The organism is Streptomyces sp. NBC_01803, from assembly GCF_035917415.1.
Classification (GTDB): domain Bacteria; phylum Actinomycetota; class Actinomycetes; order Streptomycetales; family Streptomycetaceae; genus Streptomyces.
Genome location: NZ_CP109073.1, coordinates 2,049,994 through 2,265,000, shown reverse-complemented (window position 1 = coordinate 2,265,000; position 215,007 = coordinate 2,049,994). Strand labels below are relative to the sequence as shown.

General features: G+C 72.5%; 192 protein-coding genes, 2 tRNA genes, 2 rRNA genes, 1 other RNA gene, 3 pseudogenes and 2 riboswitches (2 of these 202 cut by a window edge). Of the genes and pseudogenes, 123 read left to right on the top strand and 77 right to left on the bottom strand.

Features of this window, described 5'->3' with window-relative positions; translation table 11 throughout:
- Together OIE51_RS09735 and rrf are read left to right on the top strand one after the other, a co-directional pair.
- A 23S ribosomal RNA gene (locus tag OIE51_RS09735) occupies positions 1-2,683 on the top strand (it extends 424 nt beyond the left edge of the window).
- 62 nt (positions 2,684-2,745) lie between these two features.
- A 5S ribosomal RNA gene (gene rrf, locus OIE51_RS09730) occupies positions 2,746-2,862 on the top strand.
- 101 nt (positions 2,863-2,963) lie between these two features.
- Here the strand turns inward: rrf and OIE51_RS09725 are convergent.
- The 5 genes from OIE51_RS09725 to OIE51_RS09705 are packed head-to-tail and all read right to left on the bottom strand — an operon-like array spanning position 2,964 to position 8,313.
- On the bottom strand, positions 2,964-4,271 hold the full coding sequence (locus OIE51_RS09725) for a DUF58 domain-containing protein (protein ID WP_326596975.1): 1,308 nt from the start codon (positions 4,269-4,271) through the stop codon (positions 2,964-2,966).
- Positions 4,271-5,236, bottom strand: a complete 966-nt coding sequence (locus tag OIE51_RS09720) for an AAA family ATPase (RefSeq protein ID WP_326596974.1) — start codon at positions 5,234-5,236, stop codon at positions 4,271-4,273. The genes OIE51_RS09725 and OIE51_RS09720 overlap by 1 nt, the downstream gene beginning before the upstream one ends.
- Complete coding sequence (locus OIE51_RS09715; protein WP_326596972.1) at positions 5,233-6,459, bottom strand: DUF4350 domain-containing protein; 1,227 nt, start codon at positions 6,457-6,459, stop codon at positions 5,233-5,235. The genes OIE51_RS09720 and OIE51_RS09715 overlap by 4 nt, the downstream gene beginning before the upstream one ends.
- Positions 6,456-7,136: a DUF4129 domain-containing protein gene (locus tag OIE51_RS09710; protein ID WP_326596970.1), complete on the bottom strand. Its 681-nt coding sequence runs from the start codon at positions 7,134-7,136 to the stop codon at positions 6,456-6,458. Before OIE51_RS09710 ends, OIE51_RS09715 begins: the two co-directional genes overlap by 4 nt.
- A gap of 4 nt (positions 7,137-7,140) precedes the next feature.
- Positions 7,141-8,313, bottom strand: coding sequence for a DUF7544 domain-containing protein (locus OIE51_RS09705; RefSeq protein ID WP_326596969.1), 1,173 nt, complete (start codon positions 8,311-8,313; stop codon positions 7,141-7,143).
- 162 nt (positions 8,314-8,475) lie between these two features.
- Between OIE51_RS09705 and mtnA the strand changes: the two genes are divergently transcribed.
- The 7 genes from mtnA (at position 8,476) to OIE51_RS09670 (ending at position 16,516) form a co-directional block, all read left to right on the top strand.
- A complete protein-coding gene (gene mtnA, locus OIE51_RS09700; protein ID WP_326596967.1) occupies positions 8,476-9,570 on the top strand; it encodes an S-methyl-5-thioribose-1-phosphate isomerase in 1,095 nt (364 codons plus the stop codon).
- Positions 9,567-10,244: a two-component system response regulator MtrA gene (mtrA, locus tag OIE51_RS09695; RefSeq protein ID WP_326596965.1), complete on the top strand. Its 678-nt coding sequence runs from the start codon at positions 9,567-9,569 to the stop codon at positions 10,242-10,244. The genes mtnA and mtrA overlap by 4 nt, the downstream gene beginning before the upstream one ends.
- Positions 10,245-10,257: 13 nt before the next feature.
- Complete coding sequence (gene mtrB, locus OIE51_RS09690; protein ID WP_326600585.1) at positions 10,258-12,072, top strand: MtrAB system histidine kinase MtrB; 1,815 nt, start codon at positions 10,258-10,260, stop codon at positions 12,070-12,072.
- Complete coding sequence (locus OIE51_RS09685; RefSeq protein ID WP_326596963.1) at positions 12,056-13,903, top strand: LpqB family beta-propeller domain-containing protein; 1,848 nt, start codon at positions 12,056-12,058, stop codon at positions 13,901-13,903. Before mtrB ends, OIE51_RS09685 begins: the two co-directional genes overlap by 17 nt.
- A gap of 60 nt (positions 13,904-13,963) precedes the next feature.
- Positions 13,964-14,653: a ComF family protein gene (locus tag OIE51_RS09680; protein ID WP_326596961.1), complete on the top strand. Its 690-nt coding sequence runs from the start codon at positions 13,964-13,966 to the stop codon at positions 14,651-14,653.
- Positions 14,654-14,958: 305 nt separating this feature from the next.
- Positions 14,959-15,645, top strand: a complete 687-nt coding sequence (gene hpf, locus OIE51_RS09675; RefSeq protein WP_326596959.1) for a ribosome hibernation-promoting factor, HPF/YfiA family — start codon at positions 14,959-14,961, stop codon at positions 15,643-15,645.
- A gap of 118 nt (positions 15,646-15,763) precedes the next feature.
- The gene (locus tag OIE51_RS09670) at positions 15,764-16,516 is read left to right on the top strand and encodes a response regulator (RefSeq protein WP_442811894.1); all 753 of its coding nucleotides are present in this window, start codon (positions 15,764-15,766) and stop codon (positions 16,514-16,516) included.
- On the opposite strand, the gene OIE51_RS09665 is transcribed toward OIE51_RS09670, so the two are convergent.
- The gene (locus tag OIE51_RS09665) at positions 16,513-17,715 is read right to left on the bottom strand and encodes a winged helix-turn-helix domain-containing protein (protein WP_326596957.1); all 1,203 of its coding nucleotides are present in this window, start codon (positions 17,713-17,715) and stop codon (positions 16,513-16,515) included. The two genes, OIE51_RS09670 and OIE51_RS09665, sit on opposite strands and share 4 nt — an antisense overlap.
- A 134-nt stretch (positions 17,716-17,849) precedes the next feature.
- Here OIE51_RS09665 and secA point away from each other — a divergent pair, with 134 nt between their 5' ends.
- Positions 17,850-20,687 (top strand): preprotein translocase subunit SecA, encoded by a 2,838-nt coding sequence (gene secA, locus OIE51_RS09660; protein ID WP_326596956.1) that lies wholly within the window; start codon positions 17,850-17,852, stop codon positions 20,685-20,687.
- Between the two features lie 81 nt (positions 20,688-20,768).
- On the opposite strand, the gene OIE51_RS09655 is transcribed toward secA, so the two are convergent.
- On the bottom strand, positions 20,769-21,185 hold the full coding sequence (locus OIE51_RS09655) for an Rv3235 family protein (RefSeq protein WP_326596954.1): 417 nt from the start codon (positions 21,183-21,185) through the stop codon (positions 20,769-20,771).
- Positions 21,186-21,393: 208 nt separating this feature from the next.
- Between OIE51_RS09655 and OIE51_RS09650 the strand changes: the two genes are divergently transcribed.
- From OIE51_RS09650 to OIE51_RS09640, 3 genes are all read left to right on the top strand, one after another.
- On the top strand, positions 21,394-21,897 hold the full coding sequence (locus tag OIE51_RS09650; RefSeq protein WP_326596952.1) for a DUF6912 family protein: 504 nt from the start codon (positions 21,394-21,396) through the stop codon (positions 21,895-21,897).
- 50 nt (positions 21,898-21,947) lie between these two features.
- A complete protein-coding gene (locus OIE51_RS09645) occupies positions 21,948-22,646 on the top strand; it encodes an HAD family hydrolase (RefSeq protein ID WP_326596950.1) in 699 nt (232 codons plus the stop codon).
- A gap of 287 nt (positions 22,647-22,933) precedes the next feature.
- Positions 22,934-27,907 (top strand): NAD-glutamate dehydrogenase, encoded by a 4,974-nt coding sequence (locus OIE51_RS09640; protein ID WP_326596948.1) that lies wholly within the window; start codon positions 22,934-22,936, stop codon positions 27,905-27,907.
- A gap of 109 nt (positions 27,908-28,016) precedes the next feature.
- Here the strand turns inward: OIE51_RS09640 and galE are convergent, their stop codons facing one another.
- From galE to OIE51_RS09610, 6 genes are all read right to left on the bottom strand, one after another.
- Positions 28,017-28,991, bottom strand: a complete 975-nt coding sequence (gene galE, locus OIE51_RS09635) for a UDP-glucose 4-epimerase GalE (RefSeq protein ID WP_326596947.1) — start codon at positions 28,989-28,991, stop codon at positions 28,017-28,019.
- Between the two features lie 2 nt (positions 28,992-28,993).
- Positions 28,994-31,246 carry a bifunctional glycosyltransferase/CDP-glycerol:glycerophosphate glycerophosphotransferase gene (locus OIE51_RS09630; protein WP_326596945.1) on the bottom strand — a complete coding sequence of 751 codons (2,253 nt, stop codon included), beginning with the start codon at positions 31,244-31,246 and terminating at the stop codon, positions 28,994-28,996.
- A 184-nt stretch (positions 31,247-31,430) separates the two neighbouring features.
- The gene (locus OIE51_RS09625; RefSeq protein ID WP_442811893.1) at positions 31,431-32,357 is read right to left on the bottom strand and encodes a carbohydrate ABC transporter permease; all 927 of its coding nucleotides are present in this window, start codon (positions 32,355-32,357) and stop codon (positions 31,431-31,433) included.
- Positions 32,354-33,652, bottom strand: coding sequence for a carbohydrate ABC transporter permease (locus OIE51_RS09620; protein ID WP_326596943.1), 1,299 nt, complete (start codon positions 33,650-33,652; stop codon positions 32,354-32,356). Before OIE51_RS09620 ends, OIE51_RS09625 begins: the two co-directional genes overlap by 4 nt.
- A gap of 33 nt (positions 33,653-33,685) precedes the next feature.
- A complete protein-coding gene (locus tag OIE51_RS09615) occupies positions 33,686-35,053 on the bottom strand; it encodes an ABC transporter substrate-binding protein (protein ID WP_326596942.1) in 1,368 nt (455 codons plus the stop codon).
- A 217-nt stretch (positions 35,054-35,270) separates the two neighbouring features.
- Entirely contained in the window at positions 35,271-37,853 is a 2,583-nt protein-coding gene (locus OIE51_RS09610; RefSeq protein ID WP_326600582.1) for an FHA domain-containing protein, read from the bottom strand.
- Positions 37,854-38,175: 322 nt separating this feature from the next.
- Here OIE51_RS09610 and OIE51_RS09605 point away from each other — a divergent pair, with 322 nt between their 5' ends.
- The 4 genes from OIE51_RS09605 to OIE51_RS09590 all read left to right on the top strand — a co-directional run bounded on the left by OIE51_RS09605 (position 38,176) and on the right by OIE51_RS09590 (position 43,410).
- Entirely contained in the window at positions 38,176-39,909 is a 1,734-nt protein-coding gene (locus OIE51_RS09605) for a serine/threonine-protein kinase (RefSeq protein WP_326596940.1), read from the top strand.
- Between the two features lie 114 nt (positions 39,910-40,023).
- A complete protein-coding gene (locus tag OIE51_RS09600; RefSeq protein ID WP_326596938.1) occupies positions 40,024-41,289 on the top strand; it encodes a serine/threonine-protein kinase in 1,266 nt (421 codons plus the stop codon).
- A gap of 23 nt (positions 41,290-41,312) precedes the next feature.
- Positions 41,313-42,419 (top strand): peptide chain release factor 2, encoded by a 1,107-nt coding sequence (gene prfB, locus OIE51_RS09595; protein ID WP_326596936.1) that lies wholly within the window; start codon positions 41,313-41,315, stop codon positions 42,417-42,419.
- Positions 42,420-42,801: 382 nt separating this feature from the next.
- The gene (locus tag OIE51_RS09590) at positions 42,802-43,410 is read left to right on the top strand and encodes an LPXTG cell wall anchor domain-containing protein (protein ID WP_326596934.1); all 609 of its coding nucleotides are present in this window, start codon (positions 42,802-42,804) and stop codon (positions 43,408-43,410) included.
- A gap of 89 nt (positions 43,411-43,499) precedes the next feature.
- Here OIE51_RS09590 and OIE51_RS09585 read toward each other — a convergent pair whose 3' ends face one another.
- Positions 43,500-43,694: a hypothetical protein gene (locus OIE51_RS09585; RefSeq protein WP_326596932.1), complete on the bottom strand. Its 195-nt coding sequence runs from the start codon at positions 43,692-43,694 to the stop codon at positions 43,500-43,502.
- 211 nt (positions 43,695-43,905) lie between these two features.
- Here OIE51_RS09585 and ftsE point away from each other — a divergent pair, with 211 nt between their 5' ends.
- The 6 genes from ftsE (at position 43,906) to OIE51_RS09555 (ending at position 49,682) form a co-directional block, all read left to right on the top strand.
- Positions 43,906-44,595: a cell division ATP-binding protein FtsE gene (gene ftsE, locus OIE51_RS09580; protein ID WP_326596931.1), complete on the top strand. Its 690-nt coding sequence runs from the start codon at positions 43,906-43,908 to the stop codon at positions 44,593-44,595.
- Positions 44,596-44,625: 30 nt separating this feature from the next.
- Positions 44,626-45,540 (top strand): permease-like cell division protein FtsX, encoded by a 915-nt coding sequence (ftsX, locus tag OIE51_RS09575; RefSeq protein ID WP_326596929.1) that lies wholly within the window; start codon positions 44,626-44,628, stop codon positions 45,538-45,540.
- Between the two features lie 78 nt (positions 45,541-45,618).
- Complete coding sequence (locus OIE51_RS09570) at positions 45,619-46,719, top strand: S41 family peptidase (protein WP_326596927.1); 1,101 nt, start codon at positions 45,619-45,621, stop codon at positions 46,717-46,719.
- 12 nt (positions 46,720-46,731) lie between these two features.
- Positions 46,732-47,211: an SsrA-binding protein SmpB gene (gene smpB / locus OIE51_RS09565; RefSeq protein ID WP_326596925.1), complete on the top strand. Its 480-nt coding sequence runs from the start codon at positions 46,732-46,734 to the stop codon at positions 47,209-47,211.
- A 71-nt stretch (positions 47,212-47,282) separates the two neighbouring features.
- Positions 47,283-47,653, top strand: a transfer-messenger RNA (tmRNA) gene (gene ssrA / locus OIE51_RS09560).
- Between the two features lie 157 nt (positions 47,654-47,810).
- Positions 47,811-49,682 (top strand): penicillin-binding transpeptidase domain-containing protein, encoded by a 1,872-nt coding sequence (locus tag OIE51_RS09555; RefSeq protein WP_326596923.1) that lies wholly within the window; start codon positions 47,811-47,813, stop codon positions 49,680-49,682.
- On the opposite strand, the gene OIE51_RS09550 is transcribed toward OIE51_RS09555, so the two are convergent.
- Positions 49,577-50,887, bottom strand: a complete 1,311-nt coding sequence (locus tag OIE51_RS09550; protein WP_326596921.1) for an MFS transporter — start codon at positions 50,885-50,887, stop codon at positions 49,577-49,579. The genes OIE51_RS09555 and OIE51_RS09550 overlap by 106 nt on opposite strands.
- Before the next feature lie 102 nt (positions 50,888-50,989).
- Here OIE51_RS09550 and OIE51_RS09545 point away from each other — a divergent pair, with 102 nt between their 5' ends.
- From OIE51_RS09545 to OIE51_RS09530, 4 genes are all read left to right on the top strand, one after another.
- Positions 50,990-51,967, top strand: a complete 978-nt coding sequence (locus OIE51_RS09545; RefSeq protein ID WP_326596920.1) for a LysR family transcriptional regulator — start codon at positions 50,990-50,992, stop codon at positions 51,965-51,967.
- Between the two features lie 110 nt (positions 51,968-52,077).
- Positions 52,078-52,584 (top strand): hemerythrin domain-containing protein, encoded by a 507-nt coding sequence (locus tag OIE51_RS09540; RefSeq protein ID WP_326596919.1) that lies wholly within the window; start codon positions 52,078-52,080, stop codon positions 52,582-52,584.
- A 4-nt stretch (positions 52,585-52,588) separates the two neighbouring features.
- The gene (locus tag OIE51_RS09535; protein ID WP_326596917.1) at positions 52,589-53,023 is read left to right on the top strand and encodes a MarR family winged helix-turn-helix transcriptional regulator; all 435 of its coding nucleotides are present in this window, start codon (positions 52,589-52,591) and stop codon (positions 53,021-53,023) included.
- Positions 53,024-53,066: 43 nt separating this feature from the next.
- Positions 53,067-53,939: an LLM class flavin-dependent oxidoreductase gene (locus OIE51_RS09530; protein WP_326596915.1), complete on the top strand. Its 873-nt coding sequence runs from the start codon at positions 53,067-53,069 to the stop codon at positions 53,937-53,939.
- A gap of 69 nt (positions 53,940-54,008) precedes the next feature.
- Here the strand turns inward: OIE51_RS09530 and OIE51_RS09525 are convergent, their stop codons facing one another.
- Entirely contained in the window at positions 54,009-55,076 is a 1,068-nt protein-coding gene (locus tag OIE51_RS09525; RefSeq protein WP_326596913.1) for a helix-turn-helix transcriptional regulator, read from the bottom strand.
- Positions 55,064-55,969 carry a helix-turn-helix transcriptional regulator gene (locus OIE51_RS09520; RefSeq protein ID WP_326596911.1) on the bottom strand — a complete coding sequence of 302 codons (906 nt, stop codon included), beginning with the start codon at positions 55,967-55,969 and terminating at the stop codon, positions 55,064-55,066. Before OIE51_RS09520 ends, OIE51_RS09525 begins: the two co-directional genes overlap by 13 nt.
- Before the next feature lie 235 nt (positions 55,970-56,204).
- Between OIE51_RS09520 and OIE51_RS09515 the strand changes: the two genes are divergently transcribed.
- The 8 genes from OIE51_RS09515 (at position 56,205) to OIE51_RS09480 (ending at position 66,198) form a co-directional block, all read left to right on the top strand.
- Positions 56,205-56,342 carry a hypothetical protein gene (locus OIE51_RS09515; RefSeq protein ID WP_326596909.1) on the top strand — a complete coding sequence of 46 codons (138 nt, stop codon included), beginning with the start codon at positions 56,205-56,207 and terminating at the stop codon, positions 56,340-56,342.
- A gap of 33 nt (positions 56,343-56,375) precedes the next feature.
- Positions 56,376-57,608, top strand: a complete 1,233-nt coding sequence (locus OIE51_RS09510) for an ATP-grasp domain-containing protein (RefSeq protein ID WP_326596907.1) — start codon at positions 56,376-56,378, stop codon at positions 57,606-57,608.
- Between the two features lie 13 nt (positions 57,609-57,621).
- The gene (locus OIE51_RS09505; RefSeq protein ID WP_326596906.1) at positions 57,622-58,635 is read left to right on the top strand and encodes a DUF1015 family protein; all 1,014 of its coding nucleotides are present in this window, start codon (positions 57,622-57,624) and stop codon (positions 58,633-58,635) included.
- A 140-nt stretch (positions 58,636-58,775) separates the two neighbouring features.
- The gene (locus tag OIE51_RS09500) at positions 58,776-60,173 is read left to right on the top strand and encodes a nitrate/nitrite transporter (RefSeq protein ID WP_326596904.1); all 1,398 of its coding nucleotides are present in this window, start codon (positions 58,776-58,778) and stop codon (positions 60,171-60,173) included.
- Between the two features lie 116 nt (positions 60,174-60,289).
- Positions 60,290-61,435 carry a uroporphyrinogen-III synthase gene (locus OIE51_RS09495; RefSeq protein WP_326596903.1) on the top strand — a complete coding sequence of 382 codons (1,146 nt, stop codon included), beginning with the start codon at positions 60,290-60,292 and terminating at the stop codon, positions 61,433-61,435.
- A gap of 103 nt (positions 61,436-61,538) precedes the next feature.
- The gene (locus tag OIE51_RS09490) at positions 61,539-63,839 is read left to right on the top strand and encodes a HelD family protein (RefSeq protein WP_326596901.1); all 2,301 of its coding nucleotides are present in this window, start codon (positions 61,539-61,541) and stop codon (positions 63,837-63,839) included.
- 402 nt (positions 63,840-64,241) lie between these two features.
- A complete protein-coding gene (locus tag OIE51_RS09485) occupies positions 64,242-65,645 on the top strand; it encodes an NAD-dependent malic enzyme (protein WP_326596900.1) in 1,404 nt (467 codons plus the stop codon).
- 271 nt (positions 65,646-65,916) lie between these two features.
- Positions 65,917-66,198: an HU family DNA-binding protein gene (locus OIE51_RS09480; RefSeq protein WP_326596898.1), complete on the top strand. Its 282-nt coding sequence runs from the start codon at positions 65,917-65,919 to the stop codon at positions 66,196-66,198.
- Between the two features lie 130 nt (positions 66,199-66,328).
- On the opposite strand, the gene murA is transcribed toward OIE51_RS09480, so the two are convergent.
- Complete coding sequence (gene murA / locus OIE51_RS09475; RefSeq protein WP_326596897.1) at positions 66,329-67,648, bottom strand: UDP-N-acetylglucosamine 1-carboxyvinyltransferase; 1,320 nt, start codon at positions 67,646-67,648, stop codon at positions 66,329-66,331.
- A 139-nt stretch (positions 67,649-67,787) separates the two neighbouring features.
- Between murA and OIE51_RS09470 the strand changes: the two genes are divergently transcribed.
- The 9 genes and pseudogenes from OIE51_RS09470 to OIE51_RS09430 all read left to right on the top strand — a co-directional run bounded on the left by OIE51_RS09470 (position 67,788) and on the right by OIE51_RS09430 (position 78,887).
- Entirely contained in the window at positions 67,788-68,345 is a 558-nt protein-coding gene (locus tag OIE51_RS09470) for a YqgE/AlgH family protein (protein ID WP_326596895.1), read from the top strand.
- Between the two features lie 11 nt (positions 68,346-68,356).
- Positions 68,357-68,647, top strand: coding sequence for a DUF3039 domain-containing protein (locus OIE51_RS09465; protein WP_326596894.1), 291 nt, complete (start codon positions 68,357-68,359; stop codon positions 68,645-68,647).
- A 284-nt stretch (positions 68,648-68,931) separates the two neighbouring features.
- The gene (locus tag OIE51_RS09460; protein ID WP_326596892.1) at positions 68,932-69,837 is read left to right on the top strand and encodes an FAD binding domain-containing protein; all 906 of its coding nucleotides are present in this window, start codon (positions 68,932-68,934) and stop codon (positions 69,835-69,837) included.
- A gap of 443 nt (positions 69,838-70,280) precedes the next feature.
- Positions 70,281-71,198, top strand: a pseudogene (locus tag OIE51_RS09455) ((2Fe-2S)-binding protein); the annotation flags it as partial.
- Between the two features lie 41 nt (positions 71,199-71,239).
- Entirely contained in the window at positions 71,240-73,525 is a 2,286-nt protein-coding gene (locus OIE51_RS09450) for a xanthine dehydrogenase family protein molybdopterin-binding subunit (protein WP_326600581.1), read from the top strand.
- A gap of 93 nt (positions 73,526-73,618) precedes the next feature.
- Positions 73,619-75,079, top strand: a complete 1,461-nt coding sequence (locus OIE51_RS09445) for an MFS transporter (RefSeq protein ID WP_326596889.1) — start codon at positions 73,619-73,621, stop codon at positions 75,077-75,079.
- Positions 75,080-75,406: 327 nt separating this feature from the next.
- Complete coding sequence (locus OIE51_RS09440) at positions 75,407-77,218, top strand: DEAD/DEAH box helicase (RefSeq protein ID WP_326596887.1); 1,812 nt, start codon at positions 75,407-75,409, stop codon at positions 77,216-77,218.
- Between the two features lie 183 nt (positions 77,219-77,401).
- Positions 77,402-78,046: an IclR family transcriptional regulator gene (locus OIE51_RS09435; RefSeq protein WP_326596885.1), complete on the top strand. Its 645-nt coding sequence runs from the start codon at positions 77,402-77,404 to the stop codon at positions 78,044-78,046.
- Between the two features lie 10 nt (positions 78,047-78,056).
- Entirely contained in the window at positions 78,057-78,887 is an 831-nt protein-coding gene (locus OIE51_RS09430) for a S16 family serine protease (RefSeq protein WP_326596882.1), read from the top strand.
- Positions 78,888-79,036: 149 nt separating this feature from the next.
- Here the strand turns inward: OIE51_RS09430 and hppD are convergent, their stop codons facing one another.
- Positions 79,037-80,167 carry a 4-hydroxyphenylpyruvate dioxygenase gene (gene hppD / locus OIE51_RS09425; RefSeq protein ID WP_326596881.1) on the bottom strand — a complete coding sequence of 377 codons (1,131 nt, stop codon included), beginning with the start codon at positions 80,165-80,167 and terminating at the stop codon, positions 79,037-79,039.
- Positions 80,168-80,287: 120 nt separating this feature from the next.
- Here hppD and OIE51_RS09420 point away from each other — a divergent pair, with 120 nt between their 5' ends.
- Positions 80,288-80,773, top strand: coding sequence for an Lrp/AsnC family transcriptional regulator (locus OIE51_RS09420; protein WP_326596880.1), 486 nt, complete (start codon positions 80,288-80,290; stop codon positions 80,771-80,773).
- On the opposite strand, the gene OIE51_RS09415 is transcribed toward OIE51_RS09420, so the two are convergent.
- Positions 80,753-81,196: an SsgA family sporulation/cell division regulator gene (locus tag OIE51_RS09415; RefSeq protein ID WP_326596878.1), complete on the bottom strand. Its 444-nt coding sequence runs from the start codon at positions 81,194-81,196 to the stop codon at positions 80,753-80,755. The two genes, OIE51_RS09420 and OIE51_RS09415, sit on opposite strands and share 21 nt — an antisense overlap.
- Positions 81,197-81,357: 161 nt before the next feature.
- Between OIE51_RS09415 and OIE51_RS09410 the strand changes: the two genes are divergently transcribed.
- The 3 genes from OIE51_RS09410 to OIE51_RS09400 all read left to right on the top strand — a co-directional run bounded on the left by OIE51_RS09410 (position 81,358) and on the right by OIE51_RS09400 (position 84,462).
- On the top strand, positions 81,358-81,909 hold the full coding sequence (locus OIE51_RS09410; RefSeq protein ID WP_326596876.1) for a GNAT family N-acetyltransferase: 552 nt from the start codon (positions 81,358-81,360) through the stop codon (positions 81,907-81,909).
- A 103-nt stretch (positions 81,910-82,012) separates the two neighbouring features.
- The gene (locus tag OIE51_RS09405; RefSeq protein WP_326596875.1) at positions 82,013-83,770 is read left to right on the top strand and encodes an RDD family protein; all 1,758 of its coding nucleotides are present in this window, start codon (positions 82,013-82,015) and stop codon (positions 83,768-83,770) included.
- 77 nt (positions 83,771-83,847) lie between these two features.
- A complete protein-coding gene (locus OIE51_RS09400) occupies positions 83,848-84,462 on the top strand; it encodes an RDD family protein (RefSeq protein ID WP_326596874.1) in 615 nt (204 codons plus the stop codon).
- 67 nt (positions 84,463-84,529) lie between these two features.
- On the opposite strand, the gene OIE51_RS09395 is transcribed toward OIE51_RS09400, so the two are convergent.
- On the bottom strand, positions 84,530-84,766 hold the full coding sequence (locus OIE51_RS09395; protein WP_326596872.1) for a hypothetical protein: 237 nt from the start codon (positions 84,764-84,766) through the stop codon (positions 84,530-84,532).
- Positions 84,767-85,024: 258 nt separating this feature from the next.
- Between OIE51_RS09395 and OIE51_RS09390 the strand changes: the two genes are divergently transcribed.
- Positions 85,025-87,388: an immune inhibitor A domain-containing protein gene (locus tag OIE51_RS09390; RefSeq protein WP_326596871.1), complete on the top strand. Its 2,364-nt coding sequence runs from the start codon at positions 85,025-85,027 to the stop codon at positions 87,386-87,388.
- 154 nt (positions 87,389-87,542) lie between these two features.
- Positions 87,543-87,878: a hypothetical protein gene (locus OIE51_RS09385; RefSeq protein ID WP_326596869.1), complete on the top strand. Its 336-nt coding sequence runs from the start codon at positions 87,543-87,545 to the stop codon at positions 87,876-87,878.
- Between the two features lie 35 nt (positions 87,879-87,913).
- Here the strand turns inward: OIE51_RS09385 and OIE51_RS09380 are convergent, their stop codons facing one another.
- Together OIE51_RS09380 and OIE51_RS09375 are read right to left on the bottom strand one after the other, a co-directional pair.
- Complete coding sequence (locus OIE51_RS09380) at positions 87,914-88,507, bottom strand: isochorismatase family protein (protein WP_326596868.1); 594 nt, start codon at positions 88,505-88,507, stop codon at positions 87,914-87,916.
- Positions 88,508-88,590: 83 nt separating this feature from the next.
- Positions 88,591-89,931, bottom strand: coding sequence for a nicotinate phosphoribosyltransferase (locus OIE51_RS09375; RefSeq protein ID WP_326600580.1), 1,341 nt, complete (start codon positions 89,929-89,931; stop codon positions 88,591-88,593).
- 104 nt (positions 89,932-90,035) lie between these two features.
- Here OIE51_RS09375 and clpS point away from each other — a divergent pair, with 104 nt between their 5' ends.
- From clpS to rdgB, 11 genes are all read left to right on the top strand, one after another.
- Positions 90,036-90,347, top strand: coding sequence for an ATP-dependent Clp protease adapter ClpS (clpS, locus tag OIE51_RS09370; protein ID WP_326596866.1), 312 nt, complete (start codon positions 90,036-90,038; stop codon positions 90,345-90,347).
- Entirely contained in the window at positions 90,347-90,985 is a 639-nt protein-coding gene (locus tag OIE51_RS09365) for a DUF2017 domain-containing protein (RefSeq protein WP_326596865.1), read from the top strand. The genes clpS and OIE51_RS09365 overlap by 1 nt, the downstream gene beginning before the upstream one ends.
- A 71-nt stretch (positions 90,986-91,056) precedes the next feature.
- Entirely contained in the window at positions 91,057-91,473 is a 417-nt protein-coding gene (locus tag OIE51_RS09360; protein ID WP_326596863.1) for a M67 family metallopeptidase, read from the top strand.
- Between the two features lie 66 nt (positions 91,474-91,539).
- Positions 91,540-91,650: a putative leader peptide gene (locus tag OIE51_RS09355; RefSeq protein WP_326596862.1), complete on the top strand. Its 111-nt coding sequence runs from the start codon at positions 91,540-91,542 to the stop codon at positions 91,648-91,650.
- Between the two features lie 61 nt (positions 91,651-91,711).
- On the top strand, positions 91,712-91,993 hold the full coding sequence (locus OIE51_RS09350) for a MoaD/ThiS family protein (RefSeq protein ID WP_326596860.1): 282 nt from the start codon (positions 91,712-91,714) through the stop codon (positions 91,991-91,993).
- On the top strand, positions 91,993-92,943 hold the full coding sequence (locus tag OIE51_RS09345; protein WP_326596859.1) for a PLP-dependent cysteine synthase family protein: 951 nt from the start codon (positions 91,993-91,995) through the stop codon (positions 92,941-92,943). Before OIE51_RS09350 ends, OIE51_RS09345 begins: the two co-directional genes overlap by 1 nt.
- 39 nt (positions 92,944-92,982) lie before the next feature.
- Positions 92,983-94,179, top strand: coding sequence for a rod shape-determining protein RodA (gene rodA, locus OIE51_RS09340; protein WP_442811892.1), 1,197 nt, complete (start codon positions 92,983-92,985; stop codon positions 94,177-94,179).
- A gap of 136 nt (positions 94,180-94,315) precedes the next feature.
- Positions 94,316-95,071, top strand: a complete 756-nt coding sequence (locus OIE51_RS09335; protein WP_326596857.1) for an MBL fold metallo-hydrolase — start codon at positions 94,316-94,318, stop codon at positions 95,069-95,071.
- A 61-nt stretch (positions 95,072-95,132) separates the two neighbouring features.
- Positions 95,133-95,861, top strand: a complete 729-nt coding sequence (gene rph, locus OIE51_RS09330; protein ID WP_326596856.1) for a ribonuclease PH — start codon at positions 95,133-95,135, stop codon at positions 95,859-95,861.
- Positions 95,862-95,904: 43 nt separating this feature from the next.
- Positions 95,905-96,273, top strand: a complete 369-nt coding sequence (locus OIE51_RS09325; protein ID WP_326596854.1) for a hypothetical protein — start codon at positions 95,905-95,907, stop codon at positions 96,271-96,273.
- 234 nt (positions 96,274-96,507) lie between these two features.
- Entirely contained in the window at positions 96,508-97,137 is a 630-nt protein-coding gene (rdgB, locus tag OIE51_RS09320; RefSeq protein ID WP_326596853.1) for an RdgB/HAM1 family non-canonical purine NTP pyrophosphatase, read from the top strand.
- Here the strand turns inward: rdgB and OIE51_RS09315 are convergent.
- The 4 genes from OIE51_RS09315 to bcp all read right to left on the bottom strand — a co-directional run bounded on the left by OIE51_RS09315 (position 97,115) and on the right by bcp (position 99,881).
- Positions 97,115-97,783: a class F sortase gene (locus OIE51_RS09315; RefSeq protein WP_326600578.1), complete on the bottom strand. Its 669-nt coding sequence runs from the start codon at positions 97,781-97,783 to the stop codon at positions 97,115-97,117. The two genes, rdgB and OIE51_RS09315, sit on opposite strands and share 23 nt — an antisense overlap.
- The gene (locus OIE51_RS09310) at positions 97,783-98,460 is read right to left on the bottom strand and encodes a hypothetical protein (protein WP_326596851.1); all 678 of its coding nucleotides are present in this window, start codon (positions 98,458-98,460) and stop codon (positions 97,783-97,785) included. Before OIE51_RS09310 ends, OIE51_RS09315 begins: the two co-directional genes overlap by 1 nt.
- A gap of 133 nt (positions 98,461-98,593) precedes the next feature.
- Positions 98,594-99,373 (bottom strand): HAD-IIA family hydrolase, encoded by a 780-nt coding sequence (locus OIE51_RS09305; RefSeq protein ID WP_326596849.1) that lies wholly within the window; start codon positions 99,371-99,373, stop codon positions 98,594-98,596.
- 40 nt (positions 99,374-99,413) lie between these two features.
- Complete coding sequence (gene bcp / locus OIE51_RS09300; RefSeq protein WP_326596847.1) at positions 99,414-99,881, bottom strand: thioredoxin-dependent thiol peroxidase; 468 nt, start codon at positions 99,879-99,881, stop codon at positions 99,414-99,416.
- A 143-nt stretch (positions 99,882-100,024) separates the two neighbouring features.
- Here bcp and OIE51_RS09295 point away from each other — a divergent pair, with 143 nt between their 5' ends.
- Both OIE51_RS09295 and OIE51_RS09290 read left to right on the top strand, forming a co-directional pair.
- Entirely contained in the window at positions 100,025-100,354 is a 330-nt protein-coding gene (locus OIE51_RS09295; RefSeq protein ID WP_326596846.1) for a DUF3618 domain-containing protein, read from the top strand.
- 72 nt (positions 100,355-100,426) lie between these two features.
- Positions 100,427-100,729 carry a GroES family chaperonin gene (locus tag OIE51_RS09290; RefSeq protein ID WP_326600577.1) on the top strand — a complete coding sequence of 101 codons (303 nt, stop codon included), beginning with the start codon at positions 100,427-100,429 and terminating at the stop codon, positions 100,727-100,729.
- A gap of 169 nt (positions 100,730-100,898) precedes the next feature.
- Here OIE51_RS09290 and OIE51_RS09285 read toward each other — a convergent pair whose 3' ends face one another.
- Both OIE51_RS09285 and OIE51_RS09280 read right to left on the bottom strand, forming a co-directional pair.
- Positions 100,899-103,307 (bottom strand): transglycosylase domain-containing protein, encoded by a 2,409-nt coding sequence (locus OIE51_RS09285; RefSeq protein ID WP_326596845.1) that lies wholly within the window; start codon positions 103,305-103,307, stop codon positions 100,899-100,901.
- A 159-nt stretch (positions 103,308-103,466) separates the two neighbouring features.
- Entirely contained in the window at positions 103,467-104,747 is a 1,281-nt protein-coding gene (locus OIE51_RS09280; protein ID WP_442812046.1) for a GDSL-type esterase/lipase family protein, read from the bottom strand.
- Between the two features lie 84 nt (positions 104,748-104,831).
- On the opposite strand from OIE51_RS09280, the gene OIE51_RS09275 reads away from it, so the two are divergent.
- From OIE51_RS09275 to OIE51_RS09265, 3 genes are all read left to right on the top strand, one after another.
- A complete protein-coding gene (locus OIE51_RS09275; protein ID WP_442811891.1) occupies positions 104,832-106,184 on the top strand; it encodes a DUF445 domain-containing protein in 1,353 nt (450 codons plus the stop codon).
- A 579-nt stretch (positions 106,185-106,763) separates the two neighbouring features.
- A tRNA-Leu gene (locus tag OIE51_RS09270) sits at positions 106,764-106,838 on the top strand.
- A gap of 120 nt (positions 106,839-106,958) precedes the next feature.
- Entirely contained in the window at positions 106,959-107,387 is a 429-nt protein-coding gene (locus OIE51_RS09265) for an OsmC family protein (protein WP_326596841.1), read from the top strand.
- Here the strand turns inward: OIE51_RS09265 and OIE51_RS09260 are convergent.
- The 3 genes from OIE51_RS09260 to OIE51_RS09250 all read right to left on the bottom strand — a co-directional run bounded on the left by OIE51_RS09260 (position 107,384) and on the right by OIE51_RS09250 (position 108,840).
- On the bottom strand, positions 107,384-108,133 hold the full coding sequence (locus OIE51_RS09260) for a CbtA family protein (RefSeq protein WP_326596839.1): 750 nt from the start codon (positions 108,131-108,133) through the stop codon (positions 107,384-107,386). The genes OIE51_RS09265 and OIE51_RS09260 overlap by 4 nt on opposite strands.
- A gap of 15 nt (positions 108,134-108,148) precedes the next feature.
- A complete protein-coding gene (locus tag OIE51_RS09255; protein ID WP_326596837.1) occupies positions 108,149-108,364 on the bottom strand; it encodes a CbtB domain-containing protein in 216 nt (71 codons plus the stop codon).
- A gap of 33 nt (positions 108,365-108,397) precedes the next feature.
- A riboswitch (cobalamin riboswitch) is annotated at positions 108,398-108,520 on the bottom strand.
- Between the two features lie 41 nt (positions 108,521-108,561).
- On the bottom strand, positions 108,562-108,840 hold the full coding sequence (locus OIE51_RS09250) for a DUF2087 domain-containing protein (protein WP_442811890.1): 279 nt from the start codon (positions 108,838-108,840) through the stop codon (positions 108,562-108,564).
- A 145-nt stretch (positions 108,841-108,985) separates the two neighbouring features.
- Between OIE51_RS09250 and OIE51_RS09245 the strand changes: the two genes are divergently transcribed.
- Positions 108,986-109,555 (top strand): L,D-transpeptidase, encoded by a 570-nt coding sequence (locus OIE51_RS09245; RefSeq protein ID WP_326596836.1) that lies wholly within the window; start codon positions 108,986-108,988, stop codon positions 109,553-109,555.
- A gap of 58 nt (positions 109,556-109,613) precedes the next feature.
- Here OIE51_RS09245 and OIE51_RS09240 read toward each other — a convergent pair whose 3' ends face one another.
- Positions 109,614-109,742: a hypothetical protein gene (locus OIE51_RS09240; RefSeq protein ID WP_326596834.1), complete on the bottom strand. Its 129-nt coding sequence runs from the start codon at positions 109,740-109,742 to the stop codon at positions 109,614-109,616.
- A gap of 226 nt (positions 109,743-109,968) precedes the next feature.
- Here OIE51_RS09240 and OIE51_RS09235 point away from each other — a divergent pair, with 226 nt between their 5' ends.
- A complete protein-coding gene (locus tag OIE51_RS09235) occupies positions 109,969-110,280 on the top strand; it encodes an antibiotic biosynthesis monooxygenase family protein (protein WP_326596832.1) in 312 nt (103 codons plus the stop codon).
- A 1-nt stretch (position 110,281) separates the two neighbouring features.
- Here OIE51_RS09235 and OIE51_RS09230 read toward each other — a convergent pair whose 3' ends face one another.
- From OIE51_RS09230 to ehuB, 5 genes are all read right to left on the bottom strand, one after another.
- A complete protein-coding gene (locus OIE51_RS09230; protein WP_326596830.1) occupies positions 110,282-111,040 on the bottom strand; it encodes an IclR family transcriptional regulator in 759 nt (252 codons plus the stop codon).
- 79 nt (positions 111,041-111,119) lie between these two features.
- A complete protein-coding gene (gene ehuA, locus OIE51_RS09225; protein ID WP_326596828.1) occupies positions 111,120-111,905 on the bottom strand; it encodes an ectoine/hydroxyectoine ABC transporter ATP-binding protein EhuA in 786 nt (261 codons plus the stop codon).
- On the bottom strand, positions 111,889-112,542 hold the full coding sequence (gene ehuD / locus OIE51_RS09220; protein WP_326596827.1) for an ectoine/hydroxyectoine ABC transporter permease subunit EhuD: 654 nt from the start codon (positions 112,540-112,542) through the stop codon (positions 111,889-111,891). Before ehuD ends, ehuA begins: the two co-directional genes overlap by 17 nt.
- The gene (ehuC, locus tag OIE51_RS09215) at positions 112,539-113,321 is read right to left on the bottom strand and encodes an ectoine/hydroxyectoine ABC transporter permease subunit EhuC (protein ID WP_326596825.1); all 783 of its coding nucleotides are present in this window, start codon (positions 113,319-113,321) and stop codon (positions 112,539-112,541) included. Before ehuC ends, ehuD begins: the two co-directional genes overlap by 4 nt.
- A complete protein-coding gene (gene ehuB, locus OIE51_RS09210) occupies positions 113,318-114,202 on the bottom strand; it encodes an ectoine/hydroxyectoine ABC transporter substrate-binding protein EhuB (RefSeq protein ID WP_326596824.1) in 885 nt (294 codons plus the stop codon). The genes ehuC and ehuB overlap by 4 nt, the downstream gene beginning before the upstream one ends.
- A 146-nt stretch (positions 114,203-114,348) precedes the next feature.
- Here ehuB and OIE51_RS09205 point away from each other — a divergent pair, with 146 nt between their 5' ends.
- The gene (locus OIE51_RS09205) at positions 114,349-114,864 is read left to right on the top strand and encodes a DUF3830 family protein (RefSeq protein ID WP_326596822.1); all 516 of its coding nucleotides are present in this window, start codon (positions 114,349-114,351) and stop codon (positions 114,862-114,864) included.
- 80 nt (positions 114,865-114,944) lie between these two features.
- On the opposite strand, the gene OIE51_RS09200 is transcribed toward OIE51_RS09205, so the two are convergent.
- Together OIE51_RS09200 and OIE51_RS09195 are read right to left on the bottom strand one after the other, a co-directional pair.
- Positions 114,945-116,375, bottom strand: coding sequence for an amidase (locus OIE51_RS09200; protein WP_326596821.1), 1,431 nt, complete (start codon positions 116,373-116,375; stop codon positions 114,945-114,947).
- Positions 116,372-117,325, bottom strand: a complete 954-nt coding sequence (locus OIE51_RS09195; protein WP_326596820.1) for a D-2-hydroxyacid dehydrogenase — start codon at positions 117,323-117,325, stop codon at positions 116,372-116,374. Before OIE51_RS09195 ends, OIE51_RS09200 begins: the two co-directional genes overlap by 4 nt.
- Positions 117,326-117,451: 126 nt before the next feature.
- Between OIE51_RS09195 and OIE51_RS09190 the strand changes: the two genes are divergently transcribed.
- Positions 117,452-118,252 (top strand): maleate cis-trans isomerase family protein, encoded by an 801-nt coding sequence (locus OIE51_RS09190; protein WP_326596819.1) that lies wholly within the window; start codon positions 117,452-117,454, stop codon positions 118,250-118,252.
- Positions 118,249-118,983, top strand: a complete 735-nt coding sequence (locus OIE51_RS09185; protein WP_326596818.1) for a maleate cis-trans isomerase family protein — start codon at positions 118,249-118,251, stop codon at positions 118,981-118,983. Before OIE51_RS09190 ends, OIE51_RS09185 begins: the two co-directional genes overlap by 4 nt.
- A gap of 82 nt (positions 118,984-119,065) precedes the next feature.
- On the opposite strand, the gene OIE51_RS09180 is transcribed toward OIE51_RS09185, so the two are convergent.
- Complete coding sequence (locus tag OIE51_RS09180; RefSeq protein ID WP_326596817.1) at positions 119,066-119,440, bottom strand: hypothetical protein; 375 nt, start codon at positions 119,438-119,440, stop codon at positions 119,066-119,068.
- 65 nt (positions 119,441-119,505) lie between these two features.
- Positions 119,506-121,260 (bottom strand): putative bifunctional diguanylate cyclase/phosphodiesterase, encoded by a 1,755-nt coding sequence (locus OIE51_RS09175; protein ID WP_442811889.1) that lies wholly within the window; start codon positions 121,258-121,260, stop codon positions 119,506-119,508.
- A gap of 330 nt (positions 121,261-121,590) precedes the next feature.
- Between OIE51_RS09175 and OIE51_RS09170 the strand changes: the two genes are divergently transcribed.
- Positions 121,591-122,805, top strand: a complete 1,215-nt coding sequence (locus OIE51_RS09170) for a M6 family metalloprotease domain-containing protein (protein ID WP_326596816.1) — start codon at positions 121,591-121,593, stop codon at positions 122,803-122,805.
- A gap of 34 nt (positions 122,806-122,839) precedes the next feature.
- Positions 122,840-123,301, top strand: coding sequence for a MarR family transcriptional regulator (locus OIE51_RS09165; protein ID WP_326596815.1), 462 nt, complete (start codon positions 122,840-122,842; stop codon positions 123,299-123,301).
- 490 nt (positions 123,302-123,791) lie between these two features.
- On the opposite strand, the gene OIE51_RS09160 is transcribed toward OIE51_RS09165, so the two are convergent.
- The 3 genes from OIE51_RS09160 to OIE51_RS09150 form a co-directional block, all read right to left on the bottom strand.
- Positions 123,792-123,865: transfer RNA gene (locus OIE51_RS09160), tRNA-Lys, on the bottom strand.
- 60 nt (positions 123,866-123,925) lie between these two features.
- Positions 123,926-124,285, bottom strand: coding sequence for a hypothetical protein (locus tag OIE51_RS09155; RefSeq protein ID WP_326596813.1), 360 nt, complete (start codon positions 124,283-124,285; stop codon positions 123,926-123,928).
- A 7-nt stretch (positions 124,286-124,292) separates the two neighbouring features.
- Positions 124,293-125,207: a phosphatase PAP2 family protein gene (locus tag OIE51_RS09150; RefSeq protein ID WP_326596812.1), complete on the bottom strand. Its 915-nt coding sequence runs from the start codon at positions 125,205-125,207 to the stop codon at positions 124,293-124,295.
- Between the two features lie 172 nt (positions 125,208-125,379).
- On the opposite strand from OIE51_RS09150, the gene OIE51_RS09145 reads away from it, so the two are divergent.
- On the top strand, positions 125,380-125,988 hold the full coding sequence (locus OIE51_RS09145) for a histidine phosphatase family protein (protein ID WP_326596810.1): 609 nt from the start codon (positions 125,380-125,382) through the stop codon (positions 125,986-125,988).
- A 176-nt stretch (positions 125,989-126,164) separates the two neighbouring features.
- Here the strand turns inward: OIE51_RS09145 and OIE51_RS09140 are convergent, their stop codons facing one another.
- Complete coding sequence (locus OIE51_RS09140; protein ID WP_326596809.1) at positions 126,165-127,661, bottom strand: tetratricopeptide repeat protein; 1,497 nt, start codon at positions 127,659-127,661, stop codon at positions 126,165-126,167.
- Positions 127,662-127,834: 173 nt separating this feature from the next.
- On the opposite strand from OIE51_RS09140, the gene OIE51_RS09135 reads away from it, so the two are divergent.
- From OIE51_RS09135 to OIE51_RS09125, 3 genes are all read left to right on the top strand, one after another.
- Positions 127,835-128,206: a hypothetical protein gene (locus OIE51_RS09135; protein WP_326596807.1), complete on the top strand. Its 372-nt coding sequence runs from the start codon at positions 127,835-127,837 to the stop codon at positions 128,204-128,206.
- A 53-nt stretch (positions 128,207-128,259) separates the two neighbouring features.
- Positions 128,260-129,141: a spermidine synthase gene (locus OIE51_RS09130; protein WP_326596806.1), complete on the top strand. Its 882-nt coding sequence runs from the start codon at positions 128,260-128,262 to the stop codon at positions 129,139-129,141.
- 327 nt (positions 129,142-129,468) lie between these two features.
- Positions 129,469-129,672: a hypothetical protein gene (locus tag OIE51_RS09125; RefSeq protein WP_326596804.1), complete on the top strand. Its 204-nt coding sequence runs from the start codon at positions 129,469-129,471 to the stop codon at positions 129,670-129,672.
- On the opposite strand, the gene OIE51_RS09120 is transcribed toward OIE51_RS09125, so the two are convergent.
- Positions 129,612-130,337, bottom strand: a complete 726-nt coding sequence (locus OIE51_RS09120; protein ID WP_326596803.1) for a GntR family transcriptional regulator — start codon at positions 130,335-130,337, stop codon at positions 129,612-129,614. The genes OIE51_RS09125 and OIE51_RS09120 overlap by 61 nt on opposite strands.
- Before the next feature lie 315 nt (positions 130,338-130,652).
- Here OIE51_RS09120 and OIE51_RS09115 point away from each other — a divergent pair, with 315 nt between their 5' ends.
- Together OIE51_RS09115 and OIE51_RS09110 are read left to right on the top strand one after the other, a co-directional pair.
- Positions 130,653-131,768: a hypothetical protein gene (locus tag OIE51_RS09115; protein WP_326596802.1), complete on the top strand. Its 1,116-nt coding sequence runs from the start codon at positions 130,653-130,655 to the stop codon at positions 131,766-131,768.
- An 18-nt stretch (positions 131,769-131,786) separates the two neighbouring features.
- Positions 131,787-134,315, top strand: a complete 2,529-nt coding sequence (locus tag OIE51_RS09110) for a WD40 repeat domain-containing protein (RefSeq protein WP_326596801.1) — start codon at positions 131,787-131,789, stop codon at positions 134,313-134,315.
- 10 nt (positions 134,316-134,325) lie between these two features.
- Here the strand turns inward: OIE51_RS09110 and OIE51_RS09105 are convergent, their stop codons facing one another.
- Entirely contained in the window at positions 134,326-135,825 is a 1,500-nt protein-coding gene (locus tag OIE51_RS09105; RefSeq protein ID WP_326596799.1) for a hypothetical protein, read from the bottom strand.
- A 167-nt stretch (positions 135,826-135,992) separates the two neighbouring features.
- Here OIE51_RS09105 and OIE51_RS09100 point away from each other — a divergent pair, with 167 nt between their 5' ends.
- The 6 genes from OIE51_RS09100 to OIE51_RS09075 all read left to right on the top strand — a co-directional run bounded on the left by OIE51_RS09100 (position 135,993) and on the right by OIE51_RS09075 (position 140,832).
- Complete coding sequence (locus OIE51_RS09100) at positions 135,993-136,820, top strand: SOS response-associated peptidase (protein WP_326596796.1); 828 nt, start codon at positions 135,993-135,995, stop codon at positions 136,818-136,820.
- A gap of 281 nt (positions 136,821-137,101) precedes the next feature.
- Positions 137,102-137,731 (top strand): sigma-70 family RNA polymerase sigma factor, encoded by a 630-nt coding sequence (locus tag OIE51_RS09095; protein WP_442812045.1) that lies wholly within the window; start codon positions 137,102-137,104, stop codon positions 137,729-137,731.
- On the top strand, positions 137,728-138,048 hold the full coding sequence (gene rsrA / locus OIE51_RS09090) for a mycothiol system anti-sigma-R factor (protein ID WP_326596794.1): 321 nt from the start codon (positions 137,728-137,730) through the stop codon (positions 138,046-138,048). Before OIE51_RS09095 ends, rsrA begins: the two co-directional genes overlap by 4 nt.
- Before the next feature lie 209 nt (positions 138,049-138,257).
- A complete protein-coding gene (locus OIE51_RS09085) occupies positions 138,258-139,256 on the top strand; it encodes a tetratricopeptide repeat protein (RefSeq protein WP_326596793.1) in 999 nt (332 codons plus the stop codon).
- A gap of 80 nt (positions 139,257-139,336) precedes the next feature.
- Positions 139,337-139,966, top strand: coding sequence for a peptide deformylase (gene def, locus OIE51_RS09080; RefSeq protein ID WP_326596791.1), 630 nt, complete (start codon positions 139,337-139,339; stop codon positions 139,964-139,966).
- Positions 139,967-140,097: 131 nt separating this feature from the next.
- The gene (locus tag OIE51_RS09075; protein ID WP_326596789.1) at positions 140,098-140,832 is read left to right on the top strand and encodes a D-Ala-D-Ala carboxypeptidase family metallohydrolase; all 735 of its coding nucleotides are present in this window, start codon (positions 140,098-140,100) and stop codon (positions 140,830-140,832) included.
- Positions 140,833-140,936: 104 nt separating this feature from the next.
- Here OIE51_RS09075 and OIE51_RS09070 read toward each other — a convergent pair whose 3' ends face one another.
- The 7 genes from OIE51_RS09070 to OIE51_RS09040 all read right to left on the bottom strand — a co-directional run bounded on the left by OIE51_RS09070 (position 140,937) and on the right by OIE51_RS09040 (position 150,129).
- Positions 140,937-141,893, bottom strand: coding sequence for a ribonucleotide-diphosphate reductase subunit beta (locus OIE51_RS09070; protein WP_326600573.1), 957 nt, complete (start codon positions 141,891-141,893; stop codon positions 140,937-140,939).
- A gap of 59 nt (positions 141,894-141,952) precedes the next feature.
- Positions 141,953-144,304: a ribonucleoside-diphosphate reductase subunit alpha gene (locus OIE51_RS09065; protein ID WP_326596788.1), complete on the bottom strand. Its 2,352-nt coding sequence runs from the start codon at positions 144,302-144,304 to the stop codon at positions 141,953-141,955.
- A 134-nt stretch (positions 144,305-144,438) separates the two neighbouring features.
- Positions 144,439-144,604: riboswitch (cobalamin riboswitch) on the bottom strand.
- A complete protein-coding gene (locus OIE51_RS09060; RefSeq protein WP_326596787.1) occupies positions 144,594-145,133 on the bottom strand; it encodes a GNAT family N-acetyltransferase in 540 nt (179 codons plus the stop codon). (Overlaps the previous riboswitch by 11 nt.)
- 47 nt (positions 145,134-145,180) lie before the next feature.
- Positions 145,181-146,623, bottom strand: a complete 1,443-nt coding sequence (locus tag OIE51_RS09055) for a DUF2079 domain-containing protein (RefSeq protein WP_326596786.1) — start codon at positions 146,621-146,623, stop codon at positions 145,181-145,183.
- Between the two features lie 164 nt (positions 146,624-146,787).
- Positions 146,788-147,000, bottom strand: a complete 213-nt coding sequence (locus OIE51_RS09050) for a CstA-like transporter-associated (seleno)protein (protein WP_442811888.1) — start codon at positions 146,998-147,000, stop codon at positions 146,788-146,790.
- Positions 146,997-149,108, bottom strand: a complete 2,112-nt coding sequence (locus tag OIE51_RS09045; protein ID WP_326600571.1) for a carbon starvation CstA family protein — start codon at positions 149,106-149,108, stop codon at positions 146,997-146,999. Before OIE51_RS09045 ends, OIE51_RS09050 begins: the two co-directional genes overlap by 4 nt.
- 211 nt (positions 149,109-149,319) lie before the next feature.
- Complete coding sequence (locus OIE51_RS09040; RefSeq protein WP_326600570.1) at positions 149,320-150,129, bottom strand: GntR family transcriptional regulator; 810 nt, start codon at positions 150,127-150,129, stop codon at positions 149,320-149,322.
- Between the two features lie 271 nt (positions 150,130-150,400).
- On the opposite strand from OIE51_RS09040, the gene OIE51_RS09035 reads away from it, so the two are divergent.
- From OIE51_RS09035 to OIE51_RS09010, 6 genes are all read left to right on the top strand, one after another.
- Positions 150,401-151,660 (top strand): extracellular solute-binding protein, encoded by a 1,260-nt coding sequence (locus OIE51_RS09035; RefSeq protein WP_326596784.1) that lies wholly within the window; start codon positions 150,401-150,403, stop codon positions 151,658-151,660.
- 73 nt (positions 151,661-151,733) lie between these two features.
- A complete protein-coding gene (locus OIE51_RS09030) occupies positions 151,734-152,714 on the top strand; it encodes a carbohydrate ABC transporter permease (protein WP_326596782.1) in 981 nt (326 codons plus the stop codon).
- Entirely contained in the window at positions 152,711-153,529 is an 819-nt protein-coding gene (locus OIE51_RS09025; protein WP_326596781.1) for a carbohydrate ABC transporter permease, read from the top strand. Before OIE51_RS09030 ends, OIE51_RS09025 begins: the two co-directional genes overlap by 4 nt.
- Before the next feature lie 9 nt (positions 153,530-153,538).
- Complete coding sequence (locus OIE51_RS09020; RefSeq protein ID WP_326596779.1) at positions 153,539-155,119, top strand: glycoside hydrolase family 3 protein; 1,581 nt, start codon at positions 153,539-153,541, stop codon at positions 155,117-155,119.
- Positions 155,120-155,132: 13 nt separating this feature from the next.
- Complete coding sequence (locus OIE51_RS09015; RefSeq protein ID WP_326596777.1) at positions 155,133-156,185, top strand: SIS domain-containing protein; 1,053 nt, start codon at positions 155,133-155,135, stop codon at positions 156,183-156,185.
- 369 nt (positions 156,186-156,554) lie between these two features.
- On the top strand, positions 156,555-158,048 hold the full coding sequence (locus tag OIE51_RS09010; RefSeq protein WP_326596776.1) for a sensor histidine kinase: 1,494 nt from the start codon (positions 156,555-156,557) through the stop codon (positions 158,046-158,048).
- Positions 158,049-158,208: 160 nt separating this feature from the next.
- Here OIE51_RS09010 and OIE51_RS09005 read toward each other — a convergent pair whose 3' ends face one another.
- Together OIE51_RS09005 and OIE51_RS09000 are read right to left on the bottom strand one after the other, a co-directional pair.
- Positions 158,209-158,466, bottom strand: a complete 258-nt coding sequence (locus OIE51_RS09005; RefSeq protein ID WP_062206726.1) for a WhiB family transcriptional regulator — start codon at positions 158,464-158,466, stop codon at positions 158,209-158,211.
- Between the two features lie 334 nt (positions 158,467-158,800).
- Entirely contained in the window at positions 158,801-159,769 is a 969-nt protein-coding gene (locus OIE51_RS09000) for a diacylglycerol/lipid kinase family protein (protein WP_326596771.1), read from the bottom strand.
- 62 nt (positions 159,770-159,831) lie between these two features.
- On the opposite strand from OIE51_RS09000, the gene OIE51_RS08995 reads away from it, so the two are divergent.
- A complete protein-coding gene (locus OIE51_RS08995; RefSeq protein WP_326596769.1) occupies positions 159,832-160,263 on the top strand; it encodes a hypothetical protein in 432 nt (143 codons plus the stop codon).
- Positions 160,264-160,281: 18 nt separating this feature from the next.
- Here the strand turns inward: OIE51_RS08995 and OIE51_RS08990 are convergent, their stop codons facing one another.
- From OIE51_RS08990 to OIE51_RS08975, 4 genes are all read right to left on the bottom strand, one after another.
- Entirely contained in the window at positions 160,282-161,172 is an 891-nt protein-coding gene (locus tag OIE51_RS08990; protein WP_442812044.1) for an RNA polymerase sigma factor SigF, read from the bottom strand.
- A 95-nt stretch (positions 161,173-161,267) separates the two neighbouring features.
- On the bottom strand, positions 161,268-161,681 hold the full coding sequence (locus OIE51_RS08985) for an anti-sigma regulatory factor (RefSeq protein WP_326596766.1): 414 nt from the start codon (positions 161,679-161,681) through the stop codon (positions 161,268-161,270).
- Between the two features lie 292 nt (positions 161,682-161,973).
- Positions 161,974-162,462 (bottom strand): NUDIX domain-containing protein, encoded by a 489-nt coding sequence (locus OIE51_RS08980; protein WP_326596765.1) that lies wholly within the window; start codon positions 162,460-162,462, stop codon positions 161,974-161,976.
- Positions 162,463-163,387: 925 nt separating this feature from the next.
- On the bottom strand, positions 163,388-164,077 hold the full coding sequence (locus OIE51_RS08975) for a FadR/GntR family transcriptional regulator (RefSeq protein ID WP_326596764.1): 690 nt from the start codon (positions 164,075-164,077) through the stop codon (positions 163,388-163,390).
- 152 nt (positions 164,078-164,229) lie between these two features.
- Here OIE51_RS08975 and OIE51_RS08970 point away from each other — a divergent pair, with 152 nt between their 5' ends.
- From OIE51_RS08970 to OIE51_RS08945, 6 genes are all read left to right on the top strand, one after another.
- Complete coding sequence (locus tag OIE51_RS08970) at positions 164,230-164,742, top strand: gluconokinase (protein WP_326596763.1); 513 nt, start codon at positions 164,230-164,232, stop codon at positions 164,740-164,742.
- Positions 164,743-164,773: 31 nt separating this feature from the next.
- A complete protein-coding gene (locus tag OIE51_RS08965; RefSeq protein ID WP_326596761.1) occupies positions 164,774-166,174 on the top strand; it encodes a GntP family permease in 1,401 nt (466 codons plus the stop codon).
- Positions 166,175-166,315: 141 nt separating this feature from the next.
- Entirely contained in the window at positions 166,316-166,678 is a 363-nt protein-coding gene (locus OIE51_RS08960; protein WP_326596760.1) for a hypothetical protein, read from the top strand.
- Positions 166,679-166,692: 14 nt separating this feature from the next.
- Entirely contained in the window at positions 166,693-167,295 is a 603-nt protein-coding gene (locus OIE51_RS08955) for a hypothetical protein (protein WP_326596759.1), read from the top strand.
- Positions 167,296-167,322: 27 nt separating this feature from the next.
- Positions 167,323-167,541, top strand: coding sequence for a hypothetical protein (locus tag OIE51_RS08950; protein WP_326596758.1), 219 nt, complete (start codon positions 167,323-167,325; stop codon positions 167,539-167,541).
- Positions 167,528-168,001, top strand: a complete 474-nt coding sequence (locus OIE51_RS08945; protein ID WP_326596757.1) for an ATP-binding protein — start codon at positions 167,528-167,530, stop codon at positions 167,999-168,001. The genes OIE51_RS08950 and OIE51_RS08945 overlap by 14 nt, the downstream gene beginning before the upstream one ends.
- Positions 168,002-168,027: 26 nt before the next feature.
- On the opposite strand, the gene OIE51_RS08940 is transcribed toward OIE51_RS08945, so the two are convergent.
- Positions 168,028-168,543 carry a hypothetical protein gene (locus tag OIE51_RS08940; protein WP_326596756.1) on the bottom strand — a complete coding sequence of 172 codons (516 nt, stop codon included), beginning with the start codon at positions 168,541-168,543 and terminating at the stop codon, positions 168,028-168,030.
- Between the two features lie 237 nt (positions 168,544-168,780).
- Here OIE51_RS08940 and OIE51_RS08935 point away from each other — a divergent pair, with 237 nt between their 5' ends.
- From OIE51_RS08935 to OIE51_RS08910, 6 genes are all read left to right on the top strand, one after another.
- The gene (locus OIE51_RS08935; protein ID WP_326596754.1) at positions 168,781-169,209 is read left to right on the top strand and encodes a DoxX family protein; all 429 of its coding nucleotides are present in this window, start codon (positions 168,781-168,783) and stop codon (positions 169,207-169,209) included.
- Positions 169,210-169,335: 126 nt separating this feature from the next.
- Positions 169,336-169,656: a hypothetical protein gene (locus OIE51_RS08930; protein ID WP_326596753.1), complete on the top strand. Its 321-nt coding sequence runs from the start codon at positions 169,336-169,338 to the stop codon at positions 169,654-169,656.
- The gene (locus tag OIE51_RS08925; RefSeq protein ID WP_326596752.1) at positions 169,653-171,137 is read left to right on the top strand and encodes a recombinase family protein; all 1,485 of its coding nucleotides are present in this window, start codon (positions 169,653-169,655) and stop codon (positions 171,135-171,137) included. Before OIE51_RS08930 ends, OIE51_RS08925 begins: the two co-directional genes overlap by 4 nt.
- 96 nt (positions 171,138-171,233) lie before the next feature.
- Positions 171,234-171,437, top strand: a complete 204-nt coding sequence (locus OIE51_RS08920; protein WP_326596750.1) for a hypothetical protein — start codon at positions 171,234-171,236, stop codon at positions 171,435-171,437.
- 589 nt (positions 171,438-172,026) lie between these two features.
- Positions 172,027-172,821, top strand: a complete 795-nt coding sequence (locus tag OIE51_RS08915; RefSeq protein WP_326596748.1) for a hypothetical protein — start codon at positions 172,027-172,029, stop codon at positions 172,819-172,821.
- Between the two features lie 185 nt (positions 172,822-173,006).
- On the top strand, positions 173,007-173,366 hold the full coding sequence (locus tag OIE51_RS08910) for a phage terminase small subunit (RefSeq protein WP_326596747.1): 360 nt from the start codon (positions 173,007-173,009) through the stop codon (positions 173,364-173,366).
- Positions 173,367-174,041: 675 nt separating this feature from the next.
- On the opposite strand, the gene OIE51_RS08905 is transcribed toward OIE51_RS08910, so the two are convergent.
- Positions 174,042-175,229, bottom strand: a complete 1,188-nt coding sequence (locus tag OIE51_RS08905; RefSeq protein ID WP_326596746.1) for a helix-turn-helix transcriptional regulator — start codon at positions 175,227-175,229, stop codon at positions 174,042-174,044.
- A gap of 315 nt (positions 175,230-175,544) precedes the next feature.
- Between OIE51_RS08905 and OIE51_RS08900 the strand changes: the two genes are divergently transcribed.
- Genes OIE51_RS08900 through OIE51_RS26910 form a run of 3 tightly spaced genes read left to right on the top strand, consistent with a single transcriptional unit; the run spans position 175,545 to position 176,391 of the window.
- Positions 175,545-175,730, top strand: coding sequence for a hypothetical protein (locus OIE51_RS08900; RefSeq protein ID WP_326596744.1), 186 nt, complete (start codon positions 175,545-175,547; stop codon positions 175,728-175,730).
- Entirely contained in the window at positions 175,727-175,966 is a 240-nt protein-coding gene (locus OIE51_RS08895) for a DUF7848 domain-containing protein (protein WP_326596742.1), read from the top strand. Before OIE51_RS08900 ends, OIE51_RS08895 begins: the two co-directional genes overlap by 4 nt.
- Entirely contained in the window at positions 175,870-176,391 is a 522-nt protein-coding gene (locus OIE51_RS26910) for a DUF7848 domain-containing protein (RefSeq protein WP_442811887.1), read from the top strand. Before OIE51_RS08895 ends, OIE51_RS26910 begins: the two co-directional genes overlap by 97 nt.
- Positions 176,392-177,070: 679 nt before the next feature.
- On the opposite strand, the gene sodN is transcribed toward OIE51_RS26910, so the two are convergent.
- A complete protein-coding gene (gene sodN / locus OIE51_RS08890) occupies positions 177,071-177,466 on the bottom strand; it encodes a superoxide dismutase, Ni (protein WP_059012219.1) in 396 nt (131 codons plus the stop codon).
- 169 nt (positions 177,467-177,635) lie between these two features.
- Between sodN and sodX the strand changes: the two genes are divergently transcribed.
- Entirely contained in the window at positions 177,636-178,004 is a 369-nt protein-coding gene (gene sodX / locus OIE51_RS08885) for a nickel-type superoxide dismutase maturation protease (protein WP_326596739.1), read from the top strand.
- Here the strand turns inward: sodX and OIE51_RS08880 are convergent.
- Positions 177,932-178,537: a CGNR zinc finger domain-containing protein gene (locus OIE51_RS08880; RefSeq protein WP_326596738.1), complete on the bottom strand. Its 606-nt coding sequence runs from the start codon at positions 178,535-178,537 to the stop codon at positions 177,932-177,934. The two genes, sodX and OIE51_RS08880, sit on opposite strands and share 73 nt — an antisense overlap.
- 88 nt (positions 178,538-178,625) lie before the next feature.
- Between OIE51_RS08880 and OIE51_RS08875 the strand changes: the two genes are divergently transcribed.
- Positions 178,626-179,369 (top strand): class I SAM-dependent methyltransferase, encoded by a 744-nt coding sequence (locus OIE51_RS08875; RefSeq protein WP_326596736.1) that lies wholly within the window; start codon positions 178,626-178,628, stop codon positions 179,367-179,369.
- A 73-nt stretch (positions 179,370-179,442) separates the two neighbouring features.
- Here OIE51_RS08875 and OIE51_RS08870 read toward each other — a convergent pair whose 3' ends face one another.
- On the bottom strand, positions 179,443-180,639 hold the full coding sequence (locus OIE51_RS08870; protein WP_326596735.1) for an NAD(P)-dependent malic enzyme: 1,197 nt from the start codon (positions 180,637-180,639) through the stop codon (positions 179,443-179,445).
- A gap of 553 nt (positions 180,640-181,192) precedes the next feature.
- Here OIE51_RS08870 and OIE51_RS08865 point away from each other — a divergent pair.
- Genes OIE51_RS08865 through OIE51_RS08855 form a run of 3 tightly spaced genes read left to right on the top strand, consistent with a single transcriptional unit; the run spans position 181,193 to position 183,944 of the window.
- On the top strand, positions 181,193-182,143 hold the full coding sequence (locus OIE51_RS08865; protein ID WP_326596733.1) for an ABC transporter substrate-binding protein: 951 nt from the start codon (positions 181,193-181,195) through the stop codon (positions 182,141-182,143).
- A 5-nt stretch (positions 182,144-182,148) separates the two neighbouring features.
- Positions 182,149-183,180, top strand: a complete 1,032-nt coding sequence (locus OIE51_RS08860; protein ID WP_442811886.1) for an amino acid ABC transporter permease — start codon at positions 182,149-182,151, stop codon at positions 183,178-183,180.
- The gene (locus OIE51_RS08855) at positions 183,177-183,944 is read left to right on the top strand and encodes an amino acid ABC transporter ATP-binding protein (protein WP_326596731.1); all 768 of its coding nucleotides are present in this window, start codon (positions 183,177-183,179) and stop codon (positions 183,942-183,944) included. The genes OIE51_RS08860 and OIE51_RS08855 overlap by 4 nt, the downstream gene beginning before the upstream one ends.
- A gap of 5 nt (positions 183,945-183,949) precedes the next feature.
- Here OIE51_RS08855 and argJ read toward each other — a convergent pair whose 3' ends face one another.
- Both argJ and OIE51_RS08845 read right to left on the bottom strand, forming a co-directional pair.
- A complete protein-coding gene (argJ, locus tag OIE51_RS08850) occupies positions 183,950-185,122 on the bottom strand; it encodes a bifunctional glutamate N-acetyltransferase/amino-acid acetyltransferase ArgJ (RefSeq protein WP_326596730.1) in 1,173 nt (390 codons plus the stop codon).
- A 320-nt stretch (positions 185,123-185,442) separates the two neighbouring features.
- Complete coding sequence (locus OIE51_RS08845; protein ID WP_326596728.1) at positions 185,443-185,952, bottom strand: GNAT family N-acetyltransferase; 510 nt, start codon at positions 185,950-185,952, stop codon at positions 185,443-185,445.
- 83 nt (positions 185,953-186,035) lie between these two features.
- Here OIE51_RS08845 and OIE51_RS08840 point away from each other — a divergent pair, with 83 nt between their 5' ends.
- Positions 186,036-186,998: a zinc-binding dehydrogenase gene (locus OIE51_RS08840; protein ID WP_326596727.1), complete on the top strand. Its 963-nt coding sequence runs from the start codon at positions 186,036-186,038 to the stop codon at positions 186,996-186,998.
- 337 nt (positions 186,999-187,335) lie between these two features.
- Here the strand turns inward: OIE51_RS08840 and OIE51_RS08835 are convergent, their stop codons facing one another.
- The 3 genes from OIE51_RS08835 to OIE51_RS08825 all read right to left on the bottom strand — a co-directional run bounded on the left by OIE51_RS08835 (position 187,336) and on the right by OIE51_RS08825 (position 189,318).
- Positions 187,336-188,160, bottom strand: coding sequence for a PadR family transcriptional regulator (locus OIE51_RS08835; RefSeq protein WP_326596725.1), 825 nt, complete (start codon positions 188,158-188,160; stop codon positions 187,336-187,338).
- Position 188,161: 1 nt separating this feature from the next.
- Positions 188,162-189,028, bottom strand: coding sequence for a DUF4097 family beta strand repeat-containing protein (locus OIE51_RS08830; protein WP_326596723.1), 867 nt, complete (start codon positions 189,026-189,028; stop codon positions 188,162-188,164).
- A gap of 113 nt (positions 189,029-189,141) precedes the next feature.
- On the bottom strand, positions 189,142-189,318 hold the full coding sequence (locus OIE51_RS08825; RefSeq protein WP_326596721.1) for a DUF6104 family protein: 177 nt from the start codon (positions 189,316-189,318) through the stop codon (positions 189,142-189,144).
- A 75-nt stretch (positions 189,319-189,393) separates the two neighbouring features.
- Here OIE51_RS08825 and OIE51_RS08820 point away from each other — a divergent pair.
- The 8 genes and pseudogenes from OIE51_RS08820 to fxsT form a co-directional block, all read left to right on the top strand.
- Positions 189,394-189,783, top strand: a pseudogene (locus OIE51_RS08820) (CU044_2847 family protein); the annotation flags it as partial.
- Positions 189,784-189,806: 23 nt separating this feature from the next.
- Positions 189,807-192,038 (top strand): VMAP-C domain-containing protein, encoded by a 2,232-nt coding sequence (locus tag OIE51_RS08815; protein ID WP_326596720.1) that lies wholly within the window; start codon positions 189,807-189,809, stop codon positions 192,036-192,038.
- A 288-nt stretch (positions 192,039-192,326) separates the two neighbouring features.
- Entirely contained in the window at positions 192,327-193,388 is a 1,062-nt protein-coding gene (locus tag OIE51_RS08810; protein WP_326596718.1) for an AAA family ATPase, read from the top strand.
- Positions 193,389-193,394: 6 nt separating this feature from the next.
- Positions 193,395-196,724, top strand: a complete 3,330-nt coding sequence (locus tag OIE51_RS08805; protein WP_326596716.1) for an SAV_2336 N-terminal domain-related protein — start codon at positions 193,395-193,397, stop codon at positions 196,722-196,724.
- Positions 196,725-196,873: 149 nt separating this feature from the next.
- Entirely contained in the window at positions 196,874-197,131 is a 258-nt protein-coding gene (locus OIE51_RS08800) for a hypothetical protein (protein ID WP_326596715.1), read from the top strand.
- A 144-nt stretch (positions 197,132-197,275) separates the two neighbouring features.
- A complete protein-coding gene (locus OIE51_RS08795; RefSeq protein ID WP_326596714.1) occupies positions 197,276-198,457 on the top strand; it encodes an FxsB family cyclophane-forming radical SAM/SPASM peptide maturase in 1,182 nt (393 codons plus the stop codon).
- Entirely contained in the window at positions 198,454-199,785 is a 1,332-nt protein-coding gene (locus OIE51_RS08790; protein WP_326596713.1) for an aKG-HExxH-type peptide beta-hydroxylase, read from the top strand. Before OIE51_RS08795 ends, OIE51_RS08790 begins: the two co-directional genes overlap by 4 nt.
- 123 nt (positions 199,786-199,908) lie before the next feature.
- The gene (gene fxsT / locus OIE51_RS08785; protein ID WP_326596711.1) at positions 199,909-202,929 is read left to right on the top strand and encodes an FxSxx-COOH system tetratricopeptide repeat protein; all 3,021 of its coding nucleotides are present in this window, start codon (positions 199,909-199,911) and stop codon (positions 202,927-202,929) included.
- Positions 202,930-203,073: 144 nt separating this feature from the next.
- On the opposite strand, the gene OIE51_RS08780 is transcribed toward fxsT, so the two are convergent.
- The 6 genes and pseudogenes from OIE51_RS08780 to OIE51_RS08755 form a co-directional block, all read right to left on the bottom strand.
- A complete protein-coding gene (locus tag OIE51_RS08780; RefSeq protein WP_326596710.1) occupies positions 203,074-206,847 on the bottom strand; it encodes a multifunctional oxoglutarate decarboxylase/oxoglutarate dehydrogenase thiamine pyrophosphate-binding subunit/dihydrolipoyllysine-residue succinyltransferase subunit in 3,774 nt (1,257 codons plus the stop codon).
- A 310-nt stretch (positions 206,848-207,157) separates the two neighbouring features.
- A complete protein-coding gene (locus tag OIE51_RS08775; protein ID WP_326596709.1) occupies positions 207,158-208,210 on the bottom strand; it encodes a HAMP domain-containing sensor histidine kinase in 1,053 nt (350 codons plus the stop codon).
- A gap of 49 nt (positions 208,211-208,259) precedes the next feature.
- Positions 208,260-209,099, bottom strand: a complete 840-nt coding sequence (locus tag OIE51_RS08770; RefSeq protein WP_326596707.1) for a response regulator transcription factor — start codon at positions 209,097-209,099, stop codon at positions 208,260-208,262.
- A 142-nt stretch (positions 209,100-209,241) separates the two neighbouring features.
- A pseudogene (locus tag OIE51_RS08765) lies at positions 209,242-209,972 on the bottom strand (spermidine synthase).
- Between the two features lie 49 nt (positions 209,973-210,021).
- Positions 210,022-210,876 carry a lysozyme gene (locus tag OIE51_RS08760; RefSeq protein WP_442811885.1) on the bottom strand — a complete coding sequence of 285 codons (855 nt, stop codon included), beginning with the start codon at positions 210,874-210,876 and terminating at the stop codon, positions 210,022-210,024.
- Positions 210,877-211,122: 246 nt separating this feature from the next.
- The gene (locus OIE51_RS08755; protein WP_326596705.1) at positions 211,123-211,920 is read right to left on the bottom strand and encodes a protein phosphatase 2C domain-containing protein; all 798 of its coding nucleotides are present in this window, start codon (positions 211,918-211,920) and stop codon (positions 211,123-211,125) included.
- A gap of 378 nt (positions 211,921-212,298) precedes the next feature.
- Between OIE51_RS08755 and OIE51_RS08750 the strand changes: the two genes are divergently transcribed.
- Positions 212,299-214,584 (top strand): sensor histidine kinase, encoded by a 2,286-nt coding sequence (locus OIE51_RS08750; protein ID WP_326596703.1) that lies wholly within the window; start codon positions 212,299-212,301, stop codon positions 214,582-214,584.
- Positions 214,581-215,007: the 5' portion of a roadblock/LC7 domain-containing protein gene (locus OIE51_RS08745; protein WP_326596702.1), read on the top strand. Its footprint extends 59 nt past the window's final position; 427 of the gene's 486 nt are visible here — the first part of the coding sequence; its start codon is at positions 214,581-214,583; its stop codon lies beyond the right edge, outside the window. Before OIE51_RS08750 ends, OIE51_RS08745 begins: the two co-directional genes overlap by 4 nt.

The following is a 215,007-nucleotide window of genomic DNA, read 5'->3' as shown; positions in this document are numbered from 1 at the left end:
ACGAAATCGTGATGGCTTCCTTGTGTGTTTCCCAAGTAGCACAGGGCCCGAGAAATCCTGTGTGAATCTGGCGGGACCACCCGTTAAGCCTAAATATTCCCTGGTGACCGATAGTGGATAGTACCGTGAGGGAATGGTGAAAAGTACCGCGGGAGCGGAGTGAAATAGTACCTGAAACCGTGTGCCTACAAGCCGTGGGAGCGTCGCAGTCGAGTGCTTGCGCTCGGTTGTCGTGACTGCGTGCCTTTTGAAGAATGAGCCTGCGAGTTTGCGGTGTGTTGCGAGGTTAACCTGTTGGTGGGTAGCCGTAGCGAAAGCGAGTCCGAAGAGGGCGGTTGAGTAGCATGCCCAAGACCCGAAGCGGAGTGATCTAGCCATGGGCAGGGTGAAGCGTGGGTAAGACCGCGTGGAGGCCCGAACCCACCAGAGTTGAAAATCTGGGGGATGACCTGTGGTTAGGGGTGAAAGGCCAATCAAACTCCGTGATAGCTGGTTCTCCCCGAAATGCATTTAGGTGCAGCGTCGTGTGTTTCTTGCCGGAGGTAGAGCACTGGGTAGGTGATGGGCCTTACCGGGTTACTGACCTTAGCCAAACTCCGAATGCCGGTAAGTGAGAGCGCGGCAGTGAGACTGTGGGGGATAAGCTCCATGGTCGAGAGGGAAACAGCCCAGAGCATCGACTAAGGCCCCTAAGCGTGTGCTAAGTGGGAAAGGATGTGGAGTCGCAGAGACAGCCAGGAGGTTGGCTTAGAAGCAGCCACCCTTGAAAGAGTGCGTAATAGCTCACTGGTCGAGTGATTCTGCGCCGATAATGTAGCGGGGCTCAAGTACACCGCCGAAGTCGTGTCACTACGTGTAAGCGTGGTGGGTAGGGGAGCGTCGTGTGCCGGGTGAAGCAGCCGTGGAAACGAGTTGTGGACGGTTCACGAGTGAGAATGCAGGCATGAGTAGCGATTCACACGTGGGAAACGTGTGCGCCGATTGACTAAGGGTTCCTGGGTCAAGCTGATCTGCCCAGGGTAAGTCGGGGCCTAAGGCGAGGCCGACAGGCGTAGTCGATGGATAACCGGTTGATATTCCGGTACCCGCCGTGAAGCGCCAGCGCTGAATCTCTTGATGCTAAGCCCGTGAAGCCGCCCTTTGATCCTTCGGGTGATGGGGGAGTGGTGGAGCCGGTGGCCCGATGGGGTAGTAGGTGAGTGATGGGGTGACGCAGGAAGGTAGTCCATCCCGGGCGGTGGTTGTCCCGGGGTAAGGGTGTGGCCCGTCGTGCAGGTAAATCCGTGCGACATGTGGGTGAGGCCTGATGCCGAGCCGATTGTGGTGAAGTGGATGATCCTATGCTGTCGAGAAAAGCCTCTAGCGATGTTTCATGGTGGCCCGTACCCTAAACCGACTCAGGTGGTCAGGTAGAGTATACCGAGGCGTTCGGGTGAACTATGGTTAAGGAACTCGGCAAATTGCCCCCGTAACTTCGGGAGAAGGGGGGCCGTTCCTGGTGAGGGTGTTTACCATCTGAGCTGGGGGTGGCCGCAGAGACCAGCGAGAAGCGACTGTTTACTAAAAACACAGGTCCGTGCGAAGCTGTAAGGCGATGTATACGGACTGACGCCTGCCCGGTGCTGGAACGTTAAGGGGACCGGTTAGCTCTTCGGGGCGAAGCTGGGAACTTAAGCGCCAGTAAACGGCGGTGGTAACTATAACCATCCTAAGGTAGCGAAATTCCTTGTCGGGTAAGTTCCGACCTGCACGAATGGCGTAACGACTTCTCGGCTGTCTCAACCATAGGCCCGGTGAAATTGCATTACGAGTAAAGATGCTCGTTTCGCGCAGCAGGACGGAAAGACCCCGGGACCTTTACTATAGCTTGATATTGGTGTTCGGTTCGGTTTGTGTAGGATAGGTGGGAGACTGTGAAGTGCCGGCGCCAGCCGGTGCGGAGTCATTGTTGAAATACCACTCTGATCGTGCTGGATGTCTAACCTGGGTCCGTGATCCGGATCGGGGACAGTGTCTGGTGGGTAGTTTAACTGGGGCGGTTGCCTCCTAAAGAGTAACGGAGGCGCCCAAAGGTTCCCTCAGCCTGGTTGGTTATCAGGTGGTGAGTGTAAGTGCACAAGGGAGCTTGACTGTGAGACTGGCGGGTCGAGCAGGTGCGAAAGCAGGGACTAGTGATCCGGCGGTGGCTTGTGGGAGCGCCGTCGCTCATCGGATAAAAGGTACCCCGGGGATAACAGGCTGATCTTCCCCAAGAGTCCGTATCGACGGGATGGTTTGGCACCTCGATGTCGGCTCGTCGCATCCTGGGGCTGGAGTTGGTCCCAAGGGTTGGGCTGTTCGCCCATTAAAGCGGTACGCGAGCTGGGTTTAGAACGTCGTGAGACAGTTCGGTCCCTATCCGCTGTGCGCGTTGGAGTCTTGAGAAGGGCTGTCCCTAGTACGAGAGGACCGGGACGGACGAACCTCTGGTGTGCCAGTTGTTCTGCCAAGGGCATGGCTGGTTGGCTACGTTCGGGAGGGATAACCGCTGAAAGCATCTAAGCGGGAAGCCTGCTTCGAGATGAGGACTCCCACCCACTTGATGGGGTAAGGCCCCCGTGAGACCAACGGGTTGATAGGCCGGAGATGGAAGCCCTGTGAGGGGTGGAGTTGACCGGTACTAATAGGCCGAGGGCTTGTCCGCAGATGCTCGCGTCCACTGTGAAATCTCGAAGCCAGAGAACCGTAGGGATACCCTCAGGGTGTTCCGGTGGTCATGGCGGAGGGGAAACGCCCGGTTACATTCCGAACCCGGAAGCTAAGCCCTCCAGCGCCGATGGTACTGCATGGGGGACCGTGTGGGAGAGTAGGACACCGCCGGACAATCTTTAGAAATAAATGCGTAGGGCCCGCTGGATAATTCCAGCGGGCCCTACGCATTTCTTGTGTCACGGCGCTTTTCTCAGACGGCCCATTTCCTCACGTCACAGCCTTCCCGCCGCCTTCAGGGCGAGATAGGCGTCGGCGACGGCCGGGGGGAGTTCTTCGGGGGCGGCCTCGACGACCGTGACGCCCAGGCGGTGGAGACGTTCGACCGTGCGTCGGCGTTCGGCCTGGTGCCGCGCCGCCGCCGCTGCCTCGTAGACGCCGGGGACCGTGCCGCGGGCGCGGGCCATCTCCGCGACACGCGGGTCGGCCACGGCCGCCACCAGGACCGTGTGGCGCTGGGTGAGCCGCGGCAGGACCGGCAGTAGCCCCGATTCGACCGGGGCCGTGTCCAGGCCCGTGAACAGCACGATGAACGAGCGGCGCGGTGCGCCGGCCAGGGCGGCGGCGGCCAGGGCGCGGGTGTCGGTCTCGATCAGCTCCGGTTCGAGGTGGGTCATCGCCTGGACCATGGCGGGCAGAGTGTCCCCGCCCGTCCGGCCGCGCACGGACGCGCGCGTCACGCGGTCGAACGCGAGCAGGTCGACCCGGTCGCCAGCCCGCGTGGCGAGCGCCGTGAGCAGCAGGGCCGCGTCCATCGCCGCGTCCAGGCGCGGCACGTCACCGACCCGGCCCGCCGACGTACGGCCGGAGTCGAGCACGAGAAGCAGGTGACGGTCGCGCTCCGGACGCCAGGTGCGCACCGCGACCGAGGACTGCCGGGCCGTGGCCCGCCAGTCGATCGAACGGACATCGTCGCCCGGCACGTAGGCCCGGATGCTGTCGAACTCCGTGCCCTCTCCGCGCGTCAGCAGCGTGGTGCGACCGTCCAGTTCGCGCAGCCGGGCCAGCTTCGCCGGCAGGTGTTTCCGGCTGGCGAACGGTGGCAGCACGCTCAGCGTCCACGGCACCGCGTGGCTGCCCTGGCGGGCGGCGAGGCCGAGTGGACCGTGCGAGCGGATCGTGACCCGTACCGCCCGGTGGTCGCCCCGGCGGGTGGGGTGCAGCACGGTCGTCAGGCGGCGGCGTTCACCGGCCGGTGCCGCGAGGCGGTGCCGAGCCGCGGCGTAGCTGATGCCGGGGCGCCAGCTGCTCGGCGGCCAGGCGTCGCGCAACTCGGCGCGCAGCGGGCGGGCCGACGGGTTGGTGATGGTCAGGTGCACGTTCGCGTCGTCGCCCAGGCGTACCGAGGTCGCGCCCGCTCGCTCCAGGCGGAGCGAGCGGACCGGGGCGGCGCGGGCCAGGTCGAACAGGAGGGCGGCCAGCAGCGGGAGGCAGACGGCGAGGACTCCGTGCCAGCCCGGGAGGAGACCGACGATCAGGGCGCCGAGGGCGGCGATCAGGGCCGTGCGCCCGGACAGCGCCATCAGCGCGGCACCGCGACGCGCGCCAGCAGGCCGGTGATCACGCTGTCCGCCGTCACGCCCTCCATCTCCGCCTCCGGGCGCAGCCGGACGCGGTGGCGCAGCGTCGGCAGGGCGAGGGCCTTCACGTCGTCGGGGATGACGTAGGCGCGGCCGGAGAGCCAGGCCCAGGCGCGGGAGGTGTTGAGCAGCGCGGTCGCGCCGCGCGGCGAGGCACCCAGGGAGAGTGAGGGCGACTCGCGGGTGGCGCGGCACAGATCCACCACGTAGCCGGTGACGTCGGGGGAGACGGACACCTTGGCGACCTCGGCGCGGGCGGCGGCCAGGTCGGCGGGGCCGGCGACGCGGCGGACGCCGGCCGCCGCCAGATCGCGGGGGTCGAAGCCCGCCGCGTGCCGGGTGAGGACGTCGATCTCCTGGCTCCGGCTGGGCAGCGGGAGGTTGAGCTTGAGGAGGAAGCGGTCGAGCTGCGCCTCGGGAAGCGGGTAGGTGCCCTCGTACTCCACGGGGTTCTGGGTCGCCGCGACGAGGAAGGGGTCCGGGAGCGCGCGGGGCAGGCCCTCCACCGTGACCTGGCGCTCCTCCATCGCTTCGAGCAGCGACGCCTGGGTCTTGGGCGGGGTGCGGTTGATCTCGTCGGCCAGCAGCAGGTTGGTGAAGACCGGGCCGGCCTGGAAGGAGAACTCGGCGGTGCGCGCGTCGAAGATCAGCGAGCCGGTGACGTCGCTGGGCATGAGGTCGGGAGTGAACTGGACGCGCTTGGTGTCCAGTTCGAGGGCGGCGGCCATGGTGCGGATGAGCAGCGTCTTGGCGACGCCGGGCACGCCTTCGAGGAGGACGTGGCCCCGGCACAGGAGGGCGACGACCAGGCCGGTCACGGCCGCGTCCTGGCCGACGACGGCCTTCCCGATCTCGCCGCGCAGGGCTTCCAGAGCCGCGTGCGGGCTTCCGGCTGTCGGTTCGGTCACGAGCTGTGGTCCTTGCCTTTCGTCGCGTCGGGGGTGACGCGCCGTTCCAGCGCGTCGAGGTCGTCGGCCAGCCGGACGAGGGCGGTGTCGTCGCCGGGGGGCGGGCCGAAGAGCAGGGCGTGCACGGCCTGGGGGGCGTCCCCGGTGTGCGCGGCGACGGCGGCCGGGAGCGCCTCGGGGGTGTGGGCCGCCGCCGGGGCGACGCCGACCAGGGGGGCCAGGCGGTCGCGGGTGGCGGCGCGCAGCGCGTCGGCGGCGCGGTCACGGGCGCCGGCCCGGTGGTAGAGGCGGGCGTGGCCCTCGGTCGTCTCGGCGGCCCGGACGGTGACGGGGAGCCGTTCGGTGACGACGGGGCCGAGGCGGCGGGCGCGCCAGAGGGCGGCGAGGGCGACGGCGAGGGCGAGCTGGAGGGTGGCCCAGCGCCAGCCGGGGTCGAGGAGGCCGAGCAGGCTCTCCTCCTCGGCGGCGCCGGGTGCCTCCTCGCCGGAGGGCAGGTACCAGACGAGGTGGTCGCGGGCGCCGAGGAGCTGGAGGGCGAGGGAGGCGTTGCCGTCCTCGTCGAGATGCTGGTTGTGGAGGAGGTCAGCGGCACCGAGGAGAACGGTCTCGCCGGCCGCGGGGCCGGTGGGGAGGGTGACGAGGGTGGGGAGCCCGGAGACCGGGTAGCAGCCGGTGCCCTCGGCGGCGGGCGGGACGTAGCCGTAGCCGCCGAGGCGGGCGCTGCCCGCTCGCCGGGCGACGGGGTCGGCGCAGTCGGGCTGCCGCTCCTCGACCGTGGCGGGGCCGGCGGCCAGCACTCCGGGGGCGAAGGTGTCGAGTGCCGCCTGGCCGGGGGCGAGGAGAACGAGCCGGGCGCCGGTGTCCGAGGCGGCCCGGCGCAGGATCTCGCGGGTGCTGTCGGTGAGGGCCTCGGGGCGGACGACGAGGAGAGTCGTGTCGGGACCGGTGGCGGCGGCGGCCTCGCGGGCGGTGGTGGTCAGGGTGGTGTCGACGCCTCGGTCCGCGAGCAGCTCGGCGATGGCGCGGCTGCCGTGCTGGGTGGCGGAGCGGGGGTCGAGGCTGCCGTCGTCGCCGGAGGTGAGCAGACCGAGGAGGGCGCCGGCCAGCACGAGCAGGGCGAGGGCGGTGAGGAGGCCCCGGCCGCGGAGCCAGAGCCGCCGGGCGTCGGGGGAGACGGCCGTGGTGTCGGTACCGGTGCCGGTGTCGGTGCCGGTGTCGCTCATGGCGCCGTCCAGGACGGGGCGGTGGCGGTGAGGTCGGGCTTGGCGCGGCGTAGTCGGGTGTCCAGGTCGGCCAGCCGGGCGTAGTCGTCGGGGCCGGCGGGCAGGCCGCCGTAGGTGACGGCGTCGAAGGTGGCGGCGGCCGACCGCAGCTCCCCGGTGAGGGCGGGCATCGGGCGGGCGGCCTCGGCGGCGGCCTCGTTCGCGGTGCGGCCGGGGCGCGGGTCGAGCAGGGCTCGCTCCTCCAGGTCGCGGACGACGGCGCGCATCCGTTCCCGCACGGCCTCGGCCCAGCGGGCGGCGGCGGCGTGCTCCTGCGCGGCGGCGCGGTGCTCGGCGGCGGTGCGCGGTCGGTCGGTGAACACGGCGCCGGCCCGGCCCGGCCCGGCCGAGCGGGCGGTGCGCAGGCCGCCGAGGCGCAGCCGGAGGGCGATGATCAGGCCGACGGTGACGGCGACGATGATCAGCAGGCCGAGCCAGCCGCCGGGGGTGTTGAACGCGGCGTTCTCCAGGGCGCCGAAGAGCTGCTCCCACAGCCAGCTCCAGGCGCGCCGGATCGGGCCTGGCTCGTGCTCGGCGTAGCGCTGTCCGGACAGCTCGCGCTCGGCCGCGTCCCGGGCGGGCTCGCGGTCGATGACGAGGGGCGGGCCGGGCGGGTCGTCGGCCCACGGCAGCGCCATGGCGTCAGCTTTCCCGGCCCTGGTCGCCGAGGCCCGCCGCGCGGGCCAGTTCGAGGTCGAGGGCCTCCCGGCGGATGCGCTGGTCGATGTAGAGCAGGGCGACGACGCCGGCGCCGATGGGGAGGGTGATGGTGGAGGAGATGACCGAGCCGATGCCGGCGACGGCGAGGTAGGTCCAGGTCATGTCGCTCGTGGTGCCCTGGAAGAAGCTGTCCCCGCCGTTTCCGGCGGCGATTCCGGCGAGGATGGAGGTCGGGATCTCGATGATGCCGCCCACCACCGTGAGCAGGACGAGAACGAGGATCTGGACGCCGAGGACGCGCCACCACGAGCCGCTCACGAGCTTGGCGGAGCGGCGCATGGCGGCGAGAACGCCCTGGCGCTCCAGCATCAGGGCGGGCGCGGCCAGCGAGAACCGCACCCAGAGCCAGACGGCGAGCACCCCGCCGCCGATGGCGGCGACGACGGCGAGGGCCACGGCGCCGGTCAGGGCGGCGAGCAGGACGGGGACGCCGACGGCCAGGATGGAGAGGAGCGGGACGATCAGGACCACGCCCAGCAGACGTGCCAGCCGGGAGCGGGAGTCCGCCCACGCCTCGGCGACGGTGACCTCGCGGCCGAGGACCGCGCGGCTGACGACGATGGTGAGCATGGCGGTGGCCAGGACGCTGCCGAGTAAGGCGACGACGGAGGTGACGGAGGCGAGCGCGGCGAGGTCGGTGAAGGCGTCGCGGATCTCCTCGTCGGTGGGGTTCGGCTTCTCCTCCAGGGCCGCGATGCCGGAGCTGTCGCCGATCCAGGTGTGCATCGCGACGGCGGAGATCAGTTCGGTGATGATGGCGATGCCGAGGGCGATGGTCAGCACGGTTCGCCAGTGGGCGCGGGCGGTGGAGACCGCGCCGTCGAGTATCTCGCCGATACCGAGCGGGCGGAGCGGGATGACGCCGGGCTTGGCGGCGAACGTGTGCGGGTGCCAGCCGCCCCAGCCGCCCCACCCGGCGGGTGCCGGGGCGCCCTGCCAGCCGGGCTGCGCCGGGGGCGGCGGCGGGGGCGCGCTCTGCCAGCCCTGAGGCGCGGGGGGCTGGGGCGGGGCCTGCGGTTCGGCGGGCGCGGGGTCGTTGCGGCCGTTCTCCGGCGGTGGTGATCCGGGGGACGCCCAGCCCGGCGAGTCGCTCACAATCTCTCCTCGGTCGCTTCACACCTCTGTCGCCGACGCCGCCGACTGTCGTCGCCGGGCGGGTATGGCGCCCATCGTGCCATGGCGTTACGGCGGGCGCGCCGAAGTGGTCCCGGGGGCCCTCGCCTTCTCTCGCCTCTGCTGGAAGGGCAGACTGTGCCAATGGCTGATCTCAGACTCCCCGCCTTGCGCTGGGCCGAGCCGCCCGACGGGCCGGTGCTGGTGCTGCTCGACCAGACCCGGCTGCCCGTCGAGGAGGTGGAGCTCATCTGTACGGATGTCCCGGGGCTCGTGGCGGCGATCCAGTCGCTCGCCGTCCGCGGCGCTCCGGTGCTCGGCCTCGCCGGGGCCTACGGCGTCGCGCTGGCCGCCGTGCGCGGATACGACGTGGTGGACGCGGCGCGGTCGCTGGCCCAGGCGCGGCCGACCGCGGTGAACCTGGCCCACGGGGTCGAGCGGGCCCTCGCGGCCTACCGGGCGGTGGGCGGCGACGGGCCGGCCGCGGCGCGGGCGGCGCTGGAGGCGGCGGTGGCCCTGCACCGGGAGGACGCGGCGGCCAGCGACCGGATGGCCGAGCTGGGCCGGGAGCTGCTGGGTGAGCTGCTGCCCGGCGGCCGGTACCGGATCCTGACGCACTGCAACACGGGCGCGCTGGTCTCGGGCGGTGAGGGCACGGCGCTGGCGGTGGTGCGCGCCGCGCACCGGGCGGGGGAGCTGCGGCGGCTGTGGGTGGACGAGACGCGGCCGTTGCTCCAGGGCGCGCGGCTGACGGCCTACGAGGCGGCGCGCGACGGGATGGCGTACACCGTGCTGGCGGACTCGGCGGCCGGGTCGCTGTTCGCGGCCGGTGAGGTGGACGCGGTGTTCATCGGGGCGGACCGGATCGCGGCGGACGGCTCGGTGGCCAACAAGGTGGGCAGCTACCCGCTGGCGGTGCTGGCTCGGCATCACGGGGTGCCGTTCGTGGTGGTGGCTCCGGCGAGCACGGTGGATCTGGCGACGCCGGACGGCGCGGCGATCCACATCGAGCAGCGGCCGGGGCACGAGGTCACGGATATCGCGCCGGGGGTGCCGGTGGCACCGGTGGGCGCGCAGGCGTACAACCCGGCGTTCGACGTGACGCCTCCCGAGCTCGTGACGGCGATTGTCACCGAGCTGGGTGTGGTGTCGCCCGTTGACCGTGGGAACCTTTCGGAAGTGTGTTCCAGGTCACGCTCGGCAGAGTCGGATTCAGGGGATGGAATGATGAAGGCATGAAGGGTCGCGTACTCGTCGTCGACGACGACACCGCGCTGGCGGAGATGCTCGGCATCGTGCTGCGCGGTGAGGGGTTCGAACCGTCGTTCGTGGCGGACGGGGACAAGGCGCTGGCCGCGTTCCGGGAGATCAAGCCGGATCTGGTCCTGCTGGACCTGATGCTGCCCGGCCGGGACGGCATCGAGGTGTGCCGCCTTATCCGGGGTGAGTCCGGCGTCCCGATCGTCATGCTCACCGCGAAGAGCGACACGGTCGACGTGGTCGTCGGCCTCGAATCCGGCGCGGACGACTACATCGTCAAGCCCTTCAAGCCGAAGGAGCTGATCGCCCGCATCCGGGCGAGGCTGCGGCGTTCGGAGGAGCCGGCGCCCGAGCAGCTCGCGATCGGCGACCTGGTGATCGACGTGGCGGGGCACTCGGTGAAGCGGGGCAGCCAGGCGATCTCGCTGACGCCGCTGGAGTTCGACCTGCTGGTGGCGCTGGCGCGCAAGCCATGGCAGGTGTTCACCCGCGAGGTGCTGCTGGAGCAGGTGTGGGGGTACCGGCACGCGGCGGACACCCGGCTGGTCAACGTGCATGTGCAGCGACTGCGTTCCAAGGTGGAGAAGGATCCGGAGCGGCCGGAGATCGTGGTGACGGTCCGCGGGGTGGGTTACAAGGCCGGGTCCAGCTGACGTGTCCGACCGGATGTGGTGGCAGGGCCCCCGGCTGCTGACCGAAAGGGCGACGGGCGGCCGGGCCCAGCCCGCTATCCGGATCTTCGGGCGCTGGGCGCGCGGCCCGCTGCTGTCGGTGATGCGGCTGTGGCGGCGCAACATCCAGCTCCGCGTGGTGGCCAGCACGCTGCTGCTCTCGCTCGCGGTGGTGCTGGTGCTGGGCTTCGTGGTGATCGGGCAGGTGCGCAACGGTCTGCTGGAGGCCAAGCGGCAGACGGCGCAGAGCCAGGCGGAGGGCGGCTTCTCGGCGGCGAAGGAGCAGGCCGCGGGCGACGGTGACGGCCAGGGCGCCGGGGCCGGGCAGTCGGCCGACGCGGGCGAGTGGATGACGAGCATCGTGCAGCAGCTCGCCAGCGGCGGTCAGGGCGTGTTCTCGGTGGTGGCGCTCCCGTCGCAGCTGTCCACGCCGTTCGTCGGGGACACCGCGTCGGCGCCGCTGGGGGCGCGCGCGCAGGGTGACGTCAACCCGGAGCGGAGCATCAACCCGGAGCTGAGCATTCCGCAGGAGCTGCGGGACGCGCTGGACGCGGACCTGGCGACGCACCGGCAGTACCACACGATCGTCCGCCAGAACGGCGACACCGAGGCCGCGCTGATCATCGGCAGGCGGCTGACGGACAACGAGGGGCACCAGTACCAGCTCTACTTCGTCTTCCCCTTCACGCAGGAGGAGAAGTCCCTCAGCCTGGTCACGGGCACCATCGCGACGGCCGGGCTGTTCGTCGTGGTGTTGCTGGGCGCCATCGCCTGGCTGGTGGTGCGGCAGGTGGTCACGCCGGTCCGGATGGCGGCCAGGATCGCGGAGCGGCTGGCGGCCGGGCGGCTGCACGAGCGGATGAAGGTCAGCGGCGAGGACGACATCGCGCGGCTGGGCGAGTCGTTCAACAAGATGGCGCGCAACCTCCAGCTCAAGATCCAGCAGCTGGAGGAGCTGTCGCGGATGCAGCGCCGCTTCGTCTCGGACGTCTCGCACGAGCTGCGCACGCCGCTGACGACGGTGCGGATGGCGGCGGACGTCATCCACGAGTCGCGCGGCGCGTTCGACCCGGCCACCGCGCGGTCGGCGGAGCTGCTGCTCAGCCAGCTCGACCGGTTCGAGTCGCTGCTCGCGGACCTGCTGGAGATCAGCCGCTTCGACGCGGGCGCGGCCCGGCTGGAGGCGGAGGACACCGATCTGCGGGACGTGGTGCACCGGGTGGTCGAGGGCGCCGAGCCGTTGGCCGAACGGAAGGGCAGCCGGCTGCTGGTGCGCGGCGCGACCCGGCCGGTCGTCGCCGAGGCCGATCCGCGGCGGATCGAGCGCGTGGTGCGCAACCTCGTGGTCAACGCCATCGAGCACGGCGAGGGCCGCGACATCGCGGTGCGGCTGGCGGCGAGTCGGGACGGCGGGATGGTGGCCATCGCCGTGCGCGACTACGGGATCGGGCTGCGGCCCGGCGACGCGGAGCAGGTCTTCAGCCGCTTCTGGCGGGCCGACCCGGCGCGGGCGCGGACCATGGGCGGCACCGGGCTGGGACTGTCGATCGCCGTGGAGGACGCGCATCTGCACGGCGGCCGGCTGGAGGCGTGGGGCGAGCCGGGCGGCGGCGCGCAGTTCCGGCTGACGCTGCCGCGCACGGTCGGCGGTCCGCTGCGCGGGTCGCCGCTGCCGCTGGAGCCGGGTGATTCGCGGGCCAACCGGGCGCGCGGCGCGAGCGGTGGGTCGGGACGGCAGGAGCGGGTCGCCGCGGTGAGCGGTGACGCGGGCGAGCCGGGGGCGGAGGGCGGCCATGGGCGCGGGGAGTGAGCGGGTGCGCGGACGGCGGCGGGCGGGGCGCGGGCGGGGCGCGGTGCGGCGGGCGGCGGGTTCGCTGGCGGCGGTGGCGCTGCTGCTGAGCGGCTGCGCCTCCATGCCGGGCAGCGGCCCGGTGCAGAGTGTGGACTCCTCGCAGCGGCCGGACAGCGAGTCGCTGGTGCGGGTCTACGGGGTGGCGCCGCAGGACGACGCGCTGCCGCAGCAGATCGTGCGCGGCTTCCTGGAGGCGATCACCAGCGACGACGAACGGTTCGAGACGGCCAGGCAGTACCTCACGCCGGAACGCGCCGGGTCCTGGGACCCGTTCACCGGCATCACCGTGCTGTCGTCGGGGCTGGGACTGAGCAGCCCGCGCGGCGGGGACTCGCGCGTCGAGTTGAGCGGCGCCCGGCTGGCCACGGTGGACGGCACGCACGTGTACACGCCGCAGACCGGCGCGTACCGGGGGACGTTCGACCTGCGCCAGGTGGACGGCGAGTGGCGGATCGACGCGCTGCCGGACGGCCTCGTGATGAGCGAGGCGGATTTCCGCCGGATCTACCGCTCGGTCGACACGTACTACTACGCCGATCTGGGCGCCGAGGCGCCGCGGGCGTCCGGCGGCGACGAGGCACTGGTGCCGGATCCGGTGTATGTGCGGCGCCGGATCGACCCGGTCGGGGACACCGTGCGCGCGTTGCTCGACGGGCCGAGCGAGTGGCACGACCCGGTGGTGACCACGGCCTTCCCCGCGGGCGCCCAGCTGGCGGCCGGATCGGTGATCGGTGATTCGGGCACCCTGACGGTGCGGCTGTCCGGAGTACCGGACGACTGGCCGCGCTACCGCTGCGAGCTGATGGCGGCGCAGCTCCTCCAGACGGTGCGGGAGGTGGCCTCCCAGACATTGACGGAGACCGTGCTGCTGGCCGAGGACGGGTCCCAACTCTGCGCCGTCAGCCGCGCCGAGGCGGACGCGTACACGCCGGGGCTGAGTGACGGCGAGGTGGCGCGCGCGTACTTCCTCGACGAGGACGGGCGGCTGGTGTCCGTGGTGGACGACCAGAGCGCTCCGCGGCCGGTGCGCGGCGCGCTGGGCGAGCCCGGCGTCGAGCTGCGCGGGGTGGCGGTCGACCGGGACGAGCAGCGGGGCGCGGGCGTCAGCGCGGACGGGTCCACCCTCTACGTCGCCTCGATGGCCGAGGAGGACGCGGAGCTGGAGGCGGTCCTCACCAGCGAGTCCGGCGGCGCGGACGCCGGACTGAGCGCGCCGAGTTGGGACGGCCTCGGCGATCTGTGGGTCGCGGACCGCGACCCCCACGGGCCGCGGCTGCTGCGGCTGACGGGCGGCGAGGGACAGCCGCGGGAGGTACCGGTCGCCGGCCTGGGCGAGGGGCAGCGGATCGAGGCGGTCCGGGTGGCCTCGGACGGGGTGCGGATCGCGATGCTGGTCAGCGGCGACGGGCACACGACGCTGCGACTCGGCCGTGTGGAGCGGACCCGGTCGGAGGACGGCGTCGCGGTGTCCGTGGACGCACCGCGGCCGGTCGCGCCGGAGTTGGAGAACGTGGTCGCGGCGTCCTGGGCCGGCGGCAGCCGACTCGTGGTAGTGGGCCGTCCGGACGACGGCGTCGAGCAGCTGCACTATGTGGCGACGGACGGCTCCCCGTTGAACACTCCCACCGTTCCGGGGCTCAACAATGTCACCGCCGTCGCGGCGGCGGAGGACGAGCGGCAGCCACTGCTGGCGCAGACGGGCGACGACATCGCGCGGCTCCAGGACGACGCCCAGTGGAAGGTCGTCGCCGACGCGAAGGGTGGATTCGCCCCCGTCTATCCCGGCTGATGGCTGAAACTCCCCTCCGTGGGTTGGCGCTATGGCTTCCGGTCCGTCACGGTGGGTGTCATGCGGGGATGGTGGCGGGAGCTCGGCTCCCTCGTGCTTCCGGCGGAGTGCGCCGGCTGCGGCGGGGCGCGCGCCGTGCTGTGCGCGTCGTGCCGGGGGCTGTTGAGCGCCGGCCCGGCCCGGCGGGTGCGGCCGGTGCCCGAGCCCGAGGGACTGCCGCCCGTCTACGCGGCCGTGGCGTACGTCGACGAGGCGCGCGCCGTGCTGCTGGCCCACAAGGAGCGCGGGGTGCTGTCGCTGGCCGGGCCGCTGGGCCGCGCGCTGGCCCTCGCCGTGCGGGCCGCGGGGGCCGCCGGGGCGGCGGAGGGCCGGGTGCTCAGCCTCGTGCCGGTGCCGTCGGCACGTTCGGCGGTGGCCGGGCGCGGGCACGATCCGGTGCGAAGAATCGCGCTGGCGGCGGCCGGGTGGCTCCGGCGGGACGGGCTCGCGGTGCGGGTGCGGCCCGCGCTGCGGCAACGCCGCCGCGTCGCCGACCAGTCGGGGCTGACGGCCGGGCAGCGGGTGGCGAACCTGACGGGAGCGCTGGTCGTACGGCCGGGGGCGCTGATCGCGGGTGACTCCGTGGTGCTCGTGGACGACCTGCTGACCACCGGCGCCTCGCTCGCCGAGGCGGCGCGGGCGGTGCGTTCCTCGGGCGGCCTGCCGGTCGGCGCGGCCGTCGTGGCGGGTCCTCCTACCGGGTGGATCTGACGGCCCCCGATCTACGGACCGGTAAGGGTGCCGGACGGCCCGCGCCGGGGGTAGGTTCGGTAGCAGGCAGCCTGTGTGCCGCGCCGGTACAAGTGGATATCGACGAACGAGCCCTGAACAGGGTTCGACCTCGAAGTGCTCCCGTCGGAAATCGATGGGGTGTTGATCTTCCTCTTGGGGGAGAAGGAGGTGAAGTCGTACCCGATGTAACGCCGGAAGGGTGCCGCGTACACCGGCACTTCCGGTTCCAGTGCACGACGGGCGCGCCGCCGGACAGGCGGGGTCGCCCGGGAACGGAGTTCTGCGTGGACATCGTCGTCAAGGGCCGTAAGACCGAGGTGCCGGAGCGATTCCGGCGGCATGTGGCCGAGAAGCTGAAGCTTGACAAGATCCAGAGGATCGACGGCAAGGTGATCCGCCTGGACGTGGAGTTGTCCAAGGAGCACAACCCTCGCCAGGCAGACCGTTCCGACCGGGTGGAGATCACGCTGCGGCACCGGGGTCCGGTGGTGCGGGCGGAGGCTGCCGCGGCCGACGCCTACGCCGCCCTGGACCTCGCGGTGGAGAAGCTGGAATCCCGGTTGCGCAGGCAGCACGACAAGCGTCGCTGCCGTCGGGGCCGCGACCGGATCCCGGCCAGTGAGGTCGCGGCGGTGGTGCCCGACGCGGCGTCGATCAACGGCCGCGGGGCGGCCCCGGTGGTCGAGGACGACGCGCCGCCCGTGCGGCGGCTGGGCTCGATCGTGGTGGAGGGCGACGGCCCGCTGGTGGTCCGGGAGAAGACCCACAAGGCGGCGCCGATGACGCTGGAGCAGGCGCTCTACGAGATGGAGTTGGTCGGGCACGACTTCTATCTCTTCGTCGACTCCGACACGAAGCAGCCCAGCGTCGTCTACCGGCGGCACGCTTACGACTACGGGGTGATCCACGTGGAGACCGATCCGCTCGCCGAGGTCGCTCCCGAGGAGGCCGGCGGCGTGCTCGGCGGCTGAACCGCGCACCCCCGACAGGCACCCCGGGCCGGATCACGGATCTGGCCAGGGGTGTCGCCATGGAATCATGGGGTTGCCGATTGTGGCAGGCGCGTACCGACCGGCAGGGGGAACGACGATGGTGGACACTTTCGGACCCACGATGTCCCGGGGCCAGCGCGGCGAGGCCCGCGTGATCCCCTCCGGCCCGTCCCGGGAGCAGCGGGAGCCGATCCGGGTGCTCGTGGTCGACGACCACGAGTTGTTCCGGCGGGGGCTGGAGATCGTGCTCGCCCACGAGGAGGACATCCAGGTCGTCGGCGAGGCCGGGGACGGCGCCGAGGCCGTGGAGAAGGCCGCCGACCTGCTGCCCGACATCGTGCTGATGGACGTGCGGATGCCGCGCCGCGGCGGGATCGAGGCGTGCACGTCCATCAAGGAAGTGGCTCCCAGCGCGCGGATCATCATGCTGACGATCAGCGACGAGGAGGCCGACCTCTACGACGCCATCAAGGCGGGCGCCACCGGCTATCTGCTGAAGGAGATCTCCACGGACGAGGTCACCGCGGCGATCCGGGCCGTGGCCGACGGCCAGTCACAGATCAGCCCGTCGATGGCCGCCAAGCTCCTCACCGAGTTCAAGTCGCTGATCCAGCGCACCGACGAGCGCCGCCTCGTCCCGGCCCCCAGGCTCACCGACCGGGAGCTGGAGGTGCTCAAGCTGGTCGCCACCGGCCGGAACAACCGGGACATCGCCAAGGAGCTCTTCATCAGCGAGAACACGGTGAAGAACCACGTGCGCAACATCCTGGAGAAGCTCCAGCTGCACTCCCGGATGGAAGCCGTGGTCTACGCGATGCGCGAGAAGATCCTGGATCTGGAGACGGGCTAGCCGACGCGCGCGACCGCCTCCGACAGCGGGCGGTGCAGCTCGGGCGGGCTCGTCCGCTCCACGCGCACGCCCCCGCACCCCACCCACCGCGCGGCCTCGGCCAGGGCCTCCGCCATCGCCGGTATCGCCCTCGCCGCCCGCGCCGCCGGGCCCTCGAACGCCGCGTGCCGGGCGACCAGCGTGCCGCCCTCGCGGGCCGGGTCCACCCGGCCCAGCAGCTTCCCGCCAGACAGCAGCGGCATCGAGAAATACCCGTATATCCGCTGGGGCTTGGGCACATACGCCTCCAGCCGGTGCGTGAATCCGAAGATCCGCTCGGTGCGCGGCCGGTCCCAGACCAGGGAGTCGAACGGTGAGAGCAGCGTCGTGCGGTGCCGCCCGCGCGGCGGCGAGGCCAGGGCGGCCGGGTCGGCCCACGCGCGGTGCCGCGCGGTCCGGCCGTCCGCCGCTCCCCAGCCCGCCACCTCGACCTCGACCAGGCCGGTGTCCCGCACCACCCGCTCCACCCACGCGCCCGTCAGCCGGTGGTAGTCGGCGAGATCGGCCTGCGTGGCGACACCCATCGCCGCGCCCGCCTGGGCGACGAGGCGGCGCACGCACTCGTCGTCGTCCAGGTCGTCGTGGAACAGCTTCTCCGGGACCGCGCGCGCGGCCAGGTCGTACACCCGCTTCCAGCCGCGCCGCTCGACGCACACCACCTCGCCCAGCGCCAGCGCCCGCTCGACCGCGACCTTCGCGTCGCTCCAGTCCCACCACGGGCCGCCGTTCTTCGAACCGCCCAGCTCCGTCGCCGTCAACGGTCCCTCGGCGCGCAGCCGGGCGATCACCGACTCATACGCCCCGGGGGCCAGCCGGTGGCCCCACACCCCCCGCGCCTCGTACGAGCGGCGGCGGAAGGCGAACAGCGGCCACTCCTCAATGGGCAGCACGCAGGCGGCATGCGACCAGTACTCAAAGGAGTGGCCGCCCGACCAGAACGCCTCCTCCACCGCCGGTCTGCCCACCGCGCCCAGCCGCGCGTACGGCAGCAGCTCGTGGGAGCGGGCGAGCACCGAGATCGTGTCGAGCTGCACCGCGCCCAGGCGCCGCAGCACGCCGCGCACGCCGGCCGCCCGGTCGGGCGCGCCCAGCAGCCCCTGGGCGCGCAGCGCGATGCGTCGGGCCTCGTCGGAGGAGAGTTCGAGAACGACGGCAGTCATGCGAGCGATCGTAGATCCGAGCACTGACACTCGTCCCGGCGCTCGCATACCATGGCCGATGCGGCGGGGCCATCTCGCTGTGCCCGCGCAATCGATACCCGCGCCAGGCCCGACCGGCAAGGAGACCAGCCCTCGTGTCCGTCTTCGACAAGATCATGCGTGCAGGCGAAGGCAAGATCCTGCGCAGGCTGCAGCGCGTCGCCAAGCAGGTGAACTCCATCGAAGAGGACTTCGTGGACCTGTCCGACGCCGAGCTGCGGGCACTCACCGACGAGTACCGGGAGCGCCTCGCCGACGGCGAGACCCTGGACGACCTGCTGCCGGAGGCGTTCGCCACCGTCCGCGAGGCGGCCAAGCGCGTGCTGGGCCAGCGTCATTACGACGGGCAGATCATGGGCGGCGCGGCGCTGCACATGGGCTATGTCGCGGAGATGAAGACCGGTGAGGGCAAGACCCTGGCCGGCACCCTGCCCGCGTATCTCAACGCGCTGTCGGGCCAGGGCGTGCACCTGATCACCACCAACGACTACCTGGCCCAGCGCGACTCGGAGTGGATGGGCCGCATCCACCGTTTCCTGGGGCTCTCGGTCGGCTGCATCTCCTCGGGGATGCCGCCGTCCAAGCGCCGTCAGCAGTACGCGTGCGACATCACCTACGGCACGAACAACGAGTTCGGCTTCGACTACCTGCGCGACAACATGGCCTGGTCCAAAGAGGAGCTGGTGCAGCGCGGGCACAACTTCGCGATCGTCGACGAGGTCGACTCCATCCTCATCGACGAGGCGCGCACCCCGCTGATCATCTCCGGCCCCGCCGACCAGGCCACCAAGTGGTACGCCGACTTCGCCAAGCTCGTGCAGCGCCTGGAGCCGGGTGACCCCGCCGTGCCCACCCGGGGGGAGCCGGAGACCGGCGACTACGACGTGGACGAGAAGAAGCGCACCGTCGCGATCCACGACGCGGGCGTCACCAAGGTCGAGGACTGGCTCGGCATCGACAACCTGTACGAGTCGGTGAACACCCCGCTGGTCGGCTATCTGAACAACGCGATCAAGGCCAAGGAGCTGTACAAGCGCGACAAGGACTACGTCGTCATCGACGGCGAGGTCGTGATCGTCGATGAGCACACCGGGCGCATCCTGGCCGGCCGCCGCTACAACGAGGGCATGCACCAGGCGATCGAGGCGAAGGAAGGGGTGAAGATCAAGGACGAGAACCAGACGCTCGCCAAGATCACCCTTCAGAATTATTTTCGCCTCTATGACCGCCTCGCCGGCATGACCGGTACGGCGATGACCGAGGCCGCCGAGTTCCACCAGATCTACAAGCTTGGCGTGGTCCCGATCCCGACGCACCGCCCGCTGGCCCGCGAGGACAAGTCCGACCTGATCTACCGCACCGAGGTCGCCAAGTTCGCGGCGGTCGTCGACGACATCGTCGAGCGGTACGAGAACGGCCAGCCGGTGCTGGTCGGCACCACCTCGGTGGAGAAGTCCGAGTATCTGTCCCAGCAGCTCAACAAGCGCGGGGTCCGGCACGAGGTGCTCAACGCGAAGAACCACGAGCGCGAGGCCGTGATCATCGCCAAGGCGGGCCGCAAGAACGCCGTCACGGTCGCGACCAACATGGCCGGCCGCGGCACCGACATCAAGCTCGGCGGGAACCCGGACGACATCGCCGAGGAGGAGCTGCGGAGCAAGGGCCTCGACCCGGTGGAGAACACGGAGGAGTGGTCGGCCGCCCTGCAGGACGCGCTGGCCCGCGCCGAGAAGGCGGTCAAGGCGGAGTTCGAGGAGGTCAAGGATCTCGGCGGGCTCTACGTGCTGGGCACCGAGCGGCACGAGTCGCGCCGCATCGACAACCAGCTCCGCGGCCGTTCCGGACGCCAGGGCGACCCGGGCGAGTCCCGTTTCTACCTCTCGCTCGGCGACGACCTGATGCGGCTGTTCAAAGCGCAGATGGTCGAGCGCGTGATGTCCATGGCCAACGTTCCCGACGACGTGCCGATCGAGAACAAGATGGTCACCCGGGCCATCGCGTCGGCCCAGGGCCAGGTGGAGCAGCAGAACTTCGAGATCCGCAAGAACGTCCTGAAGTACGACGAGGTCCTCAACCGGCAGCGCGAGGTCATCTACAGCGAGCGCGCCCGGGTGCTCGCGGGCGAGGACCTGCACGAGCAGGTGCAGTTCTTCATGGACGACACGATCGAGGCGTATGTGCGTGCCGAGACGGTCGAGGGCTTCGCCGAGGAATGGGACATGGACCGGCTGTGGGGCGCGTTCAAGCAGCTCTACCCGGTGCGGGTCACCGTCGAGGAGCTGGAGGAGGAGGCCGGTGGCCGGGAGGGGCTCACTCCCGAGTTCATCGCCGAGTCCGTCAAGGAGGACATCCACCGCCAGTACGCCAAGCGCGAGGAGGAGCTGGGCCCCGAGGTGATGCGGGAGCTGGAGCGGCGCGTCGTGCTGTCCGTGCTGGACCGCAAGTGGCGTGAGCACCTCTACGAGATGGATTACCTCCAGGACGGCATCGGGCTGCGCGCGATGGCGCAGCGCGACCCGGTGGTGGAGTACCAGCGCGAGGGCTTCGACATGTTCACCGCCATGATGGACGGCATCAAGGAGGAGTCCGTCGGCTATCTGTTCAACCTGGAGGTCCAGGTCGAGCGGCAGGTCGAGCAGGTGCCCGTGCAGGGCGGCGCCAAGCCGGCCGCGCCGGGCGAGCCGCAGGAGGCGGTCCCGGCCGGAGCGCCCCGGCCGGCGGCCCCGGCGATCAGGGCCAAGGGCCTGGAGACGCCCAAGCGCGCGGACCGGCTGCACTTCTCGGCGCCGACCGTGGACGGCGCGGGCGGCCAGGGCGGCGTGGTGGAGGGCGACTTCTCCTCCGACGGCGGCGACTCCGAGCAGTCGCAGGCCGGGATGACCCGCGCGGAGCGCCGGAAGGCCCAGAAGGGCGGCCGGCGCCGCAAGAAGTGACGCCCGGCGCGGTCCGAGGCGAAGCGCCGAAGGGGCCGGCTCCCGCTGGGGGGCCGGCCCCTTCGGCCTGCCGGGGGCCGGTCAGGGGACCGTGTCCAGCTCGATCGCCGCGCACTGCCAGCGGCCGTCGGGTCGGCGTTCCAGACGGAAGGCCAGGGCCCGGGTGCGGTCGCCGGTCGTGACGCGAGCGAACGCCTCAATGGCGTCCGCGCTCGGGCGGCAGGCCCCGACGCCGCGCAGCACGGGGGCCGCTCCGCCCGGTGGCGGGCGGAGCGGGGCGCGCGGGGCGAGGCGGCAGAGCTGGTCGTAGGCGGTGGCTCCGGCGTGGCCGAGCAGCAGCCGCACCGGGCGCTGGCCGCTGAGCACCAGCAGGAGCCGGTGGGCGAACCAGTCCTGCGGCCGGTGGGCGCGGCCCACCGGCACGGGCCGGGCCGGTCGGCGTGCATCGGTCCTGGGCGGCGGTGCGCCCGAACCCGGGCCGCGCTTGCTGATCCTCATGGCGTCGCCACCCCCGCGAAATGAAGCTACTGACTGGTAACTAGCGCGGAGTGTAGCGGGGTGATCACGCAGCGGCAAGTGCGTCCGGAGCGGGCGGGGCGCCGCGCGCCGCCCTGGTACAGTGAGCCCGCTCGCGGCCCGGGCCCGGCAGTGTGTTTCTCCCGCACCGCCCGACGCGAGGCGAGGTTCGTCGAGAAAGCGGCCGTTCATGCGCGTCTACCTTCCGCTCACCCTGCCCTGGCTCGCCGAGCTGCACCGGACCGGGCAGGCCGGACCGGCACCGCTGACCGCCTACGCCGTCACCCCGGCGCTGCGCGAGTGGTATCTCTCCGGCAGCCAGGAGGAGTTGGAGTACGCCGCGCTCAGCCGGGCCGCCCTGGCCTCGCTGCGGCTCCTCGCCGCCGATCCCGAGGCGCCCCGGCGCCGGGTCGTGGTGGCGGCCGACGTGCCCGACAAGAGCGCGGTCGCGGACCCGGACCGGGCGCTGGACGCCGAGGCGCTGGGGGAGGTGCGGCTGACCGAGGCGGTGCCGCTGGCCACGATGGCGGCGGTCCACGTGGACGCGGCCGACGCCGAGCCGGACGTCGCGGCGGCGGCCGGTGTCATCCACGCGGCGGACGAGGGCGACGACGACGCCCGGTTCACCGTGGACGGCGCGGCCGACCACGAGCTCCTGTGGTACGGCGTGCAGGAGATCGACGGCCTTGTCTGACGGGTACCACCACGGCCGCGCTGTCGGTGGTTGGTCGTAACGTTTACCCCATGGCTACACGGATCCCTCCCGCCGGCTCGGGGCATATCGTCTGGGACTGGAACGGCACGCTGCTCCACGACATCGACGTGGTGATCGAGGCGACCAACGCCTCGTTCGCCGAGGTGGGGATCCCGCCGATCACGCTGGAGCGGTACCGCGAGCTGTACTGCGTGCCGATCCCGCTGTTCTACGAGCGCCTGCTCGGCCGGCTGCCCACCGACGAGGAGTGGGCCGTCATGGACAGGGCCTTCCATCGGCACTACTACGCGCGCGCCGACACGGCCGGCCTCACCGAGGGGGCGGTGGCCCTGCTGGCCGACTGGGTGTCGGCCGGGCACACGCAGTCGGTCTGCTCCCTCGCGCATCACGACCGGCTGCTGTCGTGGGTGGCCCGGCTCGGGATCGACGGGCACTTCCTGCGCGTCGACGGGAACACCGGGGACAGCGTCGTCCGGGGCAAGGCCGAGCAGATGGCCCGCCATGTCGCCGCCCTCGCCGGGCTGGTCGAGGGCATGGACCCGGAGCGCGTGGTGATCATCGGCGACGCGACCGACGACGCGAAGGCGGCGGCCCACGCGGGGGCCAAGGCCGTGCTGTACACGGGCGGATCGCACAGCCGGCGTAGTCTGCTGAGCGCCGGGGTCCCCGTGGTGGACACGCTCGCGGAGGCGGTGCTGGTCGCGGAGGAGCTGGTGGGACCGGGGTGAGAGCCACGCCGCCGCGTGCTTCGGGTGCGCCGGGGGGCGGCGCCACTTTTCGCCCGATGGCGGGCTTCCGGGCGCGGGCGGGACGATAGCCTTACTTCCGTGATCAGTGCGATATCGGCTGGAGTTCCGGCCGGAGGCAGCGCCGCCTCCTCTCGGCACCCGGTGTTGATCCGGGCCAGGTCCGCCACTGGTCCGCATCGCCGGGAGCATCCCAGGTATGAGATCGAGCGCTGCCCGGTGACCGTTTCTCGACGTCACGCAACGGCGCGCGACAGGAGCCAGAGGACATGCACACCAAGCTGGACGAAGCCAAGGCTGAACTACTCGAACAGGCCGCCCGGGTAGCGGAGCACGGGGGTGCCGGGGGGCAGCGGCCCCCGCACGGTATGGACTCCGCCGCCCTCCGCGCGTACCTCCAGCGTTACTACCTCTTCATCGCCTCCGAGGATCTCACCGACCGCGATCCGGTCGACCTCTACGGTGCCGCCTCGGCGCATCTCCGGCTGGCCGCCAACCGGCCGCAGGGCACCGCCAACGTGCGCGTCCACACGCCCACCGTCGAGGAGATGGGCTGGGCCTGCAGCCACACCGTGGTCGAGGTCATCACCGACGACATGCCCTTCCTCGTCGACTCGGTGACCAACGAGCTGTCCCGCCAGGGCCGCGGCATCCACCTCGTCATCCACCCGCAGATCGTCGTCAGGCGCGACGTCGCGGGGCGGCTGCTGGAGGTGCTTGAGGCCGCCGACGCCGACGGGGAGCTGCCGGACGACGCGGTCATCGAGTCCTTCATCCACGTCGAGATCGACCGCGAGACCGACCACGCCGACCTCAGGGGAATCGAGACGGATCTGCGCCGGGTCCTCAACGACGTGCGCGAGTCCGTCGAGGACTGGCAGCGGATGCGTGGCACCGCGCTGCGGATCGCCGAGGACCTGGCCACCGAGCCGCTCGCGGCGGAGCTGCGCCCCGAGGACGTCGAGGAGGCCGGGGAGCTGCTGCGCTGGCTCGCCGCCGACCACTTCACCTTCCTGGGATACCGGGAGTACCGGCTCTCCCGCGAGGACAACGGCGGCGAGGGCGACGTGCTGCAGGCCGTGCCCGGCACCGGGCTCGGCATCCTGCGCGCCGACCCCGCGCACGACCCGGACGCCGAGCATCCGGCCGCCTCCGCCGCGTTCATCCGGCTCTCGCCGTCGGCCAGGGCCAAGGCCCGGGAGCCGCGGCTGCTGATCCTCACCAAGGCCAACAGCCGGTCCACCGTGCACCGCAGGTCCTACCTGGACTACGTCGGCGTCAAGGAGTTCGACGCGGACGGGAAGGTCGTCGGCGAGCGCCGCTTCCTCGGCCTGTTCTCCGCCGCCGCCTACACCGAGTCGGTGCGCCGTATCCCGGTCATCCGGCACAAGGTCGCGGAGGTGCTGGCGGGCGCCAAGTTCGCGCCCAACAGCCACAGCGGCCGGGACCTGCTCCAGATCATGGAGACCTATCCGCGCGACGAGCTGTTCCAGACCGACGTGGAGACGCTGGGCAGCATCGCCACCTCGGTGCTGCACCTCCAGGAGCGGCGCCGGCTGCGGCTGTTCCTGCGGCAGGAGGAGTACGGGCGGTACTACTCGGCGCTCGTCTACCTGCCGCGCGACCGGTACACCACCTCCGTCCGGCTGCGGCTGATCGACATCCTCACCGAGGAGCTGGACGGCACCAACGTCGACTTCACCGCGTGGAACACCGAATCGGTGCTGTCCCGGCTGCACTTCGTGATCCGTGTGGCGCCCGGCACCGAGCTGCCGGACCTGACCGAGGCGGATGTCGAGCGCATCGAGGCCAGGCTGGCGGAGGCGTCCCGGTCCTGGAGCGACGGGTTCGCGGACGCGCTGCTGGCCGAGTGCGGCGAGGAGCAGGCCGCCGAGCTGGGCCACCGTTTCCTGGATGCCTTCCCCGAGGGGTACAAGGCCGATTTCCCGCCGCGCGCCGCTGTCGCGGACGTGCAGTATGTGGCGGGCCTGCGGCCCGGGGACGGCGAGGACTTCGCGCTCAGCCTCTACGAGCCGGTCAACGCGGCGCCCGGCGAGCGGCGGTTCAAGATCTACCGGACGGGCGAGCCGGTCTCGCTCTCCGCCGTGCTGCCCGTCCTCCAGTGCCTCGGCGTGGAGGTCGTGGACGAGCGGCCGTACGAGCTGCGGCCCGCCACCGGGCCCACCGCGTGGATCTACGACTTCGGCCTGCGGGTCCCCGAGTCCCTGGCCGGGAGCCTGGTCGGGGACGTCCGTACACGGTTCCAGGAGGCGTTCTCCGCCGCTTGGACGGGCGCGGCGGAGAACGACGGGTTCAACGCCCTGGTGCTGGCCGCCGGGCTCACCTGGCGCGAGGCGATGGTGCTGCGCGCCTACGCCAAGTACCTGTGGCAGGCGGGCGCGCGCTTCACCCAGGAGACGATGGAGGCGACCCTCCGGAAGAACGCGCACACCGCGCGGCTGCTGGTCAACCTCTTCGAGGCCAGGCTCGCCCCGATGCGCCAGAGCGCCGGCCGGGAGATCATCGACGGCCTGCTGGAGGAGCTGGACGGTGCCCTGGAGCACGTCGCGAATCTGGACGAGGACCGGATTCTGCGCTCCTTCCTGACGGTGGTGAAGGCCACCCTGCGGACCAACTTCTTCCAGAACGCCGACGAGGGAAGCGGGGGAAGGGGCCAAGCCCGCGACGGCGACGGCGCGCCGCACGGCTATCTGTCGCTGAAGCTGGAGCCCAAGGCCATTCCCGAGCTGCCGCAGCCCCGCCCCGCGTTCGAGATCTGGGTGTACTCGCCGCGGGTCGAGGGCGTCCACCTGCGGTTCGGCAAGGTGGCTCGCGGCGGCCTGCGCTGGTCCGACCGGCGCGAGGACTTCCGCACCGAGATCCTGGGCCTGGTGAAGGCCCAGGAAGTGAAGAACACGGTGATCGTGCCGGTCGGCGCCAAGGGCGGCTTCGTCGGCAAGCGGCTGCCCGACCCGGCCGCCGACCGTGACGCCTGGCTGGCGGAGGGCATCGCCTGCTACAAGACGTTCATCTCCGGCCTGCTGGACATCACGGACAACCTGGTGGACGGCCGCGTCGTTCCCCCCCAGGACGTGGTGCGGCACGACGGCGACGACACGTATCTCGTGGTCGCCGCCGACAAGGGCACCGCCACCTTCTCCGACATCGCCAACGAGGTCGCCATCTCCTACGGCTTCTGGCTCGGCGACGCCTTCGCCTCCGGCGGCTCCGCCGGGTACGACCACAAGGGCATGGGCATCACCGCGCGCGGCGCCTGGGAGTCGGTCAAGCGGCACTTCCGCGAGCTGGGCCACGACACCCAGACGCGGGACTTCACGGTCGCCGGGATCGGCGACATGTCCGGCGACGTCTTCGGCAACGGGATGCTGCTGTCCGAGCACATCAAGCTGGTGGCCGCCTTCGACCACCGGCACATCTTCATCGACCCGGACCCGGACCCGGCCGTCTCCTTCGCCGAGCGGCGCCGCCTGTTCGAGCTGCCCCGGTCCTCCTGGGCGGACTACGACAAGGCCCTGATCTCCAGGGGCGGCGGCGTCTACCCGCGCGCGGCCAAGTCCATCGTCATCACCCCGCAGGCGCGGGCGGCGCTCGGCATCGACGGCGGCGGCTCGTCGCTGACCCCGGCCGAGCTGATGAAGGCGATCCTGAAGGCCCCGGTCGACCTGCTGTGGAATGGCGGCATCGGCACGTATGTGAAGTCGTCCGTCGAGTCGCACGCCGACGCCGGGGACAAGGCCAACGACGCGATCCGCGTCGACGGCCGTGACGTGCGCGCCAAGGTCGTCGGCGAGGGCGGCAACCTCGGCCTGACCCAGCGCGGTCGCGTCGAGTACGCGCTGGCGGGCGGCCACTGTGACACCGACGCCATCGACAACAGCGCGGGCGTCGACACCTCGGACCACGAGGTGAACATCAAGATCCTGCTCAACTCGGTGGTCGCCAACGGCGATCTCACCGTCAAGCAGCGCAACGCCCTGCTCGCCCGGATGACCGACGAGGTCGGCGCGCTCGTCCTGCGGAACAACTACGCGCAGAACGTCGCCCTGGCCAACGGCGCGACCACCGCGCCCGGTCTGGTGCTGGCCCACCAGCGCCTCATCCGCAAGCTCAGCGAGGACGGTCTGCTCGACCGCGAGCTGGAATTCCTGCCGTCCGACGACGAGTTCCGCGAGCGCCGCACCGCCGGCCGGGGCCTGACGCAGCCGGAGTCGGCGGTCCTGATGGCCTATGTGAAGCTGACGGTCACCGCCGAGCTGCTCGGCACCGGACTGCCCGACGATCCCTATGTCAGCCGTCTGCTCTTCGACTACTTCCCGACGGCCCTGCGGGAACGGTTCGCCGACCGGATCGAGAGCCACGCGCTGCGCCGGGAGATCATCACCACCCTGTTGGTCAACGACACCGTCAACACCGGCGGCTGCTCGTTTACCCACCGCATGCAGGAGGAGTCGGGCGCCTCGACCGAGGAGATCGTCCGGGCGCACACCGCGTCGCGCGCCATCTTCAACCTGGCCGAGATCTGGGACACCACCGAGCGGCTGGACAACGAGGTGGAGGCCAAGGTTCTCACCCGCGTCCGGCTGCACGCGCGGCGGCTGGTCGAGCGGGGCGCCCGCTGGCTGCTCAACAACCGCCCGCAGCCGCTGGAACTGGCCGACACGATCGAGCTGTTCGCGGACCGGGTCGGACAGGTGTGGCAGGAGCTGCCCAAGCTGCTGCGCGGCCTGGACCAGGAGTGGTACGGCAGGATGCTGGACGAGCTGACGGGCAACGGCGTCCCCGCCGAGGTCGCCCAGCAGGTCGCCGGTTTCTCGGCCGTCTTCCCGGCCCTGGACATCGTGGCCGTCGCCGACCGCACCGGGCACGACGTGCTGGAGGTGGCCGAGGTGTACTACCACCTCAGCGACCAGCTCGGCATCGCCCGCCTCAAGGACCGGATCAGCGAGCTGCCGCGCGCCGACCGCTGGCAGTCCATGGCGCGCACGGCGATCAGGGAGGACCTGTACGCGGCCCACCAGCTGATCACCGCCGATGTGCTGGCGGCGGGCGGCCCGGACGCCACGCCGGAGGAGCGGTTCGCGGCCTGGTCGCAGCGGAGCAGCGCGATCCTGGGCCGGGCCCGGGCGACGCTCGGGGAGATCCAGTCCTCCGAGAGCTTCGACCTGGCCAACCTGTCGGTGGCGATGCGGACGATGCGGACGCTGCTGCGCAGCAACCGCTGACGGCGCGGGCGGGCGCCCGGGTATGGGCGCCCGCTTCCGGTCGGCTTCGGGCGGGCGGGCGGGCGGCCGGCCGGTCCGGGTCAGGGCCCGGGCCCGGGTCAGGTCTCGGTCAGGCCGTGCCCCGGCACAGCCAGCCCGCCCAGGCGGAGGTGACCATCGCGGCCACGTCGCGGCGCGCGGTCCAGCCCAGGTGCTTGGCCGCCAGCTCGGGGCTGACCACCACCCGGGCCGGGTCGCCGGGCCGGCGCGGGGCGACCACCGGGGAGAGGTCCTCGTGGCCGGTGATCTGGGCGATGAGCGTCACCATCTCGCGCACCGACACCCCTTGGCCCCGCCCGATGTTGAGCGTCAGGTGCTCCGGTTCCGGCTGCTCGGCCAGGGCGCGGGCCGTCGCGACGTGAGCCTCGGCCAGGTCCTCGACGTGGATGTAGTCGCGGACGCAGGTCCCGTCGGGCGTCGGGTAGTCGGCGCCGAAGATGCGCGGCGGCGAGCCGGCCGACAGGTACTCGAACGTCATCGGGATCAGCCCGTCCCCGCCGGTGTCGGCGAGTTCCGGCGCGGCGGCGCCGGCCACGTTGACGTGTCGCAGACAGGCGGTGGACATCCGGTAGGCGCGGCCCGCGTCGCGCACCAGCCACTCGCCGACGAGCTTGGTCTCCCCGTACGGGGTGGCCGGCGCGCAGCGGGTGTCCTCGGTGGCCGGCTCGGTGTCGGGCGCGCCGTAGACGGTGGCCGAGGAGGAGAAGACGAACCGGCCGACGCGGTTGCCCCGGGCCGCCTCCAGCAGGATCTGGAGGCCGTGCAGGTTCTCCCGGTAGTAGCGCAGGGGCTGTGCCATGGACTCGCACGCCTGCTTCTTGGCCGCCAGATGGATCACGGCGGTCACCCGGTGGTCGGCGATCGTTCGGTCGAGCAGCCCCCGGTCGAGCGTCGTGCCCTGCACGAACGGCACGCCGTCGGGGACGCGCGAGGCGTCGCCCGTGGACAGGTCGTCGTAGGCGACGACCTGCTCGCCGGCCAGGGCGAGGGCGCGCACCACATGGGATCCGATGTATCCGGCGCCGCCGGTGATCAGAAAGGACATGGTCAACCTCTGGTGTAGATGGGATGTCCGGATCGGGGTCGGGGAGCCGATGCCCGCACCAGGACCGCTCCCGGCGCGGGTCGGCGGGCCTCGGGCGGAACGACGGGCGGCACGCCCGCGCCGTCGAGGAAGAAGCGGCGGACGACACGCTCGGCGGCGAACCCGTCGTCGTACGGGCAGAACCGCCGCCTGAACTCGGCGCGCGGCGCGGCGAGACGCGGATCGGTCCACAGCCCCGGACCGGCGAGGACGGCCAGCAGCTCCTCCTCGGACCTGGTGACCGGGCCGGGCGCGACGGCGAGCAGGTCGAAGTAGGCGCCGTGCACCACCCGGTACGCCTCCCAGTCCACGGCGTGGACGACGATCGGCCGGTCGAGGTTGGCGTAGTCGAACAGCACGGGCGCGTAGTCGGTGACGAGCGCGTCCGCCGCCAGGCACAGCTCCTCCAGGCGGGGGTGGCCGCTGACGTCGAGCACCCCGGCGGCGGGGTGGGCTCCCGGGGCGCAGGGACCGTGGGGGCCGTACGGGTCGCGGACGAGCAGCAGGAAGCCGGGGCCGAGGCGGCCGGCCAGCCGCTCGGGATCGAGCGCCGGCAGGTGGCCGCGCGGATAGCGGCGGGGGGCCGGGGCGTAGAGCACGGCCAGCACGCCGTCGGGGATGCCCAGTCCGGCCCGGACGCGCAGCACGTCGTCGGCGTCGGCGGTGTGGAAGATGTCGGCGGCGGGGGAGCCGTACTCCAGCGTCACGTAGCCCGCCGGGTAGGCGCCCTCCCAGGCGAGGGTGGAGTGACGGTTGGCGGAGAGGCAGTAGTCCCAGCCGTCGATCTGGCGCAGCAGCCGGGGGATGTCGCGGTCGGGCGCGTCCAGTCCGGCGTACGCGAGAGGGGTGCCCCGGTGGGTCTGGAGGCGGAGCTGCCCGGGGCGCCTGACCAGGGCCGGGGGGAAGCCCGTGCCGCTGACCAGGTAGCGGGCGCGGGCGACCGCCGTCCAGTAGGGCGCGGTGCCGGGCACGAGCCGCCGCACGCCGGCCGGCAGGGGATGGCGCTCCTGTCCGGGGGCGGTCACCCAGGCGGTGCGGACGCGGGGGGCCAGCGCGCGCAGCTTCGCCTCGATGGCGGCCGGCTGGCAGGCGTGGCCGCCGCTGCCGCCCCCGGCGAAGACCGCGAGCCGGGGGTCGAGCGGGCGGCGCAACTGGCAGCGGTAGTGCGCGCGCAGCAGGGCGGCGCGCAGGCCGCCGCCGATCCGGTCGCGCGTGCGGCGGGCCAGGCGGTGGCCCGTCCACAGCAGTTGGAAGACGCGGCGGGCGCCGAGGCGGAGCAGGAACTGCCGCAGCCCGGCCCGGCCGCGCCGTCGGCCGCCGCCGATCGCGGTCGCGCCGGCCGCGGCGCGGTGGCGGCGGCAGAGCGCGGCGCCGCGCCGGAAGAACTCGGCGCGGTCGGCGGCGCGCAGCAGGCCGCGGGTGCGGTAGACGGTGCTGAGGTGGTCGACCATGCGGCGGTAGAGCGCCGGGCGCCACCGGTCGCCGCCGGGGAGCGCGGCGAGGCGGTCGAAGAGCCGTTCGTACTGGACGAGGATGTCGAGGTGGCCGCGGCCCGCGCTCCGTGCCCGGCCTCCGGTACGGCGCCCCCGGTGGTGCACGCAGACCCGGTCGAGGACCGCGATGGACTCGGCGGCGGCGAGCGCGGGCCAGAGGAAGGGGATGTCCTGGTAGTGGCCGGGCGGGAAGCGCAGGCCGGGTCGTTCGAGGAGGTCGCGGCGGTAGGCGGCGGACCAGGCGACGGGCGGCAGCCGCAGCAGGGCGGGGCGGTCGGCCAGGGTGACGACGGGGGAGCCGTGTTCGCCGAGGAGCCCGGGGCGGGCGCCGGGGGTGACCGTGCCGTCCCAGGAGACGCGGGCGTGGTCGAACAGCAGGAGCGCGGGGTCGCGGGTGGCGGCCAGCCGGGCGGCGAGGGCGGCCAGCGCGCCGGGGGCCAGGGTGTCGTCGCCGTCGAGGAAGAGGATGTACCGCCCGATGGCACGGGCCAGGCCGGCGTTGCGGGCCGGTCCGGGGCCCACGTTCGCGGCCAGCCGCAGGCCGGTGACCCGGTCGTCGGCCGCGGTGGCCTCGGCGATGATCTCGCCGCAGGCGTCGGGCGAGGCGTCGTCCACCACGATCAGTTCGAGGTCGCGGTAGTCCTGGGAGAGCACGGACGCCAAGCAGGCGGGGAGATAAGCCTGCACCCGGTGAGCGGGCACGATGATGCTGAAGCGGGGCACGGCACATCCAGGGGGCGGCGCGTCGGATTACACGGACCATCCGACAATCGCTCTTCATGGATGTCTTTCCGCGCATGCGTGGGGTGTCGCGGGGGCCATTCGTTCAATCGGACGCAGCCCCCCTCGGACGCGGCCCCTCTCGGGCGCGGCCCCTCTCGGGCGCGGCTCGCGTGCGGTGCCCCGACTACTTCACCGCGCCCGCCATCACGCCCGAGACGAACTGCCGCTGGAAGGCGAAGAAGATCGCCAGCGGAATGACCATCGTCAGGAACGCGCCCGGCGCCAGGACGTCGAAGTTGCTGCCGAACTGGCGCATCTCCTGCTGGAGGGCGATCGTCATCGGCGGCGAACCGTTGTCGGCGAAGATCAGCGCGATCAGCATGTCGTTCCACACCCACATGAACTGGAAGATGGCCAGCGCGGCGATGGCAGGGCCGCCCAGCGGCAGTACCACGCGCAGGAACAGGCGGATCTCGCCCGCGCCGTCGAGCCGGGCCGCCTCCAGCAGCTCGCGGGGGATCTCGGCGAAGAAGTTGCGCAGCAGGAAGATGGCGAACGGCAGGCCGAACGCGGAGTGGAAGAGGACCACGCCGAGCGTTGTCTCGAAGATGCCCAGGGTGTTGAACAGCCGTGCGACCGGGATCAGAGCCACCTGCACCGGGACCACCAGCAGTGCCACGACCAGCAGGAACCACCCGTCGCGGCCGGGGAAGTCCAGCCAGGCGAAGGCGTAGGCGGCCAGCGAGCCCAGGACGACGACCAGCAGGGTGGACGGGACGGTGATCGCCACCGTGGTCCATATGGAGCCGGTGAAGTTGTCGTTGGCGAGCAGACTGTCGTAATTCGACCAGGTGAGCTGGTCCATGTCGGTCAGCACGTCCCACCAGCCGGACGACGCGATGTCGCGCGCGTCCCGGAAGGAGGAGGCGAAGAGCCCGGCGGTGGGCAGCAGCCACACCACGGCGAGCACCACGAGGAGCACACGCACCGCGCCGCCCGCCGCGAGGGAGGCGAGCCGGGACACGACCGGGCGCGGGGGCGGTCCGGCGGCGGGCGGCGGCGGAGCGTCCGCCGGGTCCGGCTGGGGGGCGATTGTGGTGGGAGCGGTCACCGGCGGTTCTCCCGTCGCAGCCTGCGCACGTTGAAGATCATCACGGGCACCACGAGCAGCAGCAGGAACACCGCGATCGCGCTGCCCACGCCCTGGTCGGCTCCGGCGCCGAAGGACGACTGGTAGAGCTGGAGGGCCAGCACGTTCGCGTCGGCCTGGCTGGAGGCGGGCGGGATGACATAGATGAGGTCGAAGATCTTGAGCACGTTGATCATCAGCGTCACGAGGACGACGGCGAGCACGGGGGCCAGCATCGGGACGGTGACGCGACGGAAGACCTGCCACTCGTTCGCGCCGTCGACGCGGGCCGCCTCCAGGGTCTCCCGGGGGACCGAGGCGAGGCCGGCGGCGATCAGCACCATCGCGAAGCCGGCCCACATCCACACGTAACTGCCGATGATCGCGGGGGTGATGAGGTCCGGGCCGAGCCACTCGACGCCGTTGTAGGGGGCGGTGAAGCTGTCGGCCGCCAGCCGCACCCGGGCGCCGTCGGCCTCGGCGGGCAGGGTGAACGTGCCGTCGCCGGCGGTCTCGGTCTCGGCCACCACCTCGCCGTCCCGCACCGCCTCGACGGTGATCCCGGCCAGGCCGCGTTCCTCGGGGTCCACCGCGTTCCGCGTGCCGCCCCCGCCGCGCGTGAAGTCCATCCAGACCGTGCCGGAGACCTCGCCGGGCTCGGCCGCGGCGACCGCGGCGGGCTCGGCGTCGGCCAGCTCCGGCTGCGGGACGGCGACCAGCGGCACCAGCGCGGGCGAGCCGGCCTCGACGGGCGCGGTGAGCAGGTAGGAGCCGTCGTCCCCCACCTCGACCGGGCCACCGGGGCGCGGCTGGGCGTCCGGCCAGGAGGAGCCGGCGGAGAAGGTGTCGTGCACGGTCGTCGCCAGCGCGTTGGCCACGCCCCGGTCCGGGTCCTGCTCGTACACCAGCCGGAAGATGATGCCCGCCGCCAGCATGGAGACCGCCATCGGCATGAAGACGATGAGCTTGAAGGCCGTGGCCCAGCGCATCCGTTCGGTCAGGACCGCGAAGATCAGGCCGAGCGCGGTGGTCAGGGCCGGGGCGACGACGATCCAGATCAGGTTGTTGCGCAGCGCGGTCCTGATCGAGTCGTCGCTGAACATCTCCCGGAAGTTGTCCAGGCCGACGAAGTCCTTGCCCGACGCGTCGAACAGGCTGCGCCACACCGAGTACCCGATGGGATAGACGACCAGGGCCCCGAGCAGCACCAGGGCGGGCAGCAGGAAGCACGCGACCGTCCAGGGACGGGACTTGATCACCGCCTTGCCGGATGCCATGAGAGTTCCGATCTCCGTCCGTCGTCGCTTGGATCAGTCGCCGTACGCGCGGGTCGCCTGGGACTCCAGGTACGCCTGGGCCCCGGCGATGTCGTCGGGGTCGCGCAGGAAGTTCTGCAGGCCCTGCCACATGCCCTGGCCGGTCGTCCCGCCGAAGGCGGCGGGGGTCTGGTCCGACATGTCGAACCGGAAGTCGTCGCCGGCCGCGATCAGCGCCTCGGCGATGCCGCGCTGCACCTCGTTGGGGTAGGCGTCGAACTCCAGGGACTTGTTGGGCGACACGAAGCCGCCCGCCTCGGCCCAGATCCGCGCGGCGTCGGTGGAGGCCAGATAGGCGAGCAGGGCCTGCTGCGTATCGCTCGCCTCGCCGTCCGGGGCGACCGCCACGGCGACGTCACCGGCGCTGACCACGGGCGGCTCGTCGCCCACCGTGGGGAACGGGAAGACCTGGGCGTCCTCGCCGATCACGGCGTCGGTGCTGTCGCTGATGACCGAGCCGACGAAGTCGGCCTCGAAGACCATGCCCGCGGCCGGGGTCTCCAGGTCGATGAACGTCTGGGTGACGGAGGTCGGGAAGTCCGTCTGGAGGGAGCCGCTGTTGCCGTTCTCCAGCAGTTGCGGCGAGCCGAACAGCTCGGCGAGGGTGGTCAGCGCGTCGGTGACGCTCTGGTCGGTCCAGGGGATCTCGTGGGCGGCCAGCCGGTCGTACATCTCGGGCCCGGCCTGCGACAGATAGACGTTCTCGAACCAGTCGGTGAGGGTCCAGCCGTCGGCGCCCGCCACGGAGACCGGGGTGGTGCCGGACTCCCACACCGTCCAGGCGGTGGAGACGAAGTCGTCCCAGGTGCCGGGGGCGTCGACCCCGGCGTACTCGAACGCCGCGGTGCTGTACCAGATCAGCGACTTGTTGGCGGCCTTCACATAGACGCCGTACTGGGTGCCCTCGTGCTGGGCGAGGTCCTGCCAGCCCCGCGAGTAGTTGGCGTCGAGCTGTCGCTGGACCGACTCGTCGACGGGCGCCAGCCAGCCGTTCTCGGCGAACTCGTGGAGCACGCCCGGCTGGGGCACCATCACGACGTCCGGCGGCGAGCCGCCCTCGACCTTGCTGCCGACGAACTGCGAGACGTTGTCGCCGCTGGGCACGAAGCTCACCGACGCGCCGGTCAGCGCCTCGAACTCGTCCAGCACCCGCAGGAAGTTGTCCCGCTCGGCGCCGGTCCACACGGCGGCGACCTCCAGCGACTTCCCGCTGAGGTCCGGCAGATCGATCGAGGGCGGTGGACCGCTCCGGGCCCCGTCGTCACCGCCGCCGCACGCGGTCAGCGTCAGCGCGCCGGCGGCGATCACCGCCGCCGCCACGCGGGTGGTCCTCCGCCGGGACTCCCGGCCCGAACCGCGCATGAGCACCGCCCTCATCCGTCTGAAGCGGCAACGCCCCACGGATTCTGGGGGCTTGCCACGCCGCATGTCCTCCACGGCATGACTACGCCCCGTTCATGGAAGCGGCAAGACCGCTGTCAGCATCACGTTGCGTTTGTGATCGGGCTGTTATCGGTCGCCCATGCGCCTGTTCTGGAGAAGTGCGGAAGGAAACAGTTGCGAATGCTCACATTCCCGCTCACACCAGCGTGACCGTGGTCGCCCGGTCCGTCTGGGCCGCCCGCGCCGCCGCGCTGGCCAGCAGGGCGACGTCCGTCGGCCCGTTCCCCAGCTCGCGCACCGGGCGGCGGGTGGGCGGATCGCCCGCCCGGGCCCAGTCCAGCCGGGCGACGGTGGGACGCAGCGTCGCGGTGCGCGGGATGCGTCCGGTGACCCGGCCGCCCTGGAACGGGATGACCCGGTCGGCGCCGCGCCACAGCTCGGCCCGGCCCGGGGGCGCTCCGGCCAGGGCGATCCGGATCGCCGCGGAGCCGGTCATCGCCGGGTCCTGCCCGGCGGTGACCACCCGCACGCCGAGCCGCCGTCCGTCGCGGGCGGCGGCCTCGACCGCGCGGACGACCGACCCGGCGGCCTGCCGGCCCGGCGCGCCGAGCGCGGGCGACAGCAGGGCGTCGAAGTCGTCCACGAGGATCACCAGCCACGGCATCGGCCCGCTGCCCGCGGCGAGCATGCCCGGCACGTCGGCCCCGGTCGGGGCGTCGCTCCGGGCCTTGCTTCCGCCGGAGCGGGGGGCGCCCACCCGGGCCGCGGCGCGCGGTCGGCCGGCGTCGAAGTCGGTCTCGCCGAGCAGCGCGGCCCGCCGCCTCAGCTCGTCGCGCAGCGCCTGCGCGAAGACCCGCATCCGCACCGGGTCCGTCGCCCCCAGATAGGAGGCGACGTGCGGCAGCTCGGCGCAGGGCGCGAGCCCGTCGCCCGCGCCCTCGATCAGCAGCAGCGACAGGCTCGCCGGGCCCTGGGCGGCGGCGAGCGAGGCCGCCATCGCGCTCAGCAGCTCCGTCCGTCCCGACTTCGCGGGCCCGGTCACCGCCAGCGGGCCGGAGGCGTCCGCCAGCTCCACGGCCACCGGTCCCTCGGTCCCGGCGCCCAGCACCAGCGGCAGCCCGGGCTGCCCGGCCCACCGGGCGCGCAGCGCCCCCGGCGTGACCCGGGACAGCTCCAGGGCATCCAGCAGCCGACAGCTCTCGGGCGGCGCGGCGGCGGGCGGCCCCATCGCGTCGGCCGGGCCGGCGGCGCCGCCCGTGGTGCTCTCGGCCGCCGGGGCCAGGGCCCGCGCCAGCCGCTCGGCCCAGGGGAGGGACACGGCGTCCGCCCCGGCCGCGGGCCCCGGCGCGCCGTCCGGGCCGACCAGCCGCAGCGCGGTGGCCACCGGGCCGCTGAGCACGCCGACCGTCCCGCAGGCGGCCAGCACCGGCGAGGTGGCGCGGGCCGCGCCGAGCGTCTGGGCGAGCGGCGAGGCGGCCGTGGCCGGCGGTGTCTCGGCCAGGGCGAGCAGATGGATACCGGCGGCCGGGCCGTCGGCCGCCAGCCGCGCCAGCGCCGAGCGCGCCTCCTGCGTGCCCGGATCGCCGTCGACCAGCACCACCGTGCGCCGCGCGCCGCGCGGACGCCCGAGCGACGCGGTCAGCTCCGCGGTCCTGGCCGCCGCCTGCCGGGGGTCGAAGGCGAGCAGCAGCCGGCAGTCCTGGCCGCGGGCCGGGCGCACATGCGGCAGCCAGCCCAGCCAGGACCACTCCTCGGTCCGGTCCACGGCGACCACGACCAGCTCCAGCGCGCTCGGCGGATGCAGGGCGGCGAGCTGGGCGAGGACGGACCGGGCGACCCCGGTGACCCGCTCACGCGGCCCGGTCAGGCCGAGCGAGCCCGCCTCCGGCAGGCCGACGGTGACCGGCCGCAGCGCGCCCGAGGCCCGCTGCGCCGTGCCCAGCCGGACGGTGAACGCCTCCGGGTGCGCGGCGCCCCGCTCCCAGCGGCGGGGTCCGGGCTCCAGCGCGGTGAGCAGCACGGTCGCCGGATCGGGCCAGCGCGCCGCCGCCGCGTCCTCCGCCGGGGCGGCGGCCGGTGGGCCGGGCTCCTCGCGCGCGTCGGCCGGGCCGGCGAGCCTGCCCAACGCCCAGCCGGTCAGCCCGCGGCGGCCCGCCCGGGGCGCGGCGGCGGGCACGGGCGCCGGCTGAGCCGGTGGCGGCGGGCCAGCCGCCGCGCCGTCCGCGACGAGCCGCAACGCGGACTCGCCCAGCCGCAGCACGGCGCCGGGCCGCACGGTCACCGGCCCGCCGGTGACCGGCACGCCGTCCACCGAGGTGCCGTTCGTCGAGTCGAGGTCGGTGACCGTCACGGTGCCGTCCTCGCCGAGGGCGACCGCGCAGTGCGTGCGGGAGACATCGGGGTCGTCCAGCGGAATGTCGGCCCCGGCCGACCGCCCTATCCGGGCGACGCCGCCGCGCAGCAGGTGGACCCCGCCGGCGTCGGGCCCGGCCACCACGAGCAGCCTGGCCGGCACCGGCTCCCGGCCCGGCCCCTCCACCGGCCCGTGGAAGGACAGCACCGCGCCGTCCACCAGCGGCGGCTGCCCGAGCGCGGCACGGCGCGGGTCGAGGTGCTGCTCCTCGCAGAACACGGCGCCCGGCGCGGCCGAGCCCGGCGTCACCACCCCGGCGAGCGCGCCCAGCACATCCGAGAGGGGGGTGTCGGCGGGCGCGGTGATCTGCACGTCGACGCCACCGGCGGCATCGCCGTGACCGAGCACGGTCAACCTGATCTGAATCGGCATCGGCCCTCCCGGTCACCTCGCCCGCCGGCCCCGGCTGTCGCGTGCCCGCCCGCGTCAAGTCGTCGCATCGGATGCTGATGCTGAAAGCATCCTCCCACCCGCCACTGACACTTGGTCCCGCCTCCGGCCCTTCATGATCTTGATTGACAGATTCTGATCGGATTCGACTGAGAGTGTTCGGCAACCGGGCGCCGTCACCATGGCGTCCTCTCCGGCGGACCCCGAAACAGCCGCCGTTCACGGTCAGGACGGCGGCACTACAGTAGGCATCTCTCATTCTCGTCGGCACCGGTCAGTTGATCATCAGGGAGCGCGCGTGCGGCCCGTAGGCAGTAAGTACCTGCTCGAAGAGCCGCTCGGACGCGGCGCCACCGGCACGGTGTGGCGGGCGCGCCAGCGGGAGACCGCGGGCGACGAGGCGGCCGTCGCCGGGCAGCCGGGCGAGCAGGTCGCCATCAAGGTGCTCAAGGAAGAGCTCGCGCACGACCCCGACGTCGTCATGCGCTTCCTCCGCGAGCGCTCCGTGCTGCTCCGCCTGGCCGGCGACAACCACGACAACATCGTGCGCACCCGCGACCTGGTCGTCGAGGGCGAGCTGATCGCGCTCGTCATGGACCTGATCGACGGCCCCGACCTGCACCGCTACCTGTACGACAACGGCCCCTTCAGCTCCGTCGGCGCCGCCCTGCTCACCGCCCAGATCGCCGACGCGCTCGCCGCCGCGCACGCCAAGGGCGTCGTGCACCGGGACCTCAAGCCGGCCAACGTCCTGCTGGCCGGCGCCGGGAACGAGGCCGAGCCGCTGCGCCCGATGCTCACCGACTTCGGCATCGCCCGGCTGGCCGACTCGCCGGGCGTCACCCGGGCCCACGAGTTCGTCGGTAGCCCCTCGTACGTCGCCCCCGAATCCGCCGAGGGCCGCCCGCAGACCTCCGCCGTCGACATCTACGGCGCCGGGGTCCTGCTCTACGAGCTGGTCACCGGCCACCCGCCGTTCAGCGGCAGCAGCACCCTCCAGGTCCTCCAGCGCCACATCACCGAGCAGCCCCGGCGCCCGGACGGCATGCCCGGACCGCTGTGGACCGTCGTCGAGTGCTGCCTGCGCAAGAACCCGGCCGAGCGCCCCAGCGCCGCCGGCCTCGCCCGGGCGCTGCGCACGGTCGCCGCCGGGATCGGCCAGGGGACGAGCCACGAGCAGCGCCAGGCCGCGCTCGGCGTCTCCGCGCTCCTCGTCCCCGACTCCGCGCCGGTCAAGGTGCCCGGCACCGGTATCAGCCCGCCCGGCTCCGCCGAGCCGACCCAGGTGCTGCCCGGCGGCTCCGCGAGTCAGGGCGCCGACCCCTTCGCGGCGACCAGCGTTCTGCCCCGGCACGGCGGCGCCGACCCCGGCAACGCCCCGGGGCTGGACGCCACCCAGACCATGCCGCCGGCACCGGGCTCGCCGGCCCCCGACGGTCCGCACCCGTGGGAGGACCAGCTCCGGGCGGCCAGGGACCGCAACGAGGCCACCCGCGTCCAGCCGGCCGACCCCACCCGCGACCCGCTCTACCGCGCCCCGCAGCGCCAGCCCCAGCAGCCGCCGCCCCGGCAGCCGCCCCAGCGGCGCCCGCAGCGCCGCCAGCCGCCGCCCCAGGCGCATCAGCAGGGATACGGCTACCCGCCGCAGTACCAGCAGCCACAGCCACAGCCGCAGCCCTACCCGCAGCAGTACCAGCAGCCGCAGCAGTACCAGCGGCCGGTGCCACCGCCGTACCAGGAGCCGCCGCCGCGCCGCGCCCCCGAGCCGCGCGGTCGGTCACGCAGCGCGAACCCGATGCGCATCCCGGGGCTCGGCTGCCTCAAGGGCTGCCTGTTCATCCTGTTCATCCTGGCCGTCGTCGTTTTCCTTGTGTGGAACTTCACACCCCTGCACGACTGGATTGCCGACGGCCGCAGTTTCTGGGACACCGTTACCGAGTGGTATGACGAGGTCCGCGAAATGCTCGGCCTGATCGAGGAAGCCCAGCAGACCGGCGAGGACATCCAGAACGGCATCTCGAATAGCGAATAGCGCCGGAGATTTATCGACTTCCGGGAGGGGAATTTCCTCGGGTCATGCCTATAAAAGCGGTCAAGACGGGCATGGTGTCCTGCCGTTGCCGGACCGGCGTCGTAGCCTCACGCCATGGCACGGAACATCGGCAGCCACTACACCGCCCACCGTGTGCTCGGCCGCGGCAGCGCCGGCACGGTGTGGCTCGGGGAGGGGCCGGGCGGCCCCGTCGCCATCAAGGTCCTGCGCGAGGACCTCGCCGCGGACCCCGAGCTCGCCGAGCGCTTCACCCATGAGCGGCACACCCTCCTGGGCCTGGAGCACCCCAACATCGTCGGTGTCCGCGACCTCGTCATCGGCGGTCCCGACGGCCGTGACATCGCCCTGGTGATGGACCTCGTCCGCGGCCCGGACCTGCGCCGCCACCTCGAACGGGAGCGGCGTCTCACCCCGCACGAGGCCGTCGCGATCACCGCGGGCGTCGCCGCCGGGCTGGCCGTCGCGCACGCCGCGGGCATCGTGCACCGGGACGTGAAGCCGGAGAACATCCTGCTGGACACCACGGCCCGGGAGCCCAGAGCCCTGCTCACCGACTTCGGTGTGGCCAAGCTCATCGACGAGCCCCGGCACAGCGGCAAGGGCGGAGTCGTCGGCACCCCCGACTACATCGCCCCCGAGATCGTCGAGGGACTGCCGCCGCGCGCCGCCGTGGACATCTACGCGCTGGTCACCGTGCTGTACGAGCTGCTGGCCGGGTTCACGCCCTTTGGCGGCGGACACCCGGGAGCCGTCCTGCGCCGACAGGTCACCGAGACCGCCGCCGAGCTGCCCGGCCTGCCGCGGGAGCTGTGGGAGGTGATCCAGCAGTGTCTGGCCAAGGCCCCCGCCTCCCGGCTGCGCGCGGTTGAGCTCGCCTCCCGGCTGCGCGAGCTCCAGCCCGCGCTGGCCGGCCTGCCGCCCCTGGACATCGGTGACCCGCTGGCCGCTGCGGCCGACGAGCCGCCCGTTGAGGCGACCCCCACCGCCGCCGTCCACGCCGGGACGGCCGGGCGCGGTCCGGCCGGCTCCCGCACCGCCGTCCCGCTGGTACGCGGCTCGGCGCCCGACTCCGAGCGGGCGACGCACACCCGGATGCGTGTCCCCGACGCGGACGAGCTGGCGGGCGGCGCCCATGGCACAGCCCGGGTGGTGCGTGCCCCCGGCCAGCCCCGGGCGGGCTCCGCCAAGCACCACGCCGCCGCCCGCCGCAGACGGCGGCTGGCGATCACGGCGGCCGGGCTGGTGGGAGCGGGCGCGGTGGCCGGCTGGCTGCTGCTGTCCGGTGGCGGGGACGGCGGCGGGAGCGACGACGGGCACGCGCCGGGCGTGGTGGAAATCGACGAGCCGGGCGTCCGCTGAGCTCCAGCGGTTACGCTGGAGGCGTGGCAGTCCTTGATGTATCCGAAGCTCTCAAATCCCTCACCTCCACCATGGAGTCGATCGAGGCCGTGATCGACCTCGACCAGCTCAGGGCGGACATCGCCGTGCTGGAGGACCAGGCCGCGGCGCCCAGCCTCTGGGACGACCCGGAGCACGCCCAGCGGGTGACCAGCAGGCTTTCGCTGCTCCAGGGCCAGCTGCGCAAGATCGAGGAGCTGCGGAGCCGGATCGAGGACGTCGAGATTCTCTTCGAGCTCGCCGAGACCGAGAGCGACGCCGACGCGCGCCGCGAGGCCGAGACCGACCTGGACTCCGTGCGCAAGTCGGTCGCCGAGCTGGAGGTCCGCACGCTCCTGTCCGGCGAGTACGACCAGCGCGAGGCCATGATCAGCATCCGCGCCGAGGCGGGCGGCGTGGACGCGGCGGACTTCGCCGAGCAGCTCCAGCGGATGTATCTGCGCTGGGCCGAGCGCAGGGGATACCCGACCGAGGTGCTGGACACCTCGTTCGCCGAGGAGGCCGGCATCAAGTCGACCACCTTCGCGGTCAAGGCGCCCTACGCCTACGGCACGCTCTCCGTCGAGCAGGGCACGCACCGGATGGTCCGCATCTCTCCCTATGACAACCAGGGGCGCCGCCAGACCTCCTTCGCCGGGGTCGAGGTGCTGCCGGTGGTGGAGCAGACCGACCACATCGAGGTGCCGGAGAACGAGATCCGGGTGGACGTCTTCCGCTCCTCCGGTCCCGGTGGCCAGTCGGTGAACACGACGGACTCGGCGGTCCGGATCACCCACCTCCCGACCGGCATCGTCGTCTCCTGCCAGAACGAGAAGTCCCAGATCCAGAACCGCGCCGCCGCCATGCGCGTCCTCCAGTCCCGCCTGCTGGCTCACCAACGGGCGCAGGAGCAGGCCAAGATGGACGCCCTGAAGAGCGAGGGCGGGAACTCCTGGGGCAACCAGATGCGCAGTTACGTCCTGCAGCCGTACCAGATGGTCAAGGATCTCCGTACGGAACACGAAGTCGGAAACCCGCAGGCCGTTTTGGACGGCGATATCGACGACTTCCTGGAAGCGGGAATCCGCTGGCGGAAACAGCGGGAGAAGTAACCTTCACGCAACTTCCACCCCCCGCAGGGCATTTACCGGACATCCTGCTTGACGTGTGTGCGATCAACGGGAAAGCTGTTCGCCTGGCATGCCTGAGTTCTGGGGTGCGTGTTGCGCGAGGGGCGAGTCGACACTGACGCGGAGCCCCCTGCACCGCCGCGGCCCTTGCGTGAGGCTGCCCCACAGACGGGACACTGTCACCAGATGAACAGCTACAGGGGGTAGTGGATACATGGCCAGTCCCAAGACGCGGGCCAACATGGCGCGAGTCGCAGCGGCCGCCGTTTTCGCGGCGGGCGCTTCGTTCGCCGTGGTCGGCACGGCGACGGCGAGCCCGAGCTCGAAGGCTGACACGAGCGACGCAGCAGATGAGCCCGGCGGCGTGAGCGGCCTCCTCAGCGGAGGTGTGAGCATCAGCGGCGGCGTCAGCATCGGTGGCGGCGAGGAAGCCGGTGGCGGTGAAGAGGCCGGCGGTGGTGAGGAAGCCGGTGGCGGTGAAGAGGCCGGCGGTGGCGAGGAAGCCGGTGGCGGTGAAGAGGCCGGCGGTGGCGAGGAAGCCGGTGGCGGTGAAGAGGCCGGCGGTGGCGAGGAAGCCGGTGGCGGTGAAGAGGCCGGCGGTGGCGAGGAAGCCGGTGGCGGTGAGGAAGCCGGCGGTGGCGAAGAGGCCGGCGGTGGTGAGGAAGCCGGCGGTGGCGAAGAGGCCGGTGGCGGCGACGTCGGCGGCCCCGGCGGTGTGAACGAGGGCGGCTCCACCACCGGTGGTCCCCAGCCCAACACCGAGGGCCAGGGCAACCCCATCGAGCAGGAAAGCCCCACCGAGGACCTCACCGAGACCACCCCCAGCCCCTCCGGGGACCAGGGTGAGCTGGCCGAGACCGGTTCCTCGACCAACGAGGCCCTGCTGATCATCGGCGCCGCGACCATGATCGCGGGCGGCGTGGGCTTCCGTTACCTGCCCCGTCTGGTCACCAAGGGCGCCACCCCCGCCTGACGGCGAGGGGAACACCCGTAAGCACAGTGCGACGGGCCCGGAGCGACACCTTCGCTCCGGGCCCGTCGTAGGTTTTCCGTGGCCTGACCTCAGGCGGGCCGGGCCACCAGCAGCGCGACGGCGGCCAGCGTCACCAGCAGGGCGATCAGCGTCGCGGGACTGCCGAGAGCGGCCCAGGGGCCGCGCGCCTCGCGCAGCCGGGCCAGCTCGGCCCGGCACGCGGCGCATCGGCCCTCGCTCACCCGCCCCGCGCAGTTCGCGCACACCAGCCAGTCGGCGATCATGCGACCGTCTCCTCTCGTGTCCCCTCGCTCTCTACTGTGCCAGGCTCCGGTGGGAATCGCAGAACCCGAAGCCAGAGGCGGACAAAGGGGACGACCTGGGACGCTGACTGCGCGCTGGGCGCCGCTTCGCGTAGGGTCTGCCCCAGCGAGGGGGAGCCACCCTCCCGCAGAGGGTGTTACCCCCCGTACCCAGCCCCGACATGGTGTAACCGTGATCCGATTCGACAATGTCTCCAAGACGTACCCCCGGCAGAGCGCGCCGGCCCTGTACGACGTCTCCCTGGAGGTCGAACGAGGTGAGTTCGTCTTCCTCGTCGGCTCGTCCGGCTCCGGCAAGTCCACCTTCCTGCGGCTGATACTGCGGGAAGAACGCGCCTCGACCGGCAACGTGTACGTGCTCGGCAAGGACCTCGGCCGACTGTCCAACTGGAAAGTCCCGCAGGTGCGCCGCCAGCTCGGCACCGTCTTCCAGGACTTCCGGCTGCTGCCCAACAAGACCGTGGCGGAGAACGTCGCGTTCGCCCTGGAGGTCATCGGCAAACCCCGCGGCCAGATCCGCAAGACGGTCCCCGAAGTGCTCGACCTCGTCGGCCTCGGCGGCAAGGAGGAGCGGATGCCGGGCGAGCTGTCCGGTGGTGAGCAGCAGCGTGTCGCGATCGCCCGCGCGTTCGTCAACCGCCCGCTGCTGCTGATCGCCGACGAGCCCACCGGCAACCTCGACCCGCAGACCTCCGTCGGGATCATGAAGCTGCTCGACCGCATCAACCGCACCGGCACGACCGTGGTCATGGCGACCCACGACTCGCAGATCGTGGACCAGATGCGCAAGCGCGTGATCGAACTGGAACGCGGCCGGCTTGTCCGCGACCAGACGCGCGGCGTCTACGGCTACCAGCACTGACCCGAGCAGAGAAAGCACTGAAAGGACGCGATGCGCGCCCACTTCGTCCTGTCGGAGATCGGCGTCGGTCTCCGCCGCAACGTCACGATGACCCTGGCGGTCATCGTCTCGGTCGCCCTCTCGCTGGCGCTGTTCGGCGGCTCGCTGCTCGCCAGCCAGCAGGTCGACAGCATGGAGGACTTCTGGTACGACCGGGTCGAGGTGTCGATCTTCCTCTGCAACGCCAACGACGCCGAGTCCGGTGACCCCGCCTGCTCCAGGGGCGCGGTCACCGCGGAGCAGAAGGAGACGATCGAGGCGGAGCTGGAGGAGTACGAGATCGTCGAGGAGATCTACTACGAGTCGGCGGAAGAGGCGTACGAGCACTACCAGGAGCAGCAGGCGGAGTCTCCCATCGCCGCCGTGGTCACCCCGGACCAGATGCAGGAGTCGTTCCGCATCAAGCTGACGGATCCGACCAAGTACGACGTGATCTCCTCCGCCTTCGCCGGCCGCCCCGGCGTGCAGTCGGTGACGGATCAGCGCTCCCTGCTGGAGAACCTGTTCAACCTGCTCAACGGCGTCAACTACGCGGCCGTCGGCCTGATGCTGCTGATGCTCGTCGTGGCGCTGCTGCTGATCGTCAACACCGTGCGCGTCTCCGCCTTCAGCCGCCGCCGTGAGACGGGCATCATGCGGCTGGTCGGTGCCTCCAGCTTCTACATTCAGCTGCCGTTCATCCTGGAGGCCACGATCGCGGGGCTGCTGGGCGCGGTGTTCGCCTGCTTCCTGCTCGTCGGCGTCAAGTTCTTCGCGATCAACAACTTCCTGGCCGAACGCATCCCGGCGATCGAGTTCATCGGCTGGGACCACGTGTTGCAGGTGCTGCCGATCATCCTGGTGGCGGGCGCGCTGATGCCGGCCTTGGCAGCTTTCTTCGCGCTCTTCAAGTACTTGAAGGTGTAAGCCGGTTGTGATTTATCTCCGCTTGGCTTCCTGGTGCACCTGCCGTACGCCCCTTGCCGGTGTCCTACACTCCGCACCATGTCACGCCTGCGTCACATCACTTCATCCCGCACCATGCGGAGCGGTGCGGCCCTGGCGTGTGTCTTCGCCGGCGTTCTGGTCGCCGGCGCGGCCACCGGCGCCTGGCCGGAGCCGGCGGACGGCTCGGAGCTCTCGGCGCCCGACGACGCTGGCCAGTTGGTGGGCCGCAGCGGCGACCCGTGGTCGGCGGCGTACACGGCCGAGGAGTACGCCGAGGTCGAACGCGGCCTGGAGGGCGAGTACGTCGGCACCGGTATAGCGGTGATCCGCACCGCCGAGGGCCGGATCGAGGTCAGCGAGGTCCACGCGGACAGCCCCGCCGAGCGGGCGGGCATCCAGCCGGGCGACGAGATCCGCACCATCGACGGCGCCGGCCTCGACGGCCAGCCCGTCACCGACGCCGTGGGCCGGCTGCGCGGCAGCGACCAGGAGGAGGCCGCCGGGCCGGGCAGTACGGTGCTCCTCGGGCTCGAACGGGACGGCCGTCGCTGGGAGGCCGAGGTGGAGCGGGCCAGGCTCTCCGTCGAGCCGGTGACCGTGAGCCGCGATGTCCCGGGCGTCACGCGGGTCCACGTCAGCTCGTTCACGCGCGGCTCGGCGGAGCTGCTGCGCGCGGCCGTGGAGAGCGCGCCGGAGGGCGACGGCATCATGCTCGATCTGCGGGGCAACGCGGGCGGGCTGCTGACCGAGGCCGCCGACGCCGCCTCCGTCTTCCTGGACGGCGGCCTGGTCGCGACCTACGACGTGCGCGGTGAGCAGCACGCCCTGCACGCGGAGGCCGGCGGCGACACGGCCATGCCCCTGGTGGTGCTGGTGGACGGTGGCACGATGAGCTCGGCCGAGATGCTGACCGGCGCCCTTCAGGACCGCAACCGCGCGGTGATCGTCGGCTCACGCACGTTCGGCAAGGGCACCGTCCAGATGCCGAGCGAGCAGCCCGATGGCTCGGTGGCCGAGCTGACCGTCGGGCACTACGCCACCCCCTCCGGCCGGACGGTGGACGACGACGGGATCGTGCCGGACCTCGTGGTGGAGCCGGGCGAGGACGCCGAGGCGGAGGCCCGTATTGTGCTCGGCGGTCTGGCGGCCAGCCGGTAGAGTGGGCAGGTCATGGCTAAAGAGACAGGTCGTAAGCTGATCGCGCAGAACAAGAAGGCGCGGCACGACTATCACGTTCTGGATACGTACGAATGCGGTCTGGTGTTGACCGGCACCGAGGTGAAGTCGCTGCGGCAGGGCCGCGCGTCACTGGTCGACGGCTTCGCGCAGCTCGACGGCACCGAGGTCTGGCTGCACAACGTGCACATCCCGGAGTACGCGCAGGGCACGTGGACGAACCACAGCGCGCGCCGGAAGCGGAAGCTGCTGCTGCACCGGGCCGAGATCGAGAAGCTGATCGGCAAGACGCAGGAGACCGGTGTCACGCTGGTCCCGCTCGCGCTGTACTTCGTGAACGGGCGGGCGAAGGTGGAGGTCGCGCTGGCGCGCGGCAAGCGGGAGTATGACAAGCGGCAGACGCTGCGGGAGAAGCAGGACCGCCGTGAGGCCGAACGGGTGATGTCGTCGGCGCGCCGTCGGCAGCGCGCGTGACGGGTGGCGTATACTGGAGTGTGCGCGCACCGCTGGGAATGTCTCCGGCGGGGTGCTTGTTAACTCAACATGGGGATGATCGGTTTCGACAGCGGATGTCGAAGCAGGGGAAGCGAGCCGAGGAACGCGGCAATGATCTCGTTAACCACGTGTCGCGAAAAAATAATCGCCAATTCTCAGCGCGATTCCTTCAGCCTCGCTGCGTAAGTAGCGACCGCGAAGGTGCTGGCCCGGGACTGTTCCCGACCCGGTGTCCGGCATCAGCAAGGGGACTCACCAACGGCTCCGGTCACGGGAGCCCGCGGAACATCAAACAGTGACTGAGCCCGTCGGAGACTTGTCCGCGTGATCTCCGGGGCTGAGAAAATCGAAGCGGACTGCGCTCGGAGAAGCCCTCCTTCTGCTCCGTTGGACGCGGGTTCGATTCCCGCCATCTCCACTGAAGACGACAGGCGACGTGTGTCCGCGAAGTATGCGGTCCGCGTCGTCTTCGTCGTTTCCGCGTTCTTGCTGTCAACAGCCCCGTTCCGGGACAACCGGGACGGGGCTGTCGTTTACGGGGCAGCGCGCTGTCAGTGCTCGTGGGTAGGGTGCGGCGCATGGGGAACAGGGTGGGACGTACAACGATCTTTGCCGCCGTCGCCGTCGTGGTGGCACTGGCCGTCGTCGCCGTGCTGCTGCTGCGTGGCGGCGGTGATGAGGACGACGGGCCGGAGCGGGCGAGGGCGGGGGCGGAGCGGTTTCTCGACGCCTGGGCGGCGGGGGATCTGCCGGAGGCGGCCGGGCTGACCGACGATCCCGAGGCGGCCCAGTCGCTGCTGGAGTCGGTCGGGACGAACATGCGGGCGGAGAGCCTCGTGTTCGAGGTCGCGGACGAGGTGACCGAGGAGGAGGACGGCGCGTTCACCGTTCCCTTCGCGGCCACTTTCGGTCTCGAAGGGCTGGGGGAGTGGTCCTACGACTCCTCGGCGCTGCTGCTCCCGGCCGGGGAGGGCGCGGAGGAGTGGACCGTGCGCTGGGAGTCCGCCCTCGTGCATCCGGAGCTGGCGGAGGGGCAGACGCTGGTGCTCACCGCCGAGGAGCCCGAGCGCGCCGCGATCCTCGCGGCGGACGGCGGCGAGCTCGCCGGGCCGTCGACCGTCTACGACGTGTCGATATGGCCCGCGCGGCTCACCGACCCGGACGCGGCGTACGAGGTGCTGGAAAGGCTCGACGCCGGCATCGACACCGAGGCGCTGGCCGGCCGGGTCGAGGAGGCCGGGCCGGACCAGGCCGTGCCGGTGGTGACGCTCAGGGAGAGCGTGTTCGACGAGCACGAGACGGCGCTGCGGGGTGTCGAGGGGCTTCAGTTCCAGGAGGACACCAGGCCGCTGGCGCACGCGGCGCGCTCGGTGGTCGGCGTGCTGGACCCGGACAGCGGCGCGGGGGCGTCCGGCCTCCAGAGCCGCTATGACGAGCAGCTCGCCGGCACGGCGGCCGGGGCCGTGGTGACGGCCGACCGGGAGTCCGGGGAGGCCGTGGAGACCCTCTACGAGCAGGAGAGCGGTGAGCCGGGCACGCCGGTGCGGACGACGATCGAGCTGGACGTGCAGCGGGCCGCCGAGGCCGCGCTGGCGGATCTCGGGAGGGAGGGCTCGATCGTGGCCGTGCGGCCTTCGACGGGGGACGTCCTGGCGGCGGCCGACTGGCCGGCGGACGGCTTCGCGCGGTCGCTGGAAGGGCAGTTGGCGCCCGGTTCGACGTTCAAGGTGCTGACCGCCGCCGCGCTGCTGGAGACGGGCACCGGCCCGGGCGACGTGCTGGGCTGCCCGCGGTACGCGACGGTGGAGGGCCAGCGCTTCGAGAACCAGGGCGAGTTCGAGCTCGGCCCCGGCACGACGCTGCACGACGCGTTCACCGCGTCCTGCAACACCGCCTTCATCGACAACCTGGACCGTTTCGACGACGACACGCTGCACCGGACCGCGCGGGCGTTCGGCATCGGGGCGGTGTGGGACGTCGGCGCCGTGACGTTCGACGGCAGCGTGCCCGTCCCCGACTCGCCGAACGCGCTCGCCGCCTCGCTGATAGGCCAGGGCCAGGTGCAGACCAGCCCGCTGGTCATGGCCTCGGTCGCGGCGACCGTCGCGGACGGGACGTTCCGCCAGCCGCGGTTGGTGCCCGACGCGGTGGAGGAGCGGCACGAGGCCACCGCCGGGCTGAGCCCGGAGACCATCGAGGCGCTGCGGACGATGATGCGCGACACGGTGACGGACGGCTCGGCCTCGGCGCTGCGCGACGTGGCGGGCGAGCCGCACGGCAAGACGGGCACCGCCGAGTTCCGCACCGAGGAGGGCGAGCTGTCCACCAACGCCTGGATGATTGGCTACCTCGGCGAGCGCGACGTGGCCTTCGCCGTGATGCTGGAGGACGGCGGCTCGGGCGGCCGGGACGCCGGTCCGGTGGCGGCGGCCTTCCTGAACGGTCTGTAGCGGCCCGCGGTGGCGAACGCGGCGGCCAGGAGCGCCGCCGAGACGGGCGCCCAGTAGGCCGTCGTGGCGCCGCCCGACAGGTGGTCCACGGCCCAGCCGCCGCTCGCCGCGCCCAGTGCGATGCCGCCGAGCAGGGCCGTCACGGCCAGGGTCATGCCCTCGTTGAGGCGTCCGGGCGGCACCACGCCCTGGACCAGGGTCATGCCGGTGACCATGGTCGGTGCCGTGGCCATGCCCGCCAGCAGCAGCGCGGGGGCCAGCAGAGGCAGCGAGCCGACCTGGGCGACCAGCGGGGGCAGCGTCATCAGCGCGGCCATCGCCGCCGCGCAGGCGGCGAACCGGCCGGGCGCCGAGCCGCCGACCCGCAGCGCGCCGAACAGCAGCCCGGCCGCGGCGGAGCCGGCGGCCTGGGCGGCGAGGACCGGGCCCGCCCAGCCCTGCTGTCCGCGCTCGTCGGCGAAGGCGATGGTGACCACCTCCAGGGAGCCGAAGATCGCACCGGCGCAGACGAACGCCGCCAGCAGCATCGGCATCCCCGGCGCCCGCAGCGGCCCCGGGCCGCCGCCCGCGCGCGGTGGCACCGGCGGCGGTTCGGTACGGCGCTGCGCCGCGAACAGCAGGGTGCCGCCCAGCATCAGCGCCGCGGCGGTCACGGTGCCCGCCGCCGGGAAGAGCGCGGTACACAGGAAGGCCGCCAGGACCGGGCCGCACATGAAGCACAGCTCGTCCAGGGCCTGCTCGAAGGCGTTGGCGGTGTGCCGGGCGGCGGCGTGCTCGGGGGTCGGCTCACCGAAGAGGTGTGCCCAGCGGGCCCGGGACATGCCGCCCGTGTTGGGCGTCGCGGCGGTCAGCAGCACACAGCAGAACCAGCTCCACACCGGCGCCCCGAGCAGCACGCACAGCAGCAGCGCGGTGTGCCCGGCCACGCAGACCGTGACGGCGGGCACCAGGACCCTGGCCTGGCCGCGCCGGTCCACCTGCCGGGCGATCAGGGGTCCGGCGAGCACCGACCCGATCAGCCCGGTCGCCTGGACGGCTCCGGCCAGCGCGTAGGACCCGTGGTGCGCGGTGATCATGATCACCGCCGCGACGCTGAACATGCCCATCGGCAGCCGGGCGACGAGGTTCGGCACGGTGAACGCCAGGGCGCCGGGCTGGGCGAGGAGCGCCCGGTAGGAGAAGCGGGCGTCGGGGGAGTGCGGCATGCCCCTCACCTTTCCGGCGGCCGGTCGCGCGCGTCCAACACCTGATCAGCGAGCATTCACGCATATCTGTTGTCAATCGGCCCCGGTGGCGCAGAATGCCCCGTGCCCCATGACACCGACCCCCGTCTGCTGCGCGCCTTCACGGCCGTCGCCGAGGAGCTGCACTTCACCCGCGCGGCCGCCCGGCTCCTCGTCGCGCAGCAGGCGCTCAGCCGCGACATCCGGCGGCTGGAGCGGGAGTGGGACACGGCGCTGTTCACGCGCAGCACCCGGCAGGTGGCGCTCACCGCCGACGCCCAGCGGCTGCTGCCGTACGCCCGCCGCGTGCTGGCCGCGCACGACGAGCTGGCCGGCGCGCTCGGCGCGGGTCTCGGCCGGCCGCTCGTCGTCGACGTCGCCGCGCCCGTCGCCACCGGCCACCGGGTGCTGGCCGCGGCCCGCCGGGCCGCGCCCGAGGTGGAGTTCGTCGCCCGCTTCCACAGCGGTCTCGCGCGGGCCGCGGCCGAGATCGCGGCAGGCCGGGTGGACGTCTCGTTCGGCCGGGTGGCGGGGCTTTCCCCGGCCGTCCGGGCGGGGCTGGAGCAGCGGCTGATCCGCTGGGAGCGGGTGGCGGTGCTGCTGCCCGAGGAGCATCCGCTGGCGGCCTGCTCCGAGGTGCCGCTGGCCGCCCTGGCGGGCGAGACGCTGTACGCGGCGGCGGGCAACGACGAGACGACCGAGTGGACGGACTACGCGCGAAGCCTGTTCGCCGGGCGTGGTGTCGGCCTCGCCGCGCCGTTCCCGAAGCTCGAGGGTGATGCCGAGTTCGGGCGGGTGGTGCGCAAGCAGGGCTGGTCGGTGCTGGCGAGCGAGGAGTTCGTGGGCCTGTCCGGCATGGTGCTTCGCCCGCTCACCGACCCGGTGCCGCTGGCCCCCGTCTCGATGGTCTGGCGGCGCGGCCTGCGCCACCCCGGCCTGGACACGCTGCACACGGCGGCGGGCTCGCTGGCCGAAGCCGGCGGCTGGCTGCGTCCGCCGGCCGGCGCCTGGCTCCCCGACGCGGATCGCCGGCTGCTGGGACCAGCGCCCGGCGGCCGGTGACTGGACGAAGGGGTAACAGGCCAGGCGGGGTGGACAGTTGAGCGTGGTGGCGCGGGCACCCCGCGGTGTACGCTTAGATACATGCGTATGTATGAAATAGGCAGGCGCCCGTGAGCGCTCCCCATCCGCAGGGCGAAGCGCTGGCGGCGCAGCTGCTGTGGGTGCACGACATGGTGCGCCGGGACCTGGACACCGTCCAGAAGCTCGCCGACGAGGTGGCGGAGGGACTCGCCGCGGACGCGGTGACGGCCGCGCTCCGCGCGCTCCAGGTGAACGGCCCGCTCTGGCAGCTCAAGGTCAACTGCCTCCAGTACTGCAACGTCGTCCACGGCCACCACCGGGTGGAGTCCGCCGTGATCTTCCCGGCGCTGCGCCGGACGAACCCGGCCCTGGACCCCGTCGTGGACCGGCTGGAGGCCGACCACCTGCGCGTCACCAAGCTGCTGGACGACACCGAGGCCGCCGCGCGCGGGCTCGGCGGAGGCGACGACTCCGCCGCCCGGGGGCGGCTGGTCGCCGCTCTCAAGGCGCTCGCCGCCGACCTCCTCCCGCATCTGGAGTACGAGGAGGAGCACATCCTCGACACCATGCGCACCTGGGCCGGGCTGCCACGCTAGCGCCGTGGAACACGACGAGTACGCCTGCGCCCGGGCCTTCGCGGCGCTGGCCGCCGCGCACGCCCGGGTCACCGAGGACCTCGGCGCCGCGCTCGCCACGTGCGGCCTGACCATCAACGACTACGAGGTCCTGGTCCGTCTCGACGGCGCCCCGCCGCCCGGCCTGCGCGTGAGGGATCTCGCGCCGGCCGTGCGGCTGACGCAGCCGTCGCTGAGCAGGCTGCTGGTGCGGTTGGCACAGCAGGAGTTGGTCACTCGTACGGGTGATCCGGACGACCGGCGCGGTGTGCTCGTCTCCCTCACGCCGACCGGAAAGGCCGCCCTGGACCGGGCCGTTCCCCTGCAGGCGCGGATCGTCCGCGAGCTGCTCCTCGACAAGCTCACCGGCGAGGAGCAGGACCTGCTGGCCAGGGCACTGGCCCGGATCGCGGAGAAATGACCCCCCGGGTGGCCGCATCCACCCCCAATCGAAGGAAACAGAGATGGCGCTGCCCGTCAGGTTCGGTCTCAACGTCGATCCGCATGGCGCGGGTCTCCCCGCCGCCGCCCGGATCGCCGAGATCGCCGACACCGCCGGCCTGGAGTACGTCGGCGTTCAGGACCATCCGTACAACGCCGACTTCGTCGACACCCTCACGCTGATCACCTGGCTGGCCGCCGGGACCAGCTCGGTGCACTTCTTCCCCAACGTGGCCAACCTGCCGCTGCGCCCCCCCACGATGCTCGCCAAGCAGACCGCCTCGATCGACGTGCTCAGTGGCGGACGTTTCGAACTGGGCCTGGGCGCGGGCGCGTTCCCCGACGGTGTGGTCGGCATGGGCGGCCCCCGCCGGACCCGCGGCGAGGGGCGCGCCGCGCTGGGCGAGGCCATCGACATCATCCGGGCCTCGTGGGCGGGCGAGCCGTTCGCGGCCGGCGGGACCCACTACACGGTGCCCGGCGTGCGCCCCGGTCCCACGCCCGCGCACGACATCGGCATCTGGCTCGGCGTCATCGGCCCGAAGGCCGTGCGGCTGGTCGGTGCCAAGGCGGACGGCTGGTCCGTGTCCAGCTCCTACGTGCACCCGCAGCGGCTGCCCGAGCTGAACTCGATCATCACGGAATCCGCACAGGAGGCGGGCCGCGACCCCGGGGAGCTGACCCGGCTTTACAACGTCGCGGGTGCGATCGCGCAACAGGACAGGGACGCCTTCAACGGTCCCGTCGCCCGCTGGGTCGAAACCCTCACTGTCCTGCACACGGACTACGGGATGAACGCCTTCGTCTTCTGGCCCGTGATGGATCGTGAGCGCCAGTGCCGGATGTTTGCGGAGGAGGTCGTGCCCGCGGTCCGCGAACAGCTCAAAACTGGCTGAAAAGCGCCGGTGCCGGCGCGGCGGTCCGGGCGGGTCCCGATCGGGACCCGGACCGGGCCCTGGCTCCGACTACGTCAGCCACCCGCTCGCCGCCGCCCTCGTCCCGGCCTGGAACCGGTTCGTCGCGCCCAGCCGCGTCATCAGCCCGGCCACGATCCGGCTGACCGAGCGCTGTGAGACGCCGAGCCGCTGGGCGATCTCCTCGTTCGTCCGGCCGCTCGCCATCTGCAGCAGGACCTCGCGCTCCAGGCCGGACGGCGCCCCGTCGCGCTCCCTCTCCGCCTCGGCGAACTCGACGCCCTCGCCCCAGCAGTGCTCGAACAGCCGGCACAGGAAGCTCAGCACCGCCGGGTCGCGCACCAGCGCGGCCCCCGCCGACGTGTGCAGCGGGTCCAGCGGCAGCAGGGCGCAGGCGCCGTCGTAGATCAGCATCCGCGACGGCAGCACGCTGATGCTCCTGACCTCGGCGCCCGCCGAGGTGATCGTCTCGACGTACTGCACGATGACCCGGTGCCGGCGGGCCGCGTGCTGGAACAGCGACCTGATCCGCACGCCCCGCGAGAGCAGCTCCAGGTCCAGCGGCTTGGCGGCGGCGACGGCCGCCTCGTTCTCCACACCGCCCGGGATCAGGGCGTCCAGGGACTCGGCACACGTGCGGGCGAGGTCGTCGATGACCGCCCGGATGTTGTCCAGGCCCTCGACGATCTCGATGCTCGTCTTGGCCGAGCGCATCGAGCGCGCCTCCAGGTACTCCCCGGACAGCGCGAGCAGCTGCTCCCTGGTGGCGGCCATCGCGATGCGCCGCTGGAGGACGTCCTGCTCCAGGGGCGCGAGCAGGCCCTCGGCGGCGCTCTCCGGGCTGACGGCGACCCAGCCGCCGCCCGGGGAGGGCTGGAGCAGACCGAGCCGGGAGAGCAGGCGTTCGGCCTCCGCGACCTCGTCCGCGGTGAATCCGGCGCGGGCCGCGAGCTGGCTGACCAGGTCCGTCGGATGCGTCACGCGGAGCTGGTAGACGCGGACCGCCACCGCGTCCAGCTCGTCCTCCAGCAGCTCGAAGACGGCGGTCGAGCCGTCCGCCGCGCCGCCGTCGCCGTCGCGGTTCCGCCCGCCCCGCTCCCAGGCTCTCAGGACAGCCACCCGTTCAGCGCCGCTCGCGCGCCCGCCTGGAACCGGCTGTCGGCGCTCAGCCGCTCCATCAGCCGGGCCACGATCCGGCTGACGGACCGGGGCGACATCCCCAGCTGGTGGGCGATGGCCTCGTCCTTCTTGCCCGCCGCCATCAGCAGCAGCACGTCCCGCTCCACACCGGTCGGCTCGGGCCCGGACTTCTGGTCCTCCTCGGAGAAGTCGAGCGCGCGGTCCCAGTAGTGCTCGAAGAGCTGCTGGAGGAAGCTCAGCACCGCCGGGTCGCGCACCAGGGCGACGCCGGCGGCGGTGTGCATGGGGTCGAGCGGCAGCACCGCGCAGCTGCGGTCGTAGATGAGCATTCGCGAGGGCAGCACGCTGGTGGTGCGCACCTGCGCGCCCGCCGCGATCAGCGTCTCGGCGTACTGCACGGTCGCCCAGTATTTGCGTGTGGTCTGTTGCCAGAGCTGCCGCGTCTTCACACCACGTTCAAGTGTCTCCAGATCCAGCGGGGTGGCCGCGCGGATAGCCTCCTCGGGGAACCGGCCCGGCACCAGTGCCTCAAGGGTCTTCACGCAGGTCCGGGCCAGATCGTCCAGGACGGCGCGGATGTTGTCGATGCCCTCCACGACCTCGATGCTGCTCTTCGCGGAGCGCAGGCTGCGCGCCTCCAGATAGTCACCGGAGAGCGAGTGCAGCCGCGCGCGCGTCGTCGCCATCGCGATGCGCCGCTGGAGAATGTCCTGTTCAAGTGGGGCGAGAAGGGCGTCGGCGGCGCTCTCGGGGCTGATCGCCACCCGGCCGCCCCCCGGCGAGGGACGCAGGAGGCCAAGTGTGAAGAGCCGCGACTCGGCGTCCGCCACCTCTTCATGGGTCAGACCAGATCTTGCCGCTATCTGCTCCACGGAGTCCGTGGGATGGATAACGCGAAGGCGGTAAACTCGGGTGACCGCTGCGTCTATTTCGCCGGATTCGTGCACGCTCTTCTTCCTTGAACGACATCAGCCAGCCCCTTGGCGTCAACCTGACAGGCGAGATGATGCCACAGCGACTCTATCGACTTCCTCGTGAAAGCTCGTGAGCATGATTGGGCCAACATGCCACTCATGTTCGTCTATGTGGACACGGAAGAGGGAACCCGTGAAGAAGTTTGCTGTCACCGTTGTCGCGGCTCTGCTGATCACGGCGGCGTCCGCCGGTGTCGCCTCCGCCCAGGGCGCGAGCGCGGCGAAGGACGCGGGGGCGCAGTCCGTGGGCACCAGCAACATCTGGTTCTGAGCCGGAGCGTCCGCGAGACAGGGAGGCGGCACCATGACGCCCCAGAAGCCGCTGGCGGTGCTGCTCAGTCCGCGTCCCACCGTCGTCGACGCGGCTCGACGGGTCGGTGCGCGCAGTCTCCTGCTCGCTCCTGACCTGTCGGCACCGGGAATCAGCCAGGCCGCCGCGGTGGCCGACGACGCCCTCACCGTCGACTGGGCGGACCACCCCCGGCTGATGATGGCCATCGGGCATCTCACCAACCTCCCGACCCGAGCCTCCGTGTTCGGATTCACCGAGGCCAGCGCGCTCGTCGCGGCCCGCGCGAACGAGGCACTGCGCTTCCCCGGCAACCCCCACGCGGCCGTCGCGTACCTGACGGACAAGGCTGCCCTGCGCGGCAAGGTCAACCAGCTCACCGGTACCCCCGTCCGGTTCGAGCACTGCGACCGCGCCGCGCTGCTGGCCGCCGTGGCCGAGCGCGTCGGCTTCCCCTGCGTGGTCAAGCCACGCACGGGGTGCGGCGGCCAGGACGTCCATCTGCTGCGTGACACAGCGGAGGCGACGGCCCTGGCCGCCGGGTTGGCCCCGGAGCCCGCCCTGATCGTCGAGGAGTTCCTGGACGGGCCGGAGTTCAGCGTCGAGGCGCACTCCCGCGCCGGAACGCACACGATCCTGGCGGTGTCCAGGAAGCACACCACGGGCGCCCCCGGGTGCCTGGAGAGCGGCTACGACCTGCCGGCCGATCTGGACGCGGAGACCACCGACCGGATCCACCACCTGGTCACGGCCACCCTCAACGCCGCGGGTCAGCGCAGCGGTCCCTCGCAGACCGAGGTGATCCTCACCGCGCGCGGCCCCCGGCTCGTCGAATCCCACGCCCACCCGGGCGCGGACCACATCAGTGATCTGCTGCTGATGGCGGGCGGGACCGATCTCGCCGCCCTGACGATCGCCAGCGTGCTCGGCCTCCCGGAGCCGGAGGCCGCGCCGGCCGCCACCCGGTACGCCGGGGTCCGCTTCCTGCGGCTGCCGCCCGGCCTGCTGACGGCCGTGGACGGGGCCGACGAGGCGCGGGCGCTGGCGGGCGTCACGGGCCTGGAGATCGCCGTTCCGCTCGGCGGCCATGTTCCGGAGACCACCAGCCGGGTCGCCGGGCATGGCTTCGTCACCGCGGTGGCCGACGGCCCCCAGGAGCTCGACGCCGTGCTCCGCAAGGCCCAGGACACCCTGCGCCCGGCGGTGGCGCCGGTGCCCGCGAAGGAGGAGGAGCACACTGCCGCCTGACCTGTTCCCCGCGTTGGTCCCGCCCGGGACCCCGGCCCCACGGACAGATCTGTTCCTCCCCTTCCACGGCGTCCTCGCCCAGCCGCTGGGACGCCCCAGCTACTACGTGCTCGAACGCCGCGACGCCGACGGTGTGGTCGAACAGCGCGGCGTCGTCGGGGCGCTCAGCCTGAACGGCGTCGAGACCGGGCACGTGCTGCGGCACCAGCAGGTCGGCGAGTCCGACGTGCGGTTCCACACCCGGCTGTTGAAGGAGCGCGGCGGCAGTGTCGAGCCGCTGCTGCTGACCGCGCCCGACCTCAGCTCGTTCCAGCGGTGCATCGACCAGACCACCGTGGGCCCGGCCGACCAGGAGCTGCCCACCCCCGAGGGCGGCACGCAGCGGCTGTGGGCCTGCGACGCGGCCTGGACCGCCGACCCGCCCGCGCTGCCGCCGGTGCTGCTCGCCGACGGCCACCACCGGCTCGAAGCCGCCCGCCGGCTGCACCGGGCCCACCAGGGCGCGGTGGCCGACCGGCTGCTCGCCCTGGTGGTCGACCACCGGCACTACCCGCTGACCCTGTCGGCCACCCACCGCGTCGTGCCCGGCCTGGACATCGACACGGCCGTGCGCACCGCCGCCCGCATCGCGCGGGTGAGCGAACGGTCGCCGGTGGACGACCGGCCGCCGCCGCCGCGCCCGGGCACGTTCCTGCTCACCGGCGGCGGGCAGACGTGGGGACTGTCGGAGATCTCGCCGGCGGCGATGGCCGGACGGCTGCGGTTCCTGCCGCCCGACTGGGTCGAGCTGCCCGCCGCGATCAGCGACCACGTGCTCATCCCCACCCTGTGCGAGGAGCAGGGAATCGCCTCGGCACCCCGCTTCACCAGCCAGTACCCTGGCCCGGGGGAGGTCGGGCTCATCCTGCCGCCCCCCACATGGGACCAGATCTGGGCGGGCGCGGCCAGTGGGGCGGGCATGCCGCCGAAGAGCACCTGTCTCGGCCCGGTGCCCGTTCCCGGGCTGATCGGACGCCTTCCTGGCTGAAAACGGCCATCCGCTCACGGTGGGCACCCGCGCCAGGTGAGAGCAAGGTTTCGTCCGTGTCACCTCCTGCCACAGCGGCGAAACGAGCCCTCCCTACCTTCAGGCAGCACGAACCCCTGAACGAGCCTGATGGAGGCGCCATGACAGCCCCCAAGCCCACGGCCGCCCGACGAGGGGGCCGCTGGATAGACGAGTGGAACCCCGAGGACGAGCGGTTCTGGCAGGAGAAGGGCGAGCGCATCGCCCGCCGCAATCTGATCTTCTCCATCCTCTCCGAGCACATCGGCTTCTCGATATGGACCCTGTGGTCCGTGCTCGTCCTCTTCATGGGCCCCGAGTACGGCATCGACCCGGCCGGTAAATTCTTCCTCGTCTCCATGGCCACCCTTGTCGGCGCCGTCGTCCGCGTGCCCTACACCTTCGCCGTGGCCCGGTTCGGCGGGCGCAACTGGACGGTCGTGTCGGCCTCGATGCTCCTGCTGCCCACGGCGGCGGCCTGGCTGGTGATGGAGCCCGGCACCTCGTACACCACCTTCATGCTGGTCGCCGTGCTCACCGGCGTCGGCGGCGGAAACTTCGCCTCGTCGATGACCAACATCAACGCCTTCTTCCCGTTGCGGAAGAAGGGCTGGGCGCTCGGGCTGAACGCGGGCGGCGGCAACATCGGCGTTCCCGTGGTCCAGCTCGCCGGCCTGCTGGTCATCGCCACCGCGGGCGACGGGGAGCCGCGGGTCCTGCTGGCCGCCTACGCCCCGCTGATCCTGGTCGCGGCCTTCCTGGCCTGGCGCTACATGGACAACCTGGCCCCGGTGAAGAACGACACCGGCGCCGCCAAGGAGTCCGTGCGGGACGCCCACACCTGGATCATGTCGTTCCTGTACATCGGCACCTTCGGTTCGTTCATCGGCTACAGCTTCGCCTTCGGCCTGGTCCTCCAGAACCAGTTCGACCGCACCCCGCTGCAGGCCGCGTCGATCACCTTCATCGGCCCCCTGCTGGGCTCGCTGATCCGGCCCATCGGCGGGTACTGGGCCGACAAGTACGGCGGCGCGAGGATCACGCTGTTCACCTTCGCGGGCATGGCCGGGGCCACCGGCGTGGTGGTCGCGGCCTCGATGGCCGAGTCGTTGCCGGTCTTCCTCGTCGGCTTCATCAGCCTGTTCGTGCTCAGCGGCCTCGGCAACGGCTCGACGTACAAGATGATCCCCGGCATCTACCGGGCCAAGGCCCAGGCGCTGGGGCTGACCGGTGAGGAGGCCGCCGCGTACGGGCGCCGCCTGTCCGGTGCGGCGATCGGTCTGATCGGCGCGGTCGGCGCGCTCGGCGGGCTCGGGATCAACCTGGCCTTCCGGCAGTCCTTCCTCTCCACCGGCTCGGGCACCGGAGCCTTCACCTCCTTCCTCGCCTTCTACGCGGTGTGTTTCGTGATCACCTGGGCCGTATACCTGCGGCGCTCGGCGATTTCCAGCCGCGCGGTGACGGACGAGACGACCGCCGAGGGCAGCGCCGAGCAGCAGCCCGCCTACGCGGGAGTGTGACAACGCCCACCAAAGGCGTATGTAACTTGCGAGTAACAAGCGTGAACCGGGCCTGTCATGCACCGTTGGCAGGCTCGGTTCACGTATCGGAACACTTTGGGCGGAGCGGATACGCCATGCGTCAGGATCAGCGCGACATCAAGCCACTCGACGGGTTCACCGTCGGTGTCACCGCGGCACGGCGCGCCGACGAGCTCGGCGCGCTGCTGCGGCGGCGCGGGGCCGAGGTGCTGCACGCGCCGGCGCTGCGCATCGTGCCCCTTTCCGACGACGACCAACTGCTGGCCGCGACCAGAACGCTCATCGCCGACGCGCCCGACCTCGTGGTCGCCACCACGGCGATCGGCTTCCGCGGCTGGGTCGAGGCGGCCGACGGCTGGGGCCTGGGCGAGGGCCTGCTCGCCACCCTGGCCGGCTCCGAGCTGCTGGCCCGCGGCCCGAAGGTGCGCGGCGCGGTCCGCGCCGCCGGGCTCACCGAGAAGTGGTCGCCGGCCTCCGAATCCATGGCGGAGGTGCTCCAGCGCCTGCTCGACCAGGGCGTCACGGACCGGCGCATCGCCCTCCAACTGCACGGCGAGCCGCTGCCCGGCTTCATCGAGGCGCTGCGCGAGGCCGGCGCCGAGGTCGTGGAGGTGCCCGTCTACCGGTGGATGCCGCCGGAGGACATTGCCCCGGTCGACCGGCTGATCGACGCGGTCCTCGGCCGGGGTGTCGACGCCCTCACCTTCACCAGTGCGCCCGCCGCCGCCTCCCTGCTCAAGCGCGCCGACGAGCGCGGCGTGTGCGACCAGGTCGTGACCGCCCTGCAGAAATTCGTGCTCCCCGCCTGCGTCGGCCCGGTCACCGCGCTGCCGCTGCAGGCCCGCGACGTGCCCACCTGTCAGCCCGACAGGTTCCGGCTCGGCCCGTTGGTGCAGTTGCTGTGCCACGCGCTGCCGGAGCGGGCCCGGCCGCTGCCGGTCGCCGGGCGGCGGATCGAGATCCGCGGCCACGCCGTGATCGTGGACGGCGAGCTGCGGCCCGTTCCCCCGGCCGGGATGGCGCTGCTGCGGCTGCTGGCCCGGCGCCCGGGATGGGTCGTGCCCCGGGCCGAGCTGCTGCGCGCCCTCCCGGGCGCCGGGCGTGACGAGCACGCCGTGGAGACCGCGATGGCCCGGCTGCGCGGGGCGCTCGGCGCGCCCACGCTCATCCAGACGGTCGTCAAGCGCGGCTACCGGCTGGCCCTCGACCCCGCGCTGGACAGTCACAAGTACAGCGACTGACCGCCCCGACCCGCGCGAGCCGTCCCGATCTCGCGTACGGTGGACCGCTGCCACGCCGACAGCGGGCCGCCACGCCGACAGCGGCTGCCCGCCCAGAAGAAAAGTGGGGGACGGCACGTTGGACGTGCGGGAACGGGAGATCCAGGGCGAGCAGCGCCACCTGGACACCGTCTACGAGCGACTGGCCGAGAAGATCGACGAGGCCGAGTACCTCATGGCGGACGCCGCCCGTCGCGTCCAGGTGGGCACCCCGGGCGCCCTGGCCGAGCGCGACGCCCAGGTCTTCCGCGCCGGGGTCCACCTGAACCGGCTGAACAACGAGTTCGAGGACTTCCTCTTCGGCCGCATCGACCTGCTGGCGGGCAAGGACGGCGCCCGGGGTGCCGACGGCGCGTACACCTCGGTCGAGCCCGCCGACGACGCGGTGCGCGACGGCGTCGCCGACATCGCGGAGACGCTGCACATCGGCCGGATCGGCGTGCTGGACGCGGAGTACGTCCCACTGGTCATCGACTGGCGCGCGCCCGCCGCCGCGCCGTTCTACCGCGCCACCCCGGTGGCGCCCGGCCGCGTCGTGCGCCGGCGCGTGATCCGCAGCCGGGGGCGCCAGGTGCTCGGCGTCGAGGACGACCTGCTCCGCCCCGAGCTGCGCGCCCTGCTCGACGGCGCCGAGCTGCCCGTCGTGGGCGACGGCGCGCTGATGGCCGCCCTCGGCCGGACGCGCGGGCACCGGATGACCGACATCGTCGCCTCCATCCAGGCCGAGCAGGACGAGGTGATCCGCGCGCCCGCCGTCTCGGTCACCGAGGTCACCGGCGGCCCCGGCACCGGCAAGACCGCCGTGGCGCTGCACCGCGCCGCCTACCTGCTCTACCAGGACCGGCGGCGGTACGCGGGCGGCATCCTCGTCGTCAGCCCCACTCCGCTGCTCGTGTCCTACACCGAGGGCGTGCTGCCGTCCCTGGGCGAGGAGGGCCAGGTCGCCATCCGCGCGCTCGGCGCGCTGGTGGAGGGCGTGACCGCCGACTCCTACGACGACCAGGCCGTCGCCCGGATCAAGGGCTCCGCCGCGATGCCCCGGGTGCTGCACCGCGCGGCGCGCGGGGTCCTGGACGCGCCGGGCGCGCCGGAGCGGCTGCGGGTGGTCGCGTTCGGCCGCCGCGTCGAGCTGGAGGGCGAGGCGCTGGCGCGCGTCAGGCAGCAGACCCTCAACGGCACCGCGCCGGTCAACCTGCTGCGGCCCCGGGCCAGGAGGCTGCTCCTGGACGCGTTGTGGGAGGCGTCCGACGCGCCGGGCCGTTATCCGGACCCGGCGATCGCGGCCGAGGCCAGGGAGGCGTTCAACGAGGACATCGGCTCGGAGGACGCCTTCCAGGAGTTCCTCGACGCCTGGTGGCCGGAGGTCACCCCGCTCCAGGCGCTGACCGCGATGGCCGACGAACAGCGCCTCGGCCGCTGGGCGCGACGGCTGCTGCGCCCCCGCGAGGTGCGCCAACTCGCCCGCTCGCTGCGGCGGATCACCCCGGAGGGCGGTGGCCTGTCCGGCCACGACGTGGCGCTGCTCGACGAGTTGCGGGTGCTGCTCGGCGTCCCGGTCCGGCCCGCGCGCCGGCGCGAGGCCGATGTCCTGGACCAGCTCACCGGGCTGGACGAGGTGACGACCTACACCGAACGCCTCACCGCGCGGCGGGAGTCGAGGGACATCGACGAGGACCGCGCCGACTACGCGCACGTCATCGTGGACGAGGCGCAGGACCTGACCCCCATGCAGTGGCGGATGGTGGGCCGGCGCGGGCGGCAGGCGACGTGGACGATCGTCGGTGACCCGGCGCAGAGTTCGTGGCCCGCGCCCGAGGAGGCGGCGGTGGAGCGGGACGCGGCGCTGGGCAGGCGGCCCCGCCGCCGGTTCGAGCTGACGGTCAACTACCGCAACCCGGCGGAGATCGCCCGCGTCGCGGACGGCGTGCTGGAGCGCGCGATGCCCGGCAGCCGACCGCCGCGCGCCGTGCGGGAGACCGGTGTGGCACCCCGTTTCACGGCCGCGCCCACGAGCCGGGCGTTGGCGGACGTGGCCCGCGCCGAGGCCGGACGCCTGCTGGAGGAGGTCGAGGGCACGGTCGGCGTGGTGGTGGCGATGGGCCGCCGCGAGGAGGCCGCCCGGTGGCTGGCCGGCCGGTGGCTGGCCGGCCGCGGGGACCGGCTGGTGGTGCTGGGCAGCCTGGAGGCCAAGGGGCTGGAGTACGACGCGACGCTGGTGATCGCCCCGGGCGAGATCGCGAACGAGTCACCGGCCGGGCTGCGCGTGCTCTACGTGGCCCTCACCCGGGCCACCCAGCGGCTCACCGTGCTGTCCGGACCCGAGGACCAGCCGGACCCGGCGGGGGTGCCGGCCCTGCTCCGCTGAGCGGGCCGCGGCGGGCACCGCTCTGACCTGCGCCTTGGCGGCGCGCGCTGCCCAGTTGACCCCGGGGCTGAGTGCGGTAGCCTGGAAAAGGCGTCGGCCCGTTTCATGCCCCCGGGCCCAACCATTGTCGCTTCGAGCGACCACTTGCCGCGAGGCGGCTGGCGGGTCGGCGCCCTTTCTCCTTCTCCCCCTCCCGGGATGCCCGGGATGCCCGGGATCGCGGGGCCCTCCGTGGCCCCCAGGTCCCGCACGGGGCAGCCGGGCGTTCTTCCGGCCAGGACCGTTTCATTCTCCTGTTACGGTCATATCGGTCGTCCGTCCTGGCTTTGGCCGTGTCCCGTTCCTCTCGTAGGGTGACAGGCACTTGGGGGGCGGGCAGCGGAAAGTGAAGGAAGTTCGCCCATGGCAACGGCACCCAGCGTCTCGTACTCGATGACCGTCCGGCTCGAGGTTCCGGCCAGTGGCACGGCGGTCAGCCAGCTCACCACCGTGGTGGAGTCCTCCGGCGGCTCGGTCACCGGTCTCGACGTCACCGCCTCGGGACACGAGAAGCTGCGTATCGACGTGACCATCGCGGCGAGTTCCACCGCGCACGCCGACGAGATCGTCCAGAAGCTCCGCGCGATCGAGGGCGTTGCGGTCGGCAAGGTTTCCGACCGGACCTTCCTGATGCATCTGGGCGGCAAGATCGAGATGACGTCCAAGCATCCGATTCGCAATCGCGACGACCTGTCGATGATCTATACGCCGGGCGTCGCCCGGGTGTGCACGCAGATCGCCGCCCACCCCGAGGACGCCCGACGGCTGACGATCAAGCGCAACAGCGTCGCCGTCGTCACCGACGGCTCCGCCGTGCTGGGCCTGGGCAACATCGGCCCCCGGGCGGCGCTGCCCGTGATGGAGGGCAAGGCCGCGCTGTTCAAGCGCTTCGCCGGCATCGACGCCTGGCCGCTGTGCCTGGACACCCAGGACACCGACGCCATCGTGGAGATCGTCAAGGCCATCGCCCCCGGCTTCGCGGGCATCAACCTGGAGGATATCTCCGCTCCGCGCTGCTTCGAGATCGAGGCACGGCTGCGCGAGGCGCTGGACATCCCCGTCTTCCACGACGACCAGCACGGCACGGCCATCGTGGTCCTCGCCGCCCTGCACAACGCGCTGCGCGTGGTGGGCAAGGAGCTCGGCTCGGTCCGGGTCGTCATGTCGGGCGCGGGCGCGGCCGGCACGGCCATCCTCAAGCTGCTGATCGAGGCCGGCGTCGAGCACGCCGTCGTCGCCGACATCCACGGCGTGGTGCACGCCGGGCGCCACGATCTGGTGGCCGCGGACGCCGACTCGCCGCTGCGCTGGATCGCCGACAACACCAACCCCGAAGGCATCACCGGGACTCTGCGCGAGGCCGTGGTCGGCGCGGACGTCTTCATCGGCGTCTCGGCCCCGGACGTGCTGGAGGCGTCGGACGTGGCGGCGATGGCCGACGACGCCATCGTTTTCGCGCTCGCGAATCCGGACCCCGAGATCGACCCGGCCGCGGCCCGGCGGACCGCCGCCGTGGTGGCCACCGGCCGCTCCGACTTCCCCAACCAGATCAACAACGTGCTGGTTTTCCCCGGGGTGTTCCGCGGTCTGCTGGACGCGCAATCCGCGGCCGTCAGCTCCGCGATGATGCTCGCCGCCGCCCGCGCGCTCGCCGATGTGGTCGGTGAAGGCGAGCTGAACGCCAACTACATCGTCCCCAGCGTCTTCAACGAGAAGGTCGCCGGGGCGGTCGCGGGAGCCGTCCGCGAAGCGGCGCGGGCCGTCTAGGGGCGGCGAGTCGGTTGCCAGGGCCGTACGGCTGCCCCTTAGGGTGACCGGGAGGCAAAGCCTCGGGAACGTCACCGGCGAGACGAAAGAGCGCTCTTCGTGTGACCCCGCTGGTGCCGGATTGGCCTTCCCGCCACTGGTGGGGGCAGGATGCGTACCCGGGCGAGGGGTTCAGGAACGCAGACCCGGGTCCGGGGACTGTCAGTGGGCCCTGGCAGCATCGGCTTCGATCTCACGCCTCATTGGCAAGATGAACACGGGAGTACGAAATATGAACCGCAGTGAGCTGGTGGCCGCTCTGTCGGAGCGCGCCGAGGTGACTCGGAAGGACGCCGACGCTGTGCTGGCGGCCCTGGCCGAGACCATCGGGGAGGTCGTTGCCAAGGGGGACGAAAAGGTCACGATTCCCGGATTCCTGACCTTCGAGCGGACCCACCGCGCCGCCCGGACCGCCCGCAACCCGCAGACCGGGGAGCCGATCCAGATTCCGGCCGGATACAGCGTCAAGGTGTCCGCGGGCTCCAAGCTGAAGGACGCCGCCAAGGGCAAGTGACGCTCTCAGCACGCGACAAGGGGTGGCCCGGCCGGGCCACCCCTTCTCTGTTCCGTTCTCTTCAGTGAACTCACTTAAGTGAACTCACGTCCGTGCACTCTTCCTCGAACGCGCCGGTGCCCCAACGCCCCTACGGGCGCTCGACCTTGGCGCCCAGGCTCTCCAGCTTCCGGACGAAGTTCTCATAGCCGCGGTTGATCAGCCCGATCCCGTGCACCCGCGAGGTGCCCTCGGCCGCCAGTGCCGCGATCAGATACGAGAAGCCGCCGCGCAGGTCCGGGATGACCAGATTCGCGCCGTGCAGCTTGGTGGGACCGGAGACCACGGCGGAGTGCAGGAAGTTGCGCTGCCCGAAGCGGCAGGGCGTGCCGCCCAGGCACTCGCGGTAGAGCTGGATGTGCGCGCCCATCTGGTTGAGCGCGCTGGTGAAGCCGAGCCGCGACTCGTACACCGTCTCGTGCACGATGGACAGCCCCGACGCCTGCGTCAGCGCCACCACCAGCGGCTGCTGCCAGTCCGTCTGGAAGCCGGGGTGCACGTCGGTCTCCAGCGCGATCGCGTTCAGCGGGCCGCCGGGGTGCCAGAAGCGGATGCCCTGCTCGTCGATCTCGAACGCGCCGCCCACTTTCCGGTACACGTTGAGAAACGTCATCATCGACCGCTGGCTCGCGCCGTGGACGTAGACGCTGCCCTTGGTGGCCAGCGCCGCGCTCGCCCAGGACGCCGCCTCCAGCCGGTCCGGCAGCGCCCGGTGCGTGTAGCCGCCGAGCCGCTCGACGCCGGTGATCCGGATGGTCCGGTCGGTGTCCATCGAGATCATCGCGCCCATCTTCTGGAGCACGCAGATCAAATCCTCGATCTCCGGCTCCACGGCCGCGTTGGACAGCTCGGTCACGCCCTCGGCCAGCACGGCCGTCAGCAGCACCTGCTCGGTGGAGCCGACCGACGGGTACGGCAGCTGGATCTTGCAGCCGCGCAGGCCGCGTGGCGCCTCCAGGTACTGCCCGTCGGCCCGTTTCTCGATCACCGCGCCGAACTGCCGCAGCACGTCGAAGTGGAAGTCGACCGGCCGGCCGCCGATGTCGCAGCCGCCGAGCCCCGGGATGAAGGCGTGACCGAGCCGGTGCAGCAGCGGGCCGCAGAACAGGATCGGGATGCGGGAGGACCCGGCGTGCGCGTCGATGTCGGCCACGTTCGCGCTCTCCACGCGCGAGGGGTCGAGCACCAGCTCGCCGTGTTCCTCTCCGCTGCGCACGGTCACGCCGTGCAACTGCAGCAGCCCGCGCACCACCCGCACGTCGCGGATGTCGGGCACGTTCCGCAGCCGGCTGGGGGCGCTGCCGAGCAGCGCCGCCACCATGGCCTTGGGCACCAGGTTCTTGGCCCCCCGGACCCGGATCTCCCCCTCGATCGGGGTGCCCCCGTGAACAAGAAGTACGTCGTCGGTCATGAGACTCACGATCTGCGCGGATGGATGCGGATGGATGCGGCCAACCGCATCGATGGTAGTGCGCCCCCGCCGGAGCGGTCCGGGGGCGGTCGGTGGACGGCATTCCCCAGTACCCCGGGCGATGCGGAATCATGGCTCCATGACCGAGGCGTCCTCGCTCACCGGGCGGCTGCTGGTGGCCACGCCCGCGCTGTCCGATCCGAACTTCGACCGCTCCGTCGTGCTGCTCCTCGACCACGACCGCGAGGGAGCCCTGGGGGTCGTCCTCAACCGCCCGACACCCGTGGGCGTCTCCGAGGTCCTGGAACCGTGGGCCGCGCTCGCCGGCGAGCCCGGCGTCGTCTTCCAGGGCGGCCCCGTCGCCCTGGACGCCGCGCTCGCGCTCGCCGTCGTCCCCGGCTCCGGGACGCTCGGCTGGCGCCGCGTGCACGGCTCGATCGGCCTGGTCGACCTGGAGGCGCCGCCCGAGGTGCTGGCCGCCGAGGTGGGCTCGCTGCGGATTTTCGCCGGTTACGCCGGCTGGGGGCCGGAGCAGCTCGAACGGGAGCTGGAGGAGGGTGCCTGGTATGTCGTGGATTCCGAGCCGGGCGACGTCTCCGCGCCCGACCCCGAGCGGCTGTGGCGGGCCGTGCTGCGCCGCCAGCGCGGCAGTCTGGCCCTGCTCGCCACATATCCGGACGACCCGTCGCTCAATTAGGCTTGGTACTCATGAGCACTGTTGAGCCCGAGCGCGGAGCGGGCACCGGCACCCTCGTCGAGCCCACCCCGCAGACGACGCACGGCGATGGCGACCACGAGCGCTTCGCCCACTATGTCCAGAAGGACAAGATCATGGCGAGCGCGTTGGACGGTACCCCCGTCGTCGCGCTCTGCGGGAAGGTCTGGGTGCCCGGCCGGGACCCGAAGAAGTACCCGGTGTGCCCCATGTGCAAGGAGATCTACGAGTCCATGGGCTCCTTCGGGGGCGGCGGCAAGGACGGCAAGGGCGGCAAGCAGTAGCCGCCCCGCCGCCGGGCCGCGCCCGGCGGCGGACGCCCCCCGCCGACCCCCTCGGGAGCCGGGTGGCGCCCCCGGTCGGCCGCCTTCCGCGGCGGCCGGGGCCGCGCCCGTATGCCCTGATCGTGTGAGATGCCGTCCACGTCCGGTCCGGCTCTCCCCACCCCGTCCCGCGGCCGGGCGACCCCCGCGTCGGCGGAGCCGGAATCTATGCCAGAGTTGCCACGTCCCGGCCCTGAGCACGTACCGTACGGCTCGGCAGCCGGGACGACCGGAAAGGGGCTGGATTGAGCACGCACGCACCGCATGCACCGCAGACGGACCGGCTCGTCGCGCTCCCGGCCACGCTGGACGACGCCGTGGCCGCGCTGGCCGAGGTGCCCGCGGCCGTGCCGGTCGCGGGCGGTACCGACCTGATGGCCGGGGTCAACGCCGGGCTGCTGCGCCCGGCCGCCCTGGTGGGCCTCGGGCGCTTGGCGGAGCTGCGCGGCTGGGCGTATCAGGACGGTCACGCGCTGCTGGGCGCGTGCCTGACCCACGCGCGCATGGCCCGCCCCGACTTCGCCGCCCTCATCCCGGGGCTGGCCGCCGCCGCCCGCTCCGCCGGGCCGCCGCAGGTGCGCAACGCCGGGACGCTCGGCGGCAACATCATCTCCGCCGCCCCCACCGGCGACACCCTTCCCGTGCTGGCCGCCCTGGAGGCGACGCTGCTGGTGGCGGGCCCCGACGGGGATGGCCGGCAGATCCCCGTCAGCCACCTGCTGGCCGGCCGCGACCGGCTGCGCCCGGGAGAGCTGCTGGCCCACGTCCGGGTGCCGCTGCTGCACGCCGCGCAGACGTTCCTCAAGGCCACCAGCCGCACCGGCCCCGGGCGCGCGCTCGTCTCGGTGGCCGTGGTGCTCGACCCGATGCGCCGCGAGGTGCGCTGCGCGGTCGGCGCCGTCGCCCCGATGCCGCTGCGCCCGCTGGACGCGGAGCGCTGGGTGGCCTCGCTGGTCGACTGGGACGGCGAGCGCGACCTGGCGCCTGAGGTGCTCGCGGCCTTCGGTGACTACGTCGGGATGGCCTGCATCCCGGACCCGCAGGCGCCGGAGGACGGCGGCGAGCCCGCCCAACTCCCCGCCGCCGTGCTGCACATGAGGCGTACCGTGGCAACACTCGCCCGCCGTGGACTCGGAAGGGCTCTCGCATGAGCAACGAACAGCAGCCGGGCCCGGACGCCCACGGCCCGCAGCCGAGCTGGGGCGGCGAGTACGACGCGGAGGCCACCGCCTTCATAGAGCTTCCGCCCGGCTACGCGGAGGAGTCGGGCGGCGAGCCGCTCGCCGCGCCGGGCCACGGGTACCGGCCGCCGGAGATCGGTCGGCCCGCCGCGCCGCCGGCCACCACCGAGGCGACCACCGACCCGGGTGCGACCGGGCAGTGGACGATGCCGTTCGGCTGGGGCACACCGCAGCCGGAGGCCGGGGGCGCGGCTCCCCGCTCCCCGCAGCGGCCGTCCGCCGCCGCCATGGGCCAGGGCGCTGCGCTGGCGGGCGGGCGCCGCCCGCTGGGCGAGGGTCCCGCCGGCTCGGGCCCGGCCGGCCCGGCCGGCGCGGAGCCGCCGCAGGCCGGGCACGACAGGGCCCCGTGGTCGGCGGCCGGCGAGCCCGTTCCCCCGTCGCCCTGGTCGGCGGCGCCGGCCGGTGAGCCGCATCCGCCGGAGCCGGAGCCGGAGCCCGGGCCCGTGCTCGCGCAGGCGGCGGCGCCGGTGACGGCATCCGCGCCGGAGATCCCCGCCCCCGCCCCCGTGCCCGGCGCGGTGGAGCCGGTGCCCGTCGAAACGGCGGGCGAGGCGGCCGGGGGAGCCGCTCAGGGCGGCAGCCGCAGTGAGCATCCCGAGGTCTCGTACGTGCTGCGCGTCAACGGCGTGGACCGGCCCGTCTCCGGCGCGTGGATCGGCGAATCGCTGCTCTACGTGCTGCGCGAGCGGCTCGGCCTGGCCGGCGCGAAGGACGGCTGCGCGCAGGGTGAGTGCGGAGCCTGCTCGGTCCAGGTCGACGGCCGTCTGGTGGCGGCCTGCCTGGTGCCCGCGGCGACCTCGGCTGACAGCGAGATCCGTACGGTCGAGGGCCTGGGTGGCGATGGCACGCCGTCCGACGTGCAGCGGGCGCTGGCCGCCTCGGCCGTGCAGTGCGGCTTCTGCCTGCCCGGCATGGCCATGACCGTCCACGACCTGCTGGAGGGCAATCCGGCGCCCACCGAGCTGGAGACCCGCCGGGCCCTGTGCGGCAACCTGTGCCGTTGCTCCGGCTACCGGGGGGTGCTCGACGCGGTGCGCACGGTGGTGAGCGAGCGCGCGGCGCGGAATCCGCGCGCCGAGCGCGGCGAACGCGCCGAGCGTGCCGCGCGTCCCGCACCGGCCCCCGAGCCCGCCCCCGAGCCGAACGACCCGGCGACCGTCGCCGGACCCGCCGCCTTGCCCGCGGCTCACGAGCAGACCGCCCGCATTCCCCACCAGGCCGGGCCGCCCCCGGCCTCCGGCCGGGGTTATCCCCAGGCAGGAGGCGTGTGATGACGGATCAGGCGCAGGCCCCGGACGCGGCGGCCGTGACGATGGTGCCCGCCCAGGGCGGCGAGGCCCCGCCGCGCCGGGACCCGCACGGCCTCGGCGCCTCGGTGGAGCCCGCCGAGGCCGACGCCAAGGTGCGGGGGACCTACCCGTACACCGCCGATCTGTGGGCCGAGGGCCTGCTGTGGGCCGCCGTGCTGCGCTCCCCGCACCCGCACGCGCGCATCAAGGGCATCGACACCGCCGAGGCCGCCGAGATGCCCGGGGTGCGGGCCGTGGTCACCCACCAGGACGTGGCGGGGGAGGCCGGTCTCGGCCGGTCCGTCACCGACCGGCCCGCCCTGGCCTCCGACGTGGTGCGGTACCACGGGGAGCCGGTCGCGGCCGTCGCCGCCGACCACCCCGAGACCGCCCGGCTCGCCGCCGCCGCGATCATCGTGGAGTACGAGGTCCTCGACCCGGTCACCGACCCGGAGAAGTCGTTCGAGGCCGAGCCCCTCCACCCCGACGGCAACCTGATCCGCCACATCCCACTGCGGTACGGCGACCCGGCCGCCACCGGCGAGATCGTGGTCGAGGGCCTGTACCGCGTCGGACGGCAGGACCCGGCGCTCATCGGAGCCGAGTCCGGTCTCGCCGTGCCCCGCCCGGACGGCGGTGTCGAGATCTACACCGGCACCACCGACCCGCACACCGACCGCGACCGGCTCGCCGCCTGCCTGGGCCTGGAGCCCGAGCAGGTCAAGATCTACGTCACCGGGGTGCCCGGCGCGCTCGGCGACCGCGAGGACCTGGGGTTCCAGCTCCCGCTGTCGCTGCTGGCCATCCGCACCGGCAGCCCCGTCAAGTTCGCGGCGACCCGCGAGGAGTCGTTCCTCGGCCACGCCCACCGGCACCCGACCCTGCTGCGGTACTGGCACCACGCCGACCGCGAGGGGAAGCTGGTCAAGGTCGAGGCGCAGCTCCTGATGGACGCGGGCGCGTACGCGGACGACTCGGCCGAGGCGCTGGCCGCCGCCGTCTCGTTCGCCGCCGGTCCCTATGTGGTGCCGAACGCGGTGGTCGACGGCTGGGCCGTTCGGACGAACAATCCGCCCTCCGGCTATCTGCGTGGCGAGGGCGCCCTGCAGGTGTGCGCCGCGTATGAGGGCCAGATGGACATGCTGGCCGCCCGGCTCGGCATCGACCCGGCCGAGCTGCGCGCGCGCAATGTGCTGGCCACCGGCGATCCGCTGCCCACCGGCCAGACCGTGACCTGCCCGGCGCCGGTCGCCGAGCTGCTGGCCGCCGTGCGCGAGGCGCCGCTGCCCGCGCTGCCGAAGGACGGGCCGGTCGAGGACTGGCTGCTGCCCGGCGGCCCGGACGGCCCGGCCGAGCCGGGCGCGGTGCGGCGCGGCGTCGGGTACGCGCTGGGCATGGTGCACATGCTCGGGGCCGAGGGCACGGACGAGGTGTCGACGGCCACGGTGAAGGTCGAGGGCGCGGTCGCCACCGTGCTGTGCGCGGCGGTCGAGACGGGACAGGGCTTCGCGACGCTGGCCCGGCAGATCGTCCAGGACGTGCTGGGCGTGGACGAGGTGCATGTCGCGCCCGTGGACACCGACCAGCCATCGGCCGGGGCCGGTGGCCGGGGGCGGCACACCTGGGTCTCGGGCGGCGCGGTGGAGCGGGCGGCCAAGATGGTCCGCACCCAGCTTCTCCAGCCGCTGGCCACGAAGTTCGGCATGTCCGCCGAGCTGCTGTCGATCGCCGACGGCAAGATCACCTCTTACGACGGGGTGCTGAGCACGACCGTGGCCGAGGCCCTGGAGGGCAAGGAGCTGTGGGCGACGGCCCAGTGCCGCCCGCACCCGACCGAGCCGCTGAACGAGGCCGGCCAGGGGGACGCCTTCGTCGGCCTGGCCTTCGCCGCCGTCCGGGCGGTGGTGGACGTGGACGTGGAGCTGGGCTCGGTGCGTGTGGTGGAGATGGCGATCGCGCAGGATGTCGGGCGGGTGCTGAACCCGCGGCAGCTGGAGGCCCGGATCGAGGCCGGGGTCACCCAGGGCGTCGGCGCCGCGCTCACCGAGCATCTGCGGGTGGTGCGCGGCATGGTGCGCCGCCCCGACCTGGCCGGGTACGCGCTGCCGACGCCGCTGGACGCGCCCGAGGTGCGGATCGTGAAGCTGATCGAGGAGCGGGACGTGGTGGCGCCGTTCGGGGCGAAGGCGGTCAGCGCGGTGCCGGTCGTGGTGTCGCCGGCGGCGGTGGCGGCGGCGGTCCGCGCCGCCACCGGCCGCCCGGTGAACCGGCTGCCGATCCGGCCGCAGTCGGCGGTCGGAGTGGCCTAGGGCCGGGAGGCCGGGGCCTGCCGGCCGGGGGCCGAGGATCTCACGGCTCCCAGCCATAGGCGAAGTGCGGCTACGGTCCTTACCGTGTCACGTATGACCGACGTCGACGCCGCCCCGGCCGCTGCCCCCGAACCCTCGCTTTCCCTGCCTCCGGCCCCCCCGGCGTCGACGGCGGGCGGTGTGCTCAGCCGGCCGTACCGGGCCCTGACGCTCGGCTGCGTCAGCACGATCCTGCTGATCGCGTTCGAGGCCATGGCCGTCGGGACGGCGATGCCGGCGGCGGCCGAGGCGCTGGACGGGCTGGGGCTGTACGCCTTCGCGTTCTCCGGGTTCTTCACCACCAGCCTGCTGGGCATGGTCGTCGCCGGGCAGTGGGCCGACCGGCGCGGGCCGGCCGGTCCCGTGCTGGCCGGGATAGCGGCGTTCGCGGCCGGGCTGCTGCTGTCGGGGACGGCCGCGACGATGTGGGTCTTCGTGCTGGGCCGGGCGGCGCAGGGCGTGGGCGGCGGCCTGGTGATCGTGGCGCTGTACGTGCTCGTCCGGCGGGCGTTCCCCGAGCGGTTGCAGGCGGCGGCGCTGGCGTCGTTCTCGGCGGCCTGGGTGGTGCCGTCGATGGTGGGGCCGGTGATCGCGGGCACGGTGACGGAACGGTTCGGCTGGCGGTGGGTGTTCCTCGGCATCACCGTCCTGGTCGTGCTGCCGCTGATGATCATGCTTCCGGCGCTGCGCGGGCAGTTCTCCGGGGCGCCGGAGGGCGCGCCGACCGGCCGGTTCGACGGGCGGCGGCTGCGGCTGGCCGGGACCGTGGCGGTCGGCGCCGGACTGCTCCAGTACGGCGGGCAGGACCCGCGTTGGCTGTCGCTGATCCCGGTGGCCGCCGGCCTCGCGCTGCTGGTGCCGTCCGCGCTGCGGCTGCTGCCGCGCGGCACGTTCCGCGCGGCGCGCGGGCTGCCGTCCGTGATCACGCTGCGCGGCCTGCTGTCGGCCGCGTGGCTGGCGTCGCAGGCGTTCCTGCCGCTGATGCTGGTCACCCAGCGCGGCCTGTCCTACACCGAGGCCGGCCTCGCGCTGGCCGCGTCCGGCGGGCTGTGGGCGCTGGGCTCGTACGCCCAGTCCCTCCCGGGGGCCGAGCCACGCCGTTACCGGCTGACGGCCCTGGGCACTGTGCTGGTGGCGCTGGCCGTGGCGACGACCCCGCTGGTGCTGGTCGACGCGGTCCCGGTCTGGCTCCCGGCGGTCACCCTGTCGGTCGGCGCCTTCGGCATGGGCCTGGCCGTCGCCTCGGTCGGCGTGCTGGTGCTGCGGCTGTCGACGCCGGAGGAGGCGGGCGGCAACGTGGCGTCCCTCCAGGTCTTCGACAGCCTGGGAAACGTGGCGATGCTGACGGCGGTGGGCAGCCTCTTCGCCGCCCTCGGCGGCGACACGGCGGCGACGGCGGACGGGACGACGGCCACGACGGTGGGCGCCGGCGCGTTCGTGGCGGTCTACGCCTGCACGACGGCGGCGGCCCTGCTGAGCATCGCGGTCTCGGGCCGGCTCCGCGCCAGGGGGTGAACGTGGTACTGGTGCGGGTCCGGTCCCGGCTGTCGTGCTGTTTCGGTACGGCTATGGATCCTCGGTCGCCCGATGAGATCCGGGAAGCTCGCCAGGGGCGTCGCGGCGGAAGAGGGGCGGCACACGCGCGCCATCGCGCCAGGACGCCGCCCACGGCCCGGTGATCGATGTCGCGGCGGGCGAGACGGAGGAGGTGCCGCTCATCGCGCGGGTGTCGCGTTCCCTCCGGGACGGTGTGACCTGAGCCGCGTCTCCCGGTCCGGTGGCGGGGGATACGCTGGCGGCGGTCGTTGTTCCGTCCGTCGTCGTCCACCCCGCCCGGAGATCGTGAGTACCACCGCCTCGCCTTCCGCCTCTCCGTCCCCGTCGTCGCACCACCTCTCGCCCGCCTTCCCCGGCCGCGCCCCCTGGGGGACGGCGAGCAAGCTGCGGGCCTGGCAACAGGGGGCGATGGACGCCTATCTCGCCGCGCAGCCACGGGACTTCCTCGCGGTGGCCACACCGGGCGCCGGTAAGACCACCTTCGCGCTCACCCTCGCCTCCTGGCTGTTGCACCACCACATCGTGCGGCAGATCACCGTCGTCGCGCCGACCGAGCACCTCAAGACGCAGTGGGCGGACGCCGCCGCGCGGATAGGGATCAGGCTCGATCCGGACTACAGCGCGGGGCCCGTCGGCCGCGACTACCACGGCGTGGCCGTCACCTACGCGGGCGTCGGCGTCCGGCCGATGCTGCACCGCAACCGCTGCGAGCAGCGCAAGACGCTGGTGATCCTGGACGAGATCCACCACGCCGGGGACTCCCGCTCGTGGGGCGAGGCGTGCCTGGAGGCGTTCGAGCCGGCCGCGCGGCGGCTGGCGCTGACCGGGACGCCGTTCCGCTCCGACACCCATCCCATCCCGTTCGTCGCCTACGCGGAGGGGAACGACGGCATCCGCCGTTCCGTCGCGGACTACACCTACGGGTACGGCAACGCGCTGGCCGACGGCGTCGTGCGGCCCGTCATCTTCCTCTCCTACAGCGGCAGCATGCGCTGGCGCACCAAGGCCGGGGACGAGGTGGCCGCGCGGCTCGGGGAGCCGATGACCAAGGACGCCACCTCGCAGGCGTGGCGGACCGCCCTGGACCCCAAGGGTGAGTGGATGCCCGCCGTGCTGCGCGCCGCCGACCGGCGGCTGACCGAGGTGCGCAGATCCGTGGCCGACGCGGGTGGCCTGGTGATCGCCAGCGACCAGGACGCCGCCCGCGCCTACGCCAAGCTGATCCGGGAGATCACCGGCGAGCCCGCCACCGTGGTGCTCTCCGACGACGGCGGCGCCTCGGGGCGCATCGACGACTTCAGGACCTCGGCCGGCCGCTGGCTGGTCGCGGTCCGGATGGTCTCCGAGGGCGTCGACGTGCCCCGGCTCGCGGTGGGGGTCTACGCGACCACGATCGCCACGCCGCTGTTCTTCGCCCAGGCCGTGGGCCGTTTCGTGCGTTCGCGGCGGCGCGGCGAGACCGCGTCCGTCTTCCTGCCCACCATCCCGTCGCTGCTCGGCTTCGCCCATGAGCTGGAGCTCGAACGCGATCACGTGCTGGACAAGCCGAAGAAGGCCGGCGACGAGGACCCGTACGACCCCGAGGCCGATCTGCTCAAGGAGGCCGAGCGGCAGCGGGACGAGCCGGACGGGGAGCAGGACCAGCTCCCCTTCGAGGCGCTGGAGTCCGAGGCCGTCTTCGACCGGGTGATGTACGACGGCGCCGAGTTCGGCATGCAGGCGCGTCCGGGGAGCGAGGAGGAGCAGGACTACCTCGGCATCCCGGGGCTGCTCGAACCCGAGCAGGTCCGCGTCCTGCTGCACAAGCGGCAGCAGCGGCAGATCGCGCACAGTCGCCGGAAGCCGGACGAGGAGGCCGACCTGATCGAGCTCCCCGCCGAGCGGCGGCCGGTGCTCAGCCACAAGGAGATGATGGAGCTGCGCCGCGAGCTGAACTCGCTGGTCGGCGCCTACTCCCACCAGTCGGGCAAGCCGCACGGCGTGATCCACACCGAGCTGCGCCGCGCCTGCGGTGGCCCGCCCACGGCCGAGGCCACGGCGGGGCAGCTGCGGCAGCGCGTCCTGAAGGTGCGGGAGTGGGCCACCCGAATGCGGTGATCCGAAGCGGATTCCATGCCGCATAATGATCGGAATCGACCGTCAATTGCTCGGATTCTGGACAGGCTCTTCCGCTGACCGGTGACGATGGATAAGTTTCCGGTCACCGTACGCCCGGCGACCGAGGATGACCGAGAAGCCGCGCCTTCGCCCGGCGGGCGGGCAAGTGAACAAGGAGGGGGCGTGACAGCGGAGACCTCCCAGACGCTCGACAGAGGGCTGCGTGTCCTCAAACTGCTCGCCGAGACCGACCACGGGCTGACCGTGACCGAGCTGTCCAAACAGCTCGGCGTCAACCGGACCGTCGTCTACCGTCTCCTCGCCACCCTGGAGCAACACTCCCTGGTGCGCCGTGACGCCGGGGGCAGGGCCCGCGTCGGGGTGGGCGTCCTCGGCCTCGGCCGGCAGGTCCACCCCCTGGTGCGGGAGGCCGCGCTGCCCGCGCTGCGCTCCCTCGCCGAGGACGTGGGCGCCACCGCCCACCTCACCGTCGTGGACGGCACGGACGCGCTGGCCGTGGCCGTGGTGGAGCCGAGCTGGACCGACTACCACGTGGCCTACCGCACCGGCTTCCGGCACCCGCTGGACCGGGGCGCGGCGGGCCGGGCGATCCTCACCGGGCGCAGCAAGGACATCATCGACGAGGACGGTTTCGTGCTCACGCACGGGGAGTTGGAGGCGGGCGCGAGCGGCGCCGCGGCCCCGCTGCCGCGCGAGTGCGGCATTGAGGGCAGCGTCGGCGTCGTCATGCTCAGCGAGGCCGTGCCGCCCGAGGTCGGGCCCCGCGTGGTCCGGGCCGCTCAGGAGGTGGCGGCGGTCCTGCGTTAGATTCGCTGCCATGCCCGCCGCCCCCACCGAAACCAAGGCGCCCGCCCCGCCGTCGCCGCCCGACCGCCGCAGGCCGCTGCTGCTCGCCCTGTGCGCGGCGCCGGTCGCCGCCCTGCTCACGGTGGCGGCCCTCGTACCGCTGCCGTTCTCGGTGACCCACCCCGGCCTCACCGCTGACGTGCTCGGCGAGCACGAGGGTGTTCCGGTCATCACCATCTCCGGCGCGCCGGTCCGCGACCCGGCGGGCGAACTGCGGATCACCACGATCACCGCCACCTCGCCGGACGCGACCGTACGGATGGCGGACGTCGTCAGCGGCTACCTCGCTGACGACGAAGCGATCATGCCGCGCGACGCGGTCTACCCGGTGGGCGACGACACGGAGGAGATCAGGGAGCACAACCAGGCCCAGATGCGCGAGTCGCAGGACACGGCGGTGGCCGCCGCCCTGTCCTATCTCGGCCTGGACGCGGACGACGTGACGGTGGAGCTCGACCTCGGCGAGGTGGGCGGGCCGAGCGCCGGACTGCTGCTGTCGCTGGGCATCGTGGAGCTGTTGGACGGTGACGGCGAGGGCGGCGACCTCACCGGCGGCCGGGTGGTGGCCGGCACCGGGACCATCGACGCGGACGGGACCGTCGGGGCCGTCGGCGGCGTGCCGCTCAAGACCCAAGGCGCCGGACGCGACGGCGCCACCGTCTTCCTGGTGCCGCGCGACGAGTGCTCGGACGCGAGCGCCAACCTGCCGGAGGGGCTGCGGCTGGTCCCCGTCACCACGCTGCGGGACGCGGTGGACAGCCTGCGGGCGCTGAACGCCGGGGAGTCCGTGCCCTCCTGCTGACGGTCTCGCCGTGCTCCGCCGTGCTCCGCCGTGCTCCGCCGTGCTCCGCCGTGCTCCGCGACGGGCCGGCCACGGGCCGCCACGAGCTCCGGGCAGGGAACCGCCCCCGCGTGTGCAGGTCGCGGGGGCGGCTGTGGGGGGTGGTGTTCTTACAGATTCCCCCGCCGGGCCTGTTCACGCTCGATCGCTTCGAAGAGAGCTTTGAAGTTCCCTTTGCCGAATCCCAGCGAGCCGTGCCGTTCGATCAACTCGAAGAAGACCGTCGGCCGATCCTGTACCGGCTTGGTGAAGATCTGCAACAGATAGCCGTCCTCGTCGCGGTCGGCGAGGATCCTCAGCTCGCGCAGCGTGCCGACCGGCACCCGGGTCTCGCCCACCCACTCGCCGAGCGTGTCGTAGTACGACCCGGGCACGTCCAGGAACTCCACGCCGGATTCGCGCATGGTCCGCACGGTATGGACGATGTCGTCGGTCTCCAGCGCGATGTGCTGCACGCCGGGCCCGCCGTAGAACTCCAGGTACTCGTCGATCTGCGACTTCTTCTTCCCGGGCGCGGGCTCGTTGATCGGGAACTTCACCTTGCCGGTGCCGTCCGCGACGACCTTCGACATCAGCGCCGAGTACTCGGTGGCGATGTCGTCGCCGACGAATTCCTTCATGTTGGTGAAGCCCATGACGCGGCGGTAGAAGTCCACCCACTCGTCCATGCGCCCGAGTTCGACGTTGCCCACGCAGTGGTCGACCGCCTGGAACGTCCGGTGTCCGTCCGCTGTGTCCGCCACGTCCAGGGGATCGGCGGACACGAAGCCCGGCAGGTAGGGGCCCTTGTAGTCGGCGCGTTCGACCAGCGTGTGCCGGGTCTCGCCGTAGGTGGCGATGGCGGCGAGCACCACCGTGCCGTTCTCGTCGGAGAGTTCGCGCGGTGCGGACACCGCGCGGGCGCCGTGCTCGACGGCGTGCGCGAACGCGGCGCGGGCATTGGGCACTTCGATGGCCAGGTCGACCACGCCGTCGCCGTGCTCGGCGACATGGCGGGCCAGCGCGCGTCCTTCGGGGGTCGACGGCCGGATGACCGAGGTGACGGCGAACCTCGCGCTGCCCGACTCCAGGACGTAGGTGGCGGTCTCGCGGTGGCCGTTCTCCGGCCCCCGGTAGGCGACGAGGGTCATCCCGAACGCCGTTGAGTAGTAGTGCGCGGCCTGTTTGGCGTTGCCGACGGCGAAGACCACCGCGTCCATCCCCAGGACGGGGAACGGGTCGGCCCATGTGGACTCAGTCATATCCGCAGGGTGCGCCCGCTTCGCACCCTGTGCAATAGTTCGCATATTCACTGGGCAGGATGCATGGTGAGACGCGCGTAGCGTCAATCGATCTGTACAGGTTGTCCAGGGGAGGCACGGATGGGTATCGACGAGCTCGACGCACGCCTGATCGAGCTGTTCGCCCGCGAGCCGCGGATCGGCGTGCTGGAGGCGTCGCGGCGGCTCGGCGTGGCGCGCGGCACCGCCCAGGCCCGGCTGGAGAAGCTCCGCTCGGGCGGGGTGATCCGCGGGTTCGGTCCGGACGTCGACCCGGCCGCGATCGGCTTCCCGGTCACCGCGTTCGCCACGCTGGAGATCAAGCAGGGACAGGGCGAGGAGGTGCGCCGCCATCTCGGTGCCGTCCCCGAGGTGCTGGAGCTGCACACCATCACCGGTGAGGGCGACATGCTCTGCCGGCTGGTCGCCCGTTCGAACGAGGATCTCCAGCGGGTCATCGACGAGGTGGTGGACTTCGAGGGCATCGTGCGGTCGTCCACGGCCATCGTCATGGAGAACCCGGTGCCGCTGCGCGTCCTCCCGCTCGTGCGGCACGCCGCGCGGCTCTCAGCCGGCCGCGTCCCCTGAGCCCTCGGCGGGGGAGGCGGTGAGCAGGGCGCGCAGCGCCTCGTCCATGTCGATCTGCTCGGTCTCGGCGCCCGGCGGCACCAGCCGCATGGTGCGCTCCAGCCAGGCCGACAGCGCGGCGGCCGGGGCGCGCAGCAGGGCGTCGCCGTCCGGCGAGCGCAGTGAGAGCCAGACGACGTCCCGGCCCTCGGCCCGGGCCGGCCACAGCAGGACGTCGCCCTGTCCCGAGGGGCGGAAGAGCCCCTCCACCAGCAGGTCACGGGCGAAGGTCCACCGCACGGGCGCCTCCGAGCCGAGGTGGAAGGTGACGTGCACGGCGAACGGATCGTCCGAGCGGTAGCGCAGCAGAGCGGGGACGGTGACGCTGCGCTCGGGCGAGAGCACGAGCTGGAGGTCGAGCTCCCGTTCGATGATGGTGTGCATGCGCGTGGCCTCTTCTTCTCTCCTGCGGGGTGGGCGGCTGCGGGGAAAGAGAGGGGAGGGGCGGCCGGTTATTACGCCACTTCCCACGTTTTTCCCGGTGCTTCCTTCCCGGGCGGTCTCCCCGGCGGCCGTTGTCAGTGCCGGGTTGTACGGTCGGCAGCATGACGCGGGAACGGCCGGTGGCCCTGGTGCCGTGGAGCGAGGACGACTTCGAGCTGCTCCGGCGGCAGAACGCGCCGGAGATGATGGCCCATTTGGGCGGCCCCGAGCCGGAGGCCAAGCTGCTGGACCGGCACCGGCGGTATGTGGCGCTCCCGGCGACGGGGAAGGGCCGGATGTTCAGCCTGCTGTCGCTGCCGGAGCGAGTGCCCGCGGGCGTCATCGGGTTCTGGGAGACGGAGCGGGCGGGCGAGGCGGTCTACGAGACGGGCTGGAGCGTGCTGCCGGAGTTCCAGGGGCGGGGCATAGCCTCGGCCGCCGCCGTGGCGACGGCCGAGGCGGCGGCGGCCGAGCGCAAGCACCGGTATCTGCACGCCTTCCCCTCGCTGGGGAATCCGGCGTCGAACGCGATCTGCCGCAAGGCCGGCTTCACCCTGCTGGGCGCCGTCGACTTCGAGTACCCGAAGGGCCATCCGATACGGTGCCACGACTGGCGCCTGGATCTCACCCGGATCACCCCGGGGGGCTCTCACGCCGGGGCGGGAGTTGGCTAAGGTCCCTCTCGAAAGGATCGGGGCAGCGGGTGCCGTCCGGCGACTACCATGCATACCCCGGAGACTGATCCAGCACGGCACGGACGAGGAGATTCGGATCCGCATGAGCTCCCCACCCGCAGGCTCCCCGCCCACAGGTAGCGCAGGCGGCGGCCCGGGGCCCAACTGGTATCCGGACCCCTCCATCCCCGGCTACATCCGGTACTGGAACGGTGCTGCCTGGGTGCCGGGCAGCAGCCGACCCGAGCCGAAGGAGGGCGAGCCGGTGCCCACGCCGCCCTCCGGCGCGGCGGCCCCGCAGCCGGCGCCGGCGGTCCCGGCCGCCCGCGAGGAGACGCAGCCCTTCTTCTTCGACGAGGCCCCGCCCCCGGGACGGACTCCGGGGGAGGGCGCCGCCGCGACCAAGCCCCCGGCCGCCGGGCCGGCCGAGCTCCCCGCGTCCGCGCCCGCCTCGGGCGGCGGCGACGCGCTGCCGGAGCGGCGCGGGCGCGGCGACGTGACGCCCGCGCGGCAGGAGCGGCAGGAGCGGCAGGAGCGGCAGGAGCAGGGCGGCGCCTGGCGGGTGGACGTCGGCCAGCAGTCCGGGTTCGGCGCGGACCAGCGCGTCACCTGGGGTTCCGACGAGGACGTCAGCACGTCGCCGGTCGCGGGCGCGGGCCGGGTGGATCCGCGCGGGCAGTTCCGCCGCACGCCGGTCGAGGGCTCGCGGCAGCCGCCGAAGCGGCCGGAGTCGCGGGCGGCGCAGCCCGACGCCCAGGAGCAGACCGCGGCCCTGCGCCTGCCCGAGGGGGGCTCCTGGGAGCGTCAGGTGCGGGAGCTGGCCCAGCAGCCGCAGGCCGCCCCGCCCCAGCAGCAGGTCAGCCCTCCGCAGCAGGCCGGTCCGCCGCCCGGGGTGCCGGTCCAGGCGCCTCCGCAGCCGTCGGCTCCCGTCCAGGCCCAGCAGCCGCAGGCCGCCCCGCCCCAGCAGCAGGTCAGCCCTCCGCAGCAGGCCGGTCCGCCGCCCGGGGTGCCGGTCCAGGCGCCTCCGCAGCCGTCGGCTCCCGTCCAGGCCCAGCAGCCGCGGTCCGTGCCTCAGCAGGCCCAGCCTCCGCAGGCCGTGGCGCCCCAGGCTTCCGCCCCGCAGGCGCTTCCGCCGCAGCCCGCCCCCGTGCCGCAGCCGGCGCCGGGGCAGCCCGCGCCGGGGTACGGGTATCCGCCCCAGCAGCCGGTCCAGGCACAGCCGCAGCCGCAGCCGCAGGCCGGGCCGGCCCCCGGCGGCTATGGCTATCCGCAGCAGCAGGCCCCGCAGGCACCCCAGTCGCCCTTCCTCCAGTCCCATCAGGGCGCTCCCCTCACCATGATCGGCGCGTTCGCCGACCCCGGGCAGGCGTATCCGGCCGGGCTCGGGCGGCGGCTGATGGCCCGTATCGTCGACAGCCTGCTGCCCCTCGGCGCCGCCGTCGCGGTCGCGCTGCCGCTGGTCGGGCAGGCCCAGGACCACATCGACGAGCAGATCGACGCGGCCGAGCGGGCCGGCGTCACCGAGACGATCTGGCTCATCGACGGCACCACAGGCGGCTATCTCGCCCTGGTCCTCGGCGTGTTCCTCGGCGCGGGGCTCCTGCTCGAAGCGCTGCCGACCGCGTTCTGGGGCCGCACCCTGGGCAAGGCGATGTTCAGGCTCCGCGTCCTGGACGTGGCGAGCCAGGAGAAGCCGGCGTTCGGCGCGGCGACGCTGCGGTGGCTGGTGTACAGCCTGCTCTCGCTGCTGGTCGTGGGCGTCGTCAGTCTGCTGATGGGCGTGCGCGACCGGCCCTGGCGGCAGGCGTGGCACGACAAGGCGGCCCACACCTTCGTCGCGGGCGCCAAGCGGCCCGACTGACCCGCTCGGCCGCACTTGTACCCCGGCCGTCCCCCGCCGGGATGCGGGGCGGCCCGATCCGGGTTGGACTGGCGGGCATGAGCACCGAGCAGCCGCAGCCCGGCCCCGGCGGTGAGCCGGAGCGCGATCCCGCCGCCCCGACCGATGGACCCGGGCTCCCCGAGGCGCCCCCGCCCGCGGATCCGTACGGCGCCGGTCCGTACGGCGCGAATCCCTACGGCGGCGCGGGCGGCGCCGTCGATCCGCTGGCCGGTATGCCGCCGCTGGCCTCGCTCGGCCGGCGCCTGCTCGCCCGGATCATCGACGCCGTCCTGGTCGGCATCCCGGTGACGCTCATCCTCTGGCCGGCGATGGGCGACTACGAGTTCAACGACTCCGGCGGCGGCTCGTACGCCCAGCAGACGATCGTGCTGCTGGTCTACTTCGTCTACGAGGGGCTGATGCTCAGCGCCCGTGGTCAGACCGTGGGCAAGATACTCATGCGCGTGCGGGTCGCAATGCTCGCGGACGGGGCGGTGCCGCGCGGCGGACCGGCCTGGACCCGCGCCGGGGTGTACTCGCTGCCGCAGATCGTGCCGTGCTTCGGCTTCCTCTTCTGGCTGGTGAACGTCCTGTTCTGCACCCGGGACAAGCCCTACCGGCAGTGCCTGCACGACAAGGCGGCGAAGACCGTGGTGGTCTCGGTGCCGTGAGCCGTGAGCCGTGAGCCGTGAGCCGTGAGCCGTGAGCCGTGAGCCGGCGAGCGCGCGGCGCCGGAGGTCAGACCCGGGCGCCGGGCCGTTCGGGCGTGGCGGGCGCGGGCCGGCGCACCGGAGCGGCGGCGTGTCCGCGGGCCCGGACCACCACCGCGGTCACGGCTCCGAGCACCAGGGCGGCGACCGCGATCAGCGCCACCGCGGGACCGGACGCCTCCGGGGCGAGGAACAGCGCCACGAAGGTGAGCGCGATGACCATGGCCGAACCGCAGGCGATCTGCGCGAAAGTCAGGTGCCGCATGTTCTGTCCGTCCTGATGGAGGTGCCGTCCTCGGCGGGGTGCCGTCCCCGGGCTTCGATGCCCATCCGGAGCGTCTGATAAGCGTGACCTTGCTCGCACGGCGGGGGCACGGGGGGCGCACGGAGTCATGGTCTCGACAGATGCCGCGAAGACGGTAGTTGCCCCCTGAAGGCGCATCGAGGTCTGTTTTTTTCTGCTGCACTCATGTCAAATGCGTCCCGTCACATCACTGCGTGCGCAGGGGAGGACCACGAACACGTGATTACGGGAAAGAGATCCAAGAGATCCGCTACTGCCGCTGTCGCGGCGGCTATCGCCGCCATCGGCGCGGCGGTGCTCGCCCCGGCCGGGGAGGCTTCCGCCCGGACACCCGACGACTCAGCCGAAGGAGCGCGGGCCGAGCGGCTGTTCGGGGCCGAGCCGCAGCTGGAGAACCCACTGGCGGACAAGCGCGAGCTCCAGCAGCAGGAGGCGCGGGAGCAGCTCATCTCCGGGGAGGCGACGGCCCGTTCCCAGGGCGGCTCCGAGGTCGTGGAGCTCAGCGACGGCGAGTTCGTGGAGGTGGCCACCACCGGCACCGACAAGATCTTCACCATCCTGGTCGAGTTCGGTGATCAGATCCACCCGGACTTCGGCGGTGACACGGGTCCGCGGGTCAACGAGATTCCGGAGCCGGATCGTTCGGTGGACAATTCCACCATTTGGCAAGAGGACTTCGACCGGGAGTACTACGAGGACATCTACTACTCGGAGGACTACGACACCCCGTCGATGCGGCAGTACTTCGAGCGGCAGTCCTCGGGCCGTTACACGGTCGACGGCGAGGTCAGCGACTGGGTCACGGTCGACTACAACGAGGCCAGATACGGCAACAACGCCTGTGGCTCGAACGTCTGCCGCTCCGTGTGGGAGGTGGTCGGCGACGGGGTCAACGCCTGGTACGAGGACCAGCTCGCCGCGGGCCTGACCCCGGAGGAGATCGCCGCCAGGCTGGCCGAGTACGACCTCCAGGACCGCTACGACTACGACGGCGACGGCGACTTCAACGAGCCGGACGGCTACCTCGATCACTTCCAGATCGTGCACGCGGGCGAGGATGAGTCGGCCGGCGGCGGCGCGGAGGGCGAGGACGCCATCTGGGCCCACCGCTGGTACGCCTTCGCGGACCGGATCGGCACCACCGGCCCCGGGTACAACCCGGTCGGCGGCACCGAGATCGCCGACACCGGGATCTGGGTGGGCGACTACACGATCCAGCCCGAGAACGGCGGACTCGGCGTCTTCGCCCACGAGTTCACGCACGACCTCGGCCTGCCCGACCTGTACGACACCCAGGGCGGCGAGAACGGCACCGGCTTCTGGACGCTGATGTCGTCCGGCTCCTGGCTGGGCCTGGGAGACGGCACCATCGGTGCCCTGCCCAACGACATGGGCCCCTGGGAGAAGCTGCAACTCGGCTGGCTGGACTACGAGGTGGCGCGGGCCGCGACCAGGTCGACCCACCAGCTCGGCGCGTCGTCCCTCTCCTACCCCGAGGGCAACCGCGACCGCGCGACACAGGGCCTGATCGTCGAACTGCCGGAGAAGACCGTCACCACCCAGATACACCACCCCGCCCAGGGGGCCGCGCAGTGGTGGAGCGGTTCGGGTGATGACCTGAGCAACACCCTGTCCCGCACAGTGGACTTGAGCTCCGCCTCCGACGCCTCCCTCGATCTGACCGGTTGGTGGAGCACCGAGGAGGGCTACGACTTCCTGTACGTCGAGGCGTCCGCCGACGGCGGCGCGACCTGGACTCCGTTGGAGGGCACGGCGGACGGTGAGCCGCTGCCGCGCGACAGCGCCGACCGGTCCGTGCTGACCGGCGAGTCGGGCGGCGACCGGGCCCTGTCGTTCCCGCTGGACGCCTACGCGGGCGCTCCGGCGGAGCTGCGCTTCCGCTACCAGACGGACGGCTCGGTGGCCCAGACCGGGTTCACGGCCGACAGCATCACGGTCACCGCCGATGGTGCGACCGTCTTCTCCGACGACGCGGAGAGCGGCGAAGGGGACTGGACGGCGGACGGCTTCAGCGTCGTCGGCGCGTCCATCACCGACTCCTACCCGCAGTACTACATCGTGCAGAACCGTCAGTACGTCGGCTACGACCGGACGCTGCGGACGGGGCCGTACAACTTCGGCTTCCAGGACAGTCGGCCGGACCGGGTGGAGCACTTCCCGTACCAGAGCGGCATGCTGGTGTGGCTGTGGGACACCTCGCAGCTCGACAACGATGTCAGCCAGCATCCCGGCCAGGGCCTCATCCTGCCGGTGGACGCCCACGCGGGCGTCGAACACTGGTCGGACGGCACGGTGATCCGCAACCGGGTCCAGACGCGGGACGCGACGTTCAGCCTCAACCCCGTCAAGCGGCTGACGCTGCACAAGAACAGCCAGCCGACGACGCTGCCCGCCGCCCCGGGGAATCCGGTCTTCGACGACCACCGGGGCACCTACTGGGACGAGGACAACCCGTCGAACAGCGTCGTGGTCCCGGACTCCAACACCAGGATCACGATCGTCACCCAGCCGGCGAGCGGCAGCCAGCCGATCACCGTCCGCGTGAGCCCCAGTGGGCGGTAATGATGTGATCGCATTTCGTCATCATCTGACGGAGTTTGATCTTATCTGACATAAAACAGCAGGTCAGAGCACATCTCGGCCGCCGCCCTCGACGGGCGGCGGCCGAGCGCGTAAGGATGTGGGGTCACGTCTTCCGCCGCACGAGAGGTTCCCCATGACCGATGGAGGCTTCGTCCAGCTCCCCGACGGCAGTGTCGTCGTCGCGCTCGCCCTGCCCCGCCCCGACGCGCCCGCCAGGGCCGTGCGGGTGCTGGTCCACGCGGCGAACCGGGCCCGGGCGCTGACCCGGCTGCGGAACCTGGGGCTGCGCTCGGTCTACCTCCGCGGCAACGGCGCGCCCCCCACCCCGGACGAGATCTCGGCCGTGCTGCATCACCCCGAGGGCGTCGTCTGGCGCTCCACCCCGGCGGTCGCCACCGAGAGCTGGCACCCGATGGCGCACCTGCTGGGCCGCCCCTCCCGCATCGTCCGCGCCTCCCACGTGGCCTGAGCGGCCCCCGGGCGCCCGGACGGCGGCCGGCACGGTCAGGCGGTCCGGATCACCGGCTCGCCGGACAGCTCCACGCCCGCCGCCGACATCTCGCGCAGCGCGACGTCCACCGTCTCCCGGGCCACCCCGGCGGTCAGTCCGAGCAGCACCCGCGTGGTCAGCCCCGCCGCCACCGCGTCCATGGCCGTCGCCCGCACGCAGTGGTCGGTGGCGATCCCCACCACGTCCACGGCCGACACGTCCCGCGCGCGCAGCCAGTCCGCCAGACTCGTGCCCGACTCGTCGGCGCCCTCGAAGCCGCTGTACGCCGCCGCGTAGGCGCCCTTGTCGAAGCAGGCGTCCACGGCCCCGGAGGTGACGGCCGGGGCGAAGTTCGGATGGAAGCCCACGCCCTCGGTGCCGGCGACGCAGTGGCGCGGCCACGAGTGGGCGAAGTCGGGGTGGTCGGAGAAGTGGTCACCGGGCGAGACATGGTGGTCACGGGTCGCCACGACGTGCCGGTAGCCCGGGGTCGTGGCGCCGATGAGATCCGTGATGGCGGCGGCGACGTCCGCACCGCCGGGAACGGGGAGACTGCCTCCCTCACAGAAGTCGTTCTGCACATCGACGACGATCAGTGCGCGATGCATGGGGACACCTCTTCGGATTCCGTGTTCGATGGTGAGCGCTCGGGGCCGATGCCGAGCCTAGGCCAGGACACCGCGTCGCAGCCCTAGCCGCGCGTGCCGACGTACCGGGTGGGGAGCACGGGCTCGCCCCGGGAGAGCTGGGTGGCCGACAGCGGCAGCCCGGACCGGGCGGCCCGGTGCCGGTCGCGGGCGGCGTCCAGGCGCTCCCGCGCCACGGCCCGGCCGCCGCGCATCAGCGCCACGCCGACCCGCCGCTCAGCCAGCTCCGCCGGCACCGGACCCACCCCGACGACCTCGGCCTCCGCGACGCCGTGGGCGTCGGTCTGCCGGGCCGCCCACTTGACGCCGCCGATCGACAGCTTGCCGCCCGTGGACTTCTTCGCCACCGGGACCAGCGGCGCGGCGGGAGCGTCGCCGGCGGCGCGGGCCACCAGCTTGTAGACCATCGAGCACGTCGGATGCCCGCTGCCGGTGACGAGCTGGGTGCCGACCCCGTAGGCGTCCACCGGGGCCGCCGCGAGCGAGGCGATGGCGTACTCGTCCAGGTCGCTGGTGACGATGATCCTGGTCTCCCGCGCGCCGAGCTCGTCGAGCTGGCGCCGCACCCGGTGCGCGACGACCAGCAGGTCGCCGGAGTCGATCCGGACCGCCCCCAGCTCCGGCCCGGTCACCTCCACGGCGGTGCGGACGGCCTCGGTGACGTCGTACGTGTCCACCAGCAGCGTCGTCCCGGCGCCGAGCGACCGCACCTGGGCGGTGAAGGCGTCCCGCTCCGAGTCGTGCAGCAGCGTGAAGGCGTGCGCGCTGGTACCGACCGTCGGGATGCCGTACCGGAACCCGGCGGCGAGGTCGGAGGTGGACGCGAAGCCGCCGACGTACGCGGCGCGGGCGGCGGCGACGGCGGACAGCTCGTGCGTGCGCCGGGCGCCCATCTCGATCAGCGGCCGGCCGGCGGCGGCCACGTCCATCCGCGAGGCCGCGGCGGCGATCGCGCTGTCGTGGTTGAGGATCGACAGGATCACCGTCTCCAGCAGCACGCACTCCGCGAACGTGCCCTCCACCCGCAGGATCGGGGAGCCCGGGAAGTACACCTCGCCCTCGGGATAGCCGTGGACGTCGCCGGTGAAGCGGTACCCGGCCAGCCAGTCCAGGGTCGGGCCGTCGACGATCGCGTTCTCGCGCAGGAAGTCGAGGATCGGCGGCTCGAATCGGAAGTTCTCCACCGCGTCCAGGACCCGGCCGGTGCCGGCCACCACGCCGTAGCGGCGGCCCTCGGGCAGGCGGCGGGTGAACACCTCGAAGACCGAGCGGCGGTGGGCCGTGCCCGCGCGCAGCGCGGCCTGGAGCATCGTGAGCTCGTACTGGTCGGTGAAGAGCGCGGTCGAGGGCACGGGCACCGGCAGTCCGAGCCCCGCGTCGTCCATGACATCCATGGATCAAGTGTACCGCACATCTCGTCAGTTTGACGATATCTGGCGCGTGGTGCCCGGCCCGGCCGTTCGCGCACCGGGCGGGGGATGGTGGCAGCATGGGGGTCGTGAGTGCCATGCCCATGGAGATCGAGCGCACCGAGTCCGAGTCCAAGCCGGCCGAGGCGTCGGCGCCGGACGTCCCATGGATCACGATCGTCCACAACGATCCGGTGAATCTCATGAGTTACGTGACCTATGTCTTCCAGACCTATTTCGGCTATTCCAAGGACAAGGCGAAGAAGCTCATGCTGGACGTCCACCACAAGGGCCGCGCGGTCGTCTCCCAGGGCTCCCGGGAGGAGATGGAACGGGACGTGCAGGCCATGCACGGCTACGGGCTCTGGGCGACTCTGCAGCGGGACCGCTGATGAGCGGGTACTTCGAGTCGGCCGGCGCCGAGCGGGGCGGCGCGGTGATCGCGCTGGACGAGGTGGAGATCTCCATCCTCCGCAGCCTCGCCGCCCAGCTCCTGGAGCTGATCGGCCCCGACCCCGCCCCGGCCGGCGGCAAGGGCGGTGGCGCGGACAGCGACGACCCGCTGGAGGCGCTCGACGCGCTCTTCATCGACGGGCCCAGCGAGCCCCCGCGCGACCCGACGCTCGCCCGGCTCTTCCCGGACGCCTACGGCGAGCCGGGCCAGGAGCCGGATGAGGACATCCGCCGGCTCTCCGCCGAGTTCCGCCGCTTCACCGAGACCGATCTGCGCACCCGCAAGCGCGAGGACCTGCTGGCCGTCGTCCGCGGCCTGGACGCGATCGCGGGCGAGGCGAGCGCCCCCGGCGTGGGCGGCGCGGTGCTGACGCTCAAGCCCGACGAGTCCCGGCAGTGGCTGGGCGCGCTCAACGACCTCAGGCTGGCCATCGCCACCCGGCTCGGCATCGCGGACGACGACAGCACCGACTCGCTGTTCGCGATGCCCGACACCGATCCGGACAAGCCGATGGTGATGGCCTACTTCTGGCTGGGCGGCCTCCAGGAGTCGCTGGTGGAGACGCTGCTGCCGTGACGAAGGCGGCCGGTCCACGGCCGTCCGCACCCTCGCGAAGCGCCGGCGGCGGCCCGATTTAGGCTGGCGGCATGCTGACCATCTCCCAGGAACTGCGCGACAGGATCGTGGCCCACGCCCGTGCCGACCACCCGGACGAGGCGTGCGGGGTGATCGCCGGGCCGACCGGGAGCGACCGGCCGGAGCGCTTCATCCCGATGCTCAACGCGGCCCGCTCGCCCACGTTCTACGAGTTCGACTCCGGCGACCTGCTCCGGCTCTACCGCGAGATGGACGACCGCGACGAGGACCCCGTGGTGATCTACCACTCGCACACCGCCACCGAGGCGTATCCCTCGCGCACCGACATCTCCTACGCCAACGAGCCCGCCGCGCACTACGTCCTGGTCTCCACCGCCGAGTGCGGCGGCGGCGAAGGCCCCGTCTCCTTCCGGTCCTTCCGTATCGTGGACGGCGAGGTCACCGAGGAGGACGTCACCGTCATCTGAGACGGCCGGGTCCGGATGGCGATACGACCCCCCGGGGGCCGGGGCGGGAATCGATACGATGAGGGCATGGTTCTCCACGACGTGAGCGACGAACGACCGGGTGGTGCGCTGCTCGTGGCACGTCTGCACGTCGACCTGTGCCGCCTCGCCAGCGCCATGTGTATCGCGCCTCGTTGATCAGCGCTCGTCCTTCCCGTCCGCACGCCCTCACGTTGCACGCCCCAATCCAGGAGCCCACATGGCCATCGAGGTCCGCATCCCGACCATCCTCCGCACCTACACCGCCGGGCAGAAGGCCGTGCAGGGCAGCGGCGACACCATCGCCGAGCTGTTCGCGGACCTGGACGCCCACCACCCGGGCATCAAGGACCGGCTGGTCGAGGAGAGCGGCGAGCTGCGCCGTTTCGTCAACGTCTATCTGAACGACGAGGACGTCCGCTTCCTGGAGGGCATCGCCACCAAGCTGAGCGACGGCGACAACGTCACCATCCTGCCCGCGGTCGCTGGGGGCATGCGCTGATGCGCTTCGACTCCCCGCTCGCCGCGGTCGGCAACACCCCGCTGGTCCGCCTGCCGCGCCTGTCGCCCGCCGAGACCGTGCGGATCTGGGCGAAGCTGGAGGACCGCAATCCCACCGGCTCGATCAAGGACCGGCCCGCGCTGTTCATGATCGAGCAGGCCGAGAAGGACGGCCGCCTCACGCCCGGCTGCACGATCCTGGAGCCCACCTCGGGCAACACCGGGATCGCCCTGGCCATGGGCGCCCGGCTCAAGGGATACCGGATCGTCTGCGTGATGCCGGAGAACACCTCCTCCGAGCGGCGCGAGCTGCTGCGGATGTGGGGAGCCGAGATCATCTCCTCGCCCGCCGCCGGCGGCTCCAACACCGCCGTCCGGGTCGCCAAGGAGCTGGCCGCCGAGCACCCCGACTGGGTGATGCTCTACCAGTACGGGAACCCGGACAACGCGGGCGCCCACTACGCCACCACCGGCCCCGAGATCCTCGCCGACCTGCCCTCGATCACCCACTTCGTGGCCGGTCTGGGCACCACGGGCACGCTCATGGGCGTCGGCCGTTATCTGCGCGAGCACCGCCCCGGGGTCCAGATCGTCGCCGCCGAGCCGCGCTACGACGACCTGGTCTACGGCCTGCGGAACCTGGACGAGGGCTTCGTCCCCGAGCTGTACGAGGAGTCGGTGCTGACCTCGCGCTTCTCCGTCGGCTCCACCGACGCCGTCGTCCGCACCCGGGAGTTGCTGGCCCAGGAGGGCATCTTCGCGGGTGTCTCGACCGGCGCCGCCCTGCACGCGGCGATCGGCGTCGGCCGCAAGGCCGTCCGCGCCGGCCAGGAGGCCGACATCGTCTTCGTCGTCGCCGACGGCGGCTGGAAGTACCTGTCCACCGGCATCTACACCGCCGCGTCCACGGAGGAGGCGGTCGCCCGCCTGCACGGGCAGCTCTGGGCGTAGCTCACGCACAGTCGCGGCGCACACACGTAAAGTCGTGCCGTGACCGTGCGCAGCTACACCCGTCCGCAGGTGGCCGGCGAGCAGACCGTCTGGACCAGGATCACCGCGAGGGACTCCCTCGCCCGGCGGCTGGACTGGCCGCTGCTCGCAGCCGCCGTGACCCTCTCCCTCCTCGGCACCCTGCTGGTCTATTCCGCGACCCGGGGCCGCACCGACCTCAACAACGGGGACCCCGAGTACTTCCTGCTGCGCCACTTCTTCAACGTCTGCGTCGGCCTCGGACTGGCCGCCGGGATGGTCTGGCTCGGCCACATCCGCCTCCGCACCGCCGTACCCGTCCTGTACGCGCTGTCGCTGGTGCTGTCGGCCGCCGTCCTCACCCCGCTCGGCTCCTCCGTCAACGGCTCGCGGAGCTGGATCCAGCTCGGTGGCGGCTTCGCCTTCCAGCCCTCGGAGCTGGTCAAGGTCGGCGTCGTGCTCGCCATGGCGACCCTGCTGGCCGCGCCGCTGGAGAACGACCACCGGCCGCGCCCCGACAGCCGCGCGGTGCTCCAGGCGCTGGCCCTCGCCGCCCTCCCCGCCGTCCTCGTCCTGCTCTGCCCCGACGTCGGCCAGACGATGGTCATCGCGGCGATCGCGCTGGGCGTCCTGCTCGCCTCCGGCACCAGCCGCGGCTGGATCCTCGGGCTGCTCACCCTCGGCGTGGCGGGCGCGCTCGCCGTCTGGCAGCTCGGGCTGCTCGACGAATACCAGATCAACCGGTTCGCCGCCTTCGCCAACCCCGCCCTGGACCCGGCGGGCGTCGGCTACAACACCAACCAGGCCCGGATCGCGATCGGTTCGGGCGGGCTCACCGGCCAGGGCCTCTTCCACGGCAGCCAGACGCTGGGGCAGTTCGTGCCCGAGCAGCACACCGACTTCATCTTCACCGTCGTCGGCGAGGAGCTCGGCTTCGCGGGTGCCGGGCTGGTCATCGCGCTGCTCGGCGTGGTGCTGCTGCGCGGCTGCCGGATCGCCGTCCACGCGCCCGACCGCTACGGCACGATCGTCGCGGTCGGCGTCGTGACGTGGATCGCCTTCCAGAGCTTCCAGAACATGGGGATGGCCCTCGGCATCATGCCCGTCACCGGGCTGCCGCTGCCGTTCCTCTCCTACGGAGGCTCCTCGATGTTCGCCATCTGGATCGCTGTCGGACTGCTCCAGGCGATTCGTGTGAGGTCGCGAAGCCGGCTCTGACCGGCCGGTGTGAGCCCCGCCATACGGCACCTACCCCGGCCTGGTGATTCCGCCCACAGAGTGGCCCTCGCGTGGCGCGGCGCGGCCTGTTGCGACTTACAGTCGTTCGAACCCCACTACGGAGGTTCCCCCTTCAATGAAGCTCACCGTCGTCGGCTGCTCGGGGTCTTTCCCGTCCGCGGACTCGGCCTGCTCAAGCTATCTCATCGAGGCCGAGGGCTACCGGCTGCTCCTGGATATGGGCAATGGCGCCCTCGGCGAGCTACAGAAGTACTGCGGGCTGTACGACATCGACGCGATCGCGATCAGCCATCTGCATCCCGACCATTGCATCGACATGTGCGGGTACTTCGTGGCCCGCTATTACCGCCACGAGGGCGGCCGTTGCGACGCCCTCCCGGTCTACGGTCCGCCGGGCACCGAACGACGGCTCACCACAGCGTACGCCGATACGCCCTCGGACAAGTCCATGAGCGAGGTGTTCGACTTCCGCACCCTGACCTCCGGCACCACCTTCCGGATCGGGCCGCTCACGGTCACGGCCCGGCAGGTGACCCATCCCGTCGAGACCTTCGGCTTCCGCGTCGAGTACGCGGGCCGGGCCTTCGCCTATTCCGGGGACAGCGGCCGTTCCGATGTCCTGTCCGAACTGGCGCGGGACGTCGACCTGTTCCTGTGCGAGGCGTCCTTCACGCACGGCAAGGAAGACCTGCCCGAGGTCCACATCAACGGCCGGGAGGCGGGTGAATACGCGCGGGACGCCGGAGCCGAGCGTCTCGTGCTCACCCACATCCCGCCGTGGACCGACGCCCAGGTCAACCTGTGCGATGCCAAGGCCGTCTTCGGCGGCCCGGTGGAGCTGGCCCGGCCGGGCGCCGTCTACGAGGTGTGAGCGCCGCCATCCGTTCCCGGCCCCTGCGGAGGGTGGGCCGGGACGGACTAGGCTCGTCCCCATGTCTCGAATCGACGGCCGCGCGGCCGACCAGCTCCGACCCGTCACGATTGAACGCGGCTGGAGCAAGCACGCCGAGGGGTCGGTGCTCGTTTCCTTCGGGGACACCCGGGTGCTGTGCACCGCCAGCGTGACCGAGGGCGTGCCGCGCTGGCGGCGCGGGAGCGGCGAGGGCTGGGTCACCAGCGAGTACGCGATGCTGCCGCGCGCCACCAACTCGCGCGGTGACCGCGAGTCCGTGCGCGGCAAGATCGGCGGACGTACCCACGAGATCTCCCGCCTCATCGGCCGTTCGCTGCGCGCCGTCATCGATTTCAAGGCGCTGGGGGAGAACACGGTCGTCCTGGACTGCGATGTCCTCCAGGCCGACGGCGGCACCCGCACCGCCGCCATCACCGGCGCGTATGTCGCGCTCGCCGACGCCGTCGCCTGGGGGCAGCGGCACAAGCTGGTCAGGAGCAAGGCCCAGCCGCTGACCGGCGCGGTCTCCGCCGTCAGCGTCGGCATCATCGGCGGCGTGCCGATGCTCGACCTCGCCTACGAGGAGGACGTGCGCGCCGAGACGGACATGAACGTGGTCTGCACCGACGACGGCCACTTCGTGGAGGTGCAGGGCACCGCCGAGGGCGCGCCATTCCAACGGGCCGAGCTGGACGCCCTGTTGGACTTGGCGCTGGCGGGCTGCGCCCAACTGGACGCGGCGCAGCGGGCGGCGCTGGCCCTAAGCTAGGCCGCGCACCATGAGGATGCCCGGGGAGGGAATGATGAAGACCGTGAAGCTAGCCATACCCACAGGGGTGTTGACGGCGACGGCGCTGACCGCGGGGTTCACCGCCGGCTGCGATCTGCAGCAGGCCGTGGACTGCGCCCGGCTCGCGCTGGAGGTGACCAGCTCCGCCGAGGCGCTGGGACAGGCCGTCGAGGCGAACGACCCACAGGCGTTCGCCGACGCCGCCGACACCCTGACCGGGGACGTGTCGGACGTGCAGAACGACGTGGACGACGCGGACGTCAGCGCCGCCGCGGATTCCATCCAGGCGGCCCTGGACTCCATCCAGGCCGGCTTCGAGGACGGCACGGTCGTCGACCTGTCCCCGCTCTACGACGCCACCGGCCAACTGACCGACGCCTGCTCCAGTTAGGCCCGCTCCGGCGGACTTCGTCCGGGGGGTGTCCCCGGGCCGCGTGCGGCGTCGCGTGGGTACGGCATGTGCGGGCTGCCTTCGGCGTCTCGCCGGCCGGGCGCCCGGGGTACCTGCGCGGTTTCCGAGAGTCTGGGAGGCCGCGGCCTGGTCCACGATGAACCGGAAGACCGGCCCGGGGGCCGTTCCGCCGGATCATCGCGGGGGCGCGGCGCGCTTGCCATAATCCGGTGTATGTCCAGCACACAGCAGCGTCTCGTCCTCGCCACCCGCAACGCCCACAAGGTCACCGAACTGCGCGCCATCCTGGCCGGGTCGGGGCCGGCCGTGGAGCTGGTCGGCGCCGACGCGTTCCCCGAGGTGCCCGATGTCCGGGAGACCGGCGTGACGTTCGCGGAGAACGCCCTGCTCAAGGCGCACGCCCTCGCGCGGGCCACCGGGCTGCCGGCGGTCGCGGACGACTCGGGGCTGTGCGTGGACGTGCTCGGCGGCGCGCCCGGCATCTTCTCCGCCCGCTGGGCCGGGAAGCACGGCGACGACCGGGCCAATCTGGAGCTGCTGCTGGCCCAGCTCGCGGACGTGCCCGAGCCGCACCGGGGCGCGCACTTCGCGTGCGCCGCCGTGCTCGCCCTGCCCGACGGCACCGAGCGCGTCGCCGAAGGCCGGCTGCGCGGCACCCTCCGGTACGCGCCCGAGGGGGAGGGCGGCTTCGGCTACGACCCGATCCTCCAGCCCGAGGGCGACACCCGGACCTGCGCCCAGCTGACCCCGGCCGAGAAGAACGCGATCAGCCACCGGGGCAAGGCGTTCCGCGCGCTCGCGCCGCTGGTCGCGGAGCTGCTCACGCCGCCGCCGCGTGCGTGAGGTAGGCGGAGACCACCACGTTGGCGGAGTAGCTCTGGCGCTCGCGGTCGAACGTGCCGCCGCAGGTGATCAGCCGCAGCTCGGCGGCGCCCGCGCGGCGCGGGCCGTAGACGCGCGTCGCGTCGAACTCGCCGCGCTCCACCACCTCCACGTCGCTCACGGTGAACTCCGCGACGCTGCCGTCGGTCCGCGTCACCCGCACCTCGCTGCCGGGCGGCACGTCGCTCAGCGCGTAGAAGACGGCCGGCTCCGTCTCGGTGTCCACGTGGCCGACCAGCACCGCCGCGCCCGCCGCGCCCGGCGTCGGCCCGCCCGCGTACCAGCCGACCACCTCGGGTGTCTCGAACGGCGGCGGCGCCACCCCGCCGGAGGCGTCCACGTCGCGCGCCACGATGTCGGCGCGGACGCCGATGGCCTCGATCTCGACCACGCGCGGCGCCGGGTGCCCGGCCAGCGGCTCGGCGGGCGCGGGCGGCGTGGCGCCCTCGCCGGCGCGGCCGGCGGCGGGGGCCTCGCCGGGCGTGCCCAGCGGCGGGCCGCCGTCGGTCAGCTCCCGGCCCCACAGCCACAGGGCGAGCAGCAGCACCGTCCAGGCGACGGCGGAGATCAGGCGGCCGGTGCCGGAGGCGCGCGGCACGCCGGTCATCATCTCTCCCGGGCGTGCAGCCGCCATACGGCCAGCATCGCGCCGCCGGCCAGCGCGCCGGAGAACAGCGCGAGCCCGGCCGTGCCGCCGCTCATGCTGGTGGCCGCGTCCTCGGGCCCCGGCGCGGTGCCCCCGCCGCCCGCGCGCACCGGCGCGGTCGGCCCGGCATCCTCGGGTCCGGCATCCTCGGGTCGGGACTCCTCGGGCCGGGACTCCTCGGGCCGGGACTCCTCGGGCCGGGACTCCTCGGGCCGGGACTCCTCCGGCGTCGGCTCGGACCGCTCGGGGTCCGCGCCGGTGATGATGAGCCGGCCGGTGATCTTCGTCTCCTCGCCGTCGCAGGCCACCTCGATGGGGTGCACGCCCGGCTCCAGTGTGGAGCTCACCCGCGCCTCGCCGAAGAGCCCCGCGCCGCCGTCGGCCGCCGGCGTCAGCCGCGCCTCGGCGACGAACCCCGCCGACCGCGCCGTGCCCGACTCACCCGAGCAGCCGGGCACCCGCAGCTCGACGTCGTCCCCGGGCCGGGGACTGACCGGCTCGACGCGCACATCCGAGGTCTCCGCCGGCCCGTCCTCGGCGAGGGCCGGGCCGGAGCCGGCGGCGGCGGCGGCGGCCAGGGTCATGGCGCCCGCGCACAGGGCGAGCCTCAGGGATCGGCGGGACGGGACGACGGCCATGGCGGAAACCTCCGGGTCTTGTCCCGTCGAAGGTCCCCCGGTTCAGCGCGCGCCGCATCCGCTGCGGCTCGTGGTTAGCCCGGACGGGGAATCGCCGTCATACGGTCGGATCCACGCCGTCGCGACCGCGCGGTCAGACCTTGTCGACCAGGTCCGCGATCGAGTCCACCACGGAGGACGGCCGGAACGGAAAGCGCTCCACGTCCTCCGGCGCCGTCAGCCCGGTCAGCACCAGGAACGTCTCCATCCCCGCCTCCAGACCGGCCAGCACGTCGGTGTCCATCCGGTCCCCGACCATCGCGCTGGTCTCCGAGTGCGCCCCGATCATGTTCAGCCCGGTGCGCATCATCAGCGGGTTCGGCTTGCCCACGAAATACGGCTCGCGACCGGTCGCCTTGGTGATCAGCGCCGCCACCGACCCGGTCGCGGGCAGCGCGCCCTCCGCCGACGGACCGGTGTGGTCCGGGTTGGTCGCGATGAACCGCGCCCCGTCGTTGATCAGCCGGATCGCCTTGGTCAGCGCCTCGAAGCTGTACGTCCTGGTCTCGCCGAGCACCACGTAGTCCGGCGACACATCGCCGAGTACATACCCCACGTCGTGCAGGGCCGTGGTCAGTCCGGCCTCGCCGATGACGTAGGCCGTGCCGCCCGGCCGCTGTATGTCCAGGAACTGCGCGGTCGCCAGGGCCGAGGTCCAGATGTTCTCGACCGGGACGTCGAGGCCCATCCGCGTCAGCCGGGCCCGGAGGTCGCGGCGGGTGTAGATCGAGTTGTTCGTCAGGACGAGGAACGGCTTGCCCGACTCCCGCAGTCGCTTCAGGAAGCGGTCGGCCCCCGGGACCGGCACTCCCTCGTGGATGAGGACGCCGTCCATGTCGGTCAGCCAGGACTCGATCGGCTTGCGCTCTGCCACGTCCACGTTCTCCTTCACTACCGCTGCGGTCCGGACGGACCTACAGGCCCAGGTCTCTGATCAGCTTGGCGACGTGACCGGTGGCCTTGACGTTGTACAGCGCCCGCGCCACCTTTCCGTCCTCGTCGACGACGACCGTCGAGCGGATCACTCCCGTGACCGTCTTCCCGTACAGGGTCTTCTCGCCGAACGCCCCGTACGCCTTGAGGATTTCCTTGTCCGGGTCGCTGACCAGGGTGACCTTCAGGTCCTCCTTGGCGCGGAACTTGCCCAGCTTCTCCGGTGAGTCGGGGGAGACGCCGATCACCTCGTACCCGGCGCCGGCCAGCAGCGCCAGGTTGTCCGTGAAGTCGCACGCCTGCTTGGTGCAGCCGGGGGTGAGAGCGGCCGGGTAGAAATACACGATGACCTTGCGTCCCGCGTGGTCGGCCAGCGACACCGGCTTGCCGTCGGCGTCGGGCAGAGTGAAAGCGGGGGCCGGGTCCCCCGCCTGAAGGCGAGCGCTCATGATGTGCTCATCGCTCCTTGTGATCGGTGTGCGGTGCGCCACCCAGCCTAATCGGGGGATCCCGCGCGCACGCCGCGAACCGACCTGACAGACTGTGCGGCAACCCCGATGGACAGCGGTGTTGTGGCACGGACGATGGAGGCGTGAGCGTGGCGGAATCGGCCAGGACGCGAGCGGAGATCGAGGCGCGGATCGCCCAGCGGCAGAAGAACCTCGCGGCCACGCTGGACGAGATCGGGGTCAGGGTCCACCCCAGCACGATCGTGGGTGACGCCAAGGCGCGCGCCGCCGCGGCCGTCGACCGCGCGACGGGCAACGCGGTGGTCAAGGTCAACCGGGCGGTCAGTGGCGTGCGGGCGCAGTTCGTCTCGCCCGCGGGCGAGCCCCGGATGGAGCGCGTGGTCCCGGCGGTCGTCCTGGTCGCGGCCGTGGCCGGGACGCTGGTGCTGTCGTCCAGGCGCCGACGCCGGTAGGTGCCCGCCGCCGCGCTGAGATACGGTCATCATGTGAGTTCGCACCCCACCCACGACAAGCTGCCCATCCGGATGCTGCACGACCGGGTGCTGGTCCGGGCCGACACCGCCGAGGGCGAGCGCCGCTCCTCGGGCGGCATCGTCATCCCGGCGACGGCCCGCGTCGGCCGCCGGCTCGACTGGGCCGAGGTGGTGGCCGTCGGCCAGAACGTCCGCACGGTCGAGCCGGGGGACCGCGTGCTCTACGACCCCGAGGACCGCGCCGAGGTCGAGGTGCGGGGGGTGTCGTACATCCTGATGCGGGAACGCGACCTGCACGCGGTCGCCGCCGAGCGCCTCCAGGACACCGACGACTCCACCGGGCTGTACCTGTAGGAGCCCGGGAGGGGCCCAGGGCCACGACACGACGCTCCGCCGGGCATCCCTCCCCGAGACGTCGTCCGAGCCGGAAGTCCGCCGGCCGTCTCCTGGTCCGCCGCCGGTGCCGGCCGCCGCCGGTGGCCGGTGTCGCGGCGAGCTGCCCGGGAATCCCCGTCCGCGGACACTAGACCGGCTGCTCCTCCTCGGGCGGGACGGCCGGGTCCGCAGGGCCGGGGGCCGGTGACGGCAGGGGGACCAACGGCGTGAGCGTCTGCGGCACTCCGGGGAACGAGCCGGACGGGAAGCCGTCGCCCGGCGACTGGTCCGCGGGGCCGGGCGAGGCGCCGGACGGCGGCGCCGCCGGTTCGCCGCTGGGCGTGGACTCCGGGGCGCCGGACGGCTCTTCGTCCCGCTCGTCCTCCCCGCCGCGTCCTCCTCCCGTCCGCTCCTCCCCGTCCTCCTCCGGCGACCGCGATCCGGCGTCCGACGGCTCGTCCCCGGGGGAGACGTCCGGCTCCGGATCGGCCACGTCGAGATCGAACTCCCGCGTCGGCTCCCCGGCCAGCGCCGCCGCCGTGTACTGCCCCCAGATCCGCGCCGGGAAGCCGCCGCCGCTGACGCGCTCCTGCCCGGCCGCCCCGTACAGCTCCCGCTGCTCGCCCGTCTCCGGGTCCTGGCCGAACACGGCGACCACCGTGGCCAGTTCCGGGGTGTACCCGGCGAACCAGGCCGCCCGGTCCTGCTCCGCCGTGCCCGTCTTCCCCGCCGCCGGGCGGCCTGCCGACTGGGCCGCCGTGCCGGTGCCCTCCCGGACCACGCTGCGCAGGATCGCCGTCGTGCCGTCCGCCGCCTCCCGGGAGACGGCGCGGTCGGTCCCGGGCTCCGGCAGCTCGATCTCCTCGCCGTCGTGGGTGATCCGCTCCACCAGCACCACGGGCCGATGCTCGCCGTGCGCGGCGAGCGTCGCGTACGCCTCGGCCAGGTCCATCGTGCTCGGGGTGGCCGTGCCCAGCGAGATGGAGCCCTCGGCGGAGTCCAGGCCGGGCGTCGCCTCGGGGATGCCGAGCGCCACCGCCGTCTCCTTCACCCGGCTCGGGCCGACATCCGCGCCCATCTGCGCGAACACCGTGTTGACGGACTTGTCCATCGCCTCGCTGACGGTGAGCTCGCCGTAGTCCTCGTCGCCCTCGTTCTCCGGCGACCACCCGGTCCCCTCGCCGTCCCGGTCGACGACCTCCCGGCCGCTGTCGCCCTCGTACTCGGTGTCCGGACCGATCCGGTCCCCGTCGTGCGTCCGCGAACCGTGCTCCAGGGCGGCGGCGTAGACGAAGGGCTTGAACGTGGAGGCCGCCTGATAGTCGCGGCGCGTCGCGTTGTTGACGTACTGCCGGGTGTAGTCCCGGCCCCCGTACATCGCCACCACCCGGCCGGTGTCCGTCTCCACCGACGTCGCCCCGGCGCGGACCCAGGCGTCCGGCTCGCGGTCCTCGCTCAGCGCGCTCTCCAACTGCTCGTCCACCGCCTCGGCCAGGGCCCGCTGCCGGTCCGGCTCGATGGTGGTCGTGATGCGGAACCCGCCGGCGGCCAGCCGCTGTTCGTCCACGATGCCGCGCTCCGCCAGGTACTGCTTGACCGCCTCCACCAGATAGCCGCGCTCGCCGGAGAGGGAGGAGGCCGGGGTGACCTCCCGGGGCTGGGGGAACGTCATCCCGGCGCGCCGCTCCTCGCTCAGCCAGCCCTCGGAGACCATGCCGTCCAGTACGTACTCCCAGCGGTCGACGGCGAGTTCGGCGTTCCGCGGATTGGTGCTCACGTCGAAGGCGTTCGGCGCGTTGAGCAGCGCCGCCAGGTACGCGCCCTCGGCCGTGGTCAGTTCGGCGGTGTCCTTGCCGTAGTACGCCTGGGCGGCGGACTGGATGCCGTAGGCGTTGCGGCCGAAGTAGCTGGTGTTGAGATAGCCCTCCAGGATGTCGTCCTTGCTGACCTCTCGGCCGAGCTTGACCGCGATGAACAGCTCCTTCGCCTTGCGGCTGAGGGTCTGGCGCTGGTCGAGGTAGTAGTTCTTGACGTACTGCTGGGTGATGGTGGAGCCGGACTGCCGTTCGCCGCCGCGCAGCATGTTCCAGCCGGCGCGGACCATGGCCGGGATGTCCACGGCCGGGTCGTCGTAGAAGCCGCGATCCTCGGCGGCCAGGACGGCGTGGCGCACCCGGGCGGGGACCTCGGTGAGCGGGATGTTCTCGCGGTTGACCTCGCCGACGCGGGCGAGCTGCGATCCGTCGGCGTACAGGTACACGTTGTTCTGCGCCGCCGCGGCCGACTTCGGCTCCGGGATCTCGACCAGGAGGTAGCCCGCGATCAGCGCGCCGAACAGGAGCAGCAGGCCCACCAGCGTCCCGCCCAGCACCATCCGCCAGGTGGGCACCAGCCGGCGCCGCCCGGTGCGGCGGCGCCGGGCCCGGTTTCCGGCCGCCGGGTGACCGGTGGTCGGATGCTCGGGCGCCGGGTGTCCGGTGGTCGGGTGCCCGGTGGGCTCGCGCGGCCATCCGGTCCACCGGCCGTCACCGCTCGTTCGCTCACTGTCATCGCTCATGGCCCGCGTTACGGCTCCGTCACTCGCGGTACGTTCACGTGCTCGCTCAAAGCACTCTGGCACCGTGCGTAACGAGGCGCGGCCCGCGGCCACACCGCCCGTCGGGCGCCCATCCCCCGGACGGCCGCCGGGGCTCACCCGTAAGAGCCCCCCGGACCGCTACAGGGCGCGCTCCGCGCCGCCGAGCAGGTCGGACAGATCGACGGCCCGGGCCATCGCCTCGTACCCCGCGTCGTTGGGGTGCAGGCCGTCGCCGGAGTCGTAGGCCGGCAGCAGTCGCTGGGGGAGCGCCGGGTCGCGCAGCGCCGCGTCGAAGTCGGTCACCGCGTCGAAAACGCCGCCGGCCCGGATCGCGGCGTTCACCCGCTGCCGGATCAGCTCCAGCTCCTCGCTGTACGCCCCGTGGCCGCCGAACGGTGCCAGCGTCGCGCCCACCACGTGCAGCCCCTCGGCACGCGCCTGCTCGGTCAGCAGCCGCAGCCCGGCCACGATCGCCTCCGGGTCGGGCTGGCTCGGCTGGAGGATGATGTCGTTGATCCCGAGCTGGACCACGACCGTGCGCACCCCGGACTGCGCCAGCACGTCCGTGTGCAGCCGGCGCAGGCCGCTGACGCCGTTGAACACCCGGTCGGGGGCGCCGTCGCGCAGCAGCCGGTTGCCGCTGATCCCCTCGTTGAGCACGGCCAGGGCCGGCGCGTCCGGGTCCGCGCGCAGGCGGCGGGCCAGGACGTCCGTCCAGCGGCGGTTGGCGGCGGGGGTCGAGTCGACGCCGTCGGTGAGGGAGTCGCCGAGGACGACCACCGAGCCGTCCGTGTCCGGGCTGAGCACGTGCACGGCGGTCACGTAGCGCCAGGATTCGCCGTCCTCCGTGAACGGCGTGCCGCTCCTGACGCCCGCCAGATCGCCGTCCGCGACGTAGACCGGCTGCTGGGCCACGCGGTGGTACGTCACCGGGCCGGAGGGGTCCGGGGCGTAGACCGTCACCAGCAGGTCGGCGCCCGCGGCCACCGACAGGTCCACCGGATCGCTGACCACCGAGCCACCGGCCGGGATCGTCACGGAGGCGAGGTCGCCGAAGGTCGCCTCGCGCATGCTGTTCGCGCGCGCCGCCGGACCGCCGGAGGCGGCCAGGGCGACGGTGACATGGGTGAACGTGAGGGGCTGGGTGCCGTAGCGGTTCGACAGCTCGACGCGGGCACTGGTGCCGCCGACCGAGGCGTGCACCACGTTCCGTATGGACCGGCCGGCCTTGCCGTCGCGCGTGCCCGGCTCGGCGCCGGTCGGAGCCGCGGACCAGGTGCCCACCCACTCACCGTCGACAGCGGGCACGACGACTTCCTCGCCCTCGCCCCCGCCCTCGCCGTCTTCGGTGCCGGGCGTCCGCGTCGGCGCGGGCGTCGGCGCGGCCAGATCCTGCCGCCCGTCCCGTCCCGTACCCATCGCGACGACCAGCCCCAGCAGGACGACCGTCAACCCCACGAGCAGGGCGAAGGCTCGCCGCGCGCTTACCACTCCCACCGTCACATGATCCCACGATGGGATGAGCGCGGCTCACCCGGTCGGCCCAGGCCGCACAAGACTCCGGTCAACGGGACAATGACCAGTGTGATGGATCGAATCGCCTTGACGGAGGCCGACGCCGCGAAGATGCGCGGGCTGTGGCGGATGAAGACCGTGGCCACCGCCCTGCTGATCGTCGTCGCGATCGTCTACGCCCTCGCGACCTGGGCCGAGCATCGTGGCGCCGGAGCGTGGGCGGCGTACGTGGCCGCCGGCGCGGAGGCCGGCATGGTCGGCGCGCTCGCCGACTGGTTCGCCGTGACCGCCCTCTTCCGCCACCCCCTCGGCCTGCCCATTCCGCACACGGCGATCATCCCGACCAAGAAGGACCAGCTCGGCCAGTCGCTCGGCGACTTCGTCGGCGACAACTTCCTGGCCGAACAGGTCGTCCGCGACAAGCTCGCCTCCATCGCCCTCGCCCGCCGCCTGGGCGACTGGCTCTCCGGCCCGGCGAACGCCGACCGCGTCACCGCCGAGCTGGCCACGGCCGTCCGCGGCGGCCTCACCGTGCTGCGCGACGCCGACGTCCAGGCCGTCATCGGTGAGGCCATCACCCGCCGCGCCGACGCCCAGGAGCTCTCCCCGGTGCTCGGCAGGCTCCTGGAACGGACCGTCGCGGACGACGGCCACCGCCGTTTCGTCGACCTCGTGTGCGCGCAGACCGCCGACTGGCTGACCAAGCACCGCGAAGCCGTCCTGTCCGCCGTCCAGGGCGGCGCCCCCGGCTGGACCCCGCGCTTCGTGGACCGCAAGGTGGGCGACCGCGTCCATCGCGAACTGCTGCGCTTTGTCACCGAGGCGCGCGACTCCCCCCACCACCCCGCGCGCGGCGCCCTCGACCGATTCCTGACGGACTTCGCCCGTCAGCTCCAGCACGACCCGGCCACCCGCGCCAAGGTGGAACGCCTGAAGGCCGACTTCCTGGCACGCCCCGAGGTCCAGGAGCTGATCGCCTCCGCCTGGGCCAACCTCCGCGCGATGGTCCTCACGGCCGCCGAGGACGAGCACAGCGCGCTTCGCCGCCGCGCCCGCGACGCGGTCCTCACCCTGGGCCACCGCCTCGCCTCGGACGAACGCCTGCGCGCCAAGCTGGACGGCTGGGTGACCGACGCCACGATCCACGTCGTCTCCGGCTACCGCACCGAGATCACGTCCCTGATCACGGACACGGTCGCTTCCTGGGACGCCCGCACCACGTCCCGCAAGATCGAACTCCACATCGGCCGCGACCTGCAGTTCATCCGCCTGAACGGCACGGTCATCGGCGCTTTGGTGGGGCTGACGATTCACGCCCTGACCCACGCCGTGGGCGGGTGACGCGCCGCCTTCCCCGCCCGTTGACCCGTCGGAGGCGACGGAGACGGCCAGCAGGAGACGGGGCACATGGCCCCGCGCCACACGGCGGCGCGGGGCGGGCTCGCGTGGTGCGGGACGTCCGCGTATACGGCGTCTCCATGGGGCACTTCACCGGTAAGGCCCCAACCGGGGGCGGCCGGCGGCGAATCGGCGTCCGGCGGACGACATGCTCCGGGCCGGGCCGCCCGGAGCCCCGCGCGTGCGGCGGGCTCTGCCGCGCCGGGCGCTCCGGGGGACTCCGGAAATCCCCAGAAGACTCCGGAAATCCCCAGAAGACTCCGGAAGACTCCGGAAGACTCCAGAAGAAGGGTGTCCCGCACCTGGGCGCGGGGTGCGGAACGGCGACCGGTGGCACGGCGCGCGGCTCGTGCCGGAGATCGATCACCTGGGCCGCGGCCGGTCCGACCACCGCCTCGGCGAACCTCCGGTATCTGTGCCCGTCCCGCCACCGCCGGCCGCCGACTTTCGCACGTCGTGGCCGGTGAGACGCGGGACACCCGGGGCGGTGGGCACTTTCCCGGCCGGTACAGTTGGGTGAGCGGGCCCGTACCCCAGCTGGCCAGAGGGCGCCGGTTTAGGTCCGGTGTGTCGTGGGTTCGAGTCCCACCGGGCCCACCGCGGACCCTGCCCTCCGGCGGGGCTCTTCACGGTGACGCCGGGCCGGCGGCGATACCGTGTCCTTCGTACGTTGCTCGTACGTGACCCGTTGTTCCGATTCCTCCAGGAGGATCGACCATGGCAACCACCCGCATCGCCACGACGAACTGGGAAGGCTCCCTCATGGAGGGCGCCGGGACCGTGTCCCTGGATTCCTCGGGGGTCGGGAAGTTCGACGTCACCTGGCCGTCCCGGGCCGAGGAGCCCCATGGGCGGACCAGTCCCGAGGAGCTCATCGCCGCCGCGCACTCCTCGTGCTTCTCGATGGCCCTCTCGCACGGGCTCGCCGGCGCCGGGACGCCGCCGGAGTCGGTGCAGACGCAGGCGAGCGTCACGTTCCAGCCGGGGCAGGGCATCACCGGCATCGTGCTGAGCGTCAAGGCGCGGGTGCCCGGGATCTCGGCGGCGGACTTCCAGACCGCCGCCGAGGCCGCCAAGGCCAACTGCCCGGTCAGCAAGGCGCTGACGGGTGCCCCGATCTCGCTTGAGGCCGAACTGCTCGACTAGGACCGGACGCTGACAGTCTCCGCCGGGGCGGGGGCCGTCGGCCGGGCCGTTTCCGCCTGGCGGCTCAACAGCCAGAAGGCGACGGCCAGTCCGGCCCAGAGCATGCCGTGCCCGGCCAGGGACAGCAGGCGGAAGTCCCACAGCAGTTCGGCGGGGACGTCCACCGGGTCGGGGTTGCCGGGCAGCAGGAAGAGCGCGGCCAGGGTGGCCACGAGCGTTCCCGCGACGGCCAGGTGACGGACCGGCTGGAGCTGGTCCGTCAGCCTGCGGTACAGGTGCCAGGCCAGTGCCGTGCCGAGCACGCCGATCACCAGGGCGGCCAGCCAGGCGAGTTGGCGTTCCTCGACGGTGTCGCTGTCGCCGACGCCGGGGGGCCGGGCCGGGTAGCGCAGGCCGGGCAGCAGCGACAGGGCCACGAAGCCCGCCGCGGCCAGGGCGACCGCGCGCGGCCAGTCGGCCGCCGGGTCCGGGACCCGGTACAGCACCGCGTAGACGATGCCGAAGAAGACGCCGATGGCCAGGCCCATGACGATCGCGGTCACCACCAGCCCGATGTGCTGGGTGCCGCGGCCGAAGACTTCCTCGGCGGCGTGCGCGTGCCCGGTCTCACCGTGTTCCGCGCCGTGTTCCTCTTCGAGGCGGATGGCGCGGTCCAGCAGGGGACCGGCCAACAGGAGGGAGAACAGGCCCGAGAGCAGGCCGCCGAAGCCGCCCGCGGCGATGCCGCGGGTGAGCGGGGGGAGCATGTCCGGTGATCCCTCTCAGTGGCAGGGAGCGCCGAACAGGTGCCGGCCGTCGTGCGAGAACTCGTGGAGGTAGTTCTCCGTGGCGGCGATGGCCTGGCCGTTGTCGAAGAAGACGGCCCAGAGAGCGAGCAGAGCGATGACAGCGGCGAACGCGGCGACGGCCCAGTCCCGGGTCCGGCGCGTCGCGTCGGCGGCGGGGGCCGCGGTCGTTCCTACGGTGTGCTGAGACATCCGAAGTCCTCCTCCTGGGGTTTCCACGCCCCATGTTCGGAGAGAGCGACGGATCAGTTCCTGACTCCGCGCCGGCTGTCGGCCGGCGGCGTCACAGTGGCGGGACCGTCCCGGATTCGCACCGGGTTCCTGCATACCGTCGCCTCAAGTATGAAAATATGAAGTGCCTTGAGCGTGGCAGGCTTGGCATACCCCTGTCAACGGACCCGACCGTAGTTCATGCCGTCCCGCGATCTGGCCAGCCAGCCCTCGTCCACCAGGTACCGGCGGAGCGCCGCGCAGTCGTCGTGGACCGTGAGCAACGCCTCGTTGACCTCGCGTTCGCTGTAGACACGGCCGCGCTCGAAAAGCGTCTCGGCGAGGTGGGCGAGCAACTGCTCGCGGCGCGCGACCCGTCGGGGGATCGCGATCAGCCGTCCGCGCGCGAAGAGATGACTGACGCCCCGGGCATCCCGGGCACCGTCCCCATCGGTCACGGTCCTCGCTCCTCTCATGCCGGTCATGCCGGTCATGCCGGTCATGCCGGTCACTCCGGTTCCGGATGCGCTTCCGGACGGCCCCAGGCTGCCACGACCGCCCGGCCCCCGCATGCGGATTGTCCGGGCTGCCTACACTGCTGGCATGCCCAACCGTCAGGTCCCCACGGCGACATGGATCTCCTTGCTCACCGCGGGGGCGCTGGTGATCGTCACGGCGCTGGCCGTGCAGGCGCGTGACGACGCCCCGGCGAGCGCGGCACCCGGCACGAGTGAGCCCTCCGCGTCACCGACGGCGGACGGGACGGCTTCCGCCGATCCGTCGCCCGAGGCGCCGGCGGTGCCGGAGGACTCGGGCGACGGGCGGCGCGTCGTCTACTCGCTGGGTCAGGAACAGGTCTGGCTGGTGGGCGACGACAACACGGCCACGCGCACCTTCACGGTCTGGCCCGGGACGGTGACCCCGGAGGTCGGGACGTACACGGTCTCGTACCGCCGCCCGGAGAGCACCGGCAGCGACGGGGCGCCGATCGAGAACATCGTCTACTTCACGGTCGTGGGCGGGATATCCATCGGGTTCTCCAACGCGGTGGACGGCGCGTCCCCGAGCCCGGGACCGGGAGTCGAGACCGGCGGCATCCGGTCGCGTGCCGAGGACGGCGACGCCGTATGGGAGTTCACGGAGGTCGGCACCACCGTGCGGGTGGTCGGGTAGCTCACGGACGGGGTGCGGCGTCCGGCATCCGCCGCACGGCGCCGCGCTTCTCGTCGAGTCACGCGGTGATCGACTCCGACTCGTCGGCGTGCTCGTCGAGTTCGTTCTCCATCCGGGTGGCCCCGGCGGCGGACCAGGCGTCCACCACACCGGCCGTTGCCTCGCGCTCGCCGTCCCGCCGGGTCACCTCCGTTCTCCTCGGCGGTGGCGGAGCCGGAGGCCCCGTCCCACCGGGGATCGCCCAGCGCGTCCAGCGGCGTCGCGTACCGGTGTCCCTCGCCCGCCATGCACCGGGACCGGCTCCCGGACCGGGCGCACCGGCCGGTCGCGCCACGCCGCCGGGGACGCCGGACGGTCCCGGCACCCGGTGTAGGAGACTGCTCACAGGCCGATCTGTCGGAGGAAGGTGCTCGATGAGCGTGGTGAAGATCAACGTGCTGTCCGTTCCCGAGGAGCAGCGGGAGGTTCTGGAGAAGCGGTTCGCCGGGCGGGCCGGGATCGTCGAGGCGCAGGACGGGTTCGAGTGGTTCGAGTTGCTGCGGCCCGTCGAGGGGACCGACACGTATCTCGTGTACACCCGCTGGCGCAGCGAGGAGGACTTCCAGAACTGGCTGAGCGGGCCCATGCGGCAGGCTCATCAGGGTGGCGGCGAGCGGCCGGCGGCGGCGGGTTCGACGCTCTGGTCCTTCGAGGTGATCCAGCAGGCGGGGCCCAGGGAGGGCTGAGTCACAGGGCCAGCGACAACAGGGTGGGCGCGGCCTGCCGGTTGAGCGCCTCGGCCGCCAGCCGCAGACGGTGGGCCTGATCGATCGGCAGGGACAGGGCCAGACAGCCGGCCGTCGAGCCCGCCGTCAGCGGGACCGCCGCGCACAGCGTGCCGACCGCGTACTCCTGGAGGTCGAGCACCGGCATCGTGGCCGGCCGGCGGTCCAGCGCGCTGAGCAGGATCCGCTGGTCGGTGATGGTCCGCGAGGTGAGGCGGGCGGCGGGGTGGCGGGCGAGGTGGTCCTGGCGGCCGTCGTGGTCGAGCTGGCTGAGCAGGCACTTGCCGATCGCGGTGGCGTGGGCGGCGGCGCGGAAGTCCACCCACTCGTTGACCCTCGGCGTCTGCGGGGCGTCCGAGGTGAGGGTCACCTCCAGCTCGCCGTCGGCGTAACGGGCCAGGTAGACGGCCGCGTTGAGCGATTCGCGCAGCGCGTCCAGCGCCTGCTGGAGCTTCTCCTGCCGCAGCCGCCGCCGGTCGGCGGCGGAGCCGAGCAGGACGAGGGCGCGCCCGGCGGCGTAGCCGCCGTCGGCGAGCCTGCGGACGTAGCCCTCGCGGCGCAACGTCCCTAGCAAATGGGCGAGTTGACTTGCTGGGAGGGCGGCGGCGCGCCCCAGCTCGTCGTCGCGCAGGCCGTCCGGGTGTCCGGCGATGATCTCCAGCACCCGCAGGGCGTGGCGCACGGAGCGGAACGGGGCGGTCCGACCGGACGTGGTCCCCACTGCGTCCTCCTGGCTGCGTCCTCGCGGAGAGCGGATGGCGACCAGCCTAGCGATGAACGGAGTCGGTGGGCGGCAGAGCTCACAGGACGGTGCTGAGGAACTCCCTGGTGCGGTCGTGTTCCGGGGCGCTGAAGATCTTGTCCGGGCTGCCGGATTCGACGATCCGGCCCTGGTCGAACATCAGGACCGCGTCGGAGATGTCCCGGGCGAACGACATCTCGTGGGTGACGACGAGCATGGTGATGTCCGTGGTGCGGGCGATGTCGCGCAGCACGTCCAGCACGCCCGCGACCAACTCGGGGTCGAGCGCCGAGGTCACCTCGTCCAGCAGCAGCACTTGCGGGCGCATGGCCAGTGCCCGGGCGATGGCGACCCGTTGCTGCTGGCCGCCGGACAGCTGGCTGGGGTATTTGTCGAGTTGGTCGGTCAGGCCGACCAACTCGATGAGGTCGCGGGCGCGTTCCGCGGCCTCCTCGCGGGACAGGCCGAGGACGTGGACGGGCGCCTCGGTGACGTTCCGCAGCACCTTCATGTTGGGGAAGAGGTTGAACTGCTGGAAGACCATGCCGATCTTCTTGCGGACCTCGCGGACGTGCCGGTCGCCGGCCCTGATCAGCTTGCCGTTGCGCTGCTCGTGGGTGAGGCAGTCGCCGTCCACGCTGATCGTGCCCTCGTCCGGCCGCACCAGGGCCATCAGCAGCCGCAGGATGGTGGTCTTGCCGGAGCCGGAGGGGCCGATGAGAGTGACGTGCTTCCCCCGGGCCACGGAGAAGTCGAGGCGGTCGAGGACGGTCGTGTCGCCGAAGCGCTGGGTGACCTGGTCGAATCGGATCAGTTCGTCGGGGGTTTCAACGGGTGACGGCAAGACGACGCTCCAGGGCTCGGACCAGCAGAGAGGCCGGGTAGGCGATGGCGAGGAAGGCGACACCCACGATGGTGTACGCCTCGGTGGTGAACGTCGCGTCGCTGAAGCCCCTGGCCTCCCCGAACATGTCGAGTGCCCCGACGACCGCGATCATCGGTGAGTCCTTCAGCATGGCGATGACGTAGTTCCCCAGGGCCGGGACCACCCTGCGGACGGCCTGCGGCAGGATCACCGCGCGCCAGGTGCGGCGGCGCGGCAGGCTGAGCGCGGTGGCCGCCTCCCACTGGCCGGCCGGGACGCCGTCGATCCCGGCGCGGTAGACCTCGGCGATGTACGTCGAGTAGTGCAGGCCGAGGCCGACGATGCCGGTGGTGAGCGCGGACATCGACGGGCCCCACTCGGGCACCACGTAGTAGAGGAAGAAGAGCTGCACCAGCAGCGGCGTGTCGCGGATGAACTCGGTGACCGCGTTCACCGGCCAGCGCACGAGCGCGAGGCGGGAGCGCTGCGCGAGGGCCCACACCAGGCCGAGCGCGAAGGCGATCAGGCTGCCGAGCGCCAGCGCCTGGAGGGTGACCAGCACCCCGTCCCAGAAGCGCGGCAGGAAGGCGTCGACGACGTCCCAGTCCCAACTCACGCGGCACCGCCGCCCACCGTGCCGGACGCCATGCCGGGCGCCGCGCCGGCGGTCAGCGCGCCCGCGCCCTCCCCGGCCCGCTCGCGCGGCGCGAGCCGCGACCACAGGCTTCCGCCGCGCGGCGGCGCCTGCCCCACCCGGGACTTGGCGTGCCGCTCCAGCACCCGCATCCCCCGGGTGAGGACGAACGCGAGGACGAAGTAGAGGACGAGGAGCAGCGTGTAGACCGGCGCGCTCTCGTTGCTGCCGAGCCGGACCAGGTTCCCCGCGTAGGTCATGTCGGCCACCGTGATCGTGGAGACCAGCGCGGTGCCCTTGAGCAGCTCGATCAACAGGTTGTTGAACGGTGGCACCATCTCCGGCCACGCCTGCGGGATCTCGATGCGCCGCAGCCGCTGGAGGCGGGTGAAGCCCAGCGCGACCCCCGCCTCGCGCTGGGCGGCGGGCACGGCCGCCAGGGCGCCGCGCACCACCTCCGAGCCGTAGGCGCCGTAGGTCAGGCCGAGCGCCAGCACCCCGGCGAACATCGGCACGAGCTGCCAGCGGAAGATCAGGGGCAGCGAGAAGACCAGCCAGAACATCAGGACCAGCGACGACATGCCGCGGAACAGCTCGAAGTAGCAGCCGGACAGGAACCGCAGGACCCACAGCCGCGAGGTCCGCAGGGCGCCGACGGCGAACGCGACGGCGGCGGCCAGCACGGCGCCGCAGAGCGTGACCTGGATCGTGATCCAGACGCCGGGCAGGAAGTAGTTCTCGAACATCCCCTGGGTCATCATCGGCACAGCTCCTCGGCGGTGAGGTCGGTCATCTCCGCCTCGGTGAAACCGAAGGGCGCGACGATCTCCAGGAGTTCACCGCTGTCCTTGAGCCGGTGCAGCTCCTCGTTGAAGGCGTCGCGGAGGTTCTTCTCCGTCGGCCGGAACGCGAACCCGCCCGCGCCGTAGGCCGGTTCGCCGTCCACGACGGGCTGGAACGGCTCGGTGGCCTCGACCCGGCCGGACCCCTCGACCACGCCCTTGACGGTGACGCTGGTCCCGGCGAACGCGGCGGCCCGCCCCTGCGTGACGGCTTCGAGGCCGGCGACCTGGTCGGGCAGGATGAGCAGGTCGCCGATCCCGGCGGCGCGGGCGTAGTCGATCTGGGCGTACGCCTGACCGGTGGCCAGGGTCAGGTTCTTCTCCTTGACATCCTCGTAGCCGCGCAGCCCCTCGGGGTTCCCGGCCGGGACGATGAAGGCGTCGGGCATCAGGTAGTCCGGATCGGAGAAGAGCACCTGCGCGCAGCGGGTCGGGTTGATGTACATCCCGGCGGAGACGACGTCGAACTGCCGGGCCTTGAGCCCCGGGATCAGGGCGCTGAACTCGACGGGCACGGGCGTCACCTCGTCCACGCCGAGGCGGCGGAAGATCACCTTCGCCACCTCGGGGGCCTCGCCGGTCGGCTCCCCTTCGTCGTCGATGTAGCCGAAGGGGGGTTCGTTGGCGATGCCGATCTTGACCCGGCCGCGTTCGCGCAGCCGTTCCAGCAGGTCGCCGCCCGCCTCGTCGCCGTCGGCCGGGACCCGGGAGCATCCCGCCGCCGCGAGGACGCCGAACGCGGCGGCGCCCGCGAGCAGCGAGCGGCGGCTGGGGCCTGTCGCTCTTCGTGAGGGAGCCATGGGCGCGCCTCTACCCGGTCTTTGCACATGTATGCGATGTCTTTCGCGCCCGGAATCCGCGAAGGCGCCGCGGAGTCCGCGCGGGAGCGGCGTGGCATCGTGGGCATCCGGTGAAGCCAGGACCGAGCCCCGAGGAGGCCGTCACCATGCCCGAAATCCCGGCCGAGAACAGGTTCATCACCGTCTCGCTCGACAAGCGCGGAGTCAGTTGCACCGCGAAACTGCTCGCCGACCGGGCGCCGCTCACCTGCGCCGCCGTGTGGGACGCGCTGCCGCTCGGCGGTGACGTGTATCACGCGAAATACGCCAGGAACGAGATCTACGCCCTGGTGCCCCCCTTCGCCGCTGAGGAGCCGCCGCTGGAGAACCCGACGGTCACCCCGATCCCCGGTGACCTGTGCTATTTCACCTTCACCGGCACGCAGCTCGGCACCGCCTCCCACGGGTACGGGAGTGGCGCCGGACACGGAGGCCGGACCACGGTGGTCGACCTGGCGCTGTTCTACGAGCGGAACAACCTGCTGCTCAACGGTGACACCGGCTGGGTGCCCGGCATCGTGTGGGGCGCGGTGGTCGAGGGACTGGACCGGATGGCCGACGCCTGCCAGGACCTGTGGCGGGCCGGGGCGCTGGGCGAGACGCTCAGCTTCCGCCGCGCCTGAGCCGCGCCTGAGCGCCTGAGCCGTGCCGCCCGGTACCGCGCCCGGTACCGCGCCCGGTACCGCGGTCGGCACGCCGGCCGCTACCCCGGACCCGGCGTCGGGGGACCTGGCACGCCCGCGACGCCCGCCGCGTAGAGCGCGTGCGCGGCCCGCAGCACGAGGGCGTCCGCGTGCCGGGCGCCGACCAGCTGGAGCCCGATCGGCAGCCCCTCCGCGTCCAGCCCGCACGGCAGGGACGCGGCGGGCTGCTGGGTGAGATTGAACGGATAGGTGAACGGCGTCCACTCCGTCCACCGGCTCATGCCCGAGCCCTCCGGCACCTCGGTCCCCTTGGCGAACGCGGTGCCCGGCACCGTCGGCGTGACCAGCAGGTCGTAACGCTCGTGGAAGGCGCCCATCGCGCGGCCCAGCGCCATCCGGACGTCAACCGCCGCCAGGTAGTCCAGCGCCGAGTACCGCGCCCCGGCGGCGCGGATCTCCCGCAGGCCCGGATCGAGCGCCGCCACCTGCCCGGCGTCGAAGTGCTGCGTCACGCGGGCCGCGCCGCTGAACCAGAGCGCGTGGAACGCCTCGCGCAGCTCCGCGAGCGGCGGCAGCGGCGGGTCGGTCTCGGTCACCCGCGCGCCGAGGCCGGCCAGCCCGTCCACCGCGCGCCGCACGGCGGCGGCCACATCGGGGGCGACCTCGGCCTCGCTCAGTGCGGGGGAGTAGGCCACGCGCAGGCCCCTGACCCGTTCCACGCCCGCCACCAGCGCGTTGGCGAAACGGCCGGGGCCCGGCGCGAGCTGGGACCAGTCGCGCGGATCGGGGCGGGCGATGATGTCGAGCAGCAGCGCGGCGTCGGCCGCGTCGCGGGTCATCGGGCCGACGTGCGCGAGCGTGCCGAACGCGCTGGCCGGGTAGAGCGGCACCCGCCCGTAGGTCGGCTTGAGCGCGAAGATCCCGCAGAACGAGGCCGGGATGCGGACCGAGCCGCCGCCGTCCGTGCCCAGGCTCAGCGGCCCGGCGCCCAGCGCCACCGCCGCCGCGCTCCCGCCGCTCGAACCACCGGAGGTGCGCGCCGGGGCGTACGGGTTGCCCGTCGCGCCGGAGAGCGGCGAGTCGGTCACGCCCTTCCAGCCGAACTCGGGGGTGGTCGTCTTGCCGAGGAAGACGGCGCCCGACTCGCGCAGCCGGGCGACCGCCGGGGCGTCCTCCTCCCACGGCCCGTCCCCCGGAGGCTGGGCCGCGCTGCCCCGCCGGGTGGGGTGGCCGCGCTGGAGCAGGATGTCCTTCACGGTCACCGGCACCCCGTCCACCGGGCCGGCGGGCCGCCCGCGCCGCCACCGTTCCGCCGAGGCGCGGGCGGCGGCGAGGGCGCCGGGCCGGTCGATGAGCACGAAGGCGTTCACCTCGGGACCGATGGCCGCCGCCCGGGCGAGCGCCGCCTCCGCCACGTCGACGGGCGAGAGGTCGCCGGTCGCGTACCGGGCGACGAGCTCGGTGGCGGTCAGGTCGGCGAGCGGGGTCACGGGGCCTCCGAGGGGACGTAGCCGAGCCGCTTGTCGACCACGTTGACCAGCGGCTCGCCCGCGCGCCAGCGGTCGAAGTTGTCGCAGAACTGCTCGGCCAGGTCGTCGCGCCAGCCGACCGTGTCGCCGCTCATGTGCGGCGAGACGACCAGGCCCGGCAGGTCCCACAGCGGACTCTCGGGCGGCAGCGGCTCGGTGGTGAACACGTCCAGCGCGGCGCCCGCCAGCCGCCCGGAACGCAACGCGGCGGCCAGGTCCTCCTCCACGACGTGCCCGCCGCGCCCGACGTTGATGAACCGGGCCGACGGCTTCATCAGCGCGAAGGCCGCCGTGTCGAACATGCCGGTCGTCGCGGGCGTGAGCGGGGCGGCGCACACCACCCAGTCCGCGCCGGGCAGCAGCGCCGGCAGCTCCTCGCTCGCGCGCACGCCCTCCCGGGCCGTGCGGCCGACCAGTGCCACATCCACCCCGAGCGCGGTCAGCGTGCCGCCGATCCGCCGCCCGATGGGTCCTGAGCCGACCACGATCGCCCGGCTGCCGTACACCTTCTCCGTCTCGCGGTGCAGCCAGTGCCGCCGGGACTGGAGGGTGCGGCTGCCGTCGAAGTCCTTGGCCATGGACAGCACGAGCCCGGCCACGTACTCGGCGATCGGCCGGTCGAAGACGCCGCGCGCGTTCGTCAGGACGGTGGGGGAGGCCAGCAGCTCGGGAAAGAGCAGCCGATCGACGCCCGCGCTCGCCGTGTGCACCCAGACCGGGCGGGGTCCCGGCCCCGGCCAGGCGTGCCGGACGGCGTCGGAGGCGAAGTCCCACACCAGCAGCGCGTCGGCCTCGGGCAGCCGGTCGGCCAGGCCCTTCTCATCGGCGCGCACGACGCGGGCGTGGCCGGTGAGCCGGTCGAGGCGGGGTGAGGGGTCTGTGTCGAGGACGAGCACACGGGGTTCGGACATTTGGGGGAAACCCTTTCGAAACGAAGGGCTGTTTGGGTCGTTGACGAGGATTGACCACCGTAGGAAGCCGTCACTACCTTCGTCAACGAACGTCGGCGGTTTCCGCTCCGATGAATCGGGGTCAGCATGGATATCTCCTTTCTCAGCGGCCCGTTGCCGCAGCGCGGTGTGGGCGTCGTCGCGCCGTTCGACTTCGCGCTCGACCGCGAGCTGTGGCGCTGGGTGCCCGCCGACGTATCCCTGCACGTGACGCGGACGCCGTTCGTCCCCGTCGAGGTCAGCCTGGACCTGGCCCGGCTGGTCAGCGAGCACGCCACGCTGCGCGAGGGCGTGCGGGCGCTGTGCGCCGTCGGACCCGAGGTGGTGGCCTACGCCTGCACCTCCGGCAGCTTTGTCGGCGGCGTCGCGGGCGAGCGGGCCATGACCGAGGCCATGCGGCAGGCCGGCGAGATCCCGGCCCTGACGACGTCGGGCGCGCTGCTGGCCGCCCTGGCCGAGCTGGACGTGGGGCGGATCGCGGTCATCACGCCGTACACGAAGTCGGTGACGGACGCGCTGGAGGACTATCTGCGCGAGGCGGGCGTGGCGGTCTGCGGGCGCGGGTACCTGGGGCTGACCCGGCAGATATGGCGGGTGCCGTACCGGGAGGTGGTGGCGATGGCCCGCGGCGCGGTGGCGCGGGCGGCGGCGCCGCCGGAGGCGTTGTTCATCAGCTGCACCAACCTGCCCACGTACGACGTGATACCGCAGCTGGAGGCGGAGCTGCGGATGCCGGTGATCTCCGCCAACCAGGTGACGATGTGGGCCGCGCTGCGCGAGCTGGGCTCGGCGGCCGTCGGCCCGTACCAGGCGCTGCTGGACCCGGCGGCCCGGCGCGGCCCGGCGTCCATGGCGGTCGACGAGGAGAGAGGTGACGCGGTCACATGACGGCCACGGTCGGGTTCCTGTACCCGGGGCACTCCGCCGAGGACGACTTCCCGCGCATGGAGTCGCTGCTCAACGGGGCCGGCGCGGGCGTCCGGCTGCCGCTGGTCCACACCGACATCGGCACGGACGCCCACCGGGTGGACGCGCTGCGGGAGATGGGGTCGGTGGACCGGCTGACCGCGAAGCTCGGGGAGCTGACCGGGCAGGGGGTGGCAGCCGTGGTGTGGGCCTGCACCAGCGCCAGCTTCGTCTACGGCTGGGACGGCGCGGCCGACCAGGTGCGGCGGTTGGCGGCGGAGGCGGAGCTGCCCGCGTCCAGCACGTCGTTCGCGTTCGCGCGGGCGGCACGCGCGGTGGGCGCGCGGCGGGTGGCGGTCGCGGCGACGTATCCGGACGACGTGGCCGCGTTGTTCGCCGACTTCCTCGGCACGGCGGGCATCGAGGTGGTGGCGGTGCGCGGCAGCGGCGTCATCACGGCGGCCGAGGTCGGCACCTGGGGCCGCGACGAGGTCCTGGACCTGGCCCGCTCCGGCGACCACCCGGCGGCCGACGCGGTCCTGCTCCCGGACACGGCGCTGCACACGGCGGCCTGGCTGCCCGAGTTGGAGGCGGCGCTCGGCAAACCGGTGCTGACTGCCAACCAGGTCACCGCCTGGGAGGGGCTGCGCCTGCTGGACCATCCGGCGCGCTGCCGGGCGATGGGCTCGCTGTTCGCGGACCGGGCGGCGTAAGGCGGGCGGCGTAGGGGCGGCACGCGCCCGCCGGGGTGCCCGCCGGGCGTCACGGTGGCCGTTCAGGCGTCGGGGCGGCCGTTCAGGCGTCGGGGCGGCTCGCCGGGGCGGGCGCCGCACGGCGGTGGCGACGCCCGCTGGTGCGGAACGCGTGCACCGCGTGGCCGTGGCCCTGTGCCGTGCGGACCGCCTGATCCCATGTCAGCACCTTCTGCCCGACCGCCAGCAGCGGTCCCGCCGTGCGCTCGCCGATCAGGCGGGACAGCAGGCCGACGGCGCGTTCGTCCGCGACGCCGGCCCGTGCCACGTCCGCCACGTCGAGCGCCAGCAGGTCGAGCACCCGCACGTCGCTCTCCCACAGCAGCAGCCACAGTGCCCGGTGCACGAGCGGCACCGACTCGTCGGCCAGCAGCCGTTCGAATCGGTCGAGGGTGATGTTCTCCGCAGAGATCGCCATGGCCCGGCAGTATTCCGGCACACCCGTCCGCGCGTCGAGTGCCACGACCGGTACTCGCCGGGCCGTCAGGTCCGCCCGGCGAGCAGGGCGGCCATGTGATCGGCGGGCATCGGCCGGGCGTAGTGCCATCCCTGACCGGTGTCGCAGCCGATTCTGCGCAGCCGTTCCGCCTGTGCCGGGCCCTCGACGCACTCGGCCGTGACCGTGAGGCCGAGCTTGTGGGCGAGCTGCACCAGCGATGTGACGATCGTCTCATCCGCCGGGTTGAGATGGCGCGCGGTGCGGAAGCCGCGCACGAACATGCCGTCGAGCTTCAGCGCCCGCACCGGAAGCCGGCTCAGGTAGGCGAGGTTGGAATACCCCGTGCCGAAGTCGTCGATCGCGATCCGCACCCCCATGTCCGACAGATCCTGGAGCGCCTGCAACGGTCGCCCCGCCGAGCCCATCACCGCCGACTCGGTCAGCTCCAGCTGCAGGAGCCCGGACGGCAGCCCCGAGTCCCGCAACGCGCTCGCCACATCGCTCACCAGGTCCGAGTCCCAGACCTGACGCACCGCCACGTTGACGCTGACGAAGAGTGGTCTCCCCGGATGGTCGAGCTGCCAGCGGCGCGCCTGGCGGCACGCCTCGATCAGTGCCCAGCGGCCGAGCGGCACGATCGCGCCGTTCTCCTCCGCCAGCCCGATGAAACGGTCCGGGCCGAGCGTGCCGAACTGCGGGTGGCGCCAGCGCACCAGCGCCTCCGCCCCGCGCACGATGTCGTCCGCGAGCCCCACGATCGGCTGGTACTCCAGCGTGAACTCACCGCGCTCCACGCCCCGGCGGAGCGTCGCGGACAGCGACTGCCGCGTCATGCGGTGCGCGTTCCGCTCGGGGTCGAACAGCGTCCAGCGGGCCTTGCCGTCCGCCTTCGCCCAGTACAGCGTGGTGTCGGCGGCCTGCATCAGCCCGGTGGCCGTCGTGCTCGCGCACTCCCGCTCCACCACGCCGATGCTGGCCGAGACGGCGAGCCGCTGCCCGCACAGGTCGAACGGGCGCTGGAGCGCGGCGAGCATCTTCTCCGCGAGGCGGGTGAGCTGCTCGGTGCCCGTCGAGCCCTCCACCAGCACGGCGAACTCGTCGCCGCCGAGCCGGGCGACCAGATGCCCGCCGGCGCCGGTGGCGCAGTGGGCCAGGCGCTGGGCGGCGGCACTGAGGAGCTGGTCGCCGACGCGGTGGCCGAGGGTGTCGTTGATGGCCTTGAAACCGTCGAGGCCGAGATAGCACAGCCCGATCCGCCCGGTGGCGGAGTCCGCGAGCGCGCTGGTGAGCCGCTCGAAGAACAGCGCGCGGTTGGGCAGCCGGGTGACCGGGTCGTGCATCTCGATGTGGCGCAACCGCTCCTGGAGGTCGCGGCGCTCGCTGATGTCGAGGACGGTCAGCAGCGCCGCCGAGTCGTCGCAGCGGGTGGGCAGCACAGTCACCTCCGCCCACAGGGTGTGCCCGTCGGCATGTTTGAGACGGCGCGTGCAGCGCATGCGCTCGCTGTGGCCGCGCAGCACCGCGTGGTACGAGCCGCGCGTGCGGCCGTCGAGGCCGAGCCCGGTCACGGTGTCCGCGCGGACCCCGGCCAGCCGCTCAAGCGGGATGCCCAGCAGCCGGCCGAAGGCCGGATTGGCGATGAGGATCTGTCCTGATCTGCCGACCAGCGCCATGGGTAGCTGGGCGATCTGGAAGGCGGCTCGATAGTCCGCGAGGATCTCACTCTCCGTGAAGGCTGAAGGAGTCGCATGGAGGGCGCTTCCGGGGTCATGTCCCGGTCCGTTGTGGGGTCCGTTCACCGATCGCTCCCGATGGTGCTGTCGGGCGCTCCCCTGGCTGCCCGCTTGGCGTATCCGCGCTGGAAATGTGGCGATCATAGAGGCTGTGACGCGGGCTGAGCCAGTGCCCGTTGGGCCTGTCTCGGAACCCAGAATGTGCGCTTCCGACAAATATTCGACAAGCTGATCGTTTCTGCTCGTCGCCTGCGCCCTCCCGACCGTTCCCGACTGAAGAATACGCAGGGTAATCATATTGCCTATGACCCGGGCGGCCTACTGAAACAGGCCGTATTCCGGCAATTGCGAACAGAGTGGTGATCGGCATTCCCGTAAGGCCGATCGGAGGTCGATGTGCGCCGTGTCCACCGCCGGCCCACGGCCGTGCTCACCGCGCTGGCCGCCCTGCTCGGCAGCACCCTGACCGCGGGTACCGGCGACGAGGCCGTCGCGGACGAACCGTGCAGCCTGCCACGTTCCGCCATCCACCACTCCGAGGGGGTGGACACGTGGAACGAGGAGTACCCGCGTCCGGTCGGCGAGACGCGCGCCGTCATGCTCTTCCTCTCCTTCCCCGACGCCAAGCCCCAGCTCACGCCGCAGCGGATCGCCGCCGACTACTTCCCGGCGACCGCCGACTACTTCCGCGCCGCCTCCTACGGCAGGCTCGACCTGCGCACGCGCGTGGTGTCCGAATGGCTGAAGATGCCCCGGGATTCCCGCGACTACGGGATACGACGCGACTGGAACGCCGCCCTGCGCTCGGCCTACGTGCACGACGCGCTCAAGGCCGTCACCCAGCGGGTGGACCTCGGCGCCTACGACATCGTCTATCTGGTGGCCGACCCGGACGCGCCGGGCGTGGACTCCGACGCCACCAAGGTCGTCAACTTCGACAAGCCCGTCCGGATCGGGGACGACGAGATCCGACGCATCGTCACCGTCTTCGAACGGCGCGATCCCGACCGGAACGTCCTCGCCCACGAGACCGGACACGTCTTCGATCTGCCCGATCTATACAACCGGCCGGAGGAAGGATTCGGCGATTGGGACACGCATGTGGGGGATTGGGACCTCATGGGAAGTCAGTTCGGGCTCGCCCCCGAGCTTTTCGGCTGGCACAAATGGAAGCTCGGCTGGCTCCGGCCGGGGCACGTGGATTGCGTGCGCTCCCCGGGCACCACGCACCACACCCTCCAGCCCCTGGGCGCCCCCCTGGACAAGGAGAGCCCCGAGTCGGACACCCGCCTGGCCGTGATCCGCACCGGCCCGGCCGAGGCGCTGGTCGCCGAGGCCCGCGCGCCGATCGGCAACGACGCGACGACCTGCACGCGCGGCGTGCTGCTGTACCGGGTGCGCAGCGACGTCGCCTCGGCCGACGGCCCGATCGAAGTCCTCGACGGCCACCCGGACACCGGCGCGTGCCACGCCGCCTCGGTCAACCCCAGCCTGGCCGACGCGCCGCTGGAGACGGGCGAGAGCTACTACGACGCGGACGCCGGGGTGCGGATCGAGGTGGGTGAACGGACAGTGACGGGTGGTTGGGACATCAAGGTCGCCCGGTCTTGACTTCAAGCGTTGTTGAGCTTCTAGCGTGGCCGCCATGGACTCATACACGTACTCCCACAGCGACGCCGACCTCGCCGGCCAGCCGATCGGCTACTGGAGCTGGGCCGCCCACAAGGCGGTCGTCACCTCTATCCGGGCCGCACTGGCTGAGTACGGGCTCACCCAGCCCCGGTGGTGGGTGCTGGGACAGCTGGGCCTCGCCGACGACGGCCGTACCCGGGACGAGCTGTACGACACCCTCCACGGCTACCTGGACGTGGGCGAGGCTCTGCACGGCGAGATCGACGCCCTGGCGGCGGCCGGCCTGATCGCCGCGGACGACGGCCGTTTCCGCCTCACCGCCGGGGGTGAGACGGTCCGTGCGAAGGCCGCGGTGTCCGTCCGGGGCGTGCTCGACCGGGTCCACCGGAACGTGACGGATGAGGAGTACGTCACGACGCTGAAGGTGCTGCAACGGATGATCCAGAACGTGGACGGGGAGGCGTGGCACCACTGACCGGGAGCACCCGGGCGGCGGCGAGCGCCGCGGACAGCGGCGGTAGAGCTGAACGCGCCACCGCGCCGGCGTTGTGGGGCCCGGGCTGGTGCGCGTGCTCCCCGCGAGGTGCCTCCGGCCCATGGCTCGAGCGGCGGGAGCGTGAACGGACCGTGCCGCGATGGCGCACGGCCCCGAAGGCGGGACCGATGTGTTGCCGCGCTCGGGTTTCGCCGACATCGACGCCCGCCGTGCCGCCCCCTCCGGCTCCTGCGCGCGGCCTCCCATTCCTGGCGCCGCTCCCGGGATCGATCACACCGCAACCACCCGGCGGTGGAACCCGGTGACGGAATGGAGACGAGTGAGGCGGCGGATGCCCCCAAGGAGTGACTGCGCGGGGTCGAGTGATCGCATATCGTGCGCTCTGTCCGTCAGGTGAAGGGGAGGCGTCTCCGAGAAGCAAGAAGGGAGCCTCACCCGGCTTTCGCCGGGTGAGGCTCCCTTGTCGCTGTGCGCCGCCAGGGACTCGAACCCCGGACCCGCTGATTAAGAGTCAGCTGCTCTAACCAACTGAGCTAGCGGCGCCTGCTGACGTCGTAGACCTTAGCACTCCCATCCGGCGGAACAAAAATCGGTTCGGGATGGCTACGGACGACGCCGTTGCAGCTCACGGCCGTATTCGATCATCTTCACCGCGTAGTCCTCCGTCCATCCCGCGCGGTCCGCGATCGCCGCCACCGGGAGGCTGTCGAACCGCTTGGGGTCGGCGAGCTGGGCGGCGGCGATCGCCTGGTACTCCACGGAACGGTCGGCCGCCGCCTGGAACGCCACGGCCAGCTCCGTCGCCCGTCCCAGCAGCTCGCGCGGGTCGGTGATCTTCTCCAGGGCGAAGAAGTGCTCCTCGTCCGCCTGCCCGGCCGGCGGTTCGAAGAACAGCGGGGCCGGGCGGTGGTAGCGGCGGTGAGGCTCCGGTGTCCGGCCTGGATCGTCGGGCGGCGCTGGCATCGGGGGATCAGCCTCCAAGGTTCGGCGCGTGGGCGTCACGCTGCGCCGGTCCATTCTGCCGTGCCAGCTCCAGCGGGCGGGTGTGGCGCGTGGTGCCCGTCGGGGCCGTCGGAGCAGTCGAGGCCGCCGGGGCCGCCGCCGGGATCGCGTCGTGCTCGGTGCCCGGTACGGGCTGGTCCAGCCCGTACCGGACCCTGATCCGGTTCGACAGGCGCAGCAGCGGGCGGGACAGCAGCAGTCCGGCCGTCATGACCGCGGTGCCGGCGAGGGCGTCGATGAAGTAGTGGTTCGCGGTGCCCATCACCACCATCGTGGTTATCAGCGGATAGCCCACGGCCAGCGTGCGCATCAGCGGCGTGCGCCTTCCGTAGTGCCACAACGCCACCCCGCACCACACCGACCAGCCCACGTGCAGGCTCGGCATGGCGGCGTACTGGTTGGTGAGATCACCCATGCCGCTGGGCGCGCTCGCCTCGCCGGCCCACCAGCCGTAATCGCTGTACTGCGCCAGGCTGTCGACGAAGCCGTGCGTGCCGGGCAGCAGCCGCGGCGGGCTCGTCGGCATCAGCGTGAAGCCGATCAGCCCGAGCAGCGTCGAGGCCAGCAGCCAGGTGCGCATCAGCCGGTAGTGCAGCGGGCGGCGCCGGAACAGCCAGATCAGGACGGCGGGCGTGACGATGTAGTGCAGCGAGGCATAGGCGAAGCTCGACGGAATGCCGAGCCACGCCTCCTGCGTGAACAGCTCGTTGAGCGGGTCCTCCGCGCTCAGCCAGAGCGAGTTCTCCAGCCGCAGGATGGCCAAGCCGTTGCCGACCGCCGTCTCGACGTCGCCCCGCGCCAGGAGCCTGGCGCCGGAGTACGCCCCGTACACGACCACGATCAGTAGCAGCTCGGTCCACCAGCGCGGCCGGTCTCGGGGCATGGTCGTCAGACTCCAGATTCACGTCGTCTCGGCTGTCGGCATCGGCTTGGGGCCAGCCGGTGGTTAGTTAGTCCCACCGTAAGGCGAAGTCCAGGGGAACAGACGCGGGGGGAGCTTCTTTCGGTTGCGTGCGAGATGATGAGTGATACATGTGACAAACGAGAGGATCCTCATGACCGCCCGTACCCTGCTGATCCGGCATGGACGAACTGCCTGGTCGGTGGCCGGGCGCCATACCGGACTCACGGATGTTCCCCTGCTGGACGAGGGCCGCTCCCAGGCGAAGTCGCTCGGCGTGCGCCTGCACGAGGCGCCGTTCAACGGGCTGCCGGACGCCGAGATCCGCACCAGTCCGCTCCTCCGTGCCCAGGACACCTGCGAATTGGCCGGATTCGGTGGCCGGGCGACCTCTTGGGACGCGCTGCGCGAGTGGGACTACGGCGACATGGAGGGCATGACCACCGAGGAGATCTCCGAACGGCACGGCAGGAACTGGGTGATCTGGCGCGACGGGGTGACCGGCGGCGAGACCCTGGAACAGTTCTCCTCGCGCGCCGACGAGGTCGTCGCCTGGGTGCACGAGGCACACGCGGCCGGCCGGGAGACGGCGGTCTTCGCGCACGGCCACATCCTGCGCGCGGTCGCGGCCCGCTGGCTCGGGCTGGATGTCCGCTTCGCCGCCCGGCTCCGCCTGGAGGCGGCGGCCCTGTCGGGGCTCGGCTGGGCCTACGGCGAGCCCGCCCTGGAGCGCTGGAACGACACCGGGCACCTGGATGTTTGACGCCGGGCACCTGACGCCTGTCGCCGGGCATGGGCCACTGGGCGCCTGACGTCTGACGTTTGCCACCGGGCGCCTGCCACCGGGGCCCGACATCGGGCGCCCGCCGCCTGCCGCTGGGCCATTGGGCACTGGGCGCCTGACGCTTGTCACCTGACGCCCGCGCCGGAGCCGGTGGCCTACGCGCTCAGGCTCCGCACGGACAAGGTGGGCAACACCGGCAGCGCGGGCGCCCGGCGTGCGCGCCGGCGGTCCAGGAACGAGGCCACCGTCGCGTCCCCGCTCGCCGGCCGCAGGCGGCGCGCCGTGTGGTCGAGCAGGCTCGCGATCCGGGTCGAGCGCACCTGGTCGAGCAGGTCAAGTGCCCGGTTGCCGAACACCGCGGCCTCCTCCGGCTCGTCGTGCGCCACCAGATACTGGGCGAGTTCGGCCGCGTACAGAGTGATGTTGCGCGCGAAGTGCGGCTCGGTCCCGGCCGCCGTCACCGCCCGCCGCTGGCACCCGCTGGCCCGCTCCCAGTCGCCGAGCATCGCCCAGCAGCCCGCCTCCTGGCCCGCGAACTCGGCGTCCCCGAAAAACGACATCCACTCCGGGTCGGCGTCCGACCGGCCCCGCTCGTGGTGGGCCCGGGCGCGGCCCAGCGCCTCTCGCGTGCCGGGCCGGTCGCCGAGCCCGGCCCAGCCGCTCGCCTCGCGCAGCGCGAGCAGGGCCAGCAACTCGTCCGAGCCGAGCCGGAGTGCCGCCTGCCGACCGGCCTGGGCCGCCCGCACGGCCTCGCGGTGGTGGCCGGTATCGCGGGCGAGGAAGGCGGTGTTGCAGAAGGCGTGGGCCTCCAGCGCCGCGTCGCCGCTGATCCGGGCGGTGGCCAGGGCCTCGGCATAGTGGGAGCGGGCCTCGGTCAGCCGTCCGGAGTCGTGGGCCAGCCAGCCCACCGAGATGGCCAGCTCGCCGGCGGCGGAGTGGAGTTGATCACTCACGCGCTGTCGCAGCGCGCCGGAGTCGAGCATGGCGAAGGCCGCCTGGAGGGTGTCGCAGGCCGGCCGGTACAGCGCGTCGGCGCCGTGGCGGTCGTCCAGCAGGCGGATGTCGCGGACGGCCCGCGTCAGGGCGGCGGCCTCCGTTCCGCCGGGGCGCGAGGGCCCGGCGGAGGCGGGGAGCGATCCCAGAGCGGTCAGGGAAGCGACGGCGGTGGGGCCGCCGGTCATGAAAGCGCGACGCAGCACGTCGCCCTCCTCTGTGGTATCCGTGGCGTCCGTGCGGTCCGGGTGACCCGCCTCGCCGGTGAGGCCGGTGGTGCCGGCGCAGGTGCCGGTGGGGCCGCCGGAACGCGCGGACGGCGGCCGGGGGGACGGTCCGGGGCCGGTGCGAACGCCGTGCGGCGGTCTGCGCCGGCGGACGACCTGTCTGGCCTCGAACCCGAGATCGGTGAGCGTGTGCCCCGGGAACATGTGAAGGAATACCCGTTCATAGGCGTAATTAGGGCACCTGATTTCACCCGCTTCGACCCGGCCGATGTACCGGGCGTCGCAGGAGACCCGTTCGCCGATCTCCCGCGCCGCGCGCCGGACGGCGGCGGCGAACTCGCCCTGCGACATGGGTCCGCGGAGCTGACGGAAGACGTGGTTGAAGACCTGGGGGTGGCCGTCCGGCCGGGACGCGGATGATGACGTCGCCATGGCCGGAAGGTACCGGCTGTGCATCACCGACTACCGTCCGCTTTCCCGCAAACGCGACATATCCCTCGTGATCTGCCATGAACTGCCACCCTTTGCGGCGGTCCTGGGCCGTAGCCGTTGACAGGAGTCGCGCGTTGAACAACGCACCCGACAGTCGAACCAGGAGGATCCCCATGGCGGATACCGGCGAAGTGGAGCCCTGCGATCTGGTGACCGTTCCGGCCCGGCAAGGTCTGGAAGCGGTCGACATCCTGCGCCTGCGCCATGACGTGGGCCCCGTACTGCACGACCAGGAGGGCGACACGCTCGGCTTCATCGTCCCGCCCGGCACCGCCGAGGGCTGGGACCTGCCCGGCAGCGCCTGCATCCAGACCTGCGGCGGGTCGGCGTGCGGCACCCAGCCACCCGTCACCGGCAGCGGCTGGCTCGTCCCGCCGGAGGGAACGGTGGTCGACACCACCGAGCCGGAGCGGCTGCGAGCCGCCCTGGACGAGGCGGTCCGCCTGCTCGCCGTCGTGGACCGCTGCCAGCCGCGCTGTCCATAGCCGTCACGGCGGCGGTGTCACCGCCCGGCGCGCGCCTCCGTCACACTGGGGATGTGGCGAGGACCAGGCAGCGGCGCGCGGGCGGCGGTGGGCGAAGCGGCGGCCGGGAGGCCGTGGCCGAGCCGGTGGGCGGCGGTCTCGCCCGGCTCACGCCCGACCCGGACCGCGCCGACGGCTGGGAGCTGTCGCTCGACGGGGCGCCGCAGTCGCATGTGGACCTCGCCGAGCCCACTCGCCTCGCCTTCGCCTATCAGCGGCGCCTCGGCCACCTCGCCGACCTCGCCGCACCGCCCGGGCGGCCGGTCAACGCCCTGCACCTCGGCGGTGGCGGGCTCACCCTCGCCCGCTATGTCGCGGTCACCCGGCCCCGCTCCACCCAGCAGGTGGCCGAGCCCGACGAGCGTCTGACCGCGCTGGTCCGCCGCGCGCTGCCGCTGCCGCCCGGCGCGCGCGTCCGGATCCGCGCCGTCGACGCGCGGGAGGCGCTCGGCCGGATCGCGGACGGCTGGGCCGATCTGATCATCACCGATGTCTTCGACGGGACCCGCACGCCCGCGCACTGCGCCAGCGCCGAATTCCTGGACGAGGCGCGCCGCGTGCTGCGGCCCGGCGGCTGGTACGCGGCCAATCTGACCGACGGGCCGCCGCTGGCGCATCTGCGGGGCCAGGCGGCGACCGCGCTCAGCCGTTTCGCGGCTGTGGGCCTGGCCGCCGATCCGGCGGTGCTGCGCGGCCGGCGGTTCGGCAACGGGATTCTGTGCGCCTCCGACCGCGCGCTTCCCGCCGACGAGTTGACCCGGCGCTTCGCCCGCGACCCGCACGCGGCGCGGCTGCTGACCGGACGTGACCTGGTCGACTTCACGGCCGGTGCCCCAGTGGTGACCGACGCCACGGCCGTCGCCTCTCCGCTGCCGCCGGCCGGGACGTTCGGCTAGCGCGTCCGGGATGTTCGGCTGGGTCGTGTCCGCGTCCGGCGCGGGGAGGCGCGGCCGGTGCGGGCAGGACGGGCACCGCCGCGCGCCGGGCGCCGGGCGCCGGACGAAAAGCTGGTCGCGGTCGGGGACTTCACCGAGGAGAGCGGATACGTGGCGCTCTGTTGGCCCGGTGCCCGGCGCTGACGCGATGTTCCGTGCCTCGGACCTGATGGCGACCGGCGCGCGCCGCGCGCCGCGCGAGCACCGCCGGTCGGTGCCGGACGACGTGCGCTCGTCGGCTTCGGCGGCTCCCCGCCGGCCCGGCATCCGGACCCGTCGCTCACCAGCGTGCGGCAGCCGATGAAGGGCACGGGCCGGGCGATGACGCGGATGCCGCTGGCCCAACTGGCCACCCCGGGGCGGGAGTCCATGAGCCTCGTGTTCCCGACCCGAGCTGGTGCGGCGCGCCTCGTCTGGGCGCGCCGCGTGCGTCACATCGCGTACTCCTCGGTCCGCGTCCAGCCCCCGCCGGGCTTCACCCCGACCTCGTAGGTGAGCGGTTCGCCGGTCGCGTCGAACGTGATGTGACGTATTTCGGCCACGGCCGCGGGTTCTTCCAACCGGAGCAACTCCCGTTCCTCCGCCGTCGCCAGCCGTGCCGTCCAGGTGTCGCGGCCCGTGTGCGGCTTCCTTCCCGTCTGCAACTCGATGTAGCGCGTCGTCCCTTCGCGAATCCGTTCCAGCACCAGCAGGCGCGGGCAGTGCACCAGGATGCCGACCGGGAACCAGGAGCAGGACATCGACCGCGGCCGGTCGTCGTCGAACCGCAGCCGGTGCCGCCGCGCCACGCGGTCGCCGGGCGCGATGCCCAGCGCCGAGGCCACGTCCTCCGGGGCGTGCACCTCCTCGGCGGCCAGTATGTCGGCGTGCTCGCCCGCGGTGTACGCGAAGCCCGTCTCGCGCGCCGTCCGGTACCGCTCGCCCGCCGTGCGGGCCAGCAGCGTGCGGCTCCTGACGACCGTCCCGCGATCCTGCCGGGTGTCGACCAGGCCCTCGACCTTCAGCACGCCAATAGCTCGTTCAGCCGTTGCCTTCGCGACAGTCCAGTGATCCGAGATCTCCGGAACGGACGGCAGCGGATCACCCGCGGCCAACTTCCCCCGCACGATCTGGCCGCGTAACTCAGCGGCGATCTGTTCGTATTTCGGCAGAGCCACTTCGCTCCTCCTCCGGCTGGCAAGGCAACGGGTCCTCGGGGGAGCGTGGCAGCGGCCGGGTACCGGGTCAAGCGACGGTAACTCCTCAGTGGACAGCGGCAGTTGACACTGGCAAGAGAAATTCCAGCCGAATGTGCCACCGCACGCCCCACCGCGCGCCCGCGCGTTGACCGGGCGTGCGCCCGAACAGCAGGCCACGGGCGATGAAACACCCTTTCTGGCACGGTCGCAGTTGGCGAAAGGCACCCCATGCCCTCGGTGGCGCGGTCTAGTGTCCATGTCATGGTTGTTCGGCAACTCTGTGAACCCGGGGACTTGGATATCCTCCGGCCGCTGCCCGGCCGCCCGGCCGCCGCGCAGCGGGTGAGCGCCGTCGCCGCGGCGGACGGGCTGGCCCGGGTGGCCGTGGCCACCGCCGCGCCCTGGTTCCCCGGCTTCGGAGAGTTGCTGGTGCTCGAACCCGGCTCCGGTCGGCCGCCGGAGCGGCTGACCCTGGTGCGCCGGGCGCCGGGAGCCGTCGTGCGGGATCTGGTGCTCAGCCGCGGCGGGGCCGCGCTGACCGCCTCGCTCGGTGGGAACGACGAGCAGCACGTCGGGGAGGTCGTGCACTGGGAGGCCGGGGAACGTTGGCGCCGCCTCGTCAACCGCCCGCTGTACATGGGGTACGGCGAGCCCGGCGGCGTCCGGCTCGCGGTCAGCGGCGACGGGCGCACGATCGCGGGGTGCGATCAGGGCAGCCGCACCGTCGTCGCCTGGGCGGCGGCGGACGGCCGTCAGGTGGCCGAGCCGCCGGGGGTCGGCGGCAGCGAGACCGTCGCCGTGGACACGGACGGCTCCCGGCTGGCGTTCCGGCTGTGCCGCCCCTGGGAGCGGGCGCCGGACGGCGGCGTCGCGGTCCTCGGCATCGGCAGTGGCGCCGACGCCGACTGTGGCACGGGCACGGGCACCGGCACCGGCTTCGCGGCGGAGGGCATGGCGGCGGAGGGCGCGGCGGCGGAGGGCATGGCGGCGGAGGGCATGGCGGCGGAGGGCATGGCGGCGGAGGGCATGGCGGTCCACGCGACGGGGCTCGATTGGTGCTCCGGGCTGGTGTTCGACCCCGAGGGGCGGTCGCTGGCGGCGGTCGGCACGGTGGCGGGGGCCGCGGCCGGGGTGATCGTGGACCTGGCGACGGGGGAACGGGTGGGACGGGCGCTGGCCGCGCTGCCGGGGGAGGCGTGGCAGCAGATCGTGCGGCCGGTGTGGGGCGCTGACGGGCCACGGGCCGCCGTCCGCGCGGGGCGGACCGTGACCGTATGGGATCTCAAGGACGGCGAACGGCTGCTCTCCGTCCCCGAGCTGGGCCGGTCCACGGCCTGGACGCTCACCCCCGACGGCCGCGCGCTGGTCGTCGCCACCACTGCCGAGGTACGCGCTTACCACCTCGAATGACAGGCAAGGACCGGCCCCGTGACCACCACCGATCTGCTCCGTCTCCTCGACTCCCGTCCCAGCGAAGCCGGTTGGCGGGAGCTGTGCGGCCTGCTCGAACGGCTCGACGAGCGGCGGCTCGCCGCCGTCACTTCCCGCGTGCTGTGCTGGCCGGGCGGCCAGCGACCGATGCCCGACCACTGGTGGGCCCAGTGGGTGGCCGGTGACATCCGCCCCTACCACGCCCTGGCCGGTACCCGCCGCCTCGGACGGCTCGACAACGTGGAGACCGGGACCGTGCCGGTGCCCGCCGAAGTCGACTTCGCGGACGAGCTCGTCAACGAGCTGCTGGACGAACTTCTGCATGACACGGGGTACTTCGCCTCGCGGGGCGGCACCGACGCCGACGGAGCCGGTGGCATCGACGGCGCCCACGGCGGCCGGGACGGGTACTTCTACAACGGCGCCAGCGCCGTCGGCGCCCCGCCCGGCCTGCGCTGGCTGGCCCTGGCCGCCGCCGCCGAATGGCACCACAACGGCGGCGACATCGTCCGCTGGGACACCACCCGCGACGCTCCGCTCCAGTGGTATCTCGGCGGCGGGGAGTACCACGACGAGGCGTACGACCTGCACGTCAGCCCGGACGGCCGGACGGTGGTGACGGCCGTGGAGGGGCGCTGGCACGCCTGGTCGGCGCGGACCGGCGAGCCGCTGTGGGAGATCGGCCCGGCGCCGGAGAAGGATGTCTGTCTCAGCCGGGACGACCTCGTGCGGTTCGCGTTCTCCGGGGACGGACAGCGGCTGGCCGTGGGGACCGGCAGCTCCGACCTGGTCGCCGTACTGGACGCGGCGACGGGCCGGATGCTGCTGCGCGTGCCCGAAGTGCGCGACGCCTTCGGGCCGGTGGCCCTCGACTGGCGCGGGCGGCTGCTCGCGCACGCGGGACCGGCCGGGCGGGTCGTGCTGCGGGACGTGGCCACCGGCGCCGTGCTGGCCACCGCCGAGACCGGGCTCACCTCGGTGGGCGCGCTGGCCGTCGCGCCGGACGGCAGCGGCCTGTTCGCGGTGGGTGGCGCGGTCGGCGGCTCCCCCGAGGGGGCCGGTCTGGCCACGGCGGCCAGACCGGCCGCGCGGCTGTTCGCACTGCGCGAGGAGGCCGGTGAACTCACCGTCAATCCGGGGGGGTTCCTGCGGCCCACCGGATTCACCGAGGGCCTCGACGCCGACTCGCCCACCGCCGCCGTCACCACCCGGGCGATCTGGACGGCGGCAGGCCCGTTCGCCTTCATCGGCGCCGACTTCGGCTCCGTGCTCTTCAACGGCCGGGGCCAGACGCTGTGGGCCGACCCGGCGAGCGCGCTCGCCGCGTTCACGCCGGACGGCCGGGCCCTGGTCGTCGTGCAGGAGGAGATCGACGCCTGGTTCCTGGACGGGCTGGCGCTGCCCGACGACGCCGCGCCGCCGCCCGCGCTGGACTGCCCGGGGGAGGTGCTGCTCACCGGTCTGCCCGCGACCCTGGTCGGCGACGGGGACAGCGGCGGCGGGGACAGCGGCGGGGACAGCGACGCCAGCGGCGAACTCCCCTGCTCCCACTGGTCGGTGACCGTGGCCGCCATCTCCGACGACGCCCGCGCCCTGGCGTTCTGCGCGAAGCTCGACCGCGGCTCGGCCGACCGTCCGCACGTGCTGTGCCGCTGGCCGGACGCGGACGCGCCCGCCGCCGTCTCGCTGCTGCCCGCCGTCGAGGGCGCCGCCTACCTCGCCGATGTCCTCTTCGCCCCGGGCGGCGATGTCGTGGCCCGCGCGCTGCTCGGGGACGAGCCGTGCCTCGTCCTCACCGACGTGACCACCGGCCGCACCCGCTGGCACCATCCGCTGCCGCCCGCCGCGCCGCACGGCCGCGACCGGCTGCGGCTCGCGTTCAGCGCCGACGGCTCACGGCTCGCGCTGACCTCGCACACCCTGGGCCGGGTCGTCGTCCTCGACTCCGGGACAGGAGAAACGATCTGCGTGGTGACCGAGCCCGCCCGGTACGCGGAGCACTGGCGCCGGCTGCGCGTCGACATGGCGGCCCTGGACGCCACCGGCGAGCGCGTCGCGTTCGGCGCCCGCGACGGACTCAGCCGCGTCACCGTCCGCGACGTGGCCACCGGCAAGACGCTACTGCGGGCCGAGCCCGCGCGGCTGCGGCAGACCACCGGGCTGGCGTTCGCCCCGGACGGCACGCGGCTCGCCGTCGCCGGCTCCACGGACGACGGGCACGCCGCGCTGTGGACGCTGCCGCTGACCGGGGACGGGGAGGTCCCGCCGGTCATGCCCCGGATCGCGGTCCGGGATCTGTCGATGCACGATCAGCCAGACGGCACGCTGGTGTGGTCGGCGGGGGCCGACGGGCCCAGGGCGTACTTCCCCGGCAGCCACGGCTGGGGCGCGGTCTGGGACGCGGCGACGGGCGCGATCCTGGCGCACATGCCGTTCGGCCGGGCCGACGGCGGGGTGGCGCTCGCGCCGGACGGGCGGGCGCTGGTCACGGTGACGCAGTACGGGGCGCGGCGGTGGCCGCTGTAGGTCGGGCGGGTCAGGAGCACCACCAGAGGAAGCAGTCGTCCTCGTCCTCGGTGGGGGAGGGGGACGGCTGCTCCGTGGGCGTCGGCTCACCCGGGGTGGGGGACGGGCTCTCGGTGGGGGTGGGCGCGGTGGGTGTCGCGGAGGGCGTGCCGTCGCCGGGCGGCGTCTCGATGGCGCCGCTCTCGTCGACAGTGGGCTGAGTCTCGTCCTCGTCCGCGCCGCGCTCCCCGTCCCCGTCCCCGTCCTCGTCCTCGTCCGGGTTCTCCTTGTCGGCCTCGGCGTCGCCGGTCGCCTCCGCCGAGCCGCCGGGCGCGGTCGGCAGCGGCATGGGCCCGTCGGAGCCGCCGTCACCGCCGCTGTCGCCGTTCTCGCCGTCCCCGGGCTCCCCGGACGGCTCGGGGGAGTCCGCCGCGTCGGTGTCCCGCTCGGGGTCGATCGAGGGGACGAAGGCCGGCATCCCCACGTCGCCGACCTCCGCGACGCCGAGGCCGAGCACAGTGACGCCGAGCAGTGTGGCGGCGAGGTAGCGCCGCCCGGTGCGGCGCACGAGAGCGTGCCGTTTCCCGCTGCCGGGCGTGGCGACCGCCTCGTTCCCGTCACGGTCCTCGGCAACGGCGCCGGCGGGGTCCCCGGCGAAGTCGTAGGCCCCGATGGCGGCCGTCGCGGGGCCGTCCGGGCCGTCCGGGGCGCTCGGGGCGCTCGGGCCGTATCCCCATGTGGTGTCGCCCCCCGGAGGCGGGTAGCTGTCGGCGTACTCACCGGCATACGGATCGGCCGGGGCGTAGGCGGTCGGGTCCGGGTCCGCCGGGTCGTGCCGAACGGCGTACTCGTCGGCCGGGGGACCGCCGTCGCTCGCGCCCGTGGCGCCGAGCGCGCCGTAAGCGGCGTAGTCACCGGCATACGGGTCGGCGCGGTAGGGCTCGGCGGGGTCGCCCGGTGTGCCGTAGGCGCTGGGTGGCTGGTGCGGCAGGCCGTACGGGGTGTGGTCGTCCGGGTGCGCGGTGGTGGGGTCGCCGTCCGTCGGGGTGTACGCGGCGGGCGAGTCGGTGCCGCCGGGTTCGTCGCCCGGCTGAGGGCGCGCCGGGTGGTAGGTCCCGGGATGGTTGCCGGTGGGTGGGAAGGGGGTGGCGCGGTAGCTGTCGTCGGGTCCGTCATGGGCGTCGTCCGCGGGGTCGCCCGGTGTGCCGTAGGCGCTGGGTGGCTGGTGCGGCAGGCCGTACGGGGTGTGGTCGTCCGGGTGCGCGGTGGTGGGGTCGCCGTCCGTCGGGTTGTGCGCGGCGGGCGAGTCGGTGCCGCCGGGTTCGTCGCCCGGCGGTTCGCCGCCCAGGCCGTAGCGGGAGTAGTCGGCCAGGGGCGGATCGGCCGGTATCCGGCCGCCGGCGGGGGACTCCCCCGCCGGATCGGGGAGTTCAGGCGGAGCGAGGGGCGCCGACCAGGGGGCAGCCGCGCCGCACCCCGGGCATATGAGCGCACCGTTGAGGTGCCTCTGGCATGTTACGCAGTAGTGCATGGCTCCTCGATCCGCGGCGACAGCAGTTGATGAAGTGGCGAACACCTTAGCGGCGGGCGCTGTTTGAGCCGGCGTTTGTCCGGAAAGGGCGACGGTGTCCGGCGGTGGCGGGCTATTCTGCCCTTCCCCCGGCGCCCTGTCGTCCCCGGCCACTACTCTTGGGGCCCATGTGCGGAAGGTATGCGGCGAGCCGGCGGCCCGAAGACCTGGTCGGGCTGTTCGACATCGAGCGGTGGGAGCCCGCCGAGGCCCTGCCCGCCGACTGGAACGTGGCGCCGACCAAGGAGGTCTACGCCGTCCTCGACCGCCCGGTCAAAGACGCGGGGCCCGCTCCTGTCCGCCAGCTCCGCGTCCTGCGCTGGGGACTCGTCCCGTCGTGGGCGAAGTCGCCGGACGTGGGCGTCAAGATGATCAACGCCCGGGCGGAGACCGTGCATGAGAAGCCGGCGTACCGCCGCCCCTTCGCCGCCCGCCGCTGCCTGCTCCCCGCCGACGGGTACTACGAGTGGGTCACCGGCGCGGACGAGCGGGAGGAAGAGGTGAAGGGGAAGCGGAAGCGGCCCCGCAAGCAGCCGTACTTCGTGACGCCCGCCGACGGATCGGTGATGGCGCTCGCCGGGCTGTTCGAGTTCTGGCGCGACAGCACGCTGCCCGACGATCACCCCCGGGCCTGGTGGGCGACGTGCGCGGTGATCACCACCGAGGCCGAGACCAGCCCCCTCCCCGGCGCGGACGCCGAGGGCCGCGACGGGCCCGCGCCGCGCTCGCTCGCCGACATCCATCCCCGCATGCCGCTGGCCCTCCCGCCGGAGCGCTGGGACGCCTGGCTGGACCCGGGCCGCTCCGACCCGGACGAGATACGCGCCCTGCTGGCGCCGCCGCCGCCCGGCCGGTTCCGGGCGTACCCGGTGCCCGTCGCGGTCAGCAACGTACGGAACAACGGGCCCGAGCTGGTCACGGAGCTGCCCGCCCCCGAGGAGGCGACCCTCTTCTAGGGCCGGTGGACGCTCCGGGAGGAATGCGGTGCCCGGTGCGGGTGTTGTCACGGTCGACACACACTCGTAGAGGGAGATCCGCCCCGATGGGTTCCATCGCATGCCCCGCGCGCCCCGTGAGCCCCGTGAGCCGGACCGTCCGACGGACGGCGGCCGAGGTGGACTGGGCGACGCTGCGGCTGGCCGCCGAGCGGTCGTCCCGACCGGCGAAGGCGGCCGGTCGTCGTCTATCCTCCGAAGCGGATGAGCCCATGAGCGGGCTCCTGACGCTTGCGGAGGAGGTGGGTCCGGTCACCGGGACGGACGAGGGGACGCACGAGGAGACCGAAGCCGAGCGCAACGCGCGTTTCGAACGCGACGCGCTGGGCTATCTGGACCAGATGTACTCCGCTGCCCTGCGGATGACACGCAACCCGGCGGACGCCGAGGACCTGGTGCAGGAGACGTACGCGAAGGCGTACGGCTCGTTCCACCAGTTCCGCCAGGGCACCAACCTCAAGGCGTGGATGTACCGCATCCTCACCAACACCTTCATCAACTCGTACCGCAAGAAGCAGCGGGAGCCGCAGCGCAGCGCGGCCGAGGACATCGAGGACTGGCAGCTCGCGCGGGCCGAATCGCACATGTCCACCGGGCTGCGGTCGGCCGAGTCCCAGGCCCTGGACCACCTGCCCGATTCCGACGTCAAGCAGGCCCTCCAGGCGATCCCCGAGGAGTTCCGTATCGCCGTCTATCTGGCGGACGTCGAGGGGTTTGCCTACAAGGAGATCGCGGACATCATGGGTACCCCGATCGGCACGGTGATGTCCCGGCTGCACCGCGGCCGTCGGCAGCTCCGCGACATGCTCGCGGATTACGCGCGCGAGCGCGGCCTCGTCCCGGCCGGGTCTCAGGAAGGCTCAGGATCATGAGTGACGAACAGTCGCACCCGAAGGACTGCTCCGAGGTCCTGGACCGCCTGTACGAGTATCTGGACCGCGAGATGCCGGACGGCGATTGCGCGAAGTTCCAGGAGCACATCGACGACTGCTCTCCGTGTCTGGAGAAATACGGACTGGAGCAGTCGGTGAAGAAGCTCGTCAAGCGCTGCTGCGGTCACGACGATGTGCCGGCGGATCTGCGGGCCAAGGTGCTCGGGCGGATCGACCTGATCCGCGCCGGGGAAGCCCCTGCCCCCGCCCCTGCCCCGACCGTGACCCCGCTCTCCGAGCGGCCCGCCGCCGAGTAGCGGCTCCCGCGTCTCCCGGCGGCCCCGCGCGCGTGTCCCGTGCGCGGGACCGCCGTTTCCCGTCCCGCCGCTCGTCCGCCGTCTCGCGCGCCCCGTCCGGCTGTCCCATCCTGTGAGCAGGCACCTGTCCGCCCATGGTTGGATGCGGTCCGGGACGGACAGGAGAAGTGTGAAGTGCACGCTACCAAGCGGGAATCAGGCAGGACATCGTGAGGATCTTCGGCAGGGTCCGACAGCGGCCGTCCACGGACTGGCGGCTGGCCACCAACCGGGCGTTCACCCTCATCGACGACGGCCGCTACGAGGACGCGGACGCGCTTCTGACGCGCGCCGCCGACCTGGAGCCGTGGCTGTCGGAGTCCTGGTTCAACCTGGCGCTGCTGCACAAGTTCCGGCACGACTGGGAGCTGGCGCGCTCGGCCGGGCTGCGGGCCGTGGCCCTGCTGGAGAAGGACGCCAACGCACCCGATTGGTGGAACGTCGGAATCGCGGCGACCGCCCTCCAGGACTGGCCGCTGGCCCGGCGCGCCTGGCAGGCGTACGGGCTGCCGGTGCCCGGGGCGCACTCGCTCACCGACGAGCCGCTCGGCATGGACCTGGGCGGGGCCGCCGTCCGGCTCTCGCCCGAGGGCGAGGCCGAGGTCGTATGGGGCCGGCGCCTGGATCCCGCCAGGATCGAGGTGCAGAACATCCCGCTGCCCTCCTCCGGGCGGCGCTGGGGCGAGGTGGTGCTGCACGACGGCGTCCCGCGCGGCGAGCGGACGACGATGAGCGGGGGCATCGCCTCCGCCTATCCGGTCTTCGACGAGATCGAGCTGTGGGCGCCCTCGGCGGTTCCCACCTGGGTGGTGCTGATCGAGGCGGCCACCGAGGCCGACCGGGACGCGCTGGAGCGGCTGGCGGCCGACGCCGGGTACGCGGCGGAGGACTGGTCGTCATCGGTGCGGCTGCTGTGCCGGGCTTGCTCGGAGAGCCGGATGCCGAGCGAGGAGGGCGACGGCATGGCGCTGCACGATCCGCACGACCACAGCGCGCCGGGCGCCCCGGGACCGCTGGGGCACACGGGCGCGGGCGTGAGCGGGCTGTGGTCGCCGGAGCGCGAGTGCGGGCTGGCCGCGCCGGGCTCCCTGGTGCGCGGGCTGCTGGACGGCTGGGTCGCGGACAGCCCGGACACCAGAGATTGGCGGGATCTCGAAGAGGTCTGCTGAGGGCCGGATCGGGTGCCCCGGCGCTGGCCGTAAGCTGTATGGATCAGCGCGGAGCATCACCGAAAGGCGTACAGGCCGACATGGCGCAGCAAGAGACCGATGAGCGGGTCAGCGACGAGTTCATCGACGACACGCACGACTGTGCGGAGCGGGAGCAGGCGTACCGCGAGCGCGGCACGGCCCGGCCGATCACCGTCGTCGGCCATCCGCTGCTGCACAAGGAATGCCAGGACGTCACGGAGTTCGACGACACACTCGCGGCGCTGATCGACGACATGTTCGCCAGCCAGCGCGCCGCCGAGGGCGTGGGGCTCGCGGCGAACCAGATCGGTGTGGACCTGAAGGTCTTCGTCTACGACTGCATGGACGACGACGGCGTCCGGCATGTCGGCGTCGTCTGCAACCCGGTGCTGGACGAGCTCCCCGCCGACGCCCGGGTGCTGGACGACAACAACGAGGGCTGCCTGTCCGTCCCGACCGCCTACTGGGAGCTGCCGCGCCCGGACTACGCGGTGGTGCGCGGCCAGGACGCGGCGGGCGAGCCGATCGCGGTGCGCGGCACCGGGTATTTCGCCCGCTGCCTCCAGCACGAGACGGATCACCTCTACGGCCGCCTGTACATCGACCGGCTCTCCAAGCGGGACCGGAAGAAGGCGCTGGCGATGATGGACGAGGGCACGCCGCGCTACGAGACGGTGCCCAACGCCTAGTCGGCGCCGGGGAGAAGAGCGGCGGGACGTCGTCACAGGGCCGGACCTCTGACGTCCCGCTCGCATGGTTGACGCGCGTTGACCGATGGGCCACCCTCGGAGCTATCTACCTCTCACCCCACGGAGGCGGCATGTACAGACGCGCGGTACGCATCCTGCTCACATTTGTCATGGTCGCGTCAGCAGCGTTGGTCGGGACGGTCACCACGGCCGGCACCGCCCACGCCGACGGTTGCTACACCTGGGGCCGCACCCTCAGCCAGGGCATGCAGGGCGAGGACGTGCGCCAGCTCCAGATCCGGGTCTCCGGCTACCCCGGCTACGGCAACGTGCTCGCGCTCGACGGCGACTACGGTCCGGCCACGGCGGCGGCGGTCCAGCGCTTCCAGTCCGCGTACGGGCTCGCGGCCGACGGCGTCGCCGGATCGCAGACGTTCACCAAGCTCTACGCCCTCCAGGACGACGACTGCACGCCGATCCACTTCTCCTACGCGGAGATGAACCGCTGCAACTCGGACTGGTCGGGCGGCGCGGTCAGCGCCTCCCAGGCGCGGGCGAACGCCCTGGTCAACATGTGGCGGCTGGAGGCGATGCGGCACGCCCTGGGCGATGTGGCGATCACCACCAGCAGCGGCTTCCGGTCCTACGCCTGCAACAGCGCGGCCGGCGGCTCCTCCACCAGCCGTCACCTGTACGGGGACGCCGTCGACCTGGTCGGCAGCCCGTCGTTGTGCACCCTGGCCCAGCGGGCGCGCTACCACGGCTTCCGCGAGATCCTCGGCCCCGGCTACCCGGACCACAACGACCACACGCACCTGGCGCACAAGTCCTCGCAGACCTGGTCCGCCCCGAACTGCGGCGTCTGAGCGCGGACCGACCACAGCGGTCCACGGCGGCGACGGTCCGCCCCCGCCCCGCACCGGGGCGGGCCGTGCGCCGCCGCCGGGAAGCACCCGGCGGCGGCGCCCTGTCAGAAGTCGTCGTCGAACGAGACGGTCCCCTCGACCGCGACCTGGTAGGCGGAGGCGCGGCGCTCGAAGAAGTTCGTCAGCTCCTGGACGTTCTGCAACTCCATGAAGGAGAACGGGTTCTCCGAGCCGAACACCGGCTTCAGGCCGAGCCGGACCAGCCGCTGGTCGGCCACGCACTCCAGATAGGCGCGCATCGACTCGGTGTTCATACCCGGCAGCCCCTCGCCGCACAGGTCGCGGGCGAACTGGAGCTCGGCCTCGACGGCTTCGCACAGCATCGCGGTGACCTCGCGCTCCAGCCCCTCGTCGAACAGGCCGGGCTCCTCGCGCCGGACCGTGTCCACCACCGAGAACGCGAAGTCCATGTGCATGCTCTCGTCCCGGAACACCCAGTTGGTGCCGGTGGCCAGACCGTGCAGCAGGCCGCGCGAGCGGAACCAGTACACGTAGGCGAAGGCGCCGTAGAAGAACAGGCCCTCGATGCAGGCGGCGAAGCAGATCAGGTTGAGCAGGAAACGGCGCCGCTCGGCCGCCGTTTCGAGCCGGTCGATCTTCTCCACCGCGTCCATCCAGCGGAAGCAGAACTGGGCCTTCTCGCGGATGGACGGGATGTTCTCCACGGCCGCGAACGCCGCCACCCGCTCGTCCGGATCGGGCAGATAGGTGTCCAGCAGCGTCAGATAGAACTGGACGTGCACCGCCTCCTCGAAGAGCTGCCGGGACAGATACAGCCGCGCCTCGGGGGAGTTGATGTGTTTGTAGAGGGTGAGCACCAGGTTGTTCGCGACGATCGAGTCGCCGGTCGCGAAGAACGCCACCAGGCGGCCGATCATGTGCCGTTCGCCGGGGGAGAGCTTCGCCAGGTCGGCCACGTCCGAGTGCAGATCGACCTCCTCCACCGTCCAGGTGTTCTTGATGGCGTCCCGGTACCGGTCGTAGAACTCGGGATAGCGCATTGGGCGCAGCGTCAGCTCGAAGCCCGGGTCGAGCAGGCTCTTGGGGTCGGCCGGGGTGGTCACTGGCACGCCTCGCAGGACTCGGGGTTCTCCAGGGAGCAGGCCACGGCCTCGGGCTCCGCGACGGCGACGGCGACGGGCGCGGACACCCGGGCGGACTGGGCGATCCGGGTGGCGGGGCGGGAGCGCAGGTAGTACGTCGTCTTCAGACCGCGCTTCCAGGCGTAGGCGTACATCGAGCTGAGCTTGCCGATGGTCGGCGCGGCCAGGAACAGGTTGAGCGACTGGCTCTGGTCCAGATACGGGGTGCGCGCGGCGGCCATGTCGATCAGGGCGCGCTGCGGGATCTCCCACGCCGTGCGGTACAACTCCCGCACCTCGTCCGGCAGTCCGGGCAGCGCGGCCACCGAGCCGTTCGCCGCGCGCAGCGCCTCCCGGGTGGCGGCGTCCCAGCGGCCCAGCCGCTTCAGCTCCGCCACCAGATAGGCGTTGACCTGGAGGAACTCCCCGCTCAGCGTCTCGCGCTTGAACAGGTTGGACACCTGCGGCTCGATGCACTCGTACACCCCGGCGATCGAGGCGATGGTGGCGGTCGGGGCGATGGCGAGCAGCAGCGAGTTGCGCAGGCCGGTGCGGGCGACGCGGGCGCGCAGGGCGAGCCAGCGGGCGGCCCAGGTGGGCTCGGCGTCGGGGTAGTGGTCGGGGTGGAACACGCCCCGGGCGGTGCGGGTGTCGACCCACGCGGGGTGCGGGCCGTGCCGCTCGGCGAGGTCGGCGGAGGTCTCGTAGGCGGTGAGCATGATCCGCTCGGCGATCCGGGTGGACAGCTCGCGGGCCTCGGGAGAGTCGAACGGCAGCCGCAGCCGGAAGAAGACGTCCTGGAGGCCCATCACGCCGAGACCGACCGGCCGCCAGCGGGAGTTGGAGGTGGCGGCCTCTCCGGTCGGGTAGTAGTTGATGTCCACCACCCGGTCCAGGAAGGTGACGGCGGTGCGGACGGTGGCGTCCAGCTGGTCCCAGTCCACCGCGCCGTCGGCGCCGAGGTGCGCGGCCAGGTTGACCGAGCCGAGGTTGCACACGGCGGTCTGGCCGTCGTCGGTGACCTCCAGGATCTCGGTGCAGAGGTTCGAGGAGTGCACGACCGAGCCGGGCCGCGCGGTCTGGTTGGCCGTGCGGTTGGCCGCGTCCTTGAACGTCATCCAGCCGTTGCCGGTCTGGGCGAGGGTCCGCATCATCCGGGCATACAACTGCCGCGCGGGCACGGTCCGCAGCGCCCGGCCCTCGGCCTCGGCCCGGCGGTACGCCGCGTCGAAGTCGTCGCCCCACAGGTCCACCAGCCCGGGCACGTCCACCGGGGAGAACAGCGACCAGTCGGCGTCCGCCTCGACCCGGCGCATGAACTCGTCCGGAACCCAGTGCGCGATGTTGAGGTTGTGGGTGCGGCGGGCCTCCTCCCCGGTGTTGTCCCGCAGTTCGAGGAACTCCTCGATGTCCGCGTGCCAGGTCTCCAGGTAGACGCAGGCCGCGCCCTTGCGCCGGCCGCCCTGGTTCACCGCGGCGACCGAGGAGTCGAGGGTGCGCAGGAACGGGACGATGCCGTTGGACGTGCCGTTGGTGCCCCGGATGAGTGAACCCCGGGCCCTGATCCGGGACCAGGACAGGCCGATCCCGCCGGCGTGCTTCGAGAGCCGGGCGATCTGGTGGTACCGCTCGTAGATCGAGTCCAGCTCGTCCCGGGGGGAGTCCAGCAGATAGCAGGAGGACATCTGGGGGTGGCGCGTCCCGGAGTTGAACAGGGTGGGGGAGGACGGCAGATAGGCCAGGGAGTGGGTCAGCCGGTACAGCTCGGCCACCTCGTCGAGAGCCCGCTCGGAGTCGTCCTCGGCCAGTCCGCAGGCGACCCGGAGCAGGAAGTGCTGCGGGGTCTCGATGACCTTGCGGGTGATCGGGTGCCGCAGCACATAGCGGGACTCGACGGTGCGCAGCCCGAAATACTCGAAGCGGTCGTCGGCGCCGTCCGCGACGGCCCGCTCCACGAGCGCGTCCAGCCGGTCGGCATGCCGCGCGGTGAACGCGGCGGCGCGGTCGGCGATCAGCCCCTCGCGGTGACCCACGGCGACGGACGCGGAGAACGACACCGCGCCCTGCCCGGCGGCCTCCTCCCGGATGGCGAGGGTGAGCAACCGGGCCGCGAGCCGCGAGTAGGCCGGCTCCTCCGCGATGAGCCCGGCGGCGGCCTCGATGGCGAGCGCCCGCCGGCCGGCCTCGTCCGAGCCGGGGTGGGTTCCGCGGGCGACCGCCTCCGTGACGCGGCCGGGGTCGGCGGCGGGCAGGTCGGCGGTCAGCTCGGCCAGCGTGCGCGACAGCGCGGCTGTGGCGGGCTCCACGGGTGCGACGGGTGCGATGGTCACTCGGTCTCTCCCTCGGTTCGCGATGGCCCCGACGGGGGCGGGGTGGCGGGCGCGCGAAGGCATGCGGGTGCCACGGCTGTGGCACAGCAAAGACATGAGCGCGTGTCCGCCACCGGCCCCACTCGCGAGGCCCGGACTGTTCGATGCCGTTCGCGGGTGGCCGGACTCGCCATGGGCAGCACGAAACAGCCCATCGCACACCGTTGTGGGACAGCTCCGGATTCGCACCGGATTCCCTGCGGCGACAGCGAGTTGAGCATACATCTAGTGCTGGTGGATGCGAGAGCCCCTATATGTTGTGCCGTTGGTCTCGCCTGGGAGCAAGGTCAACTGCGAATGCGTGAAGAAGGTGCCCGGCGAGGAACGCCCAGTCGCGTTCCGGCGCCCGAACGAACCCCAGCCGCCCGTACAGCCGATGCGCCGTGTGCATGTGCGACTGAGTGGAAATGATGACACGCTTCAGCCCCCGCGCCCGGGCGCGTCGCAGGCACTCGCGCACCAGCGCCTCGCCCGCCCCCCGGCCACGCGCCTCGGGCCGCACCGCCAGCATCCTGAACTCGGCCTCGCCCTCCCGGGCGATATTGGCGAACTCCCCGCCATCCCCCACGAAGGTGACCGTCCCGAGCAGCTCGCCCGCCACCCCGCCCGCCGTGCCCACCGCCACCAGCAGCTCGGCGTGGGCCGCGCGGCGCGCGGCGTCCCGCAGCTCCACGAGATACTCGTCGTCCGCCCCGAACGTCAGCAGGCCGTCCCCGAGATAGACCCGGGCGCACAGCTCGCCCACCGCGTCGTACTCTTCCGGCCCGGCGTCCCTGATCACGATGTCCATGCACGCAGTGTGACCGAGGGGTCTGACAATTCTCACCCGGTTATCGCTCAGCGCCGCGTGCGCAGCACGAAGAAACCCGCCTCCTCGGCCAGGACGGCGTACTCGGCCTCCGGATAGAGCTGCCGGGCGTAGGCGACCACCGAGCGCGCCGTCCGGGAGGCGTCGTAGTAGGCGAGATACTCGGGCGCTCCGCCGTCGCCCTGCCCGATCCAGAACACCCGGCAGCGGCCGGTGAGATGGGAGATCGGGCGGACGTTGGCCGCCACCTCCGCGCCGTCCGGCACCACCGCCAGCACCCGCGCGCCCGCCTCGGCGGCCGGTCCCGCGCGGTAGGTGTCGGCGCGGGTCAGCGCGGCGGCGGGGAGGGTGGTGCTCAGCGCCAGCGCGGCGGCCACGGCCGCGGCCGGCACGTGGTGGGCGTACGCGCGCAGCCAGGGCCGCGGCGAGTGGCGGGCGCGGTCGAGGGCGTCGGTCAGGGCCAGGGCGGTGATGGGCATCAGGACGGCGCTGTAGTGCCAGTCGGTGCTCCAGTAGTGCGGCTCCTGGGAGACGAGGCGCCACCCGAGCGTCGGCAGCGCGGCGATCAGCAGCGGTGAACGCAGCGCGAGCAGCCCGGTGGTGGGCACCAGCACCCACAGCAGCGTGCGGAACTTCTCCTCGCCGCCGGTCAGGAGCTGGTCGAGGGGCCCGCCGCCGTCCTCGCCGAGCTTGGTCCAGTAGTCGTACTCGCCGCCCGTGTTGAAGCCCGGTATGACCACGCTGACGATCAGGCCGCAGGCCAGCACGCAGAACGCGGCGACGGCCAGCGCGGTCGGCGCGGCCCGGCCGTGCCGCGCCCGGCGCGCCCGGACGGCGACGACGATCGCGAGGGCCGCGGCCGTCATCCCCAGGTCCTCCTTGACGAGCAGCAGCGGCAGCGCCCAGCACAGGGCGGCGCGCCAGCGCTCCCGCAGCACCGCCTCCAGCGCGAAGGCGATCAGCGGCACCGCGAAGCAGATCTCGTGGAAGTCGAAGTCGACGGCGCGCTGCACGCCCCACGACAGCCCGTAGGCCACGCCGATCGCCGCGCCCCGGGCGCGGCCGAGGAGGAACGCCGCGGCGCGCGTCACCGGGACGACCGCGAGGGCGAACAGCGCGGCCTGGGCGACGAGAAGGGTCACCGGGGTCGGGAACACCCGGTAGAACGGGGCGATCAGCGCGGTGATCGGACTGAAGTGGTCGCCCAGGATCGGGAAGCCGGCGCCCTTGAGGTCCGACACCGGGGCCTTCAGGCCGGCGTAGGAGCGGACGACCTGCTCGAAGATGCCCAGATCCCAGGAGCGGTTCTCGAAGCGGCGGTAACGGGTCACCGACAGCGCCGCGTAGACGGCGAAGAAGGCCAGGGCCAGCAGGTAGGGGTCGCGCCGGCCGACCGCCGCCGGGCGTATTCGCGCGGGCGGCGGCGTGTCCGTCGCGCCGTCGGTGGTGGCGGGCGGGGAGGTCATGATCATCGGGGCACCGGGTCGGGAGGCGGTCACCGGCCGGGGGAGCCGGGATCTCTGCTGCGAATACGCTCCACACCCCGCCACCGGTTGACAACCCCCGGGCAAAAAAACCGGCCCGAACCGTCCCCTCACGAAAAGTGACGGCCCGGGCCGGCGGCGACCGCCGGGTCTCAGCAGCAGCCGCGATGGTGGCCGTCGCGCGGATCGGCGTACCGCTCGTCGACGCGGCGGTGCTCGAACTCGCGGCGGCTCAGGACCCGTGCCGCCGGGTCCGCGCGGCGGGTCCGTTCCACATAGCGGTCGTAGGCGTTCTCCCCGGTGAACTCGGTGACGTACCAGCGCAGCCAGGCGGCGGCCCGGCGCGGGGCGGCGGTCAGCTTCACTCCCGTACCTCCTTCTCGGGGCCCGCCGGGATGCCGCCGCCGGGTCCGAGCCCGGCCGCGGCCAGCTCGGCCCGTTCCGCCCGGGTCGGGATGAGCCCGGCCGGGGCGATCAGCCGGGACGGGGTGTACGGCGACTCACGCGGGCGCGCGGAGCCGGGGTTCCGTACCGCCTTCACACACACCCGCAGGGCGTCGGCGAAGATCACCAGGACGAGCAGCGCGAGCCCGGCGGACAGGGCCGCGTCCACCGTCGCGTTGTTCACGATGGTCCGCATGTCGCCCATGTCCTGGGCTCCGGTGAGCAGTCGGCCGCCGTCGATGCCGTCCTGGTACAGATCGCGACGGGCGAGGAAGCCGACGGCCGGGTCGCCCGAGAAGACCTTCTGCCAGCTCGCGGTGAGAGTGACCAGCGAGACCCAGGTCAGGGGCAGCAGCGTGACCCACACGTGGCGCAGCCGGCCGGACTTCACCAGCAGGACCGTGCAGATGGCCAGGGCGACGGCCGCGAGGAGCTGGTTCGAGATGCCGAAGACGGGATAGAGCGTGTTGATGCCGCCGAGCGGATCGTTGACCCCGACCCACAGCAGATAGCCCCAGAGCGCCACCACGATCGCGCTGGTCAGCCACACCCCGGGCAGCCAGGCCGAGGAGCGCAGCCGGCCGAGCCGGGGATGCACGCTCGCCAGCGCGTCCTGGAGGATGAACCGGCCGACCCGGGTGCCGGCGTCTATGGCGGTAAGGATGAACAGCGCCTCAAACATGATCGCGAAGTGGTACCAGAAGCTCATCATGCTGTCGCCGCCGATGACGTCGGCCAGGATCCCGGCCAGTCCGAGCGCGAGGGTCGGCGCCCCACCCGTGCGGGAGAGCAGCGATTCCTCCTCCACGGATTCGGCGGCGGCGGTGAGCTGTTCCGGGGTGAGCGTGAACCCCCAGGAGGATATGGTGTCCGCCGCCGACTGCACGGTGTCGCCGATGGCGGCGGGCGGCGCGTTCATCGCGAAGTACACGCCGGGGTCCAGCACACAGGCGGCGGTGATCGCCATCATCGCGACCGAGGACTCCATCAGCATCGCGCCGTAGCCGATGGTGCGGATCTGGCTCTCCTTCTGGATCATCTTCGGAGTGGTGCCCGAGGAGATCAGCGAGTGGAAGCCGGAGACCGCGCCGCAGGCGATGGTGATGAAGACGAACGGGAAGAGCGAGCCGGCGAAGACCGGCCCCTCGCCGTTGGCCGCGAAGTCGGTGACCGCCTCCATCTTCAGGGAGGGCAGCGTGACCACGATGGCCAGGGCGAGCAGCCCGATGGTGCCGATCTTCATGAACGTGGACAGGTAGTCGCGCGGCACCAGCAGCAGCCACACCGGCATCACCGAGGCCGCGAAGCCGTAGAGCACCAGCCAGATCACCAGGGTCCGGGGATCGAGGGTGAACGCGGCGGCGAGGTCGGACTCCGCGATCCAGCGGCCCCCGGCGATGACGAGCAGCAGCAGGGCCACGCCGATGACGGTGACCTCGGCGACCTTCCCCGGCCGCAGATGGCGCAGGTAGACGCCCATGAACAGGGCGATGGGGATGGTCATGCCGACCGAGAACGCGCCCCAGGGCGACTCGGCCAGGGCGTTGACGACGACGAGGGCCAGCACCGCCAGCAGGATGATCATGATGCTGAAGATCGCGATCACCGCGGCGACGCCGCCCACCGGGCCGATCTCCTCGCGGGCGATCTGGCCCAGGCTCTTGCCGTCGCGTCTGGTGGAGAAGAAGAGCACCACCATGTCCTGGACGGCCCCGGCGAAGATGACGCCGACGACGATCCAGATGGTGCCGGGCAGATATCCCATCTGCGCCGCGAGCACCGGGCCGACCAGCGGTCCGGCGCCCGAGATGCCGGCGAAGTGGTGGCCGAGCAGCACCCGCCGGTCGGTGGGGTGGTAGTCGAGGCCGTCGTTCAGCCGCTCGGCGGGGGTGGCCCGGGTGGGGTCGGCTCTCAGCACCCGGGTGGCGATGAAGCGGGCGTAGAAGCGGTACCCGATGGCGTACGAGCCGAGCGCCGCGGCGATCATCCAGGCGGCCGAGACCTCCTCGCCGCGGGCGAGCGCCAGCATGGCCCAGCCGGTCGCGCCCACGATGGCGACGGCGGTCCAGACGGCGACGGACCGCGGGGCGAACCGGCGGTCGGTCGACCGCTGTGACGGGTGTTCCTCGTGTGACGTGTGGGGGGGTGGGGGTTGCACGGTGTCCTCCGGCCTGTCCTCCTTGACTGACAGGCCCGGAATCTAGGCCCTGGGCGGCCGGATGACCATGGGGCCGTGAGGGCTACCCCGCCGGGTCGGCCGGACGGGTGGGGTGGGGCCGCTCCAGATTCGCCACGAACTTGTACCGGTCGCCCCGGTACACCGAGCGCACCCACTCCACGGGCTCGCCCCGGGTGTCCCGCGAGTGCCGGGAGAGCATCAGCATCGGCAGGCCCACATCCGTGCCGAGCAGCCCGGCCTCGCGCGGGTTGGCCAGCGAGGTCTCGATGGTCTCCTCGGCGCGGGCGAGATGGACGTCGTAGACCTCGGCCAGCGCCATGTAGAGCGAGGTGTACCGCACCAGGCTGCGGCGCAGGGCGGGGAAGCGCTCCTGCGACAGGTGGGTGGTCTCGATCGCCATCGGCTCGCCGCTGGCCAGCCGCAGCCGCTCGATGCGCAGTACCCGGCCGCCCTCGGGCAGGTCCAGCAGGCGGCTGAGCCGCTCGTCGGCGGTGATGTAGCCGATCTCCAGGAGCTGCGAGGTCGGCTCCAGGCCCTGGGCGCGCATGTCCTCGGTGTAGGAGGTGAGCTGGAGGGACTGGGAGACCTTCGGCTTGGCGACAAAGGTGCCCTTGCCCTGGATGCGCTCCAGGCGCCCCTCGACGACCAGCTCCTGGAGGGCCTGGCGGACGGTGGTGCGCGAGGTATCGAACTCGGTGGCCAGCGTCCGCTCCGGCGGCACGGGCGTGCCCGGCGGCAGGGTCTCGGTCATCTCCAGCAGATGCCGCTTGAGCCGGTAGTACTTCGGGACGCGGGCGGTGCGACCGCGGTCCGCCGCCTCGGGTCCCTGGCCGGCCGGGCCGTTGGTCGTCGCTCCCCCGTCCGCGGCCATGGCCCGCCTTCCCGACTTGTTCCGTTCTCCCGTCACCGGCTCCTCCGAGACATCGCGGCTCACATCGTGACATGGGCGTAAGGACGGCGGCGGCGCCGGACAGATGTCGGTCCGGTAACGGACGGCCGCCCCCGCTCGTGGACCCTTGACACCCCCACTTGGTCTAGTCCAAGCTCCGCTTCAACTGGTCTACACCTCTTGTCCACACCATGAGCGTAACGGCCGCCCCCGGGCCACGAGTGAGGGGGCCGGCCCTTGTGAGGAGGGTGAAGTGAAGCGCAAGCTGATCGCCGCCATCGGCGCGGCGGCGCTGACGGCCACCGTGGCCGCCTGCGGCTCCGACGGCGGCGGCGGTGGGGGCGGCGGCGCCGGCTCCATCACTGTCTGGCTGATGGACGGCTCCGCCCCGCAGGCGTGGCTCGACGAGCTCAACGCCGCGTTCGAGGCGGAGCACGGAGTCGAGGTCGACGTCGAGATCCAGCAGTGGGACGGCATCCAGGACCGGGTCACCACGGCCCTGTCCGAGGACGGCACCGTCGACGTGCTGGAGATCGGCAACACCCAGACCGTCGGCTACGCCAACACCGGCGGCCTGGCCGACCTCGAAGAGCTCGCCGACGAGCCCTGGGCGGCGAACATGCTCGCCTCCGCCGAGGTGGACGACACCCTCTACGCCGTGCCGTGGTACGGCGCCAACCGCGTCGTCATCTACGACAAGGGCGTCTGGGCCGAGGCCGGCGCCGAGGTGCCCACCACCCGCGAGGAGTGGATCGAGGCCCTGGAGCTGATCGACGAGAACACCGACGCCGAGCCCCTCTACCTGCCCGGACAGAGCTACTACGTGCTGGGCGGCTTCATCGCCGACGAGGGCGGCTCCTTCGCCGTCGAGGACGGCGACGAGTGGACCGGCGCCCTGGCCACGCCCGAGGGCGAGGCCGGCATGGACTTCTACCGCGAGCTCCAGTCGTTCTCCGACTCCCCGACCGACAACGACGAGGCGTCCCCGCAGCAGTCGACCGATGTCGTGCCCAACCAGGAGGTCGCCTCCTGGATCGGCCTGGGCTGGGAGGCGGGCGGCGCCGTCGACGCCATCGAGGAGCAGGGCGGCGAGGCCGACTTCGGCTACTTCCCGATCCCCGGCAAGACCGCCGACGAGCTCGGCCACGTCTTCCTCGGCGGCTCCAACCTCGCCGTCTCCGAGCGGGCCGGTGACCGGGAGCTGGCCACCGAGTGGCTGCGGATGGCCACCTCCCGGGAGTGGGCGCAGAAGTACGTCGACGCCAACGGCGACGGCGTGGTACCCGGCCGCACCGACGTCACCGCCGAGCCCGGGGCCGGCAGCTTCGCCGAGGCCATGGTCCGGTCCGCCGGCGTCGGCTTCCTGCCGCCGCTCACCACCGGCTGGGCCAACGTCGAGGCGCAGCCCAACCCCATCAAGGAGCTGATGACCAAGGCCCTCAACGGCGACGACTACCGGTCCGCCGCCGAGGAGGCCGACGCGGAGATCACCACCCGCATCAACCGCGAATAGCCCGCGTCCCCGGGGTGCCGCCGCCCCACCGTCCGGCGGCACCCTCCGTTCCCCCGCGGAGGAATCCACCCGCATGTCCGTGCCCATCGAGGAAGCCCCACCCCGGATGCCCGGCCCACCGGCCGCCATCCCGCCAGGCCCCCCGGAGCGGCGCCGCGTGCCGACCGGCTGGGTGCCGTACCTGCTGATCGCGCCGGCGGTCGCGGCCATGCTCGCGGTCCTCGGCTACGCGCTCGTCCGCAACGTCCTCATCTCCCTCCAGGAGTTCGGCCGTCGCCAGCTCATCTCCCGGACCACCGAGTGGACCGGCCTGGACAACTACCGCGCCGTCGTGGAGAACGAGCGGTTCTGGGACTCGGTCGTCAGGACCTTCGTCTTCATGGCCGTCAACGTGCTGTTGATCATGGTCATCGGCACCCTGATCGGCCTGCTCCTGGGCGCCCTCGGCCGGAAGACGCGGCTGCTGCTGTCCGTCGCGCTGGTGGCCGCCTGGGCGATGCCCGTCATCGCCAGCACCACCGTCTTCCAGTGGCTGTTCGACACCCAGTTCGGCGTCGCCAACTGGGCGATGCGCGGCCTCGGCTTCGCCGGCTACGACCAGCACAACTGGTTCGCCACCGGCACCTCCACACTCGCCATCGTCACCGCGCTGATCGTCTGGGCGTCCGTGCCGTTCGTCGCGCTCAACCTCTACGCCGGGCTGACCACCATCAGCGGCGAGGTCTACGAGGCCGCGCGGGTGGACGGCGCCTCCGACTGGCGGATCTTCTGGTCCATCACCGCGCCGATCATGCGCCCGTTCTTCCTGATCACCACGTTCCTGGAGATCATCTGGGTCTTCAAGGCGTTCACCCAGATCTACGCCATGAACGGCGGCGGCCCCGACCGCGAGTCGGAGACCCTGCCCGTGATGGCCTACATGGAGGGCATGGGGCAGAACCAGTACGGCACGGCCGCCACGATCTCCGTGCTGACCCTGGTCATCCTCCTGATCGCCATGTCCTTCTACTTCCGCCTGATCCTCAAGCAGGAGAAGGAGCAGGAGCAGTCATGAAGACGCGGAAACCCTGGCTGAACGCGACGGCGCTGGTGCTGTCCGCGCTGTTCCTCTTTCCCGTGTACTGGATGTTCGTCACCTCCTTCAAGAGCAACTCCGAGGTGCTGACGAAGGATCCGGTCTTCCTCTTCACGCCCACCTTTGAGCACTACACCACCGCCACCGGTGTGGACCTGTTCTGGACCTATGTCGGCAACAGCCTCATGGTGACCGCCGGCGCCGTCCTGCTGGCCCTGGCGGTGGCGCTGGCGGCGAGCTACGCCCTCGCGCGGATGCGGTTCCGCGGGCGCCGCGGCATGGTGCTGGCCGTGATGACGGCCCAGATGGCGCCATGGGAAATCCTCATCATCGTGGTGTATCTCAACGCCCGCGACCTGGAGGCCCTCAACAGCCTGGGCTTCCTCACTCTCGTCTACTTCGTGATGGCGCTCCCCTTCACCATCTGGACGCTGCGCGGCTTCATCGCCGCCGTGCCCAGGGAGCTGGAGGAGTCCGCGATGATCGACGGCTGCGACCGCGCCCAGGCGTTCTTCCGCGTCATCTTCCCGCTGCTCGCCCCCGGCCTGATGGCGACCTCACTGTTCGGCTTCATCCTGGCGTGGAACGAATACGCCATGGTCCTCGTGCTCAACAAGGCGCCGGACAAGGCCACGCTGCCGCTGTGGCTCACCCAGTTCCAGACGAACTTCGGCAACGACTGGGGCGCGACGATGGCGGCCTCCTCCCTGTTCACCGTCCCGGTGCTGCTCGTCTTCCTCATCCTCCAGCGACGGGTCACCGGCGGTATGGCCGCGGGTGCCGTGAAGGGATAGCGCCCGCCCATGACGATCGCCGCGCACACCTCCGACACCCTGACCCGGGACGCCCTCGCCGTCCTCCAGCCGACGTTCGCCGGCACCACCACCGCCCCGGCCTGGCTGCCGCGGCAGTTGCGGAACGGGATGACCGGCGTCGGCCTCTTCGGGCGGAACGTCGTCTCGCTCGAACAACTGGCCGGACTCACCGCGCAGTTGCGCCAGGCCAGGCCCGATGTGCTGGTCGCGATCGACGAGGAGGGCGGCGACGTGACCCGGCTGGAGGTGCACGGCGGGTCCTCGTTCCCCGGCAACCACGCGCTCGGCAGCGTGGACGACCCGGAGCTGACCCGGGCCGTCGCCGCCGAGCTGGGGCGCCGGCTCGCGGCGGTCGGCGTCACCCTCAACTGGGCGCCCTCCGCCGACATCAACACCGACCCCCGCAATCCGGTGATCGGCGTCCGTTCCTTCGGCGACGACCCGGCGCTGGTCGCCCGCCACACCGTCGCCTACGTCACGGGTCTGCAGAGCGCGGGCGTCGCCGCCTGCGTCAAGCACTTCCCCGGCCACGGCAACACCAGCGTCGACTCCCATCTCGCGCTGCCCCGCGTGGACATCGACCTGGACACTCTCCACAGCCGCGAGCTGGTGCCGTTCAAGGCCGCCATCGCGGCCGGCGCCCGGTCGGTCATGAGCGCGCACATCCTGCTGCCCGCCCTCGACGCCGACCGGCCCGGCACCCTCAGCCCGGCCGTGCTCACCGGCCTGCTGCGCGCCCCGGTAAGTGCCGGGGGCCTCGGCTTCGAGGGGTTGATCTTCTCCGACGCCATCGAGATGCGGGCCGTCGCCGACACCTACGGCCTGGACCACGGCTGCGTCCTGGCCGTCGCCGCCGGGGTCGACGCGGTCTGCGTCGGCGGCACCCCCTCCGACGAGGCCGAGGTGCTGCGCCTGCGCGATGCCCTGGTCCGGGCCGTGCGCGCGGGCGAGCTGGCCGAGGATCGGCTGCACGACGCCGCCGAACGGGTGCGCGCCCTGGCCCGCTGGACCGCCGAGGCCCGCCGGAAGGCCCGGAACGACTCGGGGGCCGACGGGCGGGCCGGCGGGCCGGCGGCCGGTGACATCGGTCTGACCGCCGCCCGCCGCGCGCTGCGCGTCACGCCCGGTCCCGGCGCGGGCCCGTACGAGCCGCCGGCCGTCGCCCCCTACGTGGCCGTTCTCACCCCGGTGGCCAACAGCGCGGCCGGCGAGGACACCCCCTGGGGCGTCGGCGCCGAGCTGGCCCGGCTGCTGCCGGGCACCCGCACCGGCACGTTCGCCAGGGGCGACGCCGACCGCGGCGGCACGGACGCGCTCGCCGCCCATCTGCTGGACGCCGCGGGGGACCGGCCCCTGGTCGTCGTGGTCCGCGACGTCCACCGCCACCCCTGGATGGCCGCCGCGCTCGACGCGCTGATCGCCGCCCGCCCCGGCGCGACCGTCGTCGAGATGGGCGTGCCGCACGCGCCGCCCGTCGGCGGCCTGCACATCGCGACCCACGGCGCCGCCCGCGTCTGCGGCCGGGCCGCCGCCGAGGTCATCACGGGACAGCTCCCCACCCAGCCCTAGGAGGCACCGAACCATGTCCGCCACGCAGCCGGGACGGCTGATGTCCGGCGAGATGGCCGAGCAGCCCGCGGTGCTCCGCCGCCTGCTCACCGAGGGTGCCCCCCGCATCCGCGCGGTCGCCGCGCGGATCGCGGCCCGCGGCCCGCGCTTCGTCCTGCTGACCGGGCGGGGCTCCTCGGACCACGCGGCCCTGTACGCCAAGTACCTGATCGAGATCCTGCTCGGCAAGCCGTGCGGCCTCACCTCCATGTCCACCACGACCGCCTACGGCGCCACCCCGGACCTCACCGACTGCCTGGTCATCGCGGTCAGCCAGTCCGGCGGCTCGCCCGACCTGGTGGCCTCCACCACGGCCGCCCGCGCGGCCGGCGCGATCACCCTGGCCGTGACCAACAGCGCGGACTCCGCGCTCGCGCGGTCCGCCGAGCACCACATCGACGTGCTGGCCGGGCCGGAACGGGCGCTGCCGGCGACCAAGACCTACACCGCCGAGCTGCTCGCCCTCTACCTGCTGGTCGAGGGCCTGCGCGGCGGCGACGGGGTGCCCGCCGCCGCGGCCCTGCCCGCCCGGGCCGAGGCCGTCCTGGCCCGCCAGGCGGAGATCCGGCGGCTTTCCGCCCGCTACCGGTTCGCCGAGCGGATGGTCCTCACCTCGCGCGGCTACGGCTACCCGACCGCCAAGGAGGCGGCGCTGAAGCTGATGGAGACCAGCTACATCCCGGCCCTGGCCTACTCGGGCGCCGATCTGCTGCACGGCCCGCTGGCCATGGTCGACAACGTCTCGCCGGTGATCGCGATCGTCGCGGCCGGCCGGGGCGGTGAGGCGCTGCGGCCCGTGCTGGACCGGCTCCGCGACCGGGGCGCCGACCTGGTGGTGATCGGGCCGCGCGCCGAGGTGGCGGCGGCCTCCGCGGGGTTCGCGCTGCCCACCGCGGGCGTTCCCGAGGAGGTCCAGCCGATCTTGGAGATCATGCCGCTCCAGCTTCTCGCCTACGAGGTGACCCTCGCGCGGGGCCAGGACCCGGACGCCCCCAGGGCGCTGGCGAAGGTGACGGAGACCCGCTGACCGGACAACGCCGACCGGACAGCGCTCGGTGGCGGTGGCGGTGGCGCGGGGCCGGTGGCGCGGTACCGCGGGAAAACACCCCCGGAAGCACCCACGGGCCGCGGCGCCGGGGAGGGACCCTCAACCCTCTCGGCACCGCAGCCCGGAGCGACTTGCGGGCCCGGGACGCCGTCAGGGCAGAGAGCGTCTCGGGACCTCGCTCTGCTCTCCTGTGCGGGGAGAGCAGAAGTGCTGTGTCCGCCTCTCATTCTGGACCTCATCCGCGCGGTGTGTCCATGCTCTGAACGCGGTTCCCGACGTATTTACCCCTACGTCATCGACTCTTGTAGTACGGGACCGCCGACGGCCGCCCCCGGTAAGCTCGCGGATGTGCCCTCAATGAACGACCTCGTCCGCCAGCACACCGATCTCGGGGAACGCGACCTGGAGTGGCTCCATCTGCTGGTCTCCGAGTGGCAGCTCCTCTCCGATCTGTCCTTCGCGGACCTGGTGCTGTGGTTGCCGACCCGCGACGGCGCCCGCTATGTCTCCGTGGCGCAGATGCGGCCCAACACCGGCCCCACGTCCTACCAGGACGACATGGTCGGGCATCTCGTCCCGCGCGGCCGGCGCCCGTTGCTCGACGTCGCCCTCGACGAGGGCCGCATCGTGCGCGAGGGCGACCCCGAGTGGCGTGAAGAGGTGCCGGTGCGCGTGGAGTCCATCCCCGTCCGCCGCGAGGGCCAAGTGCTGGGCGTCATCGCCCGCAACACCAATCTGCTGACCGTGCGCACGCCCAGCCGGCTTGAGCTCACCTATCTCCAGAGCGCCGCCGACCTGGCCCAGATGATCGCCGGCGGCGCCTTCCCGTTCCCCGGCCAGCAGGTCGGGATGGACCGGGCGCCACGGGTCGGGGACGGCTTCATCCGGCTGGACGCCGAGGGCGTGGTGCAGTACGCCAGCCCCAACGCCCTGTCCGCGTACCACCGGCTGGGCCTGGCCACCGACCTGGTCGGCCTGCCGCTGGGCCCGACCACCGCCGACCTGGCCCCCACCCGCGGCCCGGTGGACGAGTCGTTGGTCAAGCTGGCCAGCGGCTACGCCCCGAGAGAGGCGGAGATCGACGGCAAGGACTGCGTCATCCAGCTCCGCGCGATCCCGCTCAAGCCCAGGGGCGAGCGCATCGGCTCCCTGATCCTGCTCCGCGACGTGACCGAGCTGCGGCGCCGCGAGCGGGAGTTGATGACGAAGGACGCCACCATCCGGGAGATCCACCACCGGGTGAAGAACAACCTGCAGACTGTTGCCGCGCTGCTGCGCCTCCAGTCCCGGCGCATCGGCGCGACCGGCGACAGCCGGGCCAGGGCCGCGCTGGACGAGGCGGTGCGCCGGGTCGGCTCCATCGCCATCGTGCACGAGACCCTCTCGCAGAACCTGGACGAGCACGTCGAGTTCGACGAGATCGCCGACCGGGTGATCGCCATGGTGGGCGAGCTCTCCCCGGACGGCCGGGTCGTGGGGCGCCGCACCGGCCGGTTCGGGATTCTCGACGCCGAGACCGCGACCCCGTTGTCCATGGTGCTCACCGAAGTCCTCCAGAACGCCCTGGAACACGCCTTCCCGGCGGGGGAGCGCGGCTCGATCGAGGTGGGCGCCCAACGGGCGGACGTGCCCAAGGACCCGGACCGGCTGCTGGTCACCGTGCAGGACAACGGCCGTGGCCTGCCGGAGGGGTTCGACCCGCGTAGCGACGGGAATCTGGGGCTGCAGATCGTCCGGACACTGGTGGAGGGCGAGTTGGGCGGCCGGTTCGACATGCTCCCGGCCGAGGGCGGCGGCACCCGCGTGGTGCTCGACCTGCCGCTGGACCAGGAGAAGCGCTGAGCGGCGAGCGCCGGCTGTGACAACGCGACCGCTCACAGCAAGCGTTGAGCCCCGTCCCGCGATGACAGGGTTCGCGGGGCGGGGCTCAACGGTGAATCGCGATATGCACCTGGGGTGCTGCGCGTGCTACGGCTCGGGGCAGCACAGAGGGGTCAGACGGTCAGGCGGTGGCCTTGCGCGCCCGGTTGCGGGCGGCGCGGCGCTTCATGGCGCGGCGCTCGTCCTCGCTCATTCCGCCCCAGACACCGGAGTCCTGGCCGGACTCCAGGGCCCACTGCAGGCACTGCTCCATGACGGGGCAGCGGCGGCAGACGGCCTTGGCTTCCTCGATCTGCAGCAGCGCAGGACCGGTGTTGCCGATGGGGAAGAAGAGCTCGGGGTCCTCCTCGCGGCAAACGGCGCTGTGACGCCAGTCCATGTCTGCTCCATCTCCTGCACGTTGCAGTTACATTGCTTGTGAATGTGAACGCTTTCACGAATCCCCCCACAAATACGAGCCGTTGTCCAAGCGTCTTCCGATGGAGACCCTCGCTGCGGACCCGCAGAGGTGGAGAAGGGGATTCGGGCTCTCAAGGGGGCCGATGCTTCGGCCGTCCCGATCGCCATGAAGAGGTTCGCAAACCTCGGGCGTCGGCACAACCCCTTGCAGAAAGTTTTTTTTGAATCCTCGGTGTCGCCTAGCTCACAGCCCTACTTCCCTCGGGTGGAGACTGCGCTAAACGTTCGAGTGGAAGGACTTTTCGCCGTTCCGCTCACACAATCACACGCAGTGCACGGTGCACGCCTGTGAACGAGACACTGGTACGGACTCCCAGGTGGTCACCGTCGAGCTGAAACGGAAGTGGCACCTGCGATCGCAAGGTGAAGTCCGACTCGTCGTGCAAGGAGACCACATGCTTGCCGTGCGGTCCGCGCTCGGGTGACGAACGCAACAACTGGGTCCCGTACCGGGTCAGCGCCGCGGACGACAGCCGCGAGAGCGCCAGCACGTCCAGCCCGGTGTCGAACGACGCCCGGGGCGCCGCGAAGACCGGGCGGTTGCCCAGGAACGTCCACGGAGCCGTATTGCACACTATCGACAACGCCAGTCTCTCAACAGGGTCCTGGCCCGACCGGATCAAAGAGATCGTGCCCTTGGTGCGCCGCGGGTCGCCGAAGAACTGCCGCACCGCCTGCCGAAGATAGAGCGCGTGGGTGGACCGCTTCCCGCGCTCCCGCTGCGACTCCACCCGTCCCACCACGCCCGCGTCGAAGCCGTACCCCGCGCAGAACGTGAACCAGCGGGCCGGCGCCTCGGCGTCCGACGTGCCCGGCGTCCCGGTCGCCAGCCCCAGGCCGATCGCGCGCTCGGACCCGGCGTGCAGCGCGGACAGCAGCGCGCCGGTGGCCTCCACCGCGTGGTTGGGATAGCCCAGCGCGCGGGCGAAGACATTGGTGGACCCGCCGGGGACGACCGCCAGCCGCGGCAGGTCGCCGGTGTCGGGCCCGTGGTGCAGCAGCCCGTTGACCACCTCGTTCACCGTGCCGTCGCCGCCGAGGGCGATCACCACGTCCGCGGTCCCCTGCTCGGCGGCCTGCCGGGCCAGCTCCCGGGCATGCCCCCGGTACTCGGTCTCCGCGACCTCCAGCTTGAGATCGCTGGCGAGCGCGTGGGTGAGAACGTCACGGGTCCGCGCGCTGGTGGTAGTGGCGACCGGATTGACCACGAGAAGTGCGCGCATGACAGGCAGAGTACCCAGGCCAGGGCGGGGAAGGCGCGGCCGGTGGGGGATACGCTTGCCGGGTGAGCAAAAACAGCGCCGAAGAGACCGGGCGGCCTGTCATCGAGCGCCCGCGCAGAGTGAGTGTGGCCGCCGCGCTGAGCGGGCTGCAGGGGCTGGTGCTGGCCGTGCTCGGGGCCGTCATGCTCGCTGTCGCCGTGGCCGGCGACCCGGATGATCTCACCCAGGCCGTGACGGGCGCGGTCACGCTGCTCGCCCTGGCCGCGCTGCCGCTCGCGGCGGGGCGCGGGCTGTGGCTGCTGCGGCGCTGGAGCCGGGGCCCGGCCGTGATCGTGCAGCTTCTCGCGCTGCCCATCGCTTTCACGCTGCTGGGCAGCGGCGGCCTGTGGCCGCTGGCCGCGGTCGCCCTGGCGGCCTCCGCGCTCACGGTGCTGGCCTGCCTGGTGAACCCTACGGCGACCGAGGCCCTCGGCATCGGCCCCCGGGAGGCGTGACGGCCCCGCCGGGCGCGGCTACTCCTCGACCAGCAGCTTCTCGCGGAGCTGGGCCAACGTGCGGGCCAGCAGCCGCGAGACGTGCATCTGCGAGATGCCGACCTCCTGCGCGATCTGCGACTGCGTCATGTTCCCGAAGAAACGCAGCAGCAGGATCTTCTTCTCGCGCGGCGGCAGCTCCTCCAGCAGGGGCTTGAGCGACTCCCGGTACTCCACGCCCTCCAGGGCGTCATCCTCGGCGCCCAGGGTGTCCGCCACGGCCGGGGACTCGTCGTCGGTGTCCGGCACGTCCAGCGACAGCGTGCTGTAGGCGTTCGCCGACTCCAGCCCCTCCAGCACGTCCTCTTCCGAGATGCTCAGCCGCTCGGCCAGCTCGTGCACCGTCGGCGCGCGGCCGTGCTGCTGGGACAGCTCGGCGGTCGCCGTGCTGAGCGACAGCCGCAGCTCCTGGAGCCGACGCGGCACCCGCACCGCCCAGCCCTTGTCCCGGAAATGCCGCTTGATCTCGCCGACCACCGTGGGCGTGGCATACGTGGAGAACTCGACGCCGCGGTCCGGGTCGAACCTGTCCACCGACTTGATCAGGCCGATGGTCGCGACCTGGGTCAGGTCGTCCAGCGGCTCCCCGCGGTTCCGGAAGCGCCGGGCCAGGTGCTCCACCAGCGGCAGATGCATCCTGACCAGGCTGTTGCGCAACTCGGCGCGCTCTGCCGAGCCGTCGGGCAGCTTGCGCAGCTCGATGAAGAGATCGCGTGCGGCGCTTCTGTCCTGCGGGTCCGGCAGAGCGCGCCGCCGCCCCGAGCCCGGCTGCCTCGCCGGCTCGGGCGCCGCGGCCCGCTCCGGCTGTCCGGTCCGCTCGGCCTGTCCGGTCCGCTCCGACTGTCCGGTCCGCTCCGACTGTCCAGGAATGGCAGCGCCGGTCGCTTCCGACTCGGCCGTCGCCGCCGTCTGATCCACTTCGTTCACCTCGGCCCCCTCGTCCCCTGGCGGCCCCTGAGCGCCGGTCACGGTGCTCCGGGGGCGGCGCCGCGCTTCTTGTGCAGGCTGATGCTGACCGTCTTGTCCTCACCGACGGCCGATTCGACCTCGCCCGCGAGCGCCGTCAGAACCGTCCAGGCGAAGGTGTCCCGCTCGGGCGCGTGCCCTTCCGTGGTGGGCGCCGATACCGTCACCCGCAGGGCGTCCCCGACCAGCGTGAAAACGCAGTCGAGCACGCTGCCGGGAATCGCCTGCTGGAGCAGGATGGCGCATGCCTCGTCCACCGCGATGCGGAGATCCTCGATCTCGTCGAGGGTGAAGTCCAGCCGGGCCGCCAGACCGGCCGTGGCCGTGCGCAGGACCGACAGATAGGCACCAGCCGCCGGCAGCCGGACTTCCACGAAGTCCTGCGATCCGGGCTCACCTGGGATTGGGGACACCCTCACCTCCACAGAGACTCTCAACCGTTGAGCGCTCCCGGCACCGCTTCCGGTGGCCTGGCGCGCCCTGCGACGCTATCGCGATCCATGGCGCGCTGTCGCCTGCTCTTCAACGGGCCGACTGTCCTGACCACCTCGGCGGTATCACTCATCGTAATGCATCCAGTGCGCACTGTGGCCATCCGGGAAGCGCCAATTCCTCTGATTCTGCCTGGTGTTGCGCACGGCCCGGCGCACGGGGCCCGTGGTGATCGCCGATCGGACGCGGCCGTGACGGCCGGGACGGCCGGCGTCAGGGCCAGCCGTGGAGCGTGATGCCCGGCTCGCCGCCGCCGAGGCAACGCTCGATGACGCGGTCGGCGGAGAAGACGATCTCCCCGGGGATCTCGTCGGTGCTCACCCAGGCCACCCGGGAGTGCTTGTGCGGCTCGGCGTTGATCAGGGTCCCGCTCCACCGGTGGGTGAGGAAGACGACGGTGAGAAATCCGTCCGGCGACTCGACGCCGTGCGCCGCGTGGATCACGTGTGCCAGCCGGAGGTCGGCCGGGTCGACTATGAGGCCGGTCTCCTCCTTCAACTCGCGGACCGCGGTCACCGTGACGGGCTCGCCCAGGTCGCTCTTGCCGACGGGCAGGTCCCACAGGCCGCGCCCGAACTTGGCTTCCGGACCGCGCTGGAGGAGCACGATGCGGTCGGTCTCCCGGTCGTGGACGACGACCGCCGCCACGAGGAGGGTCATGGCGGCCGTGGCGGGCGGCAGGGGGCTGGGCGTGCTTGGCATGGGGCAAGCCTAGGCGCTGCCACCGACAGTCGGTCGGAGAGCCGGACTCGGGGCCGGATCCGGGATCCGGGCCCGGAGAACCCCGCCTCCTGGTGCTGCCGCCGCGCACCGACGACCGCCACATCCTCTGTCCGAAGGCAGGCTTGGTGAAGGGGGAGCACCGGGCACCCGGCACCGTGTGCCGAGCGAGGGCGATGACCGCGAACAGCCCTACGTCACCCGGCTCCCCGACCGGCCGTCACCGGCCCCGGCCACCGGGGCCTGACCGAACGGCACGTGACCGCCGCCGAGTTGGCCCGGCGCGCGGCCCGCCTCGACGCGGTGGAGACCCGACTGTGCTGCGGCCCGCTCGCCATGCGCGACGGAGCACCGCTCCGTAGAGCGGAACGGAAGTCCCGACCCCCCGGACGGGGACGGGGACTTCGAGCCGCCGCTCATCGACCGGCGCGCCCCGGTCGCCCCGCCGTTCCCCCTGGCCACCGCCCGTTTCACCGGAACACGTCCGGCGTCGCCGGACGGGCGATTCGACGGCACCGCCGCGCCGTTCGGCGACGCCACCACCCCGTTCTCCGCCCTCGACGCGGCCCGGACCGACCGGATGAGCCGCACGGGGAGATGCCCCGGCGTGCGCGCCGCGAGGCGGAGCCGGCCGGCCCGACGTGCGTCCTGGCCGAGGTCCGGACCGGCTCGGGACCGGGCCGTTCGGGGAACGGGGCGGGCGGCGCGTCCCCGTCACGACCGAGCGGGAGGGGCCACTGCCGGGTACGGCGGCCCGGCCCGGGCCGGTGGGGGACTCCTGCGGGCGGCCGGGCACGCCGCCGGTCGACGTCCACCCCTCGATCCGGTGGGCCACTGGGCGGGAATTCCGTTCGGCGCGGCCCCCACCCGCGTATCCCGGGCCGCCGCACGGACGATCCGTCCGGCCTCAGGGTGCCAGCACGTCCAGCTCGCGCAGGGCGCCGAGGGTGATCTCCCGCGTCAGGCTCTCCGCGCGGTCCGCCTCGCCGGCCCGGATGGCCTCGGCCACCCGGACATGGAGGGTGACGGCGGCCGGGTCCGGGTTCTCGAACATCACGTGGTGGTGGGTCCGGCCGGCCAGGACGGCGGCGACCACGTCGCCTAGCGGCGCGAACATCTCGTTCCCCGAGGCCCGCAGCACCACGCGGTGGAACGCCACATCGTGCACCAGGTACGCCTCCAGCTGCCGGCCCCTGGAGGTGGCGACCATGCCCAGGGCGTGCTCGGTCAGGGCGGCGCACTGCTCGGGCGTGGCGTTCCGGGCGGCGAGCCGGGCGGCCACTGGTTCGACCGCCGACCGCAGCACGGTCAGCGACCGCAGCTGCCGTGGCCGGTCGGAGCCGGAGAGGCGCCAGTCGATGACACGCGGGTCGAAGACGTTCCACTCCTCGGCCGGGAGCACGGTGACCCCGACGCGGCGGCGGGACTCCACCAGGCGCATCGACTCCAGCACCCGGATCACCTCGCGGACGACCGTGCGTGAGACCTGGTGCCGCTGGGCCAGCTCCTCGGTGCGCAGCACGCTGCCCGGGGGGTACTCGCCGGCCGTGATCGCGGGACCGAGGGTGTCCAGCACGCGGGCGTGCTGTCCGCTCATGAGCACAGCCTAGAGGTCGTCCCGCCCATCGCTTAAAAGTATTACTTATTTGTCACAGACTCTTGAATAAGTCGTACCTCATCGGCTTCAGTGAGGTGAAGGGCAGAAGAGCACCGGAAGTCGACGAAGACGAGGACAGCGAGGTGTGCGCCATGCGGAATCCACCGGTGATCGTGGTCATGGGTGTGACAGGGACCGGCAAGACCACGATCGGCACCAGGCTCGCGTCCGCCCTCGACGTCCCCTACGCGGAGGGCGACGACTTCCACTCGCCCGCCAACATCGCCAAGATGTCGGCCGGCATCCCGCTGGACGACGCCGACCGGTGGCCCTGGCTGGACGCCATCGGACGGTGGGCGGCCGAACGGGCCGGGCAGGGCGGGGTGGTGAGCTGCTCGGCGCTCAAGCGCGTCTACCGCGACCGGCTGCGTGTCGCCGCGCCGGAGCTCTTCTTCCTCCACCTGACCGGCGACCGGGACGTGATCCACCGCCGGATGTCCGAACGCAAGGGCCACTACATGCCGCCCTCGCTGCTCGACTCCCAACTCGCCGCGCTCGAACCGCTCCGCGCGGACGAGGCCGGCGCGGACGTCGACATCTCAGGCCCCCCCGAGGCCACCACCGACCACGCGCTCGCCGCCGTCCGCGTCGGGATACACCCCTGATCCCCTCCTTCACCTTGAGGAACACCGCATCATGAACAGTCGTCTCAGCGTCGAGACCCTGGCGGCGGACGCCGTCGAGCCGATCACCTCGGCCGGCGACGCACGCCTCGGCATCGCCGTCCTGGCGGGCATCGCCGTGATCGTCCTGCTCATCACCCGGCTCCGGCTGCACGCCTTCCTCGCGCTGACGATCGGCTCGCTCGCGCTCGGCGCGTTCGCCGGAGCGCCGCTGGGCAAGGTGATCGCCAGCTTCACCGCTGGCCTGGGCTCCACGGTCGCGGGCGTCGGCGTCCTGATCGCGCTCGGCGCGATCCTCGGCAAGCTGCTGGCGGACTCCGGCGGCGCGGACCAGATCGTGGACACCATCCTGGAGCGCGCGAGTGGCCGGGCGATGCCGTGGGCCATGGTGCTGATCGCGAGCATCATCGGCCTGCCGCTCTTTTTCGAGGTCGGCATCGTCCTGCTGATCCCCGTGGTGCTGCTGGTCGCCAAGCGCGGCGACTACTCGCTGATGCGCATCGGCATCCCGGCCCTGGCCGGGCTTTCCGTGATGCACGGGCTGGTCCCGCCGCACCCCGGTCCGTTGGTGGCGATCGACGCGGTCGACGCCAACCTCGGCGTCACCCTGGCCCTGGGCGTGCTCATCGCCGTGCCGACCGTCATCATCGCCGGACCGGTCTTCTCCCGCTTCGCCGCCCGCTGGGTGGACGTGCCCGTGCCCGAACGCCTCGTCCCGCAGCGCCCGTCCGAGGATCTGGCCACCCGCCCCGGCTTCGGTGTGACCGTGGTCACCGTGCTGCTGCCCGTGGTGCTGATGCTCTCCCACGCGCTGGTGGAGATCGTCGTGGACGACCCGGAGGCGCGCGTTCAGCGGATCACGGCGGTGATCGGCGCGCCGCTGATCGCGCTGCTGGCGGCGGTGGTCGTCGGCATGTTCACCCTCGGCCGGGCGGCGGGCTTCACGCGCGAACGGCTCTCCACCACTGTCGACCGCTCCCTGGCCCCCATCGCGGGTGTGCTGCTGATCGTGGGCGCGGGCGGCGGGTTCAAGCAGACGCTGATCGACGCGGGCGTCGGCGACATGATCCTGAACCTCTCCGAGGACTGGTCGATCCCGGCCCTGCTGCTGGGCTGGCTGATCGCGGTCGCCATCCGCCTGGCCACCGGCTCCGCCACCGTGGCCACGATCTCCGCCGCCGGCCTGGTGGCCCCGCTGGCGGCCGACATGTCGACGACCCACACGGCCCTGCTGGTCCTGGCGATCGGCGCGGGCTCGCTCTTCTTCAGCCACGTCAACGACGCCGGTTTCTGGCTGGTGAAGGAGTACTTCGGGATGAGCGTGGTCCAGACGCTCAAGACCTGGTCGGTGATGGAGAGCGTGATCTCGGTGGTCGCGGTGTCGCTGGTGCTGTTGCTGTCCCTGGTCATCTAGCCGCCCGGGCGGGGGCCGTGGCGTATGCCACGGCGGGGGAGCGGGGTCGCAACGGTCGGTCCTCATGCGTGAGCTGCTTGATCCGGCACAGCACGGGCGCGCCATCGTGTCGCGGGGGTCGGCACGGTGGTGACCGCCCGGATGGGGCACTCGCTGACCGGCACCGCCCCCGACCCGCTCGCCGCCGCCCACGCCCTGGCCGGCGGCGGCGCCGGACACCTGCGCGCGGCGGTGCCGGACACCTGCGCGCCGCACGGGGCCTTCGCCTCCGGTCTGAACACGGCCGCCGCGGTGACCGCCGCGGCGGCCCCGCTCGCCGGGGCCGCGGTCCTCGCGATGGTCCGGGCCCCTGGGCCCCCGGGACGCGGCGGTGGCGCGGCGCTGCGTCCCGTCCGGCGGATGGGCGCCTGCCGACAGCACATCACAGGCGTGTCACGAACGCACCACCAGCCTCCCGCGCCCCGCGGGGACACGGCAAACTCCTCCCGGAACAACCGGACTTGAGGGGGAATACCAGTATGCGTTTCCGTGCCGCGACCGTCGCCGCCGTCATGGCGGTCCTGCTGACCGCGACCGCCTGCGACGGCAGCGGCGGCAGCGGCAAACGGGGCCGACACGGCGGCGGGGACGACGATCCCGGCAGCAGCGGCGGCGGGTTCGACAACGACAGCGACAGCGACTCCGGCTCCGACGACCTGGGTGACGAGCCCACCGGGCCGACGACGACCGAGCTGACGCCGGGGGAGTCCTACACCTGGGAGGAGCAGGGCCTCACCGTCACCGTCGGCCCGGCGGAGCGGTACACCGGCAGCGACCCGGTGGATCCGCTGGTCGAGGGCGAGACGCCGTTCACCGTGGACGTCACCATCCTCAACGAGGGCACTGAGCCGGTCGATCTGGCGGACGTCCGCTTCATGGCCGAGACCCCGGCCGGGCTGACGGCCTCGCCCGTCGGCATCGCGGGCGCCGGGTTCCTGGAGGGGACGCTCGCGGCGGGGCGGACCGAGGAGGCCGTGCAGGCGTGGAGCCTGGACACGGCCGCGAACGGCCGCGCCGTGGTCATCGAGGCGTCCTGGTTCGCCAGCATGGACACGCCCCGCTGGGCCACCACCATCCCGTAGGCTCCCGCGCGTCCGGGGAGGCTGGGCGTGGCGGTCCCGCCGTTCGACATCACCGAGACCCGGCTGCCGGCCGGCGGTCTCCTCGTCCTCGACACCGACGGCCTGGTGGTATCCCCGGACCGCGACATCGACGACGGCATGGCCGCGCTCGCCCCCATCGTGGGTAGCGAGAGCCGGGGTAGGGAGAGCCGGCGCACGGAGGGCACCGGCGGACCGACGACCAGGACGGTCTGTGCGCCACGGTGACCTCCGCTCTGCTGCCCCCGGTCGGCCGATCAGCGACGACGCCGTTCTCCTCATCGCCCGCACCCCCCGGCCGCCGCCCCGGAACGTCGCCTCCTGGCCGCTGCCCGAGGACCCGGTCGCCGCCCGCCAGGCCCGCTACCTCCGCGCCCAGCTCGAAGCCTGGCGGTTGGGCGAGGACCGGGCGATGACCACCGAGCTCATCGTCAGCGAGCGCGTCGGCAACGTCGTCCGGCACGCCAAGGGTCCCGTCCGGCTGCGCCTGCCGCGCAGCCGGACCCTGCTCCGCGAGGTGTCGGACGGCAGCCCGACCACGCCTCACATCCGGCACGGTTCCGCCACCGACGAGGGCGGGCGCGGCCCGCACCTGGTCGCCGCGATGGTCCGGCGCTGGGGGCACCCGCTCCACGCCCGACGGCAAGTGCGTCTGGACCGAGCAGCAGATCCCCCGCTGACCAGCTGACCGCCGCCGCTACGCCCGCTACCCCGTCAGCCCACCTCGGGCGGGGCGCAGTCCACGTCGAGGAGCTCGATCGGCTGACGGGCGTCGAGGTCCACATACGCGGTGAAGACGGCGAGCTCCTGGTCGTCGCCCCAGCTCAGGAAGATCGGCGCCCAGCCGACCCCGGCGGACTGGGCGGTGGTGACCTCACCGACCTCGATGTCCAGCGGGATGTTCTGCGAGCACAGCAGCACATCGTAGCCCTCGGTCTCCGCGACCCGCTCCTTCAGCGTGTCGGAGACGAGGTTCTCCCGCTCCCACGCGCGGGGGCCGGAGTTGCCGTAGAAACCCTCCAGGAAGTGGTGGATCTCCTCACCGGTGTAGCGGTTGTTGGCATGGGCATGGGCACGGGCATGGGCGCCCGGGACGGCGGCGTCGGCGCCGCTACCAGTGCCGGTGCCGCCGGGAGAAGCCGAGGCGGAGGTAACGGCGGTGAGGGTGAGCCCGAGAGCGGCCACGCCGCCCGCGACGGTGAGCAGGGAACGCGAACGAGTGCGAAGCATGACAAGTACCCCGTTTTCTGGCTTTGTGCCCATGTGCTGGGCTTGCACAGAAGGAGACCCGTGTGAAGCGGCCGGAGTTGTGGCCCGGTGACGCGCTGTTTCCATTCCATGACATGTGCCGGGGCGAATCACCCCCTTGGTGGCCGGGGCCCTCGCCCGGCGGGCGCCGGGGCCAGTCCCGTGGTGCGGTGGAGGCGGCTTCTGTCCGTCCGCCCACCCGTCCCGCCGGAGGTCCGCATGGCGCCCCTCGTCGCTCTCGTCGCCGGCTTCCTGGCGGCCCGGCTGGCCGGACTGCTCGGCTTCGAGGCGCTGGACGCCTGGCAGCCGTCGCTCCGGGTCGGCCTGGCGCTGATGTTCCTGTTCGCCACGGCCGCCCACTTTCATCCCAAGCTCCGCCCCGAGATGATCGGCATGGTCCCGCCGCGGATGCCCCGCCCGGACGTGCTGGTCACGATCACCGGAGTCCTGGAGGCGGCCGGCGCGATCGGCCTCCTGATCCCCGCCACGACCCGGGCGGCGGCGGTCTGCCTGATCCTCCTGCTGCTCGGGATGTTCCCCGCCAACATCTCGGCGGCCCGCCGCCACGTGGCCCAGGGCGACCCCATCGGCCCTCGCTCGGCGTTGCAGGCCCTCTTCGTCATCCTGCTGGCGCTCACGCTCGTGTGACGCGGGCCCGCGCGCGTGCGACCACCAAGGGTTCTCAGACACTCCTTTCGTAAGGCGGCCCCGAGCGGTGGTGACACACCGGCCCGGGGCCTTGACCTCCAACCCTGAGAAAGAGGGCTGAGGACCATGAGCGAGGCTATCGGCCACGCCCGGAACGGCGAAAGCCAACTGCCCATACCCGCCGCTGAGTTTCGGCACCTTCTGACTGCGGTGTTCGAAGCGCTGGACATTCCCGCGCCCGCGACTGTCGGTGACGGTGAGGTTCATGACCGGCTGCTCGTTGACCGCGTCATCCATGCCCGCATCGCGCTTGCTTCGGTGCTCAACGAGGGGGACGACCCCGGGTGGTCCGCCGACTACCTGCGGGCTCGGCTGGCTGAGCTTCCGGCGACCGGGTACCGCGCCTACGGCCAGAGCAGTGCGGACACCAACGGGGGTCGGTCATGAGCCGTTCGGCGTTGGTGGAGAGCGCGACGGAAACGGCGCTGAACGCGGGTACGGTCACCGGCCGTCCGCTGCGCGCGGTGATCTACGCGAGGGTTTCGAGCGACCCGAGAGAGCAATTGCGTTCGGTCTCTCAGCAGATCGAGGAATGCAAGGCCGAGTGCGCGCGGCGCGGCTGGATAATCGCTGAAATCGTGCCGGAGAACGACCGTTCGGCATCGCGCTACGCCACGAAGGACCGGCCGAAATACCGGCTGCTGATCGAAAAGCTCCGGTCGGGCACGGTGGACGTTCTGGTCACGTGGGAGTCTTCCCGCGCACAGCGCGACCTAGAGGCGTATGTCAAGCTGCGCAACGTCGCTGAGGAGAGCGGCGTTCAGTGGTGCTACAAGGGTCGGCTTTACGACCTGTCGCGTACTGACGACCGGTTCACGACCGGGCTTGACGCGCTGCTCGATGAGCGGGAGGTCAGTGTTACCCGGGACCGCATCCTGCGTGATAAGCGGGCCCACGCTGTGAAGGGGGGTCCGCACGGGCGGCTGTTGTTCGGGTACCGGCGCGAGTACGACCCGGACACGGGCGATCTACTGCGGCAGGTGCCCGACGAGAAGCGTGCGCGTATCGTGCGGGAAGCCGTCAGGCGCGTTGCTTCGGGTGAGGCGCTGCGGACCATCGCCTACGACTTCAACCAGCGGGGAATACTCACGGCTGCGGGCAAACTGTGGACGCCATCCAAGATCAGCCGGATGGTGACGAATCCCGGTTACGTCGGCAAGCGGGTACACCAGGGAAAGGTGATCGGGGATGCCGCTTGGCCATCGTTGTTCAAGGACAAGACGGCCTACTACGCCTGTGCACAGCGGCTCAGGGCACCGGGGCGGGCCTATCACCGTGACGGCAGGGTGCGCCATCTGCTCACCGGGATCGGGATGTGTGGAGTGTGCGGCGGAACGCTGGCGTTCATCAACTCGGAGAACCGCGCGAGTTACGCATGTCGCGGTACGGACACCAGCCCGACGGCAAAATGCGTCGTCATGCGCGGTACGCGCCTTGACGAATACGTGTCGGCCCTTGTCACCGAGCGGCTTGCCCGCCCGGACGCTGCCGAATTGCTGGCTGACCAGCAACAGGCCGAGGAAGCACAGGAAGCGATGACGGAAGCGGCGGAGAAACGGGCCCGCCTTGACGAGTTCTACGATGCCGCCGCGAACGGCGAGGTAACGGCCGCCGCTGTGGCCCGGATCGAGGCGCGACTGTTGCCGGAGATCGAAGCGGCGGAACGCCGGGCCGCGAGTGTGCGCGTGGCCCCAGTCCTGCGCGATGTGGTCCGCCCGGACATCGCCGACGTGTGGCCCACGCTGGCCATCGGGCAACGGCGGGAAGTAATCCGCACGTTGATGGACATCACGCTGCTCCCGCACCAACCGGGAAGCCGCAATGACCCGTCCCTGCGCGTCGTGATCGACTGGAGAAACGACCTGTAGGGACATCCCCGCAACTCACCCAACGGCCACGGACACGCCCGTCCGTGGCCGTTGGCGTGCCCGCCCGCTTCGGGGCGCAGACAGGGAGGTTCCCTCATGGCTGAGGAGGAGAGGGGCCCACAGGGGCGTGAGGCGCGGCAGCGTGCTCGTGTGCGGGCCGCTGTGCTGCGGTTGGTGGATGCTGCGCCGCCGCTGAGCGTGCGGCAGCGTGAGCGGCTGCGGCTGGTCTTCCGCGCCGTGCGGCGGCGCCGCCGTGACAGCGGCGCGGACGAAGCGCCGGACGAGGACGCCACGGGCTGACGCGCGCTCCCCCCGGGGGCCGTGCCTTGCGGTGCGCTGCGGGCGGTTGTATGCCCCGGTGCTGCTCCGCACCGGGCGCGCCGCGCGGGAGTGGATGTGCCGCCGGGGGGTGGGCTGCCGGGGCGTCCGTAGGCGCGTGTGCGCCCTGCCGGGGGACGCTCGCCCCGGCGGGCCGGACGGCCCTGCCGGGGGTCCCTTGTGCCGTGGGCGGGCGCCGTTCCCCGCGCGGGCCGGAGCAGGGGCGCGGCCCGGTGTCCCTTCGTGCCAATCCGGCAGATGGGCAGGTCACACCACCTGAGGGAAGGCCCGGGCGCCGGCACCGTGGCATGCCGCATCGCCGGCGCGCGGTGCGCCCCGACCGCTGCCCACGGGGGTGGCACGGCACCACCACCATGCCGCCCGCTCCCGGCGGCAGCGGGCCGCGCCCCGGCGTTGCGCGCGGCCCCGTCCCAGCGTCCCCCGGCGCCGCGCGCGGGAAATGTCCACCGGCCCCACGCCCACGGCCACGCCCACGGCCACGCCCGTGACCATGACGGGCCGCACCATCCGGGCCGCGCGCCGCGCGGCCCCACACGAGAGGAACGAACGCATGGACATGCTCAAGAACGAGATCGCCACCATGCTGGCCGCGCTGCGCACGGCCATCGACAACCACAGCGCGGAGCATCCCACCGGGACCCTGCCCGCGCCCGGCCGCGCGCAGATCCGCACCGGCACGAACACCGCCTCGACCGTAGGAACACTGATCACCTCCGCCCACACCACGCTGGAAAAGCTTCGCTGGGACGACACCCTGTACCCGGATGGCCGCAAGCGCATGATGGGCGACGTGCTGACCGACGCCGAGGAGAAGGCACAGCAGAAGGTCAGCCAGATCGACGCCAACGCCACCGTCGCCCGAGCGTCGTTCATCGTGACCGCACTGCCCACGCTCACCAAGGGGCGGGAACTCGTCGCACGCGAGGACGCCCGGATGATCCTCGACAAGGAAGACGACCCCGTTACCGCGCTGGGACGTCTGGCCTTGCGGCAGGACGACGTTGGCGCCCTGGCCGTCACCCAGTGGGGAGCGGACTACCTGCGCTCCCGGGGATGCGATGACCGGGAGATCGAGCTGGCTCAGCAGGTGATCATCGGGCACGCGCTCAACGGCGCCGCCGACCAGAACGCCGACCAGGAACGCTCAGCGGCGGCGCGCGGAGCGAGGGCAGCCGAATCGCTGCTCGGCATCCGGGACGCGGCCATGCAGACAGCCAGCATGCTGCTCCAGTCCATGCGGGAGCACTACGGCGTGCCCCGGGCCGACACCGCCACACCGCGCGACCCCCGCCGCCCAGCCGCACCCACCGTGCTCGGTGAGGACATCGGGCCGCTCAGCTTCTGACCGCACGGCCGTCACGCCGCGTGCCCAGCGTCACGGGCACGCCGTGTGACGGCCGGGGGTGGGGGGTGACCCCCAACCCGCCGGGGGTCCGGAACGCGGGGGAGGGCTCCGAGGGGTGTGCCGACCAATCAACCCCAACCGAACGAGCCGAAGCGAGGTGAGAGCCGGTGCCGAAACCACGGAACGTGACCAGACCGCACAGCCGCGCGCACCGGGGCCAGAGCAGCCGCGCCCCGTTGGTCGAGCTGCCCGCCGCAGGATGCACGCTCCCCGTGCCCGGCATGCCGCCGGGCCGGGAGTGGACGGATGCCGACCGCGCCCGCTGGGATGAACTGTGGCGCTCCCCGCAGGCCGTCATGTGGGACGACACGGCGCGCGGCACGGTCGCTGTGCTCATCGTGTACGAAGCCGCCATCCTCGCCGGAACCGCGTCCGCATGGCAGGCCCAGGAAGCCCGCTACGCCGGAGAAGCACTCGGACTCACCCCCCGCGCCATGGCCGCACTCGGATGGCAGATCACCGACACCACCGGCGGCCCCCAGTGACGGCCCGCAGAGCGGCCCGCGCCGCCGCAGCACAGCAAGCCGAACCACCCGTCTTCGACTACCGCGACCCCCAATACGGCATCCCCCGATGGCCACCCGCCCCGGACAACCCCGTCCCTCTGTCCCTGATCCGGCAGGCACGCCGCCGCGCACGAGAAGCCCGCAAGGCGTGGGAACACGAACACGGCCAGCACAACAGCCCCGCACAGCAGACAGCCCCGGAACCCACCCCCCACCTACGCCGCCGGAACGCCACGGACGGCCCCACAACGGCCCAGGGAGGAGACGACGAACCCACCTGAGGCACCCACAGGCCCGGGAAGAACGGGCCTTGCCCGCGCTCACCGCCTCAACGGTGCGGATCAGGGCGCGGCGTCTGAGCACGTCCCCTCAGCCGTCCGGACGCCGCCCCCGGGGGACACCCGAATTCCGGGCCGAAGGACGACAGGAACGCAGGGGTGAGCCGCCTCTCGCCCTGCCAAGTTTCACCAACCGCCGTACCCGCAACCCCCTGTGACCACAACCGGCACCCGCCCCGACACCCGCGCGCCCCCGGACGTACTCAGCCCACAGCCACAGCAGCGAGCCATTCCCAGACGACATGAACGACCCCACCAACCACCCGCCCCCGAACCCGCCGCTCCCGGGGGAATGGGACCTGTATTGCGCGGTCTTTCAAAGAGTGTATGGATCTTCGTTTATCGCTTCCCCGACGCCATGGAGGGCGGCGCGAAGGTTGGGGGGCGCGTCGATTGCCGCCTCACCTTTTCGCGCCGCTTCGGCCAGCACGTTCAATGTGCGAATTGAAGCGATTTCGGAAACGGTAGGGATGATGGATTCCGCGAGTTCCTCGGCTTCCCTCCATGCTCGAACTCCGAGGAATGAGGCCAGAAGCCTAGCCGAGTAGATACCACGATAACCAACCTGTTGACGTTCCTGGCAGCTCAAATTCTGTTGCAGTAGCGGAATCGCCTTTGCCCAGTCGCCCACCTTCTCAAATTCACAGGCTTGATGGCCATCGATTTCCTCTGCCGTGATCCACCAAGCCCAGAATGGGTCACCGATCTTTTCGCCATCCCCAAGGAGCGAGCGGGCATGGTCAAATGCGTTTGCGCTTTCCGATTCCTGCCCAGAAGCAGATAGACCTCTAGCCTCACGAGTTCTAAATATTGCTTCAACACGTGGCGGCAAGCCGCCTTGTTCGAGGATGGAACGCGCAATTGCTATTTCTTCTCGTGGACGGCCCAGCCATCCGGATTGCATTCCGATGTTCTGCAAAATTAGCAGCTCGATAGCCCGGTCACCCGATAGCCTCGCCAACAGCAGTGCCTCTTGATTGAATCTGCGGGCCGTATCATGCTTCTCTGCGTCGAATAGTGCCCAGCCTGCGACTTCCGCCAATTCTGCTGCGGCGGCGCGAATGTCCCGCTCATAGCGTGGTTCGTAGGCGCCTTCGCCAAGTCGGCGATGTACGGCTTTGAAAGCCCGTGCAGCCATGTCCGCGATCGGAAGGCCGTTCATCTCATTGTCGAGGACAACGAGTCGTCTCGACATTCGACGGATGGCGTGCGCGTAGTCATCGCCTCTCGCGTCATCCTGATCAGGAAGCGGAACGGGTAGCGGAATGCTTCCCTGATGCGCCTTGAGGTCGTTCACGGTGACGTCCAACGCCTGAGCGATGAACGGCAGCCATTCGCGGGGGGTGCGCTTGCCCGTCTCGTATCGGCTGATCGCTTGCCGCCCGAACGATGGCGCGTCGTCAGGGATGCCTGCCGCGCGGCATGTCTCGCGGGCTAGGCGTGCCTGGCTCCAGCCCCGATCTTCGCGCAGACGGCGGATGTTGGCCCCGGTGACGCTGGTCATGTCCCCATTGTGGCCGACAGTTGGCCGACACCGGGCCGCTATGCAGCCGTCACCACCGGCGGGACGGTGGGCAGGACGCAGTACCCCCGCGACCGTGCGACCGGTCCGGGGGCGTGGACCACCTGAGAAAGGCAGGCAGCCATGCGGGAGCCTACGTCAACCACTGCTGACCGGGGGTCCCCACCAGGGGGGACCCAGTGCGCGCCCGACGACCCCCAGGGGGCGCGGTTGCTTCCCTGGCCCGATGCGGACGGCGGTCCGGCCTACCTCCCTCCGGGCAGCGAAGGGGGTCGTCTGCCGCAGCTCGCTGATGAGGTGGAGGGCGCGCAGCTCGGCACCGGGGCCCAGGTGCTGCGCTGCGCCCGCGAACTGCTCGCCGATCCGGCCGCAACCGCACCGGAGTTGCGGTTCGCGGCCACCCGGCTTGCCGAGTGCCTGTCGGATGCGCTGCGGGTTGCGGAGTCCCAGGGCGCGCGGCTGGCGGAAGGGGACAAGAGGTGACCCGCGCGACGTACCGGTTCCGTGAGTACACCATCGGCCCGGACACCGGCGCGGACGCGGAAGCGGTCACCCACACGATGCAGTGCCGGGTGTGCGAGGAGACCGGGCCGACCGCCACGGACGCCGGGGACGGTACGGCGTGGGCGGCCCGGCACGTGAAGGGGAACCCCGGGCATCTGGCCTACCGGGAGCACGTCACCCGCCCCTACCGCTTCACGGCCGGGGAGTGGCAGTGACGCACACGGTCATCAGGGGCGCCGAATGGACGCTCACCGCAGAACGGGCCGAGGGTGCCCCGGCCGGGAGGTACGCGGCGGAGTGCATGACGTGCGGCGAGGCGTCGCCATGGGCGGACAACGACCCCAAGCCGGTGGGCATGTGGGCCCTGGACCACACCCACCGGCACGGGCTGACGCATAGTCAGTTCCTCAGTACGGCACAACGGCACTGGCGCGTAGATCCCGTGCGCTCCGGTCATGGCCCCAGCGCCCGCCCCGGTGACCGGCCCCCGAGGGCGCACGCACGGCCACCGGCCCGCAGACTCCGGCGCCTGACGACGCGCGCAGGGCGGTTAGCGGGCGCGCTGGTTCTGACCGTGTCCGCAAGGTGCCTGCCGAGTCTGGGGGCCCGCCGGACACCGGGAGGAGCGCGGGCCGACTGATGGACTCCCGCCCGGCCGGGGACGAGACGACGTACCCCCCGGCCGTGCGGGAACCGGTGGCGCTTCTGACCGGACAAGCCAGCGAGCATCACGGGCAGACGTGCCCGATCTGAGCGGACGCGCTCAGGCTCCCGCCCCGGTCCGCCCCCTCACGGGGGATGCCGCACCCCCCGGTGCGGTGAGAACGCCACCAAGCCCCGCCCGCACGCCGCCCCCATCGGCACAGCGGGCGGGGCCCTTCCGCGCTGACCCGTTGACGGCGTCGCGTCGCGGGCCCCACCCCGGGGGCCGCTGCGCTCCCGACAGGGCCCATACAGACCGGGGCCGTTGGCGCTCCTACAGACCCCGGCAAGTCTCTGACCTGCACGTATGTGCCCCGCCGAGTCGTCGCGCCGATGGGGGTGCGTAAGGACCCTTGACAACCTTGACCGGTGAGTGCCCACTGACCGGCCTCACCCGCCGCCCCAACCCCTTGCCCCATCCGCTCCCTTGAGGCCCTTGCGACCTTGGGGCCCTTGCGACCTTGGGGCCCTTCGGACTCCGGGGACCCTTGGGACTGTGGGACCCGGCCACCGCCCAGCACCAAGGCGCCCGACCGGTGGTCCGGTCGGGCGCCTTGGTCGAGCTCATGGCTGCCGCCTCGCCTCATGGGCGTCGGGCGACGGCGGAAGGCCGTGGGTCACGCCTTCTTGGTCTCCCAGAAGATCTTGTCGATCTGGGCGATGTAGTCCAGCGCCTGCTGGCCGGTGGCCGGGTCGGTGCTGGCCTTGGCGGCGCTGAGGGCCTTGAGGGTGTCGTTCACGAGCTGGTGGAGCTCGGGGTACTTCTCGAAGTGCGGGGGCTTGAAGTAGTCGCTCCACAGCACGGAGACGTGGTGCTTGGCCAGCTCGGCCCGCTGCTCCTTGATGGTCGTGGCGCGGGCGCGGTAGTGCGGGTCGTCATTGGCCAGGTACTTCTCCTGGATGGCCTTGACGGATTCCGCCTCGATCCGGGCCTGAGCGGGGTCGTAGACACCGCAGGGGAGGTCGCAGTGGGCGCTGACCTTCACCTTGGGGGCAAACAGGCGGGAGAGCATGACGCTGTCCTTCCTCGTGATCGTCTTCTCAGGGGCGAGATTACTCCGTGCAGGTCGCGTTTTCTCGGCCGACCCGGGCCGGGCGCCCCGGCTTAGGCCAAAAGTCCAATGGTTGACTGGTGCGGAGGTCGGACAGTGATCGCGGACGACTGAAGCGTGGAGGAGTGCGATGAGGCTGGGGCTCGCCGAGGTCTACAACCCTTCGATGCAGCCCACGCTGCGGCCCGGGGATCAGCTCGTGCTGAGCTACGGGGCCCGTGTGCGACCGGGGCACGTGGTCGTGCTGCGGCATCCGTTCCAGCACGATCTGCTGATCGTCAAACGTGTGGTCGAACGCCGCGCCGGTGGCTGGTGGGTCGTCGGGGACAACCCCGAGGTGACGAACGACAGCCGCGAGTTCGGCGTCGTGCCGGACGGGCTCGTCGTGGCGCGGGCCATGGTGCGGCTGCGGTCGCCGCGGAGCGGTCAGGTGCTGGGCTGGCTGCCCTCCGCCGTCCGTCCGCTCACCGCGCGCTCGCGGCGCTTGCGGGCGCGGTAGGCGGCGACGTTCGCGCGCGTCGCACAGCGGTCCGAGCAGTAGCGCTTGGACCGATTCGTTGACGTGTCGATGTAGGCGTTCCGGCATGGTGTGGCCTCGCAGACGCCGAGACGGTCCACGCCCAGGTCGGTGAGCTGGAACGCCAGCCCCATGCAGGCGATCGCGGTGTAGCCGGCGGTCGCGCTGGAGGGGTGTTCGGCCAGGTGCAGGTGCCAGCGGGGGTGGCCGTCCTCGTCCAGGTGGTCGTGGCCGGAGATCTGGGGGCTCGCCGGGTATTCGAGCAGCAGCGCGTTGAGCAGGTCGACCGCCCGGACCTCGTCGCCCTCGGCGGCGGCCGTGAAGACGGCGCGCAGCCGGGCCCGCACCCCGCGCAGCCTGGTCACGTCTGCCTCGCCCGCCCGGCGGGCGGCGTGCTGGGCCTCACCGAACAGCGCGCGCACGGCGTCGACCGAGGTGAGGGAGTCTGTGCCGCGCAGCGGCTCCTCGGTGTTGACCAGGCGGACCGCGAAGTCCGAGTAATAGGTCAGTTCCACTTGCGTTCCTTACAGGTGCGGCCCTATGGTCAGCAGCGTACTAGTAATGGGTGGCGACGCGAAGTGTCTATTACTGAGAGGGGCGGGTATGACCGACTGGCAGGCATGGCAGGAGAGTTGGGACCGGCAGCAGGAGTGGCACCTGCCGGACCGCGAGGAGCGGTTCCGCGTCATGCTGGACACGGTCGAGGCGCAGGTCGGCGACCAGCCGCGCGTGCTGGACCTGGCCTGCGGCACCGGCAGCATCAGCGCCCGGCTGCTGCGGCGGTTCCCCGGCGCGGTCAGCACCGGTGTGGACCTCGACCCGGCGCTGCTGACGATCGCGCGCGGCACGTTCGAGGGCGAGAGCCGGGTGGAGTTCGTGACGGCCGACCTGACGGACCCGGAGTGGACGGCCCGGCTGCCGTACGACTCGTACGACGCGGTGCTCACGGCCACGGCGCTGCACTGGCTCACCGCGGACCAGCTCCGCACGCTCTACCGGCAGCTCGCGGACGTCGTGCGGCCCGGCGGCGTGGTGATGAACGCCGACCACATGCCGGGCGACTCCACGCCCCGCGTCCACGCCGCCGAGCGCGCCTTCACCGAGGCGCGGCAGGCGCGGGAGAAGGCGGTGGGCGTCCTGGACTGGAAGGAGTGGTGGCGCGTGGTCTCGACGGCCCCCGAGCTGGCGGAGCAGGCGCGGCAGCGGTTCGAGATCTACGGCGATCACGCGGACGGGGAGATCCTCCCGGTCACCTGGCATCTGGACACGCTGCGCGCGGCGGGCTTCGACGAGGTCACGGTGGCCTGGGCCTCCGTGACCGACGCCCTGGTGCTGGCGCTGCGCTGAGCCGGTCCCCCACCGGGAGCTCGGACTCAGGGCCCGGGGGTGTCCCGTTCCCCCGGGGCCTGGTGACGGCGGTTCAGACGCGGGCCACGCCCTCCGCGCGGGCCGCTTCCGCCACCGCCGCCGCCACCGTCGGGGCGACGCGCTCGTCGAACGGGGACGGGATCACCCGGGACGGGGACAGCTCGTCCGCGACCACCGCCGCGAGGGCCTCGGCGGCGGCCAGCTTCATGCCTTCCGTGATCCGGGAGGCGCGGACCGCGAGGGCGCCGGAGAAGATGCCCGGGAACGCCAGCACGTTGTTGATCTGGTTCGGGTAGTCGCTGCGCCCGGTGGCGACGACCGAGGCGTAACGGGCGGCGACGACCGGGTGGATCTCCGGGTCCGGGTTGGCCATGGCGAAGATGAACGCCCCCGACGCCATCTTCGCGACCGCCGGCTCGGGGACCGTTCCGCCGCTGACGCCGACGAAGACGTCCGCGCCGTCGAGGGCCGAGGCGAGCGAGCCGGTCAACCCGGCCCGGTTGGTGAGGGCGGCCAGCTCCCGCTTGACGTCCGTGAGGTCCTCACGGTCGGCGGAGACGACGCCCTTGCGGTCGCAGACCACCACGTCGCCGACGCCCGCCCCCAGCAGGATCTTGGCGATGGCGACACCGGCCGCCCCCGCGCCCGAGATCACCACCCGCAGCGAGTCCATCGAACGACCGGTCAGCCGGGCGGCGTTGCGCAGGGCGGCCAGGGTGACCACGGCGGTGCCGTGCTGGTCGTCGTGGAACACCGGGATGCTCACGCGCTCCTGGAGCTTGCGCTCGATCTCGAAGCAGCGCGGGGCGGAGATGTCCTCCAGATTGATGCCACCGAACGAGGGCGCCATCCGCGCGATCGTCTCGACCAGCTCGTCGGGGTCGCGGCAGTCGAGCGCGACCGGGACGGCGTCGACACCGCCGAAGTGCTTGAAGAGGACGGCCTTGCCCTCCATGACCGGCAGGGACGCCTCGGGACCGATGTCCCCGAGGCCGAGCACCGCGCTGCCGTCCGTGACGACGGCGACGACCTGCGACTTCCAGGTGTAGTCATGGACCAGCTCCGGCTGCTCCGCGATCGCGCTGCACACTCGGGCGACCCCGGGCGTGTACGCCAGGGAGAGGTCGTCCGCGTCACGCAGCGGCACCGTCATGCGGATGGCCATCTTGCCGCCGCGGTGCAACGCGAACGCCGGATCGACCCCGGTATCCGGGAGATCATTTCGGGGATTGACAATCTCGGAAGCCACTGGAGGAACCCCTTTACTGCATCACTGTTTTGGTGGCCGCTCCCCGGTCGGGAAACGGGCGGGCACCACGTCCGCGAGGGTGTGCAGCGGACGCCGGGCGCGTCGCACACGAGCCCAGGTCCCCGGGTGAGGGGTGTATCGGGTTGTTTTACCTGATCGATCAGCTAGGTACGAGTTGATTCGGTTCGGGACGATGAACGCCCGCTCTCCGCGGGTACGGAAAACGGGCAGCTTGTGGCCAGTGGGGTATTACCCGCGCGCGATTCCGCTTACTGGGGAGCCGCCCTATGCGTGATGCATCTCTCACGCTGCGCGCCCCCGGATCACGCCCCTTTGAGAACCGCGCGACGCCGGACGAGTTGCTCACTCCCGGTGACCGGTACCCGGTGTCCGTTATGCGATCTTGACGTTCCGGGAGGCTGAACGGGGGGCGCCGAGTGGCAGGATGCCTCCATTGAAAAACCCACACCCGCGCACAACCGCACCCCGTCGTGACACCCGAAGACGCGTGCCCGACCTCTCGGACCATCCGCCACCCCAGGAGGACCAGGCCATGACTCCCAGTTCCACCCGTCGCTCCCGACGCCTCGCCGCGATCGGGGCGTTCGTCGCCGCCGGCTCGCTGCTGCTGGGCGCGTGCGGCGACCAGACCGACGACGAGGGCAATGGGGACACCGGCGGCGGGGACACCCCCGAGGAGTCGGTCGGCTCGGAAGCCCCGCTCTTCGACCTGCTGCCCGCGGACATCCAGGAGGCCAGCGAGATCAACGTCGGCTCGGACATCGCCTACGCGCCGATCGAGTTCATCGACGAGGATGACCAGATTACGGGCATTGATCCCGATATCGCCGCCGCGCTGGGTGAAGTCCTGGGAGTGGACTTCACCTTCGAGAACGGCACGTTCGACGGCCTGATCCTGGGCATGAACAACGGCCGCCACGACGTCATCATGTCGGCGATGACCGACACGAAGGAGCGCCAGGAAGGCGCCAGCGAGGACGCCGAGGGCGGTGCCGACTTCGTCAACTACTTCCAGGCCGGCTCCGCCATCCTGGTCGCGGCGGGGAACCCCGAGGGCATCGAGTCCCTGGCCGACCTGTGCGGCATGACCGTCGCCGCCCAGCAGGGCACCGCCAACGCCGACCTGGTCGAGGCCCAGCAGGAGGAGTGCGACGACCCGATCGATCCCCTCATCAGCGAGGTGGACACCGACTCGATCACCGCGCTCCAGACCGGCCGCGCCGCCGCCGTCATCACCGACTACCCCGTCGCGCTCTACAACGAGCTGACCGCGGGCGACGGTGACCTGTTCGAGGTCGTCGGCGACCAGATCGACGCCGCGCCGTACGGCATCGCGGTCTCGAAGGAGAACACCGAGCTGCGCGACGCCCTCCAGGCGGCGGTGCAGGAGATCATCGACAACGGCACCTACGCCGAGATCCTGGCGGACTGGAGTGCCGAGGCCGGGGCCATCGAAGAGGCGACCATCAACGCGGGCGAGTGACGCGCGTGCCTGACGTCAACAAGTCGAATGAGCCGGGGGAGCCGAACGAGCCGAACGAGCCGGGCACGCCCGCCCGGCCGGGCCGGTTCCCGAGGGCCAGGAGGCCCGGCGGGCTCGGCAAGACCGCGGGGGGGACGGCCGATTCGCGGGACCTGATCAAGGCCGTCCCGGTGCGCCACTACGGCCGCTGGTTCAGCGCCGTCGTCGTGGTCGGGCTGCTGACCCTGCTGGTCGTGGCGTTCGCGGGCGCCGACATCGACTGGGGCGTGGTCGGGGAGTATCTGGACGACGACACGATCATCGACGGCGCGCGCCGGACGCTGTGGATCACGCTGCTGTCGATGCTGGTCGGCGTCGGGCTCGGCGTGACGCTCGCCGTGATGCGGCTGTCGAAGAACCCGGTGCTCTCCAGCGTGGCCTTCGGCTACATCTGGTTCTTCCGGGGCACTCCCGTGCTGGTGCAGCTCGTCCTGTGGTTCAACCTGTCGTACATCTTCGACACCCTGAACCTGGGCTTCTACAAGGACGAGATGAACGACGTCATGACGCCGTTCGTCGCCGCCCTCCTCGGGCTCGGCCTCAACGAGGCCGCCTACATGGCGGAGATCGCCCGCGCGGGCATCCTCTCCGTGGACCAGGGGCAGACCGAGGCGGCCCACGCGCTGGGCATGAACGGTGCCAAGACCACGCGCCGGATCATCCTGCCGCAGGCGATGCGGGTGATCATTCCGCCGACGGGCAACGAGTTCATCAACATGCTCAAGACCTCGTCGCTGGCGTATGTCATCTACTACGAGGAGCTGTTCCGGGCCGCCGACACCATCAGCTCCCGGAATCTCGCGGTGATGGAGCTGCTGATGGTGGCGACCGTGTGGTATCTGATCCTGACCACGATCTTCAGCGTCGGGCAGTACTACCTGGAGCGTTACTACGCCAAGGGGTCGAGCCGCCAGCTCCCGCCCACGCCGTGGCAGCGGGTCCGGGCGCAGCTCACGTCGTTCCGCCCGAAGAACAAGGTGGGAGGCGTCACCGTATGAGCGGTCAGCCGATGGTGAAGGCCGAGCGCGTCCACAAGTCGTTCGGCCTGATCCCGGTACTCAAGGGCATCGACCTGGAGGTGCGGACCGGCGAGGTGTTCTGCGTCGTCGGCCCCTCCGGGTCGGGCAAGTCCACCTTCCTGCGCTGCATCAACCACCTGGAGAAGATCAACGCGGGCCGCCTGTACGTCGACGGGCAGCTCGTCGGCTACCGGCAGAAGGGCAACAAGCTCTACGAGATGAAGGAGCGCGAGGTCGCCGCCCAGCGCCGCGACATCGGCATGGTCTTCCAGCGCTTCAACCTCTTCCCGCACATGACCGCCGCGCAGAACGTCATGGAAGCGCCCATGCAGGTCAAGGGACTTCGCCGGGCGGAAGCGCGGCAGCGGGCCGAACAGCTCCTGGACCGGGTCGGGCTGGCCGACCGCATGGAGAACTATCCCTCCCAGCTCTCCGGCGGTCAGCAGCAGCGTGTCGCGATCGCACGGGCGTTGGCCATGGACCCCAAGCTGATGCTCTTCGACGAGCCGACCTCGGCGCTCGACCCCGAGCTGGTCGGTGAAGTCCTCGACGTGATGCGGGGGTTGGCCGAGGAGGGGATGACCATGATCGTGGTCACGCACGAGATGGGCTTCGCGCGCGAGGTCGGGGACTCACTGGTCTTCATGGACGAGGGCGTGGTCGTGGAGTCGGGCCGCCCCCGGGACGTGCTGAGCAACCCGCGCCACGAGCGCACCCAGGCGTTTCTCTCCAAGGTCCTCTAGGTCCTCTAGGTCGTGTAGTCGGCGTTGACGCGGATGTATCCGGCGGACAGGTCGCAGCCGTAGACCGTGGCGGCGGCCTGTCCGAGGCCGAGTCCGATGACGATGTCCACCTCGTCCTTCCGCATGGCGGCGGTGAGTTCGGCCAGGGTGTCCGGGCCGGGCTCGTCCGGGTAGACCTCGACCGCGCCGAAGCGCACGCTGACCTTGTCCGGGGCGATCGTCGTCTCGTCGGTGTTCTTGCCGATGGCCATCAGCACCCGGCCCCAGTTGGGGTCGGCACCGTGCACGGCGGTCTTGACCAGTGGGGAGTTCAGCACGCTCTTGGCGACGCGCTTGGCCTGCGCCGGGTCGACGGCCCGCTCGACCGTGACGCGCAGCAGCTTGGTGGCGCCCTCGCCGTCGCGCGCGAGCTGGAGGGTCAGGTCCAGGCACAGATCGGCCAGGGCGGCGGCGAACTCCGCCGGATCGACCGGCCCCGCCGCGCCGTTGGCGATGACCGCCACCGTGTCGGAGGTGGAGGTGTCGGTGTCCACGCTCAGACAGTGGAATGTGCGGTCCACCGCCGTGCGCAGCGCGCCGTCCAGCTCGGCCGGGGACAGCGCCGCGTCGGTGACGACGTAGGCCAGCATCGTGGCCATGTCCGGCTCCAGCATGCCGACGCCCTTGGCGACGGCGACGAGGCGGGCCGGACCGACCGCGCGTTCGGCGGTCTTGGGGCGGGTGTCGGTGGTCATCATCGCGCGGGCCACGTCCAGCGGGCCCGCGTCGTAGGCGGCGAGACCGCGCTCCGCCGCCGCGTCGAAGTGCGCGCGGATGGTGTCCATCGGCAGCGGGCGGCCGATGACCCCGGTGGAGCCGATGAGCACCTCGTCCGCCGGTATCCCGAGGATGCCGGCGACCCGGCCGACGACCTCGGCGGCGTTCCTCTCGCCCTCGCGGCCGGTGGCGACGTTGGCGTTCTGGGCGAGCGTGGTCACGGCGCGCAGCCGCCGCCCGGCGGCGTGCGCGCGGCTGAGGGCGACGGCCGGTCCGGCGAAGAGGCTCTTGGTGAACATCGCGGCACTGACGGCCGGCCGGTCGGAGGCGATGACGGAGATGTCGTCACCGTGCTCACGCAGCCCGCCGTGGCCAGCGTAGGCGCGGAAGCCCGTGGGCCACGTCAGATATTTATGCGGCATGGTGCATATCTTTGCATGCCCCCACGGGGGCCGGCCAGCTCCACCCCGGGCTGTTCTCTCCTCGACCGGGGCATCCCCGCGCGTCCTCGGCGGCCGACACAGGGCGAGCCGTGCGGTGGGTCGCGGACGCCGCGCCGGCCTGGCGATCTCCAGGTCGTTCGCCCGTGCCACCGACTCGTGGACGGACCCTGATCGACTCCTCATCGGGTCCTGATCGGTCCTGATCGGTCCTGGGCGGCGGGGGGTCGCGCGCCCGGCGGAAGCCGGTGACACCGCCAGGCGACTGCGGGCCAGTCCGCCCTACACCCCTCGCCCTGGTGTCAGTGACGCAGCCGTGCCCATGCCTCCAGGGGGGCGGCGCCGTCGTGGGGGGCGAGTTGGCCCGCCTTGACCCAGCCCCAGGACTGGAAGGCCGCGCGGGCCGGGGTGTTGCCCGGCTCCAGCAGGGCCAGGCCGAGTGATGCGCCGGCGCGCGCCAGCAACTCCTTCTGGGCCCGCGTCGCCACCGCCTGCCGCTGCCGCCGGGGGGTGACCATCAGCCCGGCGACGCGGAACACATGGCCGCCGGCGGCCAGCTCGGCGATGCCGAGGGGCACGTCGGAGACCTGGAAGCCGTAGGCGCAGCCGACCAGCTTCGGATCGCTGGCCACCACCATGTCGAACCCCGGCTGTCCCAGGTCGTGATCCACGAACGCGCGGACGAACTCCTCGCGCGACAGCGCCCGTACGCCGGGGACATCCTGATGCGCCTCCGCGTACAGGTCCCCGATCTGCTCACGCTCGGTCTCGGCCTGCCACCTGCTGAGGCGCCGCAGGAAAACGCTGCTCATGCCAACCCCCTCTCCCTGTGGCAATCGTCGCACCTCGACGGCGGTTCTGGAATGGAGTGGTCCGTTATGGCTAGCGTGAGGGCATGTTTGCTGCCTACGCCGCGCGATTCGACCGGAACGAGCCGCTGAACGGCCTTGAGCTGGGCGATCGGCCCGACCCCGAGGCCCGACCCGACTGGACGGTGGTGGACGTCAAGGCCGCCTCCCTCAACCACCACGACCTGTGGTCCCTGCGCGGCGTCGGGCTGGGCGAGGAGGCCCTGCCGATGATCCTCGGCTGCGACGCGGCCGGAGTGGACGCCGACGGCAATGAGGTCGTGGTGCACTCCGTCATCGGCGAGAGTGGCCACGGCGTCGGGCCGAAGGAGCGCCGCAGCCTGCTCACCGAGAAGTACCAGGGGACGTTCGCTGAGCGGGTCGCCGTCCCGGCGTGGAACGTACTGCCCAAGCCCAAGGAGCTGTCGTTCGAGGAGGCGTGCTGCCTGCCGACGGCGTGGCTGACCGCGTACCGGATGCTGTTCACCAACGGCGGCGTGCGGCCCGGCGACAGCGTGCTCGTGCAGGGCGCGGGCGGCGGCGTCGCCACGGCGGCCGTCGTGCTGGGCGCCGCCGCGGGGCTGCGGGTCTTCGTCACCAGCCGGGACGAGGCGAAGGGCAAGCGGGCCGTGGAGCTGGGCGCGGAGGCCGCGTTCGCGGCGGGGGAGCGGCTGCCGCACCGCATGGACGCGGTGATCGAGACGGTCGGCGCGGCGACCTGGTCGCACTCGGTCAAGTCCCTGCGCCCCGGCGGCACCCTGGTGATCTCCGGCGCCACCTCGGGCCAGGCGCCACCGTCCGCCGAGCTGAACCGGATCTTCTTCCTGGAGCTGAAGGTCGTCGGCTCCACGATGGGCGGCAAGAACGAGCTGGCCGCCCTGCTGAGCTTCTGCGCGGCGAAGGGCGTCCGCCCGGTGATCGACTCGGTCCTCCCGCTGGACCGCGCCCGTGAGGGATTCGAACGCATGGCGCGCGGCGACCTGTTCGGGAAGATCGTCCTGACTGTGTGACGGTCCGGTCGTTGGCAGAGTCAGGCCGACCGCTCGTGCCAGGTGGCCAGGACGCCCCGCACCGAGCCGGAGACCTTCTCCTGGGCGGCTCGGTCGGCCCCTCGGTGAGCGTCGTGCTCTCGGTGAGCCTGACCGTTCCGCCGACGCCGACGCCGACGCCGACGCCGACACCGGCGGTGGCGGTGGCGGCGAAATGGAACTGACGGGTGTCTTGCCGCTCTTGGACAGATGGTCGAAGTGCCCGAGGTAGGCGCCGATGACGGTGAGCGCCAGGCCGACGTCCCGGGGCTCCACGCCTTGCCCGCAGGACGAACCGTGAACGCCGCCCGGACTCCGCTCAGCCGTTGCCGTCGCCGTTGCCGTCGGGGGAGCGGAGCAGGGCGACCACGTGGGCGGCGGTGGTGGACAGGTGGCGGCGGGCCTCGCGGAGGGATTCCTGCGTGACTCCGTGGTCCCGGGCCGCGTCGCGGACCTCGTCGCGGAGCTTGTCCAGGAGCCGCTCCAACTCGCGGGTCGGGTCGTCCACCGGCTCCGTGGGCTCCGCGCCCCAGCCCGGCCGGGCGGCCGGGGAATACTCCACGAAGCGCGCCCAGCCGCCGATCTCGTGGCTCAGGCCGTCCAGGCTCTCGCGAACCGCGCCCGGCCAGTCGCCGCTGGCCGCGCGCGACTGGACACGATCGTGGATGCGGCGGGCGGCCTCCTCGAAGTGGTGCCGGGTGGCGTCGCTCGCCTCACGACGCACGCGGGCCCGGCCCTCGTTCGTGCCCGAGGTGGCGCGAGTGGCGGCGGCGGCCTGCCGTATTTCCTGGCGCAGGTCGCGCGCCGAGCCGCTGACGTCCTCCCGGATGTCGGCGGCGAGCGCGGCCAGCGAATCGCGGATCTCCCGCTCCAGCTCGGTCAGCTCGTCGCCGCGCGCCAGCAGCTCGCGCTGGCCCTCGGGCGTCAGTGAGTACACCTTCCGGCCGCCCTCCTCGGTGTGGGTGACCAGGCCCTCGGCGGCCAGCTTCGCCAGCCGGGGGTAGACCGTGCCCGCGGAGGGCGCGTACAGCCCCTGGAAGCGCTCCTCCAGCAGCCGGATCACCTCATACCCGTGCCGAGGCGCCTCGCCCAGCAGCTTCAGCAGATACAGGCGGAGACGGCCGTGGCCGAAGACGGGAGCCATGTCAGGCGTCCTTACGCGAGGAGGATGCGGCGGCCGTGCCGGCGTCGGCGGCGGGCGGGCGGCGCAGCAGCGCGATCGCGCCGGAGACCGTCGAGCAACGGACCGCTCCGGTGCCGGAGCCGAGCGTGCCCGTGAGCTGCCTGGCTCCCCAGCCGCCGCCGACCCGCAGCTCCGGGAAGGCGGAGGACACGCCTCCGGCGGCGGTGCTCGCCGTGACGCGCGCCTCGAACGGCTCGGGGAGGCGGAGCGCCAGCTCGCCCGAGACCGTGTTCAGCCGGATGTCGGGCGGGAGGCTGGAGGGGGCCAGGTCGAGCATCATGTCCCCGCTGACCGACTCGCCGCGCAGACTGGGGCCCTGACTGTCGATCACCGTCAGATTCCCCGACACCGAGCTGAACCGGAGCTCGCCGCCGAGCGCCTGGGCCTCGATGTCGCCCGAGACCGTGTCGGCGCGAACCGTGCCGCCGAGCCCGACCAGGGTGGTGTCGCCGCTGACGCCCCGGACGTCCGTGCGGCCCGCGATCCCGCTGACGACCGCCGAGGCACCCACGACACCGACCGTGAGCCGGCTCGCGGCGGGCACCGAGACCGAGACGACGACGGAGCGGCGCCAGCCCTTCCGGTCCAGCCACTTGAGGAAGCCCTGCCAGGGCAGGTCGTCATAGGCGACGGTCAGCCGGCCACCGGCGGCCTGGACGATCAGCGGCGGACCCTCGACATGGGAGATCTCGACGCGGGCGACGGGATCGTCCGTCCCCACGACATTCACCGTGCCGTTGACGACGCGGACGCTCAACTCCTCGACGCGGTGGTCGTCGAAGGTGAGGGTCCGCGGCTCGGTGATGGACCACTCGGACTTCCCCGCCATGGAAACCTCCCCGGAAGAGCGGCACACGAAGATATATCGCGTCTCTGAAGAACACGATATATCGCGATGGAGCGCGTGGCAAGCGGACGGCGGCTCCGGGGCCGGGCGGCGGCCTACTCGTCCTCGTCGTCCAGGCGGGCCAGCCAGGTCGCGAGGCGTTCGACCGGGATCTCGAAGTCCGGGTTGAGGTCGACGAAGATCCGCAGCCGCTCGGCCAGCCACTCCAGCGTCACCTCCTCCTGCCCCCGCCGCTGGGCGAGTTCCTCGATACCGCGATCGGTGAAGTACACGACGTGCTCCTGAAAGGACGGGGCGGGGAAGGGAAAGCCAGGATAGGCAGCGGACGGTAGCGGCGGATAACCTGCATGCACACAGCGGCGACGGGGGGTCGTATGAGCAGCGGAATCAGTCGGATCAGCCTGCCGGACGGGACCCCGGTCTGGGCCAGGGTCTCGGGTGCCGGGCAGGCCGAGCAGGTCAGCGTGCCCGGCCCGGCCGCGCCGCCGAGCGGCCTCGGATATTCCGACACCGGCTTCGCCGACCGCGCCACCGCCCAGATGGAGAGCCTGCGCGACCTGATCACGGGTGTCGCCGCCTCCGTCGCGGAAGGACTGCGCGCGGCCAGGCCCGACGAGGTCAGCGTCACGTTCGGAATCGAACTCACCGCCCGCGCGGGCAAGATCGTGGGCCTGCTGGCGGACGGCGAGGCCAAGGGCGCCATCACCGTCACCCTGACCTGGCAGGGCGGGCCGCCCAAGGACCTGGGAAGCGGAGCCGCATGACATGGGGTGACACCGGGGGCGCGCAGCCGCTGGACGTGGACCCCTTCGAGACCCTGGCGCCGCTCGCCGCGAAGGCGACGGTACGCATCCATGAGGCGCCGACCGGGTATGACGGGACCGGGCGGGTTTCGCGGCCCTGGGGCAGTGGCTTCTTCGTCGCTCCGAGCTGGGTGCTCACCTGCGCCCATGTGGCACTTCGCGGGGGAAGCGGGGGAAGGGGCGAGGGAGGAAGGCGCGAAGTGGGGCTGACCGTCCAAGGTGTTGAGCGCCCTGTCCGGGGCCGGGTCGAGTGGGCCCAGCCGGAGGAGCACCCCGGCGGCGGCCTGTGGCCCGCGCCCGACCTCGCGCTCATCCGCCTGCTGGAGCCGATCCCGCACTCCTGCGTCTGGCTCAGCGAGCGCACCGCGAAGGTCTTCACCCGCAGCGAGGTCGCGTTCTTCGGCTCCGCCGAGGTCGGCGACGGCTTCGCCGAGGACGTCAGCGGCCGGTGCACGATCAGGGGCGAGCTGGGCTCCGAGGGCCTGATGAAGCTGGGGAACGAGGACGAGGTGCCCGAGGGCGCCTCCGGCGGCCCGGTCGTGGACCTGCGGCGCGGCGAGGTCATCGGCGTGCTCAAGGCCCGCCGCTCGATCGGCCGCGACGGCGGACTGGCGTCCTCCGTCGTGCAGTTGCGCCGCCTGCCCTCGCCCGTCGGCCAGGTCCTGGACGAGCACGACGACCTGTACCAGAGCGTTCTGCACGCCCACGACCGGCACCACGCCGAGCGGCACCGCGACGCCCAGATCACCGACCGCACCTGGACGGACGCCCAGATCGAGGTGCGGGGCACCGCCGGCCGCGCCCTCACGCCCGGCCAGCGGGTCGAGCTGCTGGGGCTGCTCGCCGAGCTGCCGCCGCCGGTCTCGACCCGGCGGCTGGACGAGACGCTGACCGCGCTGCGCGGCAGGCCGTACGAGGGCACGCTGCCCGCGCCGCGCGGCTGGCGCGACGGGCTCGGCCTGCTGTACGACCTGCGGCAGGGCGTCACCGAGCTGGAGGCCGTGCTGCGCTACGCGATGTACGCCGCCACCGCCGAACGGCCGTTCCCCGCCGCCTCGCCGGAGGCCGAGTCCCGGCTGCTGGACTGGGTGCACGGCACCGCCGCCGCGAGCGCGGAGCTGCCCCGCTGGTTCCGGCACAACCTCCGCTCCGAGCAGGACGCCCGGCTCGGGGAACGGGACGGTGTTCCGGCCGGCTGGGGCGCGGCCCCGCGGCTGGACCCGGGTTCGGGCTTCGGTCAGGACTTCGGTCAGGACCTCGACCCGGAAGACTTCGGGCTGGACGTCACCCCGGCGATCACCGGTTCGGCCGCCGGGCTCTGGGACCTCGCGGCCGGGTTCCAGGACACGGCCGGCGGCGACGGTTTCGCGGAGGTGGGCGGCCAGCCGTATGTGCTGCTGGAGATCACGCCCCGCGCCTGGGAGCGCGGCCGGTACGACTGGCGGGTGTGCGCGGCGCGCACCACGGGCGAGCTGACCTCCGTCGACGAGGACTTCCGCGCCGTCGGCCCCGACGAGCCGCCCGAGCGGCTGCGGGTGGCGCTCGCGGAGGCGTTCCGCCGTGGCGACGAGCCGGACCAGCCGGTGGCGTTGCACGTCGCCCTGCCGTACGCGCTGCTCGGCTTCCCGGTCGAGGAGTGGCGGCTGGCGCCCGACGCGAGCCCGCTCGGCGAGCAGCGCCCGGTCGTGATCCGCTGCACCAACCCCGTGCCCGACGCCGAGGACAGCGAGGAGCTGCACGCGCTGCGTCAGACGCGCTGGGCCAAGATCCACGCGGGCCGCATGGAGCCGGACGTCCTGGACTGCGCGGACGGCCGGGCGCGTCCGCTGCCGCAGCCCGCCGGGCTGATCGGGCGGGACCCGGCGACCGTGCCGGTCATGTGCCACACCCCGGCCACCGGCGGAGAGCCGGCCGCGCTGCATCGCGTGATGGCGAGTGGGTACAACGTCATTCTGTGGCGCCGCGAGGACACCGACCGGGAGCGGGACTGCGACGACTTCCACCGGGGTGTGACGCGCACGGTGGGCATGGCCGGCCAGGCCAGGCTTCTGCCCACGGCCCTCTGGCAGCTCCGCTCGGCCCTCGGACTCGGTGTCCCCGACGTCTCGTGGTCCCGGGGCCTCTCCCTGCTCTACGACGATCCCGGCCGTCCGCTGCCGGGCACGGACGATCCGCTGGAGACCCCGTGAGCGGCGTCCGCGTGGCCGCTGGGCCGTGGGTGCGCTGGGGTGCTGGCTTTCGCCGCGTGGGCGGGGCAGCGAGCCGGGGGCTGGCGAGCGGCGTCCGCGTGGCCGCCGGGCCGGGGTCCGGAGAAGACCACCGGCGGCTCGTGGGAGGCGTGGCGGGCGGGCGAGGGGCAAGCCGCGCGCACCAGGCGAGAAGTCGGACAACTATCCACTGTGCGCGGCCTTTTGATCCGACTACGGTCGGGGGCGTGGTCGCGGTCCGGATGGCGATCGAGCGACGAGGAGCATGCTGTGGCACTGTCTGACGAGACTCCGGAAGGCTCCGGGGGAAGCTCCGCCCCCGGTGAGTGGCTGATCTACCGGGGCGCCGGGGAGCCGCACGACGGCATCCGTTCGCTGCCCAAGCCCCCGCCGTGGCGCGACTTCGACGGGCAGCCTCTCGTCGCCCCGGGACCGGCCACGGACAGCGCCTCCACGCGCCGTCTCGGCGCCTACCGGCACCTGGCCGAGATGCACCGGCCCAGCGCCGAGGAGCTGGAGATCATCAACGCCGCGCTCTACCTGCGCCGCCCGCTGCTGGTCACCGGCAGCCCCGGCACGGGCAAGAGCACCCTCGCGCACTCCGTGGCGTACGAGCTGGGCCTCGGCCGGTTGCTGCACTGGCCGATCGTCAGCCGCACCACGCTCGGCGACGGGCTCTACCACTACGACGCGATAGCCCGTCTCCAGGACACCCAGATCGCGGCCAGCAGCCGCGCCGCGGGCGGGCCGGCGGCCGGTGTGACGGGGGGTATCGGCAGCTATCTGCGGCTCGGCCCGCTCGGCACGGCGCTGCTGCCGACCGCCAAGCCCCGGGTGCTGCTGATCGACGAGCTCGACAAGAGCGACATCGACCTGCCCAATGACCTGTTGAACGTGCTGGAGGAGGGCGAATTCGCCATCCCCGAGCTGGAGCGGATAGCCGAGCGCGAGCCGGAGGTCGAGGTGCTGACGAACGACGGCGCCAAGGTGACCGTCCGGGACGGCCGCATCCGGTGCAACGCCTTCCCCTTCGTCGTCCTCACCAGCAACGGCGAGCGGGACTTCCCGGCCCCGCTGCTGCGCCGCTGCATCCATCTGGAGCTGGGCAGGCCCGACCACGAGCGGCTGGCCACCGTCGTACGCGCCCACCTGGGGGACGAGCTGGCGCGCGTCGGTGACGACCTGATCGGTCGTTTCCTGGAACGCTCCCGGACAGAGCAGCTCGCGACCGATCAGCTGCTCAACGCCATCTATCTCACCCACCACGCCGAGCCGCCCACCCGCGACAGACTGGCCGACATGCTGATCCAGCGCCTCGACCGGCCAAGGTAGGCCGCCATGGACGACGCCGCCGCCCCCCGGCGGGACAACCTGGCGACCCTCATCCGCGCCCTGCGCGGCGCCGGGCTCGACCCCGACTGGGCCGAGCTCGCCGACGCCCTGTGGCTCGCGCAGTTCTCCCGGCCGTTCGCCTCCGGCACGGCGGACGGGACGGCCGGGGCCGACGGCACGGACGGCGCCGGCGCGCCCGGCGGAGCAGGCGGCGACGGCCCGTCCGTCCCCCACACGGCGTATGGGGACCCCCGCGCCCCGTCGCACGGCGCGGCGGATGACCCGGCCCGCACGCCCCCCGAGACGGGACCGGCCGACGGCCGGGGGCCGCGCACCGGTGACGAGACGGTCCGGATCTACGCCGACCCGGCCGGCTCCGGGCAGCGGGCGGCCGGGCTGCCCGAGGACGCGCTGCGGATCGGGGTGCCCGAGGCCAGGGCTTTGCCCGGTCTGCTGGAGCTGGAGCGGGCGCTGCGGCCGTTGCAGCGTTACCGGCCGCCGGGCCGCCCGCCGCGCCGCGCGGCCGGCGCGGACCTGGACGAGCGGGAGACGGTCGAACGCACCGCGCGGGCCGGCGGGCTGCTCACGCCCGCCTTCCTGGCGGAGACCCGCGCGCACACCGAGCTCCAGCTCCTGATGGACGCCGCGCCCGCGATGCGGGTGTGGCAGCGGATGCTGGGCGAGCTGGCGGAGGTGTTCGGGCGGCTCGGCGCGTTCCGCGACATCCAGGTGCACTACCTGCACGTCTCGCCGGACGGCAGCCCCTCCGTCAGCCGCCGCTTCGACCCGGCCGAGGCGCCGCTGCGCCCCGCCCGCCAGCTCCAGGACCCGACCGGGCGTCGCCTGACGGTCGTGGTCAGCGACTGCACCGGACCGCTGTGGCGCGACGGCACGGCGCACCGGCTGCTGCACGGGCTCTCCCGGCACGCGCCCGTCGCGGTCGTCCAGCCGCTGCCGGAACGGCTGTGGCCGCGCACCCGGCTGCCCGTCGAGCACGGCGTGCTGCACCGCGAGGAGGGCTCGCCCGGCACGGCCAGGCTGCGGTTCACGGCCGGGACCAACGGCTACCCGGCGCGACCCGCGCCCCCCGGCGCGGTGCCGGTGCCGGTGCTGCCGCCCGGTGCCGGGTCGCTGGGCGCCTGGGCCCGGCTGCTGTCGGGGCCGGGGGCCGGCTCGGTGCCCGCCGCCGTGGGCTGGGTGCGGGCCGACCAGCCGCCCGCGTCCGCGCGCCGCCCGGACGGGCCGCCGCGGTCCTCGGCGGCGCTGGTCGCCCGGTTCCGGGCGACGGCCTCCCCGGTGGCCGGCCGGCTCGCGGTCTATCTGTCGGCGGCGCCGCTGTTCCTGCCGGTGATGCAGCTCGTCCAGCGGACCATGCTGCCCGACTCGGGTCCGGCCGAGCTGTCCGAGGTGATGCTCGGCGGCCTGCTGCGGCGCCAGGAGGGATCGGCCGGCGACGGCCGCTGGTACGAGTTCCTGGACGGCGTCCACGACGAGCTGCTGGGGGAGCTGGGCCACGACGAGGCGCTGCTGGTGCTGAAGCACTGCTCGGGCTATGTCGAGCAGCGGTTCGGCCGCACCGGGCCCAACTTCCCGGCGCTCGCCCTCGCCCAGCTGTCCGGCGAGGGCGGTCCGGCCGAGGCCGCCGCTCTCGCCTATCCGGCGGAGGAGCCCGCCCAGGAGCGGCTGCCGCAGCCGTTCGCGGAGGTCGCGGCGAAGGTGCTGCGCCGTTTCCTGCCCGAGGCGCCGCTGGTCGCCGCCCCGGCGGGCGAGGACGTTCCGCCGCCGTCACTGGCGGTCGCCCAGGCCCGCGCGCTGGCCGAGCGGTTCGCCGCCGACGGCAAGGTGCAGCACCAGCTCGACGCGGTCCGCACGCTGCGGCAGGCCGCGGAGAGCCAGCGGGCCGCCGGGCAGGGCACGGATCCGGAGCTGTGGAGTGAGCTGGCCGAGCAGCTGCTGAGGCTGTGGCGGGCGCAGCGCGAGGCCGAGCTGCTGACGGAGGCGCAGAACGCGGCGCGCACCGCCGCCGCGCACCCCGGCTCGCTGCGCGCCCGCACCGCGCTGGCCCGGGTGCTGCACGTGGCGGCGGGGGAGCGGCGGGCGGCCGGGGACACCCAGGCGGCCCTGGACCTGTGGCGGCGCGCCGACCGGGAGTTCACGGCCGTCTGCGCCACGCCGGGGCTCGACCGGCGCTCCGCGCTGGACCTCACGCTGGAGCGCATCCAGGTGCTGGAGGAGCAGTGGCGGCTCGGCGGCGACACCGCGCCGCTCCAGGAGAGCGTCGGCATGGTCGAGGCCATCGCGGACGCCTGGCCGGCCGACGAGCCGCAGCCGAGCGGGCTGCCGCTGGCCCACGGCCGCGCCCTGCTGCGGCTGGCCGGCGCGGCGCCGGACGCCGAGCGGGCGAGCGTCTACGCCGGGCAGGCGGCGGGGTCGCTGCGGCGCGGCTGCTGGGCGCTGGAGGCGGAGAACGCGCCGGTCGTGGCGCGGGCGCGGGCGCTGCTCGACCTGGCGGACGCGCTGCTGCTGACCGACCGGGACTGGCCGGTGGCCTCGGAGGCCGTCGGCGAGGCCCGGTTGCTGGCGCGGGAGCCGCAGCTGATGGCTGCCTGTCTGATCAGGACCGCGCGGCTGTGTGTCCGCCGGTTCGCGGCCGGGGGCGTCGCGTCGGACCTGGAGGAGGCGGCGCGCTGGTTCCAGCAGGCGAGCCGTTCGGTGTCCAGGGATCGGCAGGAGTACAGCGACCTGATCGAGGAGTGGGGCGCCGCGCTGCTGCGGCGGGCCATGCTGCCGGACGGCGGCCCGTTCGTCTCGCAGGCGGTGCGGGTGCTGCGGGACTGCCGGATGGAGACGCCGGCCGGTGACCCCCGGCTGCCGGAGCGGCTGCTGATGCTGGGCCGCGCGCTGACGACGCGGTACCAGGAGGCGGTGGACCTGGTCGATCTGCGGGAGGCGGAGCACCTGTTCGGCCGGGCGGCGGCGGACGCGGAGACGGATCTGACGCGGGCGCGGGCCTGGTTCGAGCTGGGCGAGACCCACCGCAGGGCGTACCGGCACACCCGGCGCCCGGAGCGGCTGGACCAGGCGGCGGACGCCTACCGCCGGGCCGAAACGGCGGCGAAGTCCGCCGACGCCGACCCGGCGGACCCGGCCGAGCCGGTCCGGCTGGCGGCGCGGGCCCTGCACCAGCGCGGGGTGGTCTTCGAGTCCGCCCGCCGCCCGCTGGCGGCGGCCGACGCCTACCGGGCGGCGCTGCGGACGTGGCGCCACCTGTCCGACGGCGAGGAGGCCGCCGCCCCGACGGCCGCGCGGCTGGCAGCGCTGCTGGGGCAGCGTTGAGGGCGTCGGCCCCGGCGTCGGCCCTCGTGCCGGCGCCGGGGCCGGACCTCGGGTCGGGCGGCGCGCGGGCGCAGGCCGGTGGCGGTGAGGGGGTTTCCGCCGCTGCCTCGCCGGGAATCTCCGCTGGGCCTCAGCCATCGGGAGGAACCATGACGACGCGCCCCCACGACACCGCGGAAGAGCGCCGCGGTGACGCCGGGCCGCTGCCGGACCTGCTCGGCCTCAGCCTCACGGAGCTGCGCCGGCTCGACCACCCCGTGCTCAGCGAGGTCTTGGAGGAGCTGCGCGGACGGGTGCTGGAGGACGGCGCCGGGCAGTTCTACCAGTTCGACCAGAACCTGGGCGACGACTTCCTGCCCGCCGCGCCGGACCCCGGGCTCGCCACCGGCCGGTCCGTCGGGGGCTGACCGCGCCCCGGCTGTCCCTCGCGCACTTTCCGGCCCTTCGAGGTCCTTGACCGGACATACGACCGCACCGCCGGTTTGCGCGGTGTGACCGCCGGAAAACTTCTTCCGGACTGTGTGGGACAGCCAGGAGGGGGGCGGCGCGGCGTGCACGGGACAGTTCGAGCTGCCCGCGATCCGGTGACGGACGGCTTGCCGCCGGTGCCGTTCCGGCAGTTCGTCGTCAAGGTCAACAGCCGGTGCAACCTGGCCTGTCGGTACTGCTATATGTACTTCGCCGCCGACCCCGGCTGGCGCCACCAGCCCGTCACCGCCTCGTCCCGCACCCTGCGCCACACCGCCCGCCGCATCGGCGAGCACGCCACCGCCCACGGCCTGCCCGCCGTCTCGCTCGTGCTGCACGGTGGCGAGCCGCTGCTGTCCGGCCCCGCCGTCCTCGGCGCGTTCGCGGACGCGGTCCGGGCCCGCGTGCCGCCCGGCTGCGCGGTGCACGTCACCCTCCAGACCAACGGCGTCCTCCTCACCGAGGAGACGCTGACCACCCTCGCGGCCCACGGCATCACCGTCGGCCTCAGCCTCGACGGCGGCCTGGCCCGCCACAACGGGCAGCGCGTCGATCACGCCGGACGCCCCGCCTGGCCCGCCGTGGAACGGGCCGCCCGGCTGCTGGCCACCGGGCCGCACCGCGCCTCCTACGCCGGGGTGCTCGGCGTCATCGATCCGGCCACCGATCCGGCCGAGGTCTACGAGTCGCTGCTGCGCCTGGCCCCGCCGGCCATCGACTTCCTGCTCCCGCACGGGAACTGGAGCCGGCCCCCGCCCGGACTCCCGGCCGGTCCCGGGCGCCCCACCCCCTACGGCGACTGGCTGTGCGCCGTCTTCGACCTGTGGTGGCACGCCGACCGCCGCCGCACCAGGATCCGGCTCTTCCAGGAGTGCCTGGCCCTCTTACTGGGCCTGCCGGCCGCCACCGAGAGCCTGGGCCTCCAGCCGTTCACCGCCGTCGTCGTGGAGACCGACGGCGGCGTGGAACAGGTCGACTCACTGAAGACCGCCTACCCGGGCGCCGCCGCCACCGGCCTCGACGTCTTCCGCCACTCCTTCGACGACGCGCTCGCCCACCCGGGCGTCACCGCCCGCCACACCGGCCTGGCCGCCCTCGCCGACACCTGCCGGAGCTGTCCCCTGGTCCAGGTCTGCGGCGGCGGCCACTACGCCCACCGCTACCGCGACGGCCACGGATTCCGCAATCCCTCGGTCTACTGCGCCGACCTCCAGCGGCTCATCCGGCACATCACCGCCGCTCTGCGCCGGGCGGCGGGGCCATGACCGCCACGCTCACCACCGGGGAGATACGCGACCTCGGCCGTGCCGAAGGCGGCGGCGCCACCCTCGCCCGGCTCGCCGTCAGCCAGCACACCCAGCGCCTGCTGCTGCTGCGCATCCTGCTCGACGCCGTCGACGCCACCCCCGGCCCCGCCGCCGCGCACGCCCGCGATCACGCCCGCCTTCTGGAGGCCGCGGAACGGGTCGCCCCCGAGTCCGCGCGCCGCGTCCTGTTCTACTCGCTCACCGGTCCCTGGGCCGAACGCTGCGTCCAGTGGCTGGAGTCGGGCGCCGACCCGGGCACCGACCAGAACCTCGCCCACCTCGGCTCCCTCGCCGGCGCCGTCGCGGCCCGCTCCGGCCTCCGCTTCACCACCCGGGTCGTCACCCACGGCGGACGTCTGACCCTGCCCACCCTCGGCGCCCTGCGCAGCCCCGACCCCGACGGCACCCCCACCCGACTCGTCGGCGACGGCGACCGGCTGGTCATCACCGCCGCCGGCCGGGCTCCCGCGGAGGTGCGCCAGGACCCCACCGGCGCCTGGCACTCCGACGACCCCCGCTGGCTGCCCCTGCACACCCTCGACGGCGGCCCCCGGCCCGTTCTCCTGGACGACCTCGACCCCGGCCGCCTCGTCTACCGCGGCGGCGCCGCGGGCGTCGAGGCCCGCGACGTGCTCCGGCCCGAGGAGCGCGCCCACTGGGCCGCCCTCTGGCGCGAGGCGCTGCCCCTGGTCTCCCTCGCCGGAGCCGCCCGCACCGCCGAACTCGCCCTGCTGGACTGCATCGTGCCGCTGACCGCGCCGCCCGCCGCCAGCTCCGGCGGCATCAGCTCCCGGGCGTTCGGCGCCGTCATGACCACCCAGCCGCCCAGTCCCGCGTACTTCGCCGCCGGGCTCGCCCACGAGATCCAGCACCTCAAGCTCACCGCGCTCAGCGACCTGATGCCGCTGGCCGTCGTCGGCCCCCAGGCCCGCCACTGGGCCCCCTGGCGCCCCGACCCGCGCCCGTTCGACGGCCTGTTGCACGGCACGTACGCGCACCTCGCCCTCGCCGACTTCTGGCAGCGCCTCGCCCTCGCCCTGGACGACCCCGCCGACCGCGACCACGCGTGGGCCGCCCACGCCCGCTGCTGGACCCAGGTCGGCGCCGTCCTGCCGGCGCTGACCGGCACCCGCCGGCTCACCGAGGCCGGCCGGGTCTTCGTCCGGGCCATGGCCGAACGGCACATGGAGCTGCGCGACCCCGCCCCGCCCGAAGGGCACCTGGTGCGCGCCAGGGCCTACGTCGACACCGCCCGCACGCTGTGGCTGCGTCAGCACGGTCGTTGACGCATAGCCGACAGCGCCTCGGTGTATGTTCCCCTCAAGAGCGCCTGACGGCCCGTCGGCACAGACAGCGCGGGCGGATCGACCACCGACACAGACCACGGCACGCACGAGGGAGACGGACGGATGGCTCCAGGGGGAAGCTCGGCGCGGAGCCCGCTGCCGGACACCACGCACCGGCGGATCACCATCAGCTTCGCCGGGTTCAACCGCGCCTGGGCCACCTGGATCGCCGACCGGCTGGAGCGGCACGGCTGGCAGGTCGCCCTCCAGGGCTGGAACCCACCGGTCGAGGTGCCGCTCGACGTGGCCCTGAGCGACCTGCTGCTGGCCGAGGGCCGCGTCCTGGTGGTGCTCAGCGACTGGTACTTCAAGCTCGGGCCGCGCACCGACGAGGAGTGGAACGCCGCGCTGCGCGCCGTCGTCGCCCCCAACGCGCACCGCTTCGCCGCCGTCTCCGTGAACGCGCACCCGGTGCCCACCGCCGCCGCCGCGTTCGGCGGCGCCGCCGAGCTGTGGGACATCGGCGCCCGGGAGGCGGAGCGCCGGCTGCTCGGCCTCCTGGGCCCGTCCCCGGCCGAGGGCGAGACGTCCTCCTCCCGGACCCTCGGCGGCCGGAGCGGGCCCCGCTTCCCGCACGAGCCGCCCCAGGTCTGGAGCGGCGTCCCGCGCCGCAACACGCGCTTCACCGGCCGCGAGGCGACGCTCCAGCGCGTCTCCGACCTGCTGCGGACGGCCGAGCCCGGCGCCGCCGTCGTCACCCTGTGGGGCATGTCCGGGGTCGGCAAGACGCAGATCGCCGCCGAGTTCGTCTACCGCTTCGCCACCGAGTACGACGTCGTGTGGTGGGTGCCGGCCGACCAGCGCGGCACGCTGCGCCAGCGGCTGGCCGAGCTGGCCCCGGCCCTTGGCCTGACCACCGGCCCCGAGTACGGCGAACGGCTCCGCGCCGTGGGGAACGCGCTGCGTCGCGGCACGCCGTACTCGCGGTGGTTGATCGTGCTCGACGGCGCCGATGACCCCGGCCCCATCGCGGACCTGATCCCCAGCGGGCCGGGCCACGTGCTCATCACCTCCCAGAACCGCACCTGGGAGGACCACAACACCCTGCTCCACGAGGTCCCGCTCTACGGCCGCGACGAGTCGGTGGCGTTCATCCGCCGCCGCGCCACCCGGCTCGGCGCCGAGGACGCCGATCTGCTCGCGGAGGCCCTCGGCGATCTGCCGCTCGCCCTCGACCAGACCGCCGGCTGGCTGGCCGACTCCGTCATGTCCGTGCAGGACTATGTCGAGCTGCTCCAACGCGGCAGCTATGTGGAGGTCGGCCTGCGGGTCGCCGCCGACTTCCCCATGTCGTACTTCACGGCCTTCGCCCTCCTGCTCAACCGGCTGCGCGAGATCGTGCCGGAGGCCGTCGACCTGCTGCGCCTGTGCGCCTACTTCGCGCCCGGCGCCATCCCCGTCCACCTGCTCCAGGGCATCCCGGCGGAGGATCTGCCCGAGCCGCTGGTCGGCCTGATGAACGACCCGCTGCGGTGGAACGCCGCCATCAACAAGCTCGTGCAGTACTCGGTGATCCGCTTCGACGTTCCCGAGGTCGAGGCCGACCCGGACGACTCCGGCACCATCCACCTCCACCGCATGGTCCACCAGACCGTCCGGGCCGGCATGGGCAAGGACGACGAGGAGCTCTTCTCCCGGGCCGTCCGCCGGGGTCTGACCTCCGCCGACCCCCGGCTGTTCTCCGATACCCGCCGCTGGCCCCGTTTCGCGCGGATTGTGCCACACCTCGACCCCTCCGGAGCGCTGCGCAGCCGGCACCCCGACATGCACCGGCTGATCTTCAACTGCCTGCGGTACGCCTACATCGCGGGCGAGTTCATCGTCGGCATCCAGCTCGCCGAGCGCACCGACCAGGCATGGCGCGACGTCTACGGCGACGACCATCCGCTGGTGTGGGACCTCGCCTCCCTGAACGCCACCCTGGTGCGCGCCACCGGCGACTATGCGCTGAGCGAGCGGATCGACCGCGCCGTCATCGAGCGCCTCAGCGCGCTGCGCGGCTCGCAGGACCTCACCGTGCTGCGCGCCGAGGAGGGCCTCGGCGGCGACCTGCGCGGCCTGGCCCGCTACGACGAGGCGCTGGCGGTCAGCCGCCGGGTGCTCGACGCCTATCTGGAGCTGGTCGGCGAGCGTGACCTGCGCACGCTGACCGCCAATCACCAGGTCGCCGCCTCGCTGCGCTTCCTCGGCCGGTACCGGGAGGCGCTGGAGGCCGACCGCCGCATCCTCCAGGCCCGCCGGGAGCTGCTGCGCCCCCGGAGCAACTGGTCGCTCTCCTCGGAGAACGCCTACGCCCTCGACCTGCGGCTGCTGGGCCGCTACGCCGAGGCGCTGTCCCTCCAGGAACAGAGCCTGGAGACGCATCGCGTGGTGATGGGCCCCGACCACCCCCAGACCCTCAGCGCCGAGTGGAACCTGTCGCTGAGTCTGCTGCGGCTCGGCGAGCGGGCGGCGGCCCACGCCCGGCTCGGCGGGCTGCGCGACCGGGCCGAGCGGGTGCTCGGCGAGGTCGCGCCGCTCACGCTGGCCATCGCCGCGTCGTATGCCTTCACGCAGCGCGCCCACGGCGACCTGGACCAGGCGCGGGCCGTCGGGGAGCTCACCGCCCAGCGGTACGAGCAGCGGCTCGGGCCGCACCACCCGTATGCCATCGGCACCCGCGCCAACCAGGCCCAGGTGCTGCGCGCGGTCGGGGAGCGGCAGCAGGCCCATCTCCTCATCAAGGGGAGCCTGGCCGACATGACGTCGGTGCTCGGCCCGGACCACCCCTGGACCCTGGGTATCGCGCTCAACGCCTCCGCCGCGCGGAACCTGGACGGCGACGTGGAGGGCGCGGCCGAGCTGAGCCGGGACACGGCCCACCGCGCCGCGGCCGTGCTGGGCCCCGAACACCCCCTGGCCCTGGCGGCCAAGGTGGCGCTGGCGACCGATCTGCGCGGGCTGCGGCAGCGGGAGCGGGCCGACGAGGTGGAGGCGGCGGCGCTGTCCGGGCTGACCGCCTCGCTGGGCCCGCAGCACCCCCAGACCGTCAGCGCCCGCTCCCGGGTGCGTCCCGACTGGGACTTCGAGCCCATGGCGGGCTGAGCCCCGCCGCCTTCCGCCTTCCGCCCGCCGCCTGACCTCTGACGCCTGACCTCTGACGCCCCGCGCCCGGCGGCTCCGGAAACGGAACGGGCGGGTGGCCACCGCGCGTCGGCGGTGGCCACCCGCCCGTTCGGGGTCAGTCCCCTACAGGTCGAACACCTCGTTCACCAGGGTCTGCTGCTCGGCCTGGTGCCGCTTGGCCGAGCCGACCGCCGGGGACGAGGACGCCGGGCGCGACACCCGCCGCACCTCGTTCGCCCGGTCCAGGTGATCCGGCAGGTTGAGCGCGATGAACGGCCACGCGCCCTGGTTCGCCGGCTCCTCCTGGGCCCAGATGAACGTCTCGACGTTCGCGTACCGGCCCAGCTCGGCGCGCACCTCGTCCACGGGCAGCGGGTACAGCCGCTCCAGCCGGATCAGGGCGACGTCGTTCACGCCGCGCTTCTCCCGCTCGGCCGCCAGGTCGTAGTAGACCTTGCCGGCACTGAAGACGACCTTCCGCACGGCCGCCGGGTCGGCGGTGGTGTCCCCGATGACCGGCCGGAAGCCGCCCTTGGTGAACTCCTCCGCCTTGGAGGCCGCGGTCTTCAGCCGCAGCATCGACTTCGGGGTGAAGACGACCAGCGGCTTGTGGTGCGGGTTGTGCACCTGCCAGCGCAGCAAGTGGAAGTAGTTCGACGGGAGGGTCGGCGCGGCCACCGTCATGTTGTTCTGCGCGCAGAGCTGGAGGAACCGCTCGATCCGGCCCGAGGAGTGGTCCGGCCCCTGGCCCTCGTAGCCGTGCGGCAGCAGCAGCGTGACGCCGGAGGTCTGGCCCCACTTCTGCTCGGCCGAGGAGATGAACTCGTCGATGACGGTCGAGGCACCGTTGGCGAAGTCGCCGAACTGCGCCTCCCACATCACCAGCGCCTCCGGCCGGGCCAGCGAGTACCCGTACTCGAAGCCCATCGCCGCGTACTCGCTCAGGAACGAGTCGTAGACGTTGAACCGCGCCTGCTCGTCCGTCAGGTACAGCAGCGGGGTGTAGTCCTCGCCGGTCTTCCGGTCGATCAGCACCGCGTGCCGCTGGCCGAACGTGCCGCGCCGGGTGTCCTGGCCCGCCAGGCGGACCGGGCTGCCCTCCATCAGCAGGGAGCCGATGGCCAGCAGCTCGCCCATGGCCCAGTCGATCGTCCCCTCCTCGACCATCGCGGCCCGCCGCTGGAGCTGCGGCAGCAGACGCGGGTGGACGGTGATGCGCTCGGGGATGTTGACCTGGGACTCCGCGATCCGCTTGACGACCTCGGTGCTCACGGCGGTCTCCACGGCGACCGGGAACTCCGGCCGCGGCATGTTGACTTCGGTGGGAGCCGGGGTCACGGTGGCCTCGCGGACCTCCTTGAAGACCTTCTCCAGCTGGCCCTGGAAGTCCTGGAGCGCCTGCTCCGCCTCCTCCAGCGTGATGTCGCCGCGGCCGATCAGCGACTCGGTGTAGAGCTTGCGCACCGAGCGCTTCTTGTCGATCAGGTCGTACATCAGCGGCTGGGTGAACGAGGGGTTGTCCGTCTCGTTGTGCCCGCGGCGCCGGTAGCAGACGAGGTCGATCACCACGTCCTTGTTGAACGCCTGGCGGTACTCGAAGGCCAGCCGGCCGACCCGGCACACCGCCTCCGGGTCGTCGCCGTTCACGTGGAAGATCGGCGCCTCGATCATCCGGGCCACGTCCGTGCAGTACGTGGAGGAGCGGGCGGCGGCGGCGGTGGCGGTGTAGCCCACCTGGTTGTTGATGACGATGTGGACCGTGCCGCCGGTGCGGTAGCCGCGCAGCTGCGACATGTTGAGCGTCTCGGCGACCACACCCTGGCCGGCGAACGCCGCGTCGCCGTGGATCAGGACCGGCAGGACCGTGAAGTCCTTGCCGCCCCGGCCGATGACGTCCTGCTTGGCGCGGGCGACGCCCTCCACGATCGGGTCGACGGCCTCCAGGTGCGAGGGGTTCGCCGCCAGCGAGACCTTGATCGTCTCGCCGGACTGGCCGGTGAACGTGCCCTCGGTGCCCAGGTGGTACTTCACGTCACCCGAGCCGTGCATCGACTTGGGGTCCAGGTTTCCCTCGAACTCCCGGAAGATCTGCGCGTACGACTTGCCGACCACGTTGGCCAGGACGTTCAGTCGGCCGCGGTGGGCCATGCCGATGACGACCTCGTCCAGCTTGTCGGCGGACGCCTCGTCCAGCACCGAGTCGAGCAGCGGGATGACGGTCTCGCCGCCCTCCAGCGAGAACCGCTTCTGCCCGACGTACTTCGTCTGGAGAAACGTCTCGAACGCCTCGGAGGCGTTCAGCCGGCGCAGGATGCGCAGCTGCTCCTCGCGCTCCGGCGGGGTGTGCGGGCGCTCCACACGGTCCTGGATCCACTTGCGTTCCTTGGGATCCTGGATGTGCATGTACTCGATGCCGGTGGTCCGGCAGTACGAGTCGCGCAGGACGCCGAGGATGTCGCGCAGCTTGAGCATCGACTTGCCGGCGAAGCCGCCGACCGCGAACTCACGCTCCAGGTCCCACAGGGTGAGCCCGTGCTCCTTGATGTCCAGGTCGGGGTGCTTGCGCTGCTTGTACTCCAGCGGGTCGGTGTCGGCCATGAGGTGGCCGCGCACCCGGTAGGAGTGGATCAGCTCGAAGACCCGGGCCGCCTTGGTGACCTCGTCGTCGTGGTTGACGTCGATGTCCCGCGCCCAGCGCACCGGCTCGTAGGGGATGCGCAGCGCCTCGAAGATCTTGTCGTAGAAGTCCTGCTCGCCGAGGAGCAGCTGGCTCATCAGCCGCAGGAACTCGCCGGAGGCCGCGCCCTGGACCACCCGGTGGTCGTAGGTGCTCGTCAGCGTCATGATCTTGGAGACGCCCAGACGGTTCAGCGCGTCCTGCGAGGTGCCCTGGAACTCGGCCGGGTAGTCCATGGAGCCCACGCCCAGGATCATGCTCTGGCCGGGCATCAGGCGGGGCACCGAGTGAACGGTGCCCAGGCCGCCGGGGTTGGTGAGGGAGGCGGTGACGCCGGAGAAGTCGTCCATCGTCAGCTTGCCGACGCGGGCGCGGCGGACGATGTCCTCGTACGCCTGCCAGAACTCGAAGAAGGTCAGCGTCTCGGCCTTCTTGATGCCGGCCACGACGAGCTGGCGGTCGCCGTTCTCCTTGACCAGGTCGATGGCCAGGCCCAGGTTCACGTGGGCCGGCTTGACCAGGGTGGGCTTGCCGTCCCGCTCGGCGAACGAGTGGTTCATCGCCGGCATCGCCTTCAGCGCCCGCACCATCGCGTAGCCGATGAGGTGCGTGAAGGACACCTTGCCGCCACGGGCGCGCTTCAGGTGGTTGTTGATGACGATGCGGTTGTCGAACAGCAGCTTCACCGGGACCGCGCGGACCGAGGTGGCCGTCGGGAGGTCGCGGGAGGCGTTCATGTTCTTCGCGACGGCGGCGGCCGGGCCGCGCAGCGTCACGAACTCGGGCCCCTCGGTGTCCGCCGGAGCGGGCTTCGCCGCGGCGGGCCCGGCGGGCGCCGGGGCGGGCTTCGCGGGAGCGGCGGCGGCCTGCTTGGCCGGGGCCGCGGGCTTCGCGGGAGCGGCGGGCGCCGCGCCGTTCGCCGCGGCGGGCTGCGCCGCCGCGGGCTGGGCGGGTGCCGGGGCCGGCGGCGGGGCCTCGGCCGGCGGGGTCTGAACGGCGCTCGCGCCGTTCGTCCCGGGGGCGGCGGTCTCATCGCCGCCCGGCTTGTAGTCGGCGAAGAAGTCCCACCAAGCCCGGTCCACGGAGTTCGGATCCTGGAGGTACTGCTGGTAGATCTCGTCGACGAGCCATTCGTTGGCACCGAAACCAGCGGCAGGGTTGTTCTTCTCTGCGCTTTGGTCGGTCTCGACGCTCGATGTGTTCGGGGACTGTGGCGACACGGCGGCAACCGCCCTCTTCCGCTTCGCAAGGTCATTGATAGCGGAAATCAAGGCTACGCCCCCGGGGCGGTCCGGCGCAGTCCTCAGCTGCCAGACGTGTCCTACGCCACATTCGCGGATGCGTTTCGGTCCCGGATAGTGCGGGAACGGCACCAAGTTCGGCTCAATGGCGCTACACAATCGGTCCGCACCGAACGTGACGGCCCGCGGTCCGCTCCGAGCTGGGGGGACGGCGGTGGGCAGCCCTGGGGGCGGCCCGGCACCGCCACGGCGGCGCACCGGGCCCCGGGAGGCCGGGGACGGCCAGAGGTCAATTGTTTGCCAGCGCGTTACCCGGAAGGGTGAGGCGGATGCGGCAGCCACGCCGCGATTCGGCCACACCGATCGTTCCGCCGTGCAGATCGACCGCCCAGCGGGCGATCGCGAGGCCGAGACCCGTGCCGCCGTCACGCGGAGTGACGCCGTCGATGGTCCCGCGCCCGAAGCGCTCGAAGACCAGCTCGCGCTGGGCCTGCGGGATACCGGGCCCCTCGTCCAGCACTTCCAGCACCAGCCCGCCCGGCCCGTGGCCCGCGCGGGCCACGACGGTGACCTGGCCGTTGCGCGGGCTGTGCTTGACCGCGTTGTCGACCAGGTTGGTGACCACCTGGTCCAGCCGCTCGGGATCGGCGTGGGCGATCAGATGTCCGGGGGTGACGTCGAGGCGGAACTTGACGTCGGTCCTGGCGTGGCCGCGGCGCAGCGCCACGGTGGCGTCGTTGAGCACCGCGGACAGGTACGGCTCCACCTCGAAGCCGCGTGGCTGGAGCGGCACGCCGACGCCGTTCTCCAGCCGGGAGAGGTCCAGGAGCTGCTCGACCAGGCGGCCGAGGCGCTCGGTCTGCCGCAGCGCGGTCGCCATGGTCTGCGGATCGGCCTCGGAGACGCCGTCCACCACGTTCTCCAGCACGGCGCGCAGCCCGGCGATGGGGGTGCGCAGCTCGTGGGAGACGTTGGCGACCAGCTCCTTCCGCTGCCGGTCCACCGACTGGAGGTCGGCGGCCATGCGGTTGAACGCCAGGGCGAGGTCGCCCAGCTCGTCGCGGCGTGAGACGCGGACCCGGCGGCTGTAGTTGCCACGGGCCATCGCCCTGGCGGCAGAGGTCATCTCCACCAGGGGCGCCGCCAGACTGTGCGCGACGAACTGGGTGACCAGCAGGCAGGCGATGATCGCGATGATGGCGATCACCTGGAGCTCGATGTCGGAGCGGTAGGCGACCAGGATCAGCAGGGTGGTGATCACCACCGAGACGATCACCAGCCAGCCGAGGGCGGCCTTCACCGAGCGGAATGGATCGAACGGGCGCAGCACGCGCCACATCATGGGCCATACCCGCCGCCAGAGGGAATGCCGAGCCGACTCGGGCACGTGTTCAGACCTCGTTGACGGCCTGGCCCCGTACGGCGGGTTCGCCGGCGAAGCCGGGGGGAGTTTCCAGGGCGTATCCGACTCCGTGGACAGTCCTGATGCGCTCCGCACCGATCTTCCTCCGCAAAGCCTTCACATGGCTGTCCACGGTCCTGGTGCCCGAGGCGTCCGCCCAGTCCCACACCTCGGCCAGGAGCTGCTCGCGGGTGAGCACCGCGCGCGGCGACCGGGCCAGGCACATGAGGAGGTCGAACTCGGTCGGCGTGAGGTGGATGTCCTTGCCGGCCGCGCGGACCCGGCGCTGGGTCCGGTCGATCTCCAGATCGCCGAGGCGGACACTGCCGGGACGCGGCGTCGTGGCGGCGACGGCGGCCCGCTCGATTCGTCTGAGGAGCACGTGCGACCTGGCGACCAGCTCGCGCATGGAGAACGGCTTGGTCATGTAGTCGTCGGCGCCGACACCCAGTCCGACGAGCATGTCCGTCTCGTCATCACGGGCCGTCAGCATCAATACGGGTACCGGGCGTTGGGCCTGGACCCGGCGGCAGACCTCCAGGCCGTCGAAGCCCGGCAGCATGACGTCGAGGATGAGCAGGTCGGGGTGCCAGGCGGCGGCCGTCTCGACGGCGGCCGGGCCGTCGGCCGCGGTCTGGACCAGGAAGCCCTCGGCCCGCAGCCGGGCGGCGATGGCTTCCACGATGGTGGGGTCGTCCTCGACCACGAGGACCCGTCGCTGGGCGCCGGGCGTGGTCGCGGTGGTGCTGTGGATGCTGGCCCGGTCCGGGGCGCCGTGCTCGGCCTGGCCGTTGGGTGACAGTGTCTTCTCCTGATGGTTCCGGTCCATCGGTGATGTCCTGATGTCTGTCTGCGTCATATCCCGCCCCCGGGATCGTCCTGTGCCAGTTCAGCTCTTTCTGGCAATGAAATGTGCTTCAGATGTGCTGATGAGCACTGCCAAGAGCGTAGATGGCGAACTTGCGTGACGGCTACGCGGACTGGCTGGCGAGATCGTGCGTGGCGAGAAACAGCACGTCGGGAACACCTCGGACTACTGGCACTTCTTCGGTGCGAATATCCGTGAATCCGGCATCGCGGAGATTTTGCGCGAAGTCGGTGGAGGGGGCGGCAGACCAGATCGCCAGCACACCACCGGAGTTGAGCCGTGAACGGCAACGGGCGAGGCCGGTGGGGGAGTAGAGGCTGTCGCTGTCCTCGGTGACAGTCCAGCCCGGTTCGTTGCCGTTGTCGAGGCAGAGAACGTCGTACATGGTGTCGGTCGTGTGCAGATGGGCGAGGAGATCCGTGGTGATCAACTCGGTGCGCGGGTCCGCCGGCGCGTCCGCGGTGACGACGGACAGCGGTCCGGCGCGGTGCCCGCGACGACGGCGGGCTCGCGTTCGACGACGATGACCCGGCCCCAGCGGGGGTCGGCGGCGGCCTGGGCGAGGGAGAAGCCGACGCCGAGGCGGCCGATCAGCAGGCTCGGCGCGGGCCGGTCCGCCAGCGCGTCCAACGCGGCCGTGACCAGCAGGCGTTCGGAGCGGCCGTCGGAAGTGTCCATCAGGAGACAGCCGTTGACGATGATCTGGAGCAGGCCACCGTGGTGGCGCGGGACCGCCTCGCCGAACGGGCCCACCCCGCGGTCGAGGACGACGGGGTGCGCGTCGTCGTCCTGGGTGCCCCGGGGGGCGGCGCCGGGACGCGCGGTCGGGGCCATGCGCCCTTTCCTGGCGCATGGCCCCGGGGAGCGTGGACCGGTGCCGGGCTCAGCCGCCTGCGAGGGCCTGGAGACGGTCGTAGGCGCCGTTGAAGAGGTCGTGGTCGCCGACGGTGGGTCCGGTGGAGGTGTACTGCCAGAACGTGTAGTAGCCCCAGCCGGCCGGGAGCGTGCCGGGCGAGGAGGCGTAGCGGGCGATCCACAGCGGGTTGTTGGCCGCGAAGCCGCCGTAGTTGCCGGTGCAGGTCGTCCACCAGTTGGTGGTCGTGTAGATGACCGCCCAGCGTCCGGTGCGCGCGTAGTAGGTGTTGACGAAGTCGCGGATCCAGCTCACCATCGCGGACTGGCTCAGGCCGTAACAGGTGGCGCCGTACGGGTTGTACTCGATGTCGAGCACACCGGGCAGGGTCTTGCCGTCGCGGGACCAGCCGCCGCCGTTGCTCGCGAAGAAGCCGGCCTGGGTGGCGCCGGAGGAGACGTTGGGCAGCGCGAAGTGGTAGGCGCCGCGGATCATGCCGACGTTGTAGGACCCGTTGTACTGCTGGGCGAAGTACGGGTTCTTGTACGTGGTGCCCTCGGTGGCCTTGACGTAGGCGAAGCGGACACCGCTGTTCCAGAGGGTCGACCAGGCGACGTTCCCCTGGTGGCCGGAGACGTCCACACCCTCGACGGTGGCGAGCGGGGTGACGGTCGGGTGGCGGTAGACGCGGTTGCCGCCCTCGTGCTCCAGGACGGTGGAGCCCATGGAGGCGGAGCCGACGCGCGGGTCGTGCCCGGCGGCGGCGACGTGGGGGGTGGTGACGATCAGCGCGAGGGCGGCGCAGATCATGCCGATGAGGAGCGGAACGCGGCGGCGCCGGCGGGTCTCGCCGGCGCGCGATCTGGTCTTCCCGGATCCGTGCATGGGCAGGTACTGCCTTTCGGAGGCGGTGTGGGGGGACGAGAACCAGCAGGTTGCTGTGGGGTGGGCCTAGCATGATGTGACCATGCCATTCGTGAAGGTAATGCGAGCGGCTGGTGGCACGGAAGGGGGCCCCTGCGTCGCCGTTGGTCTAACCCCGGTGGCGAGGCCGAACACTTGTGCGTACGGGGGTGAGGGCGGTGCGACGTTCACCGATGAAAGGTTCGGTGAGAGGTGCGGAGCCGTCGCCTACAACTCCACCATGATCGCCGTCGCGTCGTCCCCGGCCTTGCCCCGGGGGAACGCCACCCCGGCCGGATCGGCCGCCTCGGCCGCCCGCACCCGCGCGATCGCCGCCGCGGGACCCTCGCCCGCCAGCACCGCGAACAGCTCCGGCCAGCCGCCGAGCCGGAACGTCTCCACCCAGCGCCCGAGCCCGTCCGTCACCGCCGCCAGCGACCGCGCCCCCGCGCGCGGCATCGACCCGGTCAACGCCCGTGCCGCGACCGCCGGATCGGCCGCCGCGGTGAAGAAGCCGCCCTCCGCGTTCCGCAGGCCCTCCAGGAAGCCGGCCCGCCGCTCACGCGGCAACCGCCGCGCGGCCGGGCGGAGATCGTCCAGCCGGGTGTCCAACACCGGCCGCACCACCCCGTCCCGGCCCTCGATCAGCAGCGCGGAGTCGGAAAGCACCAGGTATTCCACGGTGTCGTCATCCCAGCGCGCGCAGACCACCGTGGCCTGCGGCGTACGCGGGTGAGAAAGGTCACAGGTCGTACGATGCCCCTCCGCCGTGCGGGAGATGGCCCCGGCGAGGCATGCGGCCAACGGCACATGCCGCAGGGAGGTGGTCGACTCCAGCAGCGCCCCGCCCAGCCGGGCCGCGAACCATGCCACCCCGTGGTGGCATCCGAAGTCACCCGCCGGTGCGGTCACTCCGTCGAGCAGAACCAGCGCGCCCCCGACTCCCGCCGCGGGAACGGCGGTCGCCGCGAAATCCTCGTTCGGTAGGCCCGGTGTGCCGGGTTCGGTGGCGGAATGGACGCGCATGGTGACCAGTCTGCCGTAGGCTGACTTTTGTCAGTGAATGCCGGGGTAACGCCCGCCGGGCGGCCGGGCGGAAGCGGATCTTCCCAGGAGGGGACGCGGAATTCCAGTCGGACGCGTGACTCCGGAGGGTCATGTTCTGTCTTTCGCTTGTCCCTCAACTCCCCTCTGTTGTTCACTCCTTCGGGTGGCCGCTTCGGGGAGACGGCTACCTGCCCTGTCGGCGCTGGCAAGGTCGGTGCCCACGTGACGAGAATGCGAGCACAGGTGCGGAAGACGACAGAGCATGACCCCGCCGACGCCGATCCGTCCCCCTCCGCCCCGTCAGCTTCCCGCGCCCGTGCGGCGCGCAGACGGCGTGTCCGGGTCCGGAACCGGCTGATGGTGGGGCTGCTGCTGACCGGCACCGCCGTGGCCATCGCCGGCGCGCCCGCCGTCTTCGCGGGCGTGCGCGACCTGCGGGAATCCCGCGCCCTCGTCGGCGACGCCGAGCTGGCCGGGCGGACCGTCGCCCTCTCCCACCTCCTGGCCGACGAGCGGGAAGCCGTCGTCGCCGCTCTCGGCGCCGCCGACCCCGGCGCGGTGGAGGCCGCCCTCCCCGACGACGCCCGGACCCGCGTCGACAGCCAGTCCGCCGCGCTCGGCACCGATGTCGGCGCCGCCGTGCGCGCCTCCCTGGACGCCGTGCCGGCGGTCAGGGACGCGGCGCTGTCCGGGCGGAGCGACCCGGCCGAGACGTTCGAGATCTACAGCGACGTCATCGCGGCCCTGGACGGCGTCCTGCGCGGCGTCAGCCGCGGCACGCCCGAGCGGGCCGCCGACCCCACCGCCGACGCCCTGCCCGACCTCGCCCGCGCCGTGGACGCCTCCTCGGCCGTGCGCGGGCTGCTGCTGGCCGCGCTGGCAGGCGGGGACGGGCAGTCCGCCACCGTCGCGCTCGCCCAGCGGGAGGCCGCCCGCGAGAGCGCCGCGCTCACCGACTTCCGTGCCACGGCCGACGGCGTCGCCCGGGAGGACTACGAACGGACCGTCGCCGGCGACGAGGTGCGGGCGGCGGCCACCCTCCTGACCGGGCTCGCCGACGCCGCCACGTTGTCCGCCGAGGAGCGGGATCTCGACCCGGCCGCCGTGGGCGACGCCCTGTCCACCCGCACCGGCTTCCAGCGCGACACGCTGCTCTCGCTGGCCGAGGAGCGGACCGCGAGCCTCCAGCAGCTCGCCGACGACGACATGACGCGGCTCCAGATCACGGCGGGCATCGTGCTCGCCGCGCTGGTGCTCGCGTTCTCCGTCAGCGTGCACACCGCGCGCTCCCTCACCCAGCCGCTGGCCGCCGTCCGGCTCGGCAGCCGCCGCGTCGCCGCCGACCCCACCGGCCAGGAGCCGGTCCGGTTCACCGGCCGCAACGACGAGTTCGCCGAGGTCGTGCACTCGGTCAACGCGCTGCGGGCCCGCGTCGTGACCCTCCAGCAGCAGGCCGCCACCGCCGCCAGGGACGCCGACGCGGCGGCCCGCGACAGCGGCGGGCTGCGCGCCGAGCGCGACCGGCTGCTGGCCGAGCACAACGAGCTCAACGCGCGCCTCGCGGCCCTGCACGGCGCGGTGCACGGCATGTTCGCCCACCACGCGCGGCGGCTGCTGCTCCTGGTCGGGGAGCAGCTGTCGGTCATCGAGGGGCTGGAGGAGCACGAGGCGGATCCGGATCGGCTCGCCGTGCTGTTCACGGTCGACCACCTCGCGGCCCGGATGCGCCGGCACGGCGAGAACCTGATGCTGCTGGCCGGCGCGGAGCCCGCGCCGCAGCTCGGCGAGCCGCTGTCGCTGATCGACGTGGCGCGCGCCGCCGTGAGCGAGATAGAACGCTACGAGCTGGTGGAGACCGCCCCGCCGCCCCCGGCCGCCCGCATCGTCGGCGGCGCCGCCCGCGACGTCAGCCACCTGCTGGCCGAACTGCTGGACAACGCCACGGCGTTCTCCCCGGCCGGCGCCCGGGTGCGGCTGACCGGCCGCTGGGGCGAGGGCGAGCTGATCTTCACCGTCGAGGACGACGGGGTGGGACTGTCGCCGGAGCGGCTGGCCGAGCTCAACGCCCGGCTCGCCGACCCCGTCACCCCGCCGCCCGGCGCCGGGAGCGACGCGCCCGGCGTGGGCATCGGCATGGGCCTGTACACCGTGGCCAGGCTGGCCGCCCGCCACCGCCTGCGCTGCTGGCTCGACACCCGGCCGGGCGGCGGTACGGTCGCGCACGTGATCGTGCCCGGCGCCCTGGTCGAGCCGCTGTCGGAGCCCTATCCGTCGGAGCCCTATCCGTCCGAGCCCGCGCGGCCGGCGCGGGCCCGGCCACCGATCCCGGCGCAGGCCCGTCCGCAGCCCCCGCCCCCGCCCGCGGCGCGGGCGGCGGAGACCGTGCCGGAGCACGGCAGGGCGACCGACACCATCTCCAGAACCAACGCCGTCACCGAGAGCGGGCTGCCGTTGCGCAACCCGTTGGCGACCGGCGTCGGGCCCTCGCCGCAGCCCACCACGGGCCGGGCGCGGGCCGTCGACGCCGAGGAGCTGCGCCGCCGCCTCGGCGGCTTTCAGCGCGGCGCCAGGGAAGGACACCGGGACGCCGCGAGGGCGGCGGGCCCATACCCCGGCGAGGCCGGAGAGGAGCTGCCGTCATGACCGCACAAATCCGTATGGCGCCCGGCACGCACAGCAATGCCGGGGACGACCTGCGCTGGCTGCTGACCCGCCTGGTCGAGGAGGTGCCCGGCGTCCTGTCGGTCGCCGTCGTCTCGGCCGACGGACTGCCGCTGCTCTCCTCCGAGCCGGCCGGCGCGCCCAAGCGCTCCGCGGTGGGCCCGCTGGGCGCGGCGGCCGACCTGGCGACGATCGTCTCCGGCCTCGGCAGCCTCACGGCGGGCGCCGCCACCCTGATGGAGGGCGGCCCGGTCCGCCAGACGCTGGTCGCGATGGACACCGGCAATCTGCTGGTGATGTCGATCAGCGACGGCTCCCTGCTCGGCGCCTACACCGAGCCGATGGCGGACATGGGCGTGGTGACGTACCACATGGCCCTGTTCGTGGGCCGCGCCGGCCATCTGC

What these genes read in the sequence shown, in the direction of transcription:
- sodX (WP_326596739.1), top strand. Translation starts at nt 177,636, where the DNA reads ATGAGGCTGGGGCTCGCCGAGGTCTACAACCCTTCGATGCAGCCCACG.
- OIE51_RS08915 (WP_326596748.1), top strand. Translation starts at nt 172,027, where the DNA reads ATGGACATGCTCAAGAACGAGATCGCCACCATGCTGGCCGCGCTGCGC.
- OIE51_RS08840 (WP_326596727.1), top strand. Translation starts at nt 186,036, where the DNA reads ATGTTTGCTGCCTACGCCGCGCGATTCGACCGGAACGAGCCGCTGAAC.
- OIE51_RS09190 (WP_326596819.1), top strand. Translation starts at nt 117,452, where the DNA reads ATGGATATCTCCTTTCTCAGCGGCCCGTTGCCGCAGCGCGGTGTGGGC.
- OIE51_RS08970 (WP_326596763.1), top strand. Translation starts at nt 164,230, where the DNA reads ATGCGGAATCCACCGGTGATCGTGGTCATGGGTGTGACAGGGACCGGC.
- mtrA (WP_326596965.1), top strand. Translation starts at nt 9,567, where the DNA reads ATGAAGGGTCGCGTACTCGTCGTCGACGACGACACCGCGCTGGCGGAG.
- OIE51_RS09150 (WP_326596812.1), bottom strand. Translation starts at nt 125,207, where the DNA reads ATGCCCCGAGACCGGCCGCGCTGGTGGACCGAGCTGCTACTGATCGTG.
- OIE51_RS09485 (WP_326596900.1), top strand. Translation starts at nt 64,242, where the DNA reads ATGGCAACGGCACCCAGCGTCTCGTACTCGATGACCGTCCGGCTCGAG.
- OIE51_RS08875 (WP_326596736.1), top strand. Translation starts at nt 178,626, where the DNA reads ATGACCGACTGGCAGGCATGGCAGGAGAGTTGGGACCGGCAGCAGGAG.
- OIE51_RS09665 (WP_326596957.1), bottom strand. Translation starts at nt 17,715, where the DNA reads ATGACTGCCGTCGTTCTCGAACTCTCCTCCGACGAGGCCCGACGCATC.
- OIE51_RS08930 (WP_326596753.1), top strand. Translation starts at nt 169,336, where the DNA reads ATGAGCGAGGCTATCGGCCACGCCCGGAACGGCGAAAGCCAACTGCCC.
- OIE51_RS09650 (WP_326596952.1), top strand. Translation starts at nt 21,394, where the DNA reads ATGCGCGTCTACCTTCCGCTCACCCTGCCCTGGCTCGCCGAGCTGCAC.
- OIE51_RS08865 (WP_326596733.1), top strand. Translation starts at nt 181,193, where the DNA reads ATGACTCCCAGTTCCACCCGTCGCTCCCGACGCCTCGCCGCGATCGGG.
- OIE51_RS08925 (WP_326596752.1), top strand. Translation starts at nt 169,653, where the DNA reads ATGAGCCGTTCGGCGTTGGTGGAGAGCGCGACGGAAACGGCGCTGAAC.
- OIE51_RS09570 (WP_326596927.1), top strand. Translation starts at nt 45,619, where the DNA reads ATGTCACGCCTGCGTCACATCACTTCATCCCGCACCATGCGGAGCGGT.
- OIE51_RS08975 (WP_326596764.1), bottom strand. Translation starts at nt 164,077, where the DNA reads ATGAGCGGACAGCACGCCCGCGTGCTGGACACCCTCGGTCCCGCGATC.
- OIE51_RS08800 (WP_326596715.1), top strand. Translation starts at nt 196,874, where the DNA reads ATGACGACGCGCCCCCACGACACCGCGGAAGAGCGCCGCGGTGACGCC.
- smpB (WP_326596925.1), top strand. Translation starts at nt 46,732, where the DNA reads ATGGCTAAAGAGACAGGTCGTAAGCTGATCGCGCAGAACAAGAAGGCG.
- OIE51_RS09105 (WP_326596799.1), bottom strand. Translation starts at nt 135,825, where the DNA reads ATGCACTACTGCGTAACATGCCAGAGGCACCTCAACGGTGCGCTCATA.
- OIE51_RS09205 (WP_326596822.1), top strand. Translation starts at nt 114,349, where the DNA reads ATGCCCGAAATCCCGGCCGAGAACAGGTTCATCACCGTCTCGCTCGAC.
- OIE51_RS09725 (WP_326596975.1), bottom strand. Translation starts at nt 4,271, where the DNA reads ATGGCGCTGTCCGGGCGCACGGCCCTGATCGCCGCCCTCGGCGCCCTG.
- murA (WP_326596897.1), bottom strand. Translation starts at nt 67,648, where the DNA reads ATGACCGACGACGTACTTCTTGTTCACGGGGGCACCCCGATCGAGGGG.
- OIE51_RS09030 (WP_326596782.1), top strand. Translation starts at nt 151,734, where the DNA reads ATGTCCGTGCCCATCGAGGAAGCCCCACCCCGGATGCCCGGCCCACCG.
- hppD (WP_326596881.1), bottom strand. Translation starts at nt 80,167, where the DNA reads ATGACTGAGTCCACATGGGCCGACCCGTTCCCCGTCCTGGGGATGGAC.
- mtnA (WP_326596967.1), top strand. Translation starts at nt 8,476, where the DNA reads ATGGCTGATCTCAGACTCCCCGCCTTGCGCTGGGCCGAGCCGCCCGAC.
- OIE51_RS09195 (WP_326596820.1), bottom strand. Translation starts at nt 117,325, where the DNA reads ATGTCCGAACCCCGTGTGCTCGTCCTCGACACAGACCCCTCACCCCGC.
- OIE51_RS09470 (WP_326596895.1), top strand. Translation starts at nt 67,788, where the DNA reads ATGACCGAGGCGTCCTCGCTCACCGGGCGGCTGCTGGTGGCCACGCCC.
- OIE51_RS09430 (WP_326596882.1), top strand. Translation starts at nt 78,057, where the DNA reads ATGCCCGCCGCCCCCACCGAAACCAAGGCGCCCGCCCCGCCGTCGCCG.
- OIE51_RS09500 (WP_326596904.1), top strand. Translation starts at nt 58,776, where the DNA reads ATGACAGCCCCCAAGCCCACGGCCGCCCGACGAGGGGGCCGCTGGATA.
- OIE51_RS08830 (WP_326596723.1), bottom strand. Translation starts at nt 189,028, where the DNA reads ATGGCGGGGAAGTCCGAGTGGTCCATCACCGAGCCGCGGACCCTCACC.
- OIE51_RS08935 (WP_326596754.1), top strand. Translation starts at nt 168,781, where the DNA reads ATGGCGCCCCTCGTCGCTCTCGTCGCCGGCTTCCTGGCGGCCCGGCTG.
- OIE51_RS08855 (WP_326596731.1), top strand. Translation starts at nt 183,177, where the DNA reads ATGAGCGGTCAGCCGATGGTGAAGGCCGAGCGCGTCCACAAGTCGTTC.
- sodN (WP_059012219.1), bottom strand. Translation starts at nt 177,466, where the DNA reads ATGCTCTCCCGCCTGTTTGCCCCCAAGGTGAAGGTCAGCGCCCACTGC.
- OIE51_RS09415 (WP_326596878.1), bottom strand. Translation starts at nt 81,196, where the DNA reads ATGCACACCATCATCGAACGGGAGCTCGACCTCCAGCTCGTGCTCTCG.
- OIE51_RS09530 (WP_326596915.1), top strand. Translation starts at nt 53,067, where the DNA reads ATGGCGCTGCCCGTCAGGTTCGGTCTCAACGTCGATCCGCATGGCGCG.
- OIE51_RS09510 (WP_326596907.1), top strand. Translation starts at nt 56,376, where the DNA reads ATGACGCCCCAGAAGCCGCTGGCGGTGCTGCTCAGTCCGCGTCCCACC.
- OIE51_RS08760 (WP_442811885.1), bottom strand. Translation starts at nt 210,876, where the DNA reads ATGCACGGATCCGGGAAGACCAGATCGCGCGCCGGCGAGACCCGCCGG.
- OIE51_RS09055 (WP_326596786.1), bottom strand. Translation starts at nt 146,623, where the DNA reads ATGATCATGACCTCCCCGCCCGCCACCACCGACGGCGCGACGGACACG.
- OIE51_RS09185 (WP_326596818.1), top strand. Translation starts at nt 118,249, where the DNA reads ATGACGGCCACGGTCGGGTTCCTGTACCCGGGGCACTCCGCCGAGGAC.
- OIE51_RS09585 (WP_326596932.1), bottom strand. Translation starts at nt 43,694, where the DNA reads ATGATCGCCGACTGGCTGGTGTGCGCGAACTGCGCGGGGCGGGTGAGC.
- OIE51_RS09420 (WP_326596880.1), top strand. Translation starts at nt 80,288, where the DNA reads ATGGGTATCGACGAGCTCGACGCACGCCTGATCGAGCTGTTCGCCCGC.
- OIE51_RS09600 (WP_326596938.1), top strand. Translation starts at nt 40,024, where the DNA reads ATGGCACGGAACATCGGCAGCCACTACACCGCCCACCGTGTGCTCGGC.
- OIE51_RS08755 (WP_326596705.1), bottom strand. Translation starts at nt 211,920, where the DNA reads ATGCGCGTCCATTCCGCCACCGAACCCGGCACACCGGGCCTACCGAAC.
- OIE51_RS09235 (WP_326596832.1), top strand. Translation starts at nt 109,969, where the DNA reads ATGAGCGTGGTGAAGATCAACGTGCTGTCCGTTCCCGAGGAGCAGCGG.
- OIE51_RS09290 (WP_326600577.1), top strand. Translation starts at nt 100,427, where the DNA reads ATGCTGCACGACCGGGTGCTGGTCCGGGCCGACACCGCCGAGGGCGAG.
- OIE51_RS09615 (WP_326596942.1), bottom strand. Translation starts at nt 35,053, where the DNA reads ATGCGCGGTTCGGGCCGGGAGTCCCGGCGGAGGACCACCCGCGTGGCG.
- OIE51_RS09310 (WP_326596851.1), bottom strand. Translation starts at nt 98,460, where the DNA reads ATGGCCGTCGTCCCGTCCCGCCGATCCCTGAGGCTCGCCCTGTGCGCG.
- OIE51_RS09075 (WP_326596789.1), top strand. Translation starts at nt 140,098, where the DNA reads ATGTACAGACGCGCGGTACGCATCCTGCTCACATTTGTCATGGTCGCG.
- OIE51_RS09060 (WP_326596787.1), bottom strand. Translation starts at nt 145,133, where the DNA reads ATGGACATCGTGATCAGGGACGCCGGGCCGGAAGAGTACGACGCGGTG.
- OIE51_RS09395 (WP_326596872.1), bottom strand. Translation starts at nt 84,766, where the DNA reads ATGCGGCACCTGACTTTCGCGCAGATCGCCTGCGGTTCGGCCATGGTC.
- bcp (WP_326596847.1), bottom strand. Translation starts at nt 99,881, where the DNA reads ATGAGCGCTCGCCTTCAGGCGGGGGACCCGGCCCCCGCTTTCACTCTG.
- OIE51_RS09670 (WP_442811894.1), top strand. Translation starts at nt 15,764, where the DNA reads ATGGTGGACACTTTCGGACCCACGATGTCCCGGGGCCAGCGCGGCGAG.
- OIE51_RS09135 (WP_326596807.1), top strand. Translation starts at nt 127,835, where the DNA reads ATGGCGGATACCGGCGAAGTGGAGCCCTGCGATCTGGTGACCGTTCCG.
- OIE51_RS09280 (WP_442812046.1), bottom strand. Translation starts at nt 104,747, where the DNA reads ATGGGTACGGGACGGGACGGGCGGCAGGATCTGGCCGCGCCGACGCCC.
- OIE51_RS09025 (WP_326596781.1), top strand. Translation starts at nt 152,711, where the DNA reads ATGAAGACGCGGAAACCCTGGCTGAACGCGACGGCGCTGGTGCTGTCC.
- OIE51_RS09620 (WP_326596943.1), bottom strand. Translation starts at nt 33,652, where the DNA reads ATGGCATCCGGCAAGGCGGTGATCAAGTCCCGTCCCTGGACGGTCGCG.
- ehuC (WP_326596825.1), bottom strand. Translation starts at nt 113,321, where the DNA reads ATGATGACCCAGGGGATGTTCGAGAACTACTTCCTGCCCGGCGTCTGG.
- OIE51_RS09155 (WP_326596813.1), bottom strand. Translation starts at nt 124,285, where the DNA reads ATGCCAGCGCCGCCCGACGATCCAGGCCGGACACCGGAGCCTCACCGC.
- OIE51_RS08965 (WP_326596761.1), top strand. Translation starts at nt 164,774, where the DNA reads ATGAACAGTCGTCTCAGCGTCGAGACCCTGGCGGCGGACGCCGTCGAG.
- OIE51_RS09405 (WP_326596875.1), top strand. Translation starts at nt 82,013, where the DNA reads ATGAGCTCCCCACCCGCAGGCTCCCCGCCCACAGGTAGCGCAGGCGGC.
- OIE51_RS09375 (WP_326600580.1), bottom strand. Translation starts at nt 89,931, where the DNA reads ATGGACGACGCGGGGCTCGGACTGCCGGTGCCCGTGCCCTCGACCGCG.
- OIE51_RS08750 (WP_326596703.1), top strand. Translation starts at nt 212,299, where the DNA reads ATGGTGGGGCTGCTGCTGACCGGCACCGCCGTGGCCATCGCCGGCGCG.
- OIE51_RS09140 (WP_326596809.1), bottom strand. Translation starts at nt 127,661, where the DNA reads ATGGCGACGTCATCATCCGCGTCCCGGCCGGACGGCCACCCCCAGGTC.
- ehuB (WP_326596824.1), bottom strand. Translation starts at nt 114,202, where the DNA reads ATGGCTCCCTCACGAAGAGCGACAGGCCCCAGCCGCCGCTCGCTGCTC.
- OIE51_RS09255 (WP_326596837.1), bottom strand. Translation starts at nt 108,364, where the DNA reads ATGTCTCAGCACACCGTAGGAACGACCGCGGCCCCCGCCGCCGACGCG.
- OIE51_RS09365 (WP_326596865.1), top strand. Translation starts at nt 90,347, where the DNA reads ATGAGCGGGTACTTCGAGTCGGCCGGCGCCGAGCGGGGCGGCGCGGTG.
- OIE51_RS08775 (WP_326596709.1), bottom strand. Translation starts at nt 208,210, where the DNA reads ATGATGTGGCGCGTGCTGCGCCCGTTCGATCCATTCCGCTCGGTGAAG.
- OIE51_RS09315 (WP_326600578.1), bottom strand. Translation starts at nt 97,783, where the DNA reads ATGACCGGCGTGCCGCGCGCCTCCGGCACCGGCCGCCTGATCTCCGCC.
- OIE51_RS08940 (WP_326596756.1), bottom strand. Translation starts at nt 168,543, where the DNA reads ATGCTTCGCACTCGTTCGCGTTCCCTGCTCACCGTCGCGGGCGGCGTG.
- OIE51_RS09165 (WP_326596815.1), top strand. Translation starts at nt 122,840, where the DNA reads ATGGACTCATACACGTACTCCCACAGCGACGCCGACCTCGCCGGCCAG.
- OIE51_RS09045 (WP_326600571.1), bottom strand. Translation starts at nt 149,108, where the DNA reads ATGCTGGCGCTCGCCCGCGGCGAGGAGGTCTCGGCCGCCTGGATGATC.
- OIE51_RS09380 (WP_326596868.1), bottom strand. Translation starts at nt 88,507, where the DNA reads ATGCATCGCGCACTGATCGTCGTCGATGTGCAGAACGACTTCTGTGAG.
- OIE51_RS09400 (WP_326596874.1), top strand. Translation starts at nt 83,848, where the DNA reads ATGAGCACCGAGCAGCCGCAGCCCGGCCCCGGCGGTGAGCCGGAGCGC.
- ftsX (WP_326596929.1), top strand. Translation starts at nt 44,626, where the DNA reads ATGCGCGCCCACTTCGTCCTGTCGGAGATCGGCGTCGGTCTCCGCCGC.
- argJ (WP_326596730.1), bottom strand. Translation starts at nt 185,122, where the DNA reads ATGCCGCATAAATATCTGACGTGGCCCACGGGCTTCCGCGCCTACGCT.
- OIE51_RS09000 (WP_326596771.1), bottom strand. Translation starts at nt 159,769, where the DNA reads ATGCGCGCACTTCTCGTGGTCAATCCGGTCGCCACTACCACCAGCGCG.
- OIE51_RS09555 (WP_326596923.1), top strand. Translation starts at nt 47,811, where the DNA reads ATGGGGAACAGGGTGGGACGTACAACGATCTTTGCCGCCGTCGCCGTC.
- OIE51_RS09145 (WP_326596810.1), top strand. Translation starts at nt 125,380, where the DNA reads ATGACCGCCCGTACCCTGCTGATCCGGCATGGACGAACTGCCTGGTCG.
- OIE51_RS08805 (WP_326596716.1), top strand. Translation starts at nt 193,395, where the DNA reads ATGGACGACGCCGCCGCCCCCCGGCGGGACAACCTGGCGACCCTCATC.
- OIE51_RS09450 (WP_326600581.1), top strand. Translation starts at nt 71,240, where the DNA reads ATGGTGCCCGCCCAGGGCGGCGAGGCCCCGCCGCGCCGGGACCCGCAC.
- OIE51_RS09015 (WP_326596777.1), top strand. Translation starts at nt 155,133, where the DNA reads ATGTCCGCCACGCAGCCGGGACGGCTGATGTCCGGCGAGATGGCCGAG.
- OIE51_RS08845 (WP_326596728.1), bottom strand. Translation starts at nt 185,952, where the DNA reads ATGAGCAGCGTTTTCCTGCGGCGCCTCAGCAGGTGGCAGGCCGAGACC.
- OIE51_RS09550 (WP_326596921.1), bottom strand. Translation starts at nt 50,887, where the DNA reads ATGCCGCACTCCCCCGACGCCCGCTTCTCCTACCGGGCGCTCCTCGCC.
- OIE51_RS09655 (WP_326596954.1), bottom strand. Translation starts at nt 21,185, where the DNA reads ATGAGGATCAGCAAGCGCGGCCCGGGTTCGGGCGCACCGCCGCCCAGG.
- OIE51_RS09180 (WP_326596817.1), bottom strand. Translation starts at nt 119,440, where the DNA reads ATGGCGATCTCTGCGGAGAACATCACCCTCGACCGATTCGAACGGCTG.
- OIE51_RS09445 (WP_326596889.1), top strand. Translation starts at nt 73,619, where the DNA reads ATGACCGACGTCGACGCCGCCCCGGCCGCTGCCCCCGAACCCTCGCTT.
- OIE51_RS09715 (WP_326596972.1), bottom strand. Translation starts at nt 6,459, where the DNA reads ATGAGCGACACCGGCACCGACACCGGCACCGGTACCGACACCACGGCC.
- OIE51_RS09285 (WP_326596845.1), bottom strand. Translation starts at nt 103,307, where the DNA reads ATGAGCGATGACAGTGAGCGAACGAGCGGTGACGGCCGGTGGACCGGA.
- OIE51_RS09260 (WP_326596839.1), bottom strand. Translation starts at nt 108,133, where the DNA reads ATGCTCCCCCCGCTCACCCGCGGCATCGCCGCGGGCGGCTTCGGCGGC.
- OIE51_RS08980 (WP_326596765.1), bottom strand. Translation starts at nt 162,462, where the DNA reads ATGCCAAGCACGCCCAGCCCCCTGCCGCCCGCCACGGCCGCCATGACC.
- OIE51_RS08815 (WP_326596720.1), top strand. Translation starts at nt 189,807, where the DNA reads ATGACATGGGGTGACACCGGGGGCGCGCAGCCGCTGGACGTGGACCCC.
- OIE51_RS09645 (WP_326596950.1), top strand. Translation starts at nt 21,948, where the DNA reads ATGGCTACACGGATCCCTCCCGCCGGCTCGGGGCATATCGTCTGGGAC.
- rdgB (WP_326596853.1), top strand. Translation starts at nt 96,508, where the DNA reads ATGTCCAGCACACAGCAGCGTCTCGTCCTCGCCACCCGCAACGCCCAC.
- OIE51_RS09680 (WP_326596961.1), top strand. Translation starts at nt 13,964, where the DNA reads ATGCGGGGATGGTGGCGGGAGCTCGGCTCCCTCGTGCTTCCGGCGGAG.
- OIE51_RS09345 (WP_326596859.1), top strand. Translation starts at nt 91,993, where the DNA reads ATGCGCTTCGACTCCCCGCTCGCCGCGGTCGGCAACACCCCGCTGGTC.
- OIE51_RS08960 (WP_326596760.1), top strand. Translation starts at nt 166,316, where the DNA reads ATGGGGCACTCGCTGACCGGCACCGCCCCCGACCCGCTCGCCGCCGCC.
- OIE51_RS08905 (WP_326596746.1), bottom strand. Translation starts at nt 175,229, where the DNA reads ATGACCAGCGTCACCGGGGCCAACATCCGCCGTCTGCGCGAAGATCGG.
- OIE51_RS09350 (WP_326596860.1), top strand. Translation starts at nt 91,712, where the DNA reads ATGGCCATCGAGGTCCGCATCCCGACCATCCTCCGCACCTACACCGCC.
- OIE51_RS09480 (WP_326596898.1), top strand. Translation starts at nt 65,917, where the DNA reads ATGAACCGCAGTGAGCTGGTGGCCGCTCTGTCGGAGCGCGCCGAGGTG.
- OIE51_RS08920 (WP_326596750.1), top strand. Translation starts at nt 171,234, where the DNA reads ATGGCTGAGGAGGAGAGGGGCCCACAGGGGCGTGAGGCGCGGCAGCGT.
- OIE51_RS08835 (WP_326596725.1), bottom strand. Translation starts at nt 188,160, where the DNA reads ATGGCTCCCGTCTTCGGCCACGGCCGTCTCCGCCTGTATCTGCTGAAG.
- OIE51_RS09040 (WP_326600570.1), bottom strand. Translation starts at nt 150,129, where the DNA reads ATGGCCGCGGACGGGGGAGCGACGACCAACGGCCCGGCCGGCCAGGGA.
- OIE51_RS09245 (WP_326596836.1), top strand. Translation starts at nt 108,986, where the DNA reads ATGCCCAACCGTCAGGTCCCCACGGCGACATGGATCTCCTTGCTCACC.
- OIE51_RS08955 (WP_326596759.1), top strand. Translation starts at nt 166,693, where the DNA reads ATGCGTTTCCGTGCCGCGACCGTCGCCGCCGTCATGGCGGTCCTGCTG.
- OIE51_RS09410 (WP_326596876.1), top strand. Translation starts at nt 81,358, where the DNA reads ATGACGCGGGAACGGCCGGTGGCCCTGGTGCCGTGGAGCGAGGACGAC.
- OIE51_RS09355 (WP_326596862.1), top strand. Translation starts at nt 91,540, where the DNA reads ATGGTTCTCCACGACGTGAGCGACGAACGACCGGGTGGTGCGCTGCTC.
- OIE51_RS09360 (WP_326596863.1), top strand. Translation starts at nt 91,057, where the DNA reads ATGCTGACCATCTCCCAGGAACTGCGCGACAGGATCGTGGCCCACGCC.
- galE (WP_326596947.1), bottom strand. Translation starts at nt 28,991, where the DNA reads ATGTCCTTTCTGATCACCGGCGGCGCCGGATACATCGGATCCCATGTG.
- def (WP_326596791.1), top strand. Translation starts at nt 139,337, where the DNA reads ATGGCGCAGCAAGAGACCGATGAGCGGGTCAGCGACGAGTTCATCGAC.
- OIE51_RS09020 (WP_326596779.1), top strand. Translation starts at nt 153,539, where the DNA reads ATGACGATCGCCGCGCACACCTCCGACACCCTGACCCGGGACGCCCTC.
- OIE51_RS08770 (WP_326596707.1), bottom strand. Translation starts at nt 209,099, where the DNA reads ATGGACCGGAACCATCAGGAGAAGACACTGTCACCCAACGGCCAGGCC.
- OIE51_RS09465 (WP_326596894.1), top strand. Translation starts at nt 68,357, where the DNA reads ATGAGCACTGTTGAGCCCGAGCGCGGAGCGGGCACCGGCACCCTCGTC.
- mtrB (WP_326600585.1), top strand. Translation starts at nt 10,258, where the DNA reads ATGTGGTGGCAGGGCCCCCGGCTGCTGACCGAAAGGGCGACGGGCGGC.
- OIE51_RS09005 (WP_062206726.1), bottom strand. Translation starts at nt 158,466, where the DNA reads ATGGACTGGCGTCACAGCGCCGTTTGCCGCGAGGAGGACCCCGAGCTC.
- OIE51_RS09100 (WP_326596796.1), top strand. Translation starts at nt 135,993, where the DNA reads ATGTGCGGAAGGTATGCGGCGAGCCGGCGGCCCGAAGACCTGGTCGGG.
- fxsT (WP_326596711.1), top strand. Translation starts at nt 199,909, where the DNA reads ATGGCTCCAGGGGGAAGCTCGGCGCGGAGCCCGCTGCCGGACACCACG.
- rsrA (WP_326596794.1), top strand. Translation starts at nt 137,728, where the DNA reads ATGAGTGACGAACAGTCGCACCCGAAGGACTGCTCCGAGGTCCTGGAC.
- OIE51_RS09495 (WP_326596903.1), top strand. Translation starts at nt 60,290, where the DNA reads ATGCGTCAGGATCAGCGCGACATCAAGCCACTCGACGGGTTCACCGTC.
- OIE51_RS09335 (WP_326596857.1), top strand. Translation starts at nt 94,316, where the DNA reads ATGAAGCTCACCGTCGTCGGCTGCTCGGGGTCTTTCCCGTCCGCGGAC.
- OIE51_RS09385 (WP_326596869.1), top strand. Translation starts at nt 87,543, where the DNA reads ATGACCGATGGAGGCTTCGTCCAGCTCCCCGACGGCAGTGTCGTCGTC.
- OIE51_RS08790 (WP_326596713.1), top strand. Translation starts at nt 198,454, where the DNA reads ATGACCGCCACGCTCACCACCGGGGAGATACGCGACCTCGGCCGTGCC.
- rph (WP_326596856.1), top strand. Translation starts at nt 95,133, where the DNA reads ATGTCTCGAATCGACGGCCGCGCGGCCGACCAGCTCCGACCCGTCACG.
- clpS (WP_326596866.1), top strand. Translation starts at nt 90,036, where the DNA reads ATGGGGGTCGTGAGTGCCATGCCCATGGAGATCGAGCGCACCGAGTCC.
- OIE51_RS09070 (WP_326600573.1), bottom strand. Translation starts at nt 141,893, where the DNA reads ATGCGCTATCCCGAGTTCTACGACCGGTACCGGGACGCCATCAAGAAC.
- OIE51_RS09640 (WP_326596948.1), top strand. Translation starts at nt 22,934, where the DNA reads ATGCACACCAAGCTGGACGAAGCCAAGGCTGAACTACTCGAACAGGCC.
- OIE51_RS09710 (WP_326596970.1), bottom strand. Translation starts at nt 7,136, where the DNA reads ATGGCGCTGCCGTGGGCCGACGACCCGCCCGGCCCGCCCCTCGTCATC.
- OIE51_RS09275 (WP_442811891.1), top strand. Translation starts at nt 104,832, where the DNA reads ATGATCCCACGATGGGATGAGCGCGGCTCACCCGGTCGGCCCAGGCCG.
- OIE51_RS09685 (WP_326596963.1), top strand. Translation starts at nt 12,056, where the DNA reads ATGGGCGCGGGGAGTGAGCGGGTGCGCGGACGGCGGCGGGCGGGGCGC.
- OIE51_RS09265 (WP_326596841.1), top strand. Translation starts at nt 106,959, where the DNA reads ATGGCAACCACCCGCATCGCCACGACGAACTGGGAAGGCTCCCTCATG.